At 33.8% G+C, this 230,686-nt stretch carries 195 protein-coding genes, 2 tRNA genes and 1 riboswitch (2 of these 198 only partly in view); of the genes, 110 read left to right on the forward strand and 87 right to left on the reverse strand.

The features are described from left to right. Together DFQ09_RS11450 and DFQ09_RS11455 are read right to left on the reverse strand one after the other, a co-directional pair. Positions 1-113, reverse strand: partial view of a thioredoxin family protein gene (locus DFQ09_RS11450; protein ID WP_115810455.1) — the 5' portion only. 184 nt of this gene lie to the left of the window's left edge; the window shows 113 of its 297 coding nt (coding positions 1-113); it begins with the start codon at positions 111-113; its stop codon lies off the left edge, out of view. A gap of 110 nt (positions 114-223) precedes the next feature. Continuing rightward, a complete protein-coding gene (locus DFQ09_RS11455; RefSeq protein WP_115810457.1) occupies positions 224-1,453 on the reverse strand; it encodes a metallophosphoesterase in 1,230 nt (409 codons plus the stop codon). A 316-nt stretch (positions 1,454-1,769) separates the two neighbouring features. Between DFQ09_RS11455 and DFQ09_RS11460 the strand changes: the two genes are divergently transcribed. Next, positions 1,770-2,780, forward strand: coding sequence for an isoaspartyl peptidase/L-asparaginase family protein (locus DFQ09_RS11460; RefSeq protein WP_115810897.1), 1,011 nt, complete (start codon positions 1,770-1,772; stop codon positions 2,778-2,780). On the opposite strand, the gene DFQ09_RS11465 is transcribed toward DFQ09_RS11460, so the two are convergent. Continuing rightward, positions 2,777-4,189 carry an aldehyde dehydrogenase family protein gene (locus DFQ09_RS11465; RefSeq protein WP_115810459.1) on the reverse strand — a complete coding sequence of 471 codons (1,413 nt, stop codon included), beginning with the start codon at positions 4,187-4,189 and terminating at the stop codon, positions 2,777-2,779. The two genes, DFQ09_RS11460 and DFQ09_RS11465, sit on opposite strands and share 4 nt — an antisense overlap. 276 nt (positions 4,190-4,465) lie before the next feature. Here DFQ09_RS11465 and DFQ09_RS11470 point away from each other — a divergent pair, with 276 nt between their 5' ends. Continuing rightward, on the forward strand, positions 4,466-4,726 hold the full coding sequence (locus DFQ09_RS11470) for a hypothetical protein (RefSeq protein WP_115810461.1): 261 nt from the start codon (positions 4,466-4,468) through the stop codon (positions 4,724-4,726). Between the two features lie 85 nt (positions 4,727-4,811). Here the strand turns inward: DFQ09_RS11470 and cphA are convergent, their stop codons facing one another. Continuing rightward, positions 4,812-7,454: a cyanophycin synthetase gene (cphA, locus tag DFQ09_RS11475; protein WP_115810463.1), complete on the reverse strand. Its 2,643-nt coding sequence runs from the start codon at positions 7,452-7,454 to the stop codon at positions 4,812-4,814. Between the two features lie 97 nt (positions 7,455-7,551). Between cphA and DFQ09_RS11480 the strand changes: the two genes are divergently transcribed. Next, a complete protein-coding gene (locus DFQ09_RS11480) occupies positions 7,552-8,415 on the forward strand; it encodes a cyanophycinase (protein WP_115810465.1) in 864 nt (287 codons plus the stop codon). Between the two features lie 446 nt (positions 8,416-8,861). On the opposite strand, the gene DFQ09_RS11485 is transcribed toward DFQ09_RS11480, so the two are convergent. Next, the gene (locus DFQ09_RS11485) at positions 8,862-9,791 is read right to left on the reverse strand and encodes an isoaspartyl peptidase/L-asparaginase family protein (RefSeq protein ID WP_115810467.1); all 930 of its coding nucleotides are present in this window, start codon (positions 9,789-9,791) and stop codon (positions 8,862-8,864) included. Between the two features lie 365 nt (positions 9,792-10,156). Here DFQ09_RS11485 and polA point away from each other — a divergent pair, with 365 nt between their 5' ends. From polA to DFQ09_RS11500, 3 genes are all read left to right on the forward strand, one after another. After that, entirely contained in the window at positions 10,157-13,012 is a 2,856-nt protein-coding gene (polA, locus tag DFQ09_RS11490) for a DNA polymerase I (RefSeq protein ID WP_115810469.1), read from the forward strand. Positions 13,013-13,113: 101 nt separating this feature from the next. Continuing rightward, entirely contained in the window at positions 13,114-14,379 is a 1,266-nt protein-coding gene (locus DFQ09_RS11495; RefSeq protein ID WP_115810471.1) for a DNA cytosine methyltransferase, read from the forward strand. Further along, positions 14,376-15,521 (forward strand): HpaII family restriction endonuclease, encoded by a 1,146-nt coding sequence (locus tag DFQ09_RS11500; RefSeq protein ID WP_115810473.1) that lies wholly within the window; start codon positions 14,376-14,378, stop codon positions 15,519-15,521. Before DFQ09_RS11495 ends, DFQ09_RS11500 begins: the two co-directional genes overlap by 4 nt. Here the strand turns inward: DFQ09_RS11500 and DFQ09_RS11505 are convergent. Both DFQ09_RS11505 and DFQ09_RS11510 read right to left on the reverse strand, forming a co-directional pair. Further along, positions 15,501-15,749 (reverse strand): hypothetical protein, encoded by a 249-nt coding sequence (locus DFQ09_RS11505; RefSeq protein WP_115810475.1) that lies wholly within the window; start codon positions 15,747-15,749, stop codon positions 15,501-15,503. The genes DFQ09_RS11500 and DFQ09_RS11505 overlap by 21 nt on opposite strands. A gap of 69 nt (positions 15,750-15,818) precedes the next feature. Further along, positions 15,819-16,058, reverse strand: coding sequence for a hypothetical protein (locus tag DFQ09_RS11510; protein WP_115810477.1), 240 nt, complete (start codon positions 16,056-16,058; stop codon positions 15,819-15,821). Positions 16,059-16,175: 117 nt separating this feature from the next. On the opposite strand from DFQ09_RS11510, the gene DFQ09_RS19115 reads away from it, so the two are divergent. Further along, on the forward strand, positions 16,176-16,310 hold the full coding sequence (locus tag DFQ09_RS19115) for a hypothetical protein (protein WP_262511080.1): 135 nt from the start codon (positions 16,176-16,178) through the stop codon (positions 16,308-16,310). A gap of 349 nt (positions 16,311-16,659) precedes the next feature. Here the strand turns inward: DFQ09_RS19115 and DFQ09_RS11515 are convergent, their stop codons facing one another. From DFQ09_RS11515 to DFQ09_RS11530, 4 genes are all read right to left on the reverse strand, one after another. Then, complete coding sequence (locus DFQ09_RS11515) at positions 16,660-16,941, reverse strand: endonuclease domain-containing protein (RefSeq protein WP_317124903.1); 282 nt, start codon at positions 16,939-16,941, stop codon at positions 16,660-16,662. Between the two features lie 346 nt (positions 16,942-17,287). Further along, complete coding sequence (locus tag DFQ09_RS11520) at positions 17,288-18,214, reverse strand: T9SS type A sorting domain-containing protein (RefSeq protein ID WP_115810479.1); 927 nt, start codon at positions 18,212-18,214, stop codon at positions 17,288-17,290. 350 nt (positions 18,215-18,564) lie between these two features. Further along, positions 18,565-20,538, reverse strand: a complete 1,974-nt coding sequence (locus tag DFQ09_RS11525; RefSeq protein WP_115810481.1) for a YgiQ family radical SAM protein — start codon at positions 20,536-20,538, stop codon at positions 18,565-18,567. A 208-nt stretch (positions 20,539-20,746) separates the two neighbouring features. After that, positions 20,747-22,378 carry an ABC-F family ATP-binding cassette domain-containing protein gene (locus DFQ09_RS11530; protein ID WP_115810483.1) on the reverse strand — a complete coding sequence of 544 codons (1,632 nt, stop codon included), beginning with the start codon at positions 22,376-22,378 and terminating at the stop codon, positions 20,747-20,749. 172 nt (positions 22,379-22,550) lie between these two features. Here DFQ09_RS11530 and DFQ09_RS18925 point away from each other — a divergent pair, with 172 nt between their 5' ends. From DFQ09_RS18925 to rpoN, 12 genes are all read left to right on the forward strand, one after another. Then, positions 22,551-22,700 carry a hypothetical protein gene (locus tag DFQ09_RS18925; RefSeq protein ID WP_181897174.1) on the forward strand — a complete coding sequence of 50 codons (150 nt, stop codon included), beginning with the start codon at positions 22,551-22,553 and terminating at the stop codon, positions 22,698-22,700. Between the two features lie 44 nt (positions 22,701-22,744). Further along, on the forward strand, positions 22,745-23,716 hold the full coding sequence (locus DFQ09_RS11535; RefSeq protein ID WP_115810485.1) for an L-threonylcarbamoyladenylate synthase: 972 nt from the start codon (positions 22,745-22,747) through the stop codon (positions 23,714-23,716). A 159-nt stretch (positions 23,717-23,875) separates the two neighbouring features. Further along, the gene (rplM, locus tag DFQ09_RS11540) at positions 23,876-24,331 is read left to right on the forward strand and encodes a 50S ribosomal protein L13 (protein ID WP_020894709.1); all 456 of its coding nucleotides are present in this window, start codon (positions 23,876-23,878) and stop codon (positions 24,329-24,331) included. Next, positions 24,332-24,718 (forward strand): 30S ribosomal protein S9, encoded by a 387-nt coding sequence (gene rpsI / locus DFQ09_RS11545; RefSeq protein WP_020894710.1) that lies wholly within the window; start codon positions 24,332-24,334, stop codon positions 24,716-24,718. A gap of 216 nt (positions 24,719-24,934) precedes the next feature. Beyond that, positions 24,935-25,723 carry a 30S ribosomal protein S2 gene (gene rpsB, locus DFQ09_RS11550; RefSeq protein WP_115810487.1) on the forward strand — a complete coding sequence of 263 codons (789 nt, stop codon included), beginning with the start codon at positions 24,935-24,937 and terminating at the stop codon, positions 25,721-25,723. Positions 25,724-25,804: 81 nt separating this feature from the next. Next, positions 25,805-26,779: a translation elongation factor Ts gene (tsf, locus tag DFQ09_RS11555; protein ID WP_115810489.1), complete on the forward strand. Its 975-nt coding sequence runs from the start codon at positions 25,805-25,807 to the stop codon at positions 26,777-26,779. Positions 26,780-27,007: 228 nt separating this feature from the next. Next, positions 27,008-27,715 carry a UMP kinase gene (pyrH, locus tag DFQ09_RS11560; protein WP_115810491.1) on the forward strand — a complete coding sequence of 236 codons (708 nt, stop codon included), beginning with the start codon at positions 27,008-27,010 and terminating at the stop codon, positions 27,713-27,715. Between the two features lie 45 nt (positions 27,716-27,760). Then, the gene (gene frr, locus DFQ09_RS11565; protein WP_115810493.1) at positions 27,761-28,315 is read left to right on the forward strand and encodes a ribosome recycling factor; all 555 of its coding nucleotides are present in this window, start codon (positions 27,761-27,763) and stop codon (positions 28,313-28,315) included. A gap of 74 nt (positions 28,316-28,389) precedes the next feature. Next, complete coding sequence (locus tag DFQ09_RS11570; RefSeq protein WP_115810495.1) at positions 28,390-29,670, forward strand: DUF5686 family protein; 1,281 nt, start codon at positions 28,390-28,392, stop codon at positions 29,668-29,670. Between the two features lie 170 nt (positions 29,671-29,840). Next, on the forward strand, positions 29,841-32,243 hold the full coding sequence (locus tag DFQ09_RS11575) for an efflux RND transporter permease subunit (protein ID WP_115810497.1): 2,403 nt from the start codon (positions 29,841-29,843) through the stop codon (positions 32,241-32,243). Between the two features lie 40 nt (positions 32,244-32,283). Continuing rightward, positions 32,284-33,717, forward strand: coding sequence for an asparagine--tRNA ligase (asnS, locus tag DFQ09_RS11580; RefSeq protein WP_115810499.1), 1,434 nt, complete (start codon positions 32,284-32,286; stop codon positions 33,715-33,717). 76 nt (positions 33,718-33,793) lie between these two features. Continuing rightward, positions 33,794-35,260 carry an RNA polymerase factor sigma-54 gene (gene rpoN, locus DFQ09_RS11585; RefSeq protein WP_115810501.1) on the forward strand — a complete coding sequence of 489 codons (1,467 nt, stop codon included), beginning with the start codon at positions 33,794-33,796 and terminating at the stop codon, positions 35,258-35,260. Between the two features lie 4 nt (positions 35,261-35,264). Here the strand turns inward: rpoN and DFQ09_RS11590 are convergent, their stop codons facing one another. Beyond that, positions 35,265-37,157: a hypothetical protein gene (locus tag DFQ09_RS11590; protein ID WP_115810503.1), complete on the reverse strand. Its 1,893-nt coding sequence runs from the start codon at positions 37,155-37,157 to the stop codon at positions 35,265-35,267. A 91-nt stretch (positions 37,158-37,248) separates the two neighbouring features. Here DFQ09_RS11590 and DFQ09_RS11595 point away from each other — a divergent pair, with 91 nt between their 5' ends. Beyond that, complete coding sequence (locus tag DFQ09_RS11595; RefSeq protein WP_115810504.1) at positions 37,249-37,857, forward strand: hypothetical protein; 609 nt, start codon at positions 37,249-37,251, stop codon at positions 37,855-37,857. Here DFQ09_RS11595 and DFQ09_RS11600 read toward each other — a convergent pair. The 10 genes from DFQ09_RS11600 to DFQ09_RS11645 form a co-directional block, all read right to left on the reverse strand. Beyond that, positions 37,852-38,592 carry a porin family protein gene (locus tag DFQ09_RS11600; RefSeq protein WP_115810506.1) on the reverse strand — a complete coding sequence of 247 codons (741 nt, stop codon included), beginning with the start codon at positions 38,590-38,592 and terminating at the stop codon, positions 37,852-37,854. The genes DFQ09_RS11595 and DFQ09_RS11600 overlap by 6 nt on opposite strands. 138 nt (positions 38,593-38,730) lie before the next feature. Then, positions 38,731-39,198, reverse strand: a complete 468-nt coding sequence (locus DFQ09_RS11605; RefSeq protein ID WP_115810508.1) for an ExbD/TolR family protein — start codon at positions 39,196-39,198, stop codon at positions 38,731-38,733. Positions 39,199-39,213: 15 nt separating this feature from the next. After that, positions 39,214-39,846, reverse strand: a complete 633-nt coding sequence (locus DFQ09_RS11610) for an ExbD/TolR family protein (protein ID WP_115810510.1) — start codon at positions 39,844-39,846, stop codon at positions 39,214-39,216. 6 nt (positions 39,847-39,852) lie between these two features. Next, a complete protein-coding gene (locus tag DFQ09_RS11615; RefSeq protein WP_115810512.1) occupies positions 39,853-40,290 on the reverse strand; it encodes a hypothetical protein in 438 nt (145 codons plus the stop codon). A gap of 9 nt (positions 40,291-40,299) precedes the next feature. Next, positions 40,300-41,073 (reverse strand): MotA/TolQ/ExbB proton channel family protein, encoded by a 774-nt coding sequence (locus DFQ09_RS11620; protein ID WP_040756945.1) that lies wholly within the window; start codon positions 41,071-41,073, stop codon positions 40,300-40,302. A 75-nt stretch (positions 41,074-41,148) separates the two neighbouring features. Next, positions 41,149-41,236, reverse strand: a tRNA-Ser gene (locus DFQ09_RS11625). Between the two features lie 83 nt (positions 41,237-41,319). Next, positions 41,320-42,348 (reverse strand): asparaginase, encoded by a 1,029-nt coding sequence (locus DFQ09_RS11630; RefSeq protein WP_115810514.1) that lies wholly within the window; start codon positions 42,346-42,348, stop codon positions 41,320-41,322. After that, on the reverse strand, positions 42,349-43,116 hold the full coding sequence (locus DFQ09_RS11635; RefSeq protein ID WP_115810516.1) for a TatD family hydrolase: 768 nt from the start codon (positions 43,114-43,116) through the stop codon (positions 42,349-42,351). It lies immediately after the preceding gene. 94 nt (positions 43,117-43,210) lie between these two features. Continuing rightward, entirely contained in the window at positions 43,211-43,957 is a 747-nt protein-coding gene (locus tag DFQ09_RS11640) for a tetratricopeptide repeat protein (protein ID WP_115810518.1), read from the reverse strand. A gap of 4 nt (positions 43,958-43,961) precedes the next feature. Next, positions 43,962-44,543: an RNA polymerase sigma factor gene (locus DFQ09_RS11645; protein ID WP_115810899.1), complete on the reverse strand. Its 582-nt coding sequence runs from the start codon at positions 44,541-44,543 to the stop codon at positions 43,962-43,964. Between the two features lie 123 nt (positions 44,544-44,666). On the opposite strand from DFQ09_RS11645, the gene DFQ09_RS11650 reads away from it, so the two are divergent. From DFQ09_RS11650 to DFQ09_RS11675, 6 genes are all read left to right on the forward strand, one after another. Beyond that, on the forward strand, positions 44,667-46,550 hold the full coding sequence (locus DFQ09_RS11650) for a T9SS type A sorting domain-containing protein (RefSeq protein ID WP_115810520.1): 1,884 nt from the start codon (positions 44,667-44,669) through the stop codon (positions 46,548-46,550). Between the two features lie 135 nt (positions 46,551-46,685). Beyond that, on the forward strand, positions 46,686-47,720 hold the full coding sequence (locus DFQ09_RS11655; protein WP_115810522.1) for a hypothetical protein: 1,035 nt from the start codon (positions 46,686-46,688) through the stop codon (positions 47,718-47,720). Between the two features lie 150 nt (positions 47,721-47,870). Then, entirely contained in the window at positions 47,871-49,823 is a 1,953-nt protein-coding gene (locus DFQ09_RS11660; RefSeq protein WP_115810524.1) for a PKD domain-containing protein, read from the forward strand. Positions 49,824-49,845: 22 nt separating this feature from the next. Further along, positions 49,846-52,437, forward strand: coding sequence for a CHAT domain-containing protein (locus DFQ09_RS11665; RefSeq protein ID WP_115810526.1), 2,592 nt, complete (start codon positions 49,846-49,848; stop codon positions 52,435-52,437). After that, on the forward strand, positions 52,425-52,865 hold the full coding sequence (locus DFQ09_RS11670) for a retropepsin-like aspartic protease (protein WP_115810528.1): 441 nt from the start codon (positions 52,425-52,427) through the stop codon (positions 52,863-52,865). Before DFQ09_RS11665 ends, DFQ09_RS11670 begins: the two co-directional genes overlap by 13 nt. 81 nt (positions 52,866-52,946) lie before the next feature. Continuing rightward, a complete protein-coding gene (locus tag DFQ09_RS11675; RefSeq protein WP_115810530.1) occupies positions 52,947-53,576 on the forward strand; it encodes a response regulator in 630 nt (209 codons plus the stop codon). Positions 53,577-54,127: 551 nt separating this feature from the next. Here DFQ09_RS11675 and odhB read toward each other — a convergent pair. Both odhB and DFQ09_RS11685 read right to left on the reverse strand, forming a co-directional pair. Further along, positions 54,128-55,393: a 2-oxoglutarate dehydrogenase complex dihydrolipoyllysine-residue succinyltransferase gene (gene odhB, locus DFQ09_RS11680; RefSeq protein WP_115810532.1), complete on the reverse strand. Its 1,266-nt coding sequence runs from the start codon at positions 55,391-55,393 to the stop codon at positions 54,128-54,130. Positions 55,394-55,466: 73 nt separating this feature from the next. Next, positions 55,467-58,223 carry a 2-oxoglutarate dehydrogenase E1 component gene (locus DFQ09_RS11685; RefSeq protein WP_115810534.1) on the reverse strand — a complete coding sequence of 919 codons (2,757 nt, stop codon included), beginning with the start codon at positions 58,221-58,223 and terminating at the stop codon, positions 55,467-55,469. A 114-nt stretch (positions 58,224-58,337) separates the two neighbouring features. On the opposite strand from DFQ09_RS11685, the gene DFQ09_RS11690 reads away from it, so the two are divergent. The 5 genes from DFQ09_RS11690 (at position 58,338) to DFQ09_RS11710 (ending at position 63,300) form a co-directional block, all read left to right on the forward strand. Beyond that, on the forward strand, positions 58,338-58,883 hold the full coding sequence (locus DFQ09_RS11690) for an alpha-ketoglutarate decarboxylase (RefSeq protein ID WP_115810536.1): 546 nt from the start codon (positions 58,338-58,340) through the stop codon (positions 58,881-58,883). 153 nt (positions 58,884-59,036) lie between these two features. Continuing rightward, on the forward strand, positions 59,037-60,479 hold the full coding sequence (gene nirK, locus DFQ09_RS11695) for a copper-containing nitrite reductase (RefSeq protein ID WP_115810538.1): 1,443 nt from the start codon (positions 59,037-59,039) through the stop codon (positions 60,477-60,479). Between the two features lie 4 nt (positions 60,480-60,483). After that, complete coding sequence (locus tag DFQ09_RS11700; RefSeq protein ID WP_115810540.1) at positions 60,484-61,266, forward strand: formylglycine-generating enzyme family protein; 783 nt, start codon at positions 60,484-60,486, stop codon at positions 61,264-61,266. Positions 61,267-61,427: 161 nt separating this feature from the next. Then, positions 61,428-62,033, forward strand: a complete 606-nt coding sequence (locus tag DFQ09_RS11705) for an SCO family protein (RefSeq protein ID WP_115810901.1) — start codon at positions 61,428-61,430, stop codon at positions 62,031-62,033. Positions 62,034-62,040: 7 nt separating this feature from the next. After that, positions 62,041-63,300 carry an alginate export family protein gene (locus DFQ09_RS11710; protein WP_115810542.1) on the forward strand — a complete coding sequence of 420 codons (1,260 nt, stop codon included), beginning with the start codon at positions 62,041-62,043 and terminating at the stop codon, positions 63,298-63,300. A 118-nt stretch (positions 63,301-63,418) separates the two neighbouring features. On the opposite strand, the gene DFQ09_RS11715 is transcribed toward DFQ09_RS11710, so the two are convergent. The 8 genes from DFQ09_RS11715 to DFQ09_RS11750 all read right to left on the reverse strand — a co-directional run bounded on the left by DFQ09_RS11715 (position 63,419) and on the right by DFQ09_RS11750 (position 69,405). Continuing rightward, positions 63,419-63,868, reverse strand: coding sequence for a pyridoxamine 5'-phosphate oxidase family protein (locus tag DFQ09_RS11715; RefSeq protein ID WP_115810544.1), 450 nt, complete (start codon positions 63,866-63,868; stop codon positions 63,419-63,421). A gap of 34 nt (positions 63,869-63,902) precedes the next feature. After that, a complete protein-coding gene (locus tag DFQ09_RS11720; protein WP_115810546.1) occupies positions 63,903-64,727 on the reverse strand; it encodes a universal stress protein in 825 nt (274 codons plus the stop codon). A 71-nt stretch (positions 64,728-64,798) separates the two neighbouring features. Next, on the reverse strand, positions 64,799-65,263 hold the full coding sequence (locus DFQ09_RS11725) for a hemerythrin domain-containing protein (protein ID WP_115810548.1): 465 nt from the start codon (positions 65,261-65,263) through the stop codon (positions 64,799-64,801). Further along, positions 65,253-66,446 carry a hypothetical protein gene (locus tag DFQ09_RS11730; RefSeq protein WP_115810550.1) on the reverse strand — a complete coding sequence of 398 codons (1,194 nt, stop codon included), beginning with the start codon at positions 66,444-66,446 and terminating at the stop codon, positions 65,253-65,255. The genes DFQ09_RS11725 and DFQ09_RS11730 overlap by 11 nt, the downstream gene beginning before the upstream one ends. Before the next feature lie 109 nt (positions 66,447-66,555). Continuing rightward, complete coding sequence (ric, locus tag DFQ09_RS11735) at positions 66,556-67,287, reverse strand: iron-sulfur cluster repair di-iron protein (protein WP_115810552.1); 732 nt, start codon at positions 67,285-67,287, stop codon at positions 66,556-66,558. Positions 67,288-67,339: 52 nt separating this feature from the next. Further along, positions 67,340-67,774, reverse strand: coding sequence for an RrF2 family transcriptional regulator (locus DFQ09_RS11740; RefSeq protein ID WP_020894755.1), 435 nt, complete (start codon positions 67,772-67,774; stop codon positions 67,340-67,342). Positions 67,775-68,073: 299 nt separating this feature from the next. Next, a complete protein-coding gene (locus DFQ09_RS11745; protein ID WP_115810554.1) occupies positions 68,074-68,424 on the reverse strand; it encodes a hypothetical protein in 351 nt (116 codons plus the stop codon). 6 nt (positions 68,425-68,430) lie between these two features. After that, a complete protein-coding gene (locus tag DFQ09_RS11750; RefSeq protein WP_115810556.1) occupies positions 68,431-69,405 on the reverse strand; it encodes a polyprenyl synthetase family protein in 975 nt (324 codons plus the stop codon). A gap of 154 nt (positions 69,406-69,559) precedes the next feature. Here DFQ09_RS11750 and DFQ09_RS11755 point away from each other — a divergent pair, with 154 nt between their 5' ends. Genes DFQ09_RS11755 through DFQ09_RS11770 form a run of 4 tightly spaced genes read left to right on the forward strand, consistent with a single transcriptional unit; the run spans position 69,560 to position 76,292 of the window. Then, positions 69,560-70,162: a TetR/AcrR family transcriptional regulator gene (locus DFQ09_RS11755; protein WP_115810558.1), complete on the forward strand. Its 603-nt coding sequence runs from the start codon at positions 69,560-69,562 to the stop codon at positions 70,160-70,162. Between the two features lie 3 nt (positions 70,163-70,165). After that, positions 70,166-71,581: a TolC family protein gene (locus DFQ09_RS11760; protein ID WP_115810560.1), complete on the forward strand. Its 1,416-nt coding sequence runs from the start codon at positions 70,166-70,168 to the stop codon at positions 71,579-71,581. Between the two features lie 14 nt (positions 71,582-71,595). Further along, a complete protein-coding gene (locus DFQ09_RS11765; protein WP_115810562.1) occupies positions 71,596-72,777 on the forward strand; it encodes an efflux RND transporter periplasmic adaptor subunit in 1,182 nt (393 codons plus the stop codon). Next, on the forward strand, positions 72,777-76,292 hold the full coding sequence (locus DFQ09_RS11770; RefSeq protein ID WP_115810564.1) for an efflux RND transporter permease subunit: 3,516 nt from the start codon (positions 72,777-72,779) through the stop codon (positions 76,290-76,292). Before DFQ09_RS11765 ends, DFQ09_RS11770 begins: the two co-directional genes overlap by 1 nt. Before the next feature lie 102 nt (positions 76,293-76,394). On the opposite strand, the gene DFQ09_RS11775 is transcribed toward DFQ09_RS11770, so the two are convergent. Both DFQ09_RS11775 and DFQ09_RS11780 read right to left on the reverse strand, forming a co-directional pair. Next, positions 76,395-77,702, reverse strand: a complete 1,308-nt coding sequence (locus tag DFQ09_RS11775; RefSeq protein ID WP_115810566.1) for a RagB/SusD family nutrient uptake outer membrane protein — start codon at positions 77,700-77,702, stop codon at positions 76,395-76,397. 18 nt (positions 77,703-77,720) lie between these two features. Continuing rightward, positions 77,721-80,693 (reverse strand): SusC/RagA family TonB-linked outer membrane protein, encoded by a 2,973-nt coding sequence (locus DFQ09_RS11780; RefSeq protein WP_115810568.1) that lies wholly within the window; start codon positions 80,691-80,693, stop codon positions 77,721-77,723. Between the two features lie 292 nt (positions 80,694-80,985). Between DFQ09_RS11780 and aspS the strand changes: the two genes are divergently transcribed. The 5 genes from aspS (at position 80,986) to DFQ09_RS11805 (ending at position 87,024) form a co-directional block, all read left to right on the forward strand. Continuing rightward, positions 80,986-82,740, forward strand: a complete 1,755-nt coding sequence (aspS, locus tag DFQ09_RS11785; RefSeq protein WP_115810570.1) for an aspartate--tRNA ligase — start codon at positions 80,986-80,988, stop codon at positions 82,738-82,740. Between the two features lie 47 nt (positions 82,741-82,787). After that, a complete protein-coding gene (locus DFQ09_RS11790) occupies positions 82,788-84,578 on the forward strand; it encodes a chloride channel protein (protein ID WP_115810572.1) in 1,791 nt (596 codons plus the stop codon). 70 nt (positions 84,579-84,648) lie between these two features. Continuing rightward, on the forward strand, positions 84,649-86,451 hold the full coding sequence (locus DFQ09_RS11795) for a chloride channel protein (protein WP_115810574.1): 1,803 nt from the start codon (positions 84,649-84,651) through the stop codon (positions 86,449-86,451). 33 nt (positions 86,452-86,484) lie between these two features. Next, complete coding sequence (locus DFQ09_RS11800) at positions 86,485-86,730, forward strand: hypothetical protein (RefSeq protein WP_115810576.1); 246 nt, start codon at positions 86,485-86,487, stop codon at positions 86,728-86,730. A gap of 102 nt (positions 86,731-86,832) precedes the next feature. Then, entirely contained in the window at positions 86,833-87,024 is a 192-nt protein-coding gene (locus tag DFQ09_RS11805) for a cold-shock protein (RefSeq protein WP_020898101.1), read from the forward strand. A gap of 93 nt (positions 87,025-87,117) precedes the next feature. Here DFQ09_RS11805 and DFQ09_RS11810 read toward each other — a convergent pair whose 3' ends face one another. Further along, positions 87,118-87,582, reverse strand: coding sequence for a protease complex subunit PrcB family protein (locus DFQ09_RS11810; protein ID WP_115810578.1), 465 nt, complete (start codon positions 87,580-87,582; stop codon positions 87,118-87,120). A 36-nt stretch (positions 87,583-87,618) separates the two neighbouring features. Continuing rightward, complete coding sequence (locus tag DFQ09_RS11815; RefSeq protein ID WP_115810580.1) at positions 87,619-88,068, reverse strand: nucleoside deaminase; 450 nt, start codon at positions 88,066-88,068, stop codon at positions 87,619-87,621. A 79-nt stretch (positions 88,069-88,147) separates the two neighbouring features. Here DFQ09_RS11815 and DFQ09_RS11820 point away from each other — a divergent pair, with 79 nt between their 5' ends. Beyond that, positions 88,148-89,074 (forward strand): energy transducer TonB, encoded by a 927-nt coding sequence (locus DFQ09_RS11820; RefSeq protein ID WP_115810582.1) that lies wholly within the window; start codon positions 88,148-88,150, stop codon positions 89,072-89,074. A gap of 22 nt (positions 89,075-89,096) precedes the next feature. Further along, positions 89,097-90,881 carry a 1-deoxy-D-xylulose-5-phosphate synthase gene (locus DFQ09_RS11825; RefSeq protein WP_115810584.1) on the forward strand — a complete coding sequence of 595 codons (1,785 nt, stop codon included), beginning with the start codon at positions 89,097-89,099 and terminating at the stop codon, positions 90,879-90,881. Positions 90,882-91,109: 228 nt separating this feature from the next. Here DFQ09_RS11825 and dgt read toward each other — a convergent pair whose 3' ends face one another. Beyond that, entirely contained in the window at positions 91,110-92,450 is a 1,341-nt protein-coding gene (gene dgt / locus DFQ09_RS11830) for a dGTP triphosphohydrolase (RefSeq protein ID WP_115810586.1), read from the reverse strand. Between the two features lie 234 nt (positions 92,451-92,684). On the opposite strand from dgt, the gene DFQ09_RS11835 reads away from it, so the two are divergent. Both DFQ09_RS11835 and DFQ09_RS11840 read left to right on the forward strand, forming a co-directional pair. Further along, positions 92,685-93,914 (forward strand): hypothetical protein, encoded by a 1,230-nt coding sequence (locus tag DFQ09_RS11835; RefSeq protein ID WP_115810903.1) that lies wholly within the window; start codon positions 92,685-92,687, stop codon positions 93,912-93,914. A 73-nt stretch (positions 93,915-93,987) separates the two neighbouring features. Then, a complete protein-coding gene (locus tag DFQ09_RS11840) occupies positions 93,988-96,813 on the forward strand; it encodes a TonB-dependent receptor (RefSeq protein WP_115810588.1) in 2,826 nt (941 codons plus the stop codon). Positions 96,814-96,894: 81 nt separating this feature from the next. Here the strand turns inward: DFQ09_RS11840 and DFQ09_RS11845 are convergent, their stop codons facing one another. After that, on the reverse strand, positions 96,895-97,251 hold the full coding sequence (locus DFQ09_RS11845; protein WP_115810590.1) for a toxin-antitoxin system YwqK family antitoxin: 357 nt from the start codon (positions 97,249-97,251) through the stop codon (positions 96,895-96,897). A gap of 387 nt (positions 97,252-97,638) precedes the next feature. Here DFQ09_RS11845 and DFQ09_RS11850 point away from each other — a divergent pair, with 387 nt between their 5' ends. From DFQ09_RS11850 to DFQ09_RS11865, 4 genes are all read left to right on the forward strand, one after another. Next, positions 97,639-99,936 (forward strand): inorganic phosphate transporter, encoded by a 2,298-nt coding sequence (locus tag DFQ09_RS11850; RefSeq protein WP_115810592.1) that lies wholly within the window; start codon positions 97,639-97,641, stop codon positions 99,934-99,936. A 260-nt stretch (positions 99,937-100,196) separates the two neighbouring features. Continuing rightward, positions 100,197-101,048, forward strand: a complete 852-nt coding sequence (locus tag DFQ09_RS11855) for an OmpA/MotB family protein (RefSeq protein WP_115810594.1) — start codon at positions 100,197-100,199, stop codon at positions 101,046-101,048. Positions 101,049-101,155: 107 nt separating this feature from the next. Further along, a complete protein-coding gene (locus tag DFQ09_RS11860; RefSeq protein WP_115810596.1) occupies positions 101,156-101,872 on the forward strand; it encodes a DUF6503 family protein in 717 nt (238 codons plus the stop codon). Further along, a complete protein-coding gene (locus tag DFQ09_RS11865) occupies positions 101,865-102,335 on the forward strand; it encodes a hypothetical protein (RefSeq protein ID WP_115810598.1) in 471 nt (156 codons plus the stop codon). Before DFQ09_RS11860 ends, DFQ09_RS11865 begins: the two co-directional genes overlap by 8 nt. 300 nt (positions 102,336-102,635) lie before the next feature. Here the strand turns inward: DFQ09_RS11865 and DFQ09_RS11870 are convergent, their stop codons facing one another. Next, positions 102,636-104,420, reverse strand: coding sequence for a ribonucleoside-diphosphate reductase subunit alpha (locus DFQ09_RS11870; protein ID WP_115810600.1), 1,785 nt, complete (start codon positions 104,418-104,420; stop codon positions 102,636-102,638). Positions 104,421-104,450: 30 nt separating this feature from the next. Beyond that, complete coding sequence (locus DFQ09_RS11875; RefSeq protein WP_115810602.1) at positions 104,451-105,725, reverse strand: ribonucleotide-diphosphate reductase subunit beta; 1,275 nt, start codon at positions 105,723-105,725, stop codon at positions 104,451-104,453. 827 nt (positions 105,726-106,552) lie between these two features. Between DFQ09_RS11875 and DFQ09_RS11880 the strand changes: the two genes are divergently transcribed. Both DFQ09_RS11880 and DFQ09_RS11885 read left to right on the forward strand, forming a co-directional pair. Further along, complete coding sequence (locus tag DFQ09_RS11880) at positions 106,553-107,287, forward strand: LytR/AlgR family response regulator transcription factor (RefSeq protein WP_115810604.1); 735 nt, start codon at positions 106,553-106,555, stop codon at positions 107,285-107,287. Positions 107,288-107,479: 192 nt separating this feature from the next. Beyond that, the gene (locus DFQ09_RS11885; protein ID WP_245940356.1) at positions 107,480-109,249 is read left to right on the forward strand and encodes a tetratricopeptide repeat protein; all 1,770 of its coding nucleotides are present in this window, start codon (positions 107,480-107,482) and stop codon (positions 109,247-109,249) included. 47 nt (positions 109,250-109,296) lie between these two features. Here the strand turns inward: DFQ09_RS11885 and DFQ09_RS11890 are convergent, their stop codons facing one another. Continuing rightward, on the reverse strand, positions 109,297-109,866 hold the full coding sequence (locus DFQ09_RS11890) for a DUF3109 family protein (protein ID WP_020898080.1): 570 nt from the start codon (positions 109,864-109,866) through the stop codon (positions 109,297-109,299). A gap of 171 nt (positions 109,867-110,037) precedes the next feature. Here DFQ09_RS11890 and DFQ09_RS11895 point away from each other — a divergent pair, with 171 nt between their 5' ends. From DFQ09_RS11895 to DFQ09_RS11905, 3 genes are read left to right on the forward strand one after another with little or no spacing between them, the layout of a single operon-like run. Further along, positions 110,038-110,619: a MarC family protein gene (locus tag DFQ09_RS11895; protein WP_020898079.1), complete on the forward strand. Its 582-nt coding sequence runs from the start codon at positions 110,038-110,040 to the stop codon at positions 110,617-110,619. Between the two features lie 10 nt (positions 110,620-110,629). Then, positions 110,630-110,830, forward strand: coding sequence for a hypothetical protein (locus tag DFQ09_RS11900; RefSeq protein ID WP_115810608.1), 201 nt, complete (start codon positions 110,630-110,632; stop codon positions 110,828-110,830). Further along, positions 110,830-111,441 carry an NAD(P)/FAD-dependent oxidoreductase gene (locus DFQ09_RS11905; RefSeq protein WP_115810610.1) on the forward strand — a complete coding sequence of 204 codons (612 nt, stop codon included), beginning with the start codon at positions 110,830-110,832 and terminating at the stop codon, positions 111,439-111,441. Before DFQ09_RS11900 ends, DFQ09_RS11905 begins: the two co-directional genes overlap by 1 nt. Here DFQ09_RS11905 and DFQ09_RS11910 read toward each other — a convergent pair. The 3 genes from DFQ09_RS11910 to DFQ09_RS11920 all read right to left on the reverse strand — a co-directional run bounded on the left by DFQ09_RS11910 (position 111,431) and on the right by DFQ09_RS11920 (position 114,187). After that, positions 111,431-113,038, reverse strand: coding sequence for a S41 family peptidase (locus DFQ09_RS11910; RefSeq protein WP_115810612.1), 1,608 nt, complete (start codon positions 113,036-113,038; stop codon positions 111,431-111,433). The two genes, DFQ09_RS11905 and DFQ09_RS11910, sit on opposite strands and share 11 nt — an antisense overlap. 1 nt (position 113,039) lies before the next feature. After that, complete coding sequence (locus DFQ09_RS11915; protein ID WP_115810614.1) at positions 113,040-113,492, reverse strand: deoxycytidylate deaminase; 453 nt, start codon at positions 113,490-113,492, stop codon at positions 113,040-113,042. A 104-nt stretch (positions 113,493-113,596) separates the two neighbouring features. Beyond that, the gene (locus DFQ09_RS11920) at positions 113,597-114,187 is read right to left on the reverse strand and encodes a HupE/UreJ family protein (RefSeq protein ID WP_115810616.1); all 591 of its coding nucleotides are present in this window, start codon (positions 114,185-114,187) and stop codon (positions 113,597-113,599) included. A 136-nt stretch (positions 114,188-114,323) separates the two neighbouring features. Continuing rightward, positions 114,324-114,447: riboswitch (SAM riboswitch) on the forward strand. Between the two features lie 100 nt (positions 114,448-114,547). Here DFQ09_RS11920 and DFQ09_RS11925 point away from each other — a divergent pair. The 5 genes from DFQ09_RS11925 to metF all read left to right on the forward strand — a co-directional run bounded on the left by DFQ09_RS11925 (position 114,548) and on the right by metF (position 120,917). Beyond that, positions 114,548-115,714 (forward strand): trans-sulfuration enzyme family protein, encoded by a 1,167-nt coding sequence (locus tag DFQ09_RS11925; protein ID WP_115810618.1) that lies wholly within the window; start codon positions 114,548-114,550, stop codon positions 115,712-115,714. After that, complete coding sequence (locus DFQ09_RS11930; protein ID WP_115810620.1) at positions 115,714-116,715, forward strand: homocysteine S-methyltransferase family protein; 1,002 nt, start codon at positions 115,714-115,716, stop codon at positions 116,713-116,715. Before DFQ09_RS11925 ends, DFQ09_RS11930 begins: the two co-directional genes overlap by 1 nt. Before the next feature lie 30 nt (positions 116,716-116,745). Beyond that, a complete protein-coding gene (locus DFQ09_RS11935; protein WP_115810905.1) occupies positions 116,746-117,102 on the forward strand; it encodes a four helix bundle protein in 357 nt (118 codons plus the stop codon). 1 nt (position 117,103) lies between these two features. After that, positions 117,104-119,821 carry a methionine synthase gene (gene metH, locus DFQ09_RS11940; protein ID WP_115810622.1) on the forward strand — a complete coding sequence of 906 codons (2,718 nt, stop codon included), beginning with the start codon at positions 117,104-117,106 and terminating at the stop codon, positions 119,819-119,821. Positions 119,822-119,963: 142 nt separating this feature from the next. Further along, on the forward strand, positions 119,964-120,917 hold the full coding sequence (gene metF, locus DFQ09_RS11945; protein WP_115810624.1) for a methylenetetrahydrofolate reductase [NAD(P)H]: 954 nt from the start codon (positions 119,964-119,966) through the stop codon (positions 120,915-120,917). Between the two features lie 12 nt (positions 120,918-120,929). Here metF and DFQ09_RS11950 read toward each other — a convergent pair whose 3' ends face one another. After that, a complete protein-coding gene (locus DFQ09_RS11950; protein WP_115810626.1) occupies positions 120,930-121,739 on the reverse strand; it encodes a DMT family transporter in 810 nt (269 codons plus the stop codon). Between the two features lie 210 nt (positions 121,740-121,949). Continuing rightward, positions 121,950-122,888: a T9SS type A sorting domain-containing protein gene (locus DFQ09_RS11955; protein WP_115810628.1), complete on the reverse strand. Its 939-nt coding sequence runs from the start codon at positions 122,886-122,888 to the stop codon at positions 121,950-121,952. Between the two features lie 276 nt (positions 122,889-123,164). Between DFQ09_RS11955 and DFQ09_RS11960 the strand changes: the two genes are divergently transcribed. Next, positions 123,165-124,232 carry a T9SS type A sorting domain-containing protein gene (locus DFQ09_RS11960; RefSeq protein ID WP_115810630.1) on the forward strand — a complete coding sequence of 356 codons (1,068 nt, stop codon included), beginning with the start codon at positions 123,165-123,167 and terminating at the stop codon, positions 124,230-124,232. A gap of 16 nt (positions 124,233-124,248) precedes the next feature. On the opposite strand, the gene DFQ09_RS11965 is transcribed toward DFQ09_RS11960, so the two are convergent. From DFQ09_RS11965 to DFQ09_RS11975, 3 genes are all read right to left on the reverse strand, one after another. Then, the gene (locus DFQ09_RS11965; RefSeq protein ID WP_115810632.1) at positions 124,249-124,764 is read right to left on the reverse strand and encodes a LacI family DNA-binding transcriptional regulator; all 516 of its coding nucleotides are present in this window, start codon (positions 124,762-124,764) and stop codon (positions 124,249-124,251) included. 3 nt (positions 124,765-124,767) lie between these two features. Next, the gene (locus tag DFQ09_RS11970) at positions 124,768-125,436 is read right to left on the reverse strand and encodes a bifunctional 4-hydroxy-2-oxoglutarate aldolase/2-dehydro-3-deoxy-phosphogluconate aldolase (RefSeq protein ID WP_115810634.1); all 669 of its coding nucleotides are present in this window, start codon (positions 125,434-125,436) and stop codon (positions 124,768-124,770) included. Between the two features lie 99 nt (positions 125,437-125,535). Continuing rightward, on the reverse strand, positions 125,536-126,582 hold the full coding sequence (locus DFQ09_RS11975) for a sugar kinase (protein WP_115810636.1): 1,047 nt from the start codon (positions 126,580-126,582) through the stop codon (positions 125,536-125,538). A gap of 145 nt (positions 126,583-126,727) precedes the next feature. Between DFQ09_RS11975 and DFQ09_RS11980 the strand changes: the two genes are divergently transcribed. Continuing rightward, positions 126,728-127,747, forward strand: a complete 1,020-nt coding sequence (locus DFQ09_RS11980; RefSeq protein ID WP_115810638.1) for a LacI family DNA-binding transcriptional regulator — start codon at positions 126,728-126,730, stop codon at positions 127,745-127,747. A gap of 59 nt (positions 127,748-127,806) precedes the next feature. Here the strand turns inward: DFQ09_RS11980 and DFQ09_RS11985 are convergent, their stop codons facing one another. The 16 genes from DFQ09_RS11985 to DFQ09_RS12060 form a co-directional block, all read right to left on the reverse strand. Continuing rightward, the gene (locus DFQ09_RS11985) at positions 127,807-128,571 is read right to left on the reverse strand and encodes an SDR family NAD(P)-dependent oxidoreductase (RefSeq protein ID WP_115810640.1); all 765 of its coding nucleotides are present in this window, start codon (positions 128,569-128,571) and stop codon (positions 127,807-127,809) included. 28 nt (positions 128,572-128,599) lie between these two features. After that, positions 128,600-129,994 (reverse strand): MFS transporter, encoded by a 1,395-nt coding sequence (locus DFQ09_RS11990; protein ID WP_115810642.1) that lies wholly within the window; start codon positions 129,992-129,994, stop codon positions 128,600-128,602. A gap of 10 nt (positions 129,995-130,004) precedes the next feature. Beyond that, a complete protein-coding gene (locus DFQ09_RS11995) occupies positions 130,005-130,718 on the reverse strand; it encodes a FadR/GntR family transcriptional regulator (RefSeq protein ID WP_115810644.1) in 714 nt (237 codons plus the stop codon). Positions 130,719-130,884: 166 nt separating this feature from the next. Then, positions 130,885-131,820 (reverse strand): polysaccharide lyase family 7 protein, encoded by a 936-nt coding sequence (locus DFQ09_RS12000; RefSeq protein WP_115810646.1) that lies wholly within the window; start codon positions 131,818-131,820, stop codon positions 130,885-130,887. 13 nt (positions 131,821-131,833) lie between these two features. Next, the gene (locus DFQ09_RS12005; protein WP_115810648.1) at positions 131,834-132,784 is read right to left on the reverse strand and encodes a PKD domain-containing protein; all 951 of its coding nucleotides are present in this window, start codon (positions 132,782-132,784) and stop codon (positions 131,834-131,836) included. A 19-nt stretch (positions 132,785-132,803) separates the two neighbouring features. Continuing rightward, on the reverse strand, positions 132,804-134,273 hold the full coding sequence (locus tag DFQ09_RS12010) for a RagB/SusD family nutrient uptake outer membrane protein (RefSeq protein WP_115810650.1): 1,470 nt from the start codon (positions 134,271-134,273) through the stop codon (positions 132,804-132,806). A 22-nt stretch (positions 134,274-134,295) separates the two neighbouring features. Next, on the reverse strand, positions 134,296-137,376 hold the full coding sequence (locus DFQ09_RS12015) for a SusC/RagA family TonB-linked outer membrane protein (protein ID WP_115810652.1): 3,081 nt from the start codon (positions 137,374-137,376) through the stop codon (positions 134,296-134,298). Between the two features lie 420 nt (positions 137,377-137,796). Further along, entirely contained in the window at positions 137,797-138,171 is a 375-nt protein-coding gene (locus DFQ09_RS12020) for a cupin domain-containing protein (RefSeq protein WP_115810654.1), read from the reverse strand. Positions 138,172-138,189: 18 nt separating this feature from the next. Continuing rightward, the gene (locus DFQ09_RS12025) at positions 138,190-140,463 is read right to left on the reverse strand and encodes an alginate lyase family protein (RefSeq protein WP_220347457.1); all 2,274 of its coding nucleotides are present in this window, start codon (positions 140,461-140,463) and stop codon (positions 138,190-138,192) included. A 114-nt stretch (positions 140,464-140,577) separates the two neighbouring features. Continuing rightward, positions 140,578-141,345 (reverse strand): SDR family NAD(P)-dependent oxidoreductase, encoded by a 768-nt coding sequence (locus DFQ09_RS12030; protein WP_115810656.1) that lies wholly within the window; start codon positions 141,343-141,345, stop codon positions 140,578-140,580. Positions 141,346-141,366: 21 nt separating this feature from the next. Beyond that, on the reverse strand, positions 141,367-142,467 hold the full coding sequence (locus DFQ09_RS12035) for a polysaccharide lyase family 7 protein (RefSeq protein WP_115810909.1): 1,101 nt from the start codon (positions 142,465-142,467) through the stop codon (positions 141,367-141,369). Positions 142,468-142,508: 41 nt separating this feature from the next. Further along, positions 142,509-143,783, reverse strand: a complete 1,275-nt coding sequence (locus tag DFQ09_RS12040; protein WP_115810658.1) for an Nramp family divalent metal transporter — start codon at positions 143,781-143,783, stop codon at positions 142,509-142,511. 40 nt (positions 143,784-143,823) lie between these two features. Next, the gene (gene gndA / locus DFQ09_RS12045; RefSeq protein WP_115810660.1) at positions 143,824-145,707 is read right to left on the reverse strand and encodes an NADP-dependent phosphogluconate dehydrogenase; all 1,884 of its coding nucleotides are present in this window, start codon (positions 145,705-145,707) and stop codon (positions 143,824-143,826) included. A gap of 15 nt (positions 145,708-145,722) precedes the next feature. Continuing rightward, positions 145,723-146,745: a polysaccharide lyase family 7 protein gene (locus DFQ09_RS12050; protein WP_115810662.1), complete on the reverse strand. Its 1,023-nt coding sequence runs from the start codon at positions 146,743-146,745 to the stop codon at positions 145,723-145,725. A gap of 40 nt (positions 146,746-146,785) precedes the next feature. Beyond that, on the reverse strand, positions 146,786-149,104 hold the full coding sequence (locus tag DFQ09_RS12055; protein ID WP_115810664.1) for a chondroitinase-B domain-containing protein: 2,319 nt from the start codon (positions 149,102-149,104) through the stop codon (positions 146,786-146,788). Positions 149,105-149,122: 18 nt separating this feature from the next. Further along, complete coding sequence (locus DFQ09_RS12060) at positions 149,123-150,037, reverse strand: polysaccharide lyase family 7 protein (RefSeq protein ID WP_115810666.1); 915 nt, start codon at positions 150,035-150,037, stop codon at positions 149,123-149,125. A 308-nt stretch (positions 150,038-150,345) separates the two neighbouring features. Between DFQ09_RS12060 and DFQ09_RS12065 the strand changes: the two genes are divergently transcribed. Beyond that, entirely contained in the window at positions 150,346-150,951 is a 606-nt protein-coding gene (locus DFQ09_RS12065) for a hypothetical protein (protein WP_115810668.1), read from the forward strand. 24 nt (positions 150,952-150,975) lie between these two features. Here DFQ09_RS12065 and DFQ09_RS12070 read toward each other — a convergent pair whose 3' ends face one another. Then, positions 150,976-152,220, reverse strand: coding sequence for an NAD(P)/FAD-dependent oxidoreductase (locus DFQ09_RS12070; protein WP_115810670.1), 1,245 nt, complete (start codon positions 152,218-152,220; stop codon positions 150,976-150,978). Positions 152,221-152,328: 108 nt separating this feature from the next. On the opposite strand from DFQ09_RS12070, the gene DFQ09_RS12075 reads away from it, so the two are divergent. The 29 genes from DFQ09_RS12075 to DFQ09_RS12210 all read left to right on the forward strand — a co-directional run bounded on the left by DFQ09_RS12075 (position 152,329) and on the right by DFQ09_RS12210 (position 181,024). Then, a complete protein-coding gene (locus DFQ09_RS12075; RefSeq protein ID WP_115810672.1) occupies positions 152,329-153,867 on the forward strand; it encodes an HAL/PAL/TAL family ammonia-lyase in 1,539 nt (512 codons plus the stop codon). A 24-nt stretch (positions 153,868-153,891) separates the two neighbouring features. After that, the gene (gene fabG / locus DFQ09_RS12080) at positions 153,892-154,623 is read left to right on the forward strand and encodes a 3-oxoacyl-ACP reductase FabG (protein WP_092465717.1); all 732 of its coding nucleotides are present in this window, start codon (positions 153,892-153,894) and stop codon (positions 154,621-154,623) included. A gap of 12 nt (positions 154,624-154,635) precedes the next feature. After that, positions 154,636-155,853, forward strand: coding sequence for a beta-ketoacyl-[acyl-carrier-protein] synthase family protein (locus tag DFQ09_RS12085; protein WP_115810674.1), 1,218 nt, complete (start codon positions 154,636-154,638; stop codon positions 155,851-155,853). 8 nt (positions 155,854-155,861) lie between these two features. Further along, the gene (locus DFQ09_RS12090; protein ID WP_092465719.1) at positions 155,862-156,104 is read left to right on the forward strand and encodes an acyl carrier protein; all 243 of its coding nucleotides are present in this window, start codon (positions 155,862-155,864) and stop codon (positions 156,102-156,104) included. 16 nt (positions 156,105-156,120) lie between these two features. Further along, positions 156,121-157,005 carry an LpxL/LpxP family acyltransferase gene (locus DFQ09_RS12095; RefSeq protein WP_020898033.1) on the forward strand — a complete coding sequence of 295 codons (885 nt, stop codon included), beginning with the start codon at positions 156,121-156,123 and terminating at the stop codon, positions 157,003-157,005. A gap of 6 nt (positions 157,006-157,011) precedes the next feature. Continuing rightward, positions 157,012-157,449, forward strand: a complete 438-nt coding sequence (locus DFQ09_RS12100; RefSeq protein ID WP_092465721.1) for a hypothetical protein — start codon at positions 157,012-157,014, stop codon at positions 157,447-157,449. Positions 157,450-157,456: 7 nt separating this feature from the next. Then, positions 157,457-157,903, forward strand: coding sequence for an acyl-CoA thioesterase (locus DFQ09_RS12105; RefSeq protein ID WP_115810676.1), 447 nt, complete (start codon positions 157,457-157,459; stop codon positions 157,901-157,903). Positions 157,904-157,909: 6 nt separating this feature from the next. Next, entirely contained in the window at positions 157,910-159,040 is a 1,131-nt protein-coding gene (locus tag DFQ09_RS12110) for a beta-ketoacyl synthase N-terminal-like domain-containing protein (RefSeq protein ID WP_115810678.1), read from the forward strand. Next, positions 159,037-159,660: a 3-oxoacyl-ACP synthase gene (locus DFQ09_RS12115; protein WP_115810680.1), complete on the forward strand. Its 624-nt coding sequence runs from the start codon at positions 159,037-159,039 to the stop codon at positions 159,658-159,660. Before DFQ09_RS12110 ends, DFQ09_RS12115 begins: the two co-directional genes overlap by 4 nt. Further along, entirely contained in the window at positions 159,660-159,917 is a 258-nt protein-coding gene (locus tag DFQ09_RS12120; protein ID WP_092465725.1) for a phosphopantetheine-binding protein, read from the forward strand. Before DFQ09_RS12115 ends, DFQ09_RS12120 begins: the two co-directional genes overlap by 1 nt. 1 nt (position 159,918) lies before the next feature. Beyond that, complete coding sequence (locus DFQ09_RS12125) at positions 159,919-161,112, forward strand: beta-ketoacyl-[acyl-carrier-protein] synthase family protein (protein ID WP_115810682.1); 1,194 nt, start codon at positions 159,919-159,921, stop codon at positions 161,110-161,112. Further along, on the forward strand, positions 161,112-162,140 hold the full coding sequence (locus DFQ09_RS12130; protein WP_115810684.1) for a beta-ketoacyl synthase chain length factor: 1,029 nt from the start codon (positions 161,112-161,114) through the stop codon (positions 162,138-162,140). Before DFQ09_RS12125 ends, DFQ09_RS12130 begins: the two co-directional genes overlap by 1 nt. Further along, complete coding sequence (locus DFQ09_RS12135; RefSeq protein ID WP_115810686.1) at positions 162,134-162,910, forward strand: polysaccharide deacetylase family protein; 777 nt, start codon at positions 162,134-162,136, stop codon at positions 162,908-162,910. The genes DFQ09_RS12130 and DFQ09_RS12135 overlap by 7 nt, the downstream gene beginning before the upstream one ends. After that, positions 162,903-163,529 carry a LolA family protein gene (locus tag DFQ09_RS12140; RefSeq protein WP_115810688.1) on the forward strand — a complete coding sequence of 209 codons (627 nt, stop codon included), beginning with the start codon at positions 162,903-162,905 and terminating at the stop codon, positions 163,527-163,529. Before DFQ09_RS12135 ends, DFQ09_RS12140 begins: the two co-directional genes overlap by 8 nt. Then, complete coding sequence (locus DFQ09_RS12145; RefSeq protein WP_115810690.1) at positions 163,507-164,139, forward strand: hypothetical protein; 633 nt, start codon at positions 163,507-163,509, stop codon at positions 164,137-164,139. Before DFQ09_RS12140 ends, DFQ09_RS12145 begins: the two co-directional genes overlap by 23 nt. A 70-nt stretch (positions 164,140-164,209) precedes the next feature. Continuing rightward, on the forward strand, positions 164,210-164,812 hold the full coding sequence (locus DFQ09_RS12150; protein ID WP_115810692.1) for a porin family protein: 603 nt from the start codon (positions 164,210-164,212) through the stop codon (positions 164,810-164,812). 4 nt (positions 164,813-164,816) lie between these two features. Next, on the forward strand, positions 164,817-165,188 hold the full coding sequence (locus DFQ09_RS12155) for a 3-hydroxyacyl-ACP dehydratase (RefSeq protein WP_115810694.1): 372 nt from the start codon (positions 164,817-164,819) through the stop codon (positions 165,186-165,188). Positions 165,189-165,227: 39 nt separating this feature from the next. Continuing rightward, positions 165,228-166,424: a DUF2062 domain-containing protein gene (locus DFQ09_RS12160; RefSeq protein ID WP_115810696.1), complete on the forward strand. Its 1,197-nt coding sequence runs from the start codon at positions 165,228-165,230 to the stop codon at positions 166,422-166,424. Next, positions 166,417-170,097, forward strand: coding sequence for an MMPL family transporter (locus DFQ09_RS12165; protein ID WP_115810698.1), 3,681 nt, complete (start codon positions 166,417-166,419; stop codon positions 170,095-170,097). The genes DFQ09_RS12160 and DFQ09_RS12165 overlap by 8 nt, the downstream gene beginning before the upstream one ends. A 2-nt stretch (positions 170,098-170,099) precedes the next feature. Continuing rightward, entirely contained in the window at positions 170,100-171,644 is a 1,545-nt protein-coding gene (locus DFQ09_RS12170; RefSeq protein WP_115810700.1) for a phytoene desaturase family protein, read from the forward strand. 5 nt (positions 171,645-171,649) lie between these two features. After that, the gene (locus DFQ09_RS12175; RefSeq protein ID WP_115810702.1) at positions 171,650-173,317 is read left to right on the forward strand and encodes a C45 family autoproteolytic acyltransferase/hydolase; all 1,668 of its coding nucleotides are present in this window, start codon (positions 171,650-171,652) and stop codon (positions 173,315-173,317) included. After that, positions 173,314-174,603: a phenylacetate--CoA ligase family protein gene (locus DFQ09_RS12180; protein WP_115810703.1), complete on the forward strand. Its 1,290-nt coding sequence runs from the start codon at positions 173,314-173,316 to the stop codon at positions 174,601-174,603. Before DFQ09_RS12175 ends, DFQ09_RS12180 begins: the two co-directional genes overlap by 4 nt. A gap of 281 nt (positions 174,604-174,884) precedes the next feature. Then, positions 174,885-176,255 (forward strand): tyrosine-type recombinase/integrase, encoded by a 1,371-nt coding sequence (locus DFQ09_RS12185; RefSeq protein ID WP_115810705.1) that lies wholly within the window; start codon positions 174,885-174,887, stop codon positions 176,253-176,255. Between the two features lie 4 nt (positions 176,256-176,259). Continuing rightward, positions 176,260-177,063, forward strand: coding sequence for a hypothetical protein (locus DFQ09_RS12190; RefSeq protein WP_220347458.1), 804 nt, complete (start codon positions 176,260-176,262; stop codon positions 177,061-177,063). Positions 177,064-177,175: 112 nt separating this feature from the next. After that, on the forward strand, positions 177,176-177,460 hold the full coding sequence (locus DFQ09_RS12195; protein WP_115810709.1) for a helix-turn-helix domain-containing protein: 285 nt from the start codon (positions 177,176-177,178) through the stop codon (positions 177,458-177,460). Between the two features lie 8 nt (positions 177,461-177,468). Further along, positions 177,469-178,806 carry a DUF5906 domain-containing protein gene (locus tag DFQ09_RS12200; protein WP_115810711.1) on the forward strand — a complete coding sequence of 446 codons (1,338 nt, stop codon included), beginning with the start codon at positions 177,469-177,471 and terminating at the stop codon, positions 178,804-178,806. Between the two features lie 407 nt (positions 178,807-179,213). Next, the gene (locus tag DFQ09_RS12205; protein ID WP_115810713.1) at positions 179,214-179,888 is read left to right on the forward strand and encodes a hypothetical protein; all 675 of its coding nucleotides are present in this window, start codon (positions 179,214-179,216) and stop codon (positions 179,886-179,888) included. Position 179,889: 1 nt separating this feature from the next. Continuing rightward, positions 179,890-180,042 (forward strand): hypothetical protein, encoded by a 153-nt coding sequence (locus tag DFQ09_RS18930; RefSeq protein WP_181897175.1) that lies wholly within the window; start codon positions 179,890-179,892, stop codon positions 180,040-180,042. Between the two features lie 697 nt (positions 180,043-180,739). Then, positions 180,740-181,024 carry a hypothetical protein gene (locus DFQ09_RS12210; RefSeq protein ID WP_147298348.1) on the forward strand — a complete coding sequence of 95 codons (285 nt, stop codon included), beginning with the start codon at positions 180,740-180,742 and terminating at the stop codon, positions 181,022-181,024. Positions 181,025-181,271: 247 nt separating this feature from the next. Here the strand turns inward: DFQ09_RS12210 and DFQ09_RS12215 are convergent. Continuing rightward, a tRNA-Leu gene (locus DFQ09_RS12215) sits at positions 181,272-181,353 on the reverse strand. A 142-nt stretch (positions 181,354-181,495) separates the two neighbouring features. Between DFQ09_RS12215 and DFQ09_RS12220 the strand changes: the two genes are divergently transcribed. Together DFQ09_RS12220 and DFQ09_RS12225 are read left to right on the forward strand one after the other, a co-directional pair. Next, the gene (locus tag DFQ09_RS12220; protein ID WP_115810718.1) at positions 181,496-182,437 is read left to right on the forward strand and encodes a ribose-phosphate pyrophosphokinase; all 942 of its coding nucleotides are present in this window, start codon (positions 181,496-181,498) and stop codon (positions 182,435-182,437) included. Positions 182,438-182,644: 207 nt separating this feature from the next. Then, positions 182,645-183,277, forward strand: a complete 633-nt coding sequence (locus DFQ09_RS12225; protein ID WP_115810720.1) for a 50S ribosomal protein L25/general stress protein Ctc — start codon at positions 182,645-182,647, stop codon at positions 183,275-183,277. Between the two features lie 77 nt (positions 183,278-183,354). On the opposite strand, the gene DFQ09_RS12230 is transcribed toward DFQ09_RS12225, so the two are convergent. Then, entirely contained in the window at positions 183,355-185,592 is a 2,238-nt protein-coding gene (locus DFQ09_RS12230) for a patatin-like phospholipase family protein (RefSeq protein ID WP_115810722.1), read from the reverse strand. 23 nt (positions 185,593-185,615) lie between these two features. Next, a complete protein-coding gene (gene uvrC, locus DFQ09_RS12235) occupies positions 185,616-187,409 on the reverse strand; it encodes an excinuclease ABC subunit UvrC (protein ID WP_115810724.1) in 1,794 nt (597 codons plus the stop codon). Between the two features lie 90 nt (positions 187,410-187,499). Between uvrC and DFQ09_RS12240 the strand changes: the two genes are divergently transcribed. Genes DFQ09_RS12240 through DFQ09_RS12255 form a run of 4 tightly spaced genes read left to right on the forward strand, consistent with a single transcriptional unit; the run spans position 187,500 to position 190,333 of the window. Continuing rightward, on the forward strand, positions 187,500-187,928 hold the full coding sequence (locus tag DFQ09_RS12240) for an ATP-dependent zinc protease family protein (RefSeq protein ID WP_115810726.1): 429 nt from the start codon (positions 187,500-187,502) through the stop codon (positions 187,926-187,928). Next, positions 187,925-188,800, forward strand: coding sequence for a 30S ribosomal protein S6--L-glutamate ligase (gene rimK / locus DFQ09_RS12245; RefSeq protein WP_115810728.1), 876 nt, complete (start codon positions 187,925-187,927; stop codon positions 188,798-188,800). The genes DFQ09_RS12240 and rimK overlap by 4 nt, the downstream gene beginning before the upstream one ends. 4 nt (positions 188,801-188,804) lie before the next feature. Beyond that, positions 188,805-189,770 (forward strand): succinylglutamate desuccinylase/aspartoacylase family protein, encoded by a 966-nt coding sequence (locus DFQ09_RS12250; protein WP_115810730.1) that lies wholly within the window; start codon positions 188,805-188,807, stop codon positions 189,768-189,770. Then, positions 189,770-190,333 (forward strand): 5-formyltetrahydrofolate cyclo-ligase, encoded by a 564-nt coding sequence (locus DFQ09_RS12255; RefSeq protein ID WP_115810732.1) that lies wholly within the window; start codon positions 189,770-189,772, stop codon positions 190,331-190,333. Before DFQ09_RS12250 ends, DFQ09_RS12255 begins: the two co-directional genes overlap by 1 nt. 8 nt (positions 190,334-190,341) lie before the next feature. Here the strand turns inward: DFQ09_RS12255 and DFQ09_RS12260 are convergent, their stop codons facing one another. From DFQ09_RS12260 to panC, 12 genes are all read right to left on the reverse strand, one after another. Next, entirely contained in the window at positions 190,342-194,121 is a 3,780-nt protein-coding gene (locus DFQ09_RS12260) for a T9SS type B sorting domain-containing protein (RefSeq protein ID WP_115810734.1), read from the reverse strand. 4 nt (positions 194,122-194,125) lie between these two features. Beyond that, positions 194,126-194,779, reverse strand: coding sequence for a lipoprotein signal peptidase (locus DFQ09_RS12265; RefSeq protein WP_115810736.1), 654 nt, complete (start codon positions 194,777-194,779; stop codon positions 194,126-194,128). Between the two features lie 27 nt (positions 194,780-194,806). Further along, complete coding sequence (locus tag DFQ09_RS12270; RefSeq protein WP_115810738.1) at positions 194,807-195,469, reverse strand: DUF4097 family beta strand repeat-containing protein; 663 nt, start codon at positions 195,467-195,469, stop codon at positions 194,807-194,809. An 87-nt stretch (positions 195,470-195,556) separates the two neighbouring features. Continuing rightward, a complete protein-coding gene (locus DFQ09_RS12275; protein WP_115810910.1) occupies positions 195,557-195,940 on the reverse strand; it encodes a TraR/DksA family transcriptional regulator in 384 nt (127 codons plus the stop codon). A gap of 4 nt (positions 195,941-195,944) precedes the next feature. Further along, positions 195,945-199,349, reverse strand: a complete 3,405-nt coding sequence (ileS, locus tag DFQ09_RS12280; RefSeq protein ID WP_115810740.1) for an isoleucine--tRNA ligase — start codon at positions 199,347-199,349, stop codon at positions 195,945-195,947. A 61-nt stretch (positions 199,350-199,410) separates the two neighbouring features. Then, entirely contained in the window at positions 199,411-200,769 is a 1,359-nt protein-coding gene (radA, locus tag DFQ09_RS12285) for a DNA repair protein RadA (RefSeq protein WP_115810742.1), read from the reverse strand. Between the two features lie 65 nt (positions 200,770-200,834). After that, positions 200,835-200,990 (reverse strand): hypothetical protein, encoded by a 156-nt coding sequence (locus DFQ09_RS18935; RefSeq protein WP_181897176.1) that lies wholly within the window; start codon positions 200,988-200,990, stop codon positions 200,835-200,837. Next, positions 200,974-202,161 carry an alpha/beta hydrolase gene (locus DFQ09_RS12290; protein ID WP_179348922.1) on the reverse strand — a complete coding sequence of 396 codons (1,188 nt, stop codon included), beginning with the start codon at positions 202,159-202,161 and terminating at the stop codon, positions 200,974-200,976. The genes DFQ09_RS18935 and DFQ09_RS12290 overlap by 17 nt, the downstream gene beginning before the upstream one ends. 76 nt (positions 202,162-202,237) lie before the next feature. Next, positions 202,238-203,383, reverse strand: coding sequence for an alpha/beta hydrolase (locus DFQ09_RS12295; RefSeq protein ID WP_115810746.1), 1,146 nt, complete (start codon positions 203,381-203,383; stop codon positions 202,238-202,240). 43 nt (positions 203,384-203,426) lie between these two features. Further along, the gene (locus tag DFQ09_RS12300; RefSeq protein ID WP_115810748.1) at positions 203,427-204,386 is read right to left on the reverse strand and encodes a lysylphosphatidylglycerol synthase transmembrane domain-containing protein; all 960 of its coding nucleotides are present in this window, start codon (positions 204,384-204,386) and stop codon (positions 203,427-203,429) included. 4 nt (positions 204,387-204,390) lie between these two features. Next, a complete protein-coding gene (gene panD, locus DFQ09_RS12305) occupies positions 204,391-204,741 on the reverse strand; it encodes an aspartate 1-decarboxylase (RefSeq protein ID WP_020897988.1) in 351 nt (116 codons plus the stop codon). 13 nt (positions 204,742-204,754) lie between these two features. Next, entirely contained in the window at positions 204,755-205,606 is an 852-nt protein-coding gene (gene panC / locus DFQ09_RS12310; protein ID WP_115810750.1) for a pantoate--beta-alanine ligase, read from the reverse strand. Between the two features lie 109 nt (positions 205,607-205,715). Here panC and DFQ09_RS12315 point away from each other — a divergent pair, with 109 nt between their 5' ends. From DFQ09_RS12315 to DFQ09_RS12345, 7 genes are all read left to right on the forward strand, one after another. Beyond that, a complete protein-coding gene (locus DFQ09_RS12315) occupies positions 205,716-206,528 on the forward strand; it encodes a glycogen/starch synthase (protein WP_115810752.1) in 813 nt (270 codons plus the stop codon). A gap of 8 nt (positions 206,529-206,536) precedes the next feature. Continuing rightward, positions 206,537-208,273 carry a DUF4270 domain-containing protein gene (locus DFQ09_RS12320; RefSeq protein WP_115810754.1) on the forward strand — a complete coding sequence of 579 codons (1,737 nt, stop codon included), beginning with the start codon at positions 206,537-206,539 and terminating at the stop codon, positions 208,271-208,273. 11 nt (positions 208,274-208,284) lie between these two features. Next, the gene (glmS, locus tag DFQ09_RS12325) at positions 208,285-210,132 is read left to right on the forward strand and encodes a glutamine--fructose-6-phosphate transaminase (isomerizing) (protein ID WP_115810756.1); all 1,848 of its coding nucleotides are present in this window, start codon (positions 208,285-208,287) and stop codon (positions 210,130-210,132) included. 172 nt (positions 210,133-210,304) lie between these two features. After that, complete coding sequence (locus DFQ09_RS12330) at positions 210,305-213,058, forward strand: TonB-dependent receptor (protein ID WP_115810758.1); 2,754 nt, start codon at positions 210,305-210,307, stop codon at positions 213,056-213,058. Between the two features lie 11 nt (positions 213,059-213,069). After that, positions 213,070-214,707: a G-D-S-L family lipolytic protein gene (locus DFQ09_RS12335; protein ID WP_115810760.1), complete on the forward strand. Its 1,638-nt coding sequence runs from the start codon at positions 213,070-213,072 to the stop codon at positions 214,705-214,707. 180 nt (positions 214,708-214,887) lie between these two features. Then, positions 214,888-216,396, forward strand: a complete 1,509-nt coding sequence (atpD, locus tag DFQ09_RS12340) for a F0F1 ATP synthase subunit beta (protein WP_115810762.1) — start codon at positions 214,888-214,890, stop codon at positions 216,394-216,396. Positions 216,397-216,469: 73 nt separating this feature from the next. Beyond that, positions 216,470-216,748 (forward strand): F0F1 ATP synthase subunit epsilon, encoded by a 279-nt coding sequence (locus DFQ09_RS12345; protein WP_115810764.1) that lies wholly within the window; start codon positions 216,470-216,472, stop codon positions 216,746-216,748. 73 nt (positions 216,749-216,821) lie between these two features. Here the strand turns inward: DFQ09_RS12345 and DFQ09_RS12350 are convergent, their stop codons facing one another. Beyond that, positions 216,822-217,589 carry an XRE family transcriptional regulator gene (locus DFQ09_RS12350; RefSeq protein ID WP_115810766.1) on the reverse strand — a complete coding sequence of 256 codons (768 nt, stop codon included), beginning with the start codon at positions 217,587-217,589 and terminating at the stop codon, positions 216,822-216,824. A gap of 245 nt (positions 217,590-217,834) precedes the next feature. On the opposite strand from DFQ09_RS12350, the gene DFQ09_RS12355 reads away from it, so the two are divergent. The 4 genes from DFQ09_RS12355 (at position 217,835) to DFQ09_RS12370 (ending at position 223,136) form a co-directional block, all read left to right on the forward strand. Continuing rightward, entirely contained in the window at positions 217,835-220,855 is a 3,021-nt protein-coding gene (locus DFQ09_RS12355) for a DNA polymerase III subunit alpha (RefSeq protein WP_115810768.1), read from the forward strand. 466 nt (positions 220,856-221,321) lie between these two features. Beyond that, positions 221,322-222,539, forward strand: a complete 1,218-nt coding sequence (gene dinB, locus DFQ09_RS12360) for a DNA polymerase IV (protein WP_115810770.1) — start codon at positions 221,322-221,324, stop codon at positions 222,537-222,539. A gap of 88 nt (positions 222,540-222,627) precedes the next feature. After that, positions 222,628-222,849, forward strand: coding sequence for a hypothetical protein (locus DFQ09_RS12365; RefSeq protein ID WP_115810772.1), 222 nt, complete (start codon positions 222,628-222,630; stop codon positions 222,847-222,849). Beyond that, complete coding sequence (locus DFQ09_RS12370; protein ID WP_115810774.1) at positions 222,843-223,136, forward strand: type II toxin-antitoxin system RelE/ParE family toxin; 294 nt, start codon at positions 222,843-222,845, stop codon at positions 223,134-223,136. The genes DFQ09_RS12365 and DFQ09_RS12370 overlap by 7 nt, the downstream gene beginning before the upstream one ends. A 31-nt stretch (positions 223,137-223,167) precedes the next feature. Here the strand turns inward: DFQ09_RS12370 and DFQ09_RS12375 are convergent, their stop codons facing one another. Genes DFQ09_RS12375 through DFQ09_RS12390 form a run of 4 tightly spaced genes read right to left on the reverse strand, consistent with a single transcriptional unit; the run spans position 223,168 to position 226,317 of the window. Further along, positions 223,168-224,964: a M61 family metallopeptidase gene (locus tag DFQ09_RS12375; protein ID WP_115810776.1), complete on the reverse strand. Its 1,797-nt coding sequence runs from the start codon at positions 224,962-224,964 to the stop codon at positions 223,168-223,170. A 44-nt stretch (positions 224,965-225,008) separates the two neighbouring features. After that, positions 225,009-225,215 carry a helix-turn-helix domain-containing protein gene (locus DFQ09_RS12380; RefSeq protein ID WP_115810778.1) on the reverse strand — a complete coding sequence of 69 codons (207 nt, stop codon included), beginning with the start codon at positions 225,213-225,215 and terminating at the stop codon, positions 225,009-225,011. Positions 225,216-225,217: 2 nt separating this feature from the next. After that, positions 225,218-225,805 carry a DUF2975 domain-containing protein gene (locus DFQ09_RS12385; RefSeq protein WP_115810780.1) on the reverse strand — a complete coding sequence of 196 codons (588 nt, stop codon included), beginning with the start codon at positions 225,803-225,805 and terminating at the stop codon, positions 225,218-225,220. A gap of 2 nt (positions 225,806-225,807) precedes the next feature. Further along, positions 225,808-226,317, reverse strand: coding sequence for a hypothetical protein (locus DFQ09_RS12390; RefSeq protein ID WP_115810782.1), 510 nt, complete (start codon positions 226,315-226,317; stop codon positions 225,808-225,810). Between the two features lie 129 nt (positions 226,318-226,446). Here DFQ09_RS12390 and DFQ09_RS12395 point away from each other — a divergent pair, with 129 nt between their 5' ends. Both DFQ09_RS12395 and DFQ09_RS12400 read left to right on the forward strand, forming a co-directional pair. Further along, positions 226,447-226,995 (forward strand): hypothetical protein, encoded by a 549-nt coding sequence (locus tag DFQ09_RS12395; RefSeq protein WP_115810784.1) that lies wholly within the window; start codon positions 226,447-226,449, stop codon positions 226,993-226,995. 67 nt (positions 226,996-227,062) lie between these two features. Beyond that, a complete protein-coding gene (locus DFQ09_RS12400) occupies positions 227,063-227,479 on the forward strand; it encodes a putative signal transducing protein (RefSeq protein ID WP_092465772.1) in 417 nt (138 codons plus the stop codon). Here DFQ09_RS12400 and DFQ09_RS12405 read toward each other — a convergent pair. Beyond that, positions 227,469-228,965 (reverse strand): aminotransferase-like domain-containing protein, encoded by a 1,497-nt coding sequence (locus DFQ09_RS12405; RefSeq protein ID WP_115810786.1) that lies wholly within the window; start codon positions 228,963-228,965, stop codon positions 227,469-227,471. The genes DFQ09_RS12400 and DFQ09_RS12405 overlap by 11 nt on opposite strands. A 99-nt stretch (positions 228,966-229,064) precedes the next feature. Between DFQ09_RS12405 and DFQ09_RS12410 the strand changes: the two genes are divergently transcribed. After that, positions 229,065-230,686, forward strand: the 5' portion of a protein-coding gene (locus tag DFQ09_RS12410) for a TonB-dependent receptor plug domain-containing protein (protein WP_115810788.1). The gene runs 211 nt beyond the window's last position; 1,622 of the gene's 1,833 nt are visible here — the first part of the coding sequence; it begins with the start codon at positions 229,065-229,067; its stop codon lies off the right edge, out of view.

Here is a 230,686-nt window from a genome sequence, read left to right on the forward strand (position 1 = left end):
GCAGCGACATCTCTAAGTATAGGATGCATAGCTAAAGATTGATCTTCTCGTTCGGTGTAAAAATCCAGTAGTACTGGAATCTCAACATCTATTAATTCCCCAAATTTTGACATACGTTTTAGTTTTAGTCAAATATATAAGTACTTCAAACTTGCATATACTCTTAATAAGTGAACACTGCAAGTAAGATACTCATATCATAAAAATAAGCAATTCTTTACAATTACGCACTTTTCGAGCCTTTTTTGAGCTCAATCACTGTGATTTCTGGCCAAATACCAACGCGACCAGGATATCCTAGATAACCAAAACCTCTATTGACATTGATATGCTGACCTAATTCTGTATAAATTCCTGCCCATTGTTTATAACGCCATTTTGCGGGACTCCATTTTATCCAGCCCGGGATTTCAATCCCAAACTGCATACCATGTGTATGACCACTTAAGGTTAAATGGTAGTGGTAAGGATCTTTTAGCACTTTCGCTTCCCAATGACTTGGATCGTGTGACATTAATATTTTAAAGTCATCTGCCTGAATTTGAGATGCCGCTTTATTTAAGTCTCCTACTTTTATAAAACCTCCCTTTCCCCAATTCTCTACTCCAACTAATGCAATACGTTGACCATCCTTTTCGAGGTAGCGACTTTCGTTTAACAATAAATCGAAACCAATATCTTTTTGTATCGTTTTTAAATCTTCAAGATTTTGTGCTTTTTCTTCAGGTGAATTCCAATCAACATAATCCCCATAATCATGATTTCCTAAAACAGAAAATTTCCCATCCTTGGCTTTCAATCTTCCAAAAGTTTCCAACCAAGGCAACATTTCAGAGGCTTTATTATTCACCATATCACCTGTAAATAATAACACATCAGATTGTTGTTCATTGATTAAATCTACAGCATATTCTACCTTTTCATGATTATCAAAACTACCAGAATGAATATCACTAATCTGGGTTATTCTATACCCATCAAAAGCGTCTGGCAAGTCTTCATAATGCAATGTGTAATTGAGGACTCTAAAGTTATATTTACCTTGAAACATGCCATAAAGCAAAGAAGAAAATGGTATTGCCGCTAAACCTAAGGCAACTTGACTCACAAATTTTCGTCGAGATGGTAAATAAAACGTATCGTTTTTGGTTACAAACTTATCGTACACACTAATAGCTCCTCTAATAAAATCTTCACCTATTAAAAACGGCAACAACACCACATTAAAAGCCATAAATGCCAATAAAAATCCGAAGGCAAAACTTTTGGCGGTTGTTAACACACGACCTTCACTAGTCGCAGTAAATTGAAAAATAAAATTCCCAACCACGACAATAGCGACACCCAAAAACAGATAATAAACCCAAGTTTGTTTTGTTACTGTTTTTATAGCTTGAAAACCATAAACCGTAAGTATTATAAATAAAATAGCAAATAGCAGCCAGCGAATCATTTTGTTCTTTTTGAATTTACAAAATTAAGGATATGCGATACTACTTATCTTATGAAAGTGTTAAAGGTTTTTCTTTAAGGACTTTAAAGTCATCTAAACTTTGCTATTTTAAATTTACACTAACAAGATCTATAATGCAAAAAGGAATAGTGTAAGAACGTTCTTGGCCTGTATTTTACTATATTAGAGGCATTGAAATAAGATTTTTTTTTGATGAACTTTAAACTAAACGCCTTTTTATATGCTTTCATTTTCGTAATAGCTTGTTATAGTTATATCCTTTGTTATGGCTATAAGAATTCTAAAAGATTCATATATGAAGCGTAGAAAGTTTATAAAAGCAGCATCTTTAACAAGTGTTGGTTTGGCTGTAGGCGGTTCATTGATGAGTTGTAATGAAGCAGTTTCAAAAGAATCAAAAGAACAAAACGAAGAAGCTATCGCGGATTTAAAAGGACTACCATTAGTTGTTGCGACGTGGCATGTTAAAGCGGCTACAGCGAAAGCAATGGAAATTCTCCAAACTGGTGGAAACGCTCTAGATGCAGTAGAACAAGGTTGCAGAGTTGAAGAAGCTGATAAAAAAAATCAAACTGTTGGTAAAGGCGGATTACCTGATAGGGATGGCAAGGTCACCTTAGATGCTTCTATAATGGACAAACATGGCAATTGTGGGTCTGTAGTATATCTTCAAAATATTACACATGCCGTTTCAGTAGCTAGAAAAGTGATGGAAGATACTCCACATGTTATGCTTGCTGGTGAAGGTGCCAAACAATTTGCCCTTTCCAAAGGTTTTGAACCCGAAGATTTGTTGACAGAAGCCTCAAAAAAAGCTTGGGAAAAATGGAAGGTTGAAGCCCAATACAAACCCATCATTAATATAGAAAATCACGACACTATCGGATTACTTGCCCTAGATAAAAATGGAGACATTTCTGGTGCTTGCACTACTAGCGGCCTAGCTTACAAGCTCGGAGGGCGTGTTGGTGATTCTGCTATTATTGGCTCCGGATTATTTATAGATAATGACATTGGCGGTTGTGTAGCTACAGGTTTGGGAGAAGAGGTTATAAAAACTGTTGGAAGCTTTTTAGTCGTAGAATTGATGCGCCAAGGTAGATCACCTCAACAAGCCTGTGAAGAAGCGATTCATAGAATTGTGAAGAAACCGAATAGTAATTTTATGGATTTTCAAGTGGGTTATATAGCCATTAATAAAAAAGGCGAATCTGGGTGCTACTCCATTCACCAATGGTTCAGCATGACTAAATTTCAAGATGGGGTGAACGCGCAAATTCAATCCGATTACTTTAATAAATCCTAAAACCACTTAATAGTTAACCTTGCTAATGTCTCCTTAAATCCTGTATAAGGAGGAAATAACAATTCAGTGACTCCAAACGTATGTTGTTTCATTACGGAGCGTTCATTACTAAACGCTTTAAACCCGAAAAACCCATGACTCTTACCAATACCACTATTATTAACTCCTCCAAAAGGTAGATTATGGTTGGTATAATGCAATACACTATTATTAATACACGTACCTCCTGCCCTGGTGTTATTTAAAATCGTATTCGTATTGGCTTTACTGTTACTATATATATAAAGTGCTAATGGTCGCGGTTTAGAATTAATGTACGCAATGGCCATATCCAAACTATCATAAGTAACAATCGGTAAAATGGGTCCAAAAATTTCGTCTTCGAGCAATTTAGCTTCTGGTTTTAAATCTGAAATTATAGTTGGTTCTATATATTTTGAAGCACTATCGGTTTGTCCACCGACTTCAAATTTAGCATGTAGCGTTTTTGCATTTTCGAGATAAGAACTTAAGCGCTCAAAATGTTTATCAGTGACTATCCTTCCATAAGAACCGGATGCTTTTGGATTATCGCTGTAAAACGTATCAAGCCACTTTTTACACGCCTCTATAAATTGAGTTTTTACACTTGCATCAATCAACACATAATCTGGAGATACACAAATTTGTCCACAGTTCAGAAACTTAGCCCACATTATTTTCTTTGCGGCTTTATCTATGTTAGCTGTTTTATCTATTATAGTTGGTGATTTCCCACCCAATTCTAAGGTTACAGATGCCAAATGTTCCGATGCGGCTTTCATTACAATCTTCCCCACATTTGGAGAGCCTGTAAAAAAGATATGATTAAAAGGTAGCTTTAATAATTGTGTAGAGACCTCAACTTCACCTTGAAGCACTGCAACTTCATCTTCAGAAAAAACATCTGAAACAATCTTAGCCATGAGATGAGATGAATTTGGTGTCATCTCAGAAGGTTTAATAATAACGGTATTACCAGCTGCAATTGCAGAGACTAAAGGTCCAAAGGTGAGATTGAAAGGAAAATTCCATGGCGAAATAATTAAACACACCCCTTTAGGCTGGTACTTTATATAAGAACTAGAGCCCAACATCGCTATAGGTGTGTCCACCCTTTGTTTTCGCATCCATCTATGCAAATTCTGCTTAGCAAATTTTATATCACCAATAATAGCATAGATTTCTGTGAGCTCTATTTCTACAATGGGCTTTCCTAAATCTTTTTGTAAGGCGTCTTGAATTTGAGTCCTATATATAACCTCAATAGCGTGTTGAAGTTTGTTTAAAGTTTTAAGCCTTTCCTTATAACTACGATTACCTACAGCATATTGATTGATGCTTTGTTTTGAAAACAATTCATAATACGGGTTATTCCTAAAATCATTCATAATAATTGTTTATTTACAGGTACTTCAAGCTCATTTTGAGCACTTCGTCGATATTTTTTATTTAGAAGTGTATTTAATCTAACAAATCATATCATTTAACTTAAAACGCAACGCATTTAAAGGGATACAAGCGCATATAGTGCATTTCATCGGTATTTTTTACGAGCGTTTTCCACTTAACAGTTTATCGACCTATTTCATCTAAAACTTTCAATCACGTTGAATATGTTGCGTTTCTTTGACTCGAAGTTAAAACAAATATAGCTTCCTACAATTATGAAAAAAGGTTTATTCATCATATTATTTTTAACAATGTCTCTTACAAGTTTTGCACAACAAGATGTAAAAACGACTAACGAAACTACAATTGTTGAAACTACTAAAACGGAAAAGCCTGAAACTAATGAAGCTGCTATTTCTCCAGAAATCAAAGCTAAAGTTTTAAAAATGAATCGTAAAAAGAATAACGAAATCATCAGTATCAAATCTTTCAGAAAAAGTCTTCAAATTAGAGTAAAGACTATAAAGCTTTGTTAAACCATTATAAAAAACGCTATTAACCATATTAAAAAAGCCGAAACTCACGTTTCGGCTTTTTTATGTTTATAGAATTCCTAATGGATTAATCTGCATAGTTTAATTCACCATTCGCTTCTTGCTCTTTAAATTTCTTTACCAATTCTAAAGCATCAGGTATCACATCACTACATAATATAATCAATGAACCTTTGACAGCATTTCTAACGGCAAATTTAATCGCTTCTTTTTCTGATGGAATTATAGTCGTTTTCTTATTTGGATCGCGCTTCTTAATCCCATCATCTAGCATCTTAATTAATTCTTGCTCTGTTTTACCTCTTAAACGCTTGTCTTGTCTAATAATAATCTCATCAAACATATCAGCCGCAATCGCTCCCATTTCATTATTATCTTCTACACGTCTATCTCCAATACCTGCAATAATACCAACTTTTACGGTCGCTTCAAGTTCATTAGTAAACGCTTGTAAGGCTCTCATTCCTGCTGGATTATGAGCGTAATCAAGTAAAATAGTAAAGTCTTTAAATTCAAATAAATTTAAGCGTCCAGGTGTTTGTGATGCCGAAGGGATAAACGTTTCCAAGCCTGCTTTCATATCTTCAATACTAATACCTTGTACATGTGCTCCTAAAACGGCTGCTAGCACGTTCTGAATCATGAATTTTGCTTTCCCACCATAAGTCAACGGAATATTTTCAGCCTTCATTAAGCGCATTTTCCATTCACCTCTACATATGGTTACGTAACCATTCTCATAAACTGCTGTTATACCATTTAAGCGTTGTAAAGCTTTAATATGCGGATTGTTTTCATCCATTGAAAATAAAGCAACATTACAATCTAAACTACGTCGCATATCGTAAACCAAATCATCATCAGCATTTAAAATCGCATAGCCATCTGGTAAAACCGTTTCTGGCACTACTCCTTTTACTTTTGCTAATTGCTCTATTGTATGAATACCTTTTAAGCCTAAATGATCTGCAGCTACATTAGTTACAATAGCGACATCACATTTTTTAAAGCCTAAACCAGCTCTCAGTAAGCCACCTCTTGCACATTCTAAAACGGCAAAATTCACTGTCGGGTCTTTCAATACAAATTCTGCACTTGCAGGCCCCGTACAATCCCCCGTCATTAATAAGCGATTCTGAATATAAACACCATCACTAGTGGTATAACCCACACGATAGCCATTCATTTTGGCAATATGAGCCATTAATCTAGACGTTGTTGTTTTTCCGTTAGTTCCTGTAATAGCTATAATTGGAATACGACCTGTATCTCCTTTGTTTGGAAATAATTTATCAATTACCGGAGCGGCTACATTTCTTGGTAATCCGGATGTTGGTGCTAAGTGCATTCTAAATCCAGGACCAGCATTAACTTCTAAAACAGCTCCTCCAGTTTCGGATAAAGGCTGCGAAATATCAGTGGTCATAATATCAATACCACAAATATCTAAATCAATAATTTTAGAAATACGCTCTGCCATACTTACGTTTGCAGGATGTATAATATCTGTAATATCTTCTGCTGTTCCACCCGTACTTAAATTGGCGGTATCTTTTAATATTAAACGTTCACCTTCTGCAATAACAGATTCTAAGGTATAACCCGCATCTTTTATAATGGTCAGTGTTAATTCGTTCGTAGTGATTTTTGTCAATACATTTTCATGACCAAACCCACGACGAGGATCGCTATTCACTTTATCTATTAATTCTTGAACTGTAGATTTCCCATCTCCAATCACATGTGCCGGAGTTCTAATGGCTCCAGCGACTAACCTATTATTTATAACTAGTAATCTATAATCTTGACCAACAATAAACTTTTCAACGATAATAGCTCCACTTTTAGAACTTTCTTTCGCATGGTGAAAAGCCGCTAGTGCATCCTCATAATTTTGAATATCTACAGTAATCCCACGACCATGATTACCATCAATAGGCTTAATTACCAAAGGATAACCAACATAATCACAAGCCTCTTGTAAACTGCGTTCACGACGAATAATATCTCCACGAGGTACTTCAACCTCAGCTTGTTCTAATAAAAATTTAGTATCTTCTTTATCACAGGCCAACTCTACACCAATACTACTCGTTTCAGACGTCACGGTGGCTTGAATTCGTTTCTGATTCGCCCCATAACCCAACTGGCACAATGAATATTTATTTAGTCGTATCCAAGGAATACCTCGTGCTTCCGCTTCTTCAACAATAGACCCTGTGCTTGGTCCTAAACGATCGGCTTCACGCAATTCTCTCATTTCCTGAATATCATCAGTCATATCGTAAGCTTCACCTGCAATAAGTGCTTCACAAATTCTTACGGCGGACTTTGCAGCAAACCGCCCAACAGATTCTTCCATATAAGAAAAAACAACGCTATAAACCCCATGCTCTCCGTAACCTCTAGTTCTTCCAAAGCCCGTATCCATACCAGCAAGGGTCTGAATCTCTAAAGCAATATGCTCTATAATATGCCCCATCCAAGTGCCTTCATCAACACGCATAAAAAAACCACCTTCGCAACCTTCAGAACAGCGGTGCGAATACATTGTAGGAAACATAGTTTTTAATCGCTCCGGGAAACCTTCAATTTTATTAGAAGGTAATTCTTCCATTTCTTCAAGATCGAGAACCATTACAATTAATTTATGTCGTCTTACAGACCAGTAATTAGGTCCTCTCATCGCATTAATTTCGCGTATTTTCATGTTCGTTGGTTTGTTTTAGTTATTGAAAGATTCTAAATATAGTATTTTTCACTAAAAAAAATGGCTTATTTTTGGGCAATATTTTTAGATACAAATTATGCAGAAGATAAAGGGAACTTTAATACCTATTGGAGGAAATGAAGATAAAGGGATTGAAGAAAGCGAAATCTACACACTAGAGTTTATTGACGAAGGTATTTTGTACCACGTCGTTAAAGAAGCTGGAGGAGTTGACGCCAAAATTGTGGTGATACCAACAGCATCTAGTATTCCTGTTGAAGTTGGCGAAAATTATCTAACTGCTTTTTCGACATTGGGTTGTAAAAACGTTGAAGTTTTAGACATTCGCTCTAAAGAGGATTCTGAAACGGAACATGCTATTGAACTTATAAAAAGTGCGAACTGCGTTATGTTTTCTGGTGGTGATCAATCTAAGATTACCGATAAAATTGGTGGAACGATAATACACACCATTCTAGCGGAACGCTTCGTTAATGAAGCTGGTTTTGTTATTGCAGGCACAAGTGCTGGCGCAATGGCAATGGCCAACGAAATGATTGCTGGCGGAAGTGCTTCGGAATCGTTTATTAAAGGTGCCGTGAATATGTATAAAGGTTTAGGCTTGATTCCTGAATTGATTATAGACACTCATTTTATTCGTCGTGGTCGCTTTGGAAGACAATCGGAGGCTGTTGCTAAATTCCCGAATTTAATAGGGTTTGGACTCGCTGAAGATACTGGCATGATTATTAAAAACGGAAACGATTGTACCGTAATTGGCTCTGGAATGGTCATTGTTTTTGATGGAAGCACATTAACACATAACAATGAAAAAATACTAGAAGAAGGGACGCCAATGACTATGGCAAACCTTACGATTCATGTATTATCTAACGGAGATGAGTACAGTATTAAAACTCGAAAAGTAAAAGTGTTGCCTATTGAAGCTCCTTTTATCTAACACACACACATCCCTTTGAAAAAAGGGATCTCATTACTATATACTAGATCTTACTGAGTTGTAAAAACGTTTTGCATAATTATACTTTGCGTCTTAGCGTCTTAGTGAGAATATTACACAGAGATACACAGAGGTTTCACGGAGATGTGCAGAGAGAAAGATCTCAACAAAAAACAAATTTCATAAAGCTTTTAGACAATAACACTTTGCGACTTAGCAGCTTTGCGAGAAAATTGCACAGAGATAAACAGAGGTTTCACGGAGATGCGCAGAGAAAAAGATCTCAACAAAAAATAAATTCCAAAAACCTTTTAAACAATAACACTTTGCGTCTTAGCGCCTTTGCGAGAAAATTGCACAAACACCCATTGGAAGCAATATCTTAATCGTTTTCAATTTTGAAACTCTGAAACTCTGAAACTTTGCAACTTTATAACCTCACAAACCTATCCATAAATAGAAACATCATCAATCCCATCAGAAGATTTCTGTCCACGATACATCCCTTCCGTATTAAATGGCATCGCAATGTTTCCGTTAGTATCCACAGCAATTAAACCACCATCCCCACCAATTTCGAGGATACGTTTATGAATGACTTCACTTGAAGCGTCTTTTACCGACATCCCTTTATGCTCCATTAAACACGCTACATCGTAAGCTACAACACCTCTAATAAAAAACTCACCACTACCTGTACAACTAATGGCGCAGGTTTTATTATTGGCATAATTTCCGGCACCAATCATTGGTGAATCGCCTACACGTCCCCATTTTTTATTCGTCATTCCTCCAGTAGATGTTGCTGCTGCGATGTTACCATCTTTATCGCAGGCTACCGCGCCAACGGTTCCAAATTTTGAATCTTTTTTTGTAGCATGATCTAACTGAAAACTATCAGTATCTTTAATCTCTAACCATTGTTTGTGTCGAAACTCATCATAAAAATAAGATGCATCTTCCAACTTATAATTGAGTTCTTTCGCAAACTGCATCGCTCCGTCTCCAGCTAAAAATACATGTTCGCTTTTTTCCATGACATCACGAGCCAAAGACACGGGATTTTTAATTCCTGTAATTAAACTCACGCCACCAGCATTCAAGGTTTTACCATCCATGATACTGGCATCCATTTCATGCGTTTCGGTTGCTGTAAACACGGAGCCTTTTCCGGCATTGAATAAATGCGAATTCTCTAATAATTTTACGGCTTCTTCAACAGCTTCAACTGCCGATTTCCCGTCTTCTAATAGTTTATAACCTTCATTTAAAGCCGACTGTAATGCCGATTTATACTGTGCTTCCAATTCAGGAGTCATCATCCCTTTTACTAAAGTTCCTGCGCCTCCGTGAATGGCTATTGAGAATGTTTTCATGGGTATCATTTAAGTTTGGAAAATTACAAATTGCTTTTTAAATAAACGCTTTAGTTTTTGTAATTTGCAGGCTGTTCTCATTAGCACAATCAAAAACATTTTACACTATTAGTTTTAAGCACATTTGAGAAATGTCAAAAGCTATAGTACGTAAGCATTTCGACTGCGCTCAATGTGACATTCATTTTCAAATTAACGCAATATCATTTTTTGTTTAGGTTAGCTGACACAAAAAATGATGATTTTTTTAGATGATGCGAGAAAGAAAAATTAAACATAGCCATAGCTACGTTTCATTTTTATTTTGAAGCAGAAATGAAAAAAGGGTGTTTTTTGAAGCTCACTTAAATAAAATATGATATAACATGTCAGATCAAAAACGCCTATTTCTAGTTGATGCTTACGCTTTAATTTTCCGCGGGTATTATGCTTTTATAAAAAATCCAAGAATCAATTCTAAAGGGGAAGACACCTCAGCCATTATGGGCTTTATGAATTCGCTTTTAGATGTGATTAAACGCGAACGACCAGATCATTTAGCCGTTTGTTTTGACAAAGGAGGTAGTGTAGACCGCGTGGAAATGTTCGAAGCCTATAAGGCCAACAGAGACGCAACACCAGAAGGCATTAAAACGGCCATTCCGCATATTTGTAATATTCTTGAAGCCATGCACATTCCAATCATGGTAAAAGAAGGATACGAGGCTGATGACGTCATTGGTACCTTAGCTAAAAAAGCCGAAAAAGAAGGTTATAAAACCTTTATGGTGACTCCAGATAAGGATTTTGCACAACTCGTTTCAGAAAATATATTTATGTACCGACCAGTTTTTGGAGGTGGTTACGAAACTTGGGGAATTCCAGAAGTACAAAAGAAATTTGAAGTTACCGATCCACTACAAGTCATTGACTTTTTAGGGATGATGGGAGATGCTTCTGATAATATTCCTGGACTACCTGGTGTTGGTGAAAAAACAGCTAAGAAATTTTTAGCCGCATATGGCAGTATGGAAAACCTTTTTGCAAATTCACACGAGCTAAAAGGGAAAATGAAAGAGAAGATTGAAGCTAATCAAGAACTCGGTTTATTATCTAAACAATTGGCGACCATTATGCTCGACGTACCTGTAGAGTTTAATGCCGAAGATTTTGAAATGTCAGAACCTGATATTCCAAAAGTGACCGAGATTTTCCAAGAACTAGAATTTAGACGTCTCATTGATAATTTTAATAAAACCTTTGCTACTAAAACCGAAGACACAACAAATTCAAGTTCGAGTTCAAATTCAAATTCGAGTTCAACTTCAACTTCAACTTCAACTTCAACTTCTGGCGCAGGCGCCGGTCAATTCTCATTATTTGGAGGTGGCGAACCTTCAGCAACTGAAACTATTTCCGAAAATACTAGAAAAACGTCAGCAACCTATTCTCATTTTTACCAAAGCGTCGCGCCTGGTATGGCAACCAAATTGTTTGTCAAAAACCTAATGAATCAAACGTCTGTTTGTTTTGATACCGAAACCACAGGCTTAAATGCATTAACCGCAGAATTAGTCGGGATTGCATTTTCTTGGGAAGTTGGCAAAGGATTTTATATACCTTTTCCAGAAGATAGAACGGAAGCACAAGAACTTATTGAAATACTAAGACCATTTTTCGAAGCTGAAACCATCGAAAAAATCGGTCAGAATTTAAAATACGATATTAAAGTCTTAGCAAAATATAATATCGATGTTAAAGGCAAACTCTTCGATACCATGTTAGCGCATTATCTAATTAATCCAGATATGCGACACAATATGGATGTTTTAGCAGAAACCTATTTAAACTATACACCAATTTCTATTACCGAATTGATTGGTAAAAAAGGAAAGAATCAAATCTCCATGCGAGAGGTGCCTTTAGAAAAACAAACCGAATATGCAGTTGAAGATGCAGACATCACACTTCAACTCAAAGAACATTTCGAAAAAGAACTTGGCGATGCTAATACGCAAAAGTTATTTGACGATATTGAAGTGCCACTATTAAGAGTTTTGGCAACCATGGAATTAGAAGGGATAAACCTCGATAAAGACTTTCTAGACTCCTTATCTGAAGATTTGAATAACGACATCGCAACACTAGAACAAGAAATCTATGCCACAGCCGGCGAAGAATTCAACATTGCCTCACCAAAGCAGCTAGGGATTGTGTTATTTGAAAAAATGAAATTGGTCGATAAACCTAAGAAAACCAAAACAGGTCAATATGCGACTGGCGAAGATATCTTATCCTATTTAGCAAAAGATCATGATATCATTCAGAAAATATTAGATTTTAGAGGCCTTTCAAAATTAAAGAGCACCTATGTAGATGCTTTACCTTTACAAGTAGAATCCTCTACAGGTCGTGTGCATACCGACTATATGCAAACTGTTGCAGCAACAGGGCGCTTAAGTAGTAACAACCCTAATTTACAAAATATCCCAATTCGTACCGAACGTGGTCGTCAAGTGCGTAAAGCCTTTGTACCAAGAAACGAAGACTACATCTTACTCGCTGCCGATTATTCGCAAATAGAATTACGAATCATTGCCGCTTTAAGTGAAGAAGAAACCATGATTGAAGCCTTTAAAAACGGTGAAGATATTCATGCGTCAACCGCATCCAAAGTATTTAATGTGCCATTGGCTGAAGTCACTAGAGAGCAACGTAGCAATGCCAAAACCGTCAACTTCGGAATCATCTATGGTGTGTCTGCCTTTGGGTTAAGTAACCAAACCGATTTATCGCGTGGTGAAGCCAAAGAACTTATTGACACCTATTACGAAACCTATCCAAAATTAAAAGCCTACATGAGTAAGCAAGTCGATTTTGCTAGAGATCATGGCTATGTCTCTACCGTTTTGGGTCGTCGTCGTTATTTAAAAGACATCAACTCGCGTAACGCTGTGGTGAGAGGTGCCGCAGAACGAAATGCCGTTAACGCACCCATACAAGGAAGTGCGGCCGATATCATTAAAATTGCGATGATTAATATTTATAACAAGCTAGAAGCTGGTAATTATAAATCGAAGATGCTCTTACAAGTACATGATGAATTGGTCTTTGACATCTACAAACCAGAACTCGAAGAACTCACCACCTTAATTAAAACCGAAATGGAAAGTGCATTTATTATGGATGTGCCTTTAGATGTTGAGGTGGATACTGGCTTGAATTGGTTGGAGGCGCATTAGGAATGAACAGTACAAAATTTCAATACTACGATGCAATTTCATTGAATAACTTCAACCACAATTTTTCCTTAACTTGCATTTTTAATTTACAGACAATATAAGTGGCTTTAAAAGAAAAAATATCAATTGAAAATTTTGAAGATAAAAAATTCAAAATCAGACTTGTAGAATCCGAGAAAGATACAGAAGCTGCATTTACGCATTATTTACATAATCATAGAAATGGAGTTTCAAAATTCTACAAACCTGACGCATTAGAACATGTCAGAAATTTATTTGAATACAAATTTCCTGATGTCAAAGTATCTGATAAAGCAGCAGAAGAAGCCCTTCAATATTTAATTTTTCAACAAGAAGAGATTCCATTTCCTGCACCAAAAAAACCTGATTTTAAATTCATAGATCTTTTTGCTGGAATTGGAGGATTTAGGTTAGCATTTCAAAATCTTAAAGGAAAATGTGTTTTCACAAGTGAATGGGATAAATATTCAAAACAAACTTATCAAGCCAATTTTGGTGAAGTTCCATTTGGAGATATTACCAAAAAATCCACTAAAGATTATATTCCTGATGGATTTGATATTTTATGTGCTGGGTTTCCTTGCCAAGCATTTTCAATTGCGGGAAAACGTGGAGGTTTTGAAGATACAAGAGGAACACTGTTCTTTGATGTTGCTGAAATAATTAAAAAGAAAAAACCAAAAGCTATTTTTTTAGAAAATGTAAAAGGATTAAGAAGTCACGATAAAGGAAAAACTTTCGCTACAATTTTAAATGTTTTAAGAGAAGATTTAGGGTATTTTGTACCAGAGCCACAAGTAATGAATGCCAAGAAATTTGGAGTTCCACAAAACAGAGAACGAATTTTTATTGTAGGATTTAGAAAAGATTTGGGAATTACAGAATTCAAATACCCAAAACCAATTAATAGAAAAGTAACATTAGAGGATATTTTAGAATCGGAAACAGTTTCTGTAAAATATTATTTATCCGAAACTTACATAAACACCTTAAGAAATCACAAAGCACGACACGAAAGTAAAGGTAATGGTTTTGGTTATGAAATAATCCCAAATAACGGAACTGCCAATGCAGTAGTTTGCGGAGGAATGGGAAGAGAAAGAAATTTGGTTCATGATTTCAGACTAAAAGATTTTACACCTATAACGCACATAAAAGGAGAAGTCAACAGAGAAGGAATTCGAAAAATGACACCAAGAGAATGGGCTAGACTACAAGGTTTTCCTGACAACTACAAAATTGTTGTTTCGGATGCTCAAGCGTATAAACAATTTGGAAACTCAGTTGCAGTTCCAGCAATTCAAGCGACCGCAAAAAAGATTATAGAAAAACTCAAAACTTTATGATTACAGGAAATAAAGGAGAATGGAGTGAATTATACGTTTTAATAAGGCTTTTAGCTGATGGGAAACTTCATCAATCTGATATCGATCTCTCAAAAGATGAAAATAACATTTACGAAATTATAAAAGCATATAAGTCGGAATCTGAATATAAATTAGAATTTCAAAGAGATAAAGAAATTTTAGTTATAAAAGATAAAAACGATTCATATGAAGAAATTGGCAAATTCAGTATTAATTCATTTGATCAGTTAGCAAAAAAACTGTTTACAGGAATCAAAGAAGGAAAAGGAAGGACTTTCTCTATTGAAAGTTTAAAAAATCAATTAGACAAACTACATATAAAAAAAATAAAGGCTAATTCTCAAACAAAGGCAGATATCAGCCTTCGAATTTATGACCATCGTCTTGCAAAAGAAACAGACTTAGGCTTTAGTATAAAATCTTTATTAGGTGGTGATTCTACATTATTCAATACAGGATACGGAAATAATTTTATTTTTAACGTTACCAACAACTTAGACACCTCAGTTTCTGATTTTAATAAGACAACCTATGCGCCTGAAAATGGCGTTTCGAAAATCACTACCAGATTAAAGGAACTAAAAAAACTTAACTGTAAGATTAGTTATAAAGAAGTTCAATCAAAACAATTATGGCGTAATCTAAAAATGATTGATGGAGATTTACCTGCTATTTTAGCGCAAGCATTGTATTTCAGATGGCTATTTAGAGAACCTTCTTTAGCTAAAGTGTCAGAATTACTTGAAGATAATGATCCTTTAAACTTTTATGATGGAATACCATCTGAGCAAAAATTATATTCATATAAGATTAAAAGATTTTTGGCTGAGGCTGCAATGGGAATGACGTCAGAGACACCGTGGTTAGGTGAATACGATTTATTCGGTGGTGTAATAATAGCAAAAAACGATGGTGATATTGTTTGTTTTCACATCTATGATTTTAATCTATTCCGTAGTTATCTTCTAAATAATACTAAATTTGAGCAACCAGCAACGGGCGAGGATGGAAATAATCCAGGAAATAGAAAAAAAACAGGCAAGAAATATTATTATGGCTGGTTAGAAAACGACTTAGACGATCTAATCTTTAAGATAAACCTACAAATCAGGTTTAAATAATAAATCATGCTCACCATGCTCAAGATAATAATCCAATTCAAAAGTTTGTCCTTCATCAACTTCTAAATCTTTAGCAAATCCCATACTTACTTGTCCAGTTTTTAAATCATATAATCTAGCTTTTGACCTAATACCATTATCTATAAAGTCTAATATTACATAAAGTTGATTAAAATTTTCTTCAAGTCCTTGGTATTTTACAATTTGCCCTCTTCTATTTGGTTTCATAATATAAGTATTTTAACCAAAAACACTACCTAAGCTGATGGTAGTCAACATACAATTAGTAGCATTTTACTATTCTAAAATCTGCCGTGTTATAATTTCAATAGCTTCTACTTTGCCTAAAATATTACCCATTTCAAGAAGTGAATCTTCGTCTTTATAAATACCATTTCTATCATTCCAAGTTAACCAATCAATTAAATCCAAACGAGACCACGAGTTCAATTCAACATGAAGTTTATCCTTACTCAATTCCATGATTTTGTAATAAGGATGTCTTAACTTTTCTTCTTCACTTATACTTAAATACATACATTATCTTGTTTGATTCTTCACACTTAAATATAACAAAAACAAACTCAATAACATAACGATCAGTCATTTAAAAACAATTATTAGTCAAAAGTAAAAAACGAGTTTGGCAATAGTTTGGGTTATGTTTTTATTGAAGAAGGAACTTTAAAAGACCATTACGGCTCTAAACCAATGAGTATTAATTGGGAACTTAGTGAACCAATGCCACATTATTTATGGAAAGATGCAGCAAAACTTTCAATTGGTTAAAATTATAGATTAACTATCTGTTATTCAAATAAGCTATTTTTTACACCCCTAAAGTCCCCTCAAGGGGACAATCCTAACCAAGAAACATAAGGCATAAAAAATGAATTTTGTGTACCCAATACACAATCTAAAAATCCTATAAATACTATATTTTCCTTTACCAAATGTCCTCTTGAGGATTATTGAGATGAAAATACATTTTCATTGAAGATACCGAGCGTAGCTCATTAGGGGTGTTTAGGAATATTTTGAGATGTTCCCTCTAGTTAATCACGCAATTCCCCAACCTTCGCCTCAATAACCAACAACACAGAAAACATATTCTTTTTAACGTCTTCATTAGAAAACCTTAAAAGGTAACACCATAAGCCTCTAATTCACTTTGCCGTTTAGTATCATATATAAAACGATGCTCATGACTATCACCATCAATTTCAATAGCTAAACCTATTTCGTGGCAATAAAAATCTACAATGTAATTTAGCATTGGCACTTGTCTATGAAACTGAACACCATAAGCACGCTGTTTTATATTTTGCCAAAGTAATACTTCGCACAACGTACTGCTTTTCCTTAATTGCCTAGCCATTGCTTTTAATTCTGGATTGTATGAAATGATTTTGTTTTTCATTTTACTAATTTATCACTCTTCTTTTTACACCCCTAAAGTCCCCTCTAGGGGACAATCTAGACCAAGAAACTTTTGTGTAAAAATTAGTTTTTATTGTTACCATTCATAATATACAATTTTATGAATAACATGTTTTCCTTAAACAAATTTCCCCTTGAGGATTATTAAGGTAAAAGAATTCTTTTATCAAAAATACCGAGCGCAACTCCTTAAGGGTGTTACCCAACCAATCCCCTTAACATTCTCTTCAAGATTAAACAACACACTAATTTAGCAAAAACACCAAACCAAAAAAAAGCCTCAATTATAAAATAATCAAGGCCATTTAAATAAGATTTACGTAACGCTACTTTTTCAAAAGCTTATCTGTATGTATTTTACCATCTACTGTTACAACATTTAACATGTAAACTCCTGCAGCAAGACTACTAACATCAAGGACATCTACAGAAGTACGTTCCATTAATTGTTGTCCATTTAAATTATAAATAGACACCTGTGCAATCTGTTCGTTCTGAATGCCTGTAATTTTTAATTCATCAGCAACCGGATTTGGATAGATGCGCAACGCTGATGCATCCGCAAAGTCTACAGTACCTAAGGTGCCGCTTTCAAAACTAAAATTATCGTAATAAGCATCACCACCATAATTGTTATGTAGCATATTAAAACCTACAATATCAACAGACGTAAAATTGCTACGTGTGTGTGCCAAAACATCATTTAAGTAATACTTTAATTCTGTGGCAGTTACTTCAATTTTAACATGTAACCAGGTATTTGGAGTCCAATCGGCACCTTCAAGATCAACAGTTCCATAATTTATATCATCTATGACGTAAATAGATTCTCCATATTCCATAATAACCCCTGCAACAGGAACAAAATCATCATTGGCATCAATACCAAAAAGGGTCATTTCAAAATCAGATCCATCACTTTCTGTTACCATAACATCATACGAAAATGTAAAATCCTCAAATGATTTTGGAGCATTAAAGTTTTTTGCAGCACCAAAAATTGAGTAAAATTGAGGATTAAAACTCGACTCATAAGAATTTTTAAAGGCATAAATGCCATCAGTAGCTCCCTCATCAGATACCACTTGATTCTGAAGAAAGACACCTTCGCTATCTACCGAAACTTCCCAACCATTTTGGTTGTTTAGTGTTCCTAAATTATAAGATTCACTGGTTTCAAAGGAAATTGTTTCCTGACTAAAGACACCTCCGGTAAGTAATAACATGAAGGCAATTGTGTAGTTTTTTATCATTTTATTTGTTGTTTAGAGCAATAAAATTAATATAAACACAATGGAGAAACGAAATAATTAACACTTGAAAAAGCCACAATTCAGTAGTCAATTGAGTTTCTGACACCTATACTTTTTAAGATTTAAGAAAGTAAGAACGCTAATACGTTTTCACAGTAATAAAGCAAGAATCACTAGCTATTTAAGAACGGACTATTGCAAGGGTTCACCCGTAGTTACTCCATATCTCCTCCGTATGTACTCCGTATCTAAGTCGGATCATCCTCGGGTATATACCAACCAAGCCTTAGCTGTAACCCTAAGTCTTAACCATACAATAAACTAATAAGATTGAAGTAAACGAACTAAGACTAACGTCGCTTCTTCTTATTTCGCTTCTTACCTTTAAATCGCACCTTATCCTCAGCCGTACGCTGATTAAAAGACACCGCATCATTAAAGGTGTTTTTAGCGTCACCTGTAGGTTTGTTTTTACGCCATTTTTCAGTTTTCTCAGGCAATAAAACGCTTAGTAAATCCTCACGACCCAATTTATTTAAGGTCTTCTTAATCCACGCTTTATTTTCATCCTTGTACCAGAAGAAAAAACGGTGTTGTTCGTCCTTTTCCTTTTTAGTAATAGGCGTGTTGACTTTCTTTAAGGTGTAAGGATGGTAACCACTATAATAAATTACCGTAGCAACCGTCATTGGTGTTGGTGTAAAGCCTTGTACTTGCTCTAACTGGAAACCCATATCTTTAGTTTCGGCAGCTAGATTAGCCATATCTTCCACTTCACAAGCGGGGTGATTCGATATAAAATAAGGGATCAATTGAAGTTTTAAACCCTTCTTAATATTAATCTTATCAAAACGTTCCTTAAACTTATGGAAGTATTTAAACGACGGTTTACGCATCAATTTCAAAACCGGATCACTTGTATGCTCTGGCGCTACTTTAAGCCGTCCAGAAACATGCTTCGTCATTACCTCTTCCGTGTAATCATCTAACTCTTTAGGATCCGCATTTTTATTAAATTCTGGCACCAACATATCATGTCTAATCCCTGAACCAATAAATGACTTCTTCACTTTTGGATGCTTATCTACCGCTTGGTACAATTCCGTTAACGGCTTATGAGAGGTATCTAAATTACTACAAATCACGGGCGAAATACAACTAGGCGCCACACACTTGTCGCAAATAGATTGTACTTTCCCTTTCATCTGATACATGTTGGCACTTGGCCCACCAATATCAGATAAATAGCCTTTAAAATCTGGCATATTCGCCACAGTGTCTACTTCTTTTAAAATAGATTCCTGACTACGAGACGCAATAAATTTCCCTTGGTGTGCAGAAATGGTACAAAAGCTACAACCACCAAAACATCCACGGTGAATGTTAATGGAAAACTTAATCATTTCAAACGCAGGGATTGGTCCACGCTTATTATATTTTGGATGGGGTAATCGTGTATAAGGATAATCGAAAGAGGCATCAATTTCCGCTTCCGTCATGGTTGGGTACGGTGGATTAATCATCAAGGTCTTACCCCCTATTTTCTGAAAAATTCGTCGTGCCGCTAGCTTATTAGATTCCTGCTCAATGACCTTAAAATTAGAAGCATACTTCTTCTTGTCTTTTAAACAAACTTCATGCGAAGAAATCTCAATATCTTCCCAATTACTATTCTTCGGTATTTTTTCATCTTCTTTTAAAAGAACTGCTGTTTGTAAAACCGTATTGATGCTATTAAAGGGCACTCCTTTTTCTAACAGTCGCACTACTTCACGCAAAGGCTGCTCACCCATACCATAAACCAACATGTCTGCTTTAGAGGTTTCTAAAATAGACGGCATTAACTTATCACTCCAAAAATCGTAGTGCGTTACACGACGCAATGATGCTTCAATACCACCAATTAAAACCGGAGTATCTGGCCATTTCTCTTTTAGAATATTAGTATACACAGTAGTCGCATAATCTGGTCTAAACCCAATATCTCCATTCGGAGTATAAGCATCCTTATCACGACGTTTCTTATTCGCGTTATAATTGCTAATCATAGGATCCATACAGCCACCTGTTACACCAAAAAATAATTTTGGGGCACCAAGTTTTACAAAATCCTGAAGATTATCATTCACATTAGGTTGCGGCACAATAGCGACACGTAACCCAAAACTTTCTAACATACGTCCTATAACTGCAGGACCAAACGTTGGATGATCTACATAAGCATCTCCGCTAAACAGAATCACATCGAGTGCTTCCCATCCGCGAATTTTCACCTCTTTGTTTGTGGTAGGTAACCAATCTGAAAGTTGTAATTCGTTCTTCACGTTGCAAAAGTAGTTAAAATATTGCCGCTTAGGCAGTACAAAAAGTTAAGGTGTATAATTTGGGCGTTACCCAGGGGTCGTGCTTTCGGCAGTCGCTTTTTTGTGTTGCATATACGCAACAACACAAAAAGAGCTTCAACAAATGCCTCAATCACTAACGCAGGCGTATTTGCTCGCGTCCGAGACTAAGTACAAAGCTATAGTTCACTTATAAATCTAAACCTTTTAAGCTCTCTACACGGTTTCTAATTAAGAAATCATCAATCGTTTCAAAATGCTCAATCACGCGTTTTTCTTTAAACTCAAAGACTTTCTTAGACAAGCCTTGTAAGAAATCACGATCGTGAGACACTAAAATCAGAGTACCATCAAAATTCTGAAGCGCTTCTTTTAACACATCTTTCGATTTTAAATCTAAGTGATTGGTAGGCTCATCGAGAATTAATAAGTTTACAGGTTCTAGTAAGAGTTTCACCATAGCTAATCTGGTTTTTTCACCACCAGATAACACACTTACTTTTTTATCAATATCATCACCTCGAAACATAAAACCACCTAAAATGCTTTTAATTTGAGTTCTTACATCACCTTGTGCGACTTCATCAACCGTTTGGAAAATCGTTAAACTCTCATCTAACAACGCCGCTTGGTTCTGAGCAAAATACCCAACCTTCACATTATGACCTAAACTACACGTCCCTTCCACATCAATTTCGCCTAAAATAGCTTTAATCATGGTGGACTTCCCTTCACCATTTCTTCCTACAAAACAAACCTTCTCTCCTCTAGCGATAGACATGTTAGCATTGTTAAACACCACATGATCATCATAAGATTTAGAAACATCTTTAACCGTCACCGGATAATCCCCAGAACGCTGCGTCGCCGGAAAACGTAATTTTAAGGCTGATGTATCTACATCATCAATTTCAATGATTTGTAATTTCTCAAGCATACGCTCACGAGATGTTACTTGATTGGTTTTGGAGTACGTCCCTTTAAAACGTTCAATAAACTGCATATTATCTGCAATAAACTTCTGCTGTTCTTGGTAAGCCTTTACCTGATGCGCACGTCTGTCTTCTCGTAATTGTAAGTAGTGCGTATAGTTTGCTTTATAATCGTAAATACGACCCATCGTCACTTCTATGGTTCTATTGGTAATATTATCTACAAAGGCGCGATCGTGAGAAATAACCACAACAGCATTCGCTTTATTCAATAAAAAATCTTCTAACCAAATAACCGATTCTATATCAATATGGTTGGTCGGCTCATCTAGTAAAATTAAATCAGGCTTTTGCAATAAAATCTTAGCCAATTCAATTCGCATACGGTAACCACCAGAAAACTCATTAGTTTGCCTTGTAAAATCCTCTTGTTTAAAACCTAACCCTTTTAATGCTTTCTCAACTTCCGCATCATAATTCACATCTTCTAAAGCGTAATATTTTTCCCCTAAATCAGAAACACGCTCAATGATTTTCATGTACTCGTCAGATTCGTAATCAGTTCTAGTTTCCAATTGCTTATTAAGACCTTCCATTTCGTCACGCATTTCATACACATGCTTAAAAGCTTTAGACGCTTCATCAAAAACAGTAGTATTATCTTCCGTTAATAAATGTTGAGGTAAATACGCAATAACAGCATCTTTAGGGCACCTCACATTACCACGCGTTCCACTCTGAACACCAGCAATAATTTTCATCATGGTAGATTTTCCTGCTCCATTTTTGCCCATTAAGGCAATCTTATCGTTGGCATTAATAGTAAACGACACATCGCTAAAAAGGGTGTGTCCACTAAATTCTACGGCTAAATTATCTACTGAAATCATGTTCTGAATTTTGAAGTTGCAAAACTACTAAATGGTAAGTCATTATTTTTAATTGTGAATAAAATTATATCGCGTTTTATTTCAGTCAATTCTAGTGGTGTTTCAGTCAATCTATGTTCTGGTTATAAATTAATTTTAGAACAAATTCAACTTCATATAAAATCAAACACTTATGATCATTACAAAAGTATTAGGATTAACAAGCGCACTCACTAGAAGTAAAAAAGCCAAAATCGCCATTTTAGGTTTAGAAATGGCCGTATTAGCTTATGCACTTTATCAACAAAAGCAAGAAAGGAAAAATAAGCGACTTAAATCTTAGTGGTATAAGATTTTGAAGTAATTTTGCAGTCGTATTTTAAGATTATGAGTATTATTTCAAAAGACATATCAAAAGCGGTTCAGCTTTTAACGGCTGAAGAACTTGTTGCTATTCCAACTGAAACAGTCTATGGTTTAGCAGGAAATATCTATAGCGAAAAGGCCATAAAAGCCATTTTTGAAACCAAGAAGCGTCCGTTTTTTAATCCGCTTATTGTTCACATTTCATCAATTGATAAACTCACTAGCATTGTAGAGTACATCCCAGCAAAAGCACAACTCCTAGCCGAAGCCTTTTGGCCAGGACCAATAACGTTGGTTTTAAAAAAGAAAGCGATTATTCCAGATTTAATAACAGGAGGAAAAGATACCGTTGCCGTGCGTGTGCCTAATCACCCAACAACGTTAGAATTATTACACCGCTTAGATTTTCCATTAGCAGCACCAAGTGCCAATCCTTTTAGTAGTATTAGCCCAACTACAGCGCAACATGTAGAAACGTATTTTAAAGATGATATTAAAATGGTTTTAGATGGTGGAGCGTGCACAAGTGGTATTGAATCTACTATTATTGGTTTCGAAAATGACGAACCTATTATATATAGACTAGGTTCAAAATCACTAGAAGATATTGAAGCCATAGTTGGAACGATTGAAATTAAAAATTCGGTTAAAAGTCAAACGGAAGCTATTCCGAATGCACCAGGCATGTTAGAACGTCACTACGCACCAAAAACAAAAACCGTCTTAACAAATAATATTTTAGAAGCAGTAAATCTTCATAAAAACAAACGTATTGGACTATTAACGTTTCAGTATGAAATTGAGCATCCTAATATTGAGGTTCAAATAGCACTTTCAACATCTGGTGATTTAGTTGAATCGGCTTCAAATTTATATGATGTGCTTCATCAGTTAGATAAGATGCATCTTGATATTATTATTGCTGAGGAATTCCCAGATTACGGCTTAGGAAAATCTATAAACGACCGACTCACTAGAGCCACAAAACACTAAACTAAAAAGACATTTTTTAAACACGCTGATTTTCAGTAGAAAAATATTTCCATCAAGGTTTGGTAAATCAATAGTTTATCGTAAATTTGCAAACTCTTTTTTGAAGAGAAATGTTTAATCTATTGTGTCATTTAAGGCACAATTATAAATCAAATTAGTGTGGATACATTAAGCTACAAAACAGTTTCAGCAAACAAAGCTACCGTTAATAAGGAGTGGGTTTTAGTTGACGCTGAAGGACAAACTTTAGGTCGCTTAGCTTCGAGAGTAGCAATACTTTTAAGAGGTAAGCACAAGCCTAATTTCACGCCACACGTTGATTGCGGTGACAACGTAGTTGTTGTTAATGCAGAAAAAATCAACTTAACTGGTAACAAATGGACGGAAAAAAGTTACATCCGTCACACAGGTTATCCAGGTGGACAAAAAAGTCTGACAGCTACTGAATTGTTTGAGAAAGACCCAAGCAGATTAGTAGAAAAGTCAGTGAAAGGAATGTTGCCTAAAAACAAATTAGGAGCAGCCCTTTTTAGAAATTTAACTGTTGTTTCAGGTACAAAGCATGCTCATGCAGCTCAAAAACCTAAAACAATGACATTAAACGAAATTAACTAAATGGAAGTAATTCACAAAATTGGCCGTAGAAAGACGGCTGTTGCTCGTGTGTACGTTGCCGAAGGTAGTGGCAAAATCACAGTGAACAAAAAAGACATGGCGGATTATTTTACTACTGCAACATTGCAGTATAAAGTAAACCAACCTTTAGCCTTGACTAACAATGATGGCAACTTTGATATTACTGTTAACGTATATGGAGGTGGTATCACCGGCCAGGCAGAAGCAATACGTTTAGGCCTTTCTCGCGTTATGTGCGAGTTAGATCCTGAAAACAGATTAGTATTAAAGCCAGAAGGTCTATTAACGAGAGACCCAAGAATGGTAGAAAGAAAGAAATTCGGACAAAAGAAAGCTCGAAAGAAATTCCAATTCTCGAAACGTTAATATCCAAACAACACTTAATTCAGAACTTGATTTTTCAGGTTCTGAATTATTTTATTTTATTGAAAAGATTCTGAATCAACTTTGGAATCAATTTAAAATATTTCAAAATAAATTTGAAATAAAGTTTAGCATCTAAATGAAGCCAACAGCCTATAGCTAAAAAGCTAAAAGCCCAACGGAACATTGCTAATTTAACAGAACGTAAACTATTACAAAATGGAAAAAGTAGAAGTAAAAGAATTACTTGAAGCAGGTGTACACTTCGGTCACCTTACACGTAAGTGGAACCCAAACATGGCTCCTTACATCTATATGGAACGTAACGGTATCCATATTATCAACCTTTATAAGACAGCAGCAAAAATTGAAGAAACTTCTGAAGCTTTAGCTAAAATAGCAGCATCAGGAAAGAAAATCTTATTCGTTGCTACAAAAAAACAAGCTAAAGACATCGTAGCTGAAAAAGCTGGTGCAGTTAACCAACCTTATATTACTGAGCGTTGGCCTGGTGGAATGTTAACTAACTTTGTTACAATCAGAAAAGCCGTTAAAAAAATGGCTTCTATTGATAGAATGAAGAAAGATGGTACATTCAACTCTTTATCTAAAAAAGAGCGTTTACAAGTAGATCGTTTACGTGCAAAATTAGAAAAGAATTTAGGTTCTATTTCTGATATGACACGTTTGCCAGGTGCTATCTTTGTTGTAGATATTATGCGTGAGCATATTGCAATAAAAGAAGCTCAAAAATTGAATATTCCAATTTTTGCAATGGTAGATACAAACTCTGATCCACGTGAAGTAGATTATTTAATCCCTTCAAATGATGATGCTTCTAAATCTATAGACAAAGTCTTATCTATCGTAACTTCTGCTATTGCTGATGGTTTAAACGAAAGAAAAGCTGAACGTTCAGATAAAGAAGGTAAAGCTCAAAAAGGAGAAGCTAAAGCTAAGCCTGCTCAAAAAGCAGAAAAAGCAGCTGTATCTGAAGAAGAAGAATAAATAACATTTATACAATACTAAAAGTCATTTGGTTCTTTTCTTTTTGAAAATTAATTAAATGACTTTTTAAATTTAAAAATTATGGAAAATACTGTAAAAATTACAGCAGCAGACGTAAACAAGCTAAGACAAGCAACTGGTGCTGGGATGATGGATTGTAAAAAAGCCTTAGTTGAAGCTGGTGGAGATTTTGATAAAGCCATTGACGTTTTACGTAAAAAAGGACAAAAAGTTGCAGAAAAAAGAGCTGACAGAGATTCTTCTGAAGGTGCTGCTGTTGCTAAAATAAATGCAGATAATACATCTGGTGTTGCTATCGTTTTAGGTTGTGAAACTGATTTCGTTGGTAAAAACGACACTTTTGTAGCATTAGCTAACCAATTAGCTGATATCGCATTAAATCATGACACAAAAGAAGCCTTTTTAGCTGCTGATTTTGGTGGTATGACTGTTGCAGAAAAATTAGTAGAACAAACTGGAGTTATCGGTGAGAAATTAGACATCACTGCTTTCGAAAAATTAGATGCTCCTTATGTTGGACAATATGTACACATCAACAAAATTGCTGCTTTAGTAGGTTTATCTGCTAAAGTTGATAACGTTGAAACTTTAGTTAAAGATGTTGCAATGCAAGTTGCTTCTATGGGAGCATCATCATTATCTTACAAAGATTTTGACCCTGCTTTTATTGCATCTGAAACTGAAGCGCGTATCGCTGTTATTGAAAAAGACAATATCGAATTAGGACGTTTAGGTAAAACCTTAAAGAATGTACCAAGTTACATCTCTATGGCTCAATTAACTCCTGAAGTTATTGCTGAAGCTGAAGAAGCTGCAAAAGCAGAATTAAAAGCTGAAGGTAAACCAGAACAAATCTGGGATAGAATTTTACCTGGTAAAATGGAGCGTTTCATTTCTGATAACACAACTTTAGACCAAGAACAATGTTTGTTAGATCAAAAGTTTATCAAAGATGATAAGCAAACTGTTTCTGATTACGTTGCAACTTATGGTGATGTTACTGTTACTAGTTTTAAACGTGCTACAGTAGGATAATTAAGTAACTGCAAAAGCAGAATTTACATACCTTTTAAAAGTCATTATCCATATTTTGGATAATGACTTTTTTTTAGCGTTTTTTTCACTTTTACAGATGCTAATAATTACGTAGCTTTGCTCAACTTTTAAATCATCTATTGAAATGAGCCACGATGATACTAATTTTAAAAGAGTACGTACTTGGCAAATTTTACACAGACTAAAAATAGCAACAGAAACTATCTAATGAAATATAAAAGAATATTACTAAAATTATCTGGAGAAGCCTTAATGGGAAATCGTCAATATGGTATAGACCCTGAGCGACTTTCAGAATATGCTCTAGATATTAAAGAAATAACAGAATTAGGTGTAGAAGTAGCTATAGTTATAGGTGGTGGAAACATTTTTAGAGGTGTCGCAGGTGCTATGCACGGTATGGATCGTGTGCAAGGTGATCATATGGGTATGCTCGCCACTGTGATAAATGGTTTAGCTTTACAAAACGCATTAGAAGATAAAGGTATCAAAACACGTTTACAGACTGCTATTAAAATTAATGAAGTTGCTGAACCGTTTATAAGACGAAAAGCAATGAGTCATCTTAATAAAGGTCGTGTTGTAATTTTTGGTGGTGGAACAGGAAATCCTTATTTCACAACAGATTCTGCTGCCGTATTACGTGCCATAGAAATAGAAGCTGATGTAATCTTAAAAGGAACGCGTGTTGATGGTATTTATTCAGCCGATCCAGAAAAAGATAGTACAGCCGTTAAGTTTGATCAGATTTCTTTTAAAGATGTCTTACTTAAAGGTTTAAAAGTTATGGATACAACCGCATTTACTCTAAGTCAAGAAAATGAATTGCCAATTATTGTTTTTGATATGAATAAAAAAGGAAACTTACTAAAAGTAGTTTCTGGAGAAAATATAGGAACAGAAGTCAATGTTTAAACTTTGGCTTAAACTTTGATAACTCTCAATTAAAAAGTTAACACAATGAACGAAGACATTCAATTTATAATAGACACCACAAAAGAAGCTATGGATGCTGCTCTTAAGCATTTAGCTAAGCAATTCACAAATATTAGAGCAGGTAAAGCTAGTCCTGCAATGTTAGGTAGCGTCATGGTAGATTATTACGGCTCACAAACTCCGTTGAGTCAAGTGGCAAATGTAAATACACCAGACGGAAGAACAATAACAGTTCAGCCATGGGAAAAAAATATGCTTCAAGAAATTGAACGTGGAATTATGATTGCTAATCTTGGTTTTAATCCCATGAATAATGGTGATACAATCATTATAAATGTACCACCACTAACTGAAGAGAGACGACGTGATTTAGCAAAACAAGCAAAATCAGAGGCCGAAGATGCTAAAATTGGGGTAAGAAGCGCACGTAAGGATGCTAATCATGACATTAAAGATTCGGATGTATCTGAAGATTTACAAAAAAATGCTGAAGCCGATGTGCAAAAACTTACCGATACTTATGTTAAGAAAATAGACGAAGTTCTAGAGCTTAAGGAAAAAGAGATTATGACCGTGTAATTTTAACACGCATAAAATATAACATCCCATTACAATTGGGATGTTTTTTTTAATATCACAATTAAACATTTTAAATGCGAAAGCACCTGTTTGTCGTTTTACTTATAACGCTTGCATCTTACAGTTATGCACAGCAAACACTTGTAAGTAAAAAAGACTCAACAAAAACAGTTCAAGATTCCATTAAGAAAACAGAATTCTTAAATCATATTGGTAACGGATTTCTTCCTTTTAATTATTTCAATTTAGATTTAAAATACCTTATTAAGTTTAATCAATACGAAGGTGTAAGAAGCGGATTAGGTGGTGTTACTAATAACCGATTTTCTGAACGTTACCGCATCGATGGCTATTTGGTTTATGGTTTTAAAGATAAAGAGATTAAATACAAAATCGGTGGCGGATTTAGAGTTAATGAAGCAACAGACACATGGATTAATCTTGCTTATACTGATGATTTACAAGAAACAGGAAGTTCAAAATTTTTAACCGATAAGCGCTTTTTCACCTTTTTTGAACCACGTTTACTAAACATTGATTTGTTTCATAAACACATTACAAAATCGGTTTCAATACAACACAAAATAACTAATCATTTACTTTCAGAAACGCAATTAGCGACTTCTAAAATAGAGCCAACCTATTTTTACAATTTTGCCATAAAGGATAAAACCTACTCTACCTTTGATTTAAGTACTGTTAAAGCAAGTTTACAATGGAGTCCGTTTAGCACCTATACCACCGAAAATGACAAATTGAAAGAGACCAAGGATGGTTTTCCAAAATTTACACTTCAATACACACAAGCCGTCAGATCTATTTTAGGTAGTGATTTTAATTTTTCTAAACTCGATTTTCGGACCGTACAACAATTTAAACATAAAAATGATGCCATAACAAGTATTACACTTGTTGCAGGTATTGCAGAAGGCAACACTCCAATAACACATTTGTATCACGCTTATCCAAATAACATTAGAAAAGAAACCATACTTCAGCGTTTTTCTGTTGCGGGTTTAAATAGTTTTGAGACGATGTATTTCAATGAGTTTTTTAGCGATCGGTTTTCAACATTACAACTAAAGCACACTTTTAATCGTTTTAATATTTCGGATCGTTTTAAACCACAACTGGTTTTAATATCGCGCTATGCTGTCGGAAACATGAATAATATTAATAGACACCAAGGCATTGAGTTCAGTACTCTCGATAAACTCTACTCTGAATCTGGTTTTGAAATTAACAAATTGCTCTTCGGTTTTGGACTCAGTTTTGCCTACAGATATGGTGGTTATCACTTGCCTAATTTTGAAGATAACATTGCCTTTAAGTTTACCTTCAATATTTCACTTTAGTATAAATTATATTACTGTTAATTAACCTACAAATCCTTAGGTTTTTTCTACCTTTGCCGCTCATTTCTCTCGCTAGACGAGATTTATGTAGAATGATGGTTTCATCAAAACAATAATGTTTATTTCAATCAATTTCTTATGAGCTTGCTCTAAGGCAGTTTTACTACAGCATGTTTAAACTTTTTACCACAGGATTTTGGGAAGCTATTGCAAGACTTATTCTTCGTAATAAAATCTTTATTCTTATTGCTATTATCTTAGCAACTATATTTTTCAGCTCCCAATGGAAACACATGCGTTTTTCATCTACGGAAGCGAATTTATTACCAGATGACCACGAAGTAAACCTTGTTTATAACGAATTTTTAGAAATTTTTGGAGAAGAAGGCAACCTTGTTGTACTCGGTGTCAAAGATTCTACACTATTCTCTGTAAAACAACTGAATGCTTGGAATAAACTTGCAGATTCCTTTAAAGGCTATGATGAAGTTGAAGCTGTTTTATCTATAAAAGATCTTAAAAAACTAGTTAAAAACACTGAAAAAGTACAGTTTGAATTAGAGCCTTTTATAACGGATTCCATAAGTAGTATTGAAGAAGTTAACAAACTTCAAGATGAACTTTTTAATCAATATCCTTTTTACGATAATTTCTTATTTAATGCAGAGACCAAAACTATAAGAACGGCACTCTACTTAAAGAAAGATATTATTAATACACCTGCTAGAAAAGCATTTATTTTAAATAACCTTCAGGAAAAAATTGATGCCTTTGAAGCCCAAACCGGACTCGATGTTAGAGTTTCGGGAATGCCTTATATCCGAACTTTAAGTTCGCAGAGCATTATAGATGAAATTCCTATTTTTATTGGAGGAGCACTATTTGTAACCTCATTAATTTTCTTCTTGTTCTTTAGATCCTTTAGAGCGACTTTTATTTCGCTGGTGGTAGTTTGTATTGGAGTGATGTGGACCTTTGGAATCTTAGGTATACTAGGTTATGAAATTACAGTACTAACGGCTTTAATTCCACCTCTCATCATCGTTATCGGAATCCCAAATTGTATTTTCTTAATCAACAAATTTCAACATGAAGTAAAATCTCACGGAAATAAAGTAAAGTCGTTACAACGTGTAATTACTAAAGTTGGTAACGCTACTTTAATGACTAATGTAACAACGGCTTCTGGTTTTGCTACATTTATACTTACAGAAAGTACATTACTTAAAGAGTTTGGTATTGTTGCTTCGTTGAGCATTCTTGCCATTTTTACATTGTGTTTACTCATTATTCCTATAATGTATACGTTCTTACCTTACCCTAAAGAACGCCATTTAGAACATTTAAATAAACGTTGGATTGGCGCCTTTGTGAACTGGATGGAATCAATGGTAAAGAATAAAAAGATAACAATTTATATTACTACTCTTATTCTAATTGTTGTTAGTATTATTGGTATTCACCAAATTAAAATTTCGGGTAGTCTCATTGAAGACATGCCTCAAAACACAGAATTTTTTAAGGATATTCGATTTTTCGAATCTGAATTTAATGGTATTATGCCATTAGAAATAATGATAGATACGAAGCGTAAAAAAGGAGTTATGAAATTAGCGACTTTAAAACGTATGGATGAGCTTGAGGAGTTAATTACGGATATCCCAGAATTATCGCGACCAATTTCGGTGGTAAGTATCGTAAAATATAGCAAACAGGCCTATTACAACGGTAATCCTAAATATTACCAATTACCAACAAGTCAAGAAAATAGTTTCATCTTATCGTATGCTAAAAACTCAACCTCGAATGTTGATATGCTTAGCAATTTTGTAGATAGCACAGGCCAATATGCACGTATTACTACCTTTATGAAGGATATTGGTACTGATAAAATGGAGCGTATTCAAGAAGACCTTCAAGCTGAAATAGACAAGTTATTTCCTAAAGAACGTTATAATGTAATCATTACAGGTAAAGCTTTAGTTTTTCAAAAAGGAACTAAATATTTGGTTAAAAACTTAGCCATTTCATTGACACTTGCCATTGTACTTATTGCGCTATTTATGGCGTATTTGTTCCGTTCTTTTAAAATGATAATTGTATCCTTAATTCCTAATTTACTACCACTTTTAGTAACAGCAGGAATCATGGGTTACATTGGTGTACCTATAAAGCCTTCAACTATTTTAGTGTTTAGTATCGCTTTTGGTATTTCGGTAGATGATACTATTCACTTTTTAGCAAAATACAGACAAGAGTTACAAGCCAACAATTGGAAAATTAAAAAATCTGTTTATGCAGCACTTAGAGAAACTGGCGTTAGTATGATTTATACTTCAATTGTATTATTCTTTGGGTTCTCGGTATTTACCATTTCTAGCTTTGGTGGCACCGTAGCTTTAGGAGCTTTAGTTTCTATAACCTTACTATTTGCCATGCTGTCTAACTTACTCTTGTTACCGTCGTTATTACTATCTTTAGAGCGCAATATTGCCAATAAAGAAGTCTTAAGAAAACCTTCCATCAATGTTATTGCTTTGGAAGATGATAACGAAGACGACAAATCAAACTAAGCATATCATTATATTTTAGCCTTAAAAAATTATTAAAAAAATGACTTCAAAAACTGTAGCACAATTATTATCACAAGATGTCACCTTACAAGACGTTAGCATTAAAGGGTGGGTAAGAACGTTTAGAGCCAATCGATTTATAGCTTTAAATGATGGTTCTACCATAAATAATATTCAATGTGTTGTTGATTTTGAAAATTTTGACGAAGCCCTTTTAAAACGTGTTACTACGGGAGCTGCAATTCATATTACAGGCGAGTTAGTAGAAAGTCAAGGTAAAGGACAATCGGTTGAAATTGTTGTAAAAACATTAGAGGTTCTAGGCGATTCTGATCCAGAAACCTACCCTATTCAACCAAAAAAACATTCGTTTGAATTTTTAAGAGAAAACGCTCATTTACGTACAAGAACAAATACGTTTAGTGCTGTAATGCGTTTACGTTCTTCATTATCTTTTGCTGTTCATAAATACTTTAATGAAAATGGCTTTAACTATATGCACACACCTATTATTACAGGAAGTGATGCTGAAGGTGCAGGTGAAATGTTTAAGGTTACCAACTTAGATTCAAAAAACCCGCCATTAAATGAAGATGGTTCTGTAAATTATAAAGAAGATTTCTTCGGAAAAGAAACAAATTTAACGGTATCTGGTCAGCTTGAAGCTGAATCTTACGCTATGTCTTTAGGGAAAGTGTATACGTTTGGCCCAACGTTTAGAGCAGAAAACTCTAATACGTCGCGTCACTTAGCTGAGTTCTGGATGATAGAACCAGAAGTTGCTTTTATGGACTTAGCTGGTAATATGGATTTGGCTGAAGATTTCATGAAGTCTGTATTGAGCTATGTTTTAGAAAACAATAAAGAAGATTTAGAGTTTTTAGACAAGCGTCTTTTAGATGAAGAAAAAACAAAACCTCAGGCAGAACGCAGCGAAATGAGCTTAATTGAAAAAATTAAGTTTGTTGTAGATAACAACTTTAAACGTGTAAGCTATACAGAGGCTATAGATATCTTAAAAAACTCTAAACCAAATAAAAAGAAGAAATTCAATTATATTATTGAAGAATGGGGAGCTGATTTACAATCTGAGCACGAACGTTTCTTAGTAGAAAAGCATTTTAAATGTCCGGTAATATTATTTGATTACCCAGCCAACATTAAAGCCTTTTACATGCGTTTAAATGAAGACGGAAAAACGGTAAGAGCTATGGATATTTTATTCCCTGGTATTGGCGAAATGGTTGGAGGATCGCAACGTGAAGAGCGCTTAGATGTCTTAAAAGAAAAGATGAAAGCTTTAGATATTTCTGAAGAAGAGTTATGGTGGTATTTAGATCTACGTAAATATGGTTCGGCAGTACATTCTGGTTTCGGATTAGGATTTGAACGCTTAGTTATGTTTGCTACAGGAATGGGAAATATAAGAGATGTTATTCCTTTTCCTAGAACACCACAAAATGCAGAGTTTTAATTTCTAAATAATATACCTGACAGGTATCAAAAACCTGTCAGGTTTTTTTATTACATTTATAATCAACAGAAATTTTATGTCTCTAAAGCAGTTTTTATCATTTAAACTATCTCAAAAGTTATCTCCACAGCAGATACAACTTATGAAGTTGATTCAATTGCCTACACAGGCTTTTGAGCAACGTTTGAAGCAAGAGTTAGAAGAAAACCCCGCCTTAGATACCGGAAAAGAATCAGAAGCGTCTGAAGACAATGTAGATGAATTTGATAATTCTGAAACGGATTATGATGACAATGAAACGATTGAAGCTGATGATATTAATATCGACGAATACCTAAGCGACGATGAAATCCCTGAATACCGTACGCAAGCCAATAATTACAGTGCTGATGATGAAGATAAGACGATGCCTTATGCTGCTGGGACTTCATTTACGCAACATTTAATAAATCAGTTAAACACCTTTAGATTAACCGAACAAGAAGAAGAAATTGCGTATTTCCTGGTTGGTAGTGTTGATGAAAGCGGTTACATACGTCGTTCTCTAGCTGATATTACAGATGATTTAGCTTTTACACAAAATGTGTATACAACAGAAGAGGAAGTTGAAAAAGTACTAAATATTGTGCATCTATTAGATCCTGCAGGTGTTGGCGCTCGCAATCTTCAAGAATGTTTAAGCATTCAGTTACATAGAAAAGAACAGCATCCAGATGTTGAATTGGCAACAACTATTATAGATAAAGGCTTTGAGCAATTTACCAAAAAGCACTATAAGAAGTTAATGCAAAAATTTAATATTAACGAAGAGCAACTCAAAGAGGCTATAGAAGAGGTCGAAAGACTTAATCCTAAACCTGGTGGTTCTTATGCTGGTAATAACAAAATCGTAGAACATATTGTACCAGACTTTGCTATAAAGATTGTAGATGGAGAATTGGAACTTACTCTAAATGGTAGAAATGCACCAGAATTGCATGTCTCTCGGGAATACAATAATATGCTTAAAGGTTATAAAGAGACTAAAGAAAAGTCTAGAGCCCAAAAGGATGCAGTAATGTTTATAAAACAAAAATTAGATGCTGCTAAGTGGTTTATTGAAGCGGTAAGACAACGTCAGCAAACTTTATTTGTTACCATGAGTTCGATTATGCATTACCAAAAAGAATACTTCTTATCTGGTGATGAGCGTAATTTGCGCCCTATGATATTAAAAGATATCGCTGACGAAATTGAAATGGATGTGTCTACCATTTCTAGAGTTGCCAACAGTAAGTATGTTGACACTCCTTACGGCACAAAATTAATTAAAGAATTCTTCTCAGAATCGATGACTAACGATCAAGGAGAAGAAGTTTCAACTAGAGAAATTAAAAAGATTCTAGAAACGGTTATAGAAGAAGAAAGTAAAAAGAAACCTTTGACTGATGAAGCGCTTTCTAAAATCTTAAAAGAAAAAGGTTATCCAATAGCAAGACGGACTGTTGCTAAATATAGAGAGCAATTAGATATTCCTGTGGCGCGATTGAGAAAGGAACTTTAAACTTTTAATTAGTACAACTTTCACAATAACTTCTGCGCAAATAATCGTTTGCCAATAGCTGAAACGTGACTCCTCCATTTTCAACAGCATTAAATATTTTACAATATCTTTTACTGTTAAGGTTTATAGCGTTTAACATAATTGCTCTATAAGCATCAGTCTTAGTGAGCTCATTATCTGTTAGTGTTAAGTTTAAGTAGTAAAATAGTAGATCTTCATCAACATCTATAGAACGTGCCTTTTTAGTTAATAATTCAGCCGCTTTATCCGTATTTGCATAATACACTAAATACTGCGCTAAACTAAAATAGTCAAAATCGGAAAGGGATACTTTCTTATAGGCATTAGTAATGTAATTTACCGACTTATCTTTGTTTTTGTAATCGCGCTCGCGCATATACTTTTCACTTTTAATGATGTGATAATTAATCATCATCCTATCGATAAGCTGCTGGTCAATACCAAAACTTTTTAGAGCGTAAATTTCTGATTTAAACGTATCATCATTTACAGGTTCAATATTGTGACGCCAAATTAAAAATTTCAAGGCAACTAAATTATAACGCACTTTTGGATTCTTAGCTTCTAATTTTTTAAGAGCTTCTAGTTCATTCCTTACGATAATAAGTTGCTTCTGGTCTAATAGGTATTTAGTGGCACTATTATTATTTAAAAAATCAATGAATTTCAACTGTGCAGGAATTTCCATATTTTTTAAAATATTTGGTGATACTTCCTTATTCTTTAGTTTTTCAAAAATTGAATTTTGTATTTGGGCAGCTTCATCTAATTTACCATCCTTTATGGACGAATTAAAGAGTCCTACGAGCTCTGTTGTAGATTTTGCTTTATAGATATCTTTCCGTTCCAATTCTAACGTAATAATCGCTTTTCTATGGTTTTTTAAATACGGCTCCATGTCTTGAGAAAAAGCACCTACAAGCTTAGATTTTAATTCACTCTTACTTAGAGCCTTTAGGTTCTCGTATTTTGTACCTTCAATATCATTTAAAAATTCAACCCAATTTTCTGAAGAAGATATAGTTGTTTTGATATTGGGTTTCTGATATGATTGAATGGCCTTGGCAATACTATTAGCTCTTTCTTGTTGCAATTCTATATTGCGTTCTAAACCACCTTCAATAGATGAATACGCTTTGATGTTTATCGTCTTTATATTAAAATTTGTTAAGTTTAATGAATCGTAAACTGGCTTTATATCCGCTGATGAGTATTGTGTCTTATTCTTCTCAAACGGTATTTTAAACCGAAGCGTTTTGTACTTTATTTGAAATGACTCATCTTCAATATCTGCAACCTTCTCATTTTTAAAACTTATAGAATCTAAATACATGCCCATATCTAGCAAGTCCCATTTGTAGGCTTTAATATCATAGATAATTTGATAGCGACAGAGCGTTTTATTACCTAAGAAAAGCATATTGTATTCTAGTTCTTTATTCTTCAGGTTATCTGGTAATTTACCCACTAATACACGATAGGAATTTTCACCAATAGATTTTAAGCCGCTTTTAAGTCGAGAGGCATAGACAGGTCTTAACAATTCGCCTCTAATCTGATCCGGTTTAATGGTTTCTATTGTGCAATCATACATATCCTTAGAAACGACATCAATAGCAATACCATCCGTATCACTTTTAAATAAACTATTGAACCACGATTTGTCATTGGTATGAAAGTACAAATTACCATTGTCATTTTTTATAGTAAAATTTACTTCTTTAGGTTTTTGCTGAAATACCGAAAAACAATTCCTACAAGCTCGATTTCTTTCAGATTCCGATTTGGGGAAAATGACTCCATAATTACCTTGAGCCAAGGTATAATTTAGACTTAGTAAAATGAGTAAACTTAGAGTGATGTATTTTTTAATCATTCGTTGTTTTTTATAAAAGTAAAATATATAATCTACTTATAAACTATAGCATCAATATTTTGAAGATAAAACTTTACATTTGTTATTACACATGAAAGAATTTATTTTAAAAGGTATATCGTTTGTTTTTCACCCATTAATAATGCCATTATTGGGTATATTATTTTACTTTTCTAAAACTCCACGTTACATTCCAGAGCCGATAAGAAATGCTAAAATATTTTCGATTGTAATCCTTACAATCATTTTACCGATCCTTTTATTCTTCCTACTCAAAACAATCAATAAGGTTAATTCTATCTATCTAAAAAGTACCAAAGAGCGCTTAATACCATTATTTATCAATTGTATTATAATTGTGTTGATTCTAATACGCGTTTTAACACCAGATGAAATTATAGAATTATACTACTTCTTTTTAGGTATTCTATGTTCTACTTTAACATGTTTTATATTGGCTGTTTTTAAAATAAAAGCAAGTATTCATATGATAGCTGCCTCTGGCTTTTTTATGTTCGCTGTTGCATTAAGTTTGCATTATCATATAAATATCATTGGTACAATTGCGCTAATGATGATTATTCTAGGTGCCATTGCCACATCGCGTTTACATCTAAAAGCGCACACCCCTCAAGAATTGATAATAGGTGTTTTTACAGGATTAATGCCGCAGTTTATCCTTCTTAATTATTGGTTATAGCACATAAAACATCAATCCTATTTTTAAGGATTTCATATCTATACTTTCACCTTCGAACGCTATGTCATTATCAAAAATTGAGTTTAAACCATAATACACATGAAAATTCCAAGTACTATAACCAGCACTCAGAGTTAAACCATATTGAATTTTATTAAAGCTATCTATATTAGACAGTTTCTCATTAGCCAAATCACTCTTAAAAGTTGTAGTATTATATAGTAAGTACCCTATTTTAAACCCTGTGTAAATACGCCAAAAATTATAATCTTCTGGATTAGAAGTTCTCCATCTAATTTCTAAAGGCACTTCTACGAGGTACGTAGCAAACTTATTCTTAGATACATTATAGTCACTTTCATCTATTTTACTAAAGGATATCGTCTTATTAATTTCTTCAATCAATACGTTTTTTTGGTTATAAGAATTAGTAGAAACCCCTAAACCTAAACCTATCGAAACATTACGTTTTTCGTTAATTGGCATATCTCTTATAAAACCAAAATGAAACCCCGATGAAAAACCAGATTGAGAGACTCCATTCGGCTTTTCATTCAGTATATTATAGGTTACTGACGCATAGAATTGGTCCTCTCTGTAATCTTTATATAATTTGGACGCATCTATATTCTCATTTTGCGAAAACCCCAAAAAACCTATTAATATAAATATAAGTAGCAAGTAACTTTTTATGTGTTGATACCGATACTTTTTTAGATTGTGATATGCTCTCATTATAATCTTTTATTTAGAGATAACGTATTTAGCATGATTGTTAAATATTGATAAAGCTACAAAATCTTTAATATCAATTAAACAAAAAACGCCCTGAGATTGTTTCTCAGGACGTTTTTATATAAAATTAAGAATTTATTATAAATTTTCGTTTTTAGTATTAGCTATATACATCACTTTTAATGCATTAGCTTTACGCAATTCTTGCTTAATATCTGATACTAAACCTGCATTGGTCTCTTTATCGATTTTAAGACCAATTACGACTCTACTTTGTAAGTCTTCGTTCAAATCGTTTATACCCTGAATAACTGATGATTGCACATCTTCTACAGTAATATAAGCATCATTAAATTGAATCCTTGGTTCTTTACCAAATTGCTTGTATAAATCGCTTGGTTTTCCTGCATAAATAAAGATTGTTCTGTCTTTTTTAAGTTTTTCAACCTGATCGGCACTAGGCAATCTGTTTTCAATCATTAAAGTACTGTCTCTCATTACAGTTGCAACCATAAAAAAGAAAAGCAACATAAATACAATATCTGGAAGTGATGCCGTTGAAATTGCGGGCAATCCACCTTTATCTTTTTTTCTAAACTTAGACATAATTGTTACTTTTTATTATTTTTCAGGTTCTGCTTCAGACAATTTCATTGGGAATAATAACTTAACGGTTTCAATTCGCTCATTAAGTACCTCATCCTTACTAAATTGATTCTTCTCTTTCTCTTCAAGCATAGCGGTAAACACCTTATCAGCATCTGGATAATACTTTTTGTATAGTCTTTCTGCTTCTCGCTCTCTTAAGAAATTATAGGCTGCAACCAACTCATTTTGTACATCGATGTACTTTTCATAAGTGGTTTCTCTATCGTGCTTCATTGAGATAATTGCTTTATCTGGATGGTCTGAGGAATCCTCTAAACGCTTTCCTTTACAATAATCACAAGACTCACCTTCTGGGTTAGTTCCGCCTCCATTATCTAAAAAATCAATAGCTGCTTGTCTTAGTTCACTAATCGGAATTTCCTCCTCTTCTACTAAGAGTTGGTTATTACGGTTAATATTAACAGTAAATAGATTTTTTTGTCTAATAATTGGTGGTTCAACTTCAGTGTCATCAATAGGTGGCAAACTTCTTAATAATCCTTTGTCCTTTTCAATAGTAGTTGTTACTAAGAAAAAGATAAGTAATAAGAAGGCAATGTCAGCCATTGATCCTGCATTTACTTCGGGTGCTGCTCTTTTTGCCATGTTATATTATTTACTAATTACTTTTTTAACTCCTGAGAAAATCATAGTTATTGCAGCAATTGCTAATAATACATAGAATGCAATTAAACCGGCACCAACCATGTGAGACTGTCCTTCTGTTGCCAAATCGTCACCACTTTTGTATACTATTGTATCTCCTCCAGATAAAGCATAAGAAATGGCTAATACAGCTACAAACGCACCAACACCAATTAATGTACTTTTAAGAGAAGCCGTATTTGTAATTAGATTTTGTACAACAAAAAACAATACAAATGCAACAACTAATCCTAATATCACGTAAGCACTGTAGGCCATAGGCTCAAACAAACCTGCTTCACCACCTGTTTCCATAGCTTCGTCACCAGCAACAATAATTCTCACAAGAGAAATGATACCAAACAAACTAAGAGCAGCGGCAATAATTTTAAATATTTTGTGCATAATTAATTTTTATTTTTTGTGTCTTACTAATAAATCCATCAAAGTAATTGATGCATCTTCCATATCATTTACAATACTGTCTATTTTCGCAATGATATAATTATAAAAAATTTGAAGTATAATCGCTACAATAAGACCAAATACAGTTGTTAAAAGTGCTACTTTAATACCACCTGCTACTAATGATGGGTTCATATCACCTGCAGCTTCAATTTTATCAAATGCAGAAATCATACCAATTACCGTACCCATGAAACCAAGCATTGGTGCCAAAGCGATAAATAATGAAATCCAAGACACATTCTTTTCCAATTGTCCCATTTGTACACCACCATAAGCTACAACAGCTTTTTCAGCAGCATCGATATCTTCATCGGCTCTGTCTAAACCTTGATAGAATATAGAGGCAACAGGTCCTTTTGTATTTCTACAAACTTCCTTTGCTGCTTCGATACCACCAGAATTTAGTGCATCTTCTACATTTTGAGTTAATTTTTTAGTGTTTGTAGTCGAAAGATTTAAAAAGATAATTCTCTCAATAGCAATTGCCAAACCAAGAATTAAACATAATAGTACAATACCCATAAAGCCTGCACCCCCTTCAATAAAACGCTTTTTTAATACTTGATGGAAACTCAAATCTTCTTCTGCCGCAGCATCATCACTTTGAGTTACACTTGTTACAGTTGCTGTTGCACTTGCAAAGGCTGTTGTTGCATTGGCATTAACAGTTCCGATAGCCATTAAACATGTTATGGCAAGGATAGAAAATAATCTTTTCATTGTTCTGAATCTTAATTTTATTAGTTAAAGTGTTAAAGGTAAAAAAAAATATGCAATAATCACGTAAAATATCAGCAGAGAGGAAGGGATTCGAACCCTCGATACCCTTTTGAGGTATACACACTTTCCAGGCGTGCGCCTTCGACCACTCGGCCACCTCTCTCTAAATTTATTTCAAATTACATAGTGCCAAATAACGAAAAAATCTTCAAACACTAAAATTTATAGTGTTATTTTCTGTTATTTTTAGGACATTTCACCTCTTAAGGACGTTTCGAAAATAGTTTTGAATTCTTTTCCTTCAATTTTCTCGCCTAAAAGGTACATCATTTTGGCTATCGCCGCTTCTATAGTAATATCTTTTCCGGAAATAACACCAATCAATTTTAACTGTGAACTGGTTTCATATTGGCCCATATTTACACTACCTCCTGCGCATTGGGTAACATTAATTATATGAAGTCCATTGTTAATTGCTTCTCTTAATAATTTTATAAACCAAGCTTCGCTTGTTGCATTGCCAGAACCGTAAGTTTCTATAATAAGTCCTTTAATTAATTTACTTGTAAGAATAGCTTCGCATATTGGTCTAGAAATACCTGGAAACAATTTTAAAACCCCAATATTAGTGTCCATGGCTGTACGCAAAATCAATTTTGTGTTTGGGGTTGGCTTCCATAAATGTTCAGAATTAACTTTTAAATGGACTCCAGATTCTGCTAAATGCGGATAATTTAACGACTCAAAAGCTTCAAAATGTTCAGCATTTAATTTAGTCGTTCTATTGCCTCTGTATAATTTATATTCAAAATATAAGCCTACTTCTCTAATGACAGGTATACCTTCAATATTTAAAGAGGCCATCTGTATCGATGTAATTAGGTTTTCCTTTGCATCCGTACGTAAATCTCCAATTGGTAATTGTGAACCGGTAAAGATTACTGGTTTTGCTAAGTTTTCTAACATAAAACTAAGTGCAGATGCCGAATAACTCATCGTATCACTACCATGCAAAACCACAAAACCATCATATTTTAAATAATTCTCACCTATAATAGTCGCTATATCTCCCCAATATTTAGGATTCATGTTGGATGAATCTATGGGCTCTTCAAAAGAAATGGTATCAATGGTACAATCTAGTAATCGTAATTCTGGGATCTTAACAAGCAGACTATTAAAATCGAATGCTTTTAGCGCACCAGTTTCAACATCTTTAATCATACCAATGGTGCCACCGGTATATATTAATAGAATATGTGGTTGTTTTGTCATTTAAATTCCGAATATAGCTTTTGAATTTTCTGTAGTAATGGTAGCGATTTCTTCTTCACTTATTTCATAAAGTTCTGCTAATTTTTCTAAGACTTTATATATGTGAGCACTTTCATTTCGTTTTCCTCGGAATGGTTTTGGTGCCAAATAAGGCGAATCCGTTTCTAAAACAATGTGTTTGAGATCTATTTGGTTGATAAATTGATCTATTTTACCATTCTTAAAAGTAACGACTCCCCCTATTCCTAATTTCATATTATAGGAAATTGCCTTTTCCGCTTGCTCTAAAGTACCAGTAAAACAATGAAAAATCCCGAATAAATCATCAGACTTCTCTTGTTCTAAAACTTCAAAAATTTCATCGAAAGCGTCCCTACAATGGATAACGATAGGCAAGTTATATTGTTTTGCAAGATTTATTTGATGTTTGAAGGCTTCAATTTGAATATCTAAAGTCGTTTTATCCCAATACAAATCAATTCCAATCTCTCCAATAGCACAAAATTTTCGTTGTGCTAATAATTCGTCCACAAGACGCAATTCCTCTTTATAATTATCTTTTACAGAAGTAGGATGCAAACCCATCATTAAAAAGACATGTTCAGGGAAATCTTTTTCGAGTTGAAGCATAGATTCTGTATGGGTAGAGTCTATTGCCGGAATGAAAAACCGTGTTACGTTAGCATTTATGGCGCGCTGAATCATTTCCGCTCTATCGTCATCAAAAGCCTCACTGTACAAATGGGTATGGGTATCTGTAATAATCATTTTGCAAAAGTAAAAAAGTCATCTTGGATTTGATGACTTTCGTTTTAGTATTTATTTCAAAGGGCTATAGCGCTATATTACTAGCGTTTAAAGTTTAGTCCAATTTCTCCAATAACTCTTGAGCCGTTTTGTAATCTTCTGCATCCTGAGGTATCGTTTTAAGAACTTTAATACACTCTGACTCTTTATCTTGTTTTAAATAATTTAAGGCCAAAATCCATTTTGCTTTATTTTGATAGGCTGAATTCCCATTCGTTATTTTTCTTAATAAAATCTCAGCTTCTTCAAACCGATTGGTTTCAACCAAAGCCATAGATTTATATAATTGAATTTCTAAATTGGTAAAATCATCTTCTAAAATAAGATTAAAGGCCTTTATAGCTTCTTTATAATTCTTTGCATTAAAGCTCTGTTCTCCTTTGCTTAAATTAGAATCATCAGAACTTCTAACCGTTAAACTAATAGGATCAAAGTTATTATAATCATCATATTTAGGACCTCCAAACTGGTTAAAAACAAAGAATCCTAAAAGAACGACCACAGAGGCTGCAACAGCATACTTATAGAAATTAGATTTTGGAGACGGCTTAATTACGAGTTCCTCATCGTGAATGGCATTAAAATGCTGACTAGAAATAACATCTAAATTGGCTTTGAAATCAAAAATTTCGCGTTCGTTTGCAATTTGATGTTCTAGATTTGAAGATAGATCTTTATAAATCTCAAAAGACTTATTAAATTCAGGATCTGATTCTAATCGCATACTAAATGCTAATAAATCCTCCTCAGACAAATCTCCAACAAGGTAAGCTTCAAACTGTATATAATCTTGTTCTTCCATAATATTAATAATTAAGTCGGTTAAATTTAGGGGATGCTTTCACAAGTTTTGTTAATTGCCCTATGCATAACGATTTTTTCTTTCGTGCATAAGCATAAGTGATGTCGAGACTTTTAGCAACGTCTTCCATAGATTTTATTTTAAAAGATGCTTTAAGTAAATCTTTACAGGCATCTCCTAATTGTTGAAACATCTCATTAAATAAGGCTTGTTTATTTTCGAAAATCGAAGTTTCAAAAGACAATACTTGTGCATCATCATCCTTAGATAACACCTCTTCATTAATTGTTACCTCTTTCCCCTTACTTTTCTTTAATTGATTTAACCACTTTCGTTTACAGAGCAAGAAAAAATAAGCATCAAACGGACATGTTAATTGTAGTTTCTTTTGTTTCGCTTGGTTGTATATCGTTATAATAGTTTCTTGAATAACGTCTTGAGCATCATAAGCATCTCCGCTATTCTGCTTGATATAATTAATCACCTTGGGCGCAAACTTATCATAGATCGCTTGAATAATAAAGGCATTGTTTTCGGCTAATCCATCAATATATTTTTGGTCTTCGTGTAATTTTTTATCGCTCATGAACCCTTTATTTTCAACGAATTTAAAGAAAACTTTGAAATATTGAGGTAACAAATTTCAAAAGCTTTTGATGTATTGGTAGATGGATAGAGAATCCATTTACTAATCACTAAAATTTTTAATATGAAAAATTCTATTCAAAAAATCATTATGCTACTGCTGCTGTCCTTTTACGGACTTGCACATGCACAAGGAGAGCTAACTCCCGGAGTACAAACGAGCTCCATAACTGCATCTATAAGCAGTTGGGTAAGCTCAACCTCTGACAAAAACAAAGAGCTTTATGCCTCTGCCTATTGGGTAAGTGGTGAAGATTGTGGAAATTATTTAAAAATCTACGATGGTACCACATTTGCCCCAACGTCTCCACAAATTCTCATTTCTAGTTACCACGGATTTACAAGGGTACGATTGGATCACAACAATAATGTTTACGTGATATACGTAGACCGAACTGCTCCCGGAAGTACTACATTTAGAACCTATTTAAAAAAGTATAATACTGCTGGTACATTAATTGGATCTCGAATTGAAGTCGCTAATAATACTAATGCTACCGATATTGAAGTGGCTCCTAATGGAGACGTTCTTATTGGATGTGTTGAAAGTAGTTTAGCCAAGGTTAAAGTTTTTAGAAACATGGTGTATAAAGGGTTTTTACCAATAAGTAATGTCCCTGCAATTACGAACACTAGCCCATTTTCAATTCAAATGGATATGAAAGACTCAAAATTTGTAGTTGGATATTCCATGGGTAGCATAACGTCATCACAATTACACCTTAAGCGTTTCACCTACAACCCAACCTTTAGTGCATTCTTTAATATTAATTCGTCTTCTCAATATTCTCACTATTCAGAATCTGGTAGTCGTTTTGAAAGAACCAATAATCAAATTGCATTACGCTCTAATTGGGAAGTGTTTTATAACGTAAATACATCTACATCTTACCCATTTATAGATTTTAGAGTTAAACATTTGCATTCTGGAGGTAGTAATATGTTTCAGTACTCAAATGGATTTGTAGACGTAGATATAAATAACAGGTTGTTAATTAGTAAAAACTACGGAAGTATTAATTACCCAGACTATAAAGTACAACTATTTGATACTAGTAATAGTTTATTACATGAATTTGCTATCAGTAATAAAATTAAGAATCATTTAGAAAGTATCGCTATTTATGATTGCGAGTTTGTAATTACTGGAATTGACCGAAAGCTTGGTGCTAATCCATTATTACATACATATCAAAGCTATCATCAATTATTTAACTGCCAAGATTGTAGACCAAAAATGGGAGCCACTGCAGTCGCAAAATTTAGATTTCCTAATGCAGTTAATCAATACCCTTCTAAATATGGCCCTTTAGATGTTACAGAATTATGTTTAGTTGACAATTTGTTAGTCGATGGATCTCTGAGTAGTTGTGAAAATAGCTATTATGTTGAGTTAAGTGAGTTTAACCCTTTAAGCTGGACTAACACCTTAGTATTACACTCAGCATGGGTAATGCCATTAACCCAAGCTCCTAATAATATTAATATTGTCGATTTCTTACCAGCTGGTTATCATTTAAGACCAGGGAAAATCTACAAATTCACATTAGCTGTAGGTTCACCGTGGGACTCAACAGAAATCTTTTTTGAAGTCACTTGTTGTAAACGCGATATTGTTGTGGTTGGCAATCCTTCAGAGGTAGCAGAAGTCTATAAGTACCGTTTAACTTTTGGAGAAGACCATACAGATATTAAAGATGAAGAAGCTGTTAACTTTTCAACGTTTCCTAATCCTGCCAAAGAAATTTTGACTCTAGATTTTAGCCACTTCGATTCAGAAGCAATAAAAGTGGTGAGTATTAAAAACATACAAGGCATAGAGGTTTTTTCTAAAAAAACGACATTAGAAAAGGAGACGATTTCTGTAAAACAATGGCCTACTGGCATCTACATAACGACAGTAATAATTGATGGAAAAACCTTTCAAAGGAAAATAGTTAAAAAATAATTGTCTATTCTAAACTACTGATTAATAAGCTACTTCCATCTTGAAGTAGCTTATTATTAAAAAAATCTCATAAAAAGAGGTAACAAAAATAGCTTAGAGTTTATATAAAAGCAGATAACCATAAATTCAACTATTATGAAAACAATTAAAAACATTCACATCAGAACAAGTACAAAACGCATTTTAAGTAAAAATTTATTCAGCCTTTTTGCCCTAATATTAATAACCTCAATACTTGCTACTAGCTGTAATCCTAAAGACGATGCCGATGACAGCCTACTAAATGAAGAGCTACCTACAGCTCAAGAATTTAAAAACATTAGAGACATCGCACTAGATAACCATACACAACTATTTAATTTTAATACAGATGATGGTTACATTTCATTAACCTCAGAAAATGGTGTTCAAATTAATTTAAATGCAAATTGCCTTACCGACAATGGCAACCCAGTTTCTGGGGACATAACTTTAAAATATGTTGAAATTTTTGAAAAAGGCAGTATGTTAACCACCAATAAGCCTACTATGGGAAAATTACCAAATGGTGATAAAGCCTTAATAATTACAGGGGGAGAATTCTTTATTGAAGCCACTCAAAATGGTACTATTTTAGATACAAATTGTGGCTTACAATTAATGATTCCAACAAGCTTAACAGGAGGCGCTGATCCAGACATGAGCCTTTGGACTGGAGAAATAGATGCAGATGGCAACTTACTTTGGGATGAAATTGAGGATAACACCAATGGAGATGGAGGTCTATTTTTAGAAGGTGAAAATTATTATGGGATTTTGGAAGGATTTGGCTGGACCAATGTCGATAAATTTTATAATGATCCAAGACCAAAAACAACACTTCAAGTACAACCACCAGCGGGTTACGATAATCAAAACAGTGCAGTGTATTTATCTTACGATGGCGAATTACCAGCCTTAGCACAATTAGACACTTACGATGATACTTTAAATCTTTTTAGTGAGCATTACGGACAAATACCAATTGGTTTAGAATGTCATGTTATTTTTATTTCTGAATCTGATGGAGAGTGGAGATATTCTATTAAACCAGTAACTATTGTTGCTAACGAAATTATTACGTTTTATTTAGGGGAGACCACAGTAGGAACGGAAGCTTCATTAACAGCTTTAATAAATGATTTACCATAAATCACGCTTACCTACTTAGTTTATAAAAGTCAGAAATTAATTTTTCTGACTTTTTGTGCTATCTATAAACAACCATAAATCCTTTTTACTTGATAATTAGAACCCTATTAGTTATTAATTGTTAAATTTAATCACAATAAATTCACCTCCATGAAACCTATAACTCTATTTTATTTCGTTTTTAGCTTTTCAGTTTTTAGTTTTGCACAGCAAGACATTGTAAAAGATACTACACGTAGAACAGCAAGTATTGAACATAAAAATCTTGGCAACCAAATTGAATTTAAGGCAAACGCACCAGAACTCAACCAGATTGCAGGTGCACCAAAAGCTTTTTACACTAATTTCTGGGAGTTTGGCGATGGTACATTTAGCAAAGAAAAAGAACCTAAAAAAACCTATAAAAGAAATGGAGACTACACCGTTAGGTTATGGGCAACCAATAATTACGATATCGGAAAACCACCAGTAACACGTCCTAAAAAAATAAAAGTTAATAATGCTACTGACGATTATAAAGATGAAGCTTCAATGGATAATGCTCTAAACCTTCAACGCAATAGAGAACCAATGCCAAATGAGGATATCGTCATTGTTTTAAGTTATAAAAACACCAAATCGTACACCACCAATGGAAAATTCTTTTTGTTTTACAATGAAGCGAAATACAAAGCAGACAACTTCAACCTTATTGAAACCAGACCATATCACAATGAAAAAGAAATAGAGGACGCTATTGTGTATGCCTCAAAATTTGATTCTGATGTGTATTATGCCTCAGCTGACGATAATCTACTCTCTCTAAAAGTAAAACCGCAAGACACCACAGTCCGAAAAAATCTACCTCAAACTTTAGACGATGCTAAATTCGCGTATAGAAACTCAAGTCAACTTCGATTTGACAATATGGAACCAAATGAAGAACGCCATGTGTTTTACAGCTTAAAGACTACCAAGGAAATGCTAAAAGACACTTCTGCGATTATTTCTGTTAGAGGTGTCTATGTACCAGATAACAGTTACGACAATCACCATGTAAAAGATATGGAAATGGAAATTGTAACGTCTCACGACCCTAATAAAATGTCCTCTAATGCCTCATTTCTAAATTATAGGTTAGTACGCTTTAAAAAGCCTAAATTTAAAATTAGATTTCAGAATAATGGTGAAGGTCCGGCTACAACGATTCGTTTAGAAACTGATATTCCAGATATGTTTGATAAATCGAGTATTGAAGTTTTAGACATGTATCCCAAAGTAAAAATATGTCCAAAATATGATGTTGCCTATAGTTGCCTCGACACCGCTTATACTGCAAAGCAAGCGATTTTTACATTCAAAAACATCTATCTACCCGGAAGCGAACAGAAAAATGTAAAAGCATACGATTCAACAAAAGGTTTTGTAAAATACAGATTAAAGTTCTCTGATGATTTTCATAAAAAGAAAACGAAATCGCGAACAGCCATAATCTTTGACAAAAACGAACCCATAATCACCAACTATTCTACAACACGATTTTTACCAGGTATTTCTATTGGTGTAAAAGCAGGTTACAATTCATTTGCGGATTTAAAAAATTCGGAAAGTTACTTTTTAGGAGCTACTATTTCACCTTATAAATCCCATCGTTGGTATTGGCAGGTTGAATTATTAAGCAGTATTCATAAATATGACACTAATACAGAAATAAGAGAAGAATTTATAGATGATGGCGCAGTCGGTATTCCATACACCCAACGCACAACAACAAGCAGAAGCTACAGCAATATAGATTGGGAAATCCCAGTATTAGTGCGATATAATGTGAATAATTACATCGGTTTAGGAACCGGAATTATTGGTACCGTTTCGGTAAACGAAAAACAAAAGCAATCTGTTTTAATTGAACAATTTGAAGGCCAAGGTGCCGATCTATTTCTTTTTGATAGCCGCACCACTAATGAAGAAGTCACAGAATCCTTCACTAATTTCAGAAAAGGCTTCTTAGTCGAAGCTACAGCTGGCTTTGCGCGTATTGGCCCGAGTCTTGGAGCGCGTTATGTGTTTAATTTAGAAGACGATTATAATTATTTACAACTTTATGCGATTTGGAAATTCTAGTTTAAAAACGGTTCCATAATAAATGAAAAAAGGACTCATTTTAATTTTTATGTTGGTCTTCGGAACTTGTTTTGCTCAAGATTTAGAAGAGGCTATCTATGTAGCTACTGAAACGTTTAGTCAAAACCAAACAGATGAAGGTTTAGCTGTATTACATAAAAATAGTCTTCAATTTGAAACACAACTTAGCACTAAGGACGAGTACTATGCATTTATAAATCTATTAGTTAATAAAGCGTACTATCTCGATAAAACAAATAGAAAAAAGGAAGCGATTAGAAGCTACGAAAAAGCACATCAACTTTATAATGACCACAATATTTCAACTTATGATATTGTAGAGTATTGTTTGATTCCTTTAGGTATTCTCTATCATAAAACGAATTCCTATCTAAAAGCAGAACAAATTACCACCTATTATCTTCAACTTGCCGAAAAACAAAATAACAAACAACAACAAATTTCTGGTTACATTAATTTAGCAAAGCTCTATCAATCGTTACATAAACATCAGCAAGTCATTAACATTTCGAATAAAGGCCTTAAAATTGAAGGCATAATAAAACATCAAAAACAAAACCTCAACTATATAAAAAGAAAAAGTAATCTACTTATAAAAAGCAACCAAAAGCGATTGTTTTTGGAAAATGACGTCATCTTTCCGAGGCGTGATCTTGGCACTATTGAAGACCTTCAACTCCACTACGAAACGGCTTTAAACAATGAAGATTATGAGAAAGCCTTTTCTTATTTAAATCGTTTAAGACCTCTAACAATTAACAACCTTTCCTCTGCACGAAGTAAAGCACAATTTAGTTTTCAGGAAGCACAATTAGATTTTAAACGAAACCTAAATGACAAGGCCATTGCTAAATTAAAAAATTGCTTAGCCATTTTATTACCCAATTTTGACGGCACTCAATTACCAAAAACAACTGATTTATATCCCGAAAACACCTTTATAGATGTTTTCGATTTATGGGCCGAGTTAGAAACAGAATCCGAAAACGCACTGCATTATTACGATTTAAGCTTCTATGTTTCTGACTTACTCACACAAGAAAACACCAGCCAAGAAAGCTATATTCTTAATGCAAGCATTAACAAAAGCCGTAGTGAAAAATGCATAGCCATATTATACAATATGTTTCAGCTAAAAGGGGAAAGCGACTATGCCAAACGCGCTTTTAACTACGCAGAATACACTAAAGCTTCAGCTCTAAAATGGTATACTAACAAAAAGACACTTTTAGAAAAACACCCAACCGATAGCCTTCTTTTAAAAGAACATTATTTATTAAAACAGCAACAACAATTATCTAACAGATTACTTAATAGACCTATAAATAGAGCGCAATTGCAATTATTAGATCGCGATAGTTTACAATTACAACTCATAACCACAAGGACTAAACTAAAGCAATTACAAGATTCTATTAATAAAAAATATCCTTCAAACGATTCAAAAAGCATAACTATTGCCAATCTAAAATCGAAATTAGAAATAGACAAAGCCTGTTTAATAGAATATTTTTATGGAAAAAATAACTTGTATCAATTTGTATTTACACCAAATCATATTGATTTTCAACACATAGAATTATCAGAATCCAACAAACTTAAAATTTCAACATTTATAGATTATTTTGATAATGCGTCAGTCATCAACAATGATATCTCTCAGTTTACAGATCACGCGTTTCAACTCTATGAATTTTTAAAATTGAATAAAATTAGCGCCTATGAAAATGTAGTGATTATTGCAGATGGCTTTTTAAATTTTATTCCTTTTGAAACTTTATTAACGGAACAAACGGCAACTTCTAATTATTCAAAAATGCCGTTTTTAGTGAAGAAACATCGCTTAGCTTATCATACAAGTGCTTTATTTTATACGAATACAAAACCTTATCAGTTCAAGAATTCTGCTTTGGGTGTGTTTCCTGTTTTTGATAATAGTAATTTAAAACTCACCTATTCTTTAGATGAGGCAGAACGTATAGACGATGAAATTAAAACCGAGTTTTTAATGTACAATGCGGCCACAAAAAAAGATGTGTTAGATCAAATAAACCAGTATAGTATTCTGCACCTTTCGACGCATGCTAATAGTGGTGATTTTACAACTCCGGCCAATATCGATTTTATAGATTCAAAATTATACTTACAAGAGTTGTACAATCTCGATTTAACAAATGACTTAGTGGTTTTAAGTGCATGTGAAACTGGTGTCGGAATGCTTCACAAAGGAGAAGGCAGCATGAGTTTGACTCGTGGTTTTAAATATGCAGGAGTTTCTAACTTAGTGGTTTCACTTTGGAAAATCAATGACTTATCGACCTCGCAATTAATGTCTAATTTTTACAGCGATCTCAGAAAAACCGAATCTGCTTTTTCTGCCAATCAAAACTCCAAATTAGCGTATTTAAGTAATCCTGACATTTCCAATATTAAAAAGTCACCCTATTATTGGAGTGCTTTTGTCTATTTTGGTGACTTAACGGTATCAAAACCTTCTAGCAACTACAATTTGTATGTCTATTTCATCTTAGGCTTGATAGTTGCATTCTTATGTTGGTTATTAATTTTTAAACAAAAGACATGGAAACGCTAAAAGACTTCCTCTTAAATAAAGGCTATTCTAAAATAAAATTGAAATTTACTAAAACGAATCACTTTGAAATAAAAGCCAGTATTAACGGTGTTAAAGGACGATTTATATTAGATACAGGGGCTTCAAATAGCTGTGTTGGTTTTGAAGCTATTGAGCGCTTTAATCTTAAAGTTAAAGATTCTGAAATTAAAGCTGTTGGTGCAGGTGCATCTGACATGTTGACGCAAATCTCTACGTCCAACGCTATAAAAGTTGGGAAATGGAAGAAAAACCGCATCGCTCTAATCCTATTTAATTTATCTCATGTAAATAATGGCTTAGTAAACCATAATGCAGATCCTGTGGATGGTATTATTGGGGCAGACATCTTAAAAAAAGGTAAAGGCATTATAGACTACGATAAGAAATACTTGTATTTAAAGTTATAACACCTTTCTAAGATTAAAATGGTTTCAGAAATTTTATTTGCTGAAGTTTCTTACTACCTTTAAGATTCTTAATAGCAAAGAATGAACCCCACAATCATTATTGCAGATGACCATCCCTTGGTTCTAAAAGGTCTGCACGATTTTTTAATAGAGAAAAAGTTTAATGTACTTGCGAGTGCTAAAAACGGAAAAGAAGCATTAGCGCTTATAAAAGCGCATACTCCAGATATAGCCATATTAGATATAAAGATGCCGTTCTTAACAGGCTTACAGATTGCTGAGCAATGTAAAACTGATAAACTGCCGACTAAGATTGTACTTATCACTTTCGAAAAGGACGAAAAAACATATTATGATGCCAAAGCATTAGGTGTTTACGGCTATGTTTTAAAAGAATTTGCATTAGTAGAAATTGAAAACTGTATCTCGTCTGTTATAAAAGACAAGGCATATTTTAGTCCAGAACTACTGAAGTTTTTAGAATTACACGAACTACCTGATAATTTTGACTTATTAACTAATCACGAAAAAGGAATTGTTAAGTTAATATCTCAAAATAAAACTGGAGTAGAGATTGCCGACTTGCTTTTAATTTCTCCTCGGACTGTAGAAAAACATAAAAGTAATATTATAAAAAAACTCAAATTAGAGCGAAAACAAAACAGTTTATTGATTTGGGCAAAAGAAAATTCAGCTTTTTTCGACACTTAAATCTAAAAAAAACATAAACTACGTAAAGTTACGTATAGTATGGTGTTGTTTTTTTTATGACCTTTACTTCATGTTACAAATGTAGGGGTTGTAACATAAAATTTTGCTATTAGTTAATTCTAAAAAAACCAGGATTGATTAATTCTTAGGGATTATTAGGCCTTGAACTTTTGTTCGAGGCCTTTTTTTGTGGAATAAAATCAAAAAATACGTAAAGTCACGTATAGTATTGTGTTATAATTATTTGCAACTTTACATCAGCTATTAATTGAAACCTCAAATACAAACCTTATTAACTTTGAATTGTATTATAGTTCGAAGTTTTTAAAAATACAATAAGTCCATGGAAACAATGAAAAATGAATCAACCTCAAAAAATGACAAGGTATTTATTATCTTATTAATTGTTAGTTCAATAATTGTGATATCGGCAAATATTGCTGTTAATTTCTTTAGTTAATCTTAATTAGTTTAGTTAGTTGCTCTTTGTTAGGAGCAAAAAAGCGCAATCTCAATGAAATTGCGCTTTTTTTATTTATATTTTTTTAGTCCTATAATTCTAAGGCTTTCTTTACATTATTATCCATCAATAATTCTTCTGGACTTTCTAATGCTTCTTTAATAGCAACCAAGAATCCTACAGACTCTTTACCATCGATAATTCTATGGTCGTAAGACAAAGCTACATACATCATAGGATGAATTTCAACATTACCATTTACAGCAATAGGTCGCTCAATAATATTATGCATTCCTAAAATCCCACTTTGAGGAGGGTTTATTATTGGAGTAGACAACATACTACCAAATACACCACCATTAGTAATTGTAAATGTACCACCAGTCATTTCATCAACCGTAATTTGACCATCTCTAGCTCTCAAGGCTAAACGTTTAACTTCAGATTCAATTCCTCTAAATGATAAATTCTCTGCATTTCTAATTACTGGCACCATTAATCCTTTAGGACCCGAAACGGCAATACTAATATCTACAAAATCGTAAGTCAACATTTCCTTACCATCTATCATAGAATTCACAGCCGGATACATTTTTAGTGCTCTAACAACAGCTAAAGAAAAGAAACTCATAAACCCAAGGCCTACTCCATGCTTCGCTTTAAAATCTTCTTTATACTGCTTACGCAATTCAAAGATTGGTGTCATATTAACCTCGTTAAATGTGGTTAACATTGCTGTTGTATTTTTAACTTCCACTAAACGTTCAGCTACCTTACGACGTAACATAGACATTTTGCTATGCGATGTTCCTCTATTTCCACCAGTTGGAGTTCCCATTGAAGGTACCGCTTTTACAGCATCATCTTGAGTAATCCTTCCATCTTTTCCTGTACCTGAAACAGCGCTAGCCTCTATTCCTTTTTCAGCCAATACTTTCTTAGCTGCCGGACTTGCAACTCCAGAAGCATAAGTATTTTTAGCAGGGTTTGAAGCTTTTTCCCCTGTATTTGGAGTTTGCTCTTGTTCCTTCTTTAATTCGTCCGCAACATTTTTGTCACCACCACCTTCATCACCACCTTTGTAAGTTTCAGGAGCATCCCCTCCACCTTCTGGTTTCGCTGCACTTGTATCGATTAAACAAACAACGGCACCTACTGCAACAGCATCACCTTCTTCTGCTTTAAGAGTAATAGTTCCACTAGCTTCTGCTGGTAACTCTAAAGTTGCCTTATCGCTATCCACCTCAGCAATAGCTTGGTCTTTTTCTACATAATCTCCGTCTTGCACTAACCATTCTGCAATTTCCACCTCAGTAATTGATTCGCCTGGTGAAGGCACTTTCATTTCTAAAATCATATTGTTTTATTTATAACCTATGGTCTTACGTTGTTTTTGTTTGAAGATATCCTTTTTTGATACCCTAATTTTATTATCTCTGGTTGTTTTTGGTTTTATCGAAAACAAAATCAATCACTTCTTTATGTCTTTTCTTAGAACGCACAGAACTTCCTGCTGCTGGTGCACCATAAGGCCTTCTACTTGCTGATCTAAACTGTCTAGCTTCGTCAAAATGCATTAGTAAATGACTATAAGCGCCCATATTCCTTGGTTCTTCTTGCGCCCAAACAACATCATCTGCATTTTTATACTTTTTAAGTATAGCTCTCATATCTTGAGATGGCAAAGGAAATAATTGCTCTATTCTAACTAAAGCGACATCATCTCGTTCTAGATTTTCTTGTTCCTCTAATAAATCATAATAAAACTTACCCGTAACAAAAACTAGCGTTTTTACTTTGTCTGCTTTAGCATTAGCATCATCAATTAACACCTGGAAACTACCATTTGCAAATTCATCAACAGTAGAAACTACTTTTGGATGACGTAATAAACTTTTTGGAGTAAAGACAATTAAAGGCTTCCTATAATCTGCTTTTATTTGTCTACGTAATAAATGGAACATGTTCGCTGGTGTTGTACAATCGGCAACAAACATATTGTCTTTAGCACACAATTGTAAATAACGTTCCATGCGACCAGATGAATGCTCTGCTCCCTGACCTTCATAACCGTGAGGCAATAACATTACTAATCCGTTCTGTAATTTCCATTTATCTTCTGCTGCAGAAATATATTGATCTAGCATTATTTGTGCTCCATTACTGAAATCACCAAACTGTGCTTCCCATATCGTTAATGTTTCTGGACTTGCCATGGCATAACCATAATCAAAACCAACCACACCATATTCCGATAAAAGCGAATTGTATATAAAAAACTTACCTTGTTCGTCGCTTAATTTATTGTGTAAGATAATTTCTTCCTCACTATCCTCCACTTTTACAACGGCATGACGGTGAGAAAACGTCCCACGTTCTACATCTTGCCCAGAAATACGAATATCATTACCGTCTAATAATATAGAACCATAAGCCAAGTGCTCTGCCATTGCCCAATCTAATCGATCTTCATCAAACATGGTTTGTCTCGATTCTATTAAACGCTGAATTTTTCTTATGAATTTTTTATCCTCTGGTAGATTAGATATAACCTTTGTAATTTCCTTAAGGGCTTCTTTAGGATATGTAGTATCTACAGTCTCCATCATCTTATCCTCTTGTGCCGAATTAAAATTAACCCACTCATTTTGCATAAATGGAGTAATCTCTGTTTTCTTTACCTTACGAGAATCCTCAAGTTTTTCTTCAAGCTTATCTTTGTATTCTTTTTCTATTTTAGCAACAAAGTCGTTATTAATAACTCCTTCTGCTAGTAAGCGTGCAGCATAAATATCTCTTGGATTTTTATGTTTTGCAATCGCTTTGTATAACAATGGTTGTGTAAACTTAGGTTCATCACCTTCGTTATGTCCATATTTTCTATAACCCAACATATCAATAAATACGTCGCGCTTAAATTTCATTCTAAAATGTAAAGCAAATAATGTAGCGTGTACTACTGCTTCAACATCATCCGCATTAACATGTAATACTGGAGAAAGTGTTACTTTACCAACATCTGTACAATAGGTACTAGAACGTGCATCTAAATAATTAGTAGTAAACCCAATTTGGTTATTAACTACGATATGTATCGTTCCGTTGGTTTTATAACCATCGAGTTGCGCCATTTGAACTAACTCATAAACTAAACCTTGACCCGCAATTGCAGCATCACCATGAACAATAATAGGTAGTACTTGAGATGGGTTATCAGGATATTTATCGTCTTGTTTAGCTCTAACGATTCCTTCTACAACAGCTCCAACCGTTTCTAAATGCGAAGGGTTTGGTGCTATATTTAAATTAATTTTTTTACCTGCATCACTAACACGATCGCTCGTCCAGCCTAAATGGTATTTTACATCACCATCAAAAACTTCTTGCTCGTAATCTTTACCATCAAACTCGCTAAAAATATCTTTTGCAGATTTACCGAAGATATTTGTTAATGTACTCAAACGACCACGATGTGCCATTCCCATTACAAATTCTTTTACATCATAGCCAGAAGCGTGCTCTATTAAAGCATCTAATGCTGGTATTAATGCTTCGCCTCCTTCTAAAGAAAAACGTTTTTGACCTACATATTTAGTATGTAGAAAGTTTTCGAAGGAAACTGCTTCATTCAGTTTTCTTAAAATTGTTTTCTTCTGATCTGGAGAAAACTGCGGGTGATTATCATTAACATTAAGCTTTTGCTGAATCCATTTAATTTCTTCAGGTTTTCTGATGTACATGTATTCTACACCAATAGACTCACAATACACTTTTTCTAAGTGATCGATGATAACTTGTAATGTCACAGATCCTAAATCTAAAACTTCACCAGCTGAAAATACAGTCTGTAAATCGTTTTTAGACAATCCGAAATTTTCAATTTCTAATGTAGGCGCATACTTACGTCTTGCACGTACAGGATTGGTTTTAGTAAATAAGTGACCTCTACTTCTGTAGCCATCTATAAGTTTTAGAGCCTGAAATTCTTTTTGAAGTTGTTCTGGTATTTGAGTAGAAACACCTTCTACTATTTCACCATCTAATCCATAATTTTCAGATCCGAAGTCGTAACCTTGAAAAAAGGCACGCCAACTTGGCTCTACAGAATCAGGGTTTTTTAGGTATTGGTCGTATAAATCAGCAAAATATGCTGTATGTGCCGCGTTGAGAAAGGAATATTTATCCATTTTACTTTTTGAGACGTTGTCGTTTCAACATAATTTATTCAAAAATACAACTTTTGCTAAATATAGATAAGGATTTATTATATTTATAACATATTGAATAGAACAAATTAAACTATGACAAATTTGAAGCAATTTCTCAAGCATAAAATAGTATTATGCACGTTATTTTTATGTTTTTTTACATTATTTTCATTTGCTCAAAAAACGAATACTAATAGGAGTAATTTTTGGAGCCAAGTAGAATATGGGGGAGGCATTGGCTTAAATTTCGGAGATGGTTTCTTTAGTGGGTCTTTAGCTCCAAATGCGCTATATAGATTTAACCCTTACGTGGCAACTGGTATTGGTCTTAATTTTTCTTATAGTAGTCAAAAAGATTTTTTTAAATCTACCGTTTTCGGAGGTAGTATCATAGGTTTGTTTAATCCTTATAGAGAATTACAAATATCTGCAGAGTTTGAACAACTAAATGTAAGTCGAAAATTTGACGACAACTTTGTAACAAACCTTGATGAAAACTATTGGTATCCCGCCTTATTTCTAGGTGCAGGTTACACCAATGGCAATGTAACTATTGGTATTAGATACGATGTCCTTTACGACGGTGATAAAAGTATTTACTCAGAAGCTTGGATGCCCTTTGTAAGGTTTAGATTTTAAAACCCTGATTTAATTTAACTTATACACCTTCCCTAACTATTAATACACTACCTTATTGGTTAACGACTTTAAATAGGATAATTTTGTCCTAAATATGATATTTATCATATTTTCTCTTAGAATTCTCTTCTATTTTTGTTAAAAATCAAACCAATGAAAACACTACTAAAACCAATTATTTTTAGCTTAACATTATTAATGTTAAGCTGTGGGGATTCTGAAAAACAAGAACAACATAGTGCTACTGTAGAAATTCCCGTCAGTAGAGAAATGATAGCAGAGCTTACGTCTCCACCAAATGTACCAACACCAGTTGGTAGACGAAAAGCCAAAAAACTTATTGTTAATATGGAAATTCTTGAAGAAGAAGGCGAATTAACAGATGGAGTAAAGTATGTATATTGGACCTTCGGAGGTTCTGTACCAGGCAGTTTTATTAGAACACGTGTAGGTGATGAAGTAGAATTCACATTATCTAATCACCCAGATAATAAACTCCCACATAATATAGATTTACATGCTGTAACGGGTCCAGGGGGTGGAGCAGAATCTTCTTTTGTAGCACCAGGCCATGAAAAAACATTTTCGTTTAAAACATTAAACCCAGGACTCTATGTTTACCACTGTGCAACAGCACCTGTAGGAATGCATATTGCAAATGGAATGTATGGTCTTATTCTCGTTGAACCAGAAGGAGGATTGCCACAAGTAGATAAAGAATACTACATTATGCAAGGTGATTTTTATACCAAAGGTAAAAACGGTGAACGTGGCTTACAGCCTTTTGATATGCAAAAAGCCGTTGACGAAAATGCCGACTACGTTGTATTTAACGGAAGCGTTGGCGCCTTAACTGGTGACAATGCCATAACAGCTAAAGTAGGCGAAACGGTTAGACTTTATGTTGGTAATGGAGGACCGAACCTTGTCTCTTCTTTTCATGTTATTGGTGAAATATTTGACAAAGTACATGTTGAGGGCGGTGACTTAATCAATGAAAATGTACAAACCACGCTTATCCCTGCTGGTGGTGCTGCTATTGTAGAATTTAAAGTCGATGTACCTGGCACGTTTATTCTAGTTGATCATTCTATATTTAGAGCTTTTAATAAGGGTGCTTTAGGTATGCTTAAAGTTGAAGGCGAAGAACAAAAGAAAATCTACTCTGGTGAAATCAGAGAAGGTATTTATTTACCTGAAGGACCAGGAATCCAAAACATGCCAACCACTAATGAGATTGTAGAATCTGAAATTCCTGCAAAATCTTTCGAAGAACAAATGGAGTTTGGAAAACAAATCTATATGCAAAATTGCTTTGCATGTCACCAAAGTGAAGGTCAAGGTATTCCTAATGCCTTTCCTCCATTGGCAAAATCAGATTACTTAAATGCAGATGTAGATCGTGCCATTGGAGTTGTCGTAAACGGGTTAAGCGGAGAAATTACTGTAAACGGAAACAAATACAACAGTGTAATGACCAAACAGATGATTTCTTCAGATGATGTGGCCAACGTATTAACCTATGTTTATAACAGCTGGGGCAATTCTAAGAAAGTAGTAACCAAAAAAATGGTTGACGACGTTAAAAAGAAATAATATTATGAAAACCAAAGTCTTTAGTTTGTTCATAGTGTGTTTAGTGGTTCAATCCTTAATGTTTGGACAGACTAAAGACATGGTTCTTATAGAAGGGAGTCGCTATATTCCTTTATACGGAAGAGATTCTACAGTAGTTGAAGTCAAAGATTTTAAGATGGATATCTATCCAGTATCTACTGAAGAGTATAAGCAATTTCTAAAAGAAAACCCTAAATGGAGAAAATCTAAAGTTGTATCGTTATTTGCAGATAAAAGTTATTTAACTAATTGGAAAACAGACTTAGAACCCAAAGACTCTATTCATCTTAACAGTCCGGTTAACTATGTCTCTTGGTTTGCGGCAAAAGCCTATTGCGAATGTCAAAATAAGCGTTTACCAACAATTGACGAATGGGAATATGTTGCCATGGCAGACGAAACCACAAAAGATGCACGTGTAAAACCATCTTATAACGCACAAATTTTAGCCTGGTACGAAGCTCCTAGAACAAAGGAAAACCGTATTGGCGAAACACCAAAAAATGCTTGGGGTGTTTACGATTTACACGGTTTAGTTTGGGAATGGACTTTAGATTTTAATTCGGTATTAATCACTGGAGAATCTAGAAAAGATATAGATAAGGATAGTAATCTATTCTGTGGAAGTGCAGCAGTTAATGCAACAGATTTAATGAATTATGCCGCATTTATGCGCTATGCCATTAGAGGAAGTTTAAAAGCCAAATATTCTATGAAAAATTTAGGCTTTAGATGTGTACAGGATATTAAAAAAGAAAACAAATGAACGTTTCAAAGAAACATCACGAACACGTAATCAATATAAATAACGTGAGTAACTATTTAAAATTAATAATCTCAGCGTTGGTATTGTTAATGGTTGTCACGTCATGTAAATCGGATGCATCAAAAACATCTGACACAACATTAGTTATGTACCAATGTCCGATGCAATGCGAAGGAGACAAAACTTATGACGAAGCAGGTAGCTGTCCTGTTTGTAACATGGATTTAAAACAAGTAGAAATCGCTTCAAAAGATATACAAAGCGATGAGATTTCAGAGGAATCTATTTTCAACCTAACAAGTGAATGGCATACTGAAGAAGGAAATAAAATTCAACTTGAAGATCTTAAAGGAAAAACTTTGGTCATGGTTATGATTTACACCTCGTGTAAAGCAGCTTGTCCAAGATTGGTGGCCGATATGCGACATATTGAAGCTCAAATTCCTGTTGAGAATATTAAGAATGTTCAATTTGCATTAATCTCTATCGACCCAAACACTGACACACCAGAACGATTAAAAGCCTTCGCTATAGAAAACGCGATGGATGGAGAACAGTGGACCTTTTTACAAGGTACAGAAAGTGGAGTTAGAGAATTTGCCAATGTACTATCTGTAAAATATAAAGAGATTTCTCCAATAGACTTTTCGCATTCTAATATTATTAGTGTGTTTAATCCAGCGGGAGAATTAAAACACCAACAAGAAGGTTTAGGTGTAGATAATAAAGAAACTATTGAAGCCATCCTTCAGTTAACCCAATACTAATTTAAAGATGAAAACACTACTAACAATTCTTTGCTTAGGAGTTGTAATGACATCCTATGCTCAAGAATTTGAAATTTCGGCAGAATTAAGACCACGATTTGAATACAGACATGGTTATAAAACGCTGATTCCAGATGATGTAGACGCTGCAACATTTATATCGCAACGTACACGATTAAATTTTAATTACGGAAGTGAAACATTGAATGCTTTTGTATCGTTTCAAAATGTGAGAGTTTGGGGCGATGTTCCAACTACGTCTTTGGAAGACAAAAACGGAATTGCATTGCATGAAGCTTGGGCAGAATTAGTTTTTAATCCAAAATTAGCCGTAAAATTAGGTCGACAAGAAATCAATTACGATGACCACAGAATTTTTGGAAATGTAGGCTGGGCACAACAAGCTAGAAGCCATGATGCTATAGTTACCACTTACCAACCAAATACAACGAATCGTTTCGATTTTGGTTTGGCTCTAAATGCAAATGAAGAAACTGTTTTTGACACAGATTATGCCATTAATAATTATAAGGCATTTCAATATATATGGTATCATACTAATCTGAAAAATGTTGGATTAAGTGTTTTACTATTAAACAACGGTTTAACCTATATGGATGAAAACGATGAGCAAAAAGTAGATTATAACCAGACCATAGGTTCTAGAATGACATTCCAAAAAAACAAATGGCAGACTGATGCGTCTATCTATTTTCAAACTGGGGCAATAGCAAACACAGATTTGAGTGCTTTTAATATTGCAGCTAATGCCTTTTATAAAATTAATACTGAATTTAAAACGGGATTAGGTATAGAATATCTTTCAGGTACTGATATGAACACTATTGAAAACAAGCTAAAATCATTTAATCCATGGTTTGGTACAAATCATAAATTTAATGGATTGATGGATTATTTTTATGTGGGTAACCATTCTAATTCTGTAGGATTAGTAGATCTTAATGCGACCTTAGAGTATCAAAAAAAGCAATTTTCAGCAAAACTAACGCCTCATATATTTTCATCTGCGGCAACTGTTGTAGACCAGACAGGAAAAGAAATGAGCAATGCATTGGGCACCGAATTAGATTTGGTATTGGGTTATAAGTGGACCAAAGACATCAGTTTTAACGTAGGCTATTCGCAAATGTTTGCCACAGAAACGATGGAGGTTTTAAAAGCGGGCAATAAAGACAATGCTAACAATTGGGCTTGGTTAATGATTACGGTTAAACCAAGTTTATTTAAAACAACACTGAATAATTAAAGCTTAGCATAATTCCCAAGATTAGGAGAAATTTAAAAAGAAACAGCAGTGTGTTTCAATAGTTTTATAACGAATTTAAAAGACACAGCCGTAGTCTTTAAGACTTAGGAAGTCTATTTTAGTCATGTCTTATTTTCCCTGTAAATTCTTCAATATTTATAATAAAGATGGTAGGAATATCGTCAGAATCTATTTTAGCAGAAAACTCACTAATAAAATCTAAATCGCGTAACTCTTTTCGCATTATAACATCTTTTACTCCTAAAGAAAATTCATGTAACATGGCTTTTGCACTACTGCGTTCCAGTTCTATAAATTGACCATGAGCTACAGCAGATCTCCAGTTGGTAATTGAGGTTATTTCAGCAACTTCTAATGCTACTTTATCGTGTTGACGCATGGCGCTAATTTTATGGCCATCACCTGAGTAACAAATAATTCTATTATCTGAATAAAAATAAGTAATAGGTACAACAAAAGGTTTGTTTTGATAAATATATGCTAGATGCCCTATGTAATTTTGGCTCAAAATCAATTGGCACTCTTCTTTATTCAAGGACTTTATCATAATTTTTAAGCTTTAGATTTATTTTAACATAGGTTTAATGACAGTGCAATACTAAGAGTGGTAATTTCATTCTAGATGTTAACTCTTTACTTGGAGAGGCACTAAATAAGCGTTTTAAAAAGGATTTATCTTGAGTAATAAAAGCAGTTATATCTATGGGGTTGGTTTGTATGTAGCTTGAAACAGCATAATCTATGGGTACACCTTCTACAAGGTGGTATTTAGAATCTAATAATGCAATGCTTTCCTTATCTTGTAATGAAATGTTACAGGCATCATTTTCTGAGCTAATTCTAAGAATGTGAAGTTTCAGTTTAAAATCTTCTATAAAATCTATAATATGTTCTAGTAAGTGACTACTAAAACTATCATCTGTATTTAAGGATACCAAAAATTCTTTAACAGGCGAAAAACTATAATTACTTGGTACAACTATGGTTTTACATTTTACTTTCTCTACAACATTAATGGTGTTACTACCAAAAATAACTTCTTTTACATTAGACGCTCCGTTACTTCCCATGACTACAAAATCGATAGAAAATTTCTGAACCACTTGGTTAATTGCATCGGTAAACACATCAAAATCTATTATCGTTTCAAAATGATAATCTTGAGTTTTGGTATCATTTTTTAATTTTTCGATTAAGGCATCGAGTTTTTCTTGTGGTTTTTTAGTAATAGAATCGTGAATAGAATTTTTTGGAGACATTAATAAATCGTCTGTAACATAACCACTTACTTTATGTACATACATAATGTAAAATGTACATGTTTTAGACTCAAAAAACTGCATTGCATACCTAATTGCATTTGTAGCATTCTTAGAAAAATCTGTAAGTAAAAGTACTTTTTTCATGATTAAAAAACTTTTACTTAAAGTTACGGAAACTTATTAATAGCTGCAATGACATAAATCATGTATTGAATTTACGATTTCCAAAAGACATCACTTTCGTTGTCTTCAAATTTTTCAGGTTGATGTATAATTTCAATATGACGTAATTGTGCTTCAGTTGCTGCTTTCTGAATTTCGGGAAATAAGATGCGTTCTTCAAATCGGATGTGCTGTTCTAATTCTTCTTCAATTTTACTCAAGATTTTTAAGTCGTCGTCACGATCTTCAAACAAGCGCTTTAATCTTCTGTGTTCTGCTAATGCGCGTTTTATTAATTCGTTTTCAGGCTCTAAAATGGTAAAAATGTGAGTTTCTTCTATTTCAAAATGGGGAATTAAGTGATTTTCAAAAAACCAATCGACATAAACTCTAATGCGTTTAGGGGCGATGTCTTTACTAAATCCGGCTCTAATTTTCCAAGACAATAATAAGCCATGATGATGTTCTCTGCTTAATGGTTGAAGTGCTTTATGGCGTTTTTGTGGTTTAGGTTGCATAAGTTTCTTGTTTAATAATAGTGAATAATAGAGCACTGATACCTAAAGGTAAAAGGATGCTAAATAAAAATAATAACAGGTAATAATGAGGTAGAATTCCCGTTCCGAAGTAAAACATAATTCCTTGAATTAACAGCAGCACTTCAGTTAAAACAAAGCCTAAAAGGAAACTGTACACACCAAATTTTAAAGTTTTAGAATGGCTTACGAAGTTGCTTTTTAAGATAAAAGCAAATAAAAAACCTGAAATGACACCCAGCATAAGTAGGTGAATAAATCCGATAACAAAATTGCGGTGATTGTAAACAACTGCAGAGAACTCTGGTAAAATAGATACGGTTTGAAACAGTACTTTTAAGATAAAACAGACCAATGCAAAACCGTACATATAAGTCACAAGCTTTGGTTCTTTGCGCCATACTAAATACGGATTAGGCTTTATAAGTTGAAGGAATTTATAAAGCATTAAAACTTGAAGCACAACACCTACTCCATTAATCCAAGGCAAGCTAATATGAGGCGCAAACCATTGAATTGGCAATGCAAATGTTAGTATTGTAGATGCAATTAACAACCTGTAAAACTGTCTGAATAGCTTAGAGTCTTCAACCTTTAATAGGTGGAAAAATACAGTAATAACAGCAATTAAAAACCAACCGTTAAACTGAAAGTGTAAAAAGAACTGAATGGCAATGTGATAAAAGGCCGAAGTTGATCCAAGTATGGAAACCGCAGGTCCTAAACACCAAACTCCAATGGTAGAAATCATCATAAATAGGAGTGATATTTTTAACAATTTTTCGGTTGCAGTAGACCTAGTCTTAAGATGTTTCCAAATGAGATACACAAAGTAGTAACTACAAAAGATATGTAATGTTGAAAATGTTATGGATAGTGCCGCATAACCTTGTATGGGGAAACTAATCATCATACCAACAACCGCAAGTTCTGTGAGCCAAAACAAGCGATTAAAAATCTTAGGTTCATTAGGAATAAAATAATGAACAAACAGCGTAAACAGCATTAAATACACCCAACCTAACATGGCAACATGAGAGTGTGCATGTGTTAAAAACCGATAATTTATACCAATAGATTCTAAAAATGAAAAGCGCAGTGCCAAACCCATTAGGGCTGCAACTAGAAAATTAATTAGACATATGACAACTAACTTTTTTTGCATCGTTAAGATTACGATTTAGAAATATACAGATTAATAAGAAGAAAATCCCAAAATGCAAGAGATAACATTTTAGGATTTTCAAGTTTAGAAATGTATTAAGAGCTTGCTATTAATTAAACTGTTGCTCTAATTTTATAGCTTCAGGAAATAAAATATTATTCTCTAAATGAATGTGTAAATGCAAATCTTTTTCAAATTCATCTAACATCGCAAAAGTGACTTTATAAGTGTTACATGCATCTGCAGGTGGAGTGTAATTATTAGTAAGTGCATCAATTTCTCTAAATCGTGCTCCTTCGTTATCATGCTCTTCCATCATCATTGCAATTGGGTTTTCAACAGTTCCGAATTGAGGAGGTTGCACTACTCCATCTTCTAATTTAGCTTTCATCATCTTTTTAATGAATGGAAAAAGGATGAGTTCCTCTTTTTTCATGTGTGATGCCAATTCTCCTGCAGAAGCTGTAAATAATTCATTGATTTTAAACAATTCTGGATGACGCTCGCCGTGCACACGACATAACTTATCTAAAAACTGACGAAGCACAGGGATTTTTTCTTCGACATATCGGTGATGTTTCTTTTCAATATATTCAGCCAATAAATCTAAAGGCCAAGATTTGTAATCTATAGTTTCAGCTCCTTTAGAATTTAAAACCTGGTTAAGTTCATCGATGAGCTGATTGCTATCAATACCTTTTTTATCGCAAGCTTCTTCTACTGTTCGATTACCATTGCAACAAAAATCAATTTTGTATTTAGAAAAAATAGCTGCGGTTCTAAAATCGTCAGCAACGTATTGTCCTATTTCTTTTTGGGTATTTTCTTGAAGTGTTTCCATATTGCATTTTTTATTTCGGATAGATTTATCCTATTTATATTCAAATTTTTTTTTAAATTTTTAAAAATGAGACTCCAGATTTGATATCTAAAGCTAATTGCTCTAAAGTTGTATTTTCTAGCATTTCTCTTAGTTCTTCTCTAACGACTTTAAATTTATCATGTACAGGACAAGGATGATTTTCATCGCAGGTATGTAAACCTAATCCACAGCCTTTATAGATATTATCGCCATCAATAGCAAAAACAATTTGAGAGAGTTTGGTTGTGGCAATTTTATCTTTTTCAATTTCAAAACCACCATGAGCACCCCTAACAGATTGCACAATGTCATTCCGAACTAAGGCTTGCAATATTTTTGCGGTAAATGCCTGAGGTGAATCAATCTCTTCTGAAATCTCCTTTGGACTTACCCGTCTATGTTCTGAAGAATTAACAGCAATAAAAATTGCGGCTTTTATTCCGTATTCACAAGCTTTAGAAAACATCTTTTAATGTTATTTTAGAATACAAAAATACAACAATTTTTTAAATAGGATAAATTTATCCGATATAAATTATTTAAAGATTGTAATCACTGATTAAAAATATTAGACATTCGTTTAAAGGTTTGGATGAATTAACGTTTCCTAGCTTTAAAGTTAATACAACTTTTTCTTATGGAAATTATGAAGTATAAATAATGAACAATGCATTCAATTTTCTTTCTCTGTTAGGTTAGAGTTTTAGTCTTTGTTCCAGATTCTAGCAACGCAGCGGTCCTTTAACTTTTATAAAACCACTATTTTTAAGAATGTTTCGCCTTATACCAAACCTTTTGCCATTCCCGTTGTAGAATCATAAAGGTCACGTCTTCTGATAACCTTAACGCATCGCTACCATCTAGATTTCTGATTTTAGCCTCAGAAACATCGATAATATAAAGTAGGTTTAAATAATCCGAAAATTTAGTATTTATAAGATCATAAACGGTTTCTTGAAGCACTAATTTTAAACTGGTAGGCAAAGTTTCTTCATTCAATTCTAAGTCAATATTAGCGTATAATAAATCCTTATTCAATTGAATAATTAATTTTTTATATAAATCTAACGCTTCTGCTTCAACAATTAAATCTTCAAAATTTGAGGGTAAATTCATCCGAAATTAAACACGTCTATTCATTAATTGTTCTCCAAATATTCTCAGCTCTTGCTTTTTGTCATTAGAAATATTTAAAGTTTCTAAGACTTCAAATGCCTTATTGGTATAATCCTTAACAGCGTTTTGAGTAGCTGCAGAAGCACCAGAACTAACGAATATCTCCTTTACCTTTGCAACTTTATTACTATTAGGAAGCTCTAAATTTGAAATAAAGGTCTTCAAATTCAAGGTGTCATCGTCAGAGCCTAGTTCCATTGTTTTTAAGTATAAATATGTTTTTTTGTTTTCAATAATATCTCCACCGACTTGTTTTCCGAAGGTTTCAGGATTTCCAAAAGCATCTAAATAATCGTCTTGCAACTGAAATGCAATGCCTAAAAGACGACCAAACTCATAAATAGAATTTTGATCTTCAATCGAAGCTTTAGCTACAATCGCCCCCATTTTCATGGCAGCACCAACCAAAACAGCTGTTTTGTATTCAATCATTTTTAGATATTCGGGAATCGTAACATCATCTCGAGTTTCAAAATCAATATCATATTGCTGACCTTCACAAACCTCCAAAGCGGTTTTACTAAATAATTTAGCCAATGCCTGAAATATTTGTGCCTCATAATTTTCAAACAATTGATACGCCATAATAAGCATGGCATCACCAGAGAGAATTCCTGTATTTAAATTCCACTTTTCATGAACTGTTTCTTCCCCGCGTCGTAAAGGTGCATCGTCCATAATATCATCGTGTACCAAAGAAAAATTATGAAAAACCTCAATAGACAATGCTGCATTCATAGCGGTATCGGCGTTTCCACCAAAAATATCAGCTGTCATTAAGGTTAAAATTGGCCGTAGCCGTTTTCCTCCTAACTGAAGAATATAGTTTATAGGATTATATAAATTTCCAGGCTCTTTATCTACTACAAAACCTTCTAAATATTTTAGAAAAGGCTTTTGATACTGTTCTATATGTTGCATTTGACAAAAATAATGCTTTAAACATATTTTAAGCTAATGTTAGCTGTGTTAAAAAATCATTAAAACTTTGGAAACTTTTTTGGTTTTCAAAGTTTCCTGTTGTAAATTTGCACCATAATTAAAAAAAGACCTTCCGCTTAACAGGAATACAAAAATGAAAAATAAAATAATAATAAAGTCTACAGACCTGTTCTTAAACTTAGGTTTTAAGAGCGTCACTATGGACGATATTGCTAATGAAATGGGTATTTCTAAAAAAACGATTTACCAACATTTTCAGAATAAAACTAAATTAGTTGAAGCTACTGCCATGCACGTTTTTGAAAACATATCACATGGTATTGATTGTATTTGTGAGTTAAACACAAACCCGATTGAAGAAATATATGAAATTAAGCGGTTTGTAATGCTTAACCTAAAAGATGAAAAATCATCACCACAGTATCAGCTTCAAAAATATTATCCTAAGATTTATGCTTCATTAAAAAGAAAGCAATTCGAAAAAATGATTGGCTGCGTCACTCGTAATTTAGAGCGCGGTGTTACACAGAAACTTTACAGAGATTCTATAGAAATAGATTTTATAGCTCGCCTTTACTTTAACGGTATGGTTTCTTTAAAAGATCAAGATATTTTTCCACGAGACACGTATGCGATACACAACCTAATGAATAATTATATAGACTATCATTTAAGAGGCATTTGCTCAACCAAAGGGTTAGAAACACTAACAGAATTAAACACCAATTTAAAATAACGTATGAAAAAAACATTAACGCTAATAATAGGCTTTATTATTTTTCAAACAGGCTTTGCACAAGAGCAACCAACACGTCTTTCGCTTCAAGAAGCTATAGATTACGCCTTGGAAAACAACAGATCTACCATTAATGCTTCAAGAGATATTGAAGCCGCTAAACAACAGAAATGGGAAACTACAGCTAGTGGTTTACCTCAAGTAAGTGCAAGTATAGATTATCAGAACAATTTAAAACAGCAAGTATCATTATTACCTGCCTCTGCTTTTGATCCTTTAAGCGGAATAAGACAACTAGCTGATTACTACGATTTAGAAGACTTACAGACTCAGCAACTACCCGATGTGCCTCAAGGTTTTTTACCGATTACATTTGGTACCAAACACAGCATGACGGCCTTTGCCACCTTAAATCAAAAAATATTTGATGGGTCTTACCTTGTGGGTTTACAATCTGCGAAAGTTTTTTTAGAAATATCTAAAAACGCCAAAATAAAGACCGATTTAGAAGTCAGAAAAGCGGTTATTGAAGCTTACGGAAATGTACTGTTAGCAGAAGAAAGCATCAAGATTTTTGAAAGAAATATTGATGTCTTGGAAAAAAATCTTTTCGAAACACAGAAAATTTACGAAAATGGATTGGGAGAAGAAGAAAGTGTTGAACAATTGCAAATAACCTTGTCTGGTGTAAAAAGCAACTTGAATAATGTTGAAAGACTAAAGAAATTGGCCTATCAAATGCTAAATATTAATTTAGGATTAGATGTTCAAAACACAATGGTGTTAACCGATAGTCTAGAAACATTAACAGATCAAAACATCTCGTTATCTGATTTGGATGCAGAAAATAATCCGGAAAACACCATTGATTATTTAATTGCCCAAAACGATACTAAAGCAAAAGAGTTAATGGTTAAACTAGAAAAAAGTAAAGCCTTACCAACGCTTAATGCCTTTATTAACGCAGGTTATTCTGGCTATGGAGACGAGTTTAATTTCGCTAAGAAAAGTCAAGATTGGTTTGGGTCTTCACTATTTGGTTTTAGTTTAGATATCCCCATTTTTAGCTCAGGTATGCGAAGTGCTTCAACACAACGTGCAGCAATCAATCTTGAAAAAGCACAAACAGAATTAACAGAAACCGAACAACGTATTAAACTTCAGATTGAATCCGCAAAGAGTGATTATCAATTTGCTATTGAAGATTATGCAAACAAAAAAGAAAATTTAGGTTTGGCAGAACGCATAGAAACTAAAAACCAAACCAAGTTTTTTGAAGGTATTGGTTCTAGTTTTGAGTTGAGACAAGCACAAACACAATTATACACCGCACAACAAGAATTACTTCAAGCCATGTTAGATGTTATAAACTCTAAAACCGCTTTAGAAACCGTTCTAAATACACCAATCAATAATTAAAAATCACCAATAAAATGAAATATATATATCCATTATTAATCGTTGCAATAGTATCGGTTTCATGTTCTGGCGAAAAGAAAAATTCTGTAGAGCAAGTCATTCAAAGCGACAATCTCGAAACTGTAAGAACAAAAAGAGGTCAACTAGTTGCTGAACAGGAAGCCATCAACGATAAAATTAAACTTTTGGATGAGAGAATAAAAACGTTAGATACCACAAAGCATGTACCTTTAATCACCACATTTAAAGCACAATCTGAAGTTTTTAATCATGTTTTAGAATTACAAGGAAACGTCACCACTAAAGACCTTTTAACCATTACACCAGAATACAACGGTATTTTAACTAAGGTCTATGTTAAGGAAGGTCAGAAAGTTAATAAAGGCCAAATTTTAGCAAAGATTGATGATGGTGGTTTAAGCCAACAACTGGCACAATTAAAAATTCAAGCAGAATTAGCAAGAACAACTTACGAGCGTCAACAGCGACTTTGGGAACAGAACATTGGAAGTGAAATTCAATTTTTACAATCAAAATCTACTTACGAATCGCAACAAGAAGCCGTAAACCAATTAAACCAACAAATTGCGAAAACAAACGTTACAGCACCTTTTTCTGGTACTATCGACGATATCATTACAGAGCAAGGAAGTGTTGTTGCTGCCGGGCAATCGCCATTAATGCGTATTGTAAATTTAGACAATATGTATATTGAAACAGAGGTACCAGAACGTTACGTTTCAGATGTTACAAAAGGAAAAAGTGTAAGTGTTAATATTCCTGTTTTAGGAAAAACAATAGAAACAAATATTCGTCAAGCTGGTGATTTTATAAACCCTGCAAACCGAACATTTAAGGTTGAAGTTGGCATTCCAAACAAAGACAAATCCATTAAACCAAACTTATCTGCGCGTTTAAAAATTAATGATTACACCAGTGAAAATGCCTTATTAATTCCGCAAAGCGTGGTGTCTGAAAATTCAGAAGGAGAACAATATGTATATGTTGTTACGGATAAAAATGCAAAAGGAATTGGTACCGCAAAACGTGTGATTATTGAAACCGGAAAAACTCAAGATGATATTATTGAAGTCTTAAAAGGTCTTGAAGATGGATCTGAAATCATTAAAGAAGGCGCACGTAGTGTAAGAGATGGACAATCTGTTGAAGTTATTAATTATGAAACTAAAAACTAATGACTGAAAATAAAAAAAATACCGAAAAGGAATTTGGTTGGTCATCGTGGGCAATTAACAACAAAACCACAATGTATGTGCTTATTGCTGTATTTTTCTATTTGGGAATTTCAGCTTTTTTCGACATGCCAAGAGAAGCATTCCCAGAGGTTAATGAAACTAAAATTTACGTTAGTACCATTTATCCAGGAAACACTGCTGAGGATATCGAAAAGTTAATTACAGACCCTGTAGAAGACAAGCTAAAAACAGTAAGTAATGTTGTAGAAATCACCTCAACATCACAAGAAGATTATTCTATGGTGGTTATAGAGTTTGATGAGAACATTACTGTAGAACAAGCCAAACAAAAGGTTAAAGACGAAATCGATTCGGAAACAGCTGGTGAAGATTGGCCAACATTTAACGGAGCCAAAGTAGAACCTGATGTGTTTGAATTAAGTCTTTCGGAAGAAATGCCAATTCTTAACATTAATATTTCCGGGGATTATCCTATTGAAAAATTAAAGGATTATGCTGAATATCTTCAAGATGAAATAGAAGATTTACAAGAAATTAAGAAGGCAGATATCCGTGGCGCACAAGAGAAAGAAGTTGAAGTAGCGGTAGACATCTACAAAATGATGGCGGCCAAAGTAACGTTTAATGATATTCTTGGTGCTATTGGAAATGGAAACATTACGCAATCTGCAGGTAACTTAAAAGCCAGCGGACAACGACGTACCATACGAATTATTGGAGAAATTGAAAAACCGTCAGAACTTGAAAATTTCGTTGTAAAATCAGACAATGGCAGTCCTATCTACTTAAAAGATGTGGCCACTGTTTCATTTCATGAAGAAGATAAAACCACATTCGCAAGAAAATCCGAAAAACCAGTAGTAATGTTAGACGTTAAAAAACGTGCTGGTAAAAACATGGTTGCTGCTGCAGAGCAAACACAGGTTATTGTACAGAATGCTATAGATAATGTATTCCCAAAGGATTTAGAGGTCACTATTACAAACGATCAATCACCGGTAACGATTGGGCAGGTAGATGATTTGGTAAACAATATCATTTTTGGTGTCATTTTAGTAGTTACTGTTTTAATGTTCTTTTTAGGCTTTAAAAATGCCTTATTTGTTGGTTTCGCCATTCCAATGTCCATGTTTATGTCGCTTATGATTTTAGGTCTTATCGGCTATAGTTTAAATACTATGGTACTTTTTGGACTTATTATGGGGCTTGGAATGTTGGTAGATAATGGTATTGTAGTTGTTGAGAACGTCTATCGTTTAATGGAAGACGAAGGTATGGGCCGTATTGAAGCGGCTAAAAAAGGAATTGGAGAAATTGCATATCCTATAATTATTTCTACAGCAACAACGGTAGCAGCCTTTGTACCTTTAGGACTTTGGCCTGGTATCATGGGAGAATTCATGAAGATTTTACCAATTACTTTATCCATCGTTTTAGGATCCTCTTTAGTCGTTGCTATATTTTTTAATTCCGTGTTAGTATCGCGTTATATGACTACCGAAGACAAGGATATGCCTTTAAATCAAATCATTAGAACTACAATTATTGTAGCTGTGATTGGAATTCTTATTTTAATTTTTGGAGGTACATATCGTGGCTTAGGAACCATCATGATTTTTACGGCGATTATGCTTTGGGCATATCGATTTTTCATTAGAGGATGGGCAAATAGTTTCCAAAACAAAGCTTTAGTAAGATTAGAGAATTGGTATGAGCGTCGTTTACGAAATGCATTATCCAAAAGGCAACCTTACATTTTAAGTATTGGAACGTTTCTACTGTTAATAGCTGCGTTTATAGCTTTCGGAATTTCATTATCTACGCAACGTACAAAAGTAGAATTCTTCCCCGATAATAAACCCAATCAAATTATTGTCTATATAGAATATCCACAAGGTACAGCCATTGAAAAAACTAATGCCATTACCGCACAAATAGAAAAGCGTGTGGATGCGGTTATTAATGCAGACCAATACATGGATGGAGGCAGAAACTTTCTAGTAGAAAGTGCTGTTTCTCAAGTTGGTGAAGGAGCCGGAAACCCGCAGACAGATATGGGATCTGGTGCTGAAATGCCACACAAAGCTAAGATCACAGCGTCTATGCGCGAATACAAGTTTAGAAAAGGTGAAGACAGTGAGCTTTTACGCCAAAAAGTACAAGAAGCTTTAGTTGGTATTTTCCCTGGTGTATTAATTTCTGTTGAAAAAGATGCCAACGGACCACCTGCAGGTTCCCCAATTAATATTGAAATAGACGGTAACGACTACAACGAATTAATTGCGACTGCAGAGCAAATGCGAACTTTTATTAACTCTAAAAATATAGCAGGAATTGATGAGCTTAAAATAGATGTTAATAAAGACAAACCTACCATGTTGGTTGAAATTGACAGAAAAAAAGCAGGAGAATTAGGGGTTACCGCAAAACAGATTGGAGATCAATTACGTAATTCTATCTTTGGATCTAAAGCCGGAATATATAAAGAAGATGGAGACGATTTTGATATCTATGTCCGTTTTAACGAAGCCAATCGTTATGATAAGAGTGCTCTTTTCAACCAAAATATTACATTTAGAGATAATACTGGTCAGATAAAGGAAATTCCATTATCTACAGTTGCGAAACAGAAAAACAATTCTGGTTTTAGTGCCATTAAACATAAGGATACCAAGCGTGTTGTTACCGTTTATTCGGCTTTATCACCAGGATATACAGATGCTGGCGCCATTGTAACTCAGATTCAAAATGAAATGAGAAGCTATGAAGGCTTAGCTGATGATATTCATATTGATTATACAGGTCAGATTGAAGAGCAAAATAAACAAATGGCCTTTTTAGTTGGTGCCTTTTTCACTGGACTCGGTTTAATTTTCTTCATCTTAATATTTCAATTTAACTCCATCTCTAAACCAACCATTATTATGATTGCTATTTTCTTGAGTTTTATTGGTGTCTTTGGTGGTATTGTAATCTCAGGAAGTGCTTTTGTTATTATGATGACTATGGTTGGTATTATATCGCTAGCCGGAATTGTAGTAAACAACGGTGTGGTCCTTTTAGACTACGCGCAATTACTGATTGATAGAAAGAAAAATGAACTAGATTTAGTGGAATCTGATTATTTAACCACAGAAGATCTTTTTGAAAGTATCGTTAAAGCCGGTAAAGCCCGTCTAAGACCTGTGTTATTAACTGCAATTACAACTATTTTAGGCTTAATACCTTTGGCTATTGGACTAAACATTAACTTCTTTACGTTGTTTGCAGACTTTAATCCAAACATATATATGGGTGGAGACAACGTTGTATTTTGGGGACCTTTAGCATGGACTGTTATATATGGTTTATTTGTTGCTACATTTTTAACCTTGATTGTGGTACCAATCTTATTCTTTTTGAGTATAAAACTTAAAATGTGGGGACGACGAAAATTCACTTCTCAGCCTTTAAGAGCTTTAGAAGTTGAGACTATTGAGCAAATTGAAGCTTAAACCCAGATAATAATCACGACTTAAGATCTAGTATAAATAGTGATTAACAAAATAAAAGCCTCAACAATTGTTGAGGCTTTTTACTATCTAAAAACTTAATTATTATTGATTTTCGTTTGCAGGAATTGGAACCGCTATTGGCACTGAATCCGTTGTTCTATCGTTTGGCAATTCATTTAATCTATCAAATCGTCTCATGTCAACCCAACGATGTCCTTCACCAAACAAAGAATAGCGTCTTTGAAATAAAATTTCATCTTCTAATGCCTGTGGAGTTAAAGCACCACTATAGCTTCCTAAACCGGCCTCATTTCTAATAGCGTTAATTGCCATTACAGCTTCAGAGGGGTTACTTAGCATATTTGCTTCAGCATAAAGAAGTACTAATTCTTCATTTCTCATAATGGGTACCATATCAACATTAGATTGATAGATGAAAACATCATACTCCCCTATTAATCCAGTGGCTTCAACAGGATCATTTCTCAATACCACCTTATCAACTCGCGAATCTAAAGGAAGTGCATCGTCAACAAAACTTGAATGCGACACCCTAACATTAGATGTTTGATTTAAAGCTAAATAAAGTGGGTTTGGCGTATCAGCACCTGAAAGTGAAAATGTATGATAAACCCCATTATAGAAATCACCATTCATCTCCATAAAAGAATCCTCCAATAAACTTAATACGCTCGTATAATTTCCTCTATACGCTTCAACTCTTGCATTTAATCCTTTATTAAATTTTAAGAAATCACTAGGCGTATTAAAACCTGAGTACCCTGTAGTTAAATCAAAAGCAAAACTTCCTCCTGCATTGGCCAAATCAATGGCTGCAGCACTCAACAGGTCACTAATTGCTAGTAAAGCGTCTTCATAGGTAACAAATGGCCCTAGATTATCAGGATCTGATGTATCTATTCTCATTCCGTTTGTATACTGATTATTAGACACCATTAATAATTCATGTGCTTTAAGTGTATTTAAAACACCTTTAATACCAGCAATCTCTTCATCTGAAAAAATGTCGGTAGTGTTTTCAAGACCTTGAAGCGTTAGATTAACATCTTTAATCACAGCATACCTAGAGAGGTATGGACTGGTCGTATAAAACGTATTATTATCTAAATTTCCAGCAACAACATCCCCTTCAAATCTAGGGTCTGAACTTGTGAAATAATAATACTCTCTACCAAAAATACTCTGCACATCAACTTGATTATCTAATCTTGTCCGCATTGCCGACAATACACCAGTTACAGCCGATGGTAATTCTCCTCTTGACAAATCATCTGATATAGAATTTGTATTTGCTCCGTTTAAACTTTCGCCACCGTCAAGCTCACAAGACGTAAATACTGTGACACTTATAGCTAAAAGAATAATATAATATTTTTTTGATATTTTCATTTTTATAGATTTTTAATTTTAAAATTGAGCTGATAAATGGAACATATATCTCTTAGAAGACGGGAATGGCATCACATCTACACCTGTAGATAAACCAGTACCTCCGAAGTTAGACACCTCAGGATCATACCCATTATAGTCAAAAATGTTAATTAGATTATTACCAGATACGCCAATTTTTAAATTTGAGACGACTCCCTTAAATACTTGATCTATAGTTTTGGTTGGAAGACTGTAATACAATCCAATTTCACGTAATCTTAAATAAGTCGCATCCTCAACAAAAGGCCTAGCATTAGCAGCGAAAATACCATTGTTTACCCTGTATACCCCATTAGGAATTACGCCGTCAGGGTCAAGAGTAATATCATCATAATCGGCACTTGTTCCTCCAAAATCTGATAATAACGTAGATAAATTAATATTATCACCGCCTTTTTTCCAATGCCACAAGAATGATAACGTAAAGTTTTTATATTCAAACTTATTGTTAAACGTCATTTGAAAATCTGGTTCTGCATCACCTAAAACAGATACTGCTGTTCCTGGTCCGGTGGTACCAACGATTTGTGTTACACTCGCGCCTTCTTCAATTTGAAACTGACCTAAACTGTTTCCAAAACCACCTAAATTAAAGGTTGGCACATTTAGCTCTGTCATTTCAGACTCGTTCTTAAACCAGCTAATTCCCGAATCCCATCTAAAATCATCAGAATCAAAAGCTGTGACATTAATACCTATTTCAACACCTCTGTTTTCTAAGGTACCTGCATTTACCCATTCTGTACTAAAACCGGTTGAAGGAGCTATATTAGCCTGTAATAATAAATCGTCTACTGTTTTTTTATAATATGTAAATTCTAAAGACACTCTATTATTTAATAAACCGGCGTCAAACCCAACCTCTAGTTCTCCTTGTCTTTCAGGTGAAATATTAGGGTTTCCTCTCGTAATTGGTACTGATATACCAATATTACCATCAATAGCAGAACTAACATAAGTCGTATATAGTGACCCAAATGCGGCAAAAGTACCCGCTTCACCATAGGCGATACGTGGCTTAAACCTATTAATAACATTAGTATCACCCCAAAAATCGAAGTTGTGTAAGTTAACCGCTAAAGACGCTTTTGGATAGTAAAACAATTCATTAATATCCCCATTATTAGTGGATTTATCGCCTCTAATTCCCAATGTTCCTATGAGTTTATCTTGATAGTTTATTGATTCTTGAACATAAAAACCGAAATCTTCTTGTTCTAATCTAAACTGATTTACAGTTTGGTTTGATGCCTGATCTAGATTGGTTTCTGAAGCAATTAAATCCGTAGCAACAACTCTCACAACATTCTGCGAAAACTGTTCGTTTGTAATACCTGCTTGCGTTGTAAAACTCAGGTCGCTTTCAGTTGTATAATTGTGAACTAAAAAAGCAGAGTAATTTGCATTGGTGTTTGTTGTTGTTGAAAGTCCAGATACACCGTTTAAACCACCATTTTCTGGTAACATAAACTGTAACGATTTTGGAAAAATCACTGTTCCTGTTAACGTGTAGTGATCTGCACCAGCTTTAGCTACAAATTTTAAATCAGAATTCTCTCCCCTATATAAATTGACATCTAAGGTTCCACCCGTTATAAATCTTTGTGTAGATTCATTATTAGTCATTAAATCTCTAGTTTGAATCGGATTTGATGAATTGTTAGGATGTTCTGGGTAGTTACCGTTAGCATCTGGCAACAAATAATCCCAAGGACGTGTATTTGTTAAAGCAACTCCTATCGTTGCACCCGTATTATCATTATTAAAAAAGCCTCTATCAGCACTGGAATTAATATAGTTTGTAGTCACTGATAATTTAATATGGTCCGTAAAATTGTGGTCTGCGTTTAACCTCAAAGAGGTTTTATCATAGCCCGTTCTTTTAACAATACCATCTTCTTGATTTCGTGATAATCCAACATAGAATTTTGTTTTTTCAGAGCCACCAGACATACTTAAGCTAGTGTTACTAATAAATCCTTTTTCGCCGTACATCTCCTCTTCATAATCTCGCAAAGTTCCATTATTTAAAGCGGCTGTATATAAAGCACCTTCTCCGAAAGCACTTTCTGCTAACTCTGCAGTCCAATTTCTTTGTCCTTGTAAATTTATAACTTCATTAAACCCTATAGATTGAGAAAAATTTAATCTCGTTTTACCTGATTTTCCTTTTTTGGTAGTAATAATAATAACGCCGGCAGCACCACGAGACCCATATATTGCAGACGCAGATGCTCCTTTTAAGATTTCTATATTTTCAATATCATCTGGATTTATGTCAGCAATCCTATTTGTTGCATTATCTTGAGACGACGGATTTCCACCTGTTGCTGCACCTGAGACCGTATTTATACCACCCGACGCAATACTACTGTTATCAATATAAACACCATCAATAATATATAGTGGTTGCGAATTACCATTAATAGATGTAATACCTCTAAGCTTTACAGATAACCCACCACCTGGCGCACCAGAATTTGAAGTAACCAATGCTCCTGTAAATTTACCAGCTAAAGCACCATCTAAAGTTTGTGCAGGCGTAGTACCAGCCAAATCTTCTGAAGACAAGCTAGCAACACTATTGGCGGCATTCGTTCTTTTTACGGTAGATGCCAAACCAGATATAACAACTTCATCTAGGCCTGTGGCAGACTCTCGCATGCTAACGTTAACCACCTTAGCTTCATTTACACTAACTTCAACAGTTTCAAACCCTAAAGAAGAGAATACTAAAATCACAGGAAAATTTTCTACGTTAATACTGAAATTCCCATCAAAGTCCGTTACAGCTCCTGTAGCTGTTCCTTTAATAATAACATTAACACCAAGTAAAGGCATATTAGTTGTGCCTTCAACGACTTTTCCGGTAACTTGTTGGCCAAAGCTCAGCAACGGGATAAAAATAATTGAAAACAAAAGCACCTTTAAAGATAAAGTGTAGTTCATAATTTTTAATATTTAAAAGATTAGTCTTGTTAAATATCGTCATAATTAACGATTTAACAAAAATTTAGTATTAATATTATTAATTTCCTACTTTTAGACACAAATAAATACAACTATCCTAATTACCCGTAATACTAAACCTTCCGTTATCTTAATTTTATTAAAACCACCTTAATAATTAAACTTCTATTAAATAATTGGCAATAACAGATTTTAAATCTTTTAACTTATTAAATTTGCACCTTCAAAACACCATAACCTTTAAATATGGTGTAAACTATAGGATTTTATTATGTACAGAAGTCACAATTGTGGTGAATTAAGAGCATCACACAGTAATACAGAAGTTACACTTTCCGGTTGGGTTCAAGGTGTTCGCGATAAAGGATTTATGATTTATATCGATCTTAGAGATCGTTATGGTATCACACAACTCTATTTTGATGAAGAACGCACACCGAAAGCTATTATAGAAAAAGCGCAAAAGCTTGGACGCGAATTTGTAATTCAAGTAAAAGGAAACGTTATTGAACGTGCTTCTAAAAACCCAAATATTCCAACTGGGGATATTGAAGTTGTAGTTTCAGAATTAACCATCTTAAATAAAGCTTTAGTGCCTCCGTTTACTATCGAAGATAAAACGGATGGAGGAGACGACATAAGAATGAAATATCGCTATTTAGATATTCGTCGTAATCCGGTGAAAAACAGCTTAATTTTTAGAGCTAAAGTGGCTCAAGAAGTGAGAAACTATTTGTCCAATGATGGTTTTATTGAAGTTGAAACTCCATACTTAATCAAATCAACTCCAGAAGGAGCAAGAGATTTCGTAGTGCCTTCTCGTATGAATGAAGGTCAATTTTACGCACTTCCACAATCGCCTCAAACCTTTAAACAACTATTGATGGTTGGTGGCATGGATAAATACTATCAGATTGTAAAGTGTTTTAGAGATGAAGATTTACGTGCCGACAGACAACCAGAATTCACTCAAATTGATTGTGAAATGGCCTTTGTTGAGCAAGAAGATATTTTAAATGTTTTTGAAGGTTTAACACGTCATTTACTAAAAGAAGTGAATGGTGTTGAAGTTGAAAAATTCCCAAGAATGTTATACGACGACGCTATGCGTTTGTACGGAAACGATAAACCAGATATTAGATTTGGAATGGAGTTTGGCGAATTAAATGCTGTTACCCAACATAAAGAATTTGGTGTTTTTAATAATGCTGAATTGGTCGTTGGTATCGCAGTTCCTGGAGGAAACGCTTATACAAGAAAAGAAATTGATAAATTAATTGATTGGGTAAAGCGTCCACAAGTTGGTGCTTTAGGTATGATTTATTCGCGTTGCAATGACGATGGAAGTTTTAAATCTTCAGTAGATAAATTTTACGACCAAGACGATTTAGCAAAATGGGCAGAAGTCACTGGTGCAAAACCAGGAGACTTAGTTTGTGTTTTATCTGGCGATACCAATAAAGTAAGAGCGCAATTAAGTGCTCTACGTATGGAATTAGCAACACGTTTAGGATTAAGAGATCCTAAAGTATTTGCACCGTTATGGGTAATTGATTTCCCATTATTAGAATTAGATGAAGAAACAGGGCATTACCACGCGATGCACCACCCGTTCACGTCTCCTAAACCTGGACAAATAGAATTGTTAGATACTAACCCAGGCGATGTAAAAGCTAATGCTTACGATTTAGTATTAAACGGTAACGAAATTGGAGGAGGCTCTATTAGAATTCACGATAAAGCCACTCAAGCTATTATGCTAAAACATCTAGGTTTTTCTGATGAAGAGGCTAAAGCACAATTCGGATTCCTAATGGATGCTTTTGAATATGGAGCACCACCACATGGAGGTTTAGCTTTTGGGTTAGATAGACTGGTTGCCATTTTAGGAGGCCAAGAAACGATAAGAGATTTTATTGCGTTCCCTAAAAACAATTCTGGTCGGGATGTGATGATTGATGCGCCTGCACCAATTGATGATGATCAACTAAAAGAGTTGAGTTTAAAACTGAATTTAAAATCATAAAAAATATTAATCCTGCTTTTGGCAGGATTTTTTTATAGATTAATTTTATGCAAACAAAACATCCTATATTTAAAAGACTATTGATATGGCGAGCTAAGCATATCTCGCATAAGCAATTTGTATATCTATTAAGTATTTTAATTGGGTTTACGTCTGGAATTGGTGCTGTCGTTCTAAAAAATTTAACGCATTATATTCAACTTTTATTAGAAGGTAAATTGGTTCAATATTACCATCAAGCGTTTTACTTTTTGTTTCCTTTAATTGGATTGACTCTTGTTTATTTAATTATCAAATATGTGATTAGAGAAAAGGTAAGTCATGGTATTCCTTCAACATTACATGCCATTTCTAAACGTAAAGGCATCATAAAAGGCTATCAAATGTTTGGGTCTATTCTTACAGCTCCATTAACTGTTGGTTTTGGAGGTTCGGTAGGATTAGAAGGCCCTGCAGTTGCAACAGGAGCCGCAATTGGCTCCAACATTGCTCGGCTTTTTAGAATGAATCAAAAAACCAAAACCTTGCTAATTTGTTGCGCCGCAGCCGGAGCTTTATCTTCTATATTTAAAGCACCTATTGCCGCTATTATTTTTGCAATTGAAGTCTTCAGTTTAGATTTAACCATAGCCTCTATGCTACCTTTATTGTTAGCTTCTCTTTCGGCTATTATTACGTCCTATTTTTTCTCTGGAAACGATGTGATATTGCCTTTTAGAATTGAAGATACCTTCAGGATTTCTGATGTACCGTTTTATGCTTTTTTAGGAGTCTGCGCTGCATTTACCTCTATTTATTTTGCCGAAGTTTACGAGCGGATTCAAAAGCTTTTTGACAAACTAAACTCACCAATTAAAAAGCTTCTTGTTGGTGGTATTGCGATTGGTGTCCTTGTTTATTTTATTCCACCACTTTATGGTGAAGGTTTTGATGTGATTAATAATCTTATTGTTGGAAATCCTGAAAAGGCCTTAGTCAATAATTTTCTGAATTTAGATTTGACTAATATATGGATCGTTATTGCCCTTTTAGCTGGACTCGTATTCTTCAAAATTATTGCTAGTGCTTTAACTTTTGGAGCAGGTGGTGTTGGTGGAATTTTTGGACCAACGCTTTTTATGGGAAGTATTATGGGGAATTGCGTTGCTAAAGTCATTAATAATTGTGGGTTGTTTAGCACCCCTGTTTCTGAAAGCAATTTTACGCTTGTTGGGATGGCAGGCTTATTAGCTGGAGTTCTTCATGCTCCTTTAACTGCTATCTTTTTAATTGCAGAACTTACAGGCGGATATGACTTATTTATACCTTTAATGATTACTGCTGCAATTTCATTTGGGATAACAAAATACTTTGTTTCGTACTCTGTTTACACGATGGAATTAGCTCGCAAAGGCGAATTAATCACACACGATAAAGATCTTGCTGTTTTAACTTTAATGGACATAAACAAAGTTATAGAAACTAACTTTATTCATGTGACCACCAATATGACATTAGGTGAGATCATAAAAGAAGCGGTTATTAAATCGAATCGAAATATTTTTCCGGTAATAGATGAAGAAGACAATACTTTAAAAGGTATAATTTTATTAGATGATATTAGACCTATAATGTTTGACCAAACGTTATACGATAACGTATTTGCTATAGAAGTAATGCAAAAACCACCAGCAATCATCGACATTGAAAAAGATAAAATGACTGTAATTATGAAAAAATTTCAAGATAGTAGTGCTTGGAATTTGCCAGTAGTGAAAAATGGTACTTATATCGGATTTATTTCAAAATCAAAATTATTGACGGCATACCGGAGAGAATTAATTAATTTTACATCTTAACCTGAGTTAAGAAACCTTATAGTTAAGGTTTTGAATTACAAAACAATAGTACTAACAGGTTTTTTAATTTATGCCAACAAAAAACTTCATAAGACGATTACTGCTATTGCGATACAAATATATATCGCAAAAAAACTTCATTTATATTTTAAGTATTGCCGTTGGCTTATTAACTGGTATTGCTGCCGTAACTCTAAAAAACATTACATACGCCATTCAATCTGGCTTAGAAGAAGGCATTATATTTTCTCAAAACCAACTCTATTTTATCCTACCTGTTATTGGTTTGTTTTTGGTATTTCTATTAACAAAATATATGTTTAACCAGGGAATGACACCGTCTATTCCTCCATATATAAAACGTGCCATACCTTCACTACTCTATTCGTTGCTAAGACAGAAAGGACTTTTATCGTATAAACTTATTTATCATCCGTTAATAATGGCACCGTTAACCGTTGGATTTGGTGGGTCTGTTGGATTATTAGGACCTGCAATAACCTCTGGTTCTGCATTGAGTTCTAATTTAAGTCGAATTTTACATGTCGATAAAAAAACAAGGACACTTCTTATTGCCTGTGCGACTGCCGCTGCTGTGGCATCCATGTTTAAATCTCCTATTGCAGCGATTGTATTGGCTGTAGAAATTTTCAGTTTAGATCTTACGTTTGCATCCTTATTACCCTTATTAATTGCGTCTATATCTTCCGTTTTAACGTCTTATTTTTTCTTGGGAGATGAATTGCTTTTCAACTTTAATGTCACAGAAAAATTCAACCCAAGAGATACGGCTTTTTATATGCTTTTAGGATTAGGAACAGGTATAGCATCTATATATTTTACCAAAATGTATTTTGCTATCTATGCCTTTTTCGATCGATTTAAAACAAAGTTTACAAAGCTTCTGGTGGGTGGTATCGCCATTGGTATTATGTTATATTTTATTCCGCCACTTCATGGTGAAGGTTTAAGTTTTACCAAAGATTTATTTGAAGGCAACTATCTACACGCACTTGGCTCTAATCCGTTTGACAAATACACGGATAATATTTGGGTAGTTATTGTGTTACTCATCGGTTTTACCATATTTAAAGCTATTGCAATGACGACCACTTTTGCTGCTGGAGGTGTTGGTGGAGTTATTGTACCGACTATGGTAATGGGAAGTGCCTTGGGTAATGTTGTGGCTAAAATAATTAACAACATCGGATTTGGGCACCAAGTGTCTGAAGCCAACTTTACGCTAATTGGTATGGCCGGATTGATTGCTGGCGTGATCCATGCACCTTTAACTGCTATATTTTTAATTGCTGAAATTACAGGAGGTTATATTTTGTTTTTACCATTAATGATAACGGTTGCCATTTCATATATGATTACTAAGAATTATATGGAGCACACCATCTACACCAAAGAATTAGCCGAACGTGGAGATCTATTAACGCATGATAAAGATCAAAGTGTTCTAACCGTAATGACCTTAGATTCGGTGATAGAAAAAGATTTTATTGCTTTACATCCCGAAATGAGTTTAGGTGAAATGCTAAGAGAGGGAGTTTCAAAATCGAGTAGAAATTTATTTCCTGTTACGGATTCTAATGATATGTTTGTTGGTATTATTCTGTTAGATGATATCAGGTCTGTGATGTTTGATCAAAGTTTATATGAATCTACCACAGTTGAAACGTTTATGCATCAAGCACCCGATTATATTATATATGAAAAAGATGCCATGCATACCGTAATGAAAAAATTTCAAGATTCAAAAGCATGGAATCTACCTGTAATTAAAGACAATAAATATTACGGCTTTGTTTCAAAATCTAAACTATTAACGGCTTATCGCACCGAATTAATTAACTTTACATCCTAAATATTAATTGGTATTTTAGATAAATTCACTCAAATGAAACCCATAAAAATTATAACATTTATTCTCTTTTTAGCCTCATTTATCAGCATCGTTTGTGGCTTAACATTAGACTTAGAATATTCTGAAAAACTCATAGGCTTCGGAGTTCTAGGTTTATTTTTTATCGTTTTCCCATTGTTTTCTTATTACAGATGGAAAGATAAAGACATAAAAGAATATATGCTTACTAAAGAGAATCTTGATAAAATGCGTGAAAATCAACGCGATTTAAAAAAGTAATATAATAAATTTTAAGGCAAGAAAAAGGCTATTAAACAAAAACATTTTTTTAACATTCGATTTTTATTTTATCTTTGTACTTTAATTTTTATTTATATTATAATGACTGGAACAGTTAAATTTTTTAATGATTCAAAAGGATTTGGATTCATTACCAACGAAGAAACAGGAAAAGACATCTTCGTACATGTATCAAACCTTAATGGCGTAGAATTACGCGAAGGAGACACAGTAGAGTACGATGAAGAAGAAGGAAGAAAAGGATTAGTAGCTGCCAACGTGCAAGTACTATAAGTATATATCTTACAAGTTTCAACGCTCAACCAATGGTTGAGCGTTTTTTTTTGCTCATTTTTTTGGATGTTTAACGTAAGTCGTTTTAACAACCTACTGAAAAACAACAGGTAAGTCCGTTTTCGGGATCTTAGTAATATAATAAGGTTGCGTCATTACACTCGTCGCATTTCCGGTCGGACTAATGTACTTCACAACAACTAACGTGTTTTCTGAAGTTGTAGAAATATCTAACTCAATACTATTAGCACCAGTACTTTTTACATCGTTGAATATCGCAATAATGGTATATTCTGAAAAATCAATTTTAGTTTCTGTAAAACTCTCTGAAACATTGTTCACTTTATTCATTTGAGCCATTAATTGCTCCCAATCACTCTGATTTTCAATAATAGTGTTTTGCTTAGCTACACCTTCTTCTCCAGCACCGTAAAGATTCCCTTTGGCAATTAAAGTACGTTCTGAATGTTTCATTTTAGCATTATTTTTTTCGATTTTATTGCTTTTACAATTCAAAACAAATACTAAGGATAATAGTAGTAAGGCTTGTATTTTCATAATAAGTTCTTTTTAAAATTCTAAAATTTACTCAATTTAATTCAAATTACGCTTTTCAATAAAAAAGCGTTTCATTAATGCAGAAGCTTCTTCTGCTAAAATACCACTTACCACTTCTGTTTTAGGATGCAATTGCGTTCCCATAGTTTTAAAACCTCTTTGGTCGTCTGAAGCTCCATAAACTATTTTAGAAATCTGACTCCAATACAAGGCTCCTGCACACATTTGACAAGGTTCTAAGGTAACGTACAAGGTACATTTATTTAAATATTTACCACCTAAAAAATTAGCTGCAGATGTAATGGCTTGCATTTCGGCATGTGCTGTAACATCGTTTAATAATTCTGTAAGATTATGCGTTCTGGCAATGACTCTATCTTCTACTACAATTACCGCGCCAACAGGTATTTCACCTTTTTCATAAGCAGCCTCAGCTTCCTGAAGCGCTTTTCTCATAAAGTATGTATCGTCAAATGGGTTTATCATGGTTGTAAAAATACGATTTCAAAATTATTATAAATCATTGCGGCAAGAATTTTGATGTGTAAAAACAAAGCTTTTAGTCATGAAAAAACACTATTCTATTTCGATACCAAAACCTTGTCACGAAAATTGGGATAACATGATTCCTGAAGACAAAGGTAAATTTTGCCAATCATGTACTAAGTCAGTTATTGATTTTACCAAAATGCCACAACAAGAGATTCAAGATTATTTGGCCGTAAATACTGGTGAAAAAATTTGCGGACGTTTTAAGGTATCGCAATTAGAGCGAATTCGAATTGAAATTCCTCAACAAATCATTCAGCGACAAACGAGTTTTCATAAATCATTTCTTTTAGCCTTATTGATTACCATGGGAACGTCACTATTAAATTGTTCTGATGGAAATGGCAACACCAAGAAAATTGACACTGTTGAAGTAATTTCTACTCTAGAAGCTAAATCAATTCAAATCCCAGAGATTACAGCTTCTAAAATTATTATTGATTCTTCTAAAAATATAACCATCCCAAAACCACCAGATCCTGTTAAGGTACAGGTAAGTCCAATTCCTCCTATCATGGGAGATGTTATCGAAGTGATTGATGTTGTTGGTCTTATTGAACCTCCAAAACCAGATGAAGACATTGTTTTTGGACATATAATTGAAGACGATGCCGAATTTACAAACACACCAGATTCATTATCTAAATCAGAAAAGAAAGAATACCTATCTAAACACATTTCAAAAATCATTACCGACAATTTTAATATTGAAATTGCTAAAAAACTTGGTTTAAAAGGCAAACAACGCATTTTTACTCAGTTTAAGATAGATGTAAATGGAGATGTAATAGATATCAAAGTAAGAAAATCACCTCATACGGAATTAGAAAATGAAGTTAAAAGAGTGATTAAACTTCTACCAAAATTTAAACCTGCAAAACAACGCAACAAAAATGTAGCCGCTATTTACACTATACCAATAGTCTTTTTAATCGAAGACTAATAAAATCTCGTATTTTTACGATGTGAAAAATGAGCTTTTAAAACATATCAATCTTCCTGAAGATTTACGTCAACTCGCGCCCGAAGCCTTACCTCAACTTGCCCAAGAGTTGCGCCACTTTATTATTAATATCGTTGCCACAAAAGAAGGCCATTTAGGAGCTAGTTTAGGCGTAGTAGAACTAACTATTGCTTTGCATTATGTTTTTAACACACCAGAAGATCAACTTATTTGGGATGTTGGCCATCAAGCTTACGGACATAAAATCTTAACCGGAAGAAAAGACATTTTTGACACCAATAGACAACTTGGTGGCATAAGTGGTTTTCCAAAGCGCAGTGAAAGTGCGTATGATACTTTTGGTGTCGGACATTCATCAACCTCAATTTCGGCAGCTTTAGGAATGGCAATTGCATCACAGCTAAAAGGAGAAGACAAACACCATATTGCTGTTATAGGTGATGCCTCTATTGCTAGTGGAATGGCTTTTGAAGGCTTAAACCATGCTGGAGTTACAGATGCTAATTTACTCGTTATCTTAAACGATAATGCCATTGGTATAGATCCTAGTGTTGGTGCCTTAAAACAATATTTAACGAACGTAAAAAAAGGAACTGAGAAGCAAGACAATATTTTTGAAGCCTTAAACTTTAATTATTCTGGCCCTATTGATGGTCACGATTTACCCTTGCTCCTTTCAGAATTAAAACGACTAAAAACCGTTAAAGGCCCTAAGTTTTTACATATTATTACTACCAAAGGTAAAGGTTTAAAGCAAGCCGAATTAGACCAAGTAAAATACCACGCACCAGGAAAGTTTGATGCCAAAACAGGTGAACTTCCCATAAAATCTGAGTTGAAGCAACCTCCTAAATTTCAAGATGTATTTGGTGAGACGATTGTAGAATTGGCTTTAAAAAACGATAAAATTGTAGGTATTACTCCCGCAATGCCAACGGGTAGTTCGTTAAAATATATGATGGAAACGATTCCGGATCGTGCTTTTGATGTGGGTATTGCAGAACAACACGCCGTAACATTGGCTGCAGGAATGGCAACACAAGGTCTCATTCCATTTTGTAATATCTATTCCACCTTTTTACAACGTGCTTACGATCAAATCATACACGACGTGGCTTTACAGAATTTACCCGTTATTTTTTGTTTGGATCGTGCCGGATTGGTAGGTGAAGATGGAGCAACGCATCATGGCGTTTTCGATTTAGCCTATCTTAATTGTATTCCTAATCTGGTGATTTTCTCGCCAAGAGATGCCATAGCACTTAGAAACATAATGTATACGGTACAATTAGGTATTGATTTCCCTATAGCTATTCGTTATCCAAGAGGTCGAGGCCATTTATTAGACTGGAAAAAACCGTTTAAAGCTATTGAAATAGGAAAAGGTCTATGTCTAAAAACAGGAACCCAAATTGCGATACTATCTATTGGTACTATTGCTAAAACAATTACAGATGCTATTAATGCTTTAGATGAAAAAGACGCAATTAGTCATTATGATATGCAATTTGTAAAACCTTTGGATGAACGCTTATTGCATGCAGTATTTAAACAACATAAAGCGATAATTACCATTGAAGACGGTACTATCGTCGGTGGTTTTGGCAGTACAATCCTAGCATTTGCTAACAAGAATAATTATTCTCAAAAAATCACAATCTTAGGTATTGAAGATCAATTTATTGAACATGGCACTACAGACCAATTAATGCAGTTACAGAAACTAGATGTAACATCTATTAGAAAAGAAATTAAAGATTTAATCCTCAGTATCAATAATGGCTAAGTCCGATGTATTGTCAATCTGCTCAGTATGAATAGAATCATAAGTTGTTTGCTCTAAACCTTCGCTTGAAATATCGTCTAACATCAGTAAACACGTTACTACAACTAAAAAAATGACAAGTCCTCCGAGTATATTATTTTTCATAAGTAGGTAGGTTAATGGGTTGATTATGAAGTAAATTAAAACAATATATCGTTCAAAAACAAATTTATTCGATGAAATGCATACTTATAGTATTTGACCTTGAATTTTTTTATGCAATAACATCGCATTAGTGTCCGATAATTTGGAAACATAAAGGCATACCGCTAATAGGTTTTCGTACAATGACTTAGTACTAAGTTGTACCGTTTCTGGCAAAGTACTGCGTAATAACTCATCATAATTAGACATATTTTCTTCATAACAATGCTGTGCCATTTTTCCAAAAGATTCTAATAATTGATTCAAGATTTTATAACCTGCAATTTCTTTATTAATAACCTCTTTAGAGCGGTACACATTTTTGATACTTATATTAATAATGTCTTTTATCTGTGCTTTATACTGACTAACATCTAATAAAGCCGTTTCAAATTCACCTGCCAAAATAGCTTCTTCATGCTTCATAAACAGTGTCGCCGCTTCATCAATTAATCTACCGATGGCTAATGCTCGTAAATAGCTTACACGATCTTCGGTTGTTTTTAAGGCGTGATAATTTTCAGTTTTTATACTACCTCTAACTAAATTAATTAAGTACTCTAAGGCGTATTCTTCTTCAATTAAACCCAGATTTATACCATCTTCAAAATCAATTATTGTATAACAGATATCATCAGCAGCTTCTACTAAAAAGGCTAAAGGATGGCGTTGATAGCTGGCATGCTTATTACTTCGTTTTGCTAAACCTAATTCTGAAGCTATGGTTTCGAACATTGCTTTTTCACTCTGAAAAAACCCATATTTTTTATCTACAATATGGTTGGTTGGCTTTTTAGGTAACGATTCTTTAGCATACTTTGTAAAAGCACCAAGAGTTGCGTAACTTAACCTTAAACCGCCTTCTCTACCCTCTCTACTTTCCGTAAGAATTTTAAATCCATTAGCATTTCCTTCAAAATCGCACAAATCTTGATACTCTTTTTCAGTTAAGTGCTTTTTAAATTCGGCACCTTGTCCTTCTTTAAAATAAGCGCCAATCGCTTTTTCTCCAGAATGTCCAAATGGTGGATTTCCGATATCGTGTGCTAAAGCAGCTGCAGCCACAATGGCACCAAAATCATTCATTTTATAACCATGAACATTTTCTAATTGCGGGTGCTTCTTTAATAATAACTGTCCTACTTTTCGTCCTAAAGACCGTCCTACCACACTAACTTCTAAACTATGTGTTAAGCGTGTATGGACAAAATCGGTTTTAGATAAAGGCACCACTTGTGTTTTATCTTGTAGCCCTCTAAATTCTGAAGAAAATATAATACGGTCATAATCAACCTCAAAACCCAAACGGGTTTCATCTTGTTCTTTTCTTAATCTTTTATTGGTATCGCCAAAGCGCTTTAAAGAGAGTAGTTGTTCCCAGTTCATAGTTTAATTCTTATAAGATGCAAGATAAATAAATTGGTATACAATTGATTATATTATGCCTAGTTAGATAAAACAAATTTCAATGTTAGCTAATTGTTTCCTTAATATAAATTGTCTTAATACTAAGCTAACACTCCACTAACCTTTTCATTACAAACCTTTAATTTTCAATTAACCTACAAGTTAGTTAATCATGTTTTCTTTGCGGCATAACATTTAATGAACAAAAACAAAATGAAAACAACTAAAAACTTATTTTTCTTACTTGCATTTTCTCTTATCGCATTTAACTGTAGTAGTGATGATGATAACACTACTGATGATGATGGAGGAAACACTAATGACTTGATTCAGAAATCAGGTATTTTGACAGAAGATGAAACATGGACATCAAACAACATTTATCAATTAAATGGAAAAGTTGTTGTAAACGATGGTGTTACTTTAACAATTGAAGCTGGTACTATTATTAAAGGTGCTGAAGGCCAAGAGTCATTAGCTTCTGCTTTAGTTGTTGATCAAGGAGGAAAAGTTATGGCAGAAGGTACTGCTAGCAACCCAATTATAATGACTTCTATTTTAGATAATATTACTGTTGGACAAACAGCAGGAACAAACTTAAACCAAGCTGATACTGGTTACTGGGGAGGATTAATCATCTTAGGTCGTGCTCCAATCTCTGTTAGTGGAGATGTTGAAACTGCACAAATTGAAGGGATACCAGCTACGGAGCCTTATGGACAGTACGGAGGAACAATCTCAAATGATAACTCTGGTGTTTACAAATATATCTCTGTAAGACATGGTGGTATTACTATTGGAGACGGTAATGAAATTAATGGTATCACAATGGGTGGTGTTGGTAATGGAACTACTATGGAAAACTTAGAAGTAGTAGCGAACCAAGATGACGGTTTTGAGTGGTTTGGTGGTACTGTAAATGGAACTAACTTTATCACTTGGGCACATGGTGATGATGGTTTAGATGCTGACCAATCTTGGTCTGGTACAATGACTAACGCAGTTGTTATCCAAACTTCAGAATCAGGTTCTCCTTTAGAATTAGATGGCCCTGAAGGATCTGCGGCAACTGAAGCGGGTTACACTTTTAATAACATTACGTTAATAGGTGATGCAGCAACAAGTCACTTTACAGATTGTAGAGATGGTTTAATTGCTAACTTAAACAATATCTTAGTATACAACTTTGGTGCAACTTCTGACATCAGATTTAACGACGAGGATACTCAAACTGAATTAGCTGCAGATAGATTAACGTTTTCAAATTGGGAAATTGTTTTACCTACAGGAGTTGCTCTTGCTGACATCATTGATGGAGCTAATGGAAACGAAGCTAAATTCTCAGATAACGTTACAACTATTGAAAATTCTGCTGCTGCAACAGTTGGAGCAAATACAACAGTATTTGGTTGGACTTATGCAGCGTCTCAAAACGCATTCTAAATTATCAAACATAAATCTCAAAATGTCCGGAAATTACTTTCGGACATTTTGTATATTTTAAAATCATATTAAAATGATTAAATCTATATCTCTTTTTTTTGCAATCTTATTATCCTTTTCTTTCTCAGCAGCACAGCAAACCGGAACTGTAACAGGTAAAATTTTTGACGGTGAGTTTAACGATGTACTTCCTTTTGCTAACGTCGTAATTCAAAATACCGCTACAGGAACCACTACAGATTTTGATGGTGAATATAAATTAGCATTAGATGAAGGCACTTATACCTTAGTGTTTTCATTTGTTGGTTATGAAACAAAAGCTATTACAGATGTAAAAATTGAAGCTAATAAAGTTTTAGAACTCAATGTGACATTAAATCCATCGTCGTCTGCATTAAGCGAGGTTGTAATTACAACTTCCGCACGTAGAAACACGGAAGAGTCCGTTTTAAATCTTCAACGTAATTCTGCGGTTTTACTCGATGGCCTTTCTATAGAAAGCATCAAAAAAGCAGGTGCAAGTGATATTGCTTCTGCTATTATAAGTGTACCAGGTGTTTCTGTACAAGGAGGTAAATATGTATATGTTAGAGGTTTAGGAGACCGTTACACTAAGTCTATTTTAAATGGGATGGACATCCCAGGGCTTGATCCTGACAAGAATACGATTCAGATGGATATATTTCCAACCAATATTTTAGAAAACATAATAGTTATAAAATCTGGATCTGCTGATCTACCTGCAGATTTCACAGGAGGTGTTGTAGATATCATCACTAAAGATTTTCCATCACAAAAAGCGATGAGCTTTTCGCTTTCTACGAGTTACAATCCAGACATGTCGTTTAATTCTAACTATGTGACTTATGAAGGTAGCGGAACAGATTTTCTAGGTTTTGATAGTGGAGATAGAAATTTACCTATTACACCTACAACCTCAACACCTAACCCTGCCTCTTCAAATAATAGTAGCTTAGAAGGCATTACACGTTCATTTAATAGTACTTTAGCTACTGAACGAAAAACTAGCTTACCAAATTTTAGCTTAGGATTTAATTACGGAAATCAATTTGATATAGGTGACAATAGATTGGGTTTAATTGCTTCTATTAATTACAAAAATGAAACCTTATTTTATGAAGGTTTTGAAAATGGAGTTTACCAAAAAAATGAAGATCGTGATATCAATGAGCTTAGATTTGACCGTAGACAAACTGGTGACTTAGGCGAAAACAATGTGTTATTAAGTGGATTGGTAGGTTTATCTTTTAAAACAGATAACTCTAAATACAACTTTAATGTGTTGCATATACAAAATGGAGAAAGTAGAGCTGCATTATTTAACCAAGTAACCCAAATCTCAAATGCTATTACTGTTGATAAGGATAACTTAGAATATACGCAACGCTCTTTAACCAACTTTTTATTTGGAGGACATCATAGTCTTGCAGAAAATGATTTTATTATAGACTGGAAAGTATCACCAAGTTTTAGCCGCGTTTACGATAAAGACGTAAGATTAACGACATTTATTTTAAATAATGATGGCACCACAAATATTAGCTCTGACGCTGGATTTCCACAACGTTTATGGAGAGACTTAGAAGAATTTAATGTTACAAGTAAAGTTGATTTCACAAAAAAATACGACTTATTTAGTAACCAAGCCTCACTTAAATTTGGTGCTTTAGCAAGTTATAAGAAACGTAATTATGATATTTATAAATACGAAGTTGCTTTTAGAAGTGTAAATACTTCAAGCTTTAACGGAGATCCTAATGCTATTTTAGACCCTAGCAATATTTGGACCCCTGAAACCAATACTGGTTCTTATATCCGTGGAAACTTTGAGCCAGCCAACTCTTACGAGTCTATACAAAATACAGCCGCTGTATATGTATCTAACGAATTCAAAATTATAGATAAATTAAGATCTATAGTTGGTGTTCGAGCAGAATACTTTACAACATTATTCACAGGACAGAACAATTCAGGAACTGAAGTTTTCGATAATGAACAAACTATTGAAGAATTAGATTTGTTCCCTTCTGCAAACTTTATCTATGAAGCTAATGAAAAGTCTAATATCCGTTTATCGTATTTCCGTACCGTAGCTAGACCAAGTTTTAAGGAGTCTTCAGTAGTGCAAATTCCTGATTTATTGACAGGAATTATCTTTTTAGGTAATATTGATTTACAACCGTCTTATATTAACAACTTTGATATAAGATATGAGTTCTTCGGTGAAAAAGCACAAATGTTCGCAGTTAGTGGGTTTTACAAAAAGTTTAAAGACCCTATTGAATTAGTTGCATTCTCATTTGCAGCACCTAATCAGTTTACACCAAGAAACTCTCCAGAGGCACAAGTACTCGGATTAGAATTTGAAGGTCGTAAAAACTTTAATTTCATTGCTGAATCTTTATCTGATTTAAGTTTAAACGTCAATGTTTCAATTATTAAATCTGAAATTGAAATGGCGAAAGGGGAAGGACAAGAGTATGAATCTAGGCAGCAATTTGCAAGAAATGGAGAAACTATAGATGATACTCGTGAGTTACAAGGGCAATCCCCATTTTTAGTAAATGTCGGTCTTAACTACAACAACTCTGAATCTGGTTTTGAAACTGGTCTTTTCTATAATGTTCAAGGAAAAACGTTAGAAGTTGTTGGTTTTGGTAAAAATCCTGATGTGTATACCCAATCTTTCAACAGTTTAAATTTTAATCTATCCAAGAGCTTTGGAAAAGACAACCGCTCTAAACTTAGTTTAAAAATAGATAATATTCTTAACGATGATAGATTAAGTCAATATGAATCTTATGGTGATATTAGCGCTGACTTTTCTTCAAGAAATCCTGGTACGACATTTAGCTTAGGCTATAGTATGAATTTATAGGAACACATTAAATGTTATATACAAAAAGAGCTGTAATTCAATATTACAGCTCTTTTTATTTCGTATACTTATCTAGTTGATTTAATCTCTAGAGACTAAGGTTCTATCATTAGACCATTCAACCACACTTACAATAGCGTTGTCTCTATAATCTACTTCTTTTAGCGAATCACCTTTCCAAAAGAACCACTTTCCAACTTTTTTACCAGCATCATATGTTGCAACGGCTAATTTATTGCCTTCCACATCAAAACTCGTCCATTTACCTTGCAGTTTACCATTGGCATCAAAAGCACCAGTTTGCTGTATTTCACCGTTATCATGAAAATATGTAGCGATTAACAAATCACCTTTCTTTTCTAATTGAGGCTTATTTTTATTTTGAGCATATGTGAACCCTACACTCAACATTACTAATATTATGACTATCTTTTTCATATCTATTTGGCTTTAATTCATACTTGTCTTACGAATATAGCACTTATTTTACATTTAGACAATATTCTCATAACATTAAGTTAACATTGAAACCGTAGTTAGCTGATTTATAACTATGTAGACATTTCCTTAAAATTCACACATTAGACAATTAATGAAATACAGCGTTAAAACAATGCCATACAGCTTAACCGACATATCACTAATCAACCACAATAGCGCTTATTCAAAACAAAAACTCAAATGCTTTCAAATTAGATGACGCTAAAAACTGGTTGACTTCCAAAATCATTTATTAGTTGGATATCACTTTTAATAATAACATTTAGATAACATACACCTAAAACCATATAAAGATCTTTACACGTTTATTTTTAACTAAGAATTATGGATAATATTTACTTATTAATGATCATTGCTTTAGTCATTTTGGCCGTTGCCGATTTGGTAGTTGGAGTAAGTAATGATGCTGTTAACTTCTTAAATTCTGCAATGGGTTCTAAGGCTGTTTCTTTTAAAACAGTCGTCATTATTGCGAGTGTCGGAGTTGCAATAGGCGCAATTTTCTCTAGTGGAATGATGGAAGTCGCACGAAAAGGCATCTTTAATCCTAATATGTTTATGTTTAATGAAATCATGATTATTTTCATGGCAGTAATGATAACAGATATTCTATTGTTAGATTTCTTCAACACTATAGGCTTACCAACTTCAACTACAGTATCTATCGTTTTTGAATTATTGGGAGCTTCTGTAGCTATGGCATTAATTAAAATTGGGCATGATGGTGGTCAATTTTCAGATGTAATGCACTACATAAACAATGAAAAAGCAGCAGAAATAATTATAGGAATATTGCTTTCTGTAGTCATTGCGTTCTCCATTGGTGCCGTTGTACAATGGTTCACCAGGCTGTTACTCTCTAATAATTTTGAACAAAAAGCAACTTGGGTTGGTGCTGTTTTTGGCGGTTTTGCCCTAACAGCTATTACCTATTTTATATTTATAAAAGGTTTAAAAGGAACGTCCTTCGCAAATAACAGTTACGATATTTTAGGTGGTCGTACGATGGCATATTTCTTAGAAAATCGTGTATTTACCATTCTTGCTGTTAGTTCTGTCTTTTGGTCGCTTTTATCTTATGCGGTAATTACAGTTTTAAAAACTAATATTTATAAGTTGATTATTATTGTTGGAACCTTCGCCTTAGCATTAGCATTTGCTGGTAACGACTTAGTGAATTTCATTGGAGTACCAATGGCGGCTTATAATGCTTTTGAGCTTTGGGGAGCATCTGGATTGGCTGCTGATCAGTTTCCAATGGGAGTTTTAGCAGAAAAAGTTCCGGCAAACAACTGGTTATTATTTGCTGCAGGAATGATTATGGTTCTAACCTTATGGTTTTCAACTAAAGCAAAAAACGTTGTAAAAACATCATTAGATCTTTCTAGCCAAGGAGCAACAGAAGAGCGTTTTCAACCTAACTTTCTATCAAGAGGTTTTGTGAGAAGTGCTATGGCTATGTCTCAAATGTCTGAATATGTCTTACCTAAATCATGGCAACAAAAAATTGACAAACAATTTGAACCAAGACTCGTTTCTAAAAAAGTAAAAGCAGCAGATTTACCAGCGTTTGATATGGTAAGAGCAGCCGTAAACCTAATGGTTGCTGCCGTTTTAATCTCTATTGCTACGTCTTGGAAATTACCTTTATCTACTACATATGTTACCTTTATGGTTGCAATGGGAACCTCTTTAGCGGATAGAGCTTGGGGTGCAGAAAGTGCAGTTTATAGAGTTGCTGGAGTTATCAACGTTATAGGTGGATGGTTCTTTACAGCATTTAGTGCCTTTGCAGCCGCAGCATTAGTGGCTTATTTATTGAGCCTTAATTTAGAGGTTATGTTTCCAATTTTGTTATTGGCTGCTATTGGTCTTTTAATAAGAAGCTCAATTGCGCACAACAAAAAATCTAAAGGCATAATAGCTGAAGACAGCTTAACAAAAGCAGGAAGCAGTTCTGTACAAGGTGTAATTTTAGAAAGTGCAGATAATATTTCTAATGTTGTAAAACGTGGAAATAGAATTTACACTAACGCTATAGAAGGTTTGGCAAAACAAGATTTAACCTTACTTAAAAAGAATAAAAAACAGGTTACCAAACTCTCTGATGAAGTTGATATTCTTAGGGATAATATATTCTATTTTATTAAAAATCTAGATGAAACGAGTTTACGAGCTAGTAGTTTCTACATTAATATTTTAGGCTATTTACAAGATATGACGCAATCTTTAGAGTACATCTCTAAAACAAGTCATAAGCATATTCACAACAACCATAAGAAGCTTAAATTTAGTCAGATTAAGGAATTGAAAGAAATTGACATAACGCTTGAAGAATTATTCAACAAGACAAAAGTTGCGTTCGACTCACATTCTTTTGAGCAAATTGGAACTATCATTAAACATAAAAAAGAATTGTTTGATTTAGTAACCGATAAAATCAACAAGCAAGTGGCTAGAACTAGAACTGAAGAATCTAGTCCGAAGAACACAACGCTTTATTTCAGTTTACTTCTAGAAACTAAAGATTTGCTAACGGCAACGATGAATCTATTAGAAGAGTATTACAACTCTCATGATAGTTCAGTAGAGCCAGCAACTATCCATATCGAAGAAGAGTAGATCCTCTATTTCATCTTTATTAAAAAAGCTTCAAGTCTAATTACGATTTGAAGCTTTTTTTTTGAAACAGATTTAAATCCATTTCAATAGTAACCAATTCAACACTTTACATTACACTTCAAAAACAAAAGACGTAAAATTGAGTCCATACTGAAGTCAGTACACAGTCCTAAAAGTTAAAAATTTTAAGCGTTCAACATCCAAATACGACCTTTTGTCGTATATATAACTTTAAAACGATAATAACTAAAAATTATAAAATGAAGAAAATTTCAATCCTATTAGTAACCGCTGTAATATTAAGTTCATGTGTATCTAAGAAAAAATACTTAGCCTTAGAACAACAGCAAGGAGAAACTTTAAGTGAGTTAACTAAGACAAGAGTAGAAAAAGAAGATTTAGAAAATAAGTTTGCCGTTATTGAAGCAAGAGTTAATCAATACAATTCTAAAATACAATCTTTGAATGAAGATGTTGAAGGTTTAACTATTGAGAATAAAGCAAAATTTCAGGTATCTGAAGATGGTACTGTAGCTTCTGGAGCAAGCAAAGAAAAAATGCGCGAAACGCTTAAAAACGTTAGTCCAGAGAAATTAGCAGGTGCTAAAACGTTAAAAGATTCAATGAATGTAGCAATACAGCACAACTTAAGTAAAGCTATGAACACTAGTGATCTTGACGAAGATGAAGATATCGTTGTTGATATCAATGAAACTGTAGTTATGATTTCTATTGCTGATAATATGTTATTTAACACAGCGAGTTACAGAGTTGGAAACAAAGCTGACAAAATCTTACAGAAATTAGCTGACGTTATTAACTCTGAGCCTAGTTTAGATGTTATGGTTGAAGGGCATACAGATGCAAGAAGCATAAACACGGATAAAATTGCAGATAACTGGGATTTAAGTGTCTTACGTGCAACATCTGTTGTTAGAAAATTACAAAAGCAGTTTAAAGTGGCACCAGAGCAATTAATCGCTTCTGGTCGTAGTAGCTACCAACCTTTAGTTGAAAATGACAATAACGCTAATAGAGCTAAAAACAGAAGAACACGTATTATATTAATGCCAAACATTGATAAGTTCTTCGCCATGATGGAAGAAAAATAAGTCATAAATCTTTTTAGATTTTATAACAAAAGCACCCTCCCGAACAATTCGGCATTGGGTGCTTTTTTTTGTTTGATATTATTGTAATTTGTAAAAAAATAACGACTATGAAATATTTCCTCGCCTTAGCCCTATTCTTATGGTCTTTTTCTGGTTTTAGCCAAAACCTATCCTCACAAGAATTATTAAACAACGCCATTAATTATCACGATCCCAATGGCAACTGGGAACACTTTAATGATACGTTTACCGTGGTAATGACCATGCCTAAAGCAGCAAAGCGCACTAGTATTATTTCTATAAACTTACCTGCAGAATATTTTAGTGTTACCGCCACAAAAGATACGGTAACAACGACGTATTCTTTAAACAAGGATAAATGCACGTTGACTTATAATGGCAAAGTTTTAGACAGTCTTAAAGCTAAAGACAAAAACATGACTTGCGATAGAGCGACACTTTACAAAAACTACTATTCGTATTTGTATGGTTTACCAATGAAGTTGAAAGATGAAGGCACTAATCTTGGTAAGGTTGAAAAGAAAACCTTTAAAGGCAAAACATATTTGGTTTTAAAAGTAACGTATGATGAAGCCGTAGGTAGTGACGTTTGGTATTTTTACTTTAACCCGAAGACTTATGCTATGGAGATCTATCAGTTCTTTAAAACAGATGAGAATGGTAAAGAGAAACCAGATAGTGGTGAATATATAATGCTTTCAGAAGAAACACTCTTAAATGGCATTAAAGTGCCTAAAGTAAGAGCTTGGTATTATAATAAAGCGGATAAGTATTTGGGGACTGATACTTTGACAAATGAGTAAGAAAAAAAACAAGATCAAAAAGAATAAAGATTTATATAGAGAGAGTGTTTTACAGCATTATACTGAATCTTATAAATCAGAAACCTATGCCCGTCAAAGAATAGATATTATCACAATAGCTTTAAGTACAGGAGGAATAGTATTAGGTTTGAGTATTTTAAAATATATTTTTGATAAGAATATGGATATTGATCCAATAATTTTAAAGGTTTCAATATTTCTTTTTATGCTTACAATTATTATTAATTATGTTAATCAACATATAGCTGTTAAAGCGCATAATAACGAGAAAAAATGGGCCAAAAAAGAAGATGAAATAACCAAATATGGATTAGATGAAGAGAATAATATTAAGGATTATTCTGTATTCAATAAAGCTATAAGAATACTTAACACTTCAAATTTTATTATGTTGATAGTCTCAATATTTACAATGGCATACTTCTTTTTATTCACTTTTTAAGGTTTTATAATTGGTTTTACTGGCCTTTTGTTTGTTGGTTGTGAATTTGACTGTACTTTTCCTTTTTTAACCGGTCTCTTTATTGGTTTGTTTTTACTCATAATATATAATTTAATTAAATCGGGTTTAATCAATTAATTAGTACTCTCTATTTTCGTACAATCCGAATACGGACTAAAACACTAATAACCAATTACCTAAACCCGATTTAACACTTTAAAATTTCGCCTTAAAAAACCACCCTACAGTAGAGTGGTTTTAAATTTTATTTTGAGAGATTACTGCCTACGCAGCAATTTATTATCCCTCACAACTCGTACAATCTTTCTTTTGCTTAAACTTCTGTGCAGCATTCATACTGTGTTGGTAGTACAATGACTTCACTCCTAATTGCCAAGCGGTAACATAGATTTTATTAATATCTTTTACTGGCATATCTGGATGCACCATAATGTTCAATGATTGTGACTGATCTATATGGTTTTGTCTGTTTGCTGCCTGGTAGATAATTGTCATTTGATCAATTTCAGAATAGGTTTTAAACACATTCTTCTCTTCTTCTGTAAGCCCTTCTAAATGTTGTACAGAACCATCATAATCACGGATGCTTTTCCAAACGTCATTAGTGTTCATTCCTTTTTCCTTTAAAAGCTCTAATAAGTAAGGATTCTTAATCGTTGTTTTGATTTTTGCGATATCCTTTACATAACTGTTAGACCAAATTGGCTCAATACCTTGTGATACTTGTCCTAAAATAAACGCTGAAGATGTTGTTGGTGCTACAGCATTTAATGTGGTGTTACGTCTTCCGTATCCTTTTAATACTTCTGGCTCACCAAATAAGTCAGCTAATTCCTCTGAAGCTTTAACCGATTTATCTTTAATTGTTTTAAAGATTTCACTGTTTAAGTCAAATGCCTCTTTACTATCAAAACCTACCATTTTAGATTGTAATAATGAGTGCCATCCTAAAGCACCTAAACCTAAAGCTCTGTTTTCTTTAGCAAACGTGTATGCCTTTTCCATAAACATAAATGTATGTCTATCGTCACGGTTTTCAGAATCTCTATATACTTCTAATTTTGTAATAAACTCTTCTAAAACAGCATCTAAGAAATATACCATTGTTTCAACAGCATCGGTATCTTTCCACTTATCATAATGTAATAAGTTTATAGAAGATAATACACAAACAAATGACCAACGATCGTTTGTAGGTAACATAATTTCTGAACATAAGTTACTGGCGTAAATCTCATGTTTTTGATCTTTATAAGCATCCGGAGCATTGTTATTAGCATTGTCTCTAAAGAAAATATAAGGATATCCTATCTCTCCTCTACGTTGTAATACTTTTGCCCAAATAGCTCTTTTATCTGAATCGCCATCAATCATTTCTTGCATCCACTCATCACCTACAGTAACACCATGTGTTAACTCTTGAATTGGATTTCCTTCTGTTCCTATTTCTAAAAACTCGTGGATATCTTGATGCTCAATTGGTAAGTATGGAGAAAAACGACCTCTTCTCACTGACCCTTGACTTACAACATCGACCATTTTTTCGAACAACTGCATAATGTGAACTGCACCAGAAGACTCACCGTTATTTTTTACAGGAGCACCTCTATGACGCAATTTTCCAAAATAACCAGAAGTACCACCTCCTAATTTAGACATCATTCCAACTTCCGACTGTGTATAAAGGATATCTCCCATATCATCAGAAATATGCGACCCAAAACAACTAATTGGTAAGCCACGTCTTTTTCCAAAGTTTGACCACACCGGAGATGCTAATGAATAATACCCTTCAGCCATATAGCCATAGAACTTATCTGCAAAACCATCGATACCTAATATTTTTTCTGCATTATCAGCAATTTCTCTAATTCTTTCTTCTGGTGTTGTATCACCTGTAAGGTAACCAGAAGCTAAAAATTGACGACTATGCTCAGTTAACCATTTAATTTCTGGTTCTGCTTTTGCTTCTTTAATAGCTTCTTTTCTAGCTTTAATTAATTCATCGTGGCTAGATGTTGTTGTTGATTCTTGAATCACTTTGTCTTTGATGTCTTGGTTCATAGGGTCGTTAATGGATTAAATTAGGTCGTATTAAAATAGGTCGTCGCCGGTTACACTTTTTTGTCTCTTTGCATAGTTTATTGAACGCTTCACGAAGAAATCTCCGTGTTTTGTTCCTATAATTTCGTCATCAAACCATTCGGTTTGCACTAATAATTTTTCATCTACATCAAATACTTTTTCGATGCCAATGCTTTCTAATGAATTATTAAATCTGTTTTTGATAAACTCATTAATAACATTTTTAGGTAAGAACTCTAGTTCTCCTGCTTCAAAAATCCAATCTACAAGTTTGCTTTCTGAGTCAAATGCTTCTATACATAAGTCTCTTACTAGCGTACTATGTTCTGCATCAAACCAAGTTGGATTTTCATTTTTAATAATTTTGATGATATCAATTCCGAAATCACCGTGAATTTGCTCTTCTTTAGACGTTGCTTCAACCACATTAGAAACACCTTTAAGCATGTTCTTGTGTTTGTTAAACGCCATAATGATTAAAAACTGAGAAAATAAAGACACATGCTCAATAAATAACGAGAATAATAAAATTGACTCTGCATATTCTTTATTGTCTTCACTTTTAGCATTCTTTAAAGCGGTTTCTAAATAATGAACACGTCTCATTATTACCGGCTTTTTCTTCAGGTTTTTAAATTCGTTATTAAGACCTAATATTTCTAATAAATGTGAGTAAGCATCGTGATGACGGACTTCACTTTCAGCAAATGTTGCTCCTACAGACCCAATTTCTGGCTTAGGCATTTTGTTGTAAATCTCACCCCAAAATGATTTTACAGCAACCTCAATTTGAGAAATAGCAAGCATGGTATTTTTAATAGCATTTTGCTCAACCACTGTAAGTCTTGTCTTAAAATCTTGAATATCGCTAGTGAAGTTAAATTCAGAATGAATCCAATAAGAATGTCTTATCGCATCTACATACTCATTAAGCTCAGGGTACTCATAAGGCTTTAAGTTAATACGCTTTTCAAAAATATTTGTTTTTCTACTTCTCGCTTGTTCGTCTCTATATAATATGTATGCTTTTGCAACACTAGGAAAAGAGCTTGTCATTAATTTCTCCTCAACAAGATCTTGAACCTCTTCTACCGTAGGTAAATAATTATGATCTCTTCCCTTTCTATCTAATAATGTTTGTAACACATTTACAGAAATGGTATTGGCATCTTCCTTACTACCATTTCCTACAGAAAGCATTGCTTTCTCAATAGCATTTGTGATTTTATTTAAAACAAACGGACTTGTTTCATAATCTCTTTTTATAATCTGAGTAATCTCCATATTTCTTTTAATTTTAAAGCCTATCTAGTCATTAGAGTGGTATGAAACCATTCTAAACTGATTGGGTAAATCCGTTAAACGTTTTATATTTTTCCTTTATAGAAATAAAGGGCTGAATTTTATAAAAAATGATTTTTCCTCACGATTTTCAAATCCAAAAACTAGAAAAATCTATTTTATTTTGCTCGCTACAAAGATTGACAATTGTCAGTAAAAATGAAAGCTAATTTTATAAACATTGTCAACAAGTTCTTAACAAATCAGTTTATAGTGGAAGAAAAGCGAAGATTGCCAAAAACGAAACTAAAAAGCTGTATACGAGGTAATTAAAACAAATAAAATACAAATAAAAATGTAAGTTTAATCGTGTTAAAACGAAGGTTAACAACCGAGTTTATTGACGGTTAAGATATAAATATTTCATTGAAATTAAGCCACAAAAAAGAGCGTTGATATAACGCTCTTTTTTCCCTAATAACTAACTAAAACTAATAATAAGTAATTAAAAAAATTACGTATTACAAATTAACACAGTAATGAAAGATTAGAATTTTAAAGCTCTAAATTTTACTAATTAATAGCATATAAACCAAAAAGCAAACCCCTAATTTGCTGTAATTTTTGGTTCATTTCATTACACAAATATGACTATAATTTACTATAATTCAACGATGTAATGTATAATTGGTAAAAAAAAGTGTATATCTGGATGCACTATTTTTCTTCGGATATTTTTAGCACGCTATACACAAAACCATGCATTACATACATATTTACATCCCTAACACTCAATATATTCCTATATTTAGATTTAATAATTTATAAGCATGTTAAAAGCAGTAATCGTAGACGATGAACCAAAAGCTGTACAAAGCTTAATTTGGGAAATCAGCAATTTTAGCGAAGAAATAGAAGTTATGGCCTCCTTTACTAATCCAGATGAAGCGCTCACCTATTTAAACTCGCACACACCAGATTGCTTATTCTTAGACGTGCAAATGCCTACTATTGGTGGTTTTCAATTTTTAGAGCAACTCAACAACCCCGACTTTGCTGTGGTCATAACTACAGCATACGACGAATATGCTATTAAAGCTCTAAAACATGATGCTATTGATTACCTATTAAAACCTATAGACTCAGACGACTTAAGGAACTGCATCTCAAAAATCAAAAAACATAGCGAGCGCACCATCAACTCCCAAAAACTAGAGCGTATGCTCACTAATTTTAATTCGCAATTCGATAAAAAAAAGATTACCATTAACACGGATGGCAAACTGCTATTTTTAGATGTCGATGATATTATATACATAGAATCTGATGGAAATTACAGCACGCTATTCTTACAGAATCAGAAAAAAATAGTGCTTACAAAAAAATTAAAAGAAGTTGACGCCATCTTACCAGAGCATTATTTTTTTAGAATTCACAACTCCTACATTATTAACCTCAATAAGATTAAGGCATTCATTAAAAATGAAGGTTATGTTATTATGGACAGTGATCATAAAATTCCTGTAGCGAGACAGCGCAAATCAGATTTTCTTGAAAAACTATAAATCGCAATCATGAATTATTTGCTTAAGCCTCAACTATTAAACCTATGTTTGATTTTTTTCTTTTATAGTTTCTATAGTTCTGCGCAACAGACAAGTTTTGAAAACTCATTAATCTACATAAAAAACAATTCACCTTCTCTATACACTGAAATTGATTCCCTATTTGAACCATTTGAACAGGACAGTCTAAAAATGAAACGTTTGCTTACTGTTTCTAAGGACATCTCTTCATTTGAAAGCTGTAGTTATGCGCTTAATGCTTTAGGCGTCATTCAAAGAAACATTTCTAATTACGATGAAGCTATTACCTTACATAAAGAGGCAGAAGTTTATGCAGTTAAGGCAGAAAGCACCGAATTTAAAATTATTAGTTTAAATATGATAGGTGTTATTTATAGACGGATGGATGTGGTTAAACCTGCTTTAGATTACCATACCGAAGCTCTTAAAATTGCATATTCCGTATTAGAACCATCACAAACCGTAACAGAGAACATTGCTGTTTCACAAAACAGTATTGGCAATATTTATTTGGCACTAAAACAATACGATTTAGCCATCAATCAATTTAACAAATCTCTTGCAATTGAAAAAAGCATCGATAATAAATTAGGATTAGCTATTAACTACCATAACATAGGTTACGCACATGAGGCTAAAGGGAATTTAAGCTTGGCCTTATCTAACTTTCAACAATCACTAGATTACAACAATATGATTAATTCTGAAATCGGACGTGTTATCTGCTACAATAGTATTGGAGGTATCTACCTAAAACAACACAATTACAAGAAAGCCGAACCGATCATTAAAGAAGCTCTAAACAAAGCATTAGATATTGACGATCAATATTACATTTCGGCGTCGTACCTCAACCTGGGGCAGTTAGAAATAGAAACTGATCAACTTATTTCTGCAGAAACTCATTTAAAAAAAGCACTCAACATAGCCAACTCTTATAATTTAAAATCTACGGTTGCAGAATCTAGCAAATTACTATCTAAACTCAACCAAAAGAACAATGATTTTAAAACAGCCTTAAAGTACTATCAAGAAGCCGTTGAAATAGAAAACACCATATTAACGGAACAAAACTTACAATATGTTAATGACATTGCTGTACAATATGAAAACGAAAATAAAAACAATCAGATAAAAGCGTTAGCGCTAGAAAATGAATCTGTTCGCTTACGCTTAGAGCGGAATAAACAAATCTTGCTCTACACGTCCCTACTCTTAGGAATTATAGGTGTCGCCCTTTTTATTATTCAAAGAACAAAAGCCTTAAAGCGCGACAAACATATCTTAACCTTAGAACAAGACATGTTGCGGAGTCAAATGAATCCTCATTTTATATTTAACTCCCTAAATTCTATAAAGCTCTATATCATTAATAATGATAAAACCAATGCCGTTTATTATCTCAATAAATTTTCGAAGCTCATCCGAAAGATTTTAATGGCATCAAAAGAAAAAGAAACCTCTCTTAATGATGAGCTTGAGACCATGAAATTGTATATGAATATTGAAAACATTCGGTTTTCAAATGAAATCGATTTTACGATTACGGTAGACCCTACTATAAATACAGAAATCACAAAATTACCTTCTTTAGTGCTTCAACCTTTTTTAGAAAACTCGTTATGGCATGGTTTATCTTCGAAATCTAATAACAAAAAAATAATCTTAAACGTTAGTAAAGACTCACCCAATTTTATCACTGTTGAAATTACAGATAATGGTATTGGCAGAAATGCATCAAAAAAAATAAATGATAGAAAACGACTAGAACGAAACTCAGTAGGTATAGATATTACTAAAGCTCGATTGGCTAATTTTTCGGAAGCATTTCAAAATTCATACACTTTGAAAATTGAAGATTTATATGAAAACGAAAAACCGTCTGGCACTAAAATAATCTTACAAATACCTACAAAATTAAAGACTCAGTTTATAAACTAGAGACGTTAAAAAAGAAATTAGATAAATGAAGCTAAAATTTATAAAGCTTATCGCTTATAAGTTTCGGCTACTTTTTCTAATTCAGCATACCAATCCTCTCCAAACTTTCTAATAAGCGCTTCCTTTACAAATTTGTAAACAGGCACTTGTAATTCTTTACCTAAAGAACAGGCATCATCACAAATTTCCCACTTATCATAATTTACACCAGAGAACTCCGTATACTCTCTTATTCGTATGGGATATAAATGGCAAGACACTGGTTTCTTCCATTTAATTTCTCCTTGATTGTAAGCCTCTTCTATAGCACAAAGTGCCGTTTTCTTCTCGTCAAAAATGACGTAAGCACAATCTGCACCATTAATTAATGGCGTTTCAAAATCTCCAAAATCAGTCGTTATTGAAGTCCCTTGGGCCTCAATAGCATCGATACCTTCTTTACGAAGAAATGGTTTTACTTTGGGATAGATATCTTCTAAGATTTTAACCTCATCTTTTTCTAAAGGAGCACCTGCATCACCATCGATACAACATGCACCTTTACAAGCCGAAAGATTGCAAACAAAATCCTTTTCTATAATATCTTCTGAAACTATGGTTTTTCCGAGTTGAAACATGCCGCAAAAATACTTAAACTTAACCGCAATTTTCCATTGAAAATCTTTAATAATATCGCACCTTTGCAAAAAATTTCAAAAACCATACTAAAATATAGCTATTAAGCAATTAAAAACCAATAACTTATAGCCCTGTTTTAGACGTTATAAATGATTTAAAATACTCGAAAAATGCAACTTAATTTTAAAGAAATATTTACAGCTTTCATGATTCTTTTTGCGGTTATTGATATCATTGGAAACATTCCAATTATCATAGATCTTCGTAAAAAAGTGGGGCATATTCAAAGTGGAAAAGCCTCTATTATTGCAGGTGTAATAATGATTATTTTCCTTTTTGTAGGAAAAAGTTTATTAAGTCTTATTGGTATTGATGTCAACTCATTTGCTGTTGCTGGTGCCTTTGTTATATTCTTTATTGCACTAGAAATGGTTTTAGGTATTACACTTTATAAAGACGACGAACACAGTTCGGTTACTGCTTCTGTTTTTCCATTAGCATTCCCGTTAATGGCAGGCCCAGGGACTTTAACTACGTTATTATCGTTACGTGCAGAATTTGCTATTGAAAATATTATCGTTGCTGTAATTAGTAATGTTGTTGTCATTTATATTGTACTAAAAACGTCTTCAAAAATTGAACGTATTATAGGTGCAAACGGAATTAACATTATAAGAAAAATATTTGGTGTAATTTTGTTAGCCATCGCAGTAAAATTATTTGCGCATAACATTAAAGCTTTACTGGCTTAAATTTTTAAACATGAAAGTACTTACACTTATTCTATCAGTTATAGCATTAGCACTTATTATTTTTAATACCACAAAGTTAAATTTTGATGCACTCTTACAAGGAGAAAGTCAAACAGCCTTAATTACAATTGTAGCTGCACTTTGTGCACTTATATTAGTACAAATTTTAAGAATTTCTAAGAAGATTGAAAAACTAAGTAAACGTCGCTAATGGATTTTGATGCATTAATTATCGGTGGTGGAGCAGCAGGGTTATCTTGTGCTTTAGTCTTGGGGTCTGCAAAAAACAAACCTTTCGCAGAAGGCAAACAGATTGGCATTATAATGCACCAAAAAACATCGCACCTTCAAACCGCTTTATTTAATAATGTTTTAGGGTTACAACCGGGTACTTTAGGTTCAGATATTTTAACGGAAGGTAAATCACAATTAGCTACCATTTATCCGCATGTTTCTCAAATTGAAAATGAAAAAGTAAGTGAGATACAGAAAAATAAGGATGGTTTTATAGTGACTACAAATAAAAATAACTATTATTCTAAGATCGTTGTCATTGCCGTTGGCTATACTAACTTAATGACCATAGAAGGTCTCGAAAACTATATAGAACCACATCCAAGAGCCGCTATTGAGAAAGATAGAATTTGGTTAAAAAACACAGACCATCTTATTGAAGACAATCTATATGTTGCTGGGACTTTAGCCGGTTGGCGTAGTCAATTTGCTATGGCTAGTGGAAGTGGCGCCCACGTGGCAACCGATATTTTAACACTTTGGAATGATGGGAAGCAAACCAAAATTCACGATAAAGTTATTGCTTAAAATCAGGATGCTCTGTACTTAAAAGAATCACTTCTTGGACCATAATATCTTCTTTATTTAAGATTTCTTCAAACGCATTATCATCATATAACTGTTGTGCTAATGTTGCTTTTATTAAGCGTTTTATTTCCGCATTATAAACAGTGAAAGTGATATTAGTACGCTCTCTTTTATTAATGTAATCTTGAAAACTGACTACAATATCATCACTCACTTCAAAATTATTAATAAAATCGTACTTAGATATATCTCGATAGATGGTGCGATCTTTATCTAATTCTTCAAAAACAAAATAACCAAAATGTCCCCGACGTCTTAAGTAATTGATGGTTTCATTGTCAAACAAACGATCTACAGGCACAAACACATCTGGAATGATACCTCCCCCTCCATAAACCACTTTCCCTTTTGGCGTGGTAAATTTTAAAGAGTCATCAACAACGATACTTTCTTCATCTGCTAATTCCCCGGTTCTTAAGCGCTTGTAATAATCATTATGATAACTTTCACTTTCGCCATTAGTATATGGCTTTTGTATAGAGCGACCCGTTGGCGTGTAATATCTAGACACTGTTAATCGTACAGCACTGCCATCGCCTAAAGCCATTTCGCGTTGTACTAAACCCTTTCCGTAAGAACGTCTACCCACTATAATACCCTTATCATTATCTTGAAGCGCACCTGCAATAACTTCACTCGCTGATGCCGAATTTTCATTGATAAGAATATAGAGTTCTCCTTCTTCGAAGTCTCCGCGTTTGGTGGCGTATATACGTTCTTCCTTTCCTCGCTTATCTTTTGTGAATAATATAAGCTTATCGTCCTCTAAAAATTCATCTGCAATTTGCTCCGCAATACCTAAAAAACCACCTGGGTTATCGCGAAGATCCAAGGCTAATTTAGTAGCACCAAGTTCTTTTAATTCAATTAACGCCAATTTAAATTCTTTGAAGGTAGACTCGGCAAAGCGGTTCATTTTTATATATCCCAAATCATCGGTAAGCATATAGGCTGCATCAATACTTTTTATAGGTATGGCTTTTCGCTTAATATCAAACTCTAATAATTCATCTTCACCCTTTCTATAAACCGTAAGTTTCACATTCGTATTCTCATCTCCTTTTAGTTTCTGACCTATAAATTCAGTCGAGATATTAGAGCCATAAAGTGTGTCTCCATCCGCAAAAAGAATGCGGTCACCACTCATAATACCAGCACGCTCACTCGGACCATATTCCGTAGGTCTAATTACCGCAATGCTATCATTATAAGCATAAAAATTAATACCAATACCAACAAAATCACCTTTCATGTTTTCGGTAATTCGTTCTAAATCTTCTTTAGGAATGTACGTTGAATGCGGATCTAAATTGTGTAAAATACCATTGACAGTAACATCTACTATGCTATCTGTATTAACCTCTTCTACATACTCGTAATCGATATAATCTATTAACCGATTGAGTTTATCCTTTTTGCTATTTGTGGTGAAGAGATTATCTGAGGTGTCAGAAAAATTCAATTTCCCACCTATAATAACGCCTGCTGCTATTGCAACACCAATAATAAGTGGTATGTATTTATTTTTTGTTGCCATACTATTTCCCGTCTGAAGGGGAATCTGCATTTAAATCTTCTATAAGTTCTAATTCAATTCCTGCTTTTTTTAGAAAATCAATTCCTGAGCAGTCCTTATAATCTTGTTGGTAAACGACTCGGACAATACCTGCTTGATGGATTAACTTACTGCATTCTTTACAAGGTGAAAGCGTAATGTATAACGTTGCACCTCTACATGACTGTGTTGATGAGGCAACCTTTAAAATGGCGTTTGCCTCAGCATGTAAAACGTACCACTTGGTATAACCTTCATCATCTTCGCAATAATTCTCAAAGCCTGTTGGTGTACCATTATAACCATCAGAAATGATCATTCTATCTTTAACAATAAGTGCACCTACTTGTTTACGTTTACAATGAGACAATTTCCCCCATTCTTTCGCAATTCTTAAATAAGCTTTATCGTAGCGTAATTGTTTTGCCTTTGACATTAATAATTAGTGTTATACAAACGTACTATGTACGTAACGAAGATAAACGGATAGTATTTTATATGCCATTACCTTCTCGTTAAAGTTTTACCAAACTTTTTGGCTTATTTTAGAAAATTGCTCTCCAGTATCATTGGAATAACCAAGCCTATTACAACCGCAGAAATTACCATAACCCAATCGCGACGCGAAAACCTAAAGACTGTTTGACATAAAAATCCTAAAAACAAGACAATAAAAACAATGATAACTTGGGCAAGTTCTATTCCTAGAGCGAATTCTATAAGAAGTTCTAGTTTATTTTCCGATTGACCAGAAAACATTTTAAACTCTCTTGCAAAACCTAAGCCGTGTATGATTCCGAAAAACAAGGTTGTAAAAAACAATAAGCCAATTTTACCTGTTTTCGATTTTTTACCCGCAGTAAACACGTTATAAATAGCCATAATTAAAATAGTGACTGGTATTAAAAACTCTACCAATTCACCATTTATACTTACAATACCATAAGCTGCCAAAACCAATGATAGTGTATGTCCTAACGTAAATGTCGTTACTAAAACAAGGACACGTTTCCAATCATTAAAAACATAAGGCACAGCCAATACCATTAAAAAAAGAATATGGTCATAACCGTTAATATCTAATACATGGTTCATGCCATATTGTACATTAAACCAGAAATTTTCTAACATAATTTTTTTTTTTAGGGAAAATCAAAGTTACAATTAAAATGCAATATGCCTTCGCTAAAATAAAGTGAATAAAATTTGTATAATCCTATTTTCTTTCGGAATATTGTAACTTACAAAGTTCAAGCAACTTATTGAAATGTTATCAAGAAAGGTGGAGGGATTAGACCCTTTGAAACCTTAGCAACCCTTAAACTTATTAAGAAGGTGCTAACTTCTACGTTATTGTCGATTCATTTATCGCGCAATTGGATAGATAACCAAACTATAATTACTCACCTGTAATTACAATTCTTTATAACATTTTCTATACATACGTCTGTGGCGTATTTAAGTTTATTGATTTACTTAAATTATTAGAAAATGAATTTAAAACATACTGAAACACAAGCGATACGTACTCAAATAGAGCGTTCGCAGTTTTTAGAGCATTCTAGCCCTTTATACCTTACATCGAGTTATGTTTTTGAAGATGCCGAAGATATGCGCGCCTCATTTGCAGACGAAAAACAACGTAATATTTACAGTCGTTATTCTAATCCTAATACCTCAGAATTTGTAGAGAAAATCTGTTTAATGGAAGGTGCGGAACGTGGGTATGCTTTTGCATCTGGGATGTCTGCTGTGTTTTCAACCTTTGCCGCCTTATTAAATGCAGACGATCATATTGTGTCTTGTCGTAGTATTTTTGGATCAACTCAAACCCTATTTAATAACATTTTACCAAAGTGGAATATTTCAAATAGCTATTTTAAAATCGATGAATTGGATACCATTGAAAGTCTAATTCAACCCAATACAAAAGTAATTTACGCTGAGAGTCCAACCAACCCAGCTGTCGATATTTTAGACTTACAGCGCTTAGGAGATATTGCGAAAAAACATGGTTTAATCTTCATAATCGATAATTGCTTTGCCACACCTTACTTGCAACAACCTATTAAATTTGGTGCGGATTTAGTTATTCATTCTGCAACAAAATTAATTGATGGACAAGGCAGAGTCTTAGGTGGTGTAACGGTTGGAAGTTCAGAATTAATTCAAAAAATCTATTTATTTTCTCGAAATACGGGCCCAGCTTTATCACCTTTTAATGCCTGGATTTTATCAAAAAGCTTAGAGACATTACCTGTTAGGGTTGACAGACATTGCGACAATGCCTTAAAAGTTGCTACTTTTTTAGAATCGCATGGCAACGTGAACTTTGTAAAGTATCCTTTTTTAAAATCGCATCCACAATACGAATTAGCAAAAAAACAAATGTCACAAGGTGGCACCATTGTAGCTTTTGAAATCAAAGGTGGCATTGAAGCGGGCCGTAAGTTTCTTAATGCGATTCAACTATTATCGCTATCTGCAAATTTAGGAGATACACGAAGCATTGTAACGCATCCTGCATCTACAACACACGCTAAAATACCAGAAGATATTCGATTACAAACTGGAATAACAGGTGGACTCATCAGAGTTTCTGTTGGTTTAGAACATCCTGAAGACATTATTAACGATTTAAAACAAGCCTTAAACTAATGGCAGATATTAGAAAAGAATTAGAAAAACGCATCTTAGTTCTCGATGGAGCCATGGGAACGATGCTTCAGCAATACAAATTCAACGAAGAAGATTTTAGGGGAGAACGTTTTAAAGATTACCCGTCTCCATTACAAGGCAATAATGATTTACTATCACTAACACAACCGGTTGCCATTGCAGAAATACATGCAAAATATTTTGAAGCTGGAGCAGATATTGTAGAAACCAACACCTTTTCGGGAACTACAATTGCCATGGCAGATTACGACATGGAAGATCTAGTGTACGAATTGAATTTTGAATCTGCAAAAATCGCCAAACAAGTCGCTGATAAATTCACAAAAGAAAACCCTGAAAAACCACGTTTTGTAGCGGGAAGCATTGGCCCAACCAACAAAACAGCGAGTTTATCACCAGATGTGAACCGACCAGAATACAGAGCGATTACATTTAATGAGTTACGCATCGCCTACAAACAACAAGTTGAAGCACTTATTGATGGAGGTGTTGATCTACTTTTAGTGGAAACTATTTTTGATACTTTAAATGCTAAAGCGGCATTATTTGCAATTGAAGAAGTAAAGGAAGAACGCCATATCGATATCCCAATTATGGTTTCTGGAACCATTACAGATGCTTCTGGCAGAACCTTATCGGGACAAACAGTAGAAGCTTTTTTAGCTTCCATATCACACATTCCACTATTAAGTGTTGGTTTTAATTGTGCCCTGGGAGCAGAACAGTTAAAACCCTACTTGCAACGTTTATCTAACGAAACTGAATTTTTCACCTCAGCACATCCAAATGCAGGTTTACCAAATGCCTTTGGGGAATATGAAGAATCACCAAAGCAAATGCAGCAATTTATTGAAGACTACCTTAAAGATGACTTAATAAATATAATTGGTGGTTGCTGCGGCACGAGTCCTGCGCATATAAAAGCAATTGCGGAAGTGGCTGAAAAGTATCAACCGAGGCAATTAGTTGCTGGTGTTTAGTTGATGGTTGTCAGTTTTAAAAAAGAAGAAATGAATTATACAGAATTAGATGTTTGGAAATCCTCTAGGGAACTTGTGAAAAACGTTTATTTACTGAGCGATTTATTCCCTAAAGAAGAATTATACGCTTTAACGAATCAGCTAAAAAGATGTTCTATATCAATTCCATCAAATATTGCAGAAGGATTAGGACGACAATCTAACAAAGAAACTATTCATTTTTTATATATATCAAGAGGTTCTTTGTTTGAATTAGAAACGCAACTTTATTTAGCTTTTGATTTAAATGATATCTCTAAAGCGCAATTAGAGACTATTTTAATACAAGTAACATCTTGTAAAAAATTACTAAACGGATTCATTAATTATTTCAAATCCAAAGAATAACATGAGTGCACCCAACAACCAACAACCAACAACTAACAACCCTAAGTATTTAACGCTCTCTGGTTTAGAACCACTCGTAGTAACTCCTGAAAGTAATTTCATAAATATAGGTGAACGAACAAACGTTACTGGTTCTCGAAAATTTCTTCGTTTAATAAAAGAAGAAAAATACGATGAAGCTTTAGAAGTTGCCAGAGATCAAGTTGATGGTGGCGCACAAATTCTGGATGTTAATATGGACGAAGGCATGTTAGATGGTGTTTATGCCATGACGACCTTCTTAAACCTCATTGCTTCAGAGCCCGATATTTCTAGAATTCCATTAATGATTGATAGTTCTAAATGGGAAATTATCGAAGCTGGCTTGCAAGTTGCTCAAGGTAAATGTGTGGTTAATTCCATCAGTTTAAAAGAAGGAGAAGCGCAATTTAAGCACCAAGCGAAACTTATTAAGCGATATGGAGCCGCTGTTGTGGTGATGGCTTTTGATGAAGATGGCCAAGCCGATACTTACAACAGACGTATAGAAATTTGCCGACGTTCGTATCATATTTTGGTCAACGAACTTAAATTCCCGCCTCAAGATATCATCTTTGATCCTAATATATTTCCTGTAGCCACAGGCATGGATGAGCATCGTAGAAATGCACTCGACTTTTTTGAAGCCACCAAATGGATTCGCGAAAATCTACCTTATGCTAATGTTTCTGGAGGTGTCAGTAATGTGTCATTTTCTTTTAGAGGTAATAACGTTGTTCGTGAAGCGATGCACTCCTCTTTTTTATATCATGCGATTAAAAATGGTATGAATATGGGTATTGTTAACCCAACAATGCTTGAGATCTATGATGAAATAGATAAAGATTTATTAGAGCGTGTCGAAGATGTTTTATTCGATAGACGCGATGATGCTACAGAACGCTTATTGGATTATGCCGAATCGGTAAAAGGGCAGAAAAAAGAACAGGAAGATAAAGTCTTAGAGTGGCGAAGCGATCCTTTACAAGAACGAATTACACACGCTTTAGTTAAAGGTATTGATGCCTTTATTATAGAAGATGTTGAAGAAGCACGAAAAGCTTCAGAGAAACCGATTCATGTTATAGAAGGTCATTTAATGATTGGTATGAATGTGGTTGGTGATTTATTTGGAAGTGGTAAAATGTTTCTGCCTCAAGTGGTAAAATCGGCTCGCGTCATGAAAAAGGCAGTGGCCTATCTTCAACCCTTTATTGAAGCAGAAAAAGACGGAAAACAAGAATTTGCAGGACGAATTTTAATGGCAACCGTCAAAGGAGATGTGCATGATATTGGAAAGAATATTGTGAGTGTCGTTTTAGGTTGTAATAATTATGAAATCATTGACCTTGGAGTTATGGTTCCCCCTGAAAAAATTGTGGAAACCGCCATAAGAGAAAAGGTTGATATTATTGGGCTGAGCGGCTTAATTACACCATCGCTAGACGAAATGGTTTATGTCTCTAAAGCACTCGAAAAACAAAACGTAACAATTCCAATTATAATTGGGGGAGCTACAACCTCTAGAGCACATTCTGCCGTAAAAATAGCACCACATTATAGCAATACTGTTGTATATATTAACGATGCATCACGAGCGGTAACAGTAGTTGGTGATTTATTAAAAAAGGACAGTAAAATTTATAAAGATCAGATTCGCGAAGAGTATGATAAATTCCGAGAACAATTCTTAAAACGCACCAAGAAAAAAGAATATTTAACGATTGCTGAGGCCAGGAAAAACAAATTCAAAATTAATTGGAACACCTCTGAAATTGTAAAACCAAAACAATTAGGTATTCAAATAGTAGACGATTTTGACATTACCAAACTTGAAGATTTTATCGATTGGTCTCCATTTTTTAGAAGTTGGGATTTGCATGGAAAATATCCAGAGATTTTAACGGATGAAATCGTTGGTGAACAAGCCACTATATTATTTGCTGATGCACAAGAATTACTGAAACGTATTTTTGATGAAAAATTACTGAAGGCAAAAGGCATCTTCGGGTTGTTTGAAGCTAATACAGTGAATGATGATGATATTGAAATTACACTACCAGAAGGTCATGCTGAGCGCAGTCGAAATACATATGAGTTTTTAACCCTTCGTCAGCAATCTAAAAAAGCAGCAGGAAAACCCAACATTGCGTTATCAGATTTTATTGCTCCAAAAGCCACAGGAAAACAAGATTATATGGGATGTTTCTGTGTGTCTACAGGATTCGGAACTCATGAGTTAGCCGCAAAATTTGAAGCTGACCACGACGATTATAATTCCATTATGATTAAAGCTTTAGCCGATCGTTTAGCTGAAGCTTTTGCAGAATATTTACACAAAGAGGTACGAATTAACCATTGGAATTATACTGATGATGACAACTTAACTAACGATGATTTAATTAAAGAAAGTTACAAAGGAATCCGGCCTGCTCCAGGTTATCCTGCGTGTCCAGATCATTTAGAAAAGCAAACCATTTGGAAACTTTTAAATGTTGAAGAAAACATTGGTGTAAAACTAACCGAGAGTTTAGCGATGTGGCCAGCAGCCAGTGTCAGTGGTTATTATTTTGCCAATCCTGAAGCGCGCTATTTTGGATTAGGAAAAATAAAAGAAGATCAGGTTGAAGATTATAGTAAACGAAGAGAAATTTCAAATGAAGAAGCAACGAAATGGTTGAGTCCGAATATTGCAGATTAATTAGACTAAAATCTTAGACCTAGCAGGTTTCAAAAACCTAGCAGGTCTTTCACAACAGAGCAATCCTACAAGGTTTCAAAAACCCTATAGGGATCAATAAAATGTAACATTAAAGAGATACCCACTTTCGTGGGCAATTGATATGAAAGTAACAGACCACATAAAAAACGCCAACGGAAAAACACTATTTTCTTTTGAAATTATTCCACCAAAAAAAGGAAATAGCATTCAGCAACTCTATAATAATATTGAGCCTTTAATGGAATTTAAACCTCCTTTTATAGATGTTACCACCTCTAGAGAAGAGTATCTCTACATTGAAAAAGATGGCCTCTTGGATCGGAAAATCACGCGTATGCGACCTGGAACTGTTGGTATTTGTGCCGCTATAAAGCATAAATATGATGTTGATACTGTGCCACATGTATTGTGCGGTGGATTTACAAAAGAAGAGACTGAATACTTATTAGTAGATTGTCATTATTTAGGGATAAATAACGTGATGGCTTTGCGAGGAGATGCCATGAAGCATCAGCAATATTTTGAAGCCTGTGATGGCGGTCACCAATTTGCTAAAGGCTTAGTGAGTCAAATTCAAAATTTAAATAAAGGACATTATTTACACGATGTGCTTGAAGCAGATGATAAATCTGATTTTTGTATTGGTGTTGCTGGTTATCCTGAAAAACATATTGAATCACCTTCCTTAAGGACGGACTTAAAACGACTAAAAGAAAAAGTAGATGCTGGTGCCGATTACGTTGTGACTCAAATGTTTTTTGACAATAAAAAGTATTTTGATTTTGTTAAAGCAGCCAAAGCAGAAGGGATTAATGTACCCATAATTCCTGGTATTAAACCTATTGCCGTAAAGCGTCATTTACAATTATTACCTCAAGTGTTTAAAATTGATTTACCCGAAGATTTAATAGAAGCTGTAGACCGTTGTAAAACTAATGAACAGGTTAGACAAGTTGGTGTTGAATGGGCAATTACGCAATCTAAAGAGTTACAACAAGCCGGTGTCCCAGTGCTTCACTATTATTCGATGGGAAAGAGTGATAATGTAAAAGCTATTGCTTCTGAGTTATTCTAAACATGATGTCATTTATTTTTTCTTAGTCACAACATTCAATGTTAAACCCAAGACAATAAGTAAAATTCCTAAAACACTCCAAATGGTATAAATTTCTCCAAACCAAAACAAGCCAATTATCATGGTAAAAATAACTTCAAGATATTTAAGAGGAGCTACTTGATTGGTTTCTCCGGCTTGCATGGCTTTGGTCATATACAATTGAGCAAAATAGCCAAAGACACCTAAGCTTAATAAAACTAGCCATTCTTTACCCACAGGATTCACCCAATCGTTAATAGCTAACACACCACCAATAACGGCTGAAATAATCATAAAGTAATTGACCACAACTACGGGGTGGTCTTCACCTCCAATTTTTCGGATGGTAATGTAAACCAAACCGACAAACACTGCCGATATTAAGGCAAACACAATTCCTTTAATTTCCATTTCGGTATCAAATCCCTTCAACACAAGTACGCCTATAAATGCAATCAGAAAAAACAACCATTGTATCGGCTTTATTTTTTCTTTTAAGAATAACAAGGCAAAGAATGCGGCAAAGATTGGACCTATATATCGTATTGAAACCGCTGTTCCCATGGCAATATATTTTATAGACAAAAAGAATAATGTCATTGAAATGAGTCCGAAGATACTTCGCATTATCAATAATCCTTTTTTATTTCCTAGTAGGGAAATTTTATTTTTCAATAAAAATGGAAGTGTAAAAAATAACGACCCTATAGATCTAAAAAAGACAATTTGATAAACACTAAAATGGTCTAAAGATTTCACAAAAGCATTCATAAATGTAAATGCCAGCGCACTAATTATCATGTATTTTATGGCCTCTTTCAAAATCAACGTTATTTTAAAAAGTGTAGAATATATAATGGTTTAGAAACAGCAATTTACATATAAATTTACGTTCTAATGAACAAGTCTATATCTAATGATTGCTTAATTACTACATCAGAATTTATGGTAAAAGAAAAGAGCAACTTATATGGTTTTAAGTTGCCCTTTTAAGATTAATTAGACTATAAATTACTCAATTACAATACGTTTTGTTACTGTATTATTGCCAGAGTTTACTTTGAGTAAATAAATACCTGAAGACATCTCTGAAATATTGATAGTGTTATCAACTAAGCTAGAATACGTTTTTAATTTAGAACCTAAAATATTATATAACTCAACAGAATCTACTTGAGATTGATTTGATGATATAATAGTAATATTTGACTTAGCTGGATTAGGATAAACTTTTAAATTAGCAGCAGAGAACTCTTGTATAGATAAAGCATCTTGATTTATTACTGTTAAGTAATCAACTCTAATCTCATCCTCACCTGAAGACCATAACCAGGGTCTAGAATCACTAGCATCAGCAGGTGGTGTATTAGGCCTTCCAATACCTCTACCCATTATAGCAATACTTGTTTCTGAACCGCTATTAAAATCAAATTCATAAACAAGGTAATCAGAGTTACCTGGATGTACTTGTGTATCAATTGCAATATTGTTCGCTGCAAGTTCTGCAACTGTAATATCTATGTACCCAAAACCTGAAGTTGGCTTAATAGTAGCATCTGTATAATAAACAGGTGTATAACCAGATTCATAACCAGAACCTTTTAAAATACGCATTTCAATAGAACTTGGTGTAACGTCAGGGTCTGCACCATCATTAAATCTAACTGCATAAGTTAATTTATAATTGGTATTGGCTAATACCTCTACTTCTTGATAAATTAAATCAGATTCAAAATCATCAAATTTAACAGCACTATTAGGAGAGGTTAGTCCTGAGGCTGAAGTTTCCCCCTGATCACCTAAATCTTTATTTATCCAGTGAGAACAAGAACAATCACTTGTACCAGGTTCCTTTGGGATTTCAGCAAATGCATCATTTTGTACCACAGGATCCTGTGCCAAAATCGAGAAAGATGTCATTAGACATAATAAGAGTAATGTTTTATTCATAATTATTGTTTTAATAGATTAATTATTAGATTATTAAACTGGTTTACCAATCTGGTTTACCAAATATAACAAAAAAATCAAAAGAGATAACGTTTTCGTAATTAATTTAATAAAAAACCAAACCTTTTTTTAATTTTTTAAGAAATAACTGACATTAATATAATAAAATGAACAATATTTTAACAAATTTATCATTTACCCTAAAGCGATTTAGGCTGCTGGAAAATTAATCTTATATTGGTTAACCAATTTAATTTATCAATCTAAAACCGAATTATGAAAAGAAGATTATTTGCAGGACTAGCCTCTTGTCTTTTTATACAAATCTCCATTGCTCAGGTTACACTAAATGCTAATGAATCTGGAAATACTTATGAAGATATAAACGCTGCTTTAGCTCCGGGGTATAATGTTATTGAAGTCCCAGATTGTAATCATGCGGAATTTGGAAGACATATTGATGAACTCTTTGACACCGAATTAAATGCTAATGTGTTTCGATTTATAGCGCACAAAACACCAGATAATGATCGATGTCAAAATTTTGATAGACAACGAACAGAAATAAAAACCTATGATCAATCACCAGATTATTTAAAAGCGATAGCGGGCGAAATAGTAGAATACAGATGGAAGTTTAAATTATCTAGTGACTTTAAGGTATCACCGAACTTTACACATTTACATCAAATAAAATCTGTTGGTGGTCCTTATGCATCTATTCCTATGATAACACTTACGGCCAGAAAAGCAAATCCTGATCGTATAGAATTGAGATATACACCAACCACGAACCAAACTACTATTGAAACCGCTAATTTGGATCTATTTAGAGGGCATTGGGTAGAAGTTACTGAACGCATTACTTATGGGAATGAAGGCCATTACTCTATAAGTATTGATCGTATTTCAGATAATTTGTCAATTTTAAATTATATTAATGACGCTATAGACATGTGGCAAGATGGTGCTGATTTTGCAAGACCAAAATGGGGAATTTATAGAAGTCTGATTAATAGTGACGATTTACAAGATGAAGTCGTCCTATTTAACAATTTTAGTATTGAGGAAATAGAGCCTTTATCTCTTTTAGATATTGAATTACAAAATGAAGAAGTGCTATTGTTTCCTAACCCTACGAAAAATTTAGTTACTTTTAAAAATATTGAATTAGAGGATTATGATCATATACGATTCTATGATAGTTCTGGTAAAGACGTACCGATATTTAATCGACTCAACAATAACACATTAGATGTTTCTGATTTAGCAAAAGGTTTATATTACATCAACTTTATAAAATCTCAGAAATCAGTCCAAACCTTAAAATGTATTATTGAATAATTCTTTAAAATTTGAATTACCCTTTTAATACATTTAATAAACTAGTGTATGACAGGTCATTAATTTCCTCTACAGATTGATTACTATCTACATGAAGTAATTCAATAGGAAATGCATTATTTACGTAATTTGAGTTTTCCTTGCTTTCTGAAGACACCACGATGATTCCATCTATAGAGCCATCACTAAGACTTGTTACACAATTTAACTCTTTTGTATTAGAGTAAAAGGATTGGTAAAATAGAATTCTATAGCCAAAGCTTTCAGCCGACGTTTGTAAATGACTAAGAGAATGACTATAACAAGCTTTAGTTATATCTGGTACTATTACAGCAATGGAACCTGTTTTCTGCATTCTAAGCGAAACAGCATAATTATTTGGAACATAATTATACTGTTTTGCAATAGTTTTAATAGTTTCTCTTGTGCCTTTACTAATCTCAAGCTTATTATTTAAAGCTTTAGAAACTGTAGATATTGAATATCCTGATAAAAATGAAAGTTCTTTAATAGTTACAGCTGATGATTTCAATAGTTATGATTTTAAAGCACTAATTATACTTAATGCATTTTTAGTATCAGATTCAATTTTAGCTAAATCATACTTACCATCTGCACCTTTTGCAATTAATTTAGAGCCCATTCCTACACAAGTTACACCTGCATTAAACCAACCTTCTAAATTCTCTTTTGTTGGAGACACTCCACCTGTTGGCATAATACTCGTCCATGGCTGAGGGCCTTTAATTGCTTTAACAAACGCAGGGCCATAGATATCACCTGGAAATAACTTCACAACCTCACAGCCTAGCTCTTCAGCTCTACAGATCTCTGTTAATGTACCACAACCAGGAGACCATAATACTTTACGACGGTTACATACAATAGCAATATCTTCTCTAAAAACAGGAGTTACAATAAAATTTGCTCCTAAAGCCATAAAACGAGAAGCCGAAGCTGCGTCGGTTACTGAACCAACCCCCATTATCATGCCTGGCATTTCTTTTAAAACATACTTATTAAGCTCACCAAAAACTTCGTGAGCAAAATCTCCTCTTGCAGTAAATTCAAGTAAACGTGCACCACCATCATACGTTGCTTTAATTACTTTTTTACTAATCTCTAAATCTGCATTATAAAACAATGGCACCATACCAGTTTGTTTCATAACATTTACAACTTCTATTCTTGTATAATTTGCCATCTTATTATTACGAATTTTATCAGTTAATCTGAATAATTATTTTAAAAATGTAGTGTTGGTAAATTAAATAAACAATTTACCAACACTACTATAAACCTACTATCTAGCTACACGCCCAGATGCATCACCACCCATTAGTTTTTCAACTTCAGAAACGGTTACTAAATTCGCATCACCTTTGATTGTATGTTTTAAGCAAGACGCTGCAACAGCAAAGTCTAATGCGTTTTGATCGTCTTCAGGATATTTTAATAATCCGTAGATTAAGCCACCCATAAATGAATCACCACCACCAACACGATCAACGATATCTGTGATTTGGTATTGACGTGTCTCGTACATTTTTTTACCATCGTATAACACACCAGCCCATGTATTATGAGACGCGGAAATAGACCCTCTTAAGGTTGTAATTACCTTTTTAGCTCTTGGGAATTTCTCCATCATTTGCTTACAAACAGACAAGAACGCTTCTGCTTTTACATCGTGTCCTTGCGTTGTGATATCTAAACCTTCTGGCTTAATATTAAAGTGCTTTTCTGCATCTTCTTCGTTTCCTAAAACAACATCACAATATGACGTTAATTCAGTCATTATTTTTTCTCTATGTGCTTCATCACAGAACGTCCAAAGCTTAGCTCTGTAGTTTAAATCTGTAGAGATCGTCACTCCCATTTCACTAGCTACTTTTACAGCTTCTAAGCAGGCATCTGCTGCACCCTGAGAGATTGCAGGTGTAATACCTGTCCAATGAAACCAAGCCACATCTTTAAAAACAGATTTCCAATCTACCATGCCTGGTGTAATTTCAGAAATTGCAGAATGTGCTCTATCATATACAACTTTAGATCCTCTACTTACAGCTCCCGTTTCTAAGAAATAAATACCCAAACGGTCTCCACCATAAATAATTTTATCTACACCAACTCCTCTTTTACGCATTTCCATCATTGCACATTCTCCAATATCATTCTTTGGTAAACGTGTTACAAAATCAACAGGTACACCATAATTTGCTAAAGAAACAGCAACGTTAGATTCTCCACCACCGTAGATGGCATCAAAATTATTTGCTTGTGAAAATCTTAAAAAACCTTGAGGTGCTAATCTTAGCATAATTTCTCCAAAAGTGACTACTTTTTTCATTCTGAATATTTGTTTATTTAGTTATAAAATTATTTTGCTTAATCGATTAACCAATAGATTTAAAAATAAATCAAAACGTACAAGTTTTGATTCTTAGAGTTAAACTATTATATTTGCTTAATCGATTAAGCAAATATATAAAAACTTGGCGAATAAAAAAAGAACTACCTTAAAAGACATTGCAAACGTCTTAAACATTTCACCTGCCGCTGTTTCTAAAGCTATGCATGATGATTCGCGGATTAGTGATAAAACAAAAAAAGCAGTTAAACGTATTGCTAAAGAATTAGATTACCAACCTAATCATTTGGCGAGCGCCTTACGAAAAGGAAAAAGTAATTTAGTAGGCGTTATTGTACCGAGAACCAATAGTAATTTCTTTTCATCTGTTTTAGAACATATGGAAGCTGTGCTTAATAAAGCAGGATACAATATTATTATCACACAATCTAATGAGTCTTTTGATAAAGAATGTAAAAATATAGATACCTTACTATTTACGCAGGTTGATGGTATTATTGCGTCTATGGCAAATGAAACCGTTGATTTATCTCATTACGAAAAAATAAAATCAAAAGGCATTCCATTAATATTATTTGATCGCGGTGAAAATGACTTGAATGTCGATTATGTCGGAATCAATGATTATGACAGTAGTCATATGATTGTTGAACATTTAGTTGAAAAGGGGTGTAAACGGATTGCACATATCGGTGGTTATCGAAGGACCCGTATTTTTAATAACCGAATTAAAGGTTATGTTGATGCTTTAAAGAAAAATGATCTCCCAATAGACGATAGTTTAATCATTGAAAGTTCTTTAACACTTGAAGATGGTAGACGAGAAATGGAACGATTACTTCAACTAGAGAACAGACCTGATGCTATATATGTCGCAAGTGATTATGCCGCTCTAGGAGCTTTGCAAATTCTGAATGAAAATGAGATTAATGTGCCAGAGACAATTCGATTAATTGGTTTTGGAAACGAACTGTTTACATCATTAGTTACACCATCTATATCTAGCATAGAACAACATAGTAAAGATATTGGGCGTCTTGCTGCTGAAACATTTCTTAAACGCGTTAATGAACCAGAACTAAAGCAAAGCTTAAATAAAATAATCTTGAAAGCTGAATTAATTGTTAGGGATTCTTCCAAATAAACAAAGCGTTATTGTATCTCTACAATAACGCTTTTTTAATATAATTTTTATCTTCAGTATTAGATACCTAAAGCTTGTCCACCACCAATTTGAATAGTTTCAGCTGTGATAAATGACGCATCTTTACTAGCTAAGAAAGAAATAACACCAGAAACATCTTCTGGTTGACCTAATCTTCCTAACATAATATTATTAGCCCATGATGCAAAAACTTCTGGCTTCGTCGCTTTAATTTGCGCGTGGAATGGCGTATCAATTGTACCTGGAGATACAGCATTTACTCTAATTCCGTATTCTGCTAAATCTTTTGCTAAGGCTCTAGTTATTGCATGAACACCAGCTTTAGATGTTCCGTAAATTCCAGCTCCTGGTCCACCTGCAGTCCATCCTGCATTAGATGTATAGTTAATTATAGACGGATGATCCCCTTTTTTCAAGTATGGTATCGCTGCTCTTGAAGCAAAGAATACTGAATCAAGGTTAAGTGCCATTACGTTTCTGTAAAACTCAGTTGTCATTTCTTCAAAACGAGATCTACCACCTAATCCACCAGCATTATTTACGAGTACATCTATTCTTCCGTATTTATCACCAATTTTTTTGATGTTTGCCGCTACCTCATCTTCTTTAGTAACATCAAACCCGTAATACTCTGCATTGATGCCTTCTGCAGCAAGTTCTTTAATTCTTTCTGCACCAGCATTATCATCAATACCATTTAAAAATACAGTATATCCATCTTTACCTAATCGTTTTGCTACTTCAAAACCAATACCTCCTGTTGCTCCTGTAACTATAGCAACTTTTCCTTTATTCTCACTCATCTTTATTAATTTAATATATATAATTATGTTATACTTTTCTCATTACTGGTTTTACTTTCGGAATAAATAACCACACGCTAGCTACCGTTAATAGTGATAACGTTGCACCAATTATAAAAGCGGGTGTGTAATTCCCACCACTGGTTAACCATGGTACTAAATAAGTTAAACCAGCTGCCGTAAGTTTAGCCGCCATACCAGAAAAACCTGCTAAAGAACCTACTGTTTTTCCACTAAAAAGATCACTAGGTAATGTCTGAACATTCCCAATTGCTGTTTGAAAACCAAATAAAATAATGGCCATTAATATCACAGCTGTTGTAGCACCTGGATTTTGCATATCTGTTATACTCATGTCCACAGCTCCAATATTATTTAAGAAGCTAATTACAGCTGTTTCAATACCAAGTGGATTAGCCATTGCTAATAATGCTGGTAGCATTACGAAACAACCTAGTGTAATTACCATTTTACGTGTTTTATCAACATTCCAGCCTTTTTTAAGCTTATTTCGAGCTAAAATACCACCATAATAAGCTCCTACCATTGCACCTGCATAAGGCACCCATCCGTATAATGCCATTGACTTTACATCCATAGCAAAAACTTCATTCAGATAAATTGGTATCCAAAAAACAAATAGCCACCAAATTGGATCGATTGCTGCTGAAGCTAATATGACACCCCAACTTTGTTTATGGCCCAATAACTCTCCTGTATTAGGGTTGTATTCTTGATCTTCTACTCCATCACCATCAAAATCTTCATTTTTTTGGCCTGTTAAAATATATTCACGTTCCTCATCTGTAATCCATGGGTGATCGCTAGGACCTGATTTTACTAAAATCCACCATGGTATCAACCAAAGCAAACCTGCTAAACCGATAAAAATAAATATAGCTTTCCAGTTAAAATATATTGATAACGTAGCGATTAATGGAATAGAAACTATACCGCCAATAGCGGCACCAGAATTAAAAATTCCTTGTGCAAGGGCACGTTCTTTGGTAGGAAACCATTCTGCATTTCCTTTCGTTGCACCAGGCCAGTTTCCGGCTTCAGAAACACCTAGTATGGCACGGAATATCCCAAAACTTAAAATACCACTCGCAAAAGCATGTAATGCCGTAGCAATAGACCAAACACCAATTGAGAGTACAAATCCCATTCTTGTACCAACCCAATCGAAAATCTTTCCAAATATGGCTTGTCCAAAAGCGTAAGAAAAAACAAAGATGATTGAAATTAAGGCATATATTTCTTTTGTCTCATCTGCTGTGTGTCCTGGATATAAATCTTTTGCAATTTCTGGCCAAAGCACACTTAAAGACGTACGATCAATATAATTGATGATAGTCGCAATAGCAATTAATGCAACTATCCACCATCTCAATCCTTTTAATTTTTTCCCTGCTTTTTTCATTTATTTTGAATTAAGTTGACTTTTTAATATTATAACAATACTGATATAACACAGTAAAGTGATCTTTCATTTTTTGTTTTGCTAGCTTAGGATCTTGCTTTTTAATAGCTTCAAAAATATCCTGGTGCTCTGAAATACTTAGGTTAGCTAATTTCTTATCGCACACATGGTACTTTTCAAAATTAGTTATGATTTCAGGCGTAATTATTAACATAAAATTATTCATTATACTATTTCCACTAGCTCTAGCTATAGCTAAGTGAAATAACAAATCTTCTTGTACAGCGTCTTCACCTCTTAATACCTTTTCCGAATACGCATCTAAAGCTTCTTTTATCTTCTCTAAATCTTCTTCTGTTCTCCTAAGTGACGCTAAGCGAACTGTTTTGAGTTCTAATAAAATTCTGGTCTCGACTAAAGATTTAAAATCTGGATCCTCTAATCTAAGAATATCCTCAATCATGCCGTTCATCGCAATAACTCCAATATTAGCTACAAATGTTCCACTTTGCGGAATTGAATCGAGTAGCCCATATAATTCAAGTTTTTGAATTGCTTCTCTAACATTACTGCGGGACACTTCGAATTTTTCAGATAACATTCGTTCAGAAGGTAGCTTATCCCCTGGTTCAAGATTTTTAAAATTTATAAGCTCACCTATTTTAGAAATTATGGACTTTTGTGTATCGAGACTATCTACTTTTGCTAATATTTTTAATTTCATATTTTAAAAACTTATAAATTGGTTAACCAGATTACAAGGGCTAAAGTTATGTAAATAATAATAAAAGAGGAACATAAATAGGACTATTTATTAGCGCTCAAAGAATCCTACTTATACAACTAAACAACCGTAGAATTCAATAAGCGACTAACTCAAAACACATCTTTTAATGGCTCACTTCTAACTCATAAAAATTTACTTTAGCAAAGGCTCCTTCATCTCTAGATTGGAAATAATTTCCTGCTTTAAAATAGTTTTCAAATACTCCCCATTTCTTAATGTGAATACTTTCATAAGATTTAAACTCAGTGTTATTTAAAATAATTAACATTTTGCCATCTGTAACTTGAACTTCTAAGGTGAATTTTTTAAAACCAACTTCTTGTTCAAAATTAAAACCATCATCATCATCCCAAGCATCATCATGTAATATCTCAGTATCTGAGGCACTAAGGTTTTTTAGAACTTTAGATTTTACTCTTATTTTACCTTTATCCCAATAGATTTTAAGTATTGGAGGAGCGTTGTTATCATCTTCTCCAATTAAATCGCGTTGTTCATTGGTTAATCTTCCATGGATTTGCATGATAATGACACGATGGTATTTGCCATCTGAATCTCTAGTAACATCCTCCATTTGCAACTTCCCTTTCATGTTACCACCTTGCTTAAACGTCCAATTGACATTATTTTCACCTGGTACCATTTGCTCTCTTAACTCTGACCTTGTATATTTTGTATTCTTGGTCTTAGAATCCGTTGGCATGGCATGAAACACAATGGCTCCTTTAGTGGAATCTATATACATATAAGGTTTTGCAATCTCGTTATTAGCAAAATCTAAAATCTCTGGTGGGTCTATTTCATAAGGCCTCCCCTTTTCATTTGCCACTGGTAATGTTACTTTCCAATGACTAAGATCTATTTTTGGGAGTTTTACTTTTTTCTTTTTCCCTTTCTTCTTTTTACTCTTCTTGCTCTTTTTATTTTCAATTTTTTTATCCGACTCTGTAACGTTACTTTCCGTGTTTTGAGAAGTAACGTTAACAGATACAAATGCCATCAGTAAAAAAACTAATAAATTTTTTCGGAAATTTTTCATCGTGATATTAAAATTAATCGGCTGGATAAACCTTCACATTGTCAACATAAGCATCAACATCTGTTACTCCATAAATTAGTATAGAAACCTCACCAGTAGCATTGGCAGTAAATGGAATTTGTACTGTTGTAAACACTGTTTTTCCAAGATCTTCATCTCCTACAAACATCGCTAATGGAGCCGCATCGAAACTCGCAATTGCATCTGCACCATCACTGAAATGACCGTCTATGATTCCGCCAATAATTCTATTATCTCCTGGAGCTTGAGTACCGTCATCTTTTATAGCATATTCAAATTCTAAAATATAGTTAACTGGCAACCCTGAACCATCCACATTAGATACTGTTATTGCTTGGTAAGCGTATCTTGTGTTAGAACTAAGATAAGCTCCTGCAGAAGTACTACTTGTCCATTTTGCACCTTTTGTTTTGGATCCGTTATCTGAACCATCATAATTTAACCAAGACCCATCACTACTAGAGTTAAAAGGGTTTGTATTACCACCAGTGAAGCTATCGAATTTCCAATCACTTGTTCCATCTTGAAAATCTCCATTTAAAATTTCAGGTGTAACAGCTACAAATACATCTACCACAACAACATCTATAGTCACAGTATCTGAAGCACCATTGGCATCACTAGCCGTTAATGTTACAGGGTAAGTACCTTCTACAGCTGGAAATGTATATACAGGATCTCTTTCGGTTGTGGTATCTCCGCCTCCAAAATCCCATAAATAATTTATAGATTGAAACGAAAGATCTGTGAATTGAATTGTATTAAAATTAACCGGATCTGGAATATACGAAAAGTCTGCTGTTGGCAACACTGTATCCGCTTGTGAACCTGACTCCGGTAAATCGAACTCATAAGCGCTTTCACAACTATTAAAAGCTACAGCTGTAATAAAGCAGAGGAACAACACTGTTACTTTACTAAAAATATTTATTTTATTTTTCATGTCTTTAAAAATTTAGTTGTTAATATCCTGGGTTTTGTCCTAAAAGAGGAGGTGTACCGCTTAAATTGATTTCTCTTGATGGTATTGGCAATAACAATTGCCTAGCATCATAGTCATTAAATCCTTGAGACGTAGCATAATTCCCAATAACTTCATTAGCAACACCAAATCTCACTAAATCAAAGAAACGTTGATTTTCAAAAGCTAATTCCACACGTCTTTCTACAAGTAATGCCTCTTTAGTCAGTATTGAAGGACGGTCTGTTACGGCATCAAAACCAGCTCTTACTCTTACTTCCATGTAAGAATCTATTGCTGCACTACTATTTGTTTGAGCTCCACCAGCTAAAATTGCTTCAGCATGCATTAACAATACATCAGAATAACGTAAAATAATCCAATCATTACCTGCTTGTTGAGCACTAGGACCATAAGTTGGTTCAGGGATTGCATTAAGATCTGTTCCGTCTGGTAAAAACTTAATGACTTCATTAGTTATGTTAGTACCAACACCAAAAGAAGTATAAGAAGCTGCTGTTCTGTTTCCTCCGTACATAGCAAAATCTGCAATTAAATTATCTTCAACTAAGTTTAGACCATCTTCTCTACCTTGACGGTTAAAAGATGTAAATTCAGCAGAAAAAGCTTGACTTTCATTAGCATTTCCAAACTCATACTGAATAGCAAAAATAATTTCATCGTTTAATTCATTATAAAATACATCAGAAAAATCATCTTGTAAAGCAAAACCACTATTCTTAATATCAGCACATAATTGTGCAGCAACACCATAATTAACACCTTGCGTTAAATATACTTTTGCTAACAATCCTTGTGCAGCTGCTTTTGACGCTCTAGATTTATAAGTATTATCTAAAGCATCTTTCGCTTCTTCTAAATCTGAAACAATTTGTTCATAAATCTGTTCTTTTGCAATTCTAGTAAACAGCGCACCATTTTCTGTTGGCCCTACGACCGAAGTTACTAAAGGCACATCTCCAAATAACCTCACTAAATTAAAGTATGCATAAGCTCTTAAAAATTTAGCTTCAGCCACATATTTTACTCTATTAGATTCGTTAGCAGCATTGACGTAATTCATAATATCATTTGCTCTAAAAATAATCTGATACATAGACTGGTAGTAATCTTCTGATTGTGCATTAGTAGCATCAATTAAGTATCTATGAAAATCAGCCTTAGAACCTTCAGACGTTTTACCTCTAGTATTATCTGTACGGTGTTCTGTTAAAAGATATTCTACTTGAACACCTCTATTTGATCTCTCGTAACTAGAGTCTGTATTTTCATTAACTCCTTGTATGGCATCATAAATTCCAATAATCCCAGCCAATACATCTGCATCAGTTTGATAAAAATTTTCGACAACAATAGCCGTATCTGGCAATGGATTTAAAAATTCATCTGTATCACAGGCGGTGAAAACAAATCCTGTTACAGCAAAAATTAAATATTTTATATGTTTCATAATTTGGTGTGTTTTATTTCAATTAAAAATTAACGTTTAAACCAAGTGATAAGGTTTTAAATATTGGTGTACCACCTCTTTGAGCGCCGTATTGTCTAGGGTTGGAATCATCTACAAACTCTGGGTTGAAACCATGATACTCATCAGATGTAATGTAAACTAGGTTTTGAGCTGTTGCGTAAATTCTTAGTTTTTCAACACCTATTTTAGATACTACACTATCTGGTATTGTATATCCAAGGTTTATATTTCTCAAAGAAAAATAACCTGCACTTTGAACGACATCATTGGTATGAACTCTTTGTTGAAGGAAAGATGTATGAGATATAACCCCCGCATCAACAACTGCCTGTGGACTTGTAGTAGCACCTGTCCAATCCGTACCAAAATACTGATCTCCAATATTTTTAACTTGTGCGCCTTGACTTCCTTGAAGCATGAAAGAAAAATCAAAATCACCAATTTTAAATTCATTTGTCAAACTCCATACGATGTCTGGATATGGATCACCAAGTATTGTCTTATCCTCATCCGTAATTATACCATCACCGTTTAAATCCTTAACGATAACATCTTCTGATCTACCATTAATTGGAATCCAAGGAGAATCATAATACTCAATCCCTAATTCTTCATCTACAACATAACCATAAAATGATGATAACGGATTTCCAACAGAGTTAATCCACTGAGAGTTTCTACCAAAAGTATCTTCTAATAGTGCTCCGTCTGAATCCCCCATATCTAACAATTTATTTTTGTTTGTTGATGCTATAACTGTAGTGCTCCAACTAAAGTTCTCTTTAGCGATGTTCTTTGTTCTTAACTCAAATTCCCATCCACTATTCTCTACTTTACCTAAATTTACGATACCAGAATTAAATCCAGAAACATACGATACAGGGTTTTCTAATAATAATTTATCACTTGTTCTCTTGTAATAATCAACCGATCCGGATATTCTATTATTTAGTATTGCGAAATCTACTCCAGGATTGTATTCTTCTGAAGCTTCCCATTGTAATAATGCATTTGCAATATTAAGAGCAGAAACACCTGCGGTAACTCCACCTTCAGTAATGGCATTATTATTATCCAATAATGCTAAGTAAGGCCAAACATCAGTAATATCGTTTCCTGTATCAAAATTCTCACTTCCTGTAAGACCATAACTAAATCTGAATTTTAAATTATTTAAGAAACCACTATCTATTAAGAAGTCTTCTTTCGACACATTCCAACCAACAGAGACCGCTGGGAAATTACCCCATTTAGAGTCTATTCCGAAAACAGAACTACCATCACGTCTAAACGAAGCCGATAATAAATACTTATTAGCATACGCATAGTTAACTCTAGCAAAATAACCGATCTTTCGTTGTACTAGGTTAATTTCTACAGGCTCAGTAAACAAAGTTGCACCTTCTAAGTTTTTAAGTAGATCATTAGAGTACCCACTACCTTCAATAGAACTTAATTCAGAATTTCTAGACTGTACAGAAAAACCTGCTAACACATCAAAATCGTGATCACCAATTGTTTTGCTATAATTTAATGTGTTATCTGAGATTATTCTAGATCTAAACCTATTCTCTAAACTGTAAGCTGCTCTACCTGCTCCACCTGAGTGATGCAGTGTTCCATCCCATCTTGTTCTCTTACGAAAATCTAATGTTACACCAAGAGATGTTTTTGCTTTAAGACCATCGATAATTTCATATTCTAAATAGGTAGAACCTAACAATTTTGTATTATACTCATAGTGTTCTCTTTCTACATACTGAGCATAAGGATTTGAATCTCCGGTAGTACGTGGTCTACTTGCACCAAAACTATCCGTAGGATCCACATCTATATTAATTAAATCATCCTCTGCAAAATAATCACCTACTTGAATGTTTGCAGCTGGATCAGTAAACTGAAGCGACTCTGCAGTATGATATATAGGCAACCAAGGTGATTGTCTTAATGGGTTGTGGATAGAAGTAGGTAATGCTCTTCGTTTTGAATATGAAGGAGTGGCATTAATTCCGAATCTAAGATTTTTAGTTAATTTAGTATCTAATTTTAACCTTCCTGTTAATAACTTATAGTTGTCAGTGATTACAACACCTTCATCTTCAAGAAAACTAAGTGACGAACTGAATTTTGTGTCTTTAGTACCACCTCTTGCAGAAAAAGAATGACTCGTAATGGTTCCTCCATCAAAAAATACTTCTTGCCAATCTCTATCAACACCAAGCGTTTCTACTAATAATTGTGCGTATTTGGTTGTATTAGAAAGTTCTCCTGTAGCAGCCATTTCTTGAGCAGCCCAACCAGACACACTCTTCTTATAATCTTCACTTTCATGAGCCTCTTTAAACCCAGTATAAGTATCATAGCTAAATCTTGTTTTTCCTTCCTTACCACTTTTAGTAGTAATCAAAATAACACCATTTGCACCTTCACTACCATAAATAGCTGCAGATGCCGCATCTTTTAATACTTCAAAAGATTCTACATCATTCATATTTAAAGAACCAAGAAAATCAGAACTTACTACAATTCCGTCTACCACTACAGCTGGCCCAGAGTCAGCAGCTATAGATCCAAAACCTCTAATGGTAATAGTCGGTGCAGCACCAGCTTCGGCTGAAGTTGCTTGAATATTAACACCTGAAACCTGACCAATTAAAGCATCATCTACACGAGCTACTGCAATTTGGTCTAAGTTTTCGTTTTTAACTTTAGATATCGCACCAGTTAAATGACTTTTCTTTTGTGTACCATAACCCACAACAACAACCTCTTCTAATGTATTAGCATCTTCAACTAATTGAACACTATATGTTGTTTGAGCATCAATGATTACCGTTTGCGTTACATAACCAACATATGAAAACTGAACAACATCACCTTTACTTACCTCTAATTGATAATTACCATCAAAATCAGTAGTTGCACCTCTAGTTGTTTTTATAATAATAATGTTTGCTCCAGGTATGGGCATATTATCAACTGCGGAAGTCACCGTACCTGTTAAGGTATAGCTATCTTGAGCAAAAATCATCACACTAAAGAGTAGTGCGATAATTGTAGTAAGTTTAACTTTTAAATTCATAATTCATTGTTTAGATTAAATTTGTTAGTCCTTTATCGTTACCTTATTATCCCTATTAAAATCGGTATACAAACACAATTAAATTGAGAAATGTTTTATGTGTTTTTGTTTGGTTGACCAAATTGGTTGACCAGATTGGTTTACCAAATATATATAAATATTTGTTAATTACAACGTTTTCGTAAATTTTATATGTTAAAATAGCAAAGGTTTAAGTTAAAATAGCAAATATTAACTTTGATTGTAGGAATTTAATTACAATTATATAAAACCCTCACGTATAGGACTAAAGACATTTATCACAGTACCTACGGAAGGTACAGTTTGAATTAGGTAATACGTGAGGTGAATGTAAAACAAAATCTCCATAATGGAGTAAAACTGTTTTTAACCTCTAGATAAGCCTAGTAGATTTTTGACTTAGGACTTGTCTCCAAAATAAGAGACAGCACCTCCACTTAAGAAATCTTCTCTTACAGGGCTAAATGTATCAATTAGCTCTCCTTCTTCTAAACAAACAGCACTATGCAATAAATTAGGTTCAATATAGACTCCGTCTCCTGCTTCGACAATTTGTTTTACACCATCAATTTCAAATTCAAATTTACCTGAAACACAAAACGTTGCTTGTGTGTGAAAATGTTGATGCGGCGATCCTAATGCTCCTTTTTCAAATTTCACTCTTACCATCATAATTTGATTATCGTAACCTAAGAATTTTCTTGAGACTCCTCCTCCAAGTACTTCCCATTGCATGTCTTTTGTGATGATGTATTTTTCACTAAATCGTTTCATATGTTTTTATTTATTGGTTTATTTAAAATAATAAGAACCTGACCACTCATAATTCTTATCGTTAATTTTTATATTATGGTTTGCTTCTTTTGAAGTATCTGTATTTGCTGTTATAAATAGTTTTGTATTACCATTTACATTGGTAATTGAAATTGCCGTGTAATCTTCTGAGTCTAATTCTACTTTCAACGTTTTAATATTACTATTGGAATTTACTGCAGATTCCGAAACCGGACTGTAACCTCCATGCGATTCTATAACTGAAACAAATAGGGTGTTTGTAGTATTTCTTCGTCTCAACATAAATGCCGCTTCGCGTCTTAAATTAAATTCTGGATCGTTAGCTCCAATTCTCGTAAATAACAAGTCATCATTAGCATTAGTAATCGAAGTTAAAGTGTAAAACTTCCCTTTATTTAACCAAGACAGTTTACTATTATCACTAGACGCTTTTGCTGTTCCTTCAACATAGAGATGTTGATATCCATTTTTGGTTCCTAAAGGGTTTAATGATTTAGGTGTTTGATATTCGAAGTTTGTTTCTACAACTTGCCCTAAGAAATAATATGGAAAATCATATTGATTTGCTTTATCTGATGTCACCTTCATGATATCTAACATATACGGCTTTTCAAAATCTTCATCTTTTAGTATTGCCATGGTGCGAAGCATTTCGGTTCCAGGATATGCGTTTACCTCTTTTGCACTTGCGACTTTTACCTTTTCATTTTCTGAAGAAAAATAGTTTAAAACCGAATGATGTTGACTTCCTATATCATACTTCCCATTAAAATGAGAGGTTTCATTTTGTGTCACCGTATTATGTGCAATAGTTTGTTTAGCCCAGGTTTTGTTTTCCTTTAGATAATTGCCACCCCCTTTTTGTTCGATATTTACAAATCGTGCTAAACCGTAATCCTGAAGGATTTCTTCTCCTTTTTCATATAATGAATACGACAACTTATCATAATGACCATGACTAGAACCTTGTGCTGCATATTTAAATACAAGCTCTATATCTTCATTTCTCAAAATAGCAACACCACCTTGTGTTCCTTCTGGTCCATCCGATAAATTAATTGATTTTTTGTTGAATGGTTTTTCGTTTCCATTTTTTATTCCAAGTGCAACAGCCAAACCTGAATCATCCAATAAGACTTTACCCTGTTCTTTGGCGATGCTTAATAAGCCTGGATCTTGTGTTCCGAAGTGGTAAGAAATATCTACTGCTGTAACTAAAGCATCATTGTAATAAGACATGCCTTTTTGACCATCGTTAAGCGGAAAGAAATCACCATCTGCATCCGATAAATTTAATAAGGCATTTATAGATTTCAGCAATACACCTTCTTTGTATTCAAATATTTTTAATTCTGGCTTTACATTATGTAATCCTTCTGCAAAAATTAAAAACGGGTACATGGCGTAACGTTGGTAATATGGGCCTTCGTTATAATAACCATCTGGTGAAAACGGCTCTTCTATATTGGCTAGAAAACCAGCTTTCCCGTCTTTATTTAAAAAGCCACCATCATCATCTTTTTCATTTGCATCTAATTTTAAATCTTTAATGCCATAAAGTGCACGATCGATTAACTCTTCGTCATTCATAACTAAACCAATCATACCAACTGCCGCATTTCCCCATGTACTATGATTGTGTACTCTTTGGTAAAACTGCGGACTATCTATGGAAATATGATCTGCAAAGGGTTTAAACAAATTGTTTTCTAACGTGTTGCGCTCGTCTTCAGATAAATAGTTATAGATACAATCATAAGCCTGACTCACATACACCAACCAATTAGAATCGTTTAAACATTGCCAGAATAATTTACCTCTTGCATAGGATCTCGTTTTTGGATGCAATGGCAATGTTTTATACATCGCTTCATATTGCATCAACATGTCTTTTACATATTTGGCATATTTTTCGTCATCTAGGATTTGATACAACACTCCTGCTTTTTGCATCATTATCATGTTACTTTTATGACGTACATGTGTATAACCACCAGAGTAATCTACAGGAATTGGTGTATCAATACCTAAAGCAATTTCTGCATCTATTTCCTCTTGAACTGCTTTTAAAGTATTATCAAAAATCGGAATATTACCCAATTGGGCTCTAATATCTTTGACTCCTTGCGCCGTAAGTATAAGCTTAGGATGTTCTTGTATTGTCGATGTTTCAGTCGTATGTTCTACAACAGATGTATTTTCTTTTTTGCAAGACATAACAACCATACCTACTAAAACAAATTGAAATAATTTAGACCATGAAAAATTCATAAGAAAGGCGTTTTTTGAATTGGCCTACCAAATTGGTTTACCAATATACTGATATTTGTTAATTTAAAATAATTTAACTTTTACTTAAAGATAAATCTTGACTCATAGTAAGCACTACATATTGTAGACACCACCGTTGATATCTAAAGTGGCACCAGTAATAAACCCATCGTATTCGGACGCTAAAAATAAAACAGCACGAGCGACATCATCTGCGTTGCCAGCACGTTGGATTGGAATACCAGCCGTTGTTGCTGCCGCTGATTCTTTCGTTGTATGCGTGTTGTGAAATGATGTCCCAAGAATAAGACCTGGAGAAACAGCGTTAACTCGTGTTCCTTGTGCTCCCAATTCTGTAGACAACGCACGTGTAAATGTTAAGATGGCACCTTTACTGGTCGAATACACCAATGATCCTGGATGACCACCTTTACGTCCTGCAAGTGAAGCTAAATTAACAATACTACTGTTATCCTGTTTTGCTAAATATGGAGCTGCTGCTCGCGTTACAAACATCATAGAAGTAAGGTTTATATCCATAACCTTATGCCAAAATTCAGTCTCCATTTCATTCAGCATTTTACGAGCTACAAGTGAACCTGCATTGTTAATTAGTATATCTAAACTTCCTAAAGTTTCCACGGTTTTTTCAACCAGAGCATTTGCGTCGGCTTCCTTTGTTAAGTCACCTGAAATCGCAATTCCTTTTTGTCCTTTACTATGCGCGTATGCTACTAATTCATTAGCCGTATCAGCACTAGAAAAATAATGGATAGCAACATTAGAACCACTATCTATAAAATGTTTTGTAATCGATTCTCCAATACCTTGTGCGCCAGCTGTAATAAGAATGTTTTTACCAGCTAATTTATTATTGTTCATAGTCGTCTTGTATTAATTGATTTAATCGTTTTTAGTAAAATAGCCTTCGTTAGAAACGGCATCTTCACTTATTGAAATACTTCCTTTTTTAAACCATACTTCAGCATAGTTTCCATCTGCATATTGTTTTTGGATATCTCCATTATGTGTTTCAGCACCAGAGCACCAATTTTTATTAACTTCTGGCGATTTCCCATTCGTTTGATTGTAAGCACCAAGTTTAAAGAAACAACCTTCACCAGCGTAGGCACTTTTACGCTCTACTCCATCTTGACCAATTGGAACAAATAACTTTTGTGTTTGCTCGGGAATATCGTCTGTAGTTGTGTATTCTGATTCAAGTAAGTTTTTTGTAAACGTTTTGGTTTCATGACCTTCACTATAAAAATTCAAAGTCATAATTCCATTTTTTACTTTCACTTCATAGCTAAACTCTTCACCTAAGGCAATACCATCTTTAGGTTCTTCTGGATATGTATTTACTGAATCACCAACAACAGCAAAGTCATTACCCCAAACAGCTGAAGAATAATCCCATCGTTTAGAATTATCGTCACCTGCGGTATTAATTTCATAATGCCAAAACACCGAACCTTTAGTATGACCTGGGAATTTTTTATAAAATATTTTAAGAGGTTCGTTTTCAAACGCGTCTGCACTATGAATCTGTCCTACAACAACTGAGTGAGACGCTGCTACACGAGCATCACCAGTAGCCGACACATTCATTACTTTAAGTGTTGCTGTTAATTCATCATTAGCCGTTTTTGGATACCATTTTTTTGTTTGCGCTAATTCCGTTCTCGTGTTATTAGAAGTACCATGAGTATCTCCACCATTTGGAGTTTTAAAAACAACCCAATCACTATTACCCTCATTTACCGTGTAAAAGAAATCTTTGTTTTCAAAATTATTAGCAATACCTGCATTTGAGCCATCACCTAAAATCAATTTCCAGTCATCAAAAAATGGAATAACGTCGCTTGCGTAAACGGTTTTTTCAACTTCTTTTTCAACTTCTTTTTCAACAGGTTCTTTCACTTCATTTTTACAGCTATTTAGAATTAAAAAGCAACTAAAAAGTATCAATGTTGCTGCTGATGGGATATGTTTTTTATTCATGTTTAAATTATTTAAAGTCATTAGTTTTTAATCTTAAATTATTAGAAATAGTCTAAAAGTGCTACGACGCCATTATATGAAATCACTAGAGAAAAGAACAAGGCGGCATACAATCCGATGTAAACTCCTAGGCTCGTTTTATAATCTTTCATCACCTTTTTATTACTTAACATAAGGATAATGCCGAGTATTACAATTGGCAATACGAACACATTAAAGACTTGGGATAGAATTTGAATTTCAATAGGATTTGCTCCAAACGCAGGACCAATTAAAGCCACTAAACAAGCTATAAAAGTTATAATTCTAAATTGCTTGGAATTGGTATCTAATTCTCCCGATTGGTAATCTGCAATCAATAAAGGTGCAATTAATAAACAAGGAAAAATAGATGATAAGCCTGCACTTAATGCTCCAAAAAAGAAAATAGTAACAGCCCATTTTCCTGCAACGGGTTCTAGAGTATTTGCCATATCTAAAACCTGCGTAACTTCTTTACCTTGATAATACAAAGCACCTGCTGCTACAGCCATAATAACTCCACTAATAATAAATATTAAAACAGCTGCTGTAATTGAATCTCTTTTTTGTTGCCCTAAGTTTTTGATTGTCCAACCTTTTCCTTTTACAAATAGTGGTCGTGATAAGAATGTCGCAGAAGCCATCGTCGTTCCCACAAAGGCTGCCACTAGCATTTGACCTCCTGGTACATCTGGAATTGTTGGTAGTAATCCTTTTACAACATCTACTGTAAGAGGCTGTACAAAGCATAAGGAAAGCACAAAAGACATTCCCATTAAAGTTACGAATATGACTAGTATTTTTTCAAAAAACGTGTACTTACCAACCAACATTAACAAGTAGAAAATCACAATAATAACAATTGCTGTGATGAGTACGGTTTCATATTTAAAGGCAGATAACCCTTCAAAATTCACCGCTAATATTTCAAAAATTATATTGGATGAAATTCCTAAAATTCCCATTAGTGAATTCCATTGTCCGAACGTAATACCAATAATAATGGCAATCGCTAAAACTTTACCTAATTTAAAATGCTTTTTAAATCCAAAAAGCGCGGTTTCACCAGTAAGCAAAGCATAATTCCCGTAAGCAAACATTAAAATTCCCGAAAAAATGCAACTTATTAAAAGCACCCACAATAATTGCATATTGAATTTACTACCTGCAACAATCATAGAGGTGACACTACCTGTACCAATAGTATAACCAATCGCAAATATCCCTGGACCAAACCCTAATATGACAGCAATGATTTTTTTGAGAACTGATTTTTTTGGTGTGGTTGCTTCCATATTAATAGTGTATTGGTTTTTGATTGTTAGTTGCTAGTGTCTAATTCCAATTGGTGTGATGACTTTTTCCAGAATCATCATCTAATCTTTGATACGTATGGGCACCAAAATAATCGCGTTGTGCCTGAATAATATTGGCAGACGCATATGGTGTTGTAATGCCGTTTAAAAACTGAATAGCTTCTCCCAAAGCAGGAGTTGTTATATCATTAAGTACACATTGAGAAACCACCTTTTTCACTGAAGGTCTGTATTGATTCACAAGGTCGATTAGCTTTGAATTTGTTAAGATGTTGGTTGTGTCTTTAAAAACCTCAACCAAATCTTCCATTAAAGCCGATCTAATGATGCAACCGTTAGTCCAGATTCTAGCAATTTCACTAAGATTTAAATCCCATGAAAATGTATTTGAAGCTTCTGAAATCAGTTTAAAACCCTGATAATGATTTATAACTCTAGCAAACTGATACGCCTCTAAAATGTCATTTGTAGTTAGATTTAATTCTGAAGTACTTGAGTTTTTAAAATTCTGACTTAACTGAAGTCGTTCTTCTTTGTAAAAAGAGATATATCTTGAAAATAAAGCGGAAGCGATTAATGTACTTGGTACACCGAGTTCTGCTGAAGCAATAGTGGTCCAATTTCCTGTCCCTTTATTTCCGGCCTTGTCTAAAATTCTATTGACCAACCAATCGTCACCTTCCTTTTTTCTAAAAATATCAGCTGTTATTTCTAACAAGTAGCTATTTGCTGTTGGCTTCCAAGTCTCAAGAGTTTTGGCGATGTCATCTGGATTTTGACCAAGAGCTTCTAAAATAGTAGCAACCTCAGCTAACAATTGCATTTCTACATACTCCACTCCATTATGTACCATTTTTATAAAATGACCACTGCCTTCTGGTCCAACATAGGTGCAACAGGGTAAGCCGTTTTTATCTTTAGCCGCTATTTTTTCTAGAAAAGGTTGTACACTTTTATAGGCCTTAAGATCACCACTTGGCATTATAGATGGTCCTTTTAAAGCCCCTTCCTCACCTCCGGAAACTCCGGTTCCTATAAAATGAATGCCTTTGGTTTTTAAATAGTCAACACGCTCTTTTGTTTTTACATAGTTAGAATTTCCGCCGTCAATTAAAATATCGTTTTCAGATAAATGTGGTAGTAAATCTTCAATAACATAGTCTATTGTTTTTCCGGCATTCACCATAAGCATAATGCATCTTGGTTGTTGCAATGCGTTTACAAAATCTTCAATATCATCAAAAGCTTCAGATTGAGATAATTCAGGAAATTTAGCTTTAAAATCTTTAGCAATATCAACCTCAACACCATCCACATGCCTATTAAACATTGCAATCTTGAATCCGTTATTAGCCAAGTTTCTGCATAGGCTTTTTCCCATAACTCCTAAACCAAATAATCCAAATTCTGACTTGTCCATTAATTTGTGTTTTAAAGTTTTTATAATGTTTTCTGGCGTTAAGCTAATATCGATTTGAATGGCTTCTTTTGGTTCTTCCAAAGTATCAAACTGCGATTTCAATAATTCTGAAGGCATAAAGTGATTACGCCTTCGATTCACTCTATTATAAATTTGATTAAAATCTCCTCTTAGATATACCCATTTTGTTTCGACTTCAATATCCAAACTTAAAATGTCTCTATACTTTTCCTTTAATGCAGAACAGACTATGATGCAACTGTTTTTAGTCAATTGCTTTTTAGCTAAGTCATTCATTGTTTCTAACCAACCTTGTCTGTCATCATCATTTAAAGGCAGTCCACTAGACATCTTTTTAATGTTAGCTTTTGGATGAAAATCGTCTCCATCAAAAAAGGGAAGATCTAATTCTTGCGCAAGTAATTTTCCAATAGTGCTTTTTCCACATCCCGAAACTCCTATTACAAATATGACTTGCTTCAATTTAAGTTTGTTTTATTAATTAGGTGGTGTTGCTGAACCTACAGTTGCCGATTTAAACCAAACCTCAGCATAACTTCCGTTGGCATATTGTTTTTTTATATCACCATCATACGTTTCAGACTTGGTAGATTTACCGTTAGCCTGATTGTAAGCCCCTTGTTTGAAATAATTTATTTCACCAGCATAAGCAATTTCTCTTTCTACGCCTACAGTTCGTCTTGACGCATAATTATCAATAATCTGTTGCGGAATATCTGCTTTTGTAGCAAACTCTGATTCTATTAAACTTTTAGTAAACGTTATAGTCTCGTGTCCTTCGCTTGTAAAGGTTAAATACATAATACCCTTATAAACATTGACTTCATAGCTAAATTCTTCTCCTAATGCAATACCATCTTCTGGTTCTGCAGGACTCGTTGTGGCATTGTCTCCAACCACAAAAAAATCATAGCCCCAAACTGCTGTTGAAAAATCAAATCTGCCAGAGTTATCACCTTCAGTATTGATTTCATAATTCCAAAACACAGAACCTTTCGTATGGCCTGGAAATTTTTTATAGTAGATTTTTAAGGGTTCGTTTTCATGGCCTTCATCACTATGAATTTGTCCAACCACCACAGAATACGAGGATGCCACATCGGCATTTCCGGTAGTTGACACATGTTGCACTTTTAATGTTCCTGTTAGTTTTCCCCCAGTTTCTGGAATCCAATGTGCTTTTTCACCAAGTTCTGTTCTTGTGTTACTCGATGTTCTTGAAGTAATACCAGAATTTGGTGTTTTATAGACAACCCAATCCGTTTTGCCATCATTTTCAACATAAAAGAAATCGTCTTTTTGGTAGTCTACTAAATCATCCACGTAGGTTCCATCTCCTAAAAGAATTTTCCATTTGTCCATAAACGGAATGACATCACTTGGGTGTTTTGCCTCTTGTTCTGTTTCGTTTTCAACCGTTACTTCAGATTTCGTTTCGGTATTATTTTTACATCCAACGATTAGTAAAAGTGTAAATATTGTAAATATTGATTTTTTCATTTTAAGCGTTTTATGAGATTATTACCTGCGCAGGAATACATTAATACATTAGTGTCATCACCAAATTTTCTTCGGTCTTAATTTGTCCTGAGTTTATTACTGTGTTTTCTGATGCCGAATTATTTTTTGCTCCCCAAAGAATCGATACAAATTGAACAGGATTATTTTTAAATGTGTTATTCGTAATCGTTACATTCACAATACCATTATGATTTAATAATCTTTTGTTTTTCTCTTTTGCACCACAATTAGTAAATGTGCTATTAGCGATTAAAAGATTTCCTCCAATAGTAGACTCGTCATAACCACCTCTATAATAATCGACAACATTTTGTTTTACGTTATTAAAATCACAGTTGTTAATGGTTAAATATTCGGTATTGTAATCCCCTCTATCGTTGATTTCTTCTGATAATTCTATGCCATTTTCACAATTTGAAATAGACGTATTTTCAAAAGCTACACGTTCAGAAAAAGATTGCTTATACGCTCTTAAAACATAATTGAAATCACTTATTTCTGTGTTAGAAACCGTTAATCCGAAATGATTAGACATATTCTCTTTTAAACTTGCAAAAACATAATTAGAACCATTCCCTTTTAAAGTCAAATTGTTTACGATTAGTTTTCCTTTAGGTTGTAATGAAAATAATGGTGTATTTGCTTCACCAGAAAAAACAAGTTGTGTTTTCCCTTCCGACTGAATAGTAAGTCTTTTAGTAATAACTAAAGATTTTAAAATAGCATAATCCCCTTCCGCTATAGCGATAATATCTCCATTATTAGCAGCATCAATTGTAGTTTGTAAATCTTCGGCTTTCGTTACCGTATGCGTTACTGCATCTGCAGTTTCAATTTCGTTAGAATACCAAGACGCTCCATATTTTGATTTATCTAAAATATTCGGATTCGTAAAATCGACACCTACAACGGCACCAATACTTTTGCTATCTTTTCTAGAGTTGCCAAATAAGTCGTTTTCAATAGTGTTAAAATCAAAACCGTTAAAAGGTTCCACGTCACTAGGAAGTCCGGTTGGAAGTAAAATATTATCAGATACTTTTTTCAACTCTAAAGAAGCAGGGATAATGCCACCATCAAAGTCCTTAAATTTTACACCTTGATTATCTACGATGTTGTTTTTGAAAGTGACACCATCTGCTTTGTCATTTTCAACAACAATACTTTCCAAACCTTTATCATTATACACAACATTATTAGCAACAGTGGTTCTGATTGCTCTTGCAGAACGAATTTCGGACTCTGGTAACACATCTACTTGTGCAATGTTGGTACCAACACCAAATTGCCATGGAGAACTACAATTTACAAATGTGTTATAAGCAACAACCAAATCTGTCACTTGATTGTAACGATTTAATGGGGATTTTGGAATCCCATTCATAACAGCCAACGGACTCCTGAAACTTTTCCCTTTTAAGTTGAAAAAATAATTATTGGTTACCCAATGTCCTGTGTTTATAATACGAATACCTCCATAGTTTTCATTTTCGCCATCACCAATAAAGTAGTTACCGTCAATAGTCACATAGTTTCCATGTCGCGTTACAACAGAACCTTCACTTTTATAAAAAACGTTGTTCTTAATTATGTTGTTATTCGTTTTACTTGAAATAATTTCAACTTCGCCATTACATTCTTCAAACAAGTTATTTGCAATGGTTGTATTACTCGGACTCATAGACGTAAAACTACTTCCTAACTGAATCGTTTCGCCTCTTGCTCCACCTTTTCTAGGTCGCGGTCCAAAATGGTTATTTATAATTTTGTGGTAATTTTTAATGCTTTCAACCCCTTTTAAATCCACTCTAACTGTTGGGCCACCGTTTGTTTTTCCAGCCAGATAACTATTGCTTAACTCGTTATGTCTTCCGTAAAACTGAACCCAAAGATCATCATCATCGCGTTGTAGTTTATTAAAATCTACAATAACACAGTTGGTTACTTTGCAGTTATTTGCTATCGTATTTTTGTCTAATCTGAAGGCTATTACATTTTCGGATGGTGAATACCCGTTTCTAAAATGTAAACCGCTAACTTCTAAATATTCACCGCCAAAAGCGAGATTTGACACGCCTTCAATAAAAACTTCACCTTCAGTTTCGGCTTTAATAGTTATAGGGTTGTCTTTAGTTCCTTTTCCTGTGAATTTAATTTCTACATCTTTCCAAATTCCATTCTTCAAAACAATATTATCACCTGGTTGTGCATTTTCTATCGCCTCATTTAATTCTGTCGCATTAGAAATTAATTGTCCCGATACCTTGTCTGTTTTAGTAGTCTCATTACAAGACAAAACCAAGACGAATAAACTGATTGCAAATAGATATTTCTTCATTATATATTCTTTTATAATTTAATGCGTAACCTCGAGTTCGTAATATTTTACTTTTGAAAAAGCTCCTTCTGCTGTTGAGCCCAAATAATTACCTGCTTTAAAATAATTTTCATAAGGCCATTTATCTAGACTTATATCTTGATACACTAAAGGCTCATTATCATTAAGCTGTAATTCTAATTTGGCATCTGATGCGGTGATTCTAAATTCGAATTCTTCAAAACCAACATAACCCATATTGTCTTTAATATCTTCCCAAGTAGCACTCGATGTTTCTAACAAATCATCGCCAGACGTACTTTCATCTATAAGTGATTTTTTATGAGACCATATATAGCCATCTTTCCAATAGATTTTAATTAAAGGTGGACCATTATTAGAAGAAAAGCCATGAATTTCCATGTCTTCGATAGAAATAATTCCATGAATTTGCATCACAATCGTTTTGTGATACTGACTACTACTTTGTGAGTCTTCAGAAATAGCAACTAATTTTAATCGCCCTGTCATTGTACCACCTTCTGCTAACGACCAATTCTCTCTTGAATTTGAAGGATTAATTAACTCTCTCAATTCCGTTCTAGAATATGAACTATTTGTCGTTGCTATCTCTGGGAACGTGTAAAACTCAATGGAAGCATCCGAAATATCATCGTACATATAAGGTGCAATTGCAGCATTTGTTCTGTAAGCTCCATTTATTAAATCAGAGGGTTGGTACTCGTCTGGACTACCATTATTATTTTCATCTACTGGTAAAGTTACTTTCCAATTAGAAAAATCAACATCAGCGTATGTTATTGGATCATCACCTTCAGAGCCGGGATTATCATCGGTAAAAACGGTGTCATCAATAACATCAGCATCCGTTTCAGAACACCCAAATAGAAGTAGTGTGCAAATAAAAGATACAAACACAAATTTCAATTTCATATTAGCCTAATTAATAATTGGTTAACCAATCTGGTTAACCAAAAATAGTATAATTTTTCAGATAACAAAAAGTAATTAAGTTAATTCTGTATATAATTGGGTTAATTACATAAACAAATAAAAGAAAATAAGTCTGTAAAGCTGCATTGAGGTAAATTAATAACGGGTTGTTTTTGAATTAAAACAGTTTAATCTCTCATAAAAGAAAACATTAAATAGAAATCACTTGCATATACTTTTCCTAATAAAAATCACTTACAATTAATATTAAATTATACATTTGAACTATTAACTAATTACATTTCTTTATGAAAAACAAACTAATCTTAGTGTTTATCTTTTTGTCTTCAACACTTATTTATGCTCAAAAATTAAAAATAAAAGAAGGGTCTTTTAAAAACCTAAAAGATATCAAAGAATATTCTCTAATATTTGATTATTCAAATTTAGAAATACCAAAATTTGATTCTGAAGAAGATTTTCTAAAAGACAAAATGGATAAGCGAGAAGAAAAAGAAGCTGGATCCGGAGAAGAATTTAAGAAGTCATGGTTTGAAGACAGAGAAAACAGATATGAACCAAAGTTTATTGAATCCTTCAATAAAAGATTCGAAGACAACACTGTTAACGTAAATAAAAGAGAAAACTCTAGATATACAATGGTCGTAAAGACCACTTTAATGTATGCAGGCTACAACGTAGGTGTATGGAGGCAAAATGCAAAAATCGAAGCCACTATTACCATATTTGAAACTGATAATGCAGATAAAATACTATTCTCAGGAGATTATACTAAAGTTGAAGGAAATGGCGCCATGGGTTATGACTTTAATTCAGGGTATCGTATTTCGGAAGCTTACGCTAAACTCGCTAAAGAGTTTGCTAAAAATTTAAAGAAAAAAGGATTAAAATAAATTTAGATAAAAGCGAATACATCATTATTCGCTTTTTTCTTTTTCCATATCTATAACATGCGCTACAGCTTTAACAAGTCTGTGGTGATTTTTTACAAAAGGGTTTGTCTCATCCCAAACATAGCCAGCCAAAACAGAACAAATTTGTTTCTTAATTTCTGGATTTTCTGGTTTATGAAAGAATAATTTTTGCAAGTTTCCGGTGTACCATTCTTTTACATAAGTCGCAAAAACATCAACTCCTTTTTTCATATAATCAGAGTACTCTACTTCCCAATCCACTGTTTTCTTTTGAAGTGATTTAGTAATCAGTTTTGCTGCCAGCAATGCAGATTCCGTAGCAAACGTCACCCCTGAAGAAAACACAGGATCTAAAAACTCCGCACTATTCCCTGTTAACACATAACCTTTTCCATATAACTGTTTAACAGACTTAGAATAGTTAGAAATCTCAATAGGCTTAAATTGAAATTCAACACCTTCAAATCGTTCGCTGTAATAGTTAGAGAGTTTCAACATGGCTTTTAATTTCTCCGAAGACGTGCCTTTAAATGATTCTAAAAATTCAGTAGAACCAACATAACCTATACTCGTTACTCCACTAGAAAATGGAATAACCCACAACCAAGTTCTCAAATCTATAACATCAAAAGTAATCCGAGTGCCTTCCCAGCCCTCAGGACGGTTTATATCTTTAACATGCGTAAATATGGAAGACTGATTAAGAAGTTCTGAGCTTTTTTCTAAATCTAAAAGACGTGGCAAAACACGACCATAACCGCTAGAGTCAATAATGTACTTCGCAGAAACCGTGTTTCGTTCACCTAACTTATTTTTAATCGTAGTTTCTGAAAAACCATCCTCATTAAAATCAACGGCAATAACTTCTTCTTCAAAAGAAATATCAACACCTCTTGTTATAAGCTCATCAGTAAGTGTTTTATCAAAATCAGCTCTTGGTACTTGCCAAGTCCAATCCCACCCTTTGGTATGCTTTTTACTAAAATCAAAATTACAAACTTCATCACCTCTTAAAAATCGAGCTCCATCTTTCACTTCATAATCGCGTTTTTTCAAACAATCTAGCAATTCTACTTCTTCAAAATGATCCATACAGCGTGGCAACAAACTTTCTCCAATTACAAATCTTGGAAACAGATTTTTTTCAACCACTTTAACTTTTAAACCTTTTTTATGCAAATAAGACGCCGCAACGCTGCCAGATGGTCCTGCTCCAATAATTAGTACATCTACATTTTCAACACTCATATTAGTAATAGTATAAAAATCATTTATTATTCTAAATTTGCATCCCAAAATAACTTCATTTTTCGTTATTTAACTATTATTTTTATTAAATATTACCAACCTATATAGATGCTAAAATTAACCGGGAATTTAGGTATTGAAGATTTTTACAAAATCATTTTCGAAAATAATCCTATAGAAATAGAAGAAACTGTTTTTCAAACCATTGAAAATAGCTTTAATTTTTTGAGAGATTTTTCTAAAAATAAAATCATCTATGGTGTTAATACTGGTTTTGGACCAATGGCTCAGTACAAAATTGCTGACACAGATCGTATAAAACTACAATACAATTTAATACGAAGTCATGCTTCTGGTACAGGAAACCCAATTCATCCTTTATATGTAAAATCCGCGATGCTTGCAAGACTCAACACGCTGTCTTTAGGAAATTCTGGTGTACATAAATCGGTTATAGAACTTATGACTCAATTAATAAACCGTGATATCATTCCTTTAATTTACGAACATGGTGGTGTTGGTGCAAGTGGTGATTTAGTACAACTAGCACATTTAGCATTAGTATTAATTGGTGAAGGAGAAGTCTTTTATAAAAATGAATTAAGATCAACAAAAGAGGTTTTTGAAATTGAAAACTTAAAACCAATAACTGTAGTTTTAAGAGAAGGATTAGCTTTAATGAATGGCACTTCTGTAATGACAGGTATTGGCATTGTAAACACAATTAAAGCTAGACAGTTACTGAATTGGACTATTTTATGTTCATCTGCCATTAATGAAATTGTAGAAGCTTACGACGATCACTTATCATCAGAATTAAACAACGCAAAAAGACATAAAGGTCAACGTGAAATCGCTAAGCAAATGCGAGCAAACTTAAGTGATAGCAAACTCACCAAAAAACGTGAAGATCACTTATACAACAAAGCGCAAGATGCTACTGTTTTTGAAGAAAAAGTACAAGAATATTACTCTTTACGATGCGTACCTCAAATCTTAGGACCTGTTTTAGATACTTTAGATAGCGTTGAAAACATTTTAATTGAAGAAGTAAACTCTGCAAACGACAACCCTATTGTTAATGTAGAAAAGCAGCATGTATATCATGGTGGGAATTTTCATGGAGACTATATATCCTTAGAAATGGATAAACTAAAATTAGTCGTTACAAAAATGAGTATGTTGGCAGAACGTCAATTAAATTATTTACTCAACCCTAGTCTTAATAATATCCTTCCTGCATTTGTTAACCTTGGTACATTAGGGTTAAATTTTGGTATGCAAGGTGTTCAGTTTACAGCGACCTCAACTACCGCCGAAAACCAAATGCTATCTAACCCAATGTATGTGCATAGCATTCCCAATAACAATGACAATCAAGATATTGTAAGTATGGGAACAAACGCGGCTTTAATCACAAAAAAAGTAATTGAAAATACATACGAGGTTGTTGCCATAGAAATGATTACTATTATACAAGCTATTGAATATCTCGAAATACAAGACAAGGTATCTTCAAAAACTAAAAAAATGTATGATGCTATTAGAAATATAGTTCCTGCTTTCAAAGACGATGTCGTAATGTATCCTTATGTGAATCAGGTAAAAGATTTCATTATGAATCATGAAAACAACCTTTTAAAATAAACCTCAACTAAAAAATCGATATACATGAAGTGCGCACTAATAACAGGTGGCTCTAGAGGCATCGGAAAATCAATTTGCATACAACTTGCAACGGATTCGGATTATCATATTTTAATTAATTACCAAAGCAATAAAGCAGCAGCCTTAGAAACTTTACACGCAGTTGAGGAAGCTGGTGGAACTGGTGAGTTATTACCATTCAATGTTGTAGACATAGAAGATGTACAATCTACATTAGACACATGGCAAGACAAAAATAAAGATGCTATTATTGAAGTCATTGTCAACAATGCTGGCATCACAAAAGATGGCTTATTTATGTGGATGAAACCTGAGGATTGGAACAACGTTATCAATACAAGTCTTAATGGCTTTTTTAATGTCACCAACCATTTAATTCAGAAAATGCTAGTCCAAAAATATGGTCGAATTATAAACATCGTATCATTATCGGGTTTAAAAGGCACACCTGGACAGACCAATTATTCTGCAGCAAAAGGTGCCGTAATTGCTGCGACTAAAGCTTTGGCTCAAGAAATTGCAAAACGTAATATAACGGTCAATGCAGTTGCTCCTGGATTTATTAAAACAGACATGACAAGCGATTTAAACGAAAAAGAACTTAAAAAATTAGTGCCTGCAAATCGTTTTGGTGATCCCGAAGAAGTCGCACATCTAGTCTCTTTTTTAGCATCGAAAAAAGCATCTTATATTACAGGAGAAGTTATTAATATTAATGGAGGTATTTACTCTTAAATAAATTACCAAATGGGAAGAGTTGTAATAACAGGTATGGGTATATATTCCTGCATAGGCGAAAATTTAGAAGAAGTCAAAACATCGCTATATAATGGAACGTCTGGAATTGTTTTCGATGAAAAACGCAAACCTTTTGGTTATCGCTCTTGCCTAACAGGCATGGTAAAAGAGCCGCAACTAAAAAAGCTTTTAACGAGAAGGCAGCGTATTAGCTTAGGAGAAGAAGGCACTTACGCCTACATGGCAACGATAGAAGCCTTAAAAAACGCTAACATTACCCAAGAATTTTTAGACGCTAATGAAGTTGGTATTATTTACGGAAATGACAGTACTGCAAAATCTGTAATTGAAGCTGTTGATATTATCAGAGAGAAAAAAGATACCACGTTAGTAGGTTCAGGATCTATTTTTAAAGGTATGAACTCTTCAATCACCATGAATCTCTCAACCATATTTAAACTTAAAGGTATTAATTTTACTATTAGCGCTGCTTGCGCAAGTGGGTCTCATGCTATTGGAATGGCCTATCAGCTTATAAAAAGCGGCCTTCAAGATTGTATAATCTGTGGTGGAGCACAAGAAATTAACGAATTAGCTATGGGAAGTTTCGATGGTTTAGGTGTGTTTTCTGCAAATGAAGCGCAACCCAGAAAAGCCTCTAAACCTTTTGACAAAAATCGTGATGGTCTAATTCCAAGTGGCGGAGGAGCCACACTTGTTTTAGAGAGCTATGAATCTGCTGTAAAACGCGGTGCACCAATTTTAGGTGAAGTCATCGGTTATGGTTTTTCATCTAATGGAGAACATATTTCTACACCTAATGTAGATGGTCCGTCTAGAGCAATGAAAAAAGCAATAGAGCAAGCTAATATTCCTATTAGCAGTATAGATTACGTAAACGCACATGCTACCTCTACTCCCGTTGGAGATGCCAATGAGGCAAAAGCCATATTTGATGTTTTTGGAGAAAACGGACCCTATGTAAGTTCTACAAAATCCATGACTGGCCATGAGTGTTGGATGGCAGGAGCGAGTGAAGTTATCTACTCAATGCTAATGATGCAACATTCATTTATTGCACCAAATATCAATTTAGAAAACCCTGATGAAGACGCCATTAAATTAAATTTAGTTAGCAAAACTCTAGATAAAAAAATTGATGTATTTTTGTCCAATTCCTTCGGATTTGGAGGAACAAATTCAGCCCTAATAATAAAAAAATTATAGTCCCCATTATGAATAAAGAGGTTATTATTGAAAAAATAAACGACTTTCTTATAGACGAATTTGAAGTTGAAGCAGAAGATCTTTCACCTGAAGCTAATTTAAAAGAAGCACTAGAACTAGATAGTTTAGATTTTGTTGATTTGGTAGTTGCTGTTGAGGCTAATTTTGGTGTAAAACTAGTTGGTGAAGATTTCATTAATATTCTTACACTTCAAGATTTCTACGATCTTATCGAAAATAAATTAAGCTAAATTTTACTAAAATTGAATGGCTACGGAATGGGAAGGCAAGTCTAGAGGTTCAGTCTTAGGATATAAAATTTTTGTTTTTTGTATCAAAAAGCTTGGTTTGCGAACCGCTTATTTTGTACTAATTTTTGTAGCTTTTTATTTCTGCTTTTTTGCTAAGAACAGCACAAAGTCTATTTATTATTATTTCCGAAAAAGACGTCAATATTCAAGATTTAAAAGCATTGTAAGTATCTATAAAAGTTATTTTGTTTTCGGACAAACGATTATAGATAAGATTGCTATTTCTTCAGGATTAAGAAATAAATTCACTTATAATTTTGATGGTATTGATCATTTAGACACGGTTTTAAAATCTAAAAATGGAGGTATTTTAATTAGCGCTCACGTTGGTAATTTTGAAATTGCTGAGTATTTTTTAAATGAATTGGAAGAAGATGTTACCATCAGTTTGTTAACAACAGATTCCGAACACGGAGACATTAAAGCTTATTTAGAAAGTGTTACAACAAAATCTAACATTAAATTTATAATCATTAAAGATGATTTATCGCATATCTTTGAAATAAACGCAGCCTTATCTCGAAATGAAATCATTTGCATTACTGGAGATCGTTACGTAAAGCCATCAAAATCATTATCACATAATTTATTTGGCCAAGAAGCACTATTTCCAGCAGGCCCTTTTCTTTTAGGATCACGACTAAAAGTACCAGTAATTTTTGTGTATGTAATGAAAGAAACCACAACACGTTATCACTTATACGCTAGAATAGCAGATGTAAAACAACGTGACCAAATGGCATTGCTAAAATCCTATACCGAAAGCTTAGAGTGGATGTTAAAAAAATATCCTTTGCAATGGTTTAATTATTTTGATTTCTGGAACGATTTAAAAGATTAACACATCATGAATTTACTTAAAGAGCCTATTACGGATCAAGATTTAATTTTAAAATTAATTCCGCAACGTGCACCTATTGTTATGGTAGATTCACTACTATATTTTGAAGAATCTAAAGTTATTTCAGGGCTAACAGTAACTGAAGATAATATGTTTGTTCAGAATGGATTTTTAACAGAACCGGGACTTATAGAACACATAGCACAAACTGTAGCACTATATACCGGTTATCATTTTTACATCAATAATATTCCTGCGCCAGAAGGCTATATTGGAGCTATAAAAAGTGTAACAATCGAGAAGCTTCCAAAAGTAAACATGCAAATAGAAACTGAAGTTGAAATATTACAAGAAATTATGGGAGTCACTTTAGTACAAGGTACAACGACATTAAATGGCGAAGTGATTGTAACAGCTCAAATGAAAACAGTTTTAAAAAATTAAGTCTATAATGGCCTCTAGAAAAAATGATAATACTTCTGAAACATCTTTAAAGGTTTCTCACGACATTAGAGTACGTTTCAATGAAACAGATGCTTTAGGTATTGTTTGGCATGGCTATTATCTTCATTATTTTGAAGATGGACGTGAGGCTTTTGGAAGAAAACATGGCATTTCTTATTTAGATACTAAAGCTGAAGGCTATGTATCTCCAATTATAAAATCGAGTTGTGAGCACAAATTACCTTTGCAGTATGGAGATATTGCAACTGTAGAAACCACTTATATAAATACACCTGCGGCAAAACTTATCTTTAGATATAAAATTTTAAACGAAGATGGAAAAACGGTTTGCACAGGTGAAACTATTCAAGTTTTTGTAAATGATAACAATGATTTATCACTAACGCTTCCCCCCTTTTTTGAAGCCTGGAAAGCAAAAAATAAGCTTTTATAAATTAATATGAAAGACGTCTTTATCACTGCAAATACAATAATTTCTCCTCTTGGGTTTGATTCTGAAACTAATGTTTCTGCAATCGCTAAAGAACAATCAGGGATTACTTTACATAACAACATTAGTACGTCACCATGTTATGCTTCTATTATTGACCATAAAAAATTAGACGACGCATTTAGTAAAATAGGAGATTCTAAGATTTATACAAAATTAGAGAAAATGATGATTTTGTCCTTACAAGACACCATTTCTCAGGCTGCATTTTCAATTTCAGATAAAACAGCTTTAATCATTGCTACAACAAAAGGCAATATTGACGCTTTAAACAATAATTTTGAACCAGAACGCGCTTACTTACCTGTATTAGGAAATAAAATTAAAGAATTTTTCGGATTTAAAACCGAACCTATCATCATATCCAATGCTTGTGTTTCGGGAATTTTAGCCATAGCAGTAGCAAAACGATTCCTTCAAAATGACTATTATGATAATGCTTTTGTTGTGGGTGGCGATATAGTTTCAGAATTTACCTTATCCGGTTTCCAATCTTTTCAAGCCATTAGCAAAAAACCTTGTCAACCCTTTTCAAAACACAGAACTGGCATTTCCATAGGCGATGCCGCAGCTTCCGTTGCTATTACTACGGATACATCAGAAAGTGAAGCCATTCAAATTATAGGAGATGGCTCTTGTAATGATGCTAACCATATTTCAGGACCTAGCAGAACTGGCGAAGGTTTATATTTGAGTATCATTTCCGCTTTAAAAGAGGCTAATATAAAACCAGAATCCATAGATTATATTTCGGCACATGGAACTGCTACGGCATTTAATGACGAGATGGAAGCGATTGCTTTTAACAGAGCAAAATTAGAAAAAACACCTTTAAATAGTTTAAAAGGGTATTATGGTCATACTTTAGGGGCTTCTGGTTTGTTAGAAGCCATTGTGGGAATTCATTCCTTAAAAAACAACATGCTATACAAATCTTTAGGCATGGACGAATTAGGAGTTACTATGCCTCTAAATATTATTGAAAACAACACTAAAAAAGAACTAAAGACTTTTATAAAAACCGCTTCTGGATTTGGAGGCTGCAATACTGCTGTAATCTTTAAAAAAGTGGAACAATGAAAAAGCAGTTAAAGACCATAGCTTATTGCCATATAAAGAATAATGCGATTTCTTTAAACGGAAAATCGATTATAACGAAAGATAAAGACCTCTCGTTTTCTGATTTTGCAAAACAAATCTATAAAGAAAAGCAATTGGCTTATCCTAAGTTTTTTAAAATGGATAACCTATGTAAACTGGCTTTTTTGACTTCAGAATTTCTTTTTGAAGCAGCAAAACTTGATTCTGAAATTATAAAAAACACAGGTATTGTACTTTCCAATAAAGCTTCTAGTTTAGACACAGACAGAAATCATCAGGATACCATTAATGACAAAGACAATTACTTCCCTAGTCCTGCTGTATTTGTTTATACCTTAGCCAATATTATGATTGGCGAAATCAGTATTCGGCATCAAATAAAAGGAGAAAATGCTTTTTTTGTTTCCGAAAAATTCAATGAAACACTTATAGAGCACTATGCCTCAAGCCTAATTATAAATAGAAAAAGTAGTCATATTCTTTGTGGTTGGGTCGATGTGGACAACAATAATTATGATGCATTTATGTATCTTGTGGCAGAAGAAGGATCTTATAACTATTCAAAAGAAATTATTAAAAACATATATACTCAAAATTAATGGACGCATTAAAAAAAGAACTTAAAGAAAGTATTATTGAGCAATTAAACTTAGAAGATTTTACGGTTGAAGATATTGCGGATGATGATACATTATTTGGAGATGGTTTAGGATTAGATTCTATTGATGCTTTAGAACTTATTGTAATGTTAGATAAAGATTACGGTATTAAATTAACGGATCCAAACGAAGGTAAAGCTGTGTTTGTTTCTGTGGAAGTCTTAGCGACTTATATTGCAAAACACCGCACTAAATAAAATGCTTAAAAATCGTGTTGCCATAACAGGAATGGGAATTATATCTTCTATAGGAACTACTGTAGAAGCGAATTTGCATGCGCTTTTGAATTCTAAAAAAGGCATTGCACCTATTGTAAATATAGACACACGACATAAAAATAAAATTAAGGTTGGGGAAGTTTTACAAACCAATGCAGAACTTGCCAAAAGCCTTCATCTAAATGAAAATCACAACTATTCAAGAACCGCATTATTAGGCTGCATTGCTGCACAACAAGCCGTAAAACACGCTAAAATCGATACTATTGACGCATTTAGAACAGGTTTAATATCCGCAACAAGTGTTGGTGGTATGGACTTAACGGAAAAACATTTCCAAAATTACAACGCGGAAACTAGAACGTTAATCAACAGTCATCACGCTGTAGATAGTACCGAAAAAATTGCAGCACTTTTAGGCATCACAGATTTTACATCAACCATTAGTACCGCATGTTCCTCTGCCGCAAATGCTATAATGCTTGGTGCTCGACTTATAAAATCGGGACAATTAGACCGCGTAATTGTTGGTGGAACGGATGGTTTAGCAAAATTTACAATCAACGGGTTTAAAACGCTAATGATTTTATCGGACACCGATTGTACACCTTTTGACGCCAACAGGAAAGGCTTAAATTTAGGGGAAGCAGCAGCGTATTTAGTACTAGAATCTGATGCTGTTGTTAAACAAGACAACAAAACTGTTTTAGGGTATTTAGCAGGTTATGGTAATGCAAATGATGCTTTTCATCAAACGGCTTCATCAGAAAATGGTGAAGGTGCTTTTTTAGCGATGTCTAAAGCATTAAAGATTGCAGAAATCAATCCGGAAGACATCAATTATATTAACGCACACGGTACCGCTACACCTAACAACGATTTATCGGAAGGCAAAGCCATAAAACGTATCTATGGAGATTCGGTTCCTGATTTCAGTTCTACTAAAGCCTTTACGGGGCATACATTAGCTGCCGCAGGAGCGATAGAAGCTGTTTACTCTATTTTAGCCCTTCAGAATAACGTGATGTTCCCGAATCTCAATTTTAAAACAGTGATTCCTGAACTCCAAATGGTTCCCATAACCGAAGTCACTAAAAAAACTATAAATTACGTTCTTTCTAATTCATTTGGTTTTGGCGGCAATTGTTCAACCCTTATATTTTCTAAAAACTAATGAAACCTTGTTATATAAATAGTGCGGTTTCAATTTCGGCACAAGACACCTTAGACAATTCTAGCTTTTTAGAAAACACAATTTCTTTTGAAGGACAACTAGCAAAAGCGATTCACCCTAATTATAAATCATTTATAAGCCCAATTGCGAGTAGACGTATGGCAACTGGTGTAAAAATGGGAATTGCTGCCGCAAAAAAAGCGTTAGCATTAGCAGAACTAGAAACACCCGACGCTATTATTACAGGCACAGGTATTGGTTGTATAGAAGATTCTGAAAAATTCCTAAATGCCATACTCGACAACGATGAAGAGTTTTTAACGCCCACTTCGTTTATTCAATCTACACATAATACGGTCGGTGCTCAAATTGCATTAACTTTAAAATGTAAAGGCTATAATGTAACCTATGTGCAAGGTGCTGCCTCATTTGAATCCGCGGTTTTAGATGGACAACTCTTGTTACATGAAAATGAAGCCAAAACGGTTTTAGTTGGCGGTACCGATGAATTAGGAAAATACCTTATTAACGATATTATCCTTGCTGAAACAGCAGAAAAGCATCCCATAACCACACCTTTTGGAGAAGGAGCTCATTTTTTTAGCTTATCCCAATCCAAACAGAATAATAGTTTTGCCGCTATAAAAGGGCTTAAAATTTTTAATAAAGCAACACCTAAAACTATTAAAACTAAAGTTGAAGATTTCTTAAAAGAATATGCTTTAACAACCAAAGATATTGACGCTATAGTACTCGGGAAAAATGGTGATGCTTTTGATGAATTATATCAAACACTTCAAGATTCAAGTTTTAAATCCACGCCTCAATTGCATTATAAGCATCTTTGTGGTGAGTTTTTTACGGCTTCTGCATTTGGCTTCTGGACTGCTGCTAATATTATAAAACATCAACATATTCCTGAAGTTTTAAAGCTAAATACTATTAAAAAATCGAACTATAAAAACATTCTACTTTATAACCAACTAAAAGGGCATCAACATAGTTTCACCTTACTAACATCATGTTAAACTTTAAAAACATAAACCGTATTACGCTTGTGCTTTTTATTGGATTGCTAATAATTAGCACTTTTGTTTCTATCCCTGTTTTCGTATTTATTTTAGTTTTTGTAGGTTGGTTAATCTTTACAATTATAGGCAGTTTTAATATCACTTGGAACTACCATCTAGACGCTTATAATTTCAATAAAACTTGTAATAAAAAACATGTTGCCATTACTTTTGACGATGGTCCAAATGCTGAATTCACACCACAAGTTTTAGACTTACTCAAAGCCTACCATGCCAAAGCTACTTTTTTCTGTATTGGTAAACATATAGAACAACAACCAAAACTGGTACAACAAATTATAACAGAAGGACACACCGTTGGGAATCACACCTATTCCCATTCTGAAATTTTTGATTTCTATGGGAAACAAAAAGTGATTGATGAAATTGAAACAACCAATGCTTTAGTGGCTTCTATTATAAATAAAGAAATGATATTATTTCGTCCACCATATGGTGTTACAAATCCTGCAATTACAAAAGCCATAAAACACACTAAACACAAAGTTATAGGCTGGAACATACGATCGTTAGATACGGTAAAAGATAACGAACAAAACATCTTAAACAGAATTACTAAAAACATCACACCAGGAGCTGTCATTTTATTGCACGACTCACAAAATATCACAGTACGTGTTTTGGAACAATTGTTGTTATTTTTGCAAAAGAACAATTATCAATCTGTAACAATAGATACTTTATTCAATATAGAAGCTTATGCGTAATATTTACTTTTTTCTTTTTTTAGGTATCGGAATTCAAATCTCTAGTGCACAAAAAACACTAACTACAAACGAAATAAACACGTTTAAATCGGCTGTAGCAGAATTAGATCGTAATACAAAAACGATTGTTAGTGATTTTGTACAATACAAACATCTCAGTTTTTTAAGCAATGACGTTGAAACCCAAGGAAAACTGGCTTTTAAAGTTCCTGGTCTCATAAAATGGGAATATACATCACCATATAAATACAGTGTTATTTTTAAAGACGACAAGTTATTTATTGATGATGAAGGAGATAAAAGCAAAATAGATATTGGATCTAATAAAATGTTTAGAGGTCTAAATAACCTTATTACCAATAGCGTGAAGGGCAATATGTTTGATGATAACGCCTTTGATATTTCCTATTTTAAAGTGAATGATTATTATTTAATAAAATTTATTCCGAAGGATGAAAACATGCTTCAATTCATTGCTAAATTCGAATTAAAATTTGATATAAAAACCAGCGATGTCACTGAAGTAAAAATGATAGAACCCTCTGAAGATTACACCAAAATTGTTTTTAAGAATAAAACTCGAAACACAACTTTAGATGAAGCGGTTTTTAATAATTAATCTCTGTAGTCTTTTCCTTTTTACATCTTGTGCAATTCCAACCGTAAAAGGGCTTTCGGAATATGATGCTAAGGCTACAGCATTTTCAAATCCTTATTTTGCAAACACCAATACAGACTATGTTTATAAAGCAAAAATTAAAGCTTACAATAACGATTTTGGCGGTATTTTAATTATCAAAAAAATAAAAGAAAAGAATCACCGTATTGTATTTACCACCAATTTTGGTAATAAAATATTCGACTTTGAATTGATAAATAATGAGATGAAAACACATTTCATTATGAAAGAGTTAGATCGAAAAATCATAATCAACACGCTTAAAAGAGACTTTCAAACTTTAACACAAGAGCACAATACAATCAATAAAGCTTTCACTAATAATGATGGAAATATAATTTACCAATCGAAGACCCAAAAACGATTTAATCATTACCTAATCAATCAGCAATCACAGCAACTCACCAAAATTATAAACACTACACATTCCAAAGAAAAGGTTATCATATCCTTTTCTAATGTAAAAAAGACGATCGCAGAACATATTAAAATTGAGCATATAACTGCACCAATTCAAATTGATTTAACTTATTTAAATCACAAAGAATAAATACTATATTCTTTTCTATTCATAAGATATTTCCTCATTTTTGTGTCTTACCTAATCAATCTAAATCACTATGAAACACCTAACTATTATCTTAATCACATTATTGTCGTGTACATTTATCAATGCGCAAGTAGAAATTAAACCAGGAATAAAAGCAGGTATGAACATTGCTGGATTAAGCAATCTCGAGGAGAATGGAGGTATCCGCAGCGAAAAAATAACCACATTTCATATAGGAGCTACCTTATCTTTTAAATTTGCACGTTTTTACACCCTTCAACCCGAAGTACTATATTCTAAACAAGGAAGTGAGTACAAAAATTTTGGCTTTGATGGAACACAATCTATAGAGCTCAATTATTTATCCATACCTGTAAACAACAAATTTTATATTAGTAATAGTGGACTTAATTTTCAAATTGCACCTGTGATTGATATTTTATTAAGTCATAAAAATGTAAATAATCCTCAAAAAGTTGATATTGCTATAGCTGGTGCCATAGGTTATGATATTGGCAATGGACTAGTAATGTCTATTGGTTACAAACAAGGTATAACAGATTTATTAGGTAGAAATGTAGATACGGGTAACGGTTATGAAACTACAGACGTTAGTGACTTAATATTAAATAACGTTATTCAACTAAGTGTAGGTTATCAATTCAAATTATAAATCGATGCTAATTAAGGGTTTTTATACGGTATTAAAAACAACTGTTGTTGATACAGTCACAATTCATGTGACTATTAAACTGAATAAGGATCACGATGTTTTTAATGGTCACTTTCCAGGTAATCCAATAACACCTGGTGTGTGTATGATTCAAACCATTAAAGAAATCACTCAAGATCATGTTAATAACTCTTTATTCTTACAGACGATATCTAACATAAAATTCACGGCTTTAATTAACCCAAATAGTAATGCCGAACTCATTTTAGAGCTTTCTATTATAGAAGATAACAACAGGGTTAAACTTAAAAATATCACTAAATTTACAGATGGTACTATTGCGTTAAAATACAATGGCACATTTATCAAAAACTAAGAATTAACCTAATCTTAGACACAATTCTCAATAACAAAAATGAAGGATATTACCTCACATCATAAACTGAACAGCTTACAGTGTTGTGTAATTATACCAACCTTCAACAACCCTAAAACCTTAAAACGTGTTATTGAAGGCGTTTTAAATTATACCGAAAACATTATAGTTGTAAATGATGGTTCAACAGATACAACATCGAAAATTCTTGAAGACTATTCTCAACTAGAACAAATTCATTTTGAAGAAAACAAAGGTAAAGGTAAAGCATTGCGTGCTGCATTTAAACATGCTGAAAGTTTAGGTTATGTATATGCAATAACTATAGATTCTGATGGGCAACATTTCCCTGAAGATATCCCTGTATTTATTGAGGCACTTGAAGCCTCTGAGGACAAAAACCTCTTACTTATTGGTGCCAGAAATATGAGCCAAAAAAGTGTTCCAAAGAAAAGTAGTTTTGGTAATAAATTTTCTAATTTTTGGTATTGGGCAGAAACCGGCATTAAACTACAAGACACTCAATCGGGTTTTAGACTCTACCCTATTCAGCATCTAAAAAACTTGAAATTCTATACTTCAAAATTTGAATTTGAAATAGAAGTCATTGTAAAAGCAGCTTGGTCTGGTACTGTTGTAAAAAACATTCCAATTGAAGTGTTATATGATGAAGATGAACGTGTATCTCACTTTAGACCCTTCAAAGATTTCACACGAATAAGCATATTAAACACCTGGCTCGTCATTCTAACTTTACTCTATATAAAACCTCGTGATTTTTTCAGGAAATTAAAAAAAAAAGGATTTAAGCGTTTTATAACCGAAGATATTATCGGTAGTAACGATTCCCCTCAAAAAAAAGCATTATCCATAGCTTTAGGTGTTTTTATAGGTATTTCTCCGCTTTGGGGTATTCAAACCATTACCGTTATTTTTTTAGCTTTGCTTTTTAAGTTGAATAAAACAATTGCTTTTGTTTTTTCAAACGTAAGCCTTCCTCCTTTTATTCCTTTTATTATTCTTACGAGTTTTCAATTAGGAAATTTTATATTGGGCGAAAATGTAACATTTGATATCAATGAAATCATAGCAGGTTTCGAGGTTTTAAAACATGTAAAATCTTATATAGTTGGAAGTTTTGCTTTAGCAACATTAGCTGCTTTATCCTCAGGAACATTTAGCTATTTTCTTTTTCTGCTTTTTAGAAAGAAAAATGTAACCGCAACCAATGCATAATATCTTTTATAACATATATCATTATTTTAATGCCAGAAAATGGTTTGGCTTTTGCATTTTAGGATTTTTACTATTGGGCTTAGTATTCATTGCTTCTAAAATTGAATTTGAAGAAGATATCACGAAACTAATTCCTACTAATGCAGAAAATGCGGAACTGCAGAAGGTTTTAAAAAACGCCAACTTTACCGATAAAATCATTGTAAATATTACCAAAGGCACCGATGGTTCTGTTGAAGATTTAACGCAATATGCATCACAGTTTATTGATAGCATCAACACCTCTTCTAGTCCTTATATAAAACAAATTCAAGGACAAATTGATGACCATGAAATTCAGAAAACAGCCAGTTTTATATATGATAATTTACCGCTTTTTCTAAATGAAGCAGATTATAGCACTATTGCTAACAAAATTCAAAAAGATAGTATTGCTGCCATTACCTTAAAAAATTACAAAACGTTAATTTCACCATCAGGTATTGTTACTAAAGATTTTATTCTAAAAGATCCTTTAGGCTTATCATTTATTGCTTTAAAAAAACTACAAGAGTTAAGTTTTGGTGAGGATTTCACCTTACAAAACGGCTTCTTAGTGAGTAAAGACAAACAGCATATTCTGTTATTTATCACACCTGCTTTAGGTTCTAATGAAACGGCTAAAAACACCCAATTTGTAAAAAACTTATACAATACCAACTCCAAACTAAACAATGCTTTTACAAATAAAGCAAGTGCCGAATATTTTGGCGGAACACTCATTGCTGTCGCTAATGCCAATCAAATAAAAAGTGATATTCAGCTTACTGTAGGTATTGCGTTAACCGTACTTTTACTCATATTTATACTTTTCTATAAAAAAATAACCGTCCCAATTATATTATTTATACCAACCATTTTTGGTGGACTTTTAGCTATTGCACTGCTTTTTTTAATCCGCGAAAAAATATCCGCCATTTCTCTAGGGATTGGTTCGGTTTTATTAGGTGTTACACTAGATTATTCCTTACACATTCTCACACACATTAGAAGTAACACTAATGTAAAACACTTGTATCAAGAAATTTCGAAACCTATTTTAATGAGCAGTTTAACTACGGCTTTAGCATTTTTATGTTTATTATTTATCAACTCACAAGCTTTACAAGATTTAGGAATATTTGCTGCAGTTAGCGTTATTGGCTCTTCCTTTTTTGCACTACTTTTTATTCCTCAAGTGTATAAAGAGCAAACAAAACCATCCAAAAAAAGTACCGCTTTAGACCAAATTGCTTCTTACAACATTCATAAAAACAAATGGGTTATTATTGGTTTATTTCTATTGTGTTTTGGTAGTTTCTTTACTTATAACACTGTTATTTTTAACAATGACCTAAGCGAGATGAATTACATGCCAAAAGACATTAAGGCAGCCGAATTACGCTTAGATAAACTAATTAATAGCACTTCAAAATCCATATACATTGCCGCCTACGGTGATTCGGAAGAAAGCACATTGCAGGTTAATGATGCTATTTTAACCAAGCTTCAAAACTTAAAAGCAGAGAACAAACTCATTAACTTCAGTTCAATAAGCACTTTTGTCCATTCTAAAAAACAACAAACCCAACAAATTGAACGCTGGCAATCCTTTTGGACCGAAAACACCATTACAAACACAAAACAGAACATTACAGAAAGCGGAACAGCTATAGGATTTAAACCCGAAACCTTTAACCGTTTTTACACGCTTTTAAATACAACATTTAAACCCTTAGAAAGTAAAGATTACAAAGCCATAAGCACCTTTTCGGTGGACGATTATATGACGACTAAAGATGATTACACCACCATTACAACTTTAGTTAAAGTAGATGAAGCAAATGCCGTAATGAATGCTTTTAAAAAGGATTCTCATACTTTAGTGATTGATAGAAAACAAATGAACGAAACTTTTTTAGGTCATCTAAAAAACGATTTCAATAGTTTAATCGGCTATTCTTTAATTGTTGTTCTAATTATTCTATTCTTATTTTACAGAAGCTTATCGCTAACTTTAGTAACAGCCATTCCAATTTGTCTAACCTGGTTAGTTACCATTGGAATTATGGGATTATTTCATTTAGAATTCAACATTTTTAATATCATCATATCTACATTTATTTTTGGTTTAGGCATTGATTATGGCATTTTTATGACCAACGGGTTATTACATGAATACCGAACAGGTGAAAAATCGTTAACCACACATAAAACGTCTATTTTACTTTCGGTAATCACCACTATTTTAGGGGTTGGAGTTTTAATTTTCGCAAAACACCCTGCATTATATTCCATATCTTTAGTATGCTTAATAGGTATAACCTCAGCAGTACTTATAGCTTTTACGCTTCAACCTTTACTTTTTAAATTGTTTATTGGTAGCAAAACTAAACGTCCAATATCATTAAGATTATTAATTTACTCCATTGTCTCATTTACTTATTTTGGCCTAGGCGGTATTCTATTATCCTTGTTTAGTGTTACCATTTTAAAAATCATTCCACTTCCGAAGAAAACAAAAATGAAATGGTTTCATATTATGATTTCCAAATTCATGAAATCGGTATTATACACCCATTTGTTTCTCGTTAAAAAAGTGATTAATGAACCTAAAGAAGATTTTAAAAAGCAAGCTATTATTATTGCAAACCACACATCGTTTTTAGATATTCTAGCCATTGGAATGCTACATCCAAAGATTATTTTCTTGGTGAATGATTGGGTTTACAACTCACCTGTATTTGGAAAAGCCGTACAATTGGCCGGATTTTATCCAGTATCAAGCGGTATAGAAAATGGACTAGACCATTTAAAGAAAAAAGTAGAACAAGGTTATACCTTAATGGCTTTCCCAGAAGGTACACGTTCTAAAACCAATAAAATAAAGCGTTTTCATAAAGGGGCTTTTTATTTAGCAGAACAATTTCATTTAGATATTATACCTGTACTTATTCATGGGAATTCTGAAATCATTCCTAAAGGGGAATCCATGATAAGAGATGGTCATATTACTTTAAAAATTCTGGATAGAATTACACCAGAAGATTCTCGTTTTAGTACCAATTACTCACAACGTGCCAAACATATTGGGGCTTATTTTAGAACAGAATTTAGTGCTTTTAGAAAAGAAAGAGAAGATGCAACCTATTTTCACAATATCCTTTTAGATGAGTATAGATATAAAGGTGATGCACTATACAAAACTGTAAAAAAGGATATTAACACTAACAAAGAGCTTTACAAAAAAATTATAGATACCGTTGGTAAAAAAGACACTATCATACATTTATCTGACGATGCTGGTCAACTTGATTTTTTATTAGCCTTAGATGCTGTAGATAGAAAAATCATTTCATATATTGAAAACACGGAATATAGAACACTTGTTAAAAACAGTTTTATCACCAATTCTCGTAACATAAATTGTGTAGATTCTTTTGAGGAAACATTGTCTTTTAAGGCAAATACTTTAATAATACGTGCGACTAACATTACGGAAGCACAACTAAAACCAATGATCCAGTCAGACTTAAATCATATCATTTTCTTAAAAGAAAGTAAGCATTTGTTAGCGACAAATACACTCGATTTAGGTTTTGATTGTACCTACCAAACAGAAAATATGACTATCTTATCAAAACAGTTTAAATAAGCATGAAATCTCATTACGATGTTGTTATAATAGGAAGCGGTTTAGGTGGTTTAGTTTCTGCCAATATATTAGCCAAAGAAGGCTATAGTGTTTGTGTTTTAGAAAAAAACAATCAGTATGGTGGTAACTTACAAACCTTTGTTCGCGATAAAACTATTTTTGACACTGGAGTCCATTATATAGGAGGCTTAAATAAAGGCCAAAATCTTTATCAATATTTTAAGTACCTCGATATTATTGATGATTTAAATCTAAAAAAACTAGATGAAGATGGTTTTGATGTTATTACTTTCGATAACGATAATCGCGAATACAAACATGCGCAAGGCTATGATAGATTCATTAAGAATTTATTAATTGAATTTCCAGATGAAGAAAAAGCCATTATTACCTATTGTGATAAGTTAAAAGAAATCTGTGACCAATTTCCACTATATGGTTTAAAATATGGAAAACCTTATTATGAAAAGACCGATATTTTTAGTTTAAAAGCTAAAGACTATATCGATTCCATTACTGATAATAAAAAACTACAAGCTGTACTCGCTGGCACCAATTATCTATATGCAGGTGATGCAGATCGCACGCCTTTTTATGTACATGCCTTAACCATAAATTCTTATATAGAAAGTGCTTATCGTTGTGTAAATGGTGGTAGCCAAATTTCTAAATTATTAATCCGACGTTTAAAAGAAAATGGTGGTGATGCTTTTAATCATCATGAGGTTGTTAAATTCGGATTTGAAGACAAAAATATCAGTTCTGTTTTCACCAAAAATGGCAAAGAAATTAAGGCAGATTTATTCATTTCTAATATTGAACCAAAGCTTACCATAAAATTAGTTGGTGAAGATAAATTCAGAAAAGTTTACACCAAGCGCATCAATAACATTGAAAGTATTATCGCTGGATTTAGTCTGTATATTGTTTTAAAGCCGAACACCTTTAAATATCAAAACAAAAATATTTACCATATAAAAGACGCAAACAAAATTTGGGACGGACAAGACTACACTGCTGAAACTTGGCCCGAAGGTTATATGGCATCCATGGGCATCAACAAAAAAACAGATAAGTATGGCGAGAGCCTAACCGTAATGACTTATATGCGCTATGAAGAAGTGGAAGCCTGGGAAAACACGTTTAATACCGTAGCAAACAAAAATGATCGCGGACAAACCTATGAAGAATTTAAAGCTGAAAAAGCAGAAATACTCATTCAAGAATTAGAAAAAAAATATCCAAATATTAGAGATTGTATTCAAGAAATCTACACCTCAACACCATTATCTTATCGCGATTATATTGGTTCTCACAGAGGTTCTATTTATGGCTATGTTAAAGATGCTAATAACCCATTAGCTTCCTTTGTTTCTCCAAAGACTAAAATAAAAAACCTGCTTCTTACTGGACAAAGTTTAAATATGCATGGCATTTTAGGCGTTACTATTGGTGCTGTTCTTACGTGTTCAGAAATTGTAGGAATGGAACCTTTACTAAAAAAAATATTGGATGCTAATAAAACCGAAGAAAGCATCGAAAATTAAATGTCATGAAGATTAACTTAAGCATATATCACAAGCTTCTACTTCTTGTATTTGTAAGTCTAACGTCATGCGGAATTTCAAAATCCTTACATGATGTTCCGGATGTAAGCGCTTATAATCCGGTAATTCCTGAACGGGTTAAAACTTCCGATTCTACATTCACCTTGGGCAACAACCATCTTAGTAAAAACAAACAAGGTTTGTGGGAACTTTATGTAGAAGGCAATCCTTATCACAGAGGTCTTATTACTGGTAGCCTTACAGAAGAGTTATTCCATAACCAAGAAGCTATTTTTGTATCTAAAATAGATAAATTTGTACCCTCTAAAACCAAACAAGCTTTATTAAGACGCTTTTTGGCTTGGTATAATCGAAAACTATATCTTAATGTCCCTTTAGAATATAAAACAGAAATTTTAGGCCTTTCCAAATATGCCTCACCTAACTATAATTATATTGCCGAACCTTATTTAAGAGTTCTATATTTTCATGGTGCGCACGATATTGGTCACGCATTACAAGATTTAGCCTTAGTGGGCTGTTCTTCATTTGCCGCTTGGGATGACAAAACCGAGGACGGAAGCCTTATTATAGGTCGGAATTTAGATTTTTATGCTGGCGATGACTTTGCCCAAGAAAAAATTGTGTCATTTACAAACCCTACCGAAGGATATAAATTTATGTCGGTAACTTGGGCCGGAATGTTAGGTGTACTTTCGGGTATGAATGAGCATGGTCTAACGGTAACCATAAATGCTGGGAAATCTAAAATTCCATTGGTCGCCAAAACACCTATTTCTATTTTAAATCGTGAAATTTTACAATACGCGACCACTATTGAAGAAGCTATTGCAATTGCTAAAAAACGCCAAGTATTTGTTTCTGAATCTATTTTAGTAGGAAGTGCTGCAGACCGAAAAGCGATATTAATTGAAGTCTCACCTCATAATTTTGGCGTTTATGACGTTGAAAATTCAAATCAACTTATCTGTTCCAATCATTTTCAGAGCGACGCTTATGCAAACGATAAAAATAATTTAAAGCATATTGGAGAAAGTCATTCGCAATACCGTTACGAACGGATGGAAGAACTTTTGGACCAGAACCCTAAATTAACTCCAAAGATTGCGGTTGATATTTTAAGAAATAAAGAAGGCTTAAACGACAAAGCTATTGGCTATGGTAACGAAAAAGCTCTAAATCAACTATTAGCACATCATGCTGTTGTTTTTAAACCAGAACAGCGTTTGGTTTGGGTCTCTTCTAATCCGTATCAATTGGGTGAATTTGTAGCCTATGATTTAAATGACATATTTAAAAATCCTACCAAAAAGTCTCTTGCAAATACAGAATTAAACATTGAAGAAGATCCATTTCAATATACAGAAGCTTATAAAAATTATCAAGCTTACAGGCAATTGAGACAAGAAGTACTATCAAAAATTGAAACCAAAAACGACATAGATTTAGAAACTCTTTCAAGATTAGAGAACTTAAATCCAAATTATTGGGAAGCCTATTATTTGGTTGGTAAATACTATTATAACAAAGGCTATTATACCGCAGCATTAAATACCTTTGAAATCGCTAAAACCAAAGAAATTACAACCGTTCCTGACGAAGAACAAGTGGATACTTATATTAAAAAATTAAAAAGAAAGTTAGATTTATGATTCCTGAGATAGAATACGCTTCCAAAGCCGAAATAAATAGCTTTCAAGTTGAAAAACTAAAAAATCTTTTACTGTATTTAAAGACCAACTCGGCGTTTTATAAGCGCTTATTCAGCACACATAAAATTGATATCTCAACTCTTAATTCGCTTGAAGATTTAACAACAATTCCTACCACATCTAAAGACGATTTACAACAGTATAATGACGATTTTATTTGCGTGCCTAAAAACAAAATTGTGGATTATGTTACCACATCAGGAACTTTAGGTGACCCTGTGCTTTTTGGGTTAACGGATAACGATTTAGACCGTTTGGCTTATAACGAAGCCATTTCGTTTGCCTGCGCTGGTATTGGTCCAGATGACGTCATTCAGCTTATGACTACCATAGACCGACGTTTTATGGCTGGGTTAGCTTATTTTTTAGGGGCAAGAAAACTTGGTGCTGGTATTATTAGGGTTGGTAATGGTATTCCCGAATTGCAATGGGATTCTATTTTAAAATTTAATCCCACCTATATTATTGCCGTTCCTTCTTTTTTGTTGAAACTAATTGAATATGCCAAACAGCATCATATTGATCTCAACACCTCAGGAATTAAAGGGGCTATTTGCATTGGGGAACCCTTAAGAGCTCAAGATTTTTCATTAAACACCTTATCTAAAAAAATAAAGGAACATTGGAATATTCAATTGTATTCCACCTACGCTTCCACCGAAATGAATACGGCTTTTACCGAATGTCAACAGCAACAAGGTGGCCACCAACATCCGGAACTAATTATTACCGAAATATTAGATGATAATGATCAACCTGTAAGCGAAGGCGAATCTGGGGAACTTACCATAACTACTTTAGGTGTAGAAGGGATGCCACTCTTACGATTTAAAACGGGTGATATTGTAAAAGCACATTATGAAATATGTAATTGCGGCAGAAACACCATGCGATTAGGACCTGTAATTGGTAGAAAAAAGCAAATGATAAAATATAAAGGCACGACTTTATATCCACCAGCAATGCATAATATATTAAACGATTTTAACGAGGTGGAAGCTTATATTATTGAATTATCCCATAATAAAATTGGTACGGATGAAATCCTTATTAAAATTGCAGTAAAGCAACAAACCGAAGATTTATTAGAAAATATAAAAAATCACTTTAGAGCAAAATTAAGAGTACTTCCTAAGATTGAATTTAGTGATAAAAAGGAAATACAAAAATTACAGTTTCCTAAAATGAGCAGAAAACCAGTAATGGTTATTGATAAGCGAAAATGATTTAAAAAATCAGTCTAAATAGCATTACTTAAAATATAAAAACAAAAAAGCCTCTATCTTTCGATAAAGGCTTTTAGTACTCAAGGCGGGAATCGAAACTTTATATTTCATTCAATCTCATTACACTTAAAATAATATTATAACTACTCATTTACAGCATCTTATGTAATGTTAATAAAAATCAATAATCTAAATAAATGCAATAAAATCTAATTTAATGCAAGTTTACAATACAATTACCGTACAGATTTAGTATTATTGTATTGCAAAACAAACTTATCATGGCAACAGTTAATTTTTATTATCGTTCAACAAAAGAGAAAGCACCCTTAACAATACGTTTTCTTTATAGAGACTACAACACACCATCAACTGTAAAAGTCAGAAAATCCAAAGAATTAAAAGAAGTTCCATATACCGACATTACTCTAAACTCAAAAATTGAAAAAGAAGTAACTAAGGAATATTGGCAAAATAAAGACAAACGAAATCCAAGTTCAGAAATAAAAAATCTAAAGCCTAAAATTGATACGGAATTATTAAGTATCGAAAATCACTTGTTAGAATCGTTTAAAAATGACAATGAAATTATACCTATAAACTCAGATTGGTTAAATAAAGAACTTGAGAAATATTACAATCCTAAAAAAACAGATCCTAAAGCAAAATATTTGTCTTACTGGATTGACTACATTATTGATAATGCCGACAATATAGAAACATCAAAAAACACAGTAGGACTATCTAAAAACACAGTTAAAGGATATAACGACATTAGGAACGTTATAAGAAGATACCAGGACTTTGAGACTACAACAATAAAAAGCCTTAACAAGGATTGGTTTAATGACTTCTTTGAATGGTTAAAGATTAATGAAAAATACTCACATAACACCGCAGTAAAAAAAGCGGCAATACTTAAAACGGTAATAAATAAGGCTGCAAAAAAAGTTGAAATAGCAAAAGACTTAAATCAACTTAAAATAAAAACCGTTAACACATACGACGAGGACACCGACGTAATCACTTTAACGCTTGAAGACATACAAAAGATACAAAACTATAACTTTGAATCGAAAGCCTTTTTAAACGCTCGCAAATGGTTATTACTTGCTATATACACAGGGCAAAGGGGTAACGATTTATTAAGCGGGATTATTAAAGAGAATTTCAAAAAGGAAGGTAATAATTACAAAATAGAACTCAAGCAAATTAAGACAGGAAAAAAAGTTGTTATTCCTGTTTTACCAGCCGTTAAAGAAATATACAAAAACGGACTACCATACAAAGTAAGTCAACAAAAACTAAACAAGCACTTCAAAGATATTTGTAAACTCGCTGGAATTGATAATCCTATATTAGGCAAATTACGAAATAAGAAAACCAACCGCTTAGAAAAAAAATTAAGACCTAAATACGAATATATAAGCACCCATACAGGACGCAGAACCTTTGCAACTCTACATTTTAACGAATTGCCACATCAAAGTATTATGAAAGTAACAGGACATAAAAAATATGCTACATTTTTACAGTATGTGCAAAAGGATAGTGAGGAACACTTAGACACCTTTAATGATTATTATAAAAAGTTAGAAGCCAAGAAAAAAGAAACAAATCTTACAGTAATTAAAAATGCATCAAATCAGTAAAGCAATGGATAAAGCGCAAATTTTAGAAACGGCAAAGACGAAAACAGGACAATTAATTTCTTTGTGCATGGGGTATCTTGATGCAATACATTATTTTGAAGATATAAAGCTTCATAATAAATTAGATAATTCAACACTAAAAGAATTATGCAAAGTAGATTTAAAAGGCATTAGAAACGATACAATAACAACAAGACCCTGCAACATCCAGGACGAAATTGTTTTAGGTAGAATTTACGAAACGGACGAAAACGAATTATTAAGTCTATTTGAAAAGAAGTTTGAAAAAGCTAAACACCTTGACGGTTTTAAAACAAAAAAAGCATTTGCGAAATATGAGTATAAATACCAAAAAGGAATTTGGAAAAATCACGATATAACAAAATGGATACCTATTGCAAAACAATGGCTTAATCTGTTAAAAGGAATTGAAGCGGCTGAACCTGAAAAAGTGGCAAATGGTGGGAATAAAGAACTAAAAGACTTTTTTAAAACTGGAACTAATAATGAATTAATTGAAGAAATTAAAAATGAGTTTAACCCAATAAAACCAAAAGAAACAGCTATTCTAATCTATTTGCTACATAAAGAATTTAATTTAATTAATCTTTCAGGAACTAAATTCAAAGGAAGAAACAGAATATCTGAAATATTACTAAATAAAGAAATTCGGAATAATACTGCAGTAAATAAGTATTTTAAAGCTAATACAGATAATATTGATATTCATACTAAGACAGATGACAACTATAAAGATATTAACAATAGGTTACTAAAAATAATAAATAAGTTTAACCAAAAGCAATAAAATTGTTTTTAAAAGTTGTATTAGTTGTTACACAACTATAACATATTGAAAATCAACTAATTGGATATAATTGATATATATATTTGCACTATAACGCAAAACATATATTATCATGCAAACACAAACACTACAAATTCAAATTCCCGAAAGCCTATCTTTAAAAGTAGATAGCCTATTGCAAAAAGTAGAAACTTTAGAACAGAGTTTATCACTTCAAAAAACACCAGCAGCAGAACCAAACTACATACCACGGTTAAAGCTCGCTGAAAGGTTGCAAATTAGTATCGGAACATTACACAATTGGACTTCTAAAGGCATTTTGAAAGCTCATCAAATAGGAGGTAAAATTTACTACAAACTAGATGACGTTAATGCGGCAATGGTTGAATTGAAATAGGGTTGAACATGGAAGATAACACGAACAACCCTAATACTTTAACCAATAATTTGCAGGTTAAAGGTAATGATAATAACACAAATAATCAACCGTTAGTACCACTTAATAAAGTAGTAAGAATTAGCACGTCTTATTACCAAGAGCATGAAGGCAAACTAATTAATACGAATGAGCAATGTATCAAAAACGACTATGGAAAAGATGCTCCAAAAAAAATTCGTAAATATTTCGGATTTAAAAACGAACCAGATCACACGAACCATAAAACAAACCTAAACGGTTACTATAATCTATATACAAAACTGCCATGGACACCCGAAAAAGGAAATTGGAATAATATAGAAAAAATGCTATCACATGTATTTAAAGGAGATCATTATAATATGATCCTGACATACTTCTTTGTCCTTTATTGCCACCCAAAACACCCATTACCAGTAATTGGCTTAGTAGGAGGTAAGAACACAGGGAAATCTAAATTTCTTGAGTTAATCTTAAAAATGTTCAATCCAAATTCATCAATGATTGATCCCGAAGATCTAACGGCAGATTTTAATAAAAGCATTCTTGATAAATTATTAATTGCTATAGATGAAAAAACCGAAACAGGAAAAGAGGAGCAACTAATGCAACGAGTTAAAAAAATGGCTACTGGTGGAACTCAAACACTAAAAGAGAAATTTAAAACACCTGTTAAAATAGACTCTTACGTAAAAATTATAATGGCTTCAAATGGAATCGAAGACATGCTTAAACTTGAAAACGAAAATACAAGGTTTTGGATTGTTGAGGTACAGCCATTAAAAACAGATGACTTTGATATTTTAGAAAAATCAGTTAAAGAGATACCAGCGTTTTTTAATTATTTAGTTAACGAATATACACCCATTGAGAGAGCCAGCCGATTATGGCTAGACCCTAAAACCTTTCAAACAGATGTGGCAAAGAAAATGCAAGCTAACGCACGACCTCAACTAATAAACGCAGTAATTGAAAATCTTACCAACTACTTTTTAGAAAACGAAACTAAAAACGAGGTTTATTTTACCGCAGATCAATTTATTTCAGCCTTTGGAAGAAATGAACGCTATAACTCGAGTTGGTTCGCTAAGGACGTTAAAAAGCACCTTAATAAAAAGTCCTATGCTAAGCGTGGAAATAATCCTTTTCATGATATAATTATAGCTTCTTATAGTGGCAATACTGCAAGCGTTAACAACGACATTAAGCAACGCAGATACTATCACTTCACTAAAAAGGAAATCTATAGTCTAAACGTCGATTTTGAGCCACCAGCAGAAAAAACAGAAATCACTGACAAGGAAATCCAAGAACTATTTAATTAGTATTACAGGTATTACACCCTGTTACAGATATGTTACACCTTAAAAAATCGTTCAATCCTTTACTATCACTGACTTTGTTACAACTGTTACACTTATTATTATAATATATAGTATATAGGTATAGGGTATAAAAAATACAAAGGTTTGAAATAGGGTGTAACAGTGTAACACGTGTTTAAGTATTTGTAAATCAATTAGTTAAATAGTTACATAGGCGTAACGTGTTACACCTTTAGCCTGAATAATTAACAAACTCACCTAACAACATTATGAAATTCAATAAATGGGTTAACGCCCCTTAGGTTTTATATACTTAAATCTAAACGAATAAAAAGGCATTTCATTTGCCACTAATACACAATTAAATATAATATCAATAGCCGTATAGAGCGGCAAAAAACAACACTATGAGTAAAACAACACTATTACACTACGATAAAGATGCTGAAAAGCGTTTTACTAAATCAATTGAAAGAGTACCAGAACTACTAAATGAGGTAAAAAGTATTTTTATAGCGCAAAAAGTAGATAGTACATTTAAATTATCAGATTTACAACGCGGTAATTTTGTGGCAATATTTGACGATTACCATAAAAAAGAAATGAATCAGTATCTACCAAAAGCAGACTACAATAAATATCTACAGTTATGCGGTATCAATACAGATAAACTAGCAGAATTGCAGGCTATTTATAAGAAGATCCTAGATACTAAGCATGGTTTTTATTCTGAAAATCACGAGTACTGGCAATCGATTGAATGGAGAGCAGGAAAATTAAATCCTAGTTTAGAGGCAAAGATGAAAGAAGCTCCAGCCAAAAAGGAGTATTCTATAGATCACTTTCTTAAAATTTCAAAAGACACTTATAAGGTAAATGTAAATCCTGAATTTTTTAAATTGTACTTAACAAATGAAAACCAAGCCGAAGCAATGGACGTTGTTACAGACCAAGTTAAGCTATGTAAACGGAAAAAAGACAGCCCAGCAACTACAATAAAAATTGCAGGCGAATTGGTAAAAGATATTGATGCAGATTACAAAATTACTTGGAATACTGAAAAAATACTAAACATTAAATAGGATGAAAGAAATAACATTGACAGCGGCAACAAAAACCGACTTAGAAAACGAAATAGTTAAACATCATTCTTTCGGCTTTAAACCTATTGAAGATGTAACCACCAATAAAGATGGTATGTTTCAAATTAAGATGGTTAAGCATGATAGAATATAAAGTAATAGTAAAGCACCTAGCCGAAGATCTACAAACAGAAATTGACGAGGCGGCAGCAGATAATTGGAAAATTAAAACAAATCCAATAGTAACAGATGAGGGGGTTATGATTATAGTATATAGAACTTAGATTTTTATTTTGTTATCTGTTTGTTTGTAAAAGCGTGTTATCGTAATGGTAATGCGCTTTTTTTTGTTGTTATATAGATTTGTTATATTTATGCTAAAGCCTTGTAAAATATATAAATTACAAATATAATGAACGCACGTTCATAACTAGTAATGTAACAAGGTCGAAATACACCCCGACTGCGTTTACAACTCGGTACGCAACATATTGCTGCGTAAGTGAAGACCTTTCACAGTACCTTTTAACAATCTTACTATCAAGTAGTTATAATAATATGGATATATTTAATACCTTTACTAACAATGAAGTCAAAGAAGCCTAACAAATACAGCCAGTACGATCAATCTTATTATATCAAAGATAATCTTAAATTCGGTGTGATAGTCTTTTGTATTGCTGCAATAGGTTACGGACTATTTAAACTATATGAACACCTATTCACATAAGCACACAGATAACCACAGACCAACGCACCCGAACCAATACGACTAAGTATAAGCAAGAATATAAACCACGCTTAAAAGAGCTTATTTGTAGTTTACTAATAATTACTAATTTGCCGCTTATATGAATACCGACTTACTACATACCATGTGCAAAGAAGCTACAAGAAAAGCGTTTAACGAGTTCAAAAGACAAATAGACGTTAACTTATTCCCTTTAGATAATTCAATAAAAGAAGTGCTTCAAAATGATATGCTGCAAAATATAGGAACACCAGTAACAAAACACTTTATAAACAATTATAACTTATCTACTTTACAAATTGAATTATTAGAAAACACTATCGATAATTATAAAAAGATAGCCTTAGAAACTTCTAATAATTATGCTGGTAAATTTTTGAAGTAGTGCAAAAAATGTATAATATGTACGTTTTAGAAAACCTTTTATTTTAATGATAGGGTATAATTTTGTGTAAAAAGTCTTTTAAATTTTCGTATTAGTGGCAAAAGTATACTAGATATTCTACTATAAATGTTATTCAGGACACCCCCTTAACCAATTCTACAATACAATAACCGTACAAAACCAAGCCACAAAAAAAACCTTAACAACTGTTTTTTAAGTTGTTAAGGTTTCATAAACATTAAATAAGTACTCAAGGCGGGAATCGAACCCGCACGTCTCGCGACATTGGATTTTGAATCCAACGTGTCTACCAATTCCACCACTTGAGCAATTTCGGTTTGCAAAAATAGAAAAATATTTCTGTTCACCCATCAAAATTAGTAGGTTTTATCCTTTTTGTAGTAAAATAATTTTCTAAATTTGAACTGAACAAAAACAACAACACAACACCAACTAAATAACTGATAACAAATGCCATACGAAACTACTGAAGCGAAAATTTTCGCGTGTTCACAAAGCACCTACCTTGCAGAACAAATAGCAGAAACCTACGGAGTTAAACTAGGTAACGTAATTACATCCACTTATAGTGATGGAGAATTTCAACCGTCTTATGAAGAATCAATCAGAGGTACTCGTGTTTTCATTATAGGATCTACGCATCCTGGACCAAAAAATTTAATGGAAATGTTATTGATGATAGATGCTGCTAAACGTGCTTCTGCCAGACATATAACTGCTGTTATGCCATATTTTGGTTGGGCTAGACAAGATAGAAAAGACAAACCTAGAGTCCCTATCGCTGCCAAATTAGTTGCTAAAATGTTAGAAGCAGCTGGCGCAACCCGAATTATTACAATGGATTTACACGCTGATCAAATTCAAGGGTTCTTTGAAAAGCCAGTAGATCACTTGTTCGCATCAACCATATTTTTACCGTATTTAAAAAGCTTAAATTTAGATAATCTTACCATAGCTTCACCAGATATGGGAGGTTCTAAACGTGCTTATGCTTATTCTAAAGCTTTAAAAAGTGATGTTGTAATCTGTTACAAGCAACGTGCAAAAGCAAATGTTATCTCACACATGGAACTTATTGGTGATGTTACAGGTAAAAATGTAGTATTAGTAGATGATATGGTAGATACGGCTGGTACACTTACAAAAGCGGCTGATTTAATGATTGAACGTGGAGCATTAAGCGTAAGAGCTATTTGTACACACCCTATTTTATCTGGAAACGCTTACGAAAAATTAGAAAATTCTAAATTAGAGGAATTAATAGTAACTAATTCTATTCCGTTAAGACAAGAAAGTAAAAAGTTAAGAGTGTTGAGTTGTTCTACTCTATTTGCTGAAGTGATGTATAATGTACACCATAACAAGTCTATTAGTAATAAATTTGTAATGTAAACAGCTAATTAATAGAGAAAGTTACGGCTACAATCCTCTGTTTTTTGCATTACTATACTAAGATTATAAGACTAAAACTATTGACTTTACCATAAAACGTGTAGTCTCAATAAAAAAGCGCCATATAACACTAATATTCTCATATAAAATTTCTAAATTTGCAGCCCTCAAAATGAGGGAATTAAAAATTAACAAATATTTCAAAAAATGAAATCAATTACAATTAACGGATCTCAAAGAGAAAGCGTAGGCAAAAAGGCAACTAAAGCCTTACGTAATGCTGGTCAGGTTCCTTGCGTTATGTACGGAGGAGACAAAGCATTCCATTTCTCAGCACCAGAATTAGCTTTCTCAAAACTTGTATACACACCTAACGCACACACAGTTGTGATTGCCTTAGATAACGGTGAAGAATACAATGCAGTTATGCAAGACATTCAATTTCACCCTGTAACAGACAGAATTACACACGTAGATTTCTATCAAATTTTCGAAAACAAAGAAATTACAATGGAAATCCCTGTGAAAACAGTAGGATCTTCTAAAGGTGTAATGAATGGAGGTAACTTAAGAATGCCATACCGTAAACTTAGAGTTAAAGCTATTCCTTCAAAATTACCAGATTTTGTTGAAATCGATATTACTCCATTAAAAATTGGAAGCAAGTTCTACATAACTGAACTAGCAAACGAAGATTACAAATTCTTACACCCAGATAACACTGTTGTTTGTCAAGTAAGACGTAGTAGATTAGCTGTAATAGCTGACGATGATGATGAAGAAGAAGTTGAAGCGGGTGATGTTCCAACAACTGAAACTGACGATACAGCTGCAGAATAGATAAAATCTATTTCAAATATTAAAAAGAGACTATTTTAAAAGATAGTCTCTTTTTTTTTGACCAATAGACTAATTTATTAGAACCAAAATCCAAGATTAAAAACCCAATAATAATCACCAGTATCTGGCGAATAGGTGTACTTACCTTCTAAAGGTCCTAAAAATGTTTCTAAAGAATAACCAAGAGCATAGCCACTATACGTTTGAGACGTAAATAATTTACCCGATTCAAAAAGACCATCTTCAATATTGGCGTAGTTTGCAGCAAATAGAATATGATGGTTTTTAAAAACTTCGTAATCTAAGGTGAATGTTGCCTTCATAAAACTATCTCCCGTTAAGGCTAAATAATCATACCCATAAAATGAATAAAAATTATTTATAAAGTTAGAGCCATAACCTCCTATCGCAAACCCCAAGGCGCTTGTAGATTCATCACCAATTTTAAAACCTCCTTGTCCTTCTGTTTTTAGTGATAACTTATCGCTAAAACTAAAAGCATAACCAATGTCTGCTTTAGCTATTGAAAAATTCAAAAAATCAGTATTAAAACCTGAAGCGTCTAGATATAAGTGAAAATTTCCGTTAAAATAAAATCCACTTTTCGGAAAATGGAAATTATCGTAACTATCATATTTTAAGTTACCAAAAATGCTGAGGTAATCTGTATTTTCAAAAACAATTCTATTTTCCTCATCCTCATCTATAATAGTTTCTGATGTTATTTTAAGCCGTTTATGCTCCGCACCTATTCTTAATGCAAAATCCTTTTTAAATATCGTTTGTAGATATACTTGATTCGTAAAATCTGAAATTTCCGCATCAATTTTATTTAACCCAGAAAGTAAAGGTGAGTTGTCTTCTAAAGCTAATCTAGGATTAACATTTTTGTTAAACTGATTGAAACGAGATTTAATCCCTAAACTGATATAAAATCCTTTATCAATAAAGTAATCAAAGTTATATCTTGAGTTATCGCCTAAAATGATGTCTAAGGAAGCAATATCATTATTAAATAACAATTTCTTTTTTGTAAGATTAGCAAGTAGTGCACTTTTATAAAGTTGATCGAAATGAATACCTAACTTAAGGAAGGTTGTTGTTTCAGACTCTACAATATTACCTATAAGATTAAATTCAGATTCATTTTCTGTAGGTTCTAAATGATATCTAAATGTATCAAAATTATTAGTTGCAACAAGGCTATTTATGCCTTGCCTAAAATCTGAATAGCTCATCTTTTCATTACCCTTAAGCTTTAATCTCCCTAACATATAAGCTCTGGTGTAACGTTCATTTCCATTTAAAGTAACGTTATTAATTTTTAGACTATCTAATACTTTTACCGCTGCTCTCGCCGTATAATTTGGCTGGTCTCTTTTTACATCTTGTAATTTAGACAATTGCTTTCTTGCTGCTGTTTCACCATTAGCAATGATATCTTTTCCTTCATCAAATGAAATTACCGAAAATTCACTAATATCTGGTTTAATATAGATATCGGTTAATTCCGACTTGTTTTTCATAACATTTATAGTCCGGAAATTATTAATCTGTAAAAGAATGTCTGGTGCTGATTTTAAAGATTCGCGGTCTTTTAATGCATCTTGAACATCAACTCCGATAATAATATCCATGCCTTTAGCTCGTAATTCTTCTACAGGAAAATTATTAGTAACACCTCCATCAATTAAAATAGCATCGTCAATAATTACAGGTTGAAATAAAGATGGTAACGCTCCACTAGCCGAAACTGCCTCGGCCAACTTGCCTTTATCCATAATTAGGGATTCCCCTGTTTCTATATCAGTTGCGATGCAAAAAAACGGAATTGGCAGCTTTTCAAAATCCGTAATATCATTTACAGGAAGCATTAAATGATACAATAAATTATAAACATTTTGCCCACGAGATAACGCTGAAGGTAGCGAAATTTTAAAATGCTCAAAAGGCAAATTAACAGCATATTTTTGAGCATTTTCTCGCTCGTAAAATGATTTAGAAGCTCTCGGAAACGCATCGTTAATTAAGACATCAAAATCTTGTGATTTGAACATTGCTTCCAACTCTTTCCCTGAATACCCCGAAGCATATAAGGATCCTATAATGGCTCCCATACTCGTACCAGCCACATAATCTATTTTGATTCCTAGGCTATCAATAACTTTTAACACTCCTATATGAGCAAAACCTTTAGCACCGCCACCACTTAATACTAAACCTACTTTTGGTTCAGAGTTCGTCAATTTATTCTGTGCCTTTATTGGAAAAAGCGCAATTATGAATACGATTATAAAAACGTTTTTCAATCTCATTACAAACCCATATGGTTTTTAAATTATTCTTTGTGATAGTAATTATATACTTTATTTGCCCTCGAAACACCAACAACCGCCTCAAGTTCATCTAATTTGGCATTGGCAATACGCTTAACGGTTTTAAATTGTTTCATTAAATCTACAATTGTTTGCTCACCTACACCCGGAATATTTTCTAACTCAGTCGTTAACGCGCCCTTACTCCTTCGGTTTCTATGATGTTCTATACCAAAGCGGTGCGCTTCGTTTCTTAGTTGTTGTATGATTTTTAAGGTCTCACTTTTTTTATCTAAATATAACGGAATTGGATCATCTGGGTAAAATAATTCTTCCAAACGTTTTGCAATACCTATTATAGCGATTTCATTACGAAGTCCTAAAACATCTAAACTCTTTAAGGCCGAAGATAATTGTCCTTTTCCTCCATCAATAATAATAAGTTGTGGCAACGGTTGCTCTTCTTCTACTAAACGTTTGTACCGTCTATACACCACTTCTTCCATAGATGCAAAATCATCTGGACCATCTACAGTTTTGATATTAAAATTACGATACTCTTTTTTACTCGGTTTACCATTCTTAAAAACAACACATGCGGCTACCGGATTTGTACCTTGTATATTAGAATTATCAAAACATTCAATATGTCGCGGCTCTTCAGATAAACGTAAATCCGCTTTCATTTGCGCCATTATTCTATTGGCATGGCGATCTGGATCTACAATTTTTACCTGTTTCAACTTATCCATTCTGTAATATTTTGCATTGCGAATAGACAGATCTAAGATACTTTTTTTCTCTCCAAGTTTCGGAATTGTTATTTTTAATTCATCCCCTAAATTCACTTTAAAAGGCACATAAATTTCTTTAGAATTTGAATTGAATCGCTGACGGATTTCAGTAATTGACAATTCTAATAATTGCAAATCTGTTTCCTGTAATTTCTTCTTCAATTCTAACGTATGAGATCTAATAATTGATCCATGGCTTAACTGTAAGAAGTTAACATAGGCATACGTTTCATCACTAATAATTGAAAACACATCGACATTATTAATCTTAGGATTTACAATGGTAGACTTTGCTTGGTAATTTTCTAAAACCTCTAATTTTTCTTTTATTTTCTGAGCATCTTCAAACTGCATAGCTTCCGCATGTTGACGCATTTGAATCCTAAATTGCTGCAAGGAATCTTTAAAATTCCCTTTTAGAATTTCTCTGATTGCCGTAATATTTGCAGAATACTCTTCTTCACTCTCATAGCCTTCACACGCTCCTTTACAGTTTCCTAAATGATATTCTAAACAGACTTTATACTTACCAGCTTCAATCTTAGCTTCAGATAAATCATAATTACACGTCCGTAATTGGTACAAACCTTTTATTAAACCCAAAAGCGTCTTTACCGTTTTCATACTGGTATAAGGCCCAAAATACTCTGAACCATCTTTAATTACACGTCGTGTTGGAAACACTCTCGGAAATCGCTCTTTCTTAATACAAATCCAAGGGTACGATTTATCGTCCTTCAATAAGACATTGTATTTAGGCTTATATTTTTTTATGAGATTATTCTCAAGTAATAGAGCGTCATTTTCAGTTTCAACAACAATATGTTTTACCGAAGCAATATTTTTTACTAAAACACGAGTTTTTCCGTAGTCGTGGTGCTTGTTAAAATAACTACTAACTCGTTTTTTTATATCTTTAGCTTTTCCGACGTATATTAAACGGTCGTCCGCATCAAAGTACTGGTAAACTCCAGGTTGATGAGGAAGCGTTTTTATCTGTATGTCTAGAGTAGATTCTGGCATTTAACCAAAGGTAATAATTCGTAAAAAGATATGTGTATAATTAATACACTTTATCATTACCTTGCGCCTCTTTTTTATATATTTAAGTTTATGACAAAAAAAGTTTTGGGACGTGTAGACAAAGTCAATTTTCCCGAATTAAAACTAAATAACATCGATGTTAAAATAGATACAGGAGCTTATACTTCTGCAATTCATTGCTCTAAAATTAGAGAAGAAGGCGGTAAGCTTTATTGTATTTTTGAGAGTAAAGGCCATCCTAACTTTAAAAGCGAAGAAATAGCTTTCGACTCTTACACGTATACGGATGTAAAAAGTAGCAATGGACACAAAGAAAACCGCTACAAAATAAAAACTACCGTTGTATTCTTTGGTAAAAGCTATAAGATTAACTTAACTTTAAGCACTAGAGACGACATGAGGTTCCCTGTATTAATAGGCCGTCAATTTTTAAAACACAAATTTTTGGTCGATGTCGATTTACAAAATCAATCCTTTAAACAAAACATAATTAAATGAACATAGTAATTCTTTCACGCAATCCTGAACTCTACTCTACCCAACGACTTGTTGAAGAAGGTAAAAAAAGAGGTCATGCCGTTGAAATCATTGATCCTTTAAAATGCGACATCATTATAGAAAAGGAGAAACCTACCATATATTATAAAGATCGTTACTTAGATTATGTTGATGCTGTTATTCCTAGAATAGGAGCTTCAATTACATTTTACGGCTGTGCAGTTGTAAGACAGTTTGAAGAAATGGGTATTTTCACCATTGCACCGTCAGATGCTATAACACGTTCTCGTGATAAATTAAGAAGCTTACAGCGCCTAAGTAAAGCTGGTATTGGAATGCCTAAAACCGTTTTCACTAATTATTCTAGAGACGTAGAAGAAGTTATTAATTATGTTGGAGGAACACCTGTAATTATAAAATTACTAGAAGGCACACAAGGCCTAGGTGTCGTTTTGGCAGAAACTAAAAATGCTGCTGAATCGGTATTAGAAGCCTTTAATGGTTTGCAAGCACGAGTTATTGTTCAAGAATTTATCAAAGAAGCTAAAGGTGCAGATTTAAGAGCTTTAGTTGTAGATGGGCAAGTTGTTGGAGCTATGAAGCGCCAAGGTAAAGAAGGTGAGTTTAGATCTAATTTACATCGTGGTGGTTCTGCCAACATTATAAAATTAGACGAAGACGAACTAAAATTAGCAATGAAAGCTGCTAAAGTTCTTAAGCTTCCTGTTTGTGGTGTAGATATGCTGCAGTCTTCTCGTGGTCCATTATTGTTAGAAGTTAACTCTACACCAGGATTAGAAGGTATTGAAGGCGCAACTCAAAAAAATATTGCTAAAGCGATCATTACTTTTATAGAACGAAACACGATCTAAAAACATGCCAAAAGATATTTTAAATATTTTAGGAGTCGAAGTCGCTCCTGGTAAAAGTGTAACTGTAACTTTTGAAGTCGCAAAATTACACACCAGAAACACCTTAGAAGTTCCTATTATAATTGAACGATCTAAAAAACCTGGCCCAACGGTTTTAATGACTGCTGGGATTCATGGTGATGAAATTAATGGTGTAGAAATTATTAGGCAAATTATAGCCAAAGGTATTAACGTTCCTAAAACAGGCACCATTATTTGCGTGCCTGTTATCAATGTTTTTGGTTTTTTAAATATGGATCGTTTATTTCCAGATGGACGCGATTTAAATCGTTCCTTTCCCGGAAGTGCCAATGGTTCTCTAGCGAGTAGAGTGGCTCATTTTGTGATGACAGAATTAGTACCTCACGTCGATTTTGCTATGGATTTCCATACAGGTGGTGCGGGACGATTTAATGCTGCTCAAATACGAATTGTAAGAGATAATGAACGCCTCACAGAATTAGCCCATATTTTTGGAGCTCCTTTTATATTCTATTCTCAAAACTTAAATAAATCCTATAGAAATGCTTGTGATAAAGCGGGCATACCTATGTTATTATTCGAAGGAGGAAAGTCGTTTAATATTGATACTAATATTACCAATACAGGTGTTAATGGAGCCAAACGTGTTTTGCACCATTTAGGTATGCTGAGAACTAAATTTAAAGTATCTAGACCTAAGGTTAACGCCGTAATCATTGAAGAGAGTAAATGGATAAGAGCTAAATATTCTGGGATGTTTAAAGCTACTGTAAATATAAATTCGCAAGTCACTAAAGGCCAAGTTTTAGGTAATATTACAGATCCATATGGTAGTTTCAACTATTTTGTAAAAGCACCAAATGCAGGTTATATTTTTAATGTAAATGAATCGCCTATAATTTATCAAGGTGATGCTATTTTCCATATTTCTACAGAGATTGAATCCTAATGAGAAAGCCTTTATTAAGAAAAAAATATAAAGATTTACGCCAAGAATTATCTGAAACTCAAGTTGAAGATAACAGTTTAGCCATTGCAAATAAGCTGTTATCACTAGATATTTGGAACAATACCTTTTACCATATCTTCTTAACGATTGAAGAACAAAAGGAAATTAATACCGATTATATACTTAATATTCTATCAGGAAAGGATAAAAATATTGTGATTTCTAAGAGTAATTTTGAAGATTATTCTATGACCCATTATCTACTTACGGATAACACCAGAATTAAAAAGAACACATATAATATTCCCGAACCTATTGATGGTATTGAAATTCCATCCTCTCAATTAGAAGTCGTTTTTATACCGCTTTTAGCTTTTGATAACACAGGACATAGAATTGGATACGGCAAAGGCTTTTACGATCGGTTTTTAGCACAATGTAAACCTGAAACCATAAAAATAGGCCTGTCATTTTTTGAAGCAGAAGCTGAAACTATTGAAGCTTCCGAAGATGATATTAAGCTAGATTATTGTGTGACTCCGAATCATATTATAACGTTCTAAAATAGAATTTACCGCTTTAAAGTAAAGTGCCCTGTATAGGTTTTTCCATCTTGACGCTCTAAAACAAACCAATAATCACTACTTGGTAATTTATTTCCGTTTAACGTACCATCCCAACCTGAATCATTAGGTTTTAATTCCGTAATTAATTTACCATAACGGTTATAAATATAAACTTTATTTGATGGTTCTTTTATAGAATTTTTAATCTGCCAAAAGTCGTTTGTGCCATCGTCATTGGGAGTAAAATATCTAGGATAATTAAGCAAGTAAATCTCCTCCACTATTACACCACAACCATTTTTATCTCTTACATAAACATGATAGTCGTCAATTTGTAACCCTTCAAAAATGTGTGCATCTTGATAGTTTATACCATCTAATGAATATTCATAATCACCAATACCTTCCACAAACACAGAAATCACATTAGTACTTTGAGACCAATCTACGGTTTCAATAGCAGCAATCACAGCAATATCAGATAAACTCACAAGAACAGTTTTTTCGGTAGTACACATTAAGTTACCATAATCATTTGATACGACAACAGTATATTCTCCAGGCTCATTAACAACAATTGCTCTTGTGGTTTGACCAGTAGACCAATTGTAGTAATCATAACCAAAGTCTGCAATAATCTCAACGGAATGATTGTTGCATAATGGCCAATACTCATTCATTTCTAAAACAGGCTGTTCTTTAACCGTTATTTCTACTGAAGTTGTAGTGAAACATTGTGGTGAATTCACGTTTTCTAAACGCGCATAAAACGTTTGAGGATTTGTTGTATTCGTATAATTATAAGCCGTTTGGTTATGATCTTCAATAGCGTCATTCAAACTTAAATAATAGCTCACACTAAAACCAGAAGGATTTAAATCCCCTAAAATTTCTTCATCAAAATTAGTCAAGTTTAGCTCTGTAAATCCATCATTAATAGCGTCATCACAAACACTAATGCTTTGTGGCTGCTCTGCAACGGGAAAATAATTGACTCCAAGTTGAAATGACACAATATCATTACAAACTGCGTCATTAGTATTTTGAATTTTTGCGTAAACAGTGACACTTTCTGAAGCTACAACAAAATTATCTTGTAAAGGATTTATATGCTGCTCAGCATTTTCTAAACTATCAAAATAGAAGACATCAAAAATCGCATCAGATTGCCCACCTAGTATTTGATTATCATAATTAGAAAGTGTAAATACATGTTCACCATCATTAGAAGCATCGTCACAAACAAAATCATTAGAAATAGTATTAGCAATTGGCACTTCATTTACTTGAAATTCTATAATGGTTTCATCAAAACAAAATGAATTCAGTGTGCTTTCAACTCTTGCTACAATAGACTTCGATGAAATGATATATGGATTTGGAAGTGGGTTTGTCAATATAGTTCCATCTGCTTCAAAATAACTTAGAACTACATCTGATTGTCCGTTTAAAACTGTGGCCTCAATAGTTGATGTATCAAATTCATGCAAGCCATCACCATTTGTATCACAAACACTAAAATCACTAACAGGATGCGCCGTAACACCACTAGAAATTGAAAGACTTATAGTTGTTTGCACACTGCAACCACCTAATGGACTTGTTGCATCTTCAATCGTCATAGTCGCAAAAATATTTAAAACGGGTACATTACTTACAATTGGGCTAGGCAATGGACTTGGATACGTGTTGCCCAATTCGTCAACATAAGTAAACACTATGGGCTCTGTCTGACCTATTAAAAGCTCTGTTTCAACGCCAGAAGTGTCAAAAGACTCTATTCCATCGTTGCCTTCATCACATTGTTCAAATATTATAGGACCTGTTATTAAAGGTACAGGATTTACATGTAATGTAATATGATGCCCCAGACCAAGGCAATCGTTATTTAACGCATTATCTACTCTAACATAAATATTTTGATGGTTGGGAAATCCAATATTTTGATAATTACTAATATCATTTATAGCATTTGTTTCGGACAATGCATCTGAAACTGTTGTGTAATAATTAATAAGCAATTGTTGTCCTACAGGAAATAATGCTTCAATTTCTGAAGTTACCGTACTAAAATCGAAGGTTGAAATACCGTCTGTGAGATCTGCACCATCATCGCATTGGTAAAAATCTCTAGTAAATGTTTCTGGAATTTGTGTTGTTGATACCAATAAATTAACTTGAGCTGTTTCGTAACAACCGTTAGTGTTTTCTACTCGTGCCCAAACCGTATCAATATTTACAGTTTCGTTACTGTATGAGGTTTCATCTGTTATAGCATTGGTATCGCTTTCAGCATCTGCTTCCGTTTCATAAAATGTAATTATTTCATTGTCATGATTAACCGATAACAATTCATTAATCTCTGTAAGATTAAACAAACTAAAACCATCTAAATCATCATCACATTGTTTTAACTCTACAATTGGTGTTACTACCGGAAGTTCATAAACCGTAATGGTTTTAGATTCTAAAGAATTTTCTGCACCTACAGTAACCGATAGTGATACCTCATACTCACCAGCAGTAGTGTACGTATGTGTAGGATTTTCATCTGTTGAGGTGTTTCCTTCACCAAAATCCCATACGAGGCTATCATAGGCTTGTGGTATATTGGCTGAAAAATTAGTTTCTTCTCCTAAACACGGATTATTAGATTCAAAACCAACAAAAAAATAAGATTGTATAAATGTAGGTAAACCATACCGACAAACATTACCTTGTAAATAAATGGCATCACTCACAAAATCGCAACCTAATCCTAAAACTTCAGGGTTATTAATGACACTTAAATAATCCTTATTCTTTATAGAAACGTAAATCTTATTGTCTGGTCCTATTTGCATCTGGCCTACCTCTTGTTCATCTTCTAGTTCGTCTTCTGACAGTTCAAATAACAATATGCCAGAATTAGGAATGTCTGTTGCTGTAAGATTATACTGCCATAAACTTGAAGGTTCTAGAAAACCACGCTTTGTATAAAGCAGATTACTCGAAGGTGAGAATTCTGCACCATAGTTAGCAAGTCCTATATAAATATCTATGGGATTGCTTACCATCCCTGTAGAGCTATCAAAATCAAAAAGTTGTGTACCAATTCCACTCACACACATGACCAACTTATCACCATTAGGTGATGCTTTAAGCACACCTGTCCCTCTATAAAAATTACCCAAATGACTAATTATAATACCTGTTGCACTGGTTACAGGGACTGTATTAAGACCTGTATCTGTCACTAAATAGGCATAGAATTCATTATTATCAAAGCCACGCGATATCACCCAAATATCTTGACCATTGGCATGTAATACCGCAGTCACTTTTTCTGAAGTTGGTGTAACTAATAATTCATTTTTAACGCTTGTGACATCGCCAAAACCATTATTTAAAGTCATATCTACAATAGAATACCGCAAACCGTTAATATTGGTTAACAAGTCATCAACAGTAAATACATAATAGAGATTAGTATTATTAGGCTGCGGCACAATTATGGAGGACTGTGTACTAGACGGATCACCCAAAAGCCCTGTACCATTGGGCATAATATTATGATTTCTATTATAAACCGTGATCCCATCTGTATAAAACAATAACTGACCACTACTATCTGAAATAGTGGCACAACCCTCATATGTTGAAAGCGCACTATCTGTTAATACGGTTGGTGCTCCGTTATTAAAAGTAATACCTGCATAATTACCAAAATACCAATTATTAGCTTCGTTTTGAGAAAAAGAGACATTGATAAATAAAAAAAGTAAAAAGTAAATTATACGATTCAAAAAATTACGTTTTAATCGTACCTAAGTTAGTTGAATTATTAGACTCTTCAAAAGCTTTCTTATTAAAAACAATTAAAATTCCAATACCAGAACTAATAGCCATATCGGCGACATTAAAAACAGGATCAAAAAACGAAAAGTATTTTCCTCCAATTAATGGTAAGTTATCTGGCATTACACCACTCCAAATCGGAAAGTGAAGCATATCTACAACATTGCCATGAAACACCTTGGCATAGCCACCGTCTTCCGGTAAAAATGTAGCAACTTGCATAACGCTATCACTAAACAAAACACCATAGAATACAGAGTCTAGGATATTCCCTAAAGCACCAGCAAATATTATAGAAATCGCAAATATTAAAGTTTTAGACTTCTTCTTTTTCGTAACATCTATAAGCCAAAACGCAATACCTGTTACAGCGACAATTCTAAATAAGGTTAAAACTAATTTTGCTGTTTCATCTGAAATAAAACTTATAAAATCGCTTAGCTTTGTGCCCCAAGCCATGCCATCATTTTCTATAAAAGCAATTTTAAACCAAGAAAAAACGGTAACGTCCTCACCTAATTGAAAATGGGTTTTTATATAAATTTTACTGATCTGATCAATCAGTAGAATCATAAAAATAATAATTGAGGCTTTCTTTAAGGACATTAAATGGTTTTAAACAAAAATAAAGGATTAATCTGGCTTTACAACCGTAATATTTCCATTAATAGACTTCAATTTCCATATTGAAGTTGCATTATAAAAACTAGCTATGGTAACTTTTCCATGATTAGAATTAGCCTCTACAAAAGCGCTTTTAGTCACAACGCTAATATCACCATCTAAAGTATTAATCGTGGCCGTTTTCGATGTGCCTTCAACATCACATCCTCCTTGTAATAACTCAATATAAAGCGATTTAAAACCCCCTTTCATATCTACCGAACCAATATCACTTAAGATCTGTAACGAGAGGTCTTCTGGAATTTCCATCCGCAATGTTGCTGCGATTACTTTGTGTGCATTTCGCTTATCATCTGGAATTTCTAAAAATGATAAATGCTCCAAGCCTAATGTCAATGTATGATTATTGACACGACTTACAACCTGAAATTCATTTTGATATTCGCCATCTAAAGTCGATAGTATCTTAATTTTATCAGTCTTTGAAGTTGAAACTGAAATCTTAAAAATTTGATTACCATTGATTACAATCGTCTCTATATTTTCAACCGTTAGTTCCTTTTCTAAAATATTCTGAGCGCTTAAGATGGTAGTAATGAAAAGAAAACCACAAAGCATAAAAAAAGCCTTGAAATTAAAATTCCAAGGCTTTATAAATTTATTAGTATTCAAAATAAGGTTTCAAATTTAAGAGACTCTTTTATTACAATTTCACTTCGGTTACAATTAGTAATCAGTGATCCATAAATTCACAGAGGCTTAAGATTGCATATTCTTAGCTTCAATGCTCAACGTTGCATGAGGTACTAATTTTAAACGCTCTTTGTTTATTAGTTTTCCTGTAACACGACAAACTCCGTAGGTTTTATTCTCAATACGGATAATCGCATTTTTTAAATCGCGAATAAACTTTTCTTGACGAATCGCTAGAGCAGAATTGGCTTCCTTACTCATCGTTGCACTTCCTTCTTCAAAAGCTTTGAAAGTTGGCGATGTATCATCAGTTCCGTTATCAAAATCATTCATATAAGCACTTTTAATAAGTTGTAAATCGTGCTCTGCCTTTTTTATTTTGTCTTGAAGTATAGCTCTAAATTCTTCTAAATCTTTATCAGAATATCTGTTGTTCGTCTCTGTTGTCATAATATTAATGTTTTTGAATAAATAATTTGGTATTAACATCGTCAAATACGATTTCTATACCATTATTTAAGGTGTCCATAATTTGTAATTCTTCGGTCAACGTTTCAGATTTAATATACGCTTCATTTGAAGAAATAGCCTCAACTATTTGGTCATCTTTCTGAAGTTGTACGTCAATTCTGTCAGTAACCTCAAATCCTGAATCTTTTCGTAAATTTTGAATACGATTTACTAGTTCTCTAGCAATCCCTTCTTTACGTAAATCTTCGTTGATGGTAACGTCTAAAGCTACTGTTAAAGCACCTTCATTAGCTACAAGCCATCCTTCAATATCTTGCGATGTAATCTCTACATCTTCCAATCCTAAAGTAACGGATTTTTCTCCAATTTTAATATCTAATTGACCATTTTGCTCAATATTTTTAATCTCATCAGCACCAAATACAGCTACCGCACTAGCAATCAACTTCATATCCTTACCGAATTTAGGCCCTAAGGTCTTAAAATTAGGTTTTATCTGCTTCACTAAGATGTCTGAAGCATCTTCTAAAAGTTCAATCTCTTTGATATTAACTTCATGTTTAATTAAGTCTGAAACCGCCTCAATCTCTTCCTTTTGTTGTTGATTATCAATAGGAATCATAATTTTTTGCAACGGTTGACGTACCTTAATTTTCTCCTTAGCTCTTAACGATAATACTAACGAACATATGGTTTGCGCACTTTCCATTTTTCGCTCTAATACTTTATCAATATTATTCGTATTTGCGATAGGGAAATTTGCTAAATGTACACTCTCAAAAGTTTCCTTTTTAGTAACGGCATTCAAATCTAAATACAAACGATCCATAAAGAAAGGTGCAATCGGTGCTCCTAACTTTGCAATGGTTTCCATGCATGTATAAAGTGTTTGGTATGCCGAAATTTTATCGGTTTGGTAATCACCTTTCCAAAAACGTCTTCTACTTAAACGGACGTACCAGTTACTTAAATAATCTTGTGTAAAGTCTGAAATTGCTCGCGCAGCTTTTGTTGGCTCGTATTCCGCATAATAATCATCTACTTTCTGAATTAAGGTGTTTAATTCAGATAAAACCCATCGGTCAATCTCTGGTCTTTCGTTTAATGGAATATCGGCTTCACTATAATCGAAACCATCAATATTAGTATAAAGCGTGAAGAATGAATACGTATTATAAAGTGTTCCGAAAAACTTACGACTTACTTCTGCAATACCTTCGCTATCAAATTTTAAGTTATCCCAAGGATTTGCATTACTGATCATATACCAACGTGTGGCATCTGCACCGTATTTAGATAAGGTTTCAAAAGGGTCTGCTGCATTTCCTAAACGCTTAGACATCTTTTGACCGTTTTTATCTAAAACCAATCCATTTGATACTACATTTTTGTATGCTACAGAATCGAAAACCATAGTTCCGATAGCATGTAATGTATAAAACCAGCCTCTTGTTTGATCAACACCTTCTGCAATAAAATCTGCAGGATAGGCTTCCTTATCATCTATTAAGTTTTTATTCTCAAAAGGATAATGCCATTGTGCATAAGGCATAGAACCTGAATCGAACCAAACATCTATTAAATCACTTTCGCGATTCATAGGTTGCCCTGATGCCGAAACCAACACAATTTTATCAACTACGTTTTTATGCAAATCGATAGTATCGTAATTTTCTTCAGACATGTTATCTACTTCAAAATCTTTGAAGATATCTTGCGTCATAAAGCCAGCTTTAACCGACTTAGCCATCTCTGACTTTAATTCTTTTACAGATCCAATGCAAATGACTTCTTTACCATCCTCTGTTCTCCAGATTGGTAATGGGATTCCCCAAAAACGAGATCGTGATAAATTCCAATCGTTTGCATTAGCTAACCAATTACCAAAACGTCCTTCACCAGTTGATTTTGGTTTCCAGTTAATGGTGGTATTTAGCTCGTGCATTCTCCCTTTTACATCTGTGATTTTAATAAACCAAGAATCTAATGGGTAATATAAAATTGGCTTATCAGTTCTCCAACAATTTGGGTAACTGTGCTTATATTTTTCAACCTTAAAGGCTTTGTTTTCTGTTTTTAATTGAATAGCCAATTCAACATCTATAGAACGTTCTGGCGCTTCACCATCCTCATAATATTCGTTCTTCACATATTTACCTGCGTATTCTCCCATTTCTGGTCTGAATTTTCCTTGTAAATCTACCAATGGCACTAAATTACCATTGTCGTCTTTTACTAAAAGCGGTGGGATCTCTGGAGAGGCTTGTTTTGCTACCAAGGCATCATCAGCTCCAAAAGTTGGTGCTGTGTGTACAATACCTGTTCCATCTTCAACCGTTACGAAATCTCCAGATATGACTCTAAAAGCATTTTCAGGATTATCGTTTGGTAAAGCGTATGGTAATAATTGTTCGTATGTAATGCCTACTAAATCTTTTCCGATGAAATCTTTAACTACATAATAAGGAATCTTTTTATCGCCTTCTTTGTAATCTATTAATTCTGATTTAGTTTCAACGCGTTTAAATTTACCATCAAATTGTTTGTTGACTAAATTCTTAGCCAAAACGACATTCATGGGTTTAAACGTGTATTGATTATAAGTTTCAACTAAAACATATTCAATTTTTGGCCCAACGGTTAATGCGGTATTACTCGGTAATGTCCAAGGCGTTGTTGTCCAAGCTAAGAAGAAAATATCTCCTTCATCTTGAAGAAAATCTGGTAATGAATCTGCATTGGCTTTAAACTGAGCGACAACTGTTGTATCCGTTACATCTTGATAGGTTCCTGGTTGATTAAGCTCATGCGAACTTAAACCTGTACCTGCTTTTGGCGAATAGGGCTGAATAGTATAACCTTTATATATTAAATCTTTTTCATAAATCTGTTTTAACAACCACCAAACAGATTCCATGTATTTAGACTTGTAGGTAATGTACGGATCGTCCATATCTACCCAATATCCCATTTTTTGAGTAAGGTCATTCCAGATATCCGTATAACGCATCACCGCTTTTTTACAAGCTTGGTTATATTCTTCTACAGTGATTTTTTTACCAATATCCTCTTTGGTAATACCAAGTTCTTTTTCTACACCAAGTTCAACAGGTAAACCATGTGTATCCCAACCGGCTTTACGTTTTACTTGAAAACCTTTCATGGTTTTGTATCGTGGAAAAATATCTTTAATAGCACGTGCTAAAACGTGGTGCACACCAGGTAATCCGTTTGCTGAAGGCGGTCCTTCAAAAAACACAAATGGTGGTTTTCCTTCTCTTGAGGTTACACTTTTATCGAAGATATTATTAGCTTCCCAATAGTTACCGATTTCATCCGCAACTTTTGACAAGTTAAGTCCTTTGTATTCAGGGAACTTTGTACTCATTATTCTAGTTTCTTTTCGAGGTGCGAAAATAATGAATTTTAAGGAAAAAGAAGACTAATTTTTAAACCAGAAATCCAACCAAATCCTCAATTTTAGAAATCAATTGAATCTTAATAACCGTGTTTTTTAAAGCTATTTTATTGTATTTAGATACAAAGATGGTTGTAAAACCTAATTTTTCGGCTTCAAGAATACGCTGTTCTACGCGTTGAACAGGTCTTATTTCTCCAGAAAGTCCTACTTCTGCAGCAAAACAATAGGTACTTGGCAAAGCCACATCTTCATTAGAAGATAAAATGGATGCGACAACGGCTAAATCTATAGCAGGATCATCAACAGTAATACCACCTGTAATATTTAAAAAGACATCTTTTGCCCCTAATCGGAAACCTGCACGTTTTTCTAAAACCGCTAATAGCATGTTGAGACGTTTGGCATTAAATCCTGTAGCAGATCGCTGAGGAGTTCCGTAAACCGCTGTACTAACCAAGGCTTGCACTTCGATCATTAAAGGCCGTAAACCTTCTAAAGTAGCTGCGACTGCGTTACCAGAAAGTTCTTCGTCTTTTTCTGAAATCAGTATCTCGGATGGATTGGAAACTTCTCGTAAACCTGAACCTTGCATTTCGTAAATACCAAGTTCATTTGTAGAACCGAATCGGTTTTTGTTGGCGCGTAGAATTCTAAATACATGATTTCGGTCACCTTCAAATTGAAGTACCGTATCTACCATATGCTCTAGAATTTTCGGACCTGCAATATGTCCATCTTTAGTAATGTGACCAATTAATAGAACAGGTGTTGCTGTTTCTTTGGCAAACTTTATCAGTTCTGTCGTACACTCCTTTATTTGAGAAATACTTCCTGCAGACGACTCTATATAATCGCTATGTAAAGTTTGGATAGAGTCTATAACCACAATATCTGGCTCTAAAGCTTCGATTTGCTTAAAAATATTTTGAGTTTTGGTTTCCGTAAGAATATAGCAATTACTGCTATTTGGGTTAATACGTTCGGCACGCATTTTTATTTGTTTCTGACTTTCTTCACCCGAAACATAAAGCGTTTTGTATTGTAGCTTTAAGGCAATTTGAAGTAAAAGTGTACTCTTTCCAATGCCTGGTTCACCACCGAGTAATGTTAAGGAACCATGAACCATTCCTCCACCAAGTACACGATTAAATTCGCCATCTTGCATATCTAAACGTGCTTCTTGCGAGGTATCAATATCATTAATTAATAATGGTTTTGAAACCCGTTTTGACGTTGTCGTTGGTGTTTTCCAATCGCTCTTTTCTGGTTTTTGAATGACTTCTTCTGCAATGGTATTCCATTCTTTACAAGAGGTACATTGCCCTTGCCATTTGGCATATTGACTACCACAATTCTGACAAAAAAAAGTTGTTTTTACCTTAGCCATATTCTCATTTCAGAATCCTAAATAATAGGATTATTATAGTTTGAAACAGCTAAATTAAGACAATTTTAGTTGATGTCTTTAAACCAACCTATAATAGCTAAAACTTTTAATGCAACTAATTTTGAAGGCATATTAGAAAATAAAAACGTTTTTGTTTTATCAAATAATGATTCAAAAAAATAGTCTGTAGACAATCTATGTTTTCTAGTTCTCTTCATCATCGTCGTCATTATCATCAATCTCCTCATCTAAATCTGCTACAGTAAGTTCATCAATCTTAGAAAAGATAAAATCTCTATTAATATGACTTACATCGTTTAAGGTTAATGCAGACTCATATAATTTTTTTGCTTTTTTTGTTTTACCAAGTTTTTCTGCAGATTGCGCTAAATAATACGTTCCCATTAAAGATTCTGGATGAAGTTTATTCGCTAGCGCTCCTAATTTACCAAGTGATTTTAAATCTTCACGTTGTTCTGCAATTTTTATTACTTTTTCTATTTCAGCTTCACTAATTTCTTTTTTAATACCGAAAAGCTTTTCTATCCTTTTATAGCGATCCGTTAAGTAATTGTCTAAAGTCCCCTCATAAGGCAATACTTTCTCTTCAAGCTCTTTTTCTCTTAGTGGATTGTAGATATCGAAAATCTTTTCAAAAGATCTAGCCAAAGCACTTGTTACTAACGTATAGTGATTTTCATCTTTAAAATCATCAAAATAATAGGTTACGTTCTGGTTATCTAGTGCTTTAATTTGTGCGTTTGTAGACAATATACTTTCTCGAAGTTGTGGTATATCCTTTTCTGAAGTTGCTAAATAATAGAAAATATCATCTTTAAAAAGTGCTAAACGTTTTGAAATAAAGTTATTTAACGACCCAATAAAATCTGGACTAATACAAACGTAAGCCTGAAAATCGAGCACCTCTTTAAACAAATAAGAGTTAATTAAATTACCCATGTTATCATGACCAACAGCAACTCTAAACTTACTGGTGTTGTATTTTTTATCTATGTAAGGTAATAATTCGTCTGAAACAAAATCGTGAAATCTAAGTCCCGATTCTGTTGGTAACCCTGTAGTTGGATCGTAATAACCATCATAAAAACGGTTTTCCCCTTGCATTATACCAACAACTATAGAGCCTGGCATATTATCAAAATACGTTTGAAAGTCTATTTGACCAACTACGGGTTCAAATAGATAATCCCCATCGAATACAATTATTACAGGATACTTTTCATCAGCATTTGCATCATAATTCTTTGGTAGTTTAACTTTTAATTTACGTACGGCGTTAAGTTTAGCCGAGGATATTTCCTGATAGGTGGTCTGCGCAAATGAAGAAGCGCAGATTAGACATGCAAGAACTAAAAAAATAGTCTTTTTCATGATAAGTAGGTTTAGATTTGGGATACCAAACATACTAAATTATCGCTATGTTGTCAATTTTTTTCGATGAAATGCATCAATCTTTCATCTTATCCTGAATTTCATACATCTTGTCGAGCATCATTTCCTTATCTACAGATTGGGATGGCTCTAATAATAAACCCGATTTATAACGCTGTAAAGCTCTTTTTAAATCGCCTTCTTTTTCATTATACATTCCTGAATAATAAGCACTTAACATTGATTTCGGAAATTCTTTATTCACTAGCTTAGCTAATTTTTCTAAAGAATCTAAATCATCCTTTTTATTGCTAGCTGCTGCAATAGCTCTAATATCATTTTCAATTAATTTTTTTTCAAAACCATAGAAATGCTCTATGTCTTTATACTTTTTAATCAAATAATCGTAAGGGGATCCTTCAAAAGTTAACACTTTCTCTGAATATTCTTTCGCGTTAATAGGTTTAAAAAGGGCAAAAATCTGATTTAAAGCTTTTGGAATTCCTCTTCCAACTAAAGAATAGTGATTTGCGTCTTCAAAATCATCAAATTTATAAAGAAGATTTTCATTTTCAATAGTAGAAAGAATAGCATCATTCTCTAAAATAGAACTTCTTATCGCTTTTATATCCGCATCTGCAGTGGCCATGTAATAAAATATTTCTTGTTGCAGAATAGATAAGCGTTGTTTTAATCGATGCATCATTTCTGGTGCAAAATCCGGACTTAAAGCTACATAAGCCCTAAATAGAGGCTCATCCTTAAACAGGTAATAATTTATAAAATTAGCACCCAAATCGTGCCCAACAATAATTCTAAAATTAGAGGCATTATAATTATCTTCAATAAATGGCAATAATTCGGCTGCCATAAATTCATAAAATGCAGCTCCATTATGCGAAGGAAAAAAGGACTCATTATCATAATAAAAATCATCTGTTCTTGTAGATGCTTGATTAATTCCTACAACAATACAATCTGGTATATCCTCCCAATAGGATTGGTAATCGATATTACCAGCAATTGGCTCAAATAAATAATCGCCATCTAAAACGATAATTAGAGGATAAGAACGTTTTTCTTCAGGGTTATAATTTCTAGGTAATTGAATTTTTAATTCACGTTCACCTTCAAGCTTATAAGAATCAATGGTTTTATATACTGCCTGAGAATGAATATTTAAACCTATAAAAAGAGCTAGAACTAAGTAAAAATTCTTCATATTATGCATAAATTAAAAATTTAAAGTAAGGTAAAAAATATTTTTATAATGATGTTTTCTTTCTGTTGAAAATAGGTAAATATAATAATGATAAACCACCAACAATGATAATAACTAATGTTTGAGTTGACCATACTATCCACCCAAAAGCCCTACTCGGATCTTCTGCCATTCCAAATAATGAAAAGGCAATTACGACTGCTTCAGGAAACGAGCCAATGCCCCCGTTAGTAGCTGCAATACTAAAACTAGACAAAATAAACCCGATAAGGACAGCGGCTAATGTTATGTTTTGTAATTCGGGCAAAGCAAATGTGGTAACATAAAACATGAGTACGTACATAACCCATATAAATAAGGTGTGCCCTATAAAAGCCCATTTTTTTTTCATCTTGAAAATACTAAGTGCTCCTTCTAATAATCCAACTACAAATCCTTTTACTTTAAGTGCAAACTTGGAAGTACTTTTCTTAATAAACAGAAACAACAGCAAAGCTCCTAAAAGCAATACTGAACCTCCTAAAATTAATGAGGTTGGGTTAAATTTCTCAGCAAAAAAATTATAGATGAACTCGAATTCTATAAAAAACGCTATAGCCACTATTGAAAGTAACATAATAGTATCCGCAATGCGCTCAGCAACTATAGTACCAAAGCCTTTATCGAAAGGAATACCCTCATAATTTTTCAAAATAGATGCTCTTGCAACTTCACCTGCACGTGGAATCGTAAAATTTATAAGATATGCCGAGTATACAGCCATTAAACTATTTCCAAATTTTGGCTTATAACCTAAAGGCTCTGCCATATACAGCCAACGATAGGCTCTAGACACATGACTAAGAACACCGAGAGAAACACCTAGAATTATCCAACTATAATCAGCATCTTTAAAATACTGAACTAAAGTAGGAATAGAGATTTTAGACAACGAATACCATACCAAGCCAACTCCTAAGAGTAATGGCAATACAACTTTTAGGATGGATTTAGGTTTAGCCACCTGTTTACTTTAGAAGATTCGTAGCTTCGTCCGGAAATACTAATGACGGTTTAAACACCTTAGCTTCTTCAATATCCATAATCGCATAAGTAATAAGAATAAGCGTATCGCCAACAGCTACTTTACGTGCCGCAGCTCCATTAAGCGTAATTTCGCCGCTATTACGTGGACCAGGAATACAATAGGTTTCTAAACGTTCTCCATTGTCATTATTAACAATTTGAACTTTTTCGCCTTGTATAATATTTGCCGCTTCCATTAAGTCTTCGTCAATAGTTATACTACCAATATAATTAAGTTTGGCTCCTGTAACCTTTACACGATGAATTTTAGATTTTACAACTTGTATTTGCATACCACAAAGATAATTAATTTAAAGCGATATTATCTATCAATCTTATATCGCCCGCATACACAGCTATAAATGCTCTATATGACTTTTTTGTTGATTTACGTTTTACCGGTTTTAAGGTCGCAATATCCGCAATAATAAAATACTCTAACTCTAAAAGTCCTTGTTTTTTAAATTGTGTATTGACCCATTCCGTTACATTCTGAGCACTTTTTGTGCCAAACTTTGTTTTGGCAGATATTAGTGTTTTATAAATAAATGGAGCATCAGCTCTATGCGCTGGTGACAGTCTTGCATTTCTAGAACTCATAGCCAATCCATCGGCTGCTCTGTGAATTGGACAACCAATAATCTTAACAGGCAAATGATGCAACTCTACAAGTTTTCTAATAATTTGTAATTGCTGAAAATCTTTTTCGCCAAAATAGGCACGGTCTGGCTTAACAATTTCAAATAAACGTTTCACAATGGTGCCGACTCCATCAAAGTGTCCTTCTCTAAAGGCACCTTCCATTTCATGCTCTAGGCCATCAAAATTAAATGCTTGAGATTGTATCTCACTACCGTAAATATCTTCATTAGAAGGAGCATAAATAATGATGCGATCATCACCCACGGTGTTCAATAGCGTGAGATCTGCCTCTAAAGTTCTTGGGTACTTAACTAAGTCCTCCTCATTATTAAACTGGGTAGGATTAACAAAAATACTAACAACCACAAAGTCGTTTTCTTTTAACCCTTTATTAACCAGTGACAAATGTCCTTTATGCAAGGCACCCATTGTTGGCACGAAGCCAATGGTGCTACCATGGTCTTTTAACGCACTTACATAATTCGATAATTCAGTTTTATTTTGAAAGTTTTTCAATGTCGTAACAAAAGTTTAACGCATGCAAACATAATATAATACTAGCAATCTGCCCAAATTTTTGTAATTTTGCATGTTTTTTACTATTAATTTCAAAAGCAGCAGATTTATGAAAGATAAACGAATATTGTATGTGTCCTCGGAAGTTGTTCCATATTTACCAGAAACTGAAATTTCTTCAATGTCATTTGAAGCACCAAGAATGGTAAACAAACAAGGAGGTCAGATTAGAATATTTATGCCTCGTTTTGGAAATATTAATGAAAGAAGACATCAATTACATGAAGTTATTAGACTTTCTGGTATCAATTTAGTCATTAATGATTTAGATATGCCTTTGATTATTAAGGTCGCTTCAATTCCTAAAGAACGTATCCAAGTTTACTTTATAGATAATGAAGATTATTTTAAGAGAAAAGCAACATTAACAGACGAAGACGGCAAACTATTTTCAGATAACGACGAACGTGCGATCTTCTTTGCTAAAGGAGTTATAGAAACTGTTAAAAAATTGAATTGGGCTCCTGATATTATTCATGTTAACGGTTGGTTAGCGTCATTACTTCCATTGTACTTAAAAGAGTTTTACAAAACGGAACCTTTATTTACCGAAAGTAAAATAGTAACCTCTGTATACAATCAAAGCTTTGAAGGCACGTTAGATAAAGACATGATCTCTAAAGTGAATTTTGATGGATTGGATGCGGAAACAACAAAATTATTAAATCAGCCAGATTACATTAATTTAATGAAAATTGCAATCGATAATTCTGATGCCATTATTAGAGGTTCTGAAGAATTACCAAAAGAATTAGATACGTATTTAAATGATTTAACAAAACCGGTATTAGATTATTACTCTATTGAAGAATTTGCAGATCCTTACACAGAGTTTTACAACAATACTGTATTAAACAGTTAATATTACCTATGAAAAAAAATAAAATTGCCCTACAGTTTATATCCTTTGGTTTAATTGTTTTAAGTTTTATTGCTTGTGATAATGATTATGCAAGCTTAAAGTCTGATGTTCTCAATAGTGATATCGCAACAAATTTCGATATATTATCAGAAAAAGGATACAACGTTACAACATATACTAAAGCTTTAACACCAGTACAAACAAACTTATTAGGCTTAACAACCTTAGGTATCTACGACGATGCTTATGGAAGAACAACCTCGAGTTTTGTAACTCAGTTAACACCTTCAACATACTCCCCAACATTTGGAGATGAAGCAAGGGTAGATTCTGTTGTTGTTACCATTCCATATTTTAGTACTGCAACAGGTATTGATGAAGATGGCAATACGACCTACAGTCTAGATTCTGTAATATCTAAAGGGGAAAACTACAATAACATAAAGTTAAGAATTTTTGAAAACAACTACTTCATTAGAAATTTTGATCCTAGTGGTGGTTTTAATGAAGGTCAAGCTTATTTTTCAGATAAAACATCAACAACTGAAACAATATCAACGACAGCTTTAGAAGGCTCAGAATTTACTTTTGTAGATTATGATGAAATGGGTAGTAATATGTTCGTGGTTGACAATGAAATTGATATAAACGATAAAGGCTATAGCTTAAAAGACGTTAATAATCTCGATGAAAATGGAGATAAAACCTTGTTATCAAACGAATCTCCAGGAATAAGAATCATGTTAGAACCTTCTTTTTGGGAGAATAAAATACTAGCTAAAGAAGGAGATGCCGTTTTAAGTAATCTAAATAATTTTACAGAGTACTTTAGAGGTCTTTATTTTAAAGCGGAAACCGTAAACGATGATGGTAGTTTTCTTGTTTTAAATACAACAAGCTCTAATAACGCTAACATAACAATATACTACTCAAAATTAACAGAATCAACCACAGATGATGCAGAATTGAGAGACAATTCTACATATGTTCTTACTTTTGGCTCAAATAAAATTAATTTTTTCGAGAACGACTTTACACTGCCTATTAATGACGGAGATGCAACTAATGGTGACAGTAGGATTTACCTAAAAGGAGGAGAAGGCGCTATTGCGGGAATAAAATTATTTGATGGTTTTGACACCGATGAAGGTATTAGCAATTTCGATAAATTCAGAAATGATTTTGTTAACTTAGAAAACAACAAATTTGAAAGCTCTAAACGATTAGTTAACGAAGCCAATTTGGTTTTTTATGTAGATAGAGAACAACTAGATCTTTTAAATGAAGATCCTGACAACGAACCTAATCGCTTATATCTGTATGATGCACAAAATAAAACACCTTTAGTCGATTATTATTTAGATGCTGCTAACACCAATTTACCTTCGTTTTCTAGAATTAGACATCTCGGCCCTTTACAACGTGTTGAAGATGAAACCGACGCTGACTATGAAAAAGGTATTAAATATAAATTAAAGATTACGGAACATATTAATAATTTACTATTGAGAGACTCAACAAATGTTGAGCTTGGTTTAGCTGTATCTTTAAATGTTAACATAGAAGACCCTAGTATTAGCTTTTCTCAAAGTAAAGTAAAGACTGATGACGATTTAAATTTAACTGTACCAATAGGCTCTGTATTATCCCCAAGAGGAACTATACTGTACGGTAATAACGTAACAGATCAAGACGAAAGTAAACGCGTGTATTTAGAAATCTATTACACAGAACCAAATTACTAAAAAACAAACCTATGTGTGGAATTGTTGGATATATTGGCCATAGACAGGCTTATCCTATTATTATAAAAGGACTTCAAAGATTAGAATACAGAGGCTATGATAGTGCTGGTATTGCCTTATACGATGGTAATACCATTAAGCTATCAAAAACCAAAGGCAAAGTTTCTGATCTTAAAAACAAAATAGAAAGTGAGATTTCTACTGAAGGAACTCTAGGTATAGGTCATACACGTTGGGCTACACATGGTGTACCAAATGATGTTAATTCACACCCACACTATTCTAATTCTGGAGATTTAGTAATTATTCATAATGGTATCATTGAGAACTATGATTCTTTAAAAAAAGAATTAATCAAGCGAGGATACACTTTTCAATCTGATACAGATACGGAAGTATTAATTAATCTTATTGAAGAGATAAAGAAAAATGACAATCTAAAGCTAGGTAAAGCTGTACAACTTGCATTAAACCAAGTTGTAGGAGCGTACGCTATTGCCGTGTTCGATAAAAATAAACCTAACGAAATTGTTGTTGCCAAACTCGGTAGCCCGTTAGCAATTGGTATTGGTGATGACGAATTTTTCATTGCAAGTGATGCGTCCCCTTTTATTGAATATACTAAGAATGCTATTTATCTTGAAGATGAAGAAATGGCAATTATTAGAAGAGGTAAAAAAATAAAAGTTAGAAAAATTAAAAATGATATTTTAGTTGATCCATACATTCAAGAACTTCAACTTAATTTAGAACAAATTGAAAAAGGGGGTTACGATCATTTTATGCTAAAAGAAATCTATGAACAGCCAAGTGCTATTTTAGATACATTTAGAGGTCGACTTTTAAGTAAAGAAGCCATAATTAAAATGTCTGGTGTTGAGGATAACATGAAAAAATTCTTGGCAGCAGATCGTATTATAATCGTAGCATGCGGTACATCTTGGCATGCTGGTTTAGTTGCAGAGTATATTTTTGAAGATTTAGCAAGAATACCTGTTGAAGTAGAATATGCTTCAGAATTTAGATATAGAAATCCAGTAATAACCGAAAAAGATATCGTTATCGCCATTTCTCAATCTGGTGAAACCGCAGATACTTTAGCGGCTATAAAATTAGCAAAATCTAAAGGTGCATTCGTTTTTGGAGTGTGTAATGTGGTTGGTTCAACCATTGCAAGAGAAACAGATGCAGGTGCATATACACATGCTGGTCCAGAAATTGGTGTAGCCTCAACTAAGGCATTTACAACACAGATTACTGTATTAACACTAATCGCTTTAAGATTAGCTAGAGCTAAAGGAACCATGTCTAGTTCAGAATTTAGACATCACCTTATTGAGCTAGAAACTATCCCGAGCAAAGTTGAAGAAGCATTAAAATCTGACGCTTACGTAAAAACTGTGGCAGATATATATAAAAATTCTACTAATTTCTTGTATTTAGGTCGAGGCTTTAATTTTCCTGTTGCACTAGAAGGAGCATTAAAATTAAAAGAGATTTCTTATATACACGCAGAAGGTTATCCTGCTGCGGAAATGAAACATGGACCAATTGCCTTAATTGATGAGCAAATGCCAGTTGTAGTAATTGCAACTAAAAAAGGACATTACGAGAAAGTAGTTAGTAACATACAAGAAATAAAATCTAGAAAAGGTAGAATTATAGGTATTGTTACAAAAGGAGATACAAGTGTAAAGGAATTAGCAGATTATGTTATAGAAGTGCCTGAGACCCTAGAGTGTCTTACACCCTTATTAACTACAATACCATTACAGTTACTTTCATACCACATTGCTGTAATGTTAGATAGGAACGTAGATCAACCAAGAAACTTAGCTAAATCAGTTACTGTAGAATAGCTAAACCAGTTATTATAATCATATTTCAAGGCCTAAAAATTGAGGATTTTTCAATTTTTAGGCCTTATTTTTATAATAAAATGCTATGCACGCATAATTTTATGAGAATTTCTTATTGAATTTTCATATATTTAATTAAATTGCTCATCTAATAAATTAACTAATCTCTAACATGAAGACAATCTTAAAGCTTTTCACTATGCTTTTTTGCGTGGTATCTTTTGCACAAACCACAATAAATGGTAAAATTATCGACAATACTGGCTTACCATTACCTGGTGCAAATATTGTTGTAGTAGGTACCAGTACAGGTACGGTATCTGACTTTGATGGGAACTATACCTTAACGGTTTCTCAAGAACCACCGTTCTCAATCCGTGTAAGTTATACGGGTTTCGAAGCTCAAACAATCGAAATTACTTCCAATAACCAAACGATTGATGTTACCTTAGCAGAAGGAAACGAACTCGATGAAGTTGTCATCTCAGCGTCCCGTACTCCAGAACGTATTTTTGAATCACCGGTTACAGTAGAACGTTTTGGATTAAAAGAAATTAAAAACACGGCTTCAGCAGATTTTTATGGAGGCTTAGAAAACTTAAAAGGTGTTGATGTTAACACTAGTAGTTTAACTTTTAAATCTGTTAACACAAGAGGTTTTGCTACAACTGCCAATACGCGTTTTATGCAATTAGTTGATGGTATGGATAACTCCACACCTGCTTTAAATTTCCCAATAGGAAACCTTGTTGGTATGGTTGAAACAGATGTACATAGTGTTGAACTATTACCAGGAGCATCTTCTGCATTATATGGTGCAAATGCATTTAATGGTATTCTATTTATGCGAAGTAAAAACCCTTTCGATCACCAAGGAATTAGTGTTGCTATCAAAAAAGGTATCACCTCTCAAAAAGCGGCTGGAGATAATGAATATACAGATGTAAGTCTAAGTATGGCTTATAAATTTAGCGATAAATTTGCAGCGAAAGTAAACTTTGGTTATTTAGATGGTACAGATTGGGCAGCAACTAGCGAAGTAGATAGTGATATGTTTGGCGGCACTAGAGCGAGCAATTTAAACTATAACGGTATCAACGTTTATGGAGATGAAGTATCAGCAAACATTAATGACTTATCAGGAGGTACAGGTATTGTCCCAGATGTTTTTGTAAGTAGAACAGGATATAATGAACGTGACTTAACAGAACATAAAGCTCAAAGTATTAAGGCCGATTGGGGGTTATACTACCGTCCAATAACAGATAGCAATTTCGAAATACAATATGTCGGTAAAGTAGGTACTGGTACAACTATATACCAAGGTACTAACCGATATAATATTGATGGATTCTTTCAAGAACAACATAAACTAGAATTAAAAAACGACAATTATTTTATAAGAGGTTATGTTGTAGCTGACAAAGCTGGGGATTCTTATGATATGGTATTTACAGGAATCAACATTAACAGAGCTTGGAAAAGTGATGCTGATTGGTTCGGTGATTATATAAATACATACGTAGCTGCAACTTTAGGAGGTGGTGCTACAGATACTCAGGCTCATGCTGCTGCAAGAGCTGCTGCTGAAAATGGAAGATTTGAACCAGGTTCAACAGAATTTAATAATGCATTCAATAGAATTATTAAAGACCCAGATTTAGCTACAGGATCACAATTCCAAGATGCTTCTAAATACTACCACGCAGATGGTAACTACAACTTTAGTCATTTAACTGATATTGCAGACATTCAAGTTGGAGGGTCTTTTAGACAATATAAATTAAATTCTTTCGGGTCTATCTACACGGATTATGATGGTGAAATTGACTATAGTGAGTTTGGTGTTTACACACAAATTCAAAAAGAGTTAGAATTAAATGAAGATATGAATTTAAAAATAACGGCTTCTGCACGTTATGATAAATCAGAGTTTTTTGATGGATTTGTATCTCCTAGATTATCTGTAGGCTTAACGCTAAATAAAAATCATAACATTAGAGCTTCTGCTCAAACAGGTTTTAGAAATCCAACGACTCAAGATTTATTTATTGGATTAGATGCTGGTAGAGCAATATTAGTGGGGTCTGCCCCAGATAATTTAGATCGCTATTCTAGAGATTTCACATCAAGTAACGGAACCGTATATACACAAACTGGTGCTGCTGCGTACAATAACTCTTATACTGCATCTTCGGTACAACAACTAGCAGCAAGTGGAGATCCTACTGTTTTAACAGTAGCGAATCCAAACCTTGTATCACCAGAAAAAGTATCTTCTATAGAGGTTGGATATAGAGGAAAGTTTGATAAATTGACTATAGATTTTAGTACATATTATAATAAATATAAAGATTTTATTTCTTCAGAGGTTGTCATAGCACCGTTATATGGTGATGTTACTGCCCCTGAAGGTTCTGCTGAAAGAAGTTTATCTGTTCTAGCAATAGCAAGTAGCGATTTCACTACTTATAGTGCATACACAAATTCTGATGTAGATGTTAATTCTTATGGAGCCTCAATAGGATTATCAACTAAAATAATGGGCGATTTTGATTTAGGTGGAAGTTATACATTCACTAAACAAGATTTTGACCAAGCAGCTAATCCAAATTTTGAAACGAACTTTAATACACCAGAGCATAAGTTTAAAGCTCATTTTGGAAATACAGAGTTATTTAAAAACTTTGGGTTTAATGTAGCCTACAAATTTACGGATGATTATTTCTGGGAAGCGACTTTTGGGGATGGTATTGTACCAGAATTCCACACAGTTGATGCACAAATTAGTTACACTATTCCAACCTTAAAATCTACAATTAAGTTAGGTGGTACAAATATTGGTGGAAAAGAATATTTCACTGTATTTGGATCAGGTTATATAGGGTCAATGTATTATGCTTCTTTGACAATTAATAATTTATAAAAAATAGCAAAATGAAAAATATAAAATATGTATTACTATCCGCTGTCCTAATTGGATTTACAGCATGTAATGATGAAGCAGATTTTGAAGAACTTTTAGATAACCCAACAGAACAAGTTACCTTTCCTGAACTAACTGCAGGTTCAGCAAATTTCGCTAAGTATGTATCTATAGGGAATTCTTTAACTGCTGGTTTTACAGATAATGCTTTATTTATTTCAGGCCAAGAAAACTCGATGCCGAATATTCTATCTCAAAAATTTGCCTTAGTTGGTGGTGGTGATTTTACGCAGCCTTTAATGGATGACAATATTGGTGGTTTATTATTTGGTGGAAACCAAAATACCGATGGAAGTTTTGGCCCTAGATTATTTTTTGATGGCTCAGGACCTGCAAGTTTACCTGCAACGTCAACAACAGAAGCATTTGCACCCTCATTAGGTTCTAAAAACAATATGGGAGTTCCTGGTGCTGCAAGTTTTCACTTACTATATGATGGTTATGGCAATCCTGCAAACTTAGTTACAGATCCTCCTTCTGCTAACCCATATTTTGTACGTATGGCTTCTGCTCCAAACGCAACGGTTTTAAGTGATGCGCTAGCTCAACAGCCAACATTTGTTTCTTTATGGATTGGAAATAATGATGTTTTAGGTTATGCCACCTCTGGTGGTGATCAAACTGTCGCTGCAATTACACCATTAACTGGACCACCAGGTGTTGGTTTCGATCAAACAATTGGCGCTATTGTTGGTGCTTTACAGGCTTCAGGTGCTCAAGGGGTTATGGCCAATATACCTTACGTAACATCTATTCCTCATTTTACAACTGTTCCTCACAACCCATTAGATCCTTCAAATCCAGATTTTGGTCCGCAAATACCTTTATTAAACTCTATTTTTGGTGCATTAAATCCAATTTTTAATGCTGTAGATCCAAATAGAGCTATTGTTTTTTCAGAAACGGAAGCTAGTGCAGTAGTAATTAAAGATGAAAGTTTAAATGACATTTCTACAACCATTATTGGAGCTTTAAACGCTAGTCCGACTTTCCCAGCATTTATTGCGCAATTTGGATTACCTGCTCAAGCGGCTCCACTCGTAGCGAACCTTTTAGGTGTAACTTACGGACAAACAAGACAGGCAAATGCAAATGATTTGTTAGTATTGCCAAGTAGTAAGGTAATAGGAACAGTTAATATGGAATCTGTTGCGGCTTTAATGGCTCAAGGACTTCCTCAAGCATTAGCTGGTCAATTCTCTGTAGAAGGCGTTTCACTTCCTTTAGAAGATAAATGGGTATTATTACCAACTGAGCAAGATGAGATAAAATTAGCAACAGACGCTTTTAACATTGTATTAGAGGCTGCTGCAACTACTGCTGGATTTGCTTTTGTAGATGCCAACTCATTAATGTCACAATTAGATAATGGAGGTTATTCCGATGGTAATTTTGTATTAACATCTAGTTTAGTAACAGGTGGTGCATTCTCGTTAGATGGTGTTCACCCAACAGCAAGAGGTTATGCATTATTAGCCAACGAGTTTATGAAAGAAATTGATGAGACCTATGGGTCAAATTTTGAAGCTTCGGGTAACTTATTAGATATAGGTAATTACCCTACCAACTATCCACCAACACTTCAATAAATTCACTTATATTTTTATAACAAAAACACGCTCATTTACAGCGTGTTTTTTTATTAAAAAAATACTATTATTTTTTTAAATAAAACCATATCTTTGCAGCGCGAAAAACGTACGCAGTCAACTAGATTGCGTTAGCTGTTTTTCAGATTTAAACTATTGCAAAACAAAAACATAAGAGTAATGTCAAAAGTTACAGGTAAAGTTGCACAGATCGTAGGCCCAGTTATCGATGTAGAATTCGCTGCTGGTTCAGAGCTTCCAAAGATCTATGATTCATTAGAAATTAATAACCAAGATGGTTCAAAATTAGTATTAGAAGTACAATCTCACATTGGTGAAGACACTGTACGTACTATTGCTATGGATTCTTCAGATGGTTTAAGTAGAGGAACAGAAGTTCATGCCACTGGTGCTCCAATTCAAATGCCAATTGGAGATGATGTTTACGGACGTCTTTTCAACGTTATTGGTGATGCTATTGATGGATTAGGAGATTTACCTAAAGCTGGTGATGCTGGTTTACCGATTCACAGACAAGCTCCAAAATTCGAAGACTTATCAACGTCTACTGAAGTTTTATTTACTGGTATTAAAGTAATCGACCTTATCGAGCCTTATGCAAAAGGTGGTAAGATTGGTTTATTTGGTGGTGCTGGTGTTGGTAAAACAGTATTGATTCAGGAGTTGATTAACAATATTGCAAAAGGTCATGGTGGACTTTCTGTATTCGCAGGTGTTGGTGAAAGAACACGTGAAGGAAACGATTTACTTCGTGAAATGTTAGAGTCAGGTATTATTAAATACGGTGATGACTTTATGCATTCTATGGAAGAAGGCGGATGGGATTTATCTAAAGTTGATAAATCTGGAATGAAAGAATCTAAAGCGACTTTCGTATTCGGACAAATGAATGAGCCTCCTGGAGCTCGTGCTCGTGTGGCACTTTCAGGGTTAACTATCGCAGAATATTTCCGTGATGGTGCTGGTGAAGGACAAGGAAAAGATGTATTATTTTTCGTAGATAACATCTTCCGTTTTACACAGGCTGGTTCTGAGGTATCTGCATTATTAGGTCGTATGCCTTCTGCAGTAGGTTACCAACCGACATTAGCAACCGAAATGGGTGCAATGCAAGAACGTATTACTTCAACAAAAAGAGGATCTATTACATCTGTACAAGCGGTATACGTACCTGCAGATGATTTAACGGATCCAGCTCCAGCAACAACGTTTGCTCACTTAGATGCAACTACAGTATTATCTCGTAAAATTGCAGAGTTAGGTATTTACCCAGCGGTAGATCCATTAGATTCTACATCAAGAATTCTTACTGCTGATATTTTAGGTGATGAGCATTATAACTGTGCACAACGTGTAAAAGAGTTATTACAACGCTATAAAGAATTACAAGATATTATTGCTATTCTTGGTATGGAGGAATTATCTGAAGAAGATAAAATGGCTGTAGGTAGAGCAAGACGTGTACAACGTTTCTTATCTCAACCATTCCACGTAGCAGAACAGTTTACAGGACTTAAAGGTGTTTTAGTAGATATTAAAGAAACAATTAAAGGTTTTAATCAGATTATGGATGGTGAGTTAGATCACTTACCAGAAGCAGCATTTAACCTTAAAGGTTCTATTGAAGAAGCTATTGAAGCAGGAGAGAAAATGTTAGCTGAAGCATAATTGGTTAATAGTTTATAGTTGTTGGTTGCTAGTTTTCCAACAACCATCAACTAATAACAAACAACTATAAAATATGTACTTAGAAATTGTATCACCAGAAGACACATTATTTAGCGGAGAAGTTACTTCAGTAACTGTTCCTGGAGTAAATGGTGAATTTCAAATGTTAAACAATCACACCCCTATTGTCTCTATTCTTAAAGAAGGACATGTAAAGGTTGATGGAACTAACATTCAATTAGAAAAAGAGGTTGAAGCAAAATTTACAAAATCGGATAAAGGATTTTGGTTAGCGATTAATTCTGGAACATTAGAATTAAAAGATAATAAGCTAATTATTTTAGCAGACTAACACATCTTACTATAAAATAGAAAAGCGCGAAATATTTTATTTCGCGCTTTTTTTATGCCCAACAATAAAAATATTATAGTCGTTTTACCGCCTCTAATTCAACCTTCAATTCTTGAAATAGCATCATAATACTACTCAATTTCAATTCTTTTTCATCGTATTCTTGAGTGTTAATACAGCATGTAAATTCCCATATTTCTAAGATGTTTTCGCGTGGAATTAAATAGGGTTGATACGTTTTATTATCTGAGCTTAACAACAAATTTGAAATGTCTCCTTCAGGAATATAAATCCGCTTGTACACCAAACCATCATCCTTAGTTAGTATAATATACGTACGTCCGCTTTTAACATCTCTAATATCGTCAACAAATTTTGCGACTATAAACGCACCATCTTTTACAGGTAACATAGAATCCCCTTTAATAGGAAATGCTCTGTGTGTCCCTGTTGGTAAAAACGGTAATTTAATCTTTTGAAGCTGTTCTATATATTCCGGATCATCGTAACCCGACAAATAACCAGCGGATGCTTTTGCTGGGATAATTTCAATTAAATCCTCGTTATCTTCATTAACAGTTACAGGAAATAACACACGCTTATTCCCGACTTCAATAAACGATGTGTCTTTGGCTTTACGCAAATCATTTTTTACTAAAATATCAATAGGGATATCAAAGAAGTTAGACAAGTCTATTAAGCGGTCTATTGGCGGCTCTGAACGCCCTTCTTCATAAGAACCCACCATTGAGCGACTCCAGCTTAATTCATCAGCAAAGCGCTCTTGAGAGAGCTTTTTTAGAGTCCGTAAATGTTTTATATTAGCCTGAATCGGTTTCATCTGTAATTTTATTTTTATTAATCATCCATTAAAAAAAGCGACATGCTAAAAGCATAAATTATTATTTCTAGTGTTAAAATTGTCTCGAAAATCTCAGAATTAAATCATTTCAAAACACCAAGTTTCAAAATAACGCTTCACTCCTAACTCTTCACTTTTAACTTTTAACTTTTTCAAATATTACTACAAATGTAAGCAATAAAAACTACACACAGTAGCTAAATTTACAATCTAGATTTTTAGTTATGTATTTAAATTGTCACACGTATTACAGCCTTCGTTATGGAACCATAAAACCAGAACAACTCCTTGCTATTGCATCAGAAAATGGTGTACAAACCCTTGCGCTAACCGATATTAATAGTACATCTGCGTGTTTAGATGTAATGCGTTTATCAAAAAAATACAAAATAAAACCCGTGCTTGGTGTCGATTTTAGAAATGGTGTACAACAGCAATTCATTCTTATCGCCAAAAACAATCAAGGGTTTCAAAATATTAACACCTACCTCTCTAAATTTCTTCACAATCACGATTTACAAATCCCAGAACGACCAGATGAAGACTTAGAGGATTGCTTCGTGATTTATCCCTATCAAAACCAAAATCATTTCGAATTAAAATCCAATGAGTTTTTAGGCATTACTCCTCAAGATCTTAATACCTTAAAATTCTCAAAATGGAATGAATTCAAACATAAACTCGTGGTTTTAAAAACGGTTTCCTTTCAGAATAAAAAAGGATTCAACACCCATCGTTTACTACGCGCTATTGATAATAACACTTTATTAAGCAAACTTCCAAAGTCCGAAGAAGGTCATGAAAATGACATGATGCTACCGTACAACGACCTCTGTGAAACCTATTCAGAATTCCCAAAACTCATCAGTAATACAGAGCAACTTTTAGAAGACTGCACCACTACTTTCGATTTTGAAAATACCGAACCTAAAAACCAAAAATGTCTAACAGAAAATGAAACTTCAGATTATCAGTTACTGAAACAATTAACATATGATGGCATTAACTATCGTTACGGCATTAAGGTGGAACAGAAGGTTTATGATCGTATTGAAAAAGAGCTTCATATCATTAAAAAAAAAGGCTTCGTCTCCTATTTTCTCATCAATTGGAAAATCCTAGAATACGCCCGAAGTAAAAATTATTACTACGTTGGTCGTGGTAGTGGTGCCAATAGTATTATTGCGTATTTACTACGAATCACAGATGTAGATCCTATTGAACTCGATTTATATTTTGAACGTTTCATTAACCTCTTTCGTCAGAATCCACCAGATTTCGATCTCGATTTTTCATGGAGAGATAGAGATGATATTACCAATTACATTTTCAACACCTTTAAACACACAGCACTTATTGCAGTTTATAATACCTTTAAATTTAAAGCGTCTATTCGCGAATTAGGAAAAGTGTTTGGTTTACCGAAGTCAGAAATGGATAAATTAACTAGAGGCAAATATCATATTAATCAGCTCGATCAATTATCGCAACTCGTCATTAAATACAGCACCTATGTTGAAGGGTTTCCTAATTATTTAGGGATTCATGCTGGCGGCATTTTAATTTCAGAACAACCCATTCATTCGTATTGTGCCACATTTATGCCTCCAAAAGGTTTTGCGACGACACAATTTGATATGGTCGTTGCAGAAGATATTGGACTCTATAAATTCGATATTCTGAGCCAGCGTGGCTTAGGAAAGATAAAGGAAGCGGTAGAAATTATTGACGAAAATTATAGCGACCAACCTCCTATTGATATTCATGATATAAAAGGGTTTAAAAAAGACGAACGCATTAAAGATTTATTGCGTAACGCTAAAGCCATTGGTTGCTTTTATGTCGAATCCCCAGCCATGCGTATGTTATTAAAAAAATTACAAGTCGATAATTATTTGGGCTTAGTCGCTGCCAGTTCTATCATTAGACCTGGCGTTGCAAAAAGTGGTATGATGCGCGAATACATTTTACGGTACCGCTATCCCGAAAGACGAAAAGAAGCACACCCTGTTCTACAAAAAATTATGCCCGAAACTTATGGTATTATGGTGTATCAAGAAGATGTCATTAAAGTCGCACACCTCTTTGGTGGTTTAGATTTGGGTGAATCAGATATGCTGCGTCGTGGTATGTCTGGAAAATTCCGATCGAGAGACGAGTTTGCCAAAGTGAAACAAAAATTCTTTGACAATTGTAAACACGATGGAAAACCTGAAGATTTGGTTGCTAATATTTGGCGTCAAATTGAAAGTTTTGCAGGTTATGCGTTTGCTAAAGGCCATTCTGCTTCTTATGCTGTAGAAAGTTATCAAAGTCTGTTTTTAAAAGCCTATTATCCGTTGGAATATATGACAGCGACCATTAATAATTTTGGTGGATTTTACAACACAGAATTATATGTTCATGAAGCTAGAATGCACAATGGTATTATTGAAGCACCATGTATTAATAAGTCGTTTACCCAAGCCGTTATAAAAGAGAAAACGATCTATTTAGGCTTTATGTTTTTACAATCCTTAGAAGCTAAAACCATAAATCGTATTCTTAATGAACGACAAGAACATGGCAAATTTGAATCGCTCGACGACTTTATAGAACGTGTATCAATCTCTATTGAACAGATTTCGATTTTAATTAAAATCAATGCTTTTCGGTTTACAGGAATTAATAAACGTGAATTGCTTTGGGAAGCCCATTTAAAAATTAGTAAAACCGTCATTAAAGAAGACGTCGTTACACTGTTTAAAACCGAACGTGTGAATTATAATACACCTGAATTACCGAGTACAGACTTAGAAAACGCTTTCGATTCGATTGAATTACTAGGATTTAGCCTTTGTAATCCGTTTTATTTACTCAAAACACATTCGATTAGTAATTTACGCGCGAAACACCTCATACAACTAGAAAATAAAATTATTATCATTGAAGGCTACTTGATTACGACCAAAAATACCAAAACGGCGAATGGAAAAATGATGCATTTTGGCACCTTTTTAGATCGTGATGGTGATTTTTTAGACACGGTTCACTTCCCTCCTATTGCAGCTAAATATCCTTTTAGAGGTAAAGGCATTTATAGCATTACAGGAAAAGTAATGGTAGAATTTGATTGTGTAACGATTGAAGTTTCAAAACTTGAAAGACTAGACATTATTGAAGACCCGCGTTATGCGGTAAAATCTTTGAATCCTACATTTCAGAATAAGAAAAGCTTTCAAGACCTAAAACAGGCACAAGCATAAAGATTAAAACCCACTCATCACTTCGGGTGATTTATGAGCTAGGGTAAATTTAAAATTTTCTATATCCTGCAAGGTTTCAAAAACCTTGTAGGTATAATTAACAGTTTAAAAAATAACATGGAGTCACTTCGAGTGAATTTGTGAAACTATCAAAATCAAAATATTTTTTGATTGAAGATATCGAAGCCTAGCTTTAACAAATTTGTATCGATAAGCTTTAACGAACCATAAGGCTCTCGATACAACAATTTTTCCACTTTAGCTCCAAAAATCGCCACTCGAACTGACGTGAACTACGCTTTTATAATAAAATTGTTAGTTAGATTTAACACCCCTAAAGTCCCCTCAAGGGGACAGTCTCACTGTTGCGAATAAAAAAATCTAAAAGATTTTTTTATTAATTGTCCCCTTGAGGGGACTTTAGGGGTGTTTTTAAATCTCACAGGAAAGAAAACCCAAATTAAAAATGAACAAAAACCGCAACATCGTACACATGGATTTAGACACCTTTTTTGTGTCTTGCGAAAGACATACCGATAGTAGCCTTAATGGAAAACCAATTCTTATTGGTGGCACAAGCGACAGAGGTGTAGTGGCATCTTGTAGTTATGAAGCTCGAAAATTCGGCATTCATTCTGCGATGCCAATGCGTATGGCAAAACAGCTTTGTCCTGAAGCTATTATACTTAGAGGAAACTCTGGTGTATACACCAAATTTTCAAACGCTGTTACCGATGTGATTAAAGAGAGCGTTCCTCTTTATGAGAAAACATCAATAGATGAGTTTTACATCGATCTTACCGGAATGGATAAATTTTTTGGTTGCCACAAACTCGCTTCAGAACTACGTCAGAAAATCATCAAAGAAACTGGCTTACCGATTTCCTTTGGTTTATCGCTTAACAAAACAGTGTCTAAAATTGCGACTGGAGAAGCCAAACCCAACAACGAGATTCGTATTCTTTCTGGTACCGAAAAACCATTTTTGGCTCCACTTTCGGTTAAAAAGATACCTATGGTTGGCAATGTCACTTACAAAGCTTTGTGTGATTTGGGTGTAAAACGCATTCATACCATACAAGAAATGCCCATGGAACTCATGCATAAAGTATTAGGTAAAAACGGTCTTGTTATTTGGAAAAAAGCCAATGGTATAGACAACTCTCCTGTGGTACAATACCACGAGCGTAAATCTATTTCTACTGAGCGTACTTTTAATCAAGACACTACAGATGTTACCAAACTTAAAGGGATGGTGGTTGCTATGACAGAAAATTTAGCCTACCAATTACGTCGTGGTCATAAGTTAACGGCTTGCGTCACGTTTAAGATTCGGTATTCCGATTTTCAGACGTACACGCAACAACAACGTATTCCCTATAGCGCCATGGATCATATGCTTATTCCTGTGGTATTAGATTTATTCAAAAAACTATACCATCGCAGACTTTTGGTGAGATTGATTGGCGTAAAGTTTAGTCATTTGGTAGAAGGAGGCCATCAAATAAATCTGTTTGAAGACAACGAAATGCACCTCAACCTAACCAATGCTATGGACAAAATGCGCGAACGTTATGGTGACAGAGCTGTAATGAGTGCTGCAGGTATGGAAGCAAAAACCATTAGTCGTTTTAACCCTTTTAATGGCGAACCACCTCCTTTATTGCCTAATCGACGACATTAAAATTTATGAACCCTCAGGTGACAAAAATTCAAAAAGCAAAACATATGAACGAGAAATTGTATCTTTATAACATAAGAGAATTAAAAAGATGGATTTAGAAGCAAGAAAATACAAGTTTATACAACAGCTATCTGAAGTCAATGAAACACTTTTAGATAAATTAGAATACGTCCTAAAAAACGGATTACAAAATTCTGAAAGAATTACTCTAGACGACTACAACAAAGAGATAGATGAAGCAATTGAAGATATCGAAAAAGGTGAATTTTATACCCAAAACGAGGCTAATAAAATAGCTGATCAATGGTAAAAATTGTTTGGCGGAAATTAGCATTATTGCAATTAAAAGAAGCTTTCGATTATATAAAAAAAGACTCCTTGCAATCTGCTGAAAACGTAATAAATGAAATCTTTTCTGCAACGAACAACTTAAAATACAATCCTGAAATTCATCCATTAGACAAGTATCGCAAAAATAACGATGGAACCTTTAGAGCTTTTGAAATTTATAGTTACCGTATAGCCTATCAAATAAACAAATCCGAAATTAGAATACTTCGTGTTCGGCATACGAAACAAGAACCTTTAGGATATTAGAAATCGCTAAAACACCTAAAGTTGTCAAACCCTACTTACTTCCCAACCAAGCATCACGATTTGCTTTAGTCACTTCAGGTAAATCATCTAAACTTGAAATAGCATAAGACGTATCAGCATCTAAAGTGAGTTTTACAGTGCGTTGTTTTCCGAAGCGCTCATAAATCACATCGATTGTTTGGTTAGGTTTCACAGTACCTAAAATTTTATTTAAGTCTGAAGTTTCATTGAGTGCAATACCATCAATTTTAAGTAATTTATCCCCTTTTTCGAGTCCTGCGGCATAAGCTCCAGAACCGACCATTGTATTACTTGTAATCACTTGGTTTTTTAAACGCAATCCAAAAGCAGGCTGCTCCGTGTTTTGTTTTAATTGCACACCAACCGTTTTAAACAAAGTTTCAAAATCTGGCATGCCGCTTTTGTAGATGTAATTGTTGAAAAAAGCATCACTAAATTCAGCACCAGCATAATCATTTAACGTCTGCTGTAAATCAGCAATGGTATAATAGGTTTCCGTCTTTCCGTAGGTGTTCCAAACCTGTTTCATATAATCGTCTAGATTCAGGTTTTCGGCTCTAAGCGATAGATCTAAAGCCAGACCTAGCATACTGCCATACGAATAATAGGAAATAAAAGTGTTGCCACGATTAATATCATCCACAGAACGTGCCGCATCTACAAACGGAGCTTGGTAGCTCATCTCAATAGGATTAAAAAACTGCCGTCCTGGTGAATTCCACACGTAATTAAAAGTTCCTGTTAGGCCTTTTATATAATCTTCTTGTGCTATAAGTCCGGCTCTGGTTAAGGTTAAATCGTCATAATAACTGGTAAATCCTTCAGCAAACCATAGCTCGCCACTCATGTTGGCTTCTTCAAAATTAAAAGGTTCTAAACTTTGTGGTCGTATGCGTTCTACATTCCAGCAATGAAAAAACTCATGACTCACAGTACCAATATTACGATCTGCTCCATCGGCTAAACTTCGTGTGCTGGTGACAATGGTAGAGTTTCGATGTTCCATACCATCTCCTGTGGCGTTAGGAATATAACAACCTAAAAACGTGTATTCTCCGTAATCGAAAGTTGGTAATTCGCCAAAAACTGCTTTTTGTTGTAAGATTGTTTTTTTGACCTTTTCAAAATAATCATCAAACTCTGCTGCGGTTCCATTATGATGTAATGCAAAATTGATCTTTTGACCATCTACCTCAAACGAACGTATCATATGGTCACTGATTTCAGTTGAACTATCCATAAAATACTGCAAGTTGTCAGCGGAATAGGTGTTCCCTTCTACCAGCTTTAACTGCGTAGCAATTTTCCAGTTTAAGTCTTTGCGAGGTTTAAATTCAATGTTGAAGGTGTCGTTTTCCAAGCTCGGAGCATACATAAAGGTCGCTGGCATATTAAGATGCGCATGCGTTTCATCGACTTGTGCGTAGGTCCCATCTCCATGATTGGCGTATAAGGTATAATTGACTATGATAGTGCCATCGTGATTATTCACAATCCAAGAATACGGATCGGGACGTGTTGTTTCTAAAGCATTACCCTTCCCATTTGTAACTTTTACATTGTAAACATTCTTAGCGAATTCGTGAATAGCATAACGTCCTGGTGAGCTTCTAGACATTCTAAATGCGGCTTCACCGGATTTTAAACCTTTGAAAGTGGCCGTGATTTCAGCTTCATGATGCGCTGCATTTTCAAACGAAATGGTATAACTAGAACTTCCTGCAGTTATTAATTCTGTTTCAGAAGTTTTGTCTTCCTTGCAATTCACTAAACATAAAAATGACAGTAATAAAATTAGGCTTCGCATCTATTCAATTTTTAGACTCCCAAGGTACTAATTTTTAAAACCTTTTAATCTTCTACGTATTCTAAAATATCACTAGGCTGACAGTCCAAAGCTTTACAAATGGCTTCCAAAGTTGAAAACCGAATGGCTTTTGCTTTTCCCGTTTTTAAAATGGACAAATTTGCGGTTGTAATCCCAACGAGTTCTGCAAGTTCGTTACTCTTCATGCCGCGTTTGGCTAATATGAGGTCTAGGTTGACTATTATAGGCATGATTATATGGTTAGATCGTTTTCTGCTCTCAGATGTTCACCTTCTTTAAAAATCTCTGCTAAAATAAATGCTAAAAGTATATAAATTACAGGAGTCAAAGATAGATGTGAAATAGTTTGACTTCCACTTTCAAATCGAAGTACCGTATAACTTATCAGAATTGTAACCACAATAATATAGACTCCAATCTTCCTAAACAGCTTTGCATTACGACTACTAAAGGTATGTAATGTTTTAACAGATAACATAATGGTTTCGAAAGCCCTAAGTATTAGAAATAGTAACACGGCAACACTAATGATTTTGAAATAATTGATATACAAGGATACTGTTTTTAGTTTTCCAAAAGTATATGGTTTTGAATCAAATTTGGCATCCTCAGTATCATCCTTCCAAACATCTGAAACTATCGTCGAAACACCAAGATAACCTGGATTAGCCTTTAACACGATCTCTTCTTCTGCAAACCTGTCTTTATCAATTTGAGCATATATAAATAAGCTCGTAATACCTATTGCAGCAATTATTAATATGATTTTCAATAGTCTCGTCACCCAAATAGCGGTATTTAAAAGTGTGTTTTTAGTCATAATCAAATCGTTAAATCGTTTTCTTCTTTTATAATCTTAGTATCTCTAAGCACTGTACTCATTAGCATTAAAAATAAGCCCATCGCAATTATCAATAAATAGACTAATGTTTTTTCACTTAACCCAAGTACAACTTGCCGTTTATAAAACATATTGCCAATCTCATCAACCAACCATAAAGCTACTGAAGACAGCACCATTAGTTGTCCAGAGGAGAACATTTCCATTATAAGTTTGGCGTTATGAAAATCATTTTTCAATAATAATTTTGTCGCTATTCTTAATCTCCAAAGCGCAACAACAAAAGCAGCATAAACCCCAAGCTCTAAAAAGGTAAAAACATATAGCATTCTCTCCGTTTTAAAAACCAATGCATCGTGTTTTAAACCAATCAAATCCTGATCTATACCAAATAGAACCATTGCTAAAACAAAAATTCCCAAACCAATACCAATGAGTAAAAGGAAAATAATAACATTTAGTATTGCATAAAGTGTCTTTGCTGAATTCATAATTATCGTTTTACGATAACAAATATATAAAAATTATTGATAAACGATAATTATTTATTAAAAATGATAATTTTCCCAAGACCTAGCAGGTTTTAAAAACCTAGCAGGTCTTTTTCCTATATTTGAAACATGATATCCAATAGCATCATTTCAGAAAGCGCAAGACCTATTTGGCAAATACCCATTGCTGCCCTATTCTTTACCATGGCTTTCGGAATTATGGGTTATAAAGTTTTTCTATGGGCAACAACCAACCAACCGCTAGGCATACGGTTATTAGATTTTGAAGGTGTTATTTATTTTACTGGTATTGGTGCCAGTTTTTGTTCCAGAAAACGCATCCATATAGACATTCCTAATTCCAGATTTAGACCAACCATAGAAGTTGGCCCTGTAAAATTGGGATCATGGCAAACCATTAAAAATTACCAATATGTTTCTGTATTTCATCAACCCACAGTAGGTGGCGATTATATATTTGAAGTGAATCTGTGGTACGACAATAACAAACATTTTGAATTGTACGAAGAAGACAATTACAAAGAAGCCTTTCTCATCGGTTACGAACTTTCGGAAGAATTAAATATCGATTTATTAGATGCAACTGAACCCAATAACTTTAAATGGGTTAATAAAGAGGAGTGGAAAACTAAAATAGCATCTGGTAAAATTGATTAACTGTTTTTAGACCTGTCAGGTTTTAAAAACCTGACAGGTCTCCACAAGAATATAGTACCTTTACCTCATGCAAGACACCTTCGTTACCATAGCCAAATTTCAATATTCAACAGAAGCCGAAATCATTAAAGGCAGACTAGAGTCTGATGGCATCAAAGTATTCCTAAAAGACAATATCACTATTGATACAGATCCCTTAGTAAGTAATGCTATTGGCGGTATAAAATTAAAAGTATTAGCTGCGGACGAAGCCAAAGCAAAAGATATTTTAAATTCCATTAAAGCCTATTCTCTAAATGATGATGGTGAAGCTATTGTCTGTCCCAACTGCGGAAAACATCGTATTGAGCTGTATTCTACCATTACCAATTTTAAATCCTTAGTCTCTTTTCTTATTGCTTTTATTACCGGAACACTACCTTTTAGCGCGCGCTACCAATACAAATGTGAGGATTGTAAGACGGAATTTCCCATTAAGAATTAAGGACGTTATCATAAGCACGTTTCAGTTTTTTAATCACGATTTCTAATTCATCTTCATTTAAATGTCCAAAACCAAAACGAATGGCACAAGTCGTTTTATCTTGATATAAAATCGTTTTTGGTAAGAACAAATCTAGTTTTTCAGCTTCTTCAGCCAGTTTCACCAAGGAAATGGTGTTCACAAATTGCAACCATAGCGCCAAACCACCTAAGGGTATATCCCAAGTAACAGCACCTTCAAAATAATAGTTTAAATATTGACATAAACAATCACGTCGCTGTTTATAAGTGATAATATTTTTCTTCTTAAGGCGATAGATTTCACCTTCCGAAATAAGCTCAGATAACATTTGCTCTTGTATTAAATCTCCTTGTTTATCTAGTAATTGTAAATAGTTTTTGGCTTCAGAAATAAAGTTTTCGGGTGCGACTACAAACCCAGTATGAAAGCTAGGAAATAACGATTGCCCTAATTTACCGAGATAAATCACCATCCCATCAGCATCTGCACTTGCCATAGGTAACATGGCAGAACCTTCAAATTGAAAATCGTAATCGTAATCGTCTTCGATAATAGCAAATCCGTAAGCTTTGGCGAGTTGCAATAATTGCAAACGACGTTTAGCACTCAAGGTTACCGTTGTCGGATAATCTCTATGCGCACAGATATACACACAACGAATGCTTTTTTTTACAAAATGGGTTTTTATATAATCCACATCCAAACCTTCTTCATCTACAGGAATGGTCCGCATAGTGGCACCAGCTTCCTGAAAAATCATATTAGCCGCATAATTACTTAACTGCCCAACCAACACCAAATCATCTTGTTTTATGAGCAGTTGCGACACCATATAAAGGCTCATTTCTGTGCTACGCGTATTTATTAAATGATGAGGATTGATATGAAATCCTCGTGTGGCATTCAAATAATTACAGAGTTGTGTACTAAAAACCGAAGGTCTTAAAGCAGTCGTCCGATTCCATTTATTAATTAGCGGTTTCCGTTTCATGGCAGCACTATACCATCTCGAAAATTGGTGCACAGGATGCAAACGCAAATCGGGCTTACCATCATTTATAGAATACTTGGCCGTTGTTTCTTGTGCTGTGGAAGCCAAATGAAACGATTTCTGAAACGGAAAACCAGCCACTTTAGGATACGAATACGCTTGTTGCAAGTGTTGTGTTGTGGCTTTTATTTTTGCCGTTGATTCTTCAGGTACCAAAACAAAAGTCCCTCTATTGGCAACAATATCTACCCAACCTTGCGAGGCCAATTCTTCATAAATAGCAACAGCCGTATTCCGATGAACGTTTAACAACTGACTAAAAACGCGCGTCCCAGGCAACTTACTCCCTTTTTCTAAATAGCCACGTTGTATGGCATTGACGATTTGTTGCGCCACTTGAACATATACAGGTTGCACAATACTTTTATCGAATGTGATAAGCTGTTTTAGAATTTGACTAACCGGACTATTCATTGTTTTAAAACTGGACTACTTTAATCGTCCGCGAAGTTACGACTTTTGCAGCGTTCAACTAAAACCATACAAGAACAAAGTCATACAAAACCTAAATAAATGAAAACCATTACCGCACTTTTTACATGCATTTTAATTGCCACTTGCCAACTTAACGCGCAAGACACACAACCCATTATAAAAACAGATTCTTTAAAAGAGGTCATCATTACCTCAACGCGAATTGATTTACCCTTCAAAGACAATTCCCGAACCATAAACATTATTACCTCTGCAGATATTAAAAGTAGTGCTGCGGTCAACATTTCTGATGTCTTACAGCAAGTTGCAGGTGTCGATATTAGACGTCGTGGCACAGGAGGAAGTCAAGCCGATTTATTTATTAGAGGTGGTGGTTTTGATCAGACATTATTGTTAATTGATGGTATAAAAATGGACGATGCGCAAACAGGGCATCACACCTTAAATGCCGCTTTGCCATTAGAAGTCATTGAACGCATCGAAATTATAAAAGGACCTGCAGCACGTGTTTTTGGACAAAATGCCTTTACAGGAGCTATTAATATTGTGACAAAATCGAGTTTAGATAATTCCGTATCTGCAAATCTTGAAACCGGTTCCTTTGGTCAACTTAATGGTTCAGTAACTGTTGGAAGTGAATTAGAAAACTCAACACACATACTTCATGTGGGAAAAATGACGTCTGAAGGCTACCGAAACAATTCAGATTACGACAATTCTAATTATTTCCTAAAAAGTGTGTTCAATAAAAACGCCCAAGCTATTGAAATGATTGCGACATTTTCTGAACGTAAGTTTGGTGCCGAAAATTTTTACACCACCAATCCTGCATATAATGAATACGAAGAAACCCAAAACAGCTTAATCGCATTCACCACCAAATTTCAATCTGAAAAATTCAAAATTCAACCACGTATCTACTGGAAACGCAACCAAGATCTATTTCTTCTAAAACGTTTTGAACCTGAATTCTTCAGAAACTTTCACCTGTCTAATAAAATCGGAGCAGAAGCCAATGCCTCATATACCTCTAAATTTGGAGTTACAGGCTTTGGAATAGACCTCTCTAAAACCTATTTAAAAAGTAACAACTTAGGGAATCGTAATCGTTTTATGACCACCTTGTTTTTAGAACACCGTTTTCAGTTTATCGATAACCGATTAGACATTACACCTGGTGTTGCCGTAACGTACTTTTCAGATTTTAAATTTAATGGCTTCCCTGGATTAGATGTAGGTTTTGATATTACGAATAACCTTAAAGCCTACGGAAACATTGGTTTTACGTATAGAATCCCCACCTATACCGATTTATATTACACGGATCCAAGAACAAACGGTAATGAAAATTTAGAACCAGAAGAAGCCTTCGCGCAAGAAATTGGTATTAAATACAATTCCCAAAGCATTAGAGCAAGCCTATCTGTTTTTAATCGCGATGCCAAAAACCTGATTGATTTTGTAAGACCAAACACCGTTGAAGAAATCTTTACAGCAACCAACATTGCAGAAGTCAATACCAAAGGCCTAGAAGTGGATGTGGCTTATAATTTTGACATGAATAGCTTCAATCAAACCTTAGCTTTTGGTTACGCCTATTTAGAAGATGATATTTTAGAGCAAAACGAAGAATTATCGCGTTATGCCTTAAACACCTTAAAACATCATTACACCACGAGATTAAGCACACAATTATTTAA

Origin of the sequence: Winogradskyella pacifica (genome assembly GCF_003386275.1) — a bacterium.
Classification (GTDB): Bacteria; Bacteroidota; Bacteroidia; order Flavobacteriales; family Flavobacteriaceae; genus Winogradskyella; species Winogradskyella pacifica.

Coding starts and splice junctions, on each gene's coding strand:
- DFQ09_RS12225 (WP_115810720.1), top strand. CDS start 182,645: ATGAAATCAATTACAATTAACGGATCTCAAAGAGAAAGCGTAGGCAAA.
- DFQ09_RS11725 (WP_115810548.1), bottom strand. CDS start 65,263: ATGCAACCTAAACCACAAAAACGCCATAAAGCACTTCAACCATTAAGC.
- DFQ09_RS12330 (WP_115810758.1), top strand. CDS start 210,305: ATGAAGACAATCTTAAAGCTTTTCACTATGCTTTTTTGCGTGGTATCT.
- DFQ09_RS12230 (WP_115810722.1), bottom strand. CDS start 185,592: ATGAGATTGAAAAACGTTTTTATAATCGTATTCATAATTGCGCTTTTT.
- DFQ09_RS12155 (WP_115810694.1), top strand. CDS start 164,817: ATGCTAATTAAGGGTTTTTATACGGTATTAAAAACAACTGTTGTTGAT.
- DFQ09_RS12070 (WP_115810670.1), bottom strand. CDS start 152,220: ATGAGTGTTGAAAATGTAGATGTACTAATTATTGGAGCAGGACCATCT.
- DFQ09_RS11515 (WP_317124903.1), bottom strand. CDS start 16,941: ATGAAAAACAAAATCATTTCATACAATCCAGAATTAAAAGCAATGGCT.
- DFQ09_RS11755 (WP_115810558.1), top strand. CDS start 69,560: ATGAAAAATAAAATAATAATAAAGTCTACAGACCTGTTCTTAAACTTA.
- DFQ09_RS12145 (WP_115810690.1), top strand. CDS start 163,507: ATGAAGCGGTTTTTAATAATTAATCTCTGTAGTCTTTTCCTTTTTACA.
- DFQ09_RS11715 (WP_115810544.1), bottom strand. CDS start 63,868: ATGATAAAGTCCTTGAATAAAGAAGAGTGCCAATTGATTTTGAGCCAA.
- DFQ09_RS11930 (WP_115810620.1), top strand. CDS start 115,714: ATGGCAGATATTAGAAAAGAATTAGAAAAACGCATCTTAGTTCTCGAT.
- DFQ09_RS12255 (WP_115810732.1), top strand. CDS start 189,770: ATGAGAAAGCCTTTATTAAGAAAAAAATATAAAGATTTACGCCAAGAA.
- DFQ09_RS12010 (WP_115810650.1), bottom strand. CDS start 134,273: ATGAAACATATAAAATATTTAATTTTTGCTGTAACAGGATTTGTTTTC.
- DFQ09_RS12205 (WP_115810713.1), top strand. CDS start 179,214: ATGAGTAAAACAACACTATTACACTACGATAAAGATGCTGAAAAGCGT.
- DFQ09_RS12050 (WP_115810662.1), bottom strand. CDS start 146,745: ATGAAAAAATCAATATTTACAATATTTACACTTTTACTAATCGTTGGA.
- DFQ09_RS11815 (WP_115810580.1), bottom strand. CDS start 88,068: ATGATAAACCCATTTGACGATACATACTTTATGAGAAAAGCGCTTCAG.
- panD (WP_020897988.1), bottom strand. CDS start 204,741: ATGCAAATACAAGTTGTAAAATCTAAAATTCATCGTGTAAAGGTTACA.
- DFQ09_RS11985 (WP_115810640.1), bottom strand. CDS start 128,571: ATGAGTGAGAATAAAGGAAAAGTTGCTATAGTTACAGGAGCAACAGGA.
- DFQ09_RS11805 (WP_020898101.1), top strand. CDS start 86,833: ATGACTGGAACAGTTAAATTTTTTAATGATTCAAAAGGATTTGGATTC.
- DFQ09_RS11480 (WP_115810465.1), top strand. CDS start 7,552: ATGCAGAAGATAAAGGGAACTTTAATACCTATTGGAGGAAATGAAGAT.
- DFQ09_RS12365 (WP_115810772.1), top strand. CDS start 222,628: ATGGATTTAGAAGCAAGAAAATACAAGTTTATACAACAGCTATCTGAA.
- DFQ09_RS12355 (WP_115810768.1), top strand. CDS start 217,835: ATGTATTTAAATTGTCACACGTATTACAGCCTTCGTTATGGAACCATA.
- DFQ09_RS11635 (WP_115810516.1), bottom strand. CDS start 43,116: ATGATTATTACAGATACCCATACCCATTTGTACAGTGAGGCTTTTGAT.
- DFQ09_RS11885 (WP_245940356.1), top strand. CDS start 107,480: ATGAAACGTTTGCTTACTGTTTCTAAGGACATCTCTTCATTTGAAAGC.
- ileS (WP_115810740.1), bottom strand. CDS start 199,349: ATGAGTACAAAGTTCCCTGAATACAAAGGACTTAACTTGTCAAAAGTT.
- DFQ09_RS12290 (WP_179348922.1), bottom strand. CDS start 202,161: ATGAAAAAGACTATTTTTTTAGTTCTTGCATGTCTAATCTGCGCTTCT.
- DFQ09_RS11810 (WP_115810578.1), bottom strand. CDS start 87,582: ATGAAAATACAAGCCTTACTACTATTATCCTTAGTATTTGTTTTGAAT.
- DFQ09_RS11530 (WP_115810483.1), bottom strand. CDS start 22,378: ATGATTTCAGTAGATAATTTAGCCGTAGAATTTAGTGGACACACCCTT.
- DFQ09_RS12020 (WP_115810654.1), bottom strand. CDS start 138,171: ATGAAACGATTTAGTGAAAAATACATCATCACAAAAGACATGCAATGG.
- DFQ09_RS12015 (WP_115810652.1), bottom strand. CDS start 137,376: ATGAATTTAAAAGTTAAACTTACTACAATTATCGCACTACTCTTTAGT.
- DFQ09_RS11730 (WP_115810550.1), bottom strand. CDS start 66,446: ATGCAAAAAAAGTTAGTTGTCATATGTCTAATTAATTTTCTAGTTGCA.
- DFQ09_RS11520 (WP_115810479.1), bottom strand. CDS start 18,214: ATGATAAAAAACTACACAATTGCCTTCATGTTATTACTTACCGGAGGT.
- DFQ09_RS11870 (WP_115810600.1), bottom strand. CDS start 104,420: ATGAACCAAGACATCAAAGACAAAGTGATTCAAGAATCAACAACAACA.
- DFQ09_RS11575 (WP_115810497.1), top strand. CDS start 29,841: ATGTTTAAACTTTTTACCACAGGATTTTGGGAAGCTATTGCAAGACTT.
- DFQ09_RS11685 (WP_115810534.1), bottom strand. CDS start 58,223: ATGGATAAATATTCCTTTCTCAACGCGGCACATACAGCATATTTTGCT.
- DFQ09_RS11935 (WP_115810905.1), top strand. CDS start 116,746: ATGAATTATACAGAATTAGATGTTTGGAAATCCTCTAGGGAACTTGTG.
- DFQ09_RS11855 (WP_115810594.1), top strand. CDS start 100,197: ATGAAGAAAATTTCAATCCTATTAGTAACCGCTGTAATATTAAGTTCA.
- asnS (WP_115810499.1), top strand. CDS start 32,284: ATGACTTCAAAAACTGTAGCACAATTATTATCACAAGATGTCACCTTA.
- DFQ09_RS11500 (WP_115810473.1), top strand. CDS start 14,376: ATGATTACAGGAAATAAAGGAGAATGGAGTGAATTATACGTTTTAATA.
- dinB (WP_115810770.1), top strand. CDS start 221,322: ATGAACAAAAACCGCAACATCGTACACATGGATTTAGACACCTTTTTT.
- DFQ09_RS12160 (WP_115810696.1), top strand. CDS start 165,228: ATGAAGGATATTACCTCACATCATAAACTGAACAGCTTACAGTGTTGT.
- dgt (WP_115810586.1), bottom strand. CDS start 92,450: ATGAACTGGGAACAACTACTCTCTTTAAAGCGCTTTGGCGATACCAAT.
- DFQ09_RS11770 (WP_115810564.1), top strand. CDS start 72,777: ATGACTGAAAATAAAAAAAATACCGAAAAGGAATTTGGTTGGTCATCG.
- DFQ09_RS11610 (WP_115810510.1), bottom strand. CDS start 39,846: ATGGCAAAAAGAGCAGCACCCGAAGTAAATGCAGGATCAATGGCTGAC.
- DFQ09_RS12275 (WP_115810910.1), bottom strand. CDS start 195,940: ATGACAACAGAGACGAACAACAGATATTCTGATAAAGATTTAGAAGAA.
- DFQ09_RS11750 (WP_115810556.1), bottom strand. CDS start 69,405: ATGCAACATATAGAACAGTATCAAAAGCCTTTTCTAAAATATTTAGAA.
- DFQ09_RS11860 (WP_115810596.1), top strand. CDS start 101,156: ATGAAATATTTCCTCGCCTTAGCCCTATTCTTATGGTCTTTTTCTGGT.
- tsf (WP_115810489.1), top strand. CDS start 25,805: ATGGAAAATACTGTAAAAATTACAGCAGCAGACGTAAACAAGCTAAGA.
- DFQ09_RS12265 (WP_115810736.1), bottom strand. CDS start 194,779: ATGTCCTTAAAGAAAGCCTCAATTATTATTTTTATGATTCTACTGATT.
- DFQ09_RS12000 (WP_115810646.1), bottom strand. CDS start 131,820: ATGAAAAATTTCCGAAAAAATTTATTAGTTTTTTTACTGATGGCATTT.
- uvrC (WP_115810724.1), bottom strand. CDS start 187,409: ATGCCAGAATCTACTCTAGACATACAGATAAAAACGCTTCCTCATCAA.
- DFQ09_RS12350 (WP_115810766.1), bottom strand. CDS start 217,589: ATGAAACCGATTCAGGCTAATATAAAACATTTACGGACTCTAAAAAAG.
- nirK (WP_115810538.1), top strand. CDS start 59,037: ATGAAAACACTACTAAAACCAATTATTTTTAGCTTAACATTATTAATG.
- DFQ09_RS11460 (WP_115810897.1), top strand. CDS start 1,770: ATGAAGCGTAGAAAGTTTATAAAAGCAGCATCTTTAACAAGTGTTGGT.
- odhB (WP_115810532.1), bottom strand. CDS start 55,393: ATGATTTTAGAAATGAAAGTGCCTTCACCAGGCGAATCAATTACTGAG.
- aspS (WP_115810570.1), top strand. CDS start 80,986: ATGTACAGAAGTCACAATTGTGGTGAATTAAGAGCATCACACAGTAAT.
- DFQ09_RS11740 (WP_020894755.1), bottom strand. CDS start 67,774: ATGTTTTCTAAAGCTTGTGAATACGGAATAAAAGCCGCAATTTTTATT.
- DFQ09_RS12385 (WP_115810780.1), bottom strand. CDS start 225,805: ATGACTAAAAACACACTTTTAAATACCGCTATTTGGGTGACGAGACTA.
- DFQ09_RS11645 (WP_115810899.1), bottom strand. CDS start 44,543: ATGAGCGATAAAAAATTACACGAAGACCAAAAATATATTGATGGATTA.
- DFQ09_RS11700 (WP_115810540.1), top strand. CDS start 60,484: ATGAAAACCAAAGTCTTTAGTTTGTTCATAGTGTGTTTAGTGGTTCAA.
- DFQ09_RS18925 (WP_181897174.1), top strand. CDS start 22,551: ATGATCATTACAAAAGTATTAGGATTAACAAGCGCACTCACTAGAAGT.
- DFQ09_RS12170 (WP_115810700.1), top strand. CDS start 170,100: ATGAAATCTCATTACGATGTTGTTATAATAGGAAGCGGTTTAGGTGGT.
- DFQ09_RS18935 (WP_181897176.1), bottom strand. CDS start 200,990: ATGATGAAGAGAACTAGAAAACATAGATTGTCTACAGACTATTTTTTT.
- DFQ09_RS11705 (WP_115810901.1), top strand. CDS start 61,428: ATGCAATGCGAAGGAGACAAAACTTATGACGAAGCAGGTAGCTGTCCT.
- DFQ09_RS11820 (WP_115810582.1), top strand. CDS start 88,148: ATGAAAAAACACTATTCTATTTCGATACCAAAACCTTGTCACGAAAAT.
- DFQ09_RS11905 (WP_115810610.1), top strand. CDS start 110,830: ATGGATTTTGATGCATTAATTATCGGTGGTGGAGCAGCAGGGTTATCT.
- fabG (WP_092465717.1), top strand. CDS start 153,892: ATGAAGTGCGCACTAATAACAGGTGGCTCTAGAGGCATCGGAAAATCA.
- DFQ09_RS18930 (WP_181897175.1), top strand. CDS start 179,890: ATGAAAGAAATAACATTGACAGCGGCAACAAAAACCGACTTAGAAAAC.
- DFQ09_RS11510 (WP_115810477.1), bottom strand. CDS start 16,058: ATGTATTTAAGTATAAGTGAAGAAGAAAAGTTAAGACATCCTTATTAC.
- DFQ09_RS12345 (WP_115810764.1), top strand. CDS start 216,470: ATGTACTTAGAAATTGTATCACCAGAAGACACATTATTTAGCGGAGAA.
- DFQ09_RS12115 (WP_115810680.1), top strand. CDS start 159,037: ATGAAAAAGCAGTTAAAGACCATAGCTTATTGCCATATAAAGAATAAT.
- DFQ09_RS12335 (WP_115810760.1), top strand. CDS start 213,070: ATGAAAAATATAAAATATGTATTACTATCCGCTGTCCTAATTGGATTT.
- ric (WP_115810552.1), bottom strand. CDS start 67,287: ATGGAAACACTTCAAGAAAATACCCAAAAAGAAATAGGACAATACGTT.
- DFQ09_RS11780 (WP_115810568.1), bottom strand. CDS start 80,693: ATGAACTACACTTTATCTTTAAAGGTGCTTTTGTTTTCAATTATTTTT.
- DFQ09_RS12180 (WP_115810703.1), top strand. CDS start 173,314: ATGATTCCTGAGATAGAATACGCTTCCAAAGCCGAAATAAATAGCTTT.
- DFQ09_RS12065 (WP_115810668.1), top strand. CDS start 150,346: ATGAAAAACAAACTAATCTTAGTGTTTATCTTTTTGTCTTCAACACTT.
- rpoN (WP_115810501.1), top strand. CDS start 33,794: ATGTCTCTAAAGCAGTTTTTATCATTTAAACTATCTCAAAAGTTATCT.
- DFQ09_RS11630 (WP_115810514.1), bottom strand. CDS start 42,348: ATGACAAAACAACCACATATTCTATTAATATATACCGGTGGCACCATT.
- DFQ09_RS12090 (WP_092465719.1), top strand. CDS start 155,862: ATGAATAAAGAGGTTATTATTGAAAAAATAAACGACTTTCTTATAGAC.
- DFQ09_RS12025 (WP_220347457.1), bottom strand. CDS start 140,463: ATGAATTTTTCATGGTCTAAATTATTTCAATTTGTTTTAGTAGGTATG.
- polA (WP_115810469.1), top strand. CDS start 10,157: ATGTCAGATCAAAAACGCCTATTTCTAGTTGATGCTTACGCTTTAATT.
- DFQ09_RS11465 (WP_115810459.1), bottom strand. CDS start 4,189: ATGAATGATTTTAGGAATAACCCGTATTATGAATTGTTTTCAAAACAA.
- DFQ09_RS11745 (WP_115810554.1), bottom strand. CDS start 68,424: ATGAATTTACCCTCAAATTTTGAAGATTTAATTGTTGAAGCAGAAGCG.
- DFQ09_RS11840 (WP_115810588.1), top strand. CDS start 93,988: ATGATTAAATCTATATCTCTTTTTTTTGCAATCTTATTATCCTTTTCT.
- DFQ09_RS11665 (WP_115810526.1), top strand. CDS start 49,846: ATGAAAAAAGGACTCATTTTAATTTTTATGTTGGTCTTCGGAACTTGT.
- DFQ09_RS12120 (WP_092465725.1), top strand. CDS start 159,660: ATGGACGCATTAAAAAAAGAACTTAAAGAAAGTATTATTGAGCAATTA.
- DFQ09_RS12085 (WP_115810674.1), top strand. CDS start 154,636: ATGGGAAGAGTTGTAATAACAGGTATGGGTATATATTCCTGCATAGGC.
- DFQ09_RS11650 (WP_115810520.1), top strand. CDS start 44,667: ATGAAAAATTCTATTCAAAAAATCATTATGCTACTGCTGCTGTCCTTT.
- DFQ09_RS11720 (WP_115810546.1), bottom strand. CDS start 64,727: ATGAAAAAAGTACTTTTACTTACAGATTTTTCTAAGAATGCTACAAAT.
- DFQ09_RS11960 (WP_115810630.1), top strand. CDS start 123,165: ATGAAAAGAAGATTATTTGCAGGACTAGCCTCTTGTCTTTTTATACAA.
- DFQ09_RS12195 (WP_115810709.1), top strand. CDS start 177,176: ATGCAAACACAAACACTACAAATTCAAATTCCCGAAAGCCTATCTTTA.
- DFQ09_RS11470 (WP_115810461.1), top strand. CDS start 4,466: ATGAAAAAAGGTTTATTCATCATATTATTTTTAACAATGTCTCTTACA.
- DFQ09_RS11800 (WP_115810576.1), top strand. CDS start 86,485: ATGAAACCCATAAAAATTATAACATTTATTCTCTTTTTAGCCTCATTT.
- DFQ09_RS11920 (WP_115810616.1), bottom strand. CDS start 114,187: ATGTTAGAAAATTTCTGGTTTAATGTACAATATGGCATGAACCATGTA.
- DFQ09_RS11660 (WP_115810524.1), top strand. CDS start 47,871: ATGAAACCTATAACTCTATTTTATTTCGTTTTTAGCTTTTCAGTTTTT.
- DFQ09_RS11765 (WP_115810562.1), top strand. CDS start 71,596: ATGAAATATATATATCCATTATTAATCGTTGCAATAGTATCGGTTTCA.
- rimK (WP_115810728.1), top strand. CDS start 187,925: ATGAACATAGTAATTCTTTCACGCAATCCTGAACTCTACTCTACCCAA.
- DFQ09_RS12165 (WP_115810698.1), top strand. CDS start 166,417: ATGCATAATATCTTTTATAACATATATCATTATTTTAATGCCAGAAAA.
- DFQ09_RS11670 (WP_115810528.1), top strand. CDS start 52,425: ATGGAAACGCTAAAAGACTTCCTCTTAAATAAAGGCTATTCTAAAATA.
- DFQ09_RS12250 (WP_115810730.1), top strand. CDS start 188,805: ATGCCAAAAGATATTTTAAATATTTTAGGAGTCGAAGTCGCTCCTGGT.
- DFQ09_RS12135 (WP_115810686.1), top strand. CDS start 162,134: ATGTTAAACTTTAAAAACATAAACCGTATTACGCTTGTGCTTTTTATT.
- DFQ09_RS12110 (WP_115810678.1), top strand. CDS start 157,910: ATGAAAGACGTCTTTATCACTGCAAATACAATAATTTCTCCTCTTGGG.
- DFQ09_RS11590 (WP_115810503.1), bottom strand. CDS start 37,157: ATGATTAAAAAATACATCACTCTAAGTTTACTCATTTTACTAAGTCTA.
- DFQ09_RS12040 (WP_115810658.1), bottom strand. CDS start 143,783: ATGGAAGCAACCACACCAAAAAAATCAGTTCTCAAAAAAATCATTGCT.
- DFQ09_RS12035 (WP_115810909.1), bottom strand. CDS start 142,467: ATGAATAAAAAACATATCCCATCAGCAGCAACATTGATACTTTTTAGT.
- cphA (WP_115810463.1), bottom strand. CDS start 7,454: ATGAAAATACGCGAAATTAATGCGATGAGAGGACCTAATTACTGGTCT.
- frr (WP_115810493.1), top strand. CDS start 27,761: ATGAACGAAGACATTCAATTTATAATAGACACCACAAAAGAAGCTATG.
- DFQ09_RS11690 (WP_115810536.1), top strand. CDS start 58,338: ATGACAAATTTGAAGCAATTTCTCAAGCATAAAATAGTATTATGCACG.
- pyrH (WP_115810491.1), top strand. CDS start 27,008: ATGAAATATAAAAGAATATTACTAAAATTATCTGGAGAAGCCTTAATG.
- DFQ09_RS11975 (WP_115810636.1), bottom strand. CDS start 126,582: ATGAAAAAAGTAGTCACTTTTGGAGAAATTATGCTAAGATTAGCACCT.
- DFQ09_RS11710 (WP_115810542.1), top strand. CDS start 62,041: ATGAAAACACTACTAACAATTCTTTGCTTAGGAGTTGTAATGACATCC.
- DFQ09_RS11505 (WP_115810475.1), bottom strand. CDS start 15,749: ATGAAACCAAATAGAAGAGGGCAAATTGTAAAATACCAAGGACTTGAA.
- DFQ09_RS11990 (WP_115810642.1), bottom strand. CDS start 129,994: ATGAAAAAAGCAGGGAAAAAATTAAAAGGATTGAGATGGTGGATAGTT.
- DFQ09_RS12240 (WP_115810726.1), top strand. CDS start 187,500: ATGACAAAAAAAGTTTTGGGACGTGTAGACAAAGTCAATTTTCCCGAA.
- atpD (WP_115810762.1), top strand. CDS start 214,888: ATGTCAAAAGTTACAGGTAAAGTTGCACAGATCGTAGGCCCAGTTATC.
- DFQ09_RS11995 (WP_115810644.1), bottom strand. CDS start 130,718: ATGAAATTAAAAATATTAGCAAAAGTAGATAGTCTCGATACACAAAAG.
- DFQ09_RS12370 (WP_115810774.1), top strand. CDS start 222,843: ATGGTAAAAATTGTTTGGCGGAAATTAGCATTATTGCAATTAAAAGAA.
- DFQ09_RS12220 (WP_115810718.1), top strand. CDS start 181,496: ATGCCATACGAAACTACTGAAGCGAAAATTTTCGCGTGTTCACAAAGC.
- DFQ09_RS11655 (WP_115810522.1), top strand. CDS start 46,686: ATGAAAACAATTAAAAACATTCACATCAGAACAAGTACAAAACGCATT.
- DFQ09_RS12125 (WP_115810682.1), top strand. CDS start 159,919: ATGCTTAAAAATCGTGTTGCCATAACAGGAATGGGAATTATATCTTCT.
- DFQ09_RS12185 (WP_115810705.1), top strand. CDS start 174,885: ATGGCAACAGTTAATTTTTATTATCGTTCAACAAAAGAGAAAGCACCC.
- DFQ09_RS12190 (WP_220347458.1), top strand. CDS start 176,260: ATGGATAAAGCGCAAATTTTAGAAACGGCAAAGACGAAAACAGGACAA.
- DFQ09_RS12405 (WP_115810786.1), bottom strand. CDS start 228,965: ATGAATAGTCCGGTTAGTCAAATTCTAAAACAGCTTATCACATTCGAT.
- DFQ09_RS12095 (WP_020898033.1), top strand. CDS start 156,121: ATGGCTACGGAATGGGAAGGCAAGTCTAGAGGTTCAGTCTTAGGATAT.
- DFQ09_RS11850 (WP_115810592.1), top strand. CDS start 97,639: ATGGATAATATTTACTTATTAATGATCATTGCTTTAGTCATTTTGGCC.
- DFQ09_RS11950 (WP_115810626.1), bottom strand. CDS start 121,739: ATGATAATTAGTGCGCTGGCATTTACATTTATGAATGCTTTTGTGAAA.
- DFQ09_RS12030 (WP_115810656.1), bottom strand. CDS start 141,345: ATGAACAATAATAAATTAGCTGGTAAAAACATTCTTATTACAGCTGGC.
- DFQ09_RS12055 (WP_115810664.1), bottom strand. CDS start 149,104: ATGAAGAAATATCTATTTGCAATCAGTTTATTCGTCTTGGTTTTGTCT.
- DFQ09_RS11835 (WP_115810903.1), top strand. CDS start 92,685: ATGAAAACAACTAAAAACTTATTTTTCTTACTTGCATTTTCTCTTATC.
- glmS (WP_115810756.1), top strand. CDS start 208,285: ATGTGTGGAATTGTTGGATATATTGGCCATAGACAGGCTTATCCTATT.
- DFQ09_RS12100 (WP_092465721.1), top strand. CDS start 157,012: ATGAATTTACTTAAAGAGCCTATTACGGATCAAGATTTAATTTTAAAA.
- DFQ09_RS11880 (WP_115810604.1), top strand. CDS start 106,553: ATGTTAAAAGCAGTAATCGTAGACGATGAACCAAAAGCTGTACAAAGC.
- DFQ09_RS11910 (WP_115810612.1), bottom strand. CDS start 113,038: ATGGCAACAAAAAATAAATACATACCACTTATTATTGGTGTTGCAATA.
- DFQ09_RS12005 (WP_115810648.1), bottom strand. CDS start 132,784: ATGAAAAATAAAATAAATATTTTTAGTAAAGTAACAGTGTTGTTCCTC.
- DFQ09_RS11875 (WP_115810602.1), bottom strand. CDS start 105,725: ATGGAGATTACTCAGATTATAAAAAGAGATTATGAAACAAGTCCGTTT.
- DFQ09_RS12075 (WP_115810672.1), top strand. CDS start 152,329: ATGCTAAAATTAACCGGGAATTTAGGTATTGAAGATTTTTACAAAATC.
- DFQ09_RS11640 (WP_115810518.1), bottom strand. CDS start 43,957: ATGGAAGAACAAGATTATATACAGTTTGAAGCTTACCTTGTTGGAGAT.
- DFQ09_RS11760 (WP_115810560.1), top strand. CDS start 70,166: ATGAAAAAAACATTAACGCTAATAATAGGCTTTATTATTTTTCAAACA.
- DFQ09_RS11615 (WP_115810512.1), bottom strand. CDS start 40,290: ATGCACAAAATATTTAAAATTATTGCCGCTGCTCTTAGTTTGTTTGGT.
- DFQ09_RS12175 (WP_115810702.1), top strand. CDS start 171,650: ATGAAGATTAACTTAAGCATATATCACAAGCTTCTACTTCTTGTATTT.
- DFQ09_RS11925 (WP_115810618.1), top strand. CDS start 114,548: ATGAATTTAAAACATACTGAAACACAAGCGATACGTACTCAAATAGAG.
- DFQ09_RS12295 (WP_115810746.1), bottom strand. CDS start 203,383: ATGAAGAATTTTTACTTAGTTCTAGCTCTTTTTATAGGTTTAAATATT.
- DFQ09_RS12375 (WP_115810776.1), bottom strand. CDS start 224,964: ATGCGAAGCCTAATTTTATTACTGTCATTTTTATGTTTAGTGAATTGC.
- DFQ09_RS12105 (WP_115810676.1), top strand. CDS start 157,457: ATGGCCTCTAGAAAAAATGATAATACTTCTGAAACATCTTTAAAGGTT.
- DFQ09_RS11675 (WP_115810530.1), top strand. CDS start 52,947: ATGAACCCCACAATCATTATTGCAGATGACCATCCCTTGGTTCTAAAA.
- DFQ09_RS11795 (WP_115810574.1), top strand. CDS start 84,649: ATGCCAACAAAAAACTTCATAAGACGATTACTGCTATTGCGATACAAA.
- DFQ09_RS11915 (WP_115810614.1), bottom strand. CDS start 113,492: ATGTCAAAGGCAAAACAATTACGCTACGATAAAGCTTATTTAAGAATT.
- DFQ09_RS12320 (WP_115810754.1), top strand. CDS start 206,537: ATGAAAAAAAATAAAATTGCCCTACAGTTTATATCCTTTGGTTTAATT.
- DFQ09_RS12400 (WP_092465772.1), top strand. CDS start 227,063: ATGCAAGACACCTTCGTTACCATAGCCAAATTTCAATATTCAACAGAA.
- rpsI (WP_020894710.1), top strand. CDS start 24,332: ATGGAAGTAATTCACAAAATTGGCCGTAGAAAGACGGCTGTTGCTCGT.
- DFQ09_RS11895 (WP_020898079.1), top strand. CDS start 110,038: ATGCAACTTAATTTTAAAGAAATATTTACAGCTTTCATGATTCTTTTT.
- DFQ09_RS11900 (WP_115810608.1), top strand. CDS start 110,630: ATGAAAGTACTTACACTTATTCTATCAGTTATAGCATTAGCACTTATT.
- DFQ09_RS11790 (WP_115810572.1), top strand. CDS start 82,788: ATGCAAACAAAACATCCTATATTTAAAAGACTATTGATATGGCGAGCT.
- DFQ09_RS12200 (WP_115810711.1), top strand. CDS start 177,469: ATGGAAGATAACACGAACAACCCTAATACTTTAACCAATAATTTGCAG.
- DFQ09_RS11595 (WP_115810504.1), top strand. CDS start 37,249: ATGAAAGAATTTATTTTAAAAGGTATATCGTTTGTTTTTCACCCATTA.
- metH (WP_115810622.1), top strand. CDS start 117,104: ATGAGTGCACCCAACAACCAACAACCAACAACTAACAACCCTAAGTAT.
- DFQ09_RS11845 (WP_115810590.1), bottom strand. CDS start 97,251: ATGAAAAAGATAGTCATAATATTAGTAATGTTGAGTGTAGGGTTCACA.
- DFQ09_RS12130 (WP_115810684.1), top strand. CDS start 161,112: ATGAAACCTTGTTATATAAATAGTGCGGTTTCAATTTCGGCACAAGAC.
- DFQ09_RS11970 (WP_115810634.1), bottom strand. CDS start 125,436: ATGGCAAATTATACAAGAATAGAAGTTGTAAATGTTATGAAACAAACT.
- DFQ09_RS11535 (WP_115810485.1), top strand. CDS start 22,745: ATGAGTATTATTTCAAAAGACATATCAAAAGCGGTTCAGCTTTTAACG.
- DFQ09_RS11865 (WP_115810598.1), top strand. CDS start 101,865: ATGAGTAAGAAAAAAAACAAGATCAAAAAGAATAAAGATTTATATAGA.
- DFQ09_RS12210 (WP_147298348.1), top strand. CDS start 180,740: ATGAATACCGACTTACTACATACCATGTGCAAAGAAGCTACAAGAAAA.
- DFQ09_RS11890 (WP_020898080.1), bottom strand. CDS start 109,866: ATGTTTCAACTCGGAAAAACCATAGTTTCAGAAGATATTATAGAAAAG.
- DFQ09_RS11605 (WP_115810508.1), bottom strand. CDS start 39,198: ATGTCTAAGTTTAGAAAAAAAGATAAAGGTGGATTGCCCGCAATTTCA.
- DFQ09_RS12380 (WP_115810778.1), bottom strand. CDS start 225,215: ATGCCTATAATAGTCAACCTAGACCTCATATTAGCCAAACGCGGCATG.
- DFQ09_RS12395 (WP_115810784.1), top strand. CDS start 226,447: ATGATATCCAATAGCATCATTTCAGAAAGCGCAAGACCTATTTGGCAA.
- DFQ09_RS11775 (WP_115810566.1), bottom strand. CDS start 77,702: ATGAAAATATCAAAAAAATATTATATTATTCTTTTAGCTATAAGTGTC.
- DFQ09_RS12150 (WP_115810692.1), top strand. CDS start 164,210: ATGAAACACCTAACTATTATCTTAATCACATTATTGTCGTGTACATTT.
- DFQ09_RS11570 (WP_115810495.1), top strand. CDS start 28,390: ATGCGAAAGCACCTGTTTGTCGTTTTACTTATAACGCTTGCATCTTAC.
- DFQ09_RS12140 (WP_115810688.1), top strand. CDS start 162,903: ATGCGTAATATTTACTTTTTTCTTTTTTTAGGTATCGGAATTCAAATC.
- DFQ09_RS11955 (WP_115810628.1), bottom strand. CDS start 122,888: ATGAATAAAACATTACTCTTATTATGTCTAATGACATCTTTCTCGATT.
- DFQ09_RS11455 (WP_115810457.1), bottom strand. CDS start 1,453: ATGATTCGCTGGCTGCTATTTGCTATTTTATTTATAATACTTACGGTT.
- DFQ09_RS12060 (WP_115810666.1), bottom strand. CDS start 150,037: ATGAAATTGAAATTTGTGTTTGTATCTTTTATTTGCACACTACTTCTA.
- DFQ09_RS12390 (WP_115810782.1), bottom strand. CDS start 226,317: ATGAATTCAGCAAAGACACTTTATGCAATACTAAATGTTATTATTTTC.
- radA (WP_115810742.1), bottom strand. CDS start 200,769: ATGGCTAAGGTAAAAACAACTTTTTTTTGTCAGAATTGTGGTAGTCAA.
- DFQ09_RS11600 (WP_115810506.1), bottom strand. CDS start 38,592: ATGAGAGCATATCACAATCTAAAAAAGTATCGGTATCAACACATAAAA.
- DFQ09_RS11485 (WP_115810467.1), bottom strand. CDS start 9,791: ATGAAAACATTCTCAATAGCCATTCACGGAGGCGCAGGAACTTTAGTA.
- rpsB (WP_115810487.1), top strand. CDS start 24,935: ATGGAAAAAGTAGAAGTAAAAGAATTACTTGAAGCAGGTGTACACTTC.
- metF (WP_115810624.1), top strand. CDS start 119,964: ATGAAAGTAACAGACCACATAAAAAACGCCAACGGAAAAACACTATTT.
- DFQ09_RS11620 (WP_040756945.1), bottom strand. CDS start 41,073: ATGAAAAGATTATTTTCTATCCTTGCCATAACATGTTTAATGGCTATC.
- DFQ09_RS12315 (WP_115810752.1), top strand. CDS start 205,716: ATGAAAGATAAACGAATATTGTATGTGTCCTCGGAAGTTGTTCCATAT.